Origin of the sequence: Klebsiella terrigena (assembly GCF_012029655.1) — a bacterium.
GTDB classification, from domain to species: Bacteria; Pseudomonadota; Gammaproteobacteria; order Enterobacterales; family Enterobacteriaceae; genus Klebsiella; species Klebsiella terrigena.
Genome location: NZ_CP050508.1, coordinates 4,631,036 through 4,861,721 on the forward strand (window position 1 = coordinate 4,631,036; position 230,686 = coordinate 4,861,721).

General features: G+C 58.5%; 203 protein-coding genes, 1 riboswitch and 1 other annotated feature (2 of these 205 cut by a window edge). Of the genes, 91 read left to right on the forward strand and 112 right to left on the reverse strand.

Annotation, left to right across the window (positions count from 1 at the left end):
• The 9 genes from bamA to rpsB form a co-directional block, all read right to left on the reverse strand.
• On the reverse strand, positions 1-124 hold the 5' end (the start) of the coding sequence (gene bamA / locus HCK03_RS21750; RefSeq protein WP_041144135.1) for an outer membrane protein assembly factor BamA. The gene continues 2,306 nt to the left of window position 1, outside the view; only the first 124 of its 2,430 coding nucleotides appear in the window; its start codon is at positions 122-124; its stop codon lies beyond the left edge, outside the window.
• A gap of 31 nt (positions 125-155) precedes the next feature.
• Positions 156-1,511, reverse strand: coding sequence for a sigma E protease regulator RseP (gene rseP, locus HCK03_RS21755; protein ID WP_041144134.1), 1,356 nt, complete (start codon positions 1,509-1,511; stop codon positions 156-158).
• 11 nt (positions 1,512-1,522) lie between these two features.
• The gene (gene cdsA / locus HCK03_RS21760) at positions 1,523-2,380 is read right to left on the reverse strand and encodes a phosphatidate cytidylyltransferase (RefSeq protein WP_041144133.1); all 858 of its coding nucleotides are present in this window, start codon (positions 2,378-2,380) and stop codon (positions 1,523-1,525) included.
• Between the two features lie 12 nt (positions 2,381-2,392).
• Positions 2,393-3,151 (reverse strand): (2E,6E)-farnesyl-diphosphate-specific ditrans,polycis-undecaprenyl-diphosphate synthase, encoded by a 759-nt coding sequence (gene ispU / locus HCK03_RS21765; protein ID WP_041147522.1) that lies wholly within the window; start codon positions 3,149-3,151, stop codon positions 2,393-2,395.
• Between the two features lie 239 nt (positions 3,152-3,390).
• Positions 3,391-4,593, reverse strand: a complete 1,203-nt coding sequence (gene ispC / locus HCK03_RS21770; protein ID WP_167692177.1) for a 1-deoxy-D-xylulose-5-phosphate reductoisomerase — start codon at positions 4,591-4,593, stop codon at positions 3,391-3,393.
• Positions 4,594-4,834: 241 nt separating this feature from the next.
• Positions 4,835-5,392: a ribosome recycling factor gene (frr, locus tag HCK03_RS21775; protein ID WP_041144131.1), complete on the reverse strand. Its 558-nt coding sequence runs from the start codon at positions 5,390-5,392 to the stop codon at positions 4,835-4,837.
• Between the two features lie 290 nt (positions 5,393-5,682).
• Positions 5,683-6,408: a UMP kinase gene (gene pyrH, locus HCK03_RS21780; RefSeq protein WP_041144130.1), complete on the reverse strand. Its 726-nt coding sequence runs from the start codon at positions 6,406-6,408 to the stop codon at positions 5,683-5,685.
• Between the two features lie 147 nt (positions 6,409-6,555).
• Positions 6,556-7,407, reverse strand: coding sequence for a translation elongation factor Ts (gene tsf, locus HCK03_RS21785; protein ID WP_041144129.1), 852 nt, complete (start codon positions 7,405-7,407; stop codon positions 6,556-6,558).
• A gap of 122 nt (positions 7,408-7,529) precedes the next feature.
• Complete coding sequence (gene rpsB, locus HCK03_RS21790) at positions 7,530-8,255, reverse strand: 30S ribosomal protein S2 (RefSeq protein ID WP_041144128.1); 726 nt, start codon at positions 8,253-8,255, stop codon at positions 7,530-7,532.
• Between the two features lie 323 nt (positions 8,256-8,578).
• Between rpsB and map the strand changes: the two genes are divergently transcribed.
• The 4 genes from map to HCK03_RS21810 all read left to right on the forward strand — a co-directional run bounded on the left by map (position 8,579) and on the right by HCK03_RS21810 (position 13,455).
• Positions 8,579-9,373: a type I methionyl aminopeptidase gene (gene map, locus HCK03_RS21795; RefSeq protein WP_041144127.1), complete on the forward strand. Its 795-nt coding sequence runs from the start codon at positions 8,579-8,581 to the stop codon at positions 9,371-9,373.
• A 62-nt stretch (positions 9,374-9,435) separates the two neighbouring features.
• Entirely contained in the window at positions 9,436-12,099 is a 2,664-nt protein-coding gene (glnD, locus tag HCK03_RS21800; protein WP_041144126.1) for a bifunctional uridylyltransferase/uridylyl-removing protein GlnD, read from the forward strand.
• 34 nt (positions 12,100-12,133) lie between these two features.
• Positions 12,134-12,958, forward strand: coding sequence for a 2,3,4,5-tetrahydropyridine-2,6-dicarboxylate N-succinyltransferase (dapD, locus tag HCK03_RS21805; protein WP_004872026.1), 825 nt, complete (start codon positions 12,134-12,136; stop codon positions 12,956-12,958).
• Positions 12,959-13,065: 107 nt separating this feature from the next.
• Complete coding sequence (locus tag HCK03_RS21810; protein ID WP_004858100.1) at positions 13,066-13,455, forward strand: DUF3461 family protein; 390 nt, start codon at positions 13,066-13,068, stop codon at positions 13,453-13,455.
• Between the two features lie 92 nt (positions 13,456-13,547).
• Here HCK03_RS21810 and HCK03_RS21815 read toward each other — a convergent pair whose 3' ends face one another.
• From HCK03_RS21815 to dgt, 3 genes are all read right to left on the reverse strand, one after another.
• Positions 13,548-14,705 (reverse strand): CdaR family transcriptional regulator, encoded by a 1,158-nt coding sequence (locus HCK03_RS21815; RefSeq protein WP_041144125.1) that lies wholly within the window; start codon positions 14,703-14,705, stop codon positions 13,548-13,550.
• Between the two features lie 190 nt (positions 14,706-14,895).
• Complete coding sequence (gene degP / locus HCK03_RS21820) at positions 14,896-16,335, reverse strand: serine endoprotease DegP (protein WP_041144124.1); 1,440 nt, start codon at positions 16,333-16,335, stop codon at positions 14,896-14,898.
• A 135-nt stretch (positions 16,336-16,470) separates the two neighbouring features.
• A complete protein-coding gene (gene dgt / locus HCK03_RS21825; RefSeq protein WP_041144123.1) occupies positions 16,471-17,985 on the reverse strand; it encodes a dGTPase in 1,515 nt (504 codons plus the stop codon).
• 86 nt (positions 17,986-18,071) lie between these two features.
• Here dgt and mtnN point away from each other — a divergent pair, with 86 nt between their 5' ends.
• From mtnN to HCK03_RS21840, 3 genes are read left to right on the forward strand one after another with little or no spacing between them, the layout of a single operon-like run.
• Positions 18,072-18,770 (forward strand): 5'-methylthioadenosine/S-adenosylhomocysteine nucleosidase, encoded by a 699-nt coding sequence (gene mtnN, locus HCK03_RS21830; protein ID WP_041144122.1) that lies wholly within the window; start codon positions 18,072-18,074, stop codon positions 18,768-18,770.
• Positions 18,763-19,563: a vitamin B12 ABC transporter substrate-binding protein BtuF gene (gene btuF / locus HCK03_RS21835; RefSeq protein ID WP_041144121.1), complete on the forward strand. Its 801-nt coding sequence runs from the start codon at positions 18,763-18,765 to the stop codon at positions 19,561-19,563. The genes mtnN and btuF overlap by 8 nt, the downstream gene beginning before the upstream one ends.
• Positions 19,564-19,598: 35 nt before the next feature.
• Positions 19,599-20,222: a TRIC cation channel family protein gene (locus HCK03_RS21840; RefSeq protein ID WP_041144120.1), complete on the forward strand. Its 624-nt coding sequence runs from the start codon at positions 19,599-19,601 to the stop codon at positions 20,220-20,222.
• Between the two features lie 90 nt (positions 20,223-20,312).
• Here the strand turns inward: HCK03_RS21840 and erpA are convergent, their stop codons facing one another.
• Complete coding sequence (gene erpA, locus HCK03_RS21845) at positions 20,313-20,657, reverse strand: iron-sulfur cluster insertion protein ErpA (protein WP_041144119.1); 345 nt, start codon at positions 20,655-20,657, stop codon at positions 20,313-20,315.
• 82 nt (positions 20,658-20,739) lie between these two features.
• Positions 20,740-22,158, reverse strand: coding sequence for a H(+)/Cl(-) exchange transporter ClcA (clcA, locus tag HCK03_RS21850; protein WP_041144118.1), 1,419 nt, complete (start codon positions 22,156-22,158; stop codon positions 20,740-20,742).
• Between the two features lie 180 nt (positions 22,159-22,338).
• Here clcA and hemL point away from each other — a divergent pair, with 180 nt between their 5' ends.
• A complete protein-coding gene (gene hemL, locus HCK03_RS21855) occupies positions 22,339-23,619 on the forward strand; it encodes a glutamate-1-semialdehyde 2,1-aminomutase (RefSeq protein ID WP_167692178.1) in 1,281 nt (426 codons plus the stop codon).
• Between the two features lie 62 nt (positions 23,620-23,681).
• On the opposite strand, the gene fhuB is transcribed toward hemL, so the two are convergent.
• The 5 genes from fhuB to mrcB all read right to left on the reverse strand — a co-directional run bounded on the left by fhuB (position 23,682) and on the right by mrcB (position 32,450).
• Positions 23,682-25,664, reverse strand: a complete 1,983-nt coding sequence (gene fhuB / locus HCK03_RS21860; protein ID WP_041144116.1) for a Fe(3+)-hydroxamate ABC transporter permease FhuB — start codon at positions 25,662-25,664, stop codon at positions 23,682-23,684.
• Positions 25,661-26,551 carry a Fe(3+)-hydroxamate ABC transporter substrate-binding protein FhuD gene (fhuD, locus tag HCK03_RS21865; protein ID WP_148250876.1) on the reverse strand — a complete coding sequence of 297 codons (891 nt, stop codon included), beginning with the start codon at positions 26,549-26,551 and terminating at the stop codon, positions 25,661-25,663. The genes fhuB and fhuD overlap by 4 nt, the downstream gene beginning before the upstream one ends.
• Entirely contained in the window at positions 26,551-27,348 is a 798-nt protein-coding gene (gene fhuC, locus HCK03_RS21870; RefSeq protein ID WP_041144114.1) for a Fe3+-hydroxamate ABC transporter ATP-binding protein FhuC, read from the reverse strand. The genes fhuD and fhuC overlap by 1 nt, the downstream gene beginning before the upstream one ends.
• A gap of 61 nt (positions 27,349-27,409) precedes the next feature.
• The gene (fhuA, locus tag HCK03_RS21875; protein ID WP_041144113.1) at positions 27,410-29,617 is read right to left on the reverse strand and encodes a ferrichrome porin FhuA; all 2,208 of its coding nucleotides are present in this window, start codon (positions 29,615-29,617) and stop codon (positions 27,410-27,412) included.
• A 286-nt stretch (positions 29,618-29,903) separates the two neighbouring features.
• Complete coding sequence (mrcB, locus tag HCK03_RS21880; protein ID WP_041144112.1) at positions 29,904-32,450, reverse strand: bifunctional glycosyl transferase/transpeptidase; 2,547 nt, start codon at positions 32,448-32,450, stop codon at positions 29,904-29,906.
• A 614-nt stretch (positions 32,451-33,064) separates the two neighbouring features.
• Here mrcB and gspS point away from each other — a divergent pair.
• Positions 33,065-33,439 carry a type II secretion system pilot lipoprotein GspS gene (gene gspS, locus HCK03_RS21885; RefSeq protein ID WP_167692179.1) on the forward strand — a complete coding sequence of 125 codons (375 nt, stop codon included), beginning with the start codon at positions 33,065-33,067 and terminating at the stop codon, positions 33,437-33,439.
• A gap of 41 nt (positions 33,440-33,480) precedes the next feature.
• Here gspS and gspB read toward each other — a convergent pair whose 3' ends face one another.
• Both gspB and pulA read right to left on the reverse strand, forming a co-directional pair.
• Positions 33,481-34,041 (reverse strand): type II secretion system assembly factor GspB, encoded by a 561-nt coding sequence (gspB, locus tag HCK03_RS21890; protein WP_404652905.1) that lies wholly within the window; start codon positions 34,039-34,041, stop codon positions 33,481-33,483.
• 90 nt (positions 34,042-34,131) lie between these two features.
• The gene (pulA, locus tag HCK03_RS21895; RefSeq protein ID WP_167692180.1) at positions 34,132-37,404 is read right to left on the reverse strand and encodes a pullulanase-type alpha-1,6-glucosidase; all 3,273 of its coding nucleotides are present in this window, start codon (positions 37,402-37,404) and stop codon (positions 34,132-34,134) included.
• Between the two features lie 306 nt (positions 37,405-37,710).
• Between pulA and gspC the strand changes: the two genes are divergently transcribed.
• From gspC to HCK03_RS21960, 13 genes are read left to right on the forward strand one after another with little or no spacing between them, the layout of a single operon-like run.
• Positions 37,711-38,562, forward strand: a complete 852-nt coding sequence (gene gspC / locus HCK03_RS21900) for a type II secretion system protein GspC (protein ID WP_228283798.1) — start codon at positions 37,711-37,713, stop codon at positions 38,560-38,562.
• 42 nt (positions 38,563-38,604) lie between these two features.
• Positions 38,605-40,545, forward strand: coding sequence for a GspD family T2SS secretin variant PulD (gene pulD, locus HCK03_RS21905; RefSeq protein WP_041147521.1), 1,941 nt, complete (start codon positions 38,605-38,607; stop codon positions 40,543-40,545).
• Positions 40,542-42,050: a type II secretion system ATPase GspE gene (gene gspE, locus HCK03_RS21910; RefSeq protein ID WP_167692182.1), complete on the forward strand. Its 1,509-nt coding sequence runs from the start codon at positions 40,542-40,544 to the stop codon at positions 42,048-42,050. Before pulD ends, gspE (HCK03_RS21910) begins: the two co-directional genes overlap by 4 nt.
• Complete coding sequence (gspF, locus tag HCK03_RS21915) at positions 42,037-43,251, forward strand: type II secretion system inner membrane protein GspF (RefSeq protein WP_167692183.1); 1,215 nt, start codon at positions 42,037-42,039, stop codon at positions 43,249-43,251. Before gspE (HCK03_RS21910) ends, gspF begins: the two co-directional genes overlap by 14 nt.
• 20 nt (positions 43,252-43,271) lie before the next feature.
• Positions 43,272-43,694 (forward strand): type II secretion system major pseudopilin GspG, encoded by a 423-nt coding sequence (gene gspG, locus HCK03_RS21920; RefSeq protein ID WP_041144105.1) that lies wholly within the window; start codon positions 43,272-43,274, stop codon positions 43,692-43,694.
• Complete coding sequence (gene gspH, locus HCK03_RS21925; protein WP_123552761.1) at positions 43,694-44,212, forward strand: type II secretion system minor pseudopilin GspH; 519 nt, start codon at positions 43,694-43,696, stop codon at positions 44,210-44,212. The genes gspG and gspH overlap by 1 nt, the downstream gene beginning before the upstream one ends.
• On the forward strand, positions 44,209-44,574 hold the full coding sequence (gspI, locus tag HCK03_RS21930; protein WP_041144103.1) for a type II secretion system minor pseudopilin GspI: 366 nt from the start codon (positions 44,209-44,211) through the stop codon (positions 44,572-44,574). The genes gspH and gspI overlap by 4 nt, the downstream gene beginning before the upstream one ends.
• An 11-nt stretch (positions 44,575-44,585) precedes the next feature.
• Positions 44,586-45,170 carry a type II secretion system minor pseudopilin GspJ gene (gene gspJ / locus HCK03_RS21935; RefSeq protein ID WP_135185484.1) on the forward strand — a complete coding sequence of 195 codons (585 nt, stop codon included), beginning with the start codon at positions 44,586-44,588 and terminating at the stop codon, positions 45,168-45,170.
• The gene (gspK, locus tag HCK03_RS21940; protein ID WP_167692184.1) at positions 45,167-46,147 is read left to right on the forward strand and encodes a type II secretion system minor pseudopilin GspK; all 981 of its coding nucleotides are present in this window, start codon (positions 45,167-45,169) and stop codon (positions 46,145-46,147) included. Before gspJ ends, gspK begins: the two co-directional genes overlap by 4 nt.
• Positions 46,140-47,336 (forward strand): type II secretion system protein GspL, encoded by a 1,197-nt coding sequence (gspL, locus tag HCK03_RS21945; RefSeq protein ID WP_167692185.1) that lies wholly within the window; start codon positions 46,140-46,142, stop codon positions 47,334-47,336. Before gspK ends, gspL begins: the two co-directional genes overlap by 8 nt.
• A complete protein-coding gene (gspM, locus tag HCK03_RS21950) occupies positions 47,329-47,820 on the forward strand; it encodes a type II secretion system protein GspM (protein WP_148250871.1) in 492 nt (163 codons plus the stop codon). Before gspL ends, gspM begins: the two co-directional genes overlap by 8 nt.
• A complete protein-coding gene (locus HCK03_RS21955; RefSeq protein ID WP_167692186.1) occupies positions 47,810-48,565 on the forward strand; it encodes a type II secretion system protein N in 756 nt (251 codons plus the stop codon). The genes gspM and HCK03_RS21955 overlap by 11 nt, the downstream gene beginning before the upstream one ends.
• Positions 48,562-49,362, forward strand: coding sequence for a prepilin peptidase (locus tag HCK03_RS21960; RefSeq protein ID WP_167692187.1), 801 nt, complete (start codon positions 48,562-48,564; stop codon positions 49,360-49,362). The genes HCK03_RS21955 and HCK03_RS21960 overlap by 4 nt, the downstream gene beginning before the upstream one ends.
• Before the next feature lie 6 nt (positions 49,363-49,368).
• Here the strand turns inward: HCK03_RS21960 and hrpB are convergent, their stop codons facing one another.
• Positions 49,369-51,813, reverse strand: coding sequence for an ATP-dependent helicase HrpB (gene hrpB / locus HCK03_RS21965; RefSeq protein ID WP_167692188.1), 2,445 nt, complete (start codon positions 51,811-51,813; stop codon positions 49,369-49,371).
• Between the two features lie 127 nt (positions 51,814-51,940).
• Between hrpB and thpR the strand changes: the two genes are divergently transcribed.
• From thpR to panD, 9 genes are all read left to right on the forward strand, one after another.
• The gene (gene thpR, locus HCK03_RS21970; RefSeq protein WP_041144095.1) at positions 51,941-52,477 is read left to right on the forward strand and encodes an RNA 2',3'-cyclic phosphodiesterase; all 537 of its coding nucleotides are present in this window, start codon (positions 51,941-51,943) and stop codon (positions 52,475-52,477) included.
• Positions 52,477-53,205 (forward strand): DNA/RNA nuclease SfsA, encoded by a 729-nt coding sequence (gene sfsA, locus HCK03_RS21975; RefSeq protein ID WP_041144094.1) that lies wholly within the window; start codon positions 52,477-52,479, stop codon positions 53,203-53,205. The genes thpR and sfsA overlap by 1 nt, the downstream gene beginning before the upstream one ends.
• Before the next feature lie 152 nt (positions 53,206-53,357).
• The gene (dksA, locus tag HCK03_RS21980; protein ID WP_007373199.1) at positions 53,358-53,813 is read left to right on the forward strand and encodes an RNA polymerase-binding protein DksA; all 456 of its coding nucleotides are present in this window, start codon (positions 53,358-53,360) and stop codon (positions 53,811-53,813) included.
• A 58-nt stretch (positions 53,814-53,871) separates the two neighbouring features.
• Positions 53,872-54,753, forward strand: a complete 882-nt coding sequence (gene gluQRS, locus HCK03_RS21985) for a tRNA glutamyl-Q(34) synthetase GluQRS (RefSeq protein WP_115193549.1) — start codon at positions 53,872-53,874, stop codon at positions 54,751-54,753.
• Between the two features lie 179 nt (positions 54,754-54,932).
• Positions 54,933-56,327, forward strand: a complete 1,395-nt coding sequence (pcnB, locus tag HCK03_RS21990) for a polynucleotide adenylyltransferase PcnB (protein ID WP_071844888.1) — start codon at positions 54,933-54,935, stop codon at positions 56,325-56,327.
• On the forward strand, positions 56,324-56,803 hold the full coding sequence (folK, locus tag HCK03_RS21995; RefSeq protein ID WP_115193550.1) for a 2-amino-4-hydroxy-6-hydroxymethyldihydropteridine diphosphokinase: 480 nt from the start codon (positions 56,324-56,326) through the stop codon (positions 56,801-56,803). Before pcnB ends, folK begins: the two co-directional genes overlap by 4 nt.
• 117 nt (positions 56,804-56,920) lie before the next feature.
• Complete coding sequence (panB, locus tag HCK03_RS22000; RefSeq protein WP_041144090.1) at positions 56,921-57,712, forward strand: 3-methyl-2-oxobutanoate hydroxymethyltransferase; 792 nt, start codon at positions 56,921-56,923, stop codon at positions 57,710-57,712.
• Between the two features lie 11 nt (positions 57,713-57,723).
• Positions 57,724-58,578, forward strand: a complete 855-nt coding sequence (gene panC / locus HCK03_RS22005; protein ID WP_167692189.1) for a pantoate--beta-alanine ligase — start codon at positions 57,724-57,726, stop codon at positions 58,576-58,578.
• 149 nt (positions 58,579-58,727) lie between these two features.
• Positions 58,728-59,108 carry an aspartate 1-decarboxylase gene (panD, locus tag HCK03_RS22010; protein WP_041144088.1) on the forward strand — a complete coding sequence of 127 codons (381 nt, stop codon included), beginning with the start codon at positions 58,728-58,730 and terminating at the stop codon, positions 59,106-59,108.
• A 36-nt stretch (positions 59,109-59,144) separates the two neighbouring features.
• On the opposite strand, the gene HCK03_RS22015 is transcribed toward panD, so the two are convergent.
• From HCK03_RS22015 to HCK03_RS22030, 4 genes are all read right to left on the reverse strand, one after another.
• Positions 59,145-60,392, reverse strand: coding sequence for a polysaccharide deacetylase family protein (locus HCK03_RS22015; RefSeq protein WP_115193553.1), 1,248 nt, complete (start codon positions 60,390-60,392; stop codon positions 59,145-59,147).
• Positions 60,393-60,454: 62 nt separating this feature from the next.
• Positions 60,455-60,895, reverse strand: a complete 441-nt coding sequence (locus HCK03_RS22020; RefSeq protein ID WP_123552743.1) for a PTS sugar transporter subunit IIA — start codon at positions 60,893-60,895, stop codon at positions 60,455-60,457.
• A 120-nt stretch (positions 60,896-61,015) separates the two neighbouring features.
• Positions 61,016-61,786, reverse strand: coding sequence for an ABC transporter permease (locus tag HCK03_RS22025; RefSeq protein ID WP_041144086.1), 771 nt, complete (start codon positions 61,784-61,786; stop codon positions 61,016-61,018).
• Positions 61,783-62,709 (reverse strand): ABC transporter ATP-binding protein, encoded by a 927-nt coding sequence (locus HCK03_RS22030; protein ID WP_041144085.1) that lies wholly within the window; start codon positions 62,707-62,709, stop codon positions 61,783-61,785. Before HCK03_RS22030 ends, HCK03_RS22025 begins: the two co-directional genes overlap by 4 nt.
• 106 nt (positions 62,710-62,815) lie before the next feature.
• Between HCK03_RS22030 and can the strand changes: the two genes are divergently transcribed.
• Entirely contained in the window at positions 62,816-63,478 is a 663-nt protein-coding gene (gene can, locus HCK03_RS22035) for a carbonate dehydratase (protein WP_041144084.1), read from the forward strand.
• A gap of 100 nt (positions 63,479-63,578) precedes the next feature.
• Here can and hpt read toward each other — a convergent pair whose 3' ends face one another.
• Entirely contained in the window at positions 63,579-64,115 is a 537-nt protein-coding gene (gene hpt / locus HCK03_RS22040; protein WP_041147520.1) for a hypoxanthine phosphoribosyltransferase, read from the reverse strand.
• A gap of 204 nt (positions 64,116-64,319) precedes the next feature.
• Here hpt and HCK03_RS22045 point away from each other — a divergent pair, with 204 nt between their 5' ends.
• Positions 64,320-66,710, forward strand: coding sequence for a glucose/quinate/shikimate family membrane-bound PQQ-dependent dehydrogenase (locus HCK03_RS22045; protein WP_041144083.1), 2,391 nt, complete (start codon positions 64,320-64,322; stop codon positions 66,708-66,710).
• 68 nt (positions 66,711-66,778) lie between these two features.
• Here the strand turns inward: HCK03_RS22045 and cueO are convergent, their stop codons facing one another.
• Positions 66,779-68,371, reverse strand: coding sequence for a multicopper oxidase CueO (gene cueO, locus HCK03_RS22050; RefSeq protein ID WP_167692190.1), 1,593 nt, complete (start codon positions 68,369-68,371; stop codon positions 66,779-66,781).
• Between the two features lie 144 nt (positions 68,372-68,515).
• On the opposite strand from cueO, the gene HCK03_RS22055 reads away from it, so the two are divergent.
• From HCK03_RS22055 to speD, 3 genes are all read left to right on the forward strand, one after another.
• A complete protein-coding gene (locus tag HCK03_RS22055; RefSeq protein WP_071845001.1) occupies positions 68,516-68,863 on the forward strand; it encodes a YacC family pilotin-like protein in 348 nt (115 codons plus the stop codon).
• Between the two features lie 167 nt (positions 68,864-69,030).
• A complete protein-coding gene (gene speE, locus HCK03_RS22060) occupies positions 69,031-69,900 on the forward strand; it encodes a polyamine aminopropyltransferase (protein WP_041144080.1) in 870 nt (289 codons plus the stop codon).
• A 14-nt stretch (positions 69,901-69,914) separates the two neighbouring features.
• Positions 69,915-70,709, forward strand: coding sequence for an adenosylmethionine decarboxylase (gene speD / locus HCK03_RS22065; protein WP_041144079.1), 795 nt, complete (start codon positions 69,915-69,917; stop codon positions 70,707-70,709).
• Positions 70,710-70,741: 32 nt separating this feature from the next.
• Here the strand turns inward: speD and yacL are convergent, their stop codons facing one another.
• Positions 70,742-71,104: a protein YacL gene (gene yacL, locus HCK03_RS22070; protein ID WP_041144078.1), complete on the reverse strand. Its 363-nt coding sequence runs from the start codon at positions 71,102-71,104 to the stop codon at positions 70,742-70,744.
• A gap of 184 nt (positions 71,105-71,288) precedes the next feature.
• Positions 71,289-73,886: a bifunctional aconitate hydratase 2/2-methylisocitrate dehydratase gene (gene acnB / locus HCK03_RS22075; RefSeq protein ID WP_115193555.1), complete on the reverse strand. Its 2,598-nt coding sequence runs from the start codon at positions 73,884-73,886 to the stop codon at positions 71,289-71,291.
• Positions 73,887-74,342: 456 nt separating this feature from the next.
• Here acnB and HCK03_RS22080 point away from each other — a divergent pair, with 456 nt between their 5' ends.
• Positions 74,343-75,959 carry a DUF3300 domain-containing protein gene (locus tag HCK03_RS22080; protein WP_167692191.1) on the forward strand — a complete coding sequence of 539 codons (1,617 nt, stop codon included), beginning with the start codon at positions 74,343-74,345 and terminating at the stop codon, positions 75,957-75,959.
• A gap of 10 nt (positions 75,960-75,969) precedes the next feature.
• Positions 75,970-76,791 carry a DUF2950 family protein gene (locus tag HCK03_RS22085; protein ID WP_167692192.1) on the forward strand — a complete coding sequence of 274 codons (822 nt, stop codon included), beginning with the start codon at positions 75,970-75,972 and terminating at the stop codon, positions 76,789-76,791.
• A gap of 20 nt (positions 76,792-76,811) precedes the next feature.
• On the opposite strand, the gene HCK03_RS22090 is transcribed toward HCK03_RS22085, so the two are convergent.
• The 5 genes from HCK03_RS22090 to pdhR form a co-directional block, all read right to left on the reverse strand.
• Positions 76,812-77,096: a hypothetical protein gene (locus HCK03_RS22090; protein WP_041144074.1), complete on the reverse strand. Its 285-nt coding sequence runs from the start codon at positions 77,094-77,096 to the stop codon at positions 76,812-76,814.
• Between the two features lie 162 nt (positions 77,097-77,258).
• The gene (lpdA, locus tag HCK03_RS22095) at positions 77,259-78,683 is read right to left on the reverse strand and encodes a dihydrolipoyl dehydrogenase (protein WP_041147519.1); all 1,425 of its coding nucleotides are present in this window, start codon (positions 78,681-78,683) and stop codon (positions 77,259-77,261) included.
• 325 nt (positions 78,684-79,008) lie between these two features.
• Positions 79,009-80,901: a pyruvate dehydrogenase complex dihydrolipoyllysine-residue acetyltransferase gene (aceF, locus tag HCK03_RS22100; RefSeq protein WP_045859856.1), complete on the reverse strand. Its 1,893-nt coding sequence runs from the start codon at positions 80,899-80,901 to the stop codon at positions 79,009-79,011.
• 14 nt (positions 80,902-80,915) lie between these two features.
• Positions 80,916-83,579, reverse strand: coding sequence for a pyruvate dehydrogenase (acetyl-transferring), homodimeric type (gene aceE / locus HCK03_RS22105; RefSeq protein ID WP_041144072.1), 2,664 nt, complete (start codon positions 83,577-83,579; stop codon positions 80,916-80,918).
• Between the two features lie 241 nt (positions 83,580-83,820).
• Positions 83,821-84,600, reverse strand: a complete 780-nt coding sequence (gene pdhR, locus HCK03_RS22110; protein ID WP_041144071.1) for a pyruvate dehydrogenase complex transcriptional repressor PdhR — start codon at positions 84,598-84,600, stop codon at positions 83,821-83,823.
• Between the two features lie 643 nt (positions 84,601-85,243).
• Here pdhR and aroP point away from each other — a divergent pair.
• The 3 genes from aroP (at position 85,244) to HCK03_RS22125 (ending at position 89,146) form a co-directional block, all read left to right on the forward strand.
• Complete coding sequence (gene aroP, locus HCK03_RS22115; RefSeq protein WP_167692193.1) at positions 85,244-86,617, forward strand: aromatic amino acid transporter AroP; 1,374 nt, start codon at positions 85,244-85,246, stop codon at positions 86,615-86,617.
• A gap of 172 nt (positions 86,618-86,789) precedes the next feature.
• Entirely contained in the window at positions 86,790-88,196 is a 1,407-nt protein-coding gene (locus HCK03_RS22120; RefSeq protein ID WP_041144069.1) for a glycoside-pentoside-hexuronide (GPH):cation symporter, read from the forward strand.
• The gene (locus HCK03_RS22125; RefSeq protein ID WP_115193559.1) at positions 88,196-89,146 is read left to right on the forward strand and encodes a glycoside hydrolase family 43 protein; all 951 of its coding nucleotides are present in this window, start codon (positions 88,196-88,198) and stop codon (positions 89,144-89,146) included. The genes HCK03_RS22120 and HCK03_RS22125 overlap by 1 nt, the downstream gene beginning before the upstream one ends.
• Positions 89,147-89,173: 27 nt before the next feature.
• On the opposite strand, the gene ampE is transcribed toward HCK03_RS22125, so the two are convergent.
• A complete protein-coding gene (gene ampE, locus HCK03_RS22130; protein WP_041144067.1) occupies positions 89,174-90,028 on the reverse strand; it encodes a beta-lactamase regulator AmpE in 855 nt (284 codons plus the stop codon).
• Entirely contained in the window at positions 90,025-90,588 is a 564-nt protein-coding gene (ampD, locus tag HCK03_RS22135; RefSeq protein WP_041144066.1) for a 1,6-anhydro-N-acetylmuramyl-L-alanine amidase AmpD, read from the reverse strand. Before ampD ends, ampE begins: the two co-directional genes overlap by 4 nt.
• 294 nt (positions 90,589-90,882) lie before the next feature.
• On the opposite strand from ampD, the gene nadC reads away from it, so the two are divergent.
• The 4 genes from nadC (at position 90,883) to hofC (ending at position 94,985) form a co-directional block, all read left to right on the forward strand.
• Positions 90,883-91,776, forward strand: coding sequence for a carboxylating nicotinate-nucleotide diphosphorylase (gene nadC / locus HCK03_RS22140; protein ID WP_045859870.1), 894 nt, complete (start codon positions 90,883-90,885; stop codon positions 91,774-91,776).
• 183 nt (positions 91,777-91,959) lie between these two features.
• The gene (ppdD, locus tag HCK03_RS22145; protein WP_167692194.1) at positions 91,960-92,391 is read left to right on the forward strand and encodes a prepilin peptidase-dependent pilin; all 432 of its coding nucleotides are present in this window, start codon (positions 91,960-91,962) and stop codon (positions 92,389-92,391) included.
• Between the two features lie 10 nt (positions 92,392-92,401).
• On the forward strand, positions 92,402-93,790 hold the full coding sequence (gspE, locus tag HCK03_RS22150; protein ID WP_167692195.1) for a type II secretion system protein GspE: 1,389 nt from the start codon (positions 92,402-92,404) through the stop codon (positions 93,788-93,790).
• A complete protein-coding gene (hofC, locus tag HCK03_RS22155) occupies positions 93,780-94,985 on the forward strand; it encodes a protein transport protein HofC (RefSeq protein WP_115193561.1) in 1,206 nt (401 codons plus the stop codon). Before gspE (HCK03_RS22150) ends, hofC begins: the two co-directional genes overlap by 11 nt.
• 33 nt (positions 94,986-95,018) lie before the next feature.
• Here hofC and HCK03_RS22160 read toward each other — a convergent pair whose 3' ends face one another.
• The gene (locus tag HCK03_RS22160; protein ID WP_076946385.1) at positions 95,019-96,062 is read right to left on the reverse strand and encodes a GMP reductase; all 1,044 of its coding nucleotides are present in this window, start codon (positions 96,060-96,062) and stop codon (positions 95,019-95,021) included.
• A 345-nt stretch (positions 96,063-96,407) separates the two neighbouring features.
• On the opposite strand from HCK03_RS22160, the gene coaE reads away from it, so the two are divergent.
• Genes coaE through yacG form a run of 3 tightly spaced genes read left to right on the forward strand, consistent with a single transcriptional unit; the run spans position 96,408 to position 97,975 of the window.
• The gene (gene coaE, locus HCK03_RS22165) at positions 96,408-97,028 is read left to right on the forward strand and encodes a dephospho-CoA kinase (protein WP_041144060.1); all 621 of its coding nucleotides are present in this window, start codon (positions 96,408-96,410) and stop codon (positions 97,026-97,028) included.
• On the forward strand, positions 97,028-97,771 hold the full coding sequence (zapD, locus tag HCK03_RS22170) for a cell division protein ZapD (RefSeq protein ID WP_041144059.1): 744 nt from the start codon (positions 97,028-97,030) through the stop codon (positions 97,769-97,771). The genes coaE and zapD overlap by 1 nt, the downstream gene beginning before the upstream one ends.
• Before the next feature lie 9 nt (positions 97,772-97,780).
• A complete protein-coding gene (gene yacG / locus HCK03_RS22175) occupies positions 97,781-97,975 on the forward strand; it encodes a DNA gyrase inhibitor YacG (protein ID WP_041144058.1) in 195 nt (64 codons plus the stop codon).
• A 56-nt stretch (positions 97,976-98,031) separates the two neighbouring features.
• Here the strand turns inward: yacG and mutT are convergent, their stop codons facing one another.
• The 23 genes from mutT to leuO form a co-directional block, all read right to left on the reverse strand.
• Complete coding sequence (mutT, locus tag HCK03_RS22180; protein WP_076946387.1) at positions 98,032-98,427, reverse strand: 8-oxo-dGTP diphosphatase MutT; 396 nt, start codon at positions 98,425-98,427, stop codon at positions 98,032-98,034.
• Between the two features lie 58 nt (positions 98,428-98,485).
• A complete protein-coding gene (secA, locus tag HCK03_RS22185) occupies positions 98,486-101,191 on the reverse strand; it encodes a preprotein translocase subunit SecA (RefSeq protein ID WP_041144056.1) in 2,706 nt (901 codons plus the stop codon).
• 61 nt (positions 101,192-101,252) lie between these two features.
• A complete protein-coding gene (secM, locus tag HCK03_RS22190) occupies positions 101,253-101,747 on the reverse strand; it encodes a secA translation cis-regulator SecM (RefSeq protein ID WP_206110928.1) in 495 nt (164 codons plus the stop codon).
• Positions 101,748-101,997: 250 nt separating this feature from the next.
• Positions 101,998-102,915 (reverse strand): UDP-3-O-acyl-N-acetylglucosamine deacetylase, encoded by a 918-nt coding sequence (gene lpxC / locus HCK03_RS22195; protein ID WP_041144054.1) that lies wholly within the window; start codon positions 102,913-102,915, stop codon positions 101,998-102,000.
• Between the two features lie 100 nt (positions 102,916-103,015).
• The gene (gene ftsZ / locus HCK03_RS22200) at positions 103,016-104,167 is read right to left on the reverse strand and encodes a cell division protein FtsZ (protein WP_041144053.1); all 1,152 of its coding nucleotides are present in this window, start codon (positions 104,165-104,167) and stop codon (positions 103,016-103,018) included.
• 62 nt (positions 104,168-104,229) lie between these two features.
• A complete protein-coding gene (gene ftsA, locus HCK03_RS22205) occupies positions 104,230-105,492 on the reverse strand; it encodes a cell division protein FtsA (protein ID WP_004857881.1) in 1,263 nt (420 codons plus the stop codon).
• The gene (ftsQ, locus tag HCK03_RS22210; RefSeq protein WP_041144052.1) at positions 105,489-106,325 is read right to left on the reverse strand and encodes a cell division protein FtsQ; all 837 of its coding nucleotides are present in this window, start codon (positions 106,323-106,325) and stop codon (positions 105,489-105,491) included. The genes ftsA and ftsQ overlap by 4 nt, the downstream gene beginning before the upstream one ends.
• 1 nt (position 106,326) lies before the next feature.
• Positions 106,327-107,247: a D-alanine--D-alanine ligase gene (locus HCK03_RS22215; protein WP_167692196.1), complete on the reverse strand. Its 921-nt coding sequence runs from the start codon at positions 107,245-107,247 to the stop codon at positions 106,327-106,329.
• Positions 107,240-108,715 carry a UDP-N-acetylmuramate--L-alanine ligase gene (murC, locus tag HCK03_RS22220; protein ID WP_041144050.1) on the reverse strand — a complete coding sequence of 492 codons (1,476 nt, stop codon included), beginning with the start codon at positions 108,713-108,715 and terminating at the stop codon, positions 107,240-107,242. The genes HCK03_RS22215 and murC overlap by 8 nt, the downstream gene beginning before the upstream one ends.
• 47 nt (positions 108,716-108,762) lie before the next feature.
• Entirely contained in the window at positions 108,763-109,833 is a 1,071-nt protein-coding gene (gene murG, locus HCK03_RS22225) for an undecaprenyldiphospho-muramoylpentapeptide beta-N-acetylglucosaminyltransferase (RefSeq protein ID WP_041144049.1), read from the reverse strand.
• Entirely contained in the window at positions 109,830-111,089 is a 1,260-nt protein-coding gene (gene ftsW, locus HCK03_RS22230; protein ID WP_076946390.1) for a cell division protein FtsW, read from the reverse strand. The genes murG and ftsW overlap by 4 nt, the downstream gene beginning before the upstream one ends.
• Positions 111,089-112,405 (reverse strand): UDP-N-acetylmuramoyl-L-alanine--D-glutamate ligase, encoded by a 1,317-nt coding sequence (gene murD / locus HCK03_RS22235; protein WP_076946391.1) that lies wholly within the window; start codon positions 112,403-112,405, stop codon positions 111,089-111,091. Before murD ends, ftsW begins: the two co-directional genes overlap by 1 nt.
• Before the next feature lie 2 nt (positions 112,406-112,407).
• Positions 112,408-113,490, reverse strand: coding sequence for a phospho-N-acetylmuramoyl-pentapeptide-transferase (gene mraY / locus HCK03_RS22240; protein WP_041144046.1), 1,083 nt, complete (start codon positions 113,488-113,490; stop codon positions 112,408-112,410).
• Positions 113,484-114,842, reverse strand: coding sequence for a UDP-N-acetylmuramoyl-tripeptide--D-alanyl-D-alanine ligase (murF, locus tag HCK03_RS22245; protein WP_167692197.1), 1,359 nt, complete (start codon positions 114,840-114,842; stop codon positions 113,484-113,486). Before murF ends, mraY begins: the two co-directional genes overlap by 7 nt.
• Positions 114,839-116,326, reverse strand: a complete 1,488-nt coding sequence (gene murE / locus HCK03_RS22250) for a UDP-N-acetylmuramoyl-L-alanyl-D-glutamate--2,6-diaminopimelate ligase (protein ID WP_167692198.1) — start codon at positions 116,324-116,326, stop codon at positions 114,839-114,841. Before murE ends, murF begins: the two co-directional genes overlap by 4 nt.
• Positions 116,313-118,079, reverse strand: a complete 1,767-nt coding sequence (locus HCK03_RS22255; RefSeq protein WP_041144043.1) for a peptidoglycan glycosyltransferase FtsI — start codon at positions 118,077-118,079, stop codon at positions 116,313-116,315. The genes murE and HCK03_RS22255 overlap by 14 nt, the downstream gene beginning before the upstream one ends.
• A 15-nt stretch (positions 118,080-118,094) precedes the next feature.
• The gene (gene ftsL, locus HCK03_RS22260) at positions 118,095-118,460 is read right to left on the reverse strand and encodes a cell division protein FtsL (protein ID WP_004857854.1); all 366 of its coding nucleotides are present in this window, start codon (positions 118,458-118,460) and stop codon (positions 118,095-118,097) included.
• Positions 118,457-119,398, reverse strand: coding sequence for a 16S rRNA (cytosine(1402)-N(4))-methyltransferase RsmH (gene rsmH / locus HCK03_RS22265; RefSeq protein WP_041144042.1), 942 nt, complete (start codon positions 119,396-119,398; stop codon positions 118,457-118,459). Before rsmH ends, ftsL begins: the two co-directional genes overlap by 4 nt.
• Before the next feature lies 1 nt (position 119,399).
• Positions 119,400-119,858 (reverse strand): division/cell wall cluster transcriptional repressor MraZ, encoded by a 459-nt coding sequence (mraZ, locus tag HCK03_RS22270; RefSeq protein ID WP_041144041.1) that lies wholly within the window; start codon positions 119,856-119,858, stop codon positions 119,400-119,402.
• A gap of 640 nt (positions 119,859-120,498) precedes the next feature.
• Positions 120,499-121,503: a catabolite repressor/activator gene (cra, locus tag HCK03_RS22275; RefSeq protein WP_041144040.1), complete on the reverse strand. Its 1,005-nt coding sequence runs from the start codon at positions 121,501-121,503 to the stop codon at positions 120,499-120,501.
• A 181-nt stretch (positions 121,504-121,684) separates the two neighbouring features.
• Positions 121,685-122,176, reverse strand: coding sequence for an acetolactate synthase small subunit (gene ilvN / locus HCK03_RS22280; protein ID WP_041144039.1), 492 nt, complete (start codon positions 122,174-122,176; stop codon positions 121,685-121,687).
• 2 nt (positions 122,177-122,178) lie between these two features.
• On the reverse strand, positions 122,179-123,903 hold the full coding sequence (ilvI, locus tag HCK03_RS22285) for an acetolactate synthase 3 large subunit (protein WP_041144038.1): 1,725 nt from the start codon (positions 123,901-123,903) through the stop codon (positions 122,179-122,181).
• Between the two features lie 470 nt (positions 123,904-124,373).
• On the reverse strand, positions 124,374-125,342 hold the full coding sequence (leuO, locus tag HCK03_RS22290; RefSeq protein WP_143967981.1) for a transcriptional regulator LeuO: 969 nt from the start codon (positions 125,340-125,342) through the stop codon (positions 124,374-124,376).
• Positions 125,343-125,945: 603 nt separating this feature from the next.
• Between leuO and leuL the strand changes: the two genes are divergently transcribed.
• The 6 genes from leuL (at position 125,946) to aroD (ending at position 131,658) form a co-directional block, all read left to right on the forward strand.
• Entirely contained in the window at positions 125,946-126,032 is an 87-nt protein-coding gene (gene leuL / locus HCK03_RS22295; RefSeq protein ID WP_115193567.1) for a leu operon leader peptide, read from the forward strand.
• A gap of 94 nt (positions 126,033-126,126) precedes the next feature.
• Positions 126,127-127,698 carry a 2-isopropylmalate synthase gene (leuA, locus tag HCK03_RS22300; RefSeq protein ID WP_076946397.1) on the forward strand — a complete coding sequence of 524 codons (1,572 nt, stop codon included), beginning with the start codon at positions 126,127-126,129 and terminating at the stop codon, positions 127,696-127,698.
• Complete coding sequence (gene leuB, locus HCK03_RS22305; protein ID WP_041144036.1) at positions 127,698-128,789, forward strand: 3-isopropylmalate dehydrogenase; 1,092 nt, start codon at positions 127,698-127,700, stop codon at positions 128,787-128,789. The genes leuA and leuB overlap by 1 nt, the downstream gene beginning before the upstream one ends.
• Before the next feature lie 2 nt (positions 128,790-128,791).
• Positions 128,792-130,192, forward strand: coding sequence for a 3-isopropylmalate dehydratase large subunit (leuC, locus tag HCK03_RS22310; protein ID WP_041144035.1), 1,401 nt, complete (start codon positions 128,792-128,794; stop codon positions 130,190-130,192).
• Positions 130,193-130,202: 10 nt separating this feature from the next.
• Positions 130,203-130,808, forward strand: coding sequence for a 3-isopropylmalate dehydratase small subunit (gene leuD / locus HCK03_RS22315; protein ID WP_041144034.1), 606 nt, complete (start codon positions 130,203-130,205; stop codon positions 130,806-130,808).
• 94 nt (positions 130,809-130,902) lie between these two features.
• Positions 130,903-131,658, forward strand: coding sequence for a type I 3-dehydroquinate dehydratase (aroD, locus tag HCK03_RS22320; RefSeq protein WP_167692199.1), 756 nt, complete (start codon positions 130,903-130,905; stop codon positions 131,656-131,658).
• 38 nt (positions 131,659-131,696) lie between these two features.
• Here aroD and HCK03_RS22325 read toward each other — a convergent pair whose 3' ends face one another.
• Both HCK03_RS22325 and sgrT read right to left on the reverse strand, forming a co-directional pair.
• Positions 131,697-132,881 carry a sugar efflux transporter gene (locus HCK03_RS22325; protein WP_115193571.1) on the reverse strand — a complete coding sequence of 395 codons (1,185 nt, stop codon included), beginning with the start codon at positions 132,879-132,881 and terminating at the stop codon, positions 131,697-131,699.
• A 185-nt stretch (positions 132,882-133,066) separates the two neighbouring features.
• Positions 133,067-133,219 carry a glucose uptake inhibitor SgrT gene (gene sgrT, locus HCK03_RS22330; RefSeq protein ID WP_071844885.1) on the reverse strand — a complete coding sequence of 51 codons (153 nt, stop codon included), beginning with the start codon at positions 133,217-133,219 and terminating at the stop codon, positions 133,067-133,069.
• Between the two features lie 87 nt (positions 133,220-133,306).
• Here sgrT and sgrR point away from each other — a divergent pair, with 87 nt between their 5' ends.
• The 4 genes from sgrR (at position 133,307) to thiQ (ending at position 138,457) form a co-directional block, all read left to right on the forward strand.
• Positions 133,307-134,962 carry an HTH-type transcriptional regulator SgrR gene (gene sgrR, locus HCK03_RS22335; protein WP_041144031.1) on the forward strand — a complete coding sequence of 552 codons (1,656 nt, stop codon included), beginning with the start codon at positions 133,307-133,309 and terminating at the stop codon, positions 134,960-134,962.
• Positions 134,963-135,023: 61 nt separating this feature from the next.
• Positions 135,024-135,170: riboswitch (TPP riboswitch) on the forward strand.
• A gap of 32 nt (positions 135,171-135,202) precedes the next feature.
• On the forward strand, positions 135,203-136,186 hold the full coding sequence (thiB, locus tag HCK03_RS22340) for a thiamine ABC transporter substrate binding subunit (RefSeq protein WP_041144030.1): 984 nt from the start codon (positions 135,203-135,205) through the stop codon (positions 136,184-136,186).
• Positions 136,162-137,772, forward strand: a complete 1,611-nt coding sequence (gene thiP / locus HCK03_RS22345; protein ID WP_167692200.1) for a thiamine/thiamine pyrophosphate ABC transporter permease ThiP — start codon at positions 136,162-136,164, stop codon at positions 137,770-137,772. Before thiB ends, thiP begins: the two co-directional genes overlap by 25 nt.
• Positions 137,756-138,457 carry a thiamine ABC transporter ATP-binding protein ThiQ gene (gene thiQ, locus HCK03_RS22350; RefSeq protein ID WP_041144028.1) on the forward strand — a complete coding sequence of 234 codons (702 nt, stop codon included), beginning with the start codon at positions 137,756-137,758 and terminating at the stop codon, positions 138,455-138,457. Before thiP ends, thiQ begins: the two co-directional genes overlap by 17 nt.
• Here thiQ and HCK03_RS22355 read toward each other — a convergent pair.
• Together HCK03_RS22355 and araC are read right to left on the reverse strand one after the other, a co-directional pair.
• The gene (locus HCK03_RS22355; protein ID WP_115193575.1) at positions 138,444-139,208 is read right to left on the reverse strand and encodes a DedA family protein; all 765 of its coding nucleotides are present in this window, start codon (positions 139,206-139,208) and stop codon (positions 138,444-138,446) included. The genes thiQ and HCK03_RS22355 overlap by 14 nt on opposite strands.
• A 128-nt stretch (positions 139,209-139,336) precedes the next feature.
• Positions 139,337-140,182 (reverse strand): arabinose operon transcriptional regulator AraC, encoded by an 846-nt coding sequence (araC, locus tag HCK03_RS22360; protein WP_041144026.1) that lies wholly within the window; start codon positions 140,180-140,182, stop codon positions 139,337-139,339.
• Between the two features lie 337 nt (positions 140,183-140,519).
• Here araC and araB point away from each other — a divergent pair, with 337 nt between their 5' ends.
• From araB to rluA, 6 genes are all read left to right on the forward strand, one after another.
• A complete protein-coding gene (araB, locus tag HCK03_RS22365; protein WP_167692201.1) occupies positions 140,520-142,229 on the forward strand; it encodes a ribulokinase in 1,710 nt (569 codons plus the stop codon).
• Positions 142,230-142,239: 10 nt separating this feature from the next.
• Complete coding sequence (gene araA / locus HCK03_RS22370) at positions 142,240-143,742, forward strand: L-arabinose isomerase (RefSeq protein WP_167692202.1); 1,503 nt, start codon at positions 142,240-142,242, stop codon at positions 143,740-143,742.
• A gap of 83 nt (positions 143,743-143,825) precedes the next feature.
• A complete protein-coding gene (gene araD / locus HCK03_RS22375; RefSeq protein WP_123552719.1) occupies positions 143,826-144,521 on the forward strand; it encodes an L-ribulose-5-phosphate 4-epimerase in 696 nt (231 codons plus the stop codon).
• An 83-nt stretch (positions 144,522-144,604) separates the two neighbouring features.
• Positions 144,605-146,962: a DNA polymerase II gene (gene polB / locus HCK03_RS22380; RefSeq protein WP_167692203.1), complete on the forward strand. Its 2,358-nt coding sequence runs from the start codon at positions 144,605-144,607 to the stop codon at positions 146,960-146,962.
• A gap of 133 nt (positions 146,963-147,095) precedes the next feature.
• Positions 147,096-150,002: an RNA polymerase-associated protein RapA gene (gene rapA, locus HCK03_RS22385; RefSeq protein ID WP_115193578.1), complete on the forward strand. Its 2,907-nt coding sequence runs from the start codon at positions 147,096-147,098 to the stop codon at positions 150,000-150,002.
• 12 nt (positions 150,003-150,014) lie between these two features.
• A complete protein-coding gene (gene rluA / locus HCK03_RS22390; RefSeq protein WP_041144020.1) occupies positions 150,015-150,674 on the forward strand; it encodes a bifunctional tRNA pseudouridine(32) synthase/23S rRNA pseudouridine(746) synthase RluA in 660 nt (219 codons plus the stop codon).
• 118 nt (positions 150,675-150,792) lie between these two features.
• Here rluA and citX read toward each other — a convergent pair whose 3' ends face one another.
• Complete coding sequence (citX, locus tag HCK03_RS22395) at positions 150,793-151,281, reverse strand: citrate lyase holo-[acyl-carrier protein] synthase (RefSeq protein WP_041144019.1); 489 nt, start codon at positions 151,279-151,281, stop codon at positions 150,793-150,795.
• A gap of 168 nt (positions 151,282-151,449) precedes the next feature.
• The gene (locus HCK03_RS22400; RefSeq protein WP_167692204.1) at positions 151,450-152,817 is read right to left on the reverse strand and encodes a 2-hydroxycarboxylate transporter family protein; all 1,368 of its coding nucleotides are present in this window, start codon (positions 152,815-152,817) and stop codon (positions 151,450-151,452) included.
• Between the two features lie 286 nt (positions 152,818-153,103).
• Here HCK03_RS22400 and HCK03_RS22405 point away from each other — a divergent pair, with 286 nt between their 5' ends.
• Together HCK03_RS22405 and HCK03_RS22410 are read left to right on the forward strand one after the other, a co-directional pair.
• Complete coding sequence (locus HCK03_RS22405; RefSeq protein WP_167692205.1) at positions 153,104-154,729, forward strand: ATP-binding protein; 1,626 nt, start codon at positions 153,104-153,106, stop codon at positions 154,727-154,729.
• A complete protein-coding gene (locus tag HCK03_RS22410) occupies positions 154,719-155,417 on the forward strand; it encodes a response regulator (RefSeq protein ID WP_167692206.1) in 699 nt (232 codons plus the stop codon). The genes HCK03_RS22405 and HCK03_RS22410 overlap by 11 nt, the downstream gene beginning before the upstream one ends.
• A gap of 30 nt (positions 155,418-155,447) precedes the next feature.
• On the opposite strand, the gene djlA is transcribed toward HCK03_RS22410, so the two are convergent.
• On the reverse strand, positions 155,448-156,275 hold the full coding sequence (gene djlA / locus HCK03_RS22415) for a co-chaperone DjlA (RefSeq protein WP_041144015.1): 828 nt from the start codon (positions 156,273-156,275) through the stop codon (positions 155,448-155,450).
• Between the two features lie 244 nt (positions 156,276-156,519).
• On the opposite strand from djlA, the gene lptD reads away from it, so the two are divergent.
• The 6 genes from lptD to apaH all read left to right on the forward strand — a co-directional run bounded on the left by lptD (position 156,520) and on the right by apaH (position 163,428).
• The gene (lptD, locus tag HCK03_RS22420; RefSeq protein WP_041144014.1) at positions 156,520-158,865 is read left to right on the forward strand and encodes an LPS assembly protein LptD; all 2,346 of its coding nucleotides are present in this window, start codon (positions 156,520-156,522) and stop codon (positions 158,863-158,865) included.
• Between the two features lie 54 nt (positions 158,866-158,919).
• Positions 158,920-160,206 carry a peptidylprolyl isomerase SurA gene (surA, locus tag HCK03_RS22425; RefSeq protein WP_041144013.1) on the forward strand — a complete coding sequence of 429 codons (1,287 nt, stop codon included), beginning with the start codon at positions 158,920-158,922 and terminating at the stop codon, positions 160,204-160,206.
• 181 nt (positions 160,207-160,387) lie between these two features.
• Positions 160,388-161,377, forward strand: coding sequence for a 4-hydroxythreonine-4-phosphate dehydrogenase PdxA (gene pdxA, locus HCK03_RS22430; protein WP_041144012.1), 990 nt, complete (start codon positions 160,388-160,390; stop codon positions 161,375-161,377).
• Positions 161,374-162,195: a 16S rRNA (adenine(1518)-N(6)/adenine(1519)-N(6))-dimethyltransferase RsmA gene (rsmA, locus tag HCK03_RS22435; RefSeq protein ID WP_041144011.1), complete on the forward strand. Its 822-nt coding sequence runs from the start codon at positions 161,374-161,376 to the stop codon at positions 162,193-162,195. Before pdxA ends, rsmA begins: the two co-directional genes overlap by 4 nt.
• 2 nt (positions 162,196-162,197) lie before the next feature.
• Positions 162,198-162,575, forward strand: a complete 378-nt coding sequence (gene apaG / locus HCK03_RS22440; RefSeq protein ID WP_041144010.1) for a Co2+/Mg2+ efflux protein ApaG — start codon at positions 162,198-162,200, stop codon at positions 162,573-162,575.
• 4 nt (positions 162,576-162,579) lie between these two features.
• The gene (gene apaH / locus HCK03_RS22445; protein WP_167692207.1) at positions 162,580-163,428 is read left to right on the forward strand and encodes a bis(5'-nucleosyl)-tetraphosphatase (symmetrical) ApaH; all 849 of its coding nucleotides are present in this window, start codon (positions 162,580-162,582) and stop codon (positions 163,426-163,428) included.
• A gap of 81 nt (positions 163,429-163,509) precedes the next feature.
• Here apaH and folA read toward each other — a convergent pair whose 3' ends face one another.
• From folA to HCK03_RS22475, 6 genes are all read right to left on the reverse strand, one after another.
• Positions 163,510-163,989 (reverse strand): type 3 dihydrofolate reductase, encoded by a 480-nt coding sequence (gene folA, locus HCK03_RS22450; protein WP_041144008.1) that lies wholly within the window; start codon positions 163,987-163,989, stop codon positions 163,510-163,512.
• A 167-nt stretch (positions 163,990-164,156) separates the two neighbouring features.
• Positions 164,157-166,022, reverse strand: coding sequence for a glutathione-regulated potassium-efflux system protein KefC (gene kefC, locus HCK03_RS22455; RefSeq protein WP_167692208.1), 1,866 nt, complete (start codon positions 166,020-166,022; stop codon positions 164,157-164,159).
• Positions 166,015-166,545: a glutathione-regulated potassium-efflux system oxidoreductase KefF gene (gene kefF / locus HCK03_RS22460; RefSeq protein WP_041144006.1), complete on the reverse strand. Its 531-nt coding sequence runs from the start codon at positions 166,543-166,545 to the stop codon at positions 166,015-166,017. The genes kefC and kefF overlap by 8 nt, the downstream gene beginning before the upstream one ends.
• A gap of 95 nt (positions 166,546-166,640) precedes the next feature.
• Complete coding sequence (locus HCK03_RS22465) at positions 166,641-167,945, reverse strand: MFS transporter (RefSeq protein WP_041144005.1); 1,305 nt, start codon at positions 167,943-167,945, stop codon at positions 166,641-166,643.
• 94 nt (positions 167,946-168,039) lie between these two features.
• Complete coding sequence (locus tag HCK03_RS22470; RefSeq protein WP_167692209.1) at positions 168,040-168,990, reverse strand: 2-hydroxyacid dehydrogenase; 951 nt, start codon at positions 168,988-168,990, stop codon at positions 168,040-168,042.
• 210 nt (positions 168,991-169,200) lie between these two features.
• A complete protein-coding gene (locus HCK03_RS22475) occupies positions 169,201-170,193 on the reverse strand; it encodes a LacI family DNA-binding transcriptional regulator (protein ID WP_041144003.1) in 993 nt (330 codons plus the stop codon).
• A gap of 288 nt (positions 170,194-170,481) precedes the next feature.
• Between HCK03_RS22475 and idnO the strand changes: the two genes are divergently transcribed.
• Genes idnO through HCK03_RS22490 form a run of 3 tightly spaced genes read left to right on the forward strand, consistent with a single transcriptional unit; the run spans position 170,482 to position 172,255 of the window.
• Positions 170,482-171,246, forward strand: coding sequence for a gluconate 5-dehydrogenase (gene idnO, locus HCK03_RS22480; RefSeq protein ID WP_123552706.1), 765 nt, complete (start codon positions 170,482-170,484; stop codon positions 171,244-171,246).
• A 14-nt stretch (positions 171,247-171,260) separates the two neighbouring features.
• Positions 171,261-171,791: a gluconokinase gene (locus HCK03_RS22485; RefSeq protein WP_167692210.1), complete on the forward strand. Its 531-nt coding sequence runs from the start codon at positions 171,261-171,263 to the stop codon at positions 171,789-171,791.
• Positions 171,788-172,255: a NanQ anomerase/TabA/YiaL family protein gene (locus HCK03_RS22490; protein WP_041144000.1), complete on the forward strand. Its 468-nt coding sequence runs from the start codon at positions 171,788-171,790 to the stop codon at positions 172,253-172,255. Before HCK03_RS22485 ends, HCK03_RS22490 begins: the two co-directional genes overlap by 4 nt.
• A gap of 54 nt (positions 172,256-172,309) precedes the next feature.
• Here the strand turns inward: HCK03_RS22490 and HCK03_RS22495 are convergent, their stop codons facing one another.
• The 5 genes from HCK03_RS22495 to HCK03_RS22515 all read right to left on the reverse strand — a co-directional run bounded on the left by HCK03_RS22495 (position 172,310) and on the right by HCK03_RS22515 (position 179,624).
• Positions 172,310-172,543: a YgdI/YgdR family lipoprotein gene (locus HCK03_RS22495; RefSeq protein WP_041143999.1), complete on the reverse strand. Its 234-nt coding sequence runs from the start codon at positions 172,541-172,543 to the stop codon at positions 172,310-172,312.
• A 169-nt stretch (positions 172,544-172,712) separates the two neighbouring features.
• Positions 172,713-175,937: a carbamoyl-phosphate synthase large subunit gene (gene carB, locus HCK03_RS22500; protein ID WP_041143998.1), complete on the reverse strand. Its 3,225-nt coding sequence runs from the start codon at positions 175,935-175,937 to the stop codon at positions 172,713-172,715.
• 16 nt (positions 175,938-175,953) lie between these two features.
• Positions 175,954-177,102 carry a glutamine-hydrolyzing carbamoyl-phosphate synthase small subunit gene (carA, locus tag HCK03_RS22505; protein ID WP_041143997.1) on the reverse strand — a complete coding sequence of 383 codons (1,149 nt, stop codon included), beginning with the start codon at positions 177,100-177,102 and terminating at the stop codon, positions 175,954-175,956.
• 458 nt (positions 177,103-177,560) lie between these two features.
• The gene (gene dapB, locus HCK03_RS22510; RefSeq protein WP_115193586.1) at positions 177,561-178,382 is read right to left on the reverse strand and encodes a 4-hydroxy-tetrahydrodipicolinate reductase; all 822 of its coding nucleotides are present in this window, start codon (positions 178,380-178,382) and stop codon (positions 177,561-177,563) included.
• 207 nt (positions 178,383-178,589) lie between these two features.
• The gene (locus HCK03_RS22515; protein ID WP_041143995.1) at positions 178,590-179,624 is read right to left on the reverse strand and encodes a LacI family DNA-binding transcriptional regulator; all 1,035 of its coding nucleotides are present in this window, start codon (positions 179,622-179,624) and stop codon (positions 178,590-178,592) included.
• Positions 179,625-179,813: 189 nt separating this feature from the next.
• On the opposite strand from HCK03_RS22515, the gene HCK03_RS22520 reads away from it, so the two are divergent.
• Genes HCK03_RS22520 through HCK03_RS22540 form a run of 5 tightly spaced genes read left to right on the forward strand, consistent with a single transcriptional unit; the run spans position 179,814 to position 184,124 of the window.
• Entirely contained in the window at positions 179,814-181,559 is a 1,746-nt protein-coding gene (locus HCK03_RS22520; RefSeq protein WP_167692211.1) for a class I mannose-6-phosphate isomerase, read from the forward strand.
• Between the two features lie 3 nt (positions 181,560-181,562).
• A complete protein-coding gene (locus HCK03_RS22525) occupies positions 181,563-181,991 on the forward strand; it encodes a PTS sugar transporter subunit IIA (protein ID WP_115193588.1) in 429 nt (142 codons plus the stop codon).
• Positions 181,992-182,003: 12 nt separating this feature from the next.
• Positions 182,004-182,498, forward strand: a complete 495-nt coding sequence (locus tag HCK03_RS22530) for a PTS sugar transporter subunit IIB (RefSeq protein WP_041143992.1) — start codon at positions 182,004-182,006, stop codon at positions 182,496-182,498.
• 10 nt (positions 182,499-182,508) lie between these two features.
• Positions 182,509-183,306, forward strand: coding sequence for a PTS mannose/fructose/sorbose/N-acetylgalactosamine transporter subunit IIC (locus HCK03_RS22535; protein ID WP_115193589.1), 798 nt, complete (start codon positions 182,509-182,511; stop codon positions 183,304-183,306).
• On the forward strand, positions 183,306-184,124 hold the full coding sequence (locus HCK03_RS22540) for a PTS system mannose/fructose/sorbose family transporter subunit IID (protein ID WP_041143990.1): 819 nt from the start codon (positions 183,306-183,308) through the stop codon (positions 184,122-184,124). Before HCK03_RS22535 ends, HCK03_RS22540 begins: the two co-directional genes overlap by 1 nt.
• 81 nt (positions 184,125-184,205) lie before the next feature.
• Here HCK03_RS22540 and HCK03_RS22545 read toward each other — a convergent pair whose 3' ends face one another.
• The 3 genes from HCK03_RS22545 to HCK03_RS22555 form a co-directional block, all read right to left on the reverse strand.
• On the reverse strand, positions 184,206-184,988 hold the full coding sequence (locus HCK03_RS22545) for a glucose-6-phosphate isomerase family protein (RefSeq protein WP_167692212.1): 783 nt from the start codon (positions 184,986-184,988) through the stop codon (positions 184,206-184,208).
• A complete protein-coding gene (locus tag HCK03_RS22550) occupies positions 184,981-185,544 on the reverse strand; it encodes a glucose-6-phosphate isomerase family protein (protein ID WP_167692213.1) in 564 nt (187 codons plus the stop codon). Before HCK03_RS22550 ends, HCK03_RS22545 begins: the two co-directional genes overlap by 8 nt.
• Positions 185,545-185,659: 115 nt before the next feature.
• A complete protein-coding gene (locus tag HCK03_RS22555) occupies positions 185,660-186,289 on the reverse strand; it encodes an alanyl-tRNA editing protein (RefSeq protein WP_115193591.1) in 630 nt (209 codons plus the stop codon).
• A gap of 92 nt (positions 186,290-186,381) precedes the next feature.
• Here HCK03_RS22555 and HCK03_RS22560 point away from each other — a divergent pair, with 92 nt between their 5' ends.
• Positions 186,382-187,284, forward strand: a complete 903-nt coding sequence (locus HCK03_RS22560) for a LysR family transcriptional regulator (protein WP_134525231.1) — start codon at positions 186,382-186,384, stop codon at positions 187,282-187,284.
• Between the two features lie 5 nt (positions 187,285-187,289).
• Here HCK03_RS22560 and rihC read toward each other — a convergent pair whose 3' ends face one another.
• The 6 genes from rihC to ribF form a co-directional block, all read right to left on the reverse strand.
• Positions 187,290-188,204, reverse strand: a complete 915-nt coding sequence (rihC, locus tag HCK03_RS22565) for a ribonucleoside hydrolase RihC (RefSeq protein WP_167692214.1) — start codon at positions 188,202-188,204, stop codon at positions 187,290-187,292.
• A gap of 65 nt (positions 188,205-188,269) precedes the next feature.
• Positions 188,270-189,220 (reverse strand): 4-hydroxy-3-methylbut-2-enyl diphosphate reductase, encoded by a 951-nt coding sequence (gene ispH / locus HCK03_RS22570; RefSeq protein WP_167692215.1) that lies wholly within the window; start codon positions 189,218-189,220, stop codon positions 188,270-188,272.
• Position 189,221: 1 nt separating this feature from the next.
• Positions 189,222-189,671 (reverse strand): FKBP-type peptidyl-prolyl cis-trans isomerase, encoded by a 450-nt coding sequence (gene fkpB, locus HCK03_RS22575; protein ID WP_041143983.1) that lies wholly within the window; start codon positions 189,669-189,671, stop codon positions 189,222-189,224.
• 109 nt (positions 189,672-189,780) lie between these two features.
• Complete coding sequence (gene lspA, locus HCK03_RS22580; RefSeq protein WP_167692216.1) at positions 189,781-190,278, reverse strand: signal peptidase II; 498 nt, start codon at positions 190,276-190,278, stop codon at positions 189,781-189,783.
• Positions 190,278-193,094, reverse strand: coding sequence for an isoleucine--tRNA ligase (gene ileS, locus HCK03_RS22585; RefSeq protein ID WP_143717835.1), 2,817 nt, complete (start codon positions 193,092-193,094; stop codon positions 190,278-190,280). The genes lspA and ileS overlap by 1 nt, the downstream gene beginning before the upstream one ends.
• Positions 193,095-193,138: 44 nt before the next feature.
• The gene (ribF, locus tag HCK03_RS22590) at positions 193,139-194,077 is read right to left on the reverse strand and encodes a bifunctional riboflavin kinase/FAD synthetase (RefSeq protein ID WP_041143981.1); all 939 of its coding nucleotides are present in this window, start codon (positions 194,075-194,077) and stop codon (positions 193,139-193,141) included.
• A gap of 330 nt (positions 194,078-194,407) precedes the next feature.
• Between ribF and rpsT the strand changes: the two genes are divergently transcribed.
• Positions 194,408-194,671 (forward strand): 30S ribosomal protein S20, encoded by a 264-nt coding sequence (rpsT, locus tag HCK03_RS22600; RefSeq protein ID WP_003018940.1) that lies wholly within the window; start codon positions 194,408-194,410, stop codon positions 194,669-194,671.
• A 72-nt stretch (positions 194,672-194,743) separates the two neighbouring features.
• On the opposite strand, the gene nhaR is transcribed toward rpsT, so the two are convergent.
• From nhaR to dnaK, 4 genes are all read right to left on the reverse strand, one after another.
• Entirely contained in the window at positions 194,744-195,643 is a 900-nt protein-coding gene (gene nhaR / locus HCK03_RS22605) for a transcriptional activator NhaR (RefSeq protein WP_041143980.1), read from the reverse strand.
• 52 nt (positions 195,644-195,695) lie between these two features.
• Positions 195,696-196,871 (reverse strand): Na+/H+ antiporter NhaA, encoded by a 1,176-nt coding sequence (gene nhaA / locus HCK03_RS22610; protein WP_076946430.1) that lies wholly within the window; start codon positions 196,869-196,871, stop codon positions 195,696-195,698.
• A 224-nt stretch (positions 196,872-197,095) separates the two neighbouring features.
• The gene (gene dnaJ, locus HCK03_RS22615) at positions 197,096-198,232 is read right to left on the reverse strand and encodes a molecular chaperone DnaJ (protein WP_041143978.1); all 1,137 of its coding nucleotides are present in this window, start codon (positions 198,230-198,232) and stop codon (positions 197,096-197,098) included.
• An 87-nt stretch (positions 198,233-198,319) separates the two neighbouring features.
• A complete protein-coding gene (dnaK, locus tag HCK03_RS22620) occupies positions 198,320-200,236 on the reverse strand; it encodes a molecular chaperone DnaK (RefSeq protein WP_041143977.1) in 1,917 nt (638 codons plus the stop codon).
• 523 nt (positions 200,237-200,759) lie between these two features.
• Between dnaK and satP the strand changes: the two genes are divergently transcribed.
• Entirely contained in the window at positions 200,760-201,326 is a 567-nt protein-coding gene (gene satP / locus HCK03_RS22625) for an acetate uptake transporter (protein ID WP_041143976.1), read from the forward strand.
• Positions 201,327-201,370: 44 nt separating this feature from the next.
• On the opposite strand, the gene HCK03_RS22630 is transcribed toward satP, so the two are convergent.
• The 3 genes from HCK03_RS22630 to tal all read right to left on the reverse strand — a co-directional run bounded on the left by HCK03_RS22630 (position 201,371) and on the right by tal (position 204,454).
• Positions 201,371-202,681, reverse strand: a complete 1,311-nt coding sequence (locus tag HCK03_RS22630; RefSeq protein ID WP_041143975.1) for an MFS transporter — start codon at positions 202,679-202,681, stop codon at positions 201,371-201,373.
• A gap of 122 nt (positions 202,682-202,803) precedes the next feature.
• Positions 202,804-203,391, reverse strand: coding sequence for a molybdopterin adenylyltransferase (gene mog, locus HCK03_RS22635; RefSeq protein WP_041143974.1), 588 nt, complete (start codon positions 203,389-203,391; stop codon positions 202,804-202,806).
• 109 nt (positions 203,392-203,500) lie between these two features.
• The gene (tal, locus tag HCK03_RS22640; RefSeq protein ID WP_045860032.1) at positions 203,501-204,454 is read right to left on the reverse strand and encodes a transaldolase; all 954 of its coding nucleotides are present in this window, start codon (positions 204,452-204,454) and stop codon (positions 203,501-203,503) included.
• 202 nt (positions 204,455-204,656) lie between these two features.
• Here tal and HCK03_RS22645 point away from each other — a divergent pair, with 202 nt between their 5' ends.
• Positions 204,657-206,090, forward strand: a complete 1,434-nt coding sequence (locus HCK03_RS22645; protein WP_167692217.1) for an alanine/glycine:cation symporter family protein — start codon at positions 204,657-204,659, stop codon at positions 206,088-206,090.
• A gap of 77 nt (positions 206,091-206,167) precedes the next feature.
• Entirely contained in the window at positions 206,168-206,941 is a 774-nt protein-coding gene (gene yaaA, locus HCK03_RS22650) for a peroxide stress protein YaaA (protein WP_041143971.1), read from the forward strand.
• A 40-nt stretch (positions 206,942-206,981) separates the two neighbouring features.
• Here the strand turns inward: yaaA and HCK03_RS22655 are convergent, their stop codons facing one another.
• From HCK03_RS22655 to yjjY, 7 genes are all read right to left on the reverse strand, one after another.
• Positions 206,982-207,275, reverse strand: a complete 294-nt coding sequence (locus tag HCK03_RS22655) for a DUF2502 domain-containing protein (RefSeq protein WP_041143970.1) — start codon at positions 207,273-207,275, stop codon at positions 206,982-206,984.
• A gap of 203 nt (positions 207,276-207,478) precedes the next feature.
• A complete protein-coding gene (thrC, locus tag HCK03_RS22660) occupies positions 207,479-208,765 on the reverse strand; it encodes a threonine synthase (protein ID WP_123552686.1) in 1,287 nt (428 codons plus the stop codon).
• Positions 208,766-208,768: 3 nt separating this feature from the next.
• On the reverse strand, positions 208,769-209,698 hold the full coding sequence (thrB, locus tag HCK03_RS22665) for a homoserine kinase (protein ID WP_167692218.1): 930 nt from the start codon (positions 209,696-209,698) through the stop codon (positions 208,769-208,771).
• Position 209,699: 1 nt separating this feature from the next.
• Positions 209,700-212,162, reverse strand: a complete 2,463-nt coding sequence (gene thrA / locus HCK03_RS22670; RefSeq protein WP_041143967.1) for a bifunctional aspartate kinase/homoserine dehydrogenase I — start codon at positions 212,160-212,162, stop codon at positions 209,700-209,702.
• A gap of 25 nt (positions 212,163-212,187) precedes the next feature.
• Positions 212,188-212,305 (reverse strand) — a sequence feature (Thr leader region).
• Complete coding sequence (thrL, locus tag HCK03_RS22675; RefSeq protein WP_143717866.1) at positions 212,244-212,312, reverse strand: thr operon leader peptide; 69 nt, start codon at positions 212,310-212,312, stop codon at positions 212,244-212,246. It overlaps the preceding feature by 62 nt.
• Positions 212,313-212,524: 212 nt before the next feature.
• Positions 212,525-213,211 carry a tRNA/rRNA methyltransferase gene (locus HCK03_RS22680; protein ID WP_076946437.1) on the reverse strand — a complete coding sequence of 229 codons (687 nt, stop codon included), beginning with the start codon at positions 213,209-213,211 and terminating at the stop codon, positions 212,525-212,527.
• 397 nt (positions 213,212-213,608) lie between these two features.
• The gene (yjjY, locus tag HCK03_RS22685) at positions 213,609-213,749 is read right to left on the reverse strand and encodes a YjjY family protein (protein WP_049268126.1); all 141 of its coding nucleotides are present in this window, start codon (positions 213,747-213,749) and stop codon (positions 213,609-213,611) included.
• 95 nt (positions 213,750-213,844) lie between these two features.
• Between yjjY and arcA the strand changes: the two genes are divergently transcribed.
• Entirely contained in the window at positions 213,845-214,561 is a 717-nt protein-coding gene (gene arcA / locus HCK03_RS22690) for a two-component system response regulator ArcA (protein ID WP_002887843.1), read from the forward strand.
• A 51-nt stretch (positions 214,562-214,612) separates the two neighbouring features.
• Here arcA and creD read toward each other — a convergent pair whose 3' ends face one another.
• The 4 genes from creD to creA are packed head-to-tail and all read right to left on the reverse strand — an operon-like array spanning position 214,613 to position 218,628.
• Positions 214,613-215,971 carry a cell envelope integrity protein CreD gene (creD, locus tag HCK03_RS22695; protein WP_167692219.1) on the reverse strand — a complete coding sequence of 453 codons (1,359 nt, stop codon included), beginning with the start codon at positions 215,969-215,971 and terminating at the stop codon, positions 214,613-214,615.
• Between the two features lie 57 nt (positions 215,972-216,028).
• Positions 216,029-217,453, reverse strand: coding sequence for a two-component system sensor histidine kinase CreC (creC, locus tag HCK03_RS22700; protein ID WP_167692220.1), 1,425 nt, complete (start codon positions 217,451-217,453; stop codon positions 216,029-216,031).
• Positions 217,453-218,142 carry a two-component system response regulator CreB gene (gene creB, locus HCK03_RS22705; RefSeq protein ID WP_041143963.1) on the reverse strand — a complete coding sequence of 230 codons (690 nt, stop codon included), beginning with the start codon at positions 218,140-218,142 and terminating at the stop codon, positions 217,453-217,455. The genes creC and creB overlap by 1 nt, the downstream gene beginning before the upstream one ends.
• A gap of 12 nt (positions 218,143-218,154) precedes the next feature.
• On the reverse strand, positions 218,155-218,628 hold the full coding sequence (gene creA, locus HCK03_RS22710) for a protein CreA (protein ID WP_041143962.1): 474 nt from the start codon (positions 218,626-218,628) through the stop codon (positions 218,155-218,157).
• Between the two features lie 208 nt (positions 218,629-218,836).
• Here creA and robA point away from each other — a divergent pair, with 208 nt between their 5' ends.
• Positions 218,837-219,706, forward strand: a complete 870-nt coding sequence (gene robA / locus HCK03_RS22715; RefSeq protein ID WP_041143961.1) for an MDR efflux pump AcrAB transcriptional activator RobA — start codon at positions 218,837-218,839, stop codon at positions 219,704-219,706.
• Here robA and gpmB read toward each other — a convergent pair.
• Positions 219,703-220,350 carry a 2,3-diphosphoglycerate-dependent phosphoglycerate mutase GpmB gene (gene gpmB / locus HCK03_RS22720; RefSeq protein ID WP_167692221.1) on the reverse strand — a complete coding sequence of 216 codons (648 nt, stop codon included), beginning with the start codon at positions 220,348-220,350 and terminating at the stop codon, positions 219,703-219,705. The two genes, robA and gpmB, sit on opposite strands and share 4 nt — an antisense overlap.
• A gap of 113 nt (positions 220,351-220,463) precedes the next feature.
• On the opposite strand from gpmB, the gene yjjX reads away from it, so the two are divergent.
• Entirely contained in the window at positions 220,464-220,979 is a 516-nt protein-coding gene (gene yjjX / locus HCK03_RS22725) for an inosine/xanthosine triphosphatase (protein ID WP_041143959.1), read from the forward strand.
• On the opposite strand, the gene trpR is transcribed toward yjjX, so the two are convergent.
• A complete protein-coding gene (gene trpR, locus HCK03_RS22730) occupies positions 220,966-221,298 on the reverse strand; it encodes a trp operon repressor (protein ID WP_041143958.1) in 333 nt (110 codons plus the stop codon). The genes yjjX and trpR overlap by 14 nt on opposite strands.
• A gap of 145 nt (positions 221,299-221,443) precedes the next feature.
• Complete coding sequence (gene sltY, locus HCK03_RS22735; protein WP_041143957.1) at positions 221,444-223,381, reverse strand: murein transglycosylase; 1,938 nt, start codon at positions 223,379-223,381, stop codon at positions 221,444-221,446.
• Between the two features lie 269 nt (positions 223,382-223,650).
• On the opposite strand from sltY, the gene ettA reads away from it, so the two are divergent.
• A complete protein-coding gene (gene ettA / locus HCK03_RS22740) occupies positions 223,651-225,318 on the forward strand; it encodes an energy-dependent translational throttle protein EttA (protein WP_041143956.1) in 1,668 nt (555 codons plus the stop codon).
• Between the two features lie 86 nt (positions 225,319-225,404).
• Here ettA and nadR read toward each other — a convergent pair whose 3' ends face one another.
• The 3 genes from nadR to serB form a co-directional block, all read right to left on the reverse strand.
• Positions 225,405-226,637: a multifunctional transcriptional regulator/nicotinamide-nucleotide adenylyltransferase/ribosylnicotinamide kinase NadR gene (nadR, locus tag HCK03_RS22745; RefSeq protein WP_041143955.1), complete on the reverse strand. Its 1,233-nt coding sequence runs from the start codon at positions 226,635-226,637 to the stop codon at positions 225,405-225,407.
• 114 nt (positions 226,638-226,751) lie between these two features.
• Complete coding sequence (radA, locus tag HCK03_RS22750) at positions 226,752-228,134, reverse strand: DNA repair protein RadA (RefSeq protein WP_041143954.1); 1,383 nt, start codon at positions 228,132-228,134, stop codon at positions 226,752-226,754.
• Between the two features lie 9 nt (positions 228,135-228,143).
• Positions 228,144-229,115: a phosphoserine phosphatase gene (serB, locus tag HCK03_RS22755; protein ID WP_041143953.1), complete on the reverse strand. Its 972-nt coding sequence runs from the start codon at positions 229,113-229,115 to the stop codon at positions 228,144-228,146.
• A 103-nt stretch (positions 229,116-229,218) separates the two neighbouring features.
• Here serB and HCK03_RS22760 point away from each other — a divergent pair, with 103 nt between their 5' ends.
• Both HCK03_RS22760 and lplA read left to right on the forward strand, forming a co-directional pair.
• Positions 229,219-229,866, forward strand: coding sequence for a YtjB family periplasmic protein (locus HCK03_RS22760; RefSeq protein WP_167692222.1), 648 nt, complete (start codon positions 229,219-229,221; stop codon positions 229,864-229,866).
• Positions 229,866-230,686: the 5' portion of a lipoate--protein ligase LplA gene (gene lplA, locus HCK03_RS22765; RefSeq protein WP_095103931.1), read on the forward strand. 196 nt of this gene lie beyond the right edge of the window; only the first 821 of its 1,017 coding nucleotides appear in the window; it begins with the start codon at positions 229,866-229,868; its stop codon lies beyond the right edge, outside the window. The genes HCK03_RS22760 and lplA overlap by 1 nt, the downstream gene beginning before the upstream one ends.

Genomic DNA, 230,686 nt, shown 5'->3' on the forward strand with positions numbered 1-230,686 from the left:
CCGCACCAACAGCGACACGCTGCAAGCCTTCGAAATGAATGTCCTTCACCACGAACCCTTCAGCACCGTATACGGTTGCGCTGCTAAACAGCAGCGACGCTATGAGCAACTTTTTCATCGCCATCGTTATTATGCGTTCTTCCTAACAAACTCTCTTACAACCGAGAGAAATCATTGAAAAGTGCAAGCCCCATTAACAACACTAGCAGTATTGAGCCAATGCGATAACTAAAGTCTTGAACTCGCTCGGATACCGGCCCGCCTTTTAGCTTTTCAATCGCTAAAAACAGCAGGTGCCCCCCGTCCAGGACGGGAAGCGGGAACAGGTTGATTATTCCGAGGTTCACGCTTATCAGCGCAAGGAACATCAGATAGTAAATCAACCCAAACTCCGCTGACATTCCAGCCCCCTGGGCGATAGAGATCGGCCCGCTGAGGTTGTTCAGTTTGACATCACCGGTTATCAATTTACCCAGCATCCTGACCGTTAACGACATCAGTTGCCAGGTTTTATCCGTGGCTTCAGCGATGGCGGCAAACGGCCCGTACTGACGAACTGTCTTATATTCATCGGGCAGCGGGATGACCTTAGGCACAACCCCTGCAAATCCCTCAGCCTGACCTTTACTACCGGACTTCGAATCTGGTGTCAGCGTCACTGACAGAGGACTCCCCTGCCGTTCGATGTCCAGAACCAGCGCTTTACCGGGATTATCACGCACCAGATTAACAAACGTCATCCACTGCGTTAACGGTTGACCATCGACTTTAACGATCCTGTCGCCCGCTTGCAAACCCGCCTTCTGCGCTGCCGAATTCGATTGTACTTCTGCCAGAGCCGTATCAACCTGCGCGCTCCGGGGCTGAATGCCCAGCGATGTCACCGGATCCTGTTTGTCCGGCTCGAACGCCCAATGGCGTAAATCGAGGATTTTATCCTGACGTTGGCTGGTCCCGAAAGGGGCGACCGAAACTATTGTTTGCTGGTCTCCGATCTTCGTTACCAGCGCCATACGCACAGCATCCCAATCAGGCGTTTCGATGCCATCTATCGCTTTAAGTTCCGTTCCTTTTGCAATTTGTGCGTGTGCGGCAATCGAATCGGGCACTATTTCGCCAACAACCGGACGAACGCCAGGGACGCCGATGATAAACACCAGCCAGTAGGCAAAGATGGCAAAAATGAAGTTCGCGATCGGTCCGGCGGCGATTATCGCTGCGCGCTGACCGACGGTTTTATTATTGAAAGCGTAGTGGCGCATCTCTGGCGCCACCGGCTCGACGCGCTCGTCGAGCATCTTGACGTAACCGCCGAGTGGGATAAGGGCGATAACGAACTCCGTCCCCTGCTTGTCAGAGCGCCGCCATAGCGCTTTGCCAAAGCCGATGGAGAAGCGTTCAACGCGAACGCCACAGCGACGAGCCACCCAGAAATGGCCAAACTCATGCACGGTGATCAATACGCCCAGCGCAATGATAAAGGCGGCCAAATTCCAGAGAACGCTTAGCATAAAACCTTCCGTCAAATCGTCCTGAAGACCAACAATAGCAGACACGCGAATACCGGTACCGCCGCCGTCAGGCTATCGATACGATCCAGAATTCCGCCGTGTCCGGGAATCAGATGCCCGCTATCCTTGATGCCGGCCTCTCGCTTAAACATACTTTCCGTCAGGTCGCCGAGCACCGAAGCCAGCGCCGCAACGATCGAGCAAATGAGCAGTACCGCCGGCGTAACATCGAGATTCGCCCACTGGCCGTACGCCCAGGAAATAACCGCTGCGGTAACCAGCCCGCCAAAAAAGCCCTGCCAGGTTTTGCCCGGTGAAACCTTCGGCGCCAGCTTGTGCTTACCGAACATTTTGCCAAACATATAGGCACCAGAGTCCGCGCCCCAAACCAGAATCATCACGTACAGTAGCCACAGCGCGCCGCTGTAGTGGTTATCCGCGTAGTGCCAGGCGCGCAGCGTCAGCATGCCCCAGAAGAACGGAACAATGGTCAGAATGCCAAAAACCAGGCGCAGCGTTTTAGAGTTCCGCCAGAAGGCAGCGGAAGCCGGGTAGGAAAGGACCAGCAGCAGGGCCGCAATCCACCAGCCCAGCGATGCCCATAGCGACCCCTCAACCACCGGTTGATGGACGTCATAGTGATACTCAGGCATCAGGAAAAGCATCAGCGCCAGCAGCAGGCCGCAGAGCAGCGCCAGCCAGACGCGTTGGGTCGTTGAGGTGAAGCCGCTTAGCTGCCCCCACTCCCACGCGGCGAGCATACAAACGACCAGCGTGACGATGGCGAAACCCGCAGGCGGCAACAGGAAAAGCGCCGCAATCACCACGGGGATCAAAACAAAAGCCGATATCAGGCGATACTTCAGCAAAAGTGACCCCCATCAGGCATTGCTGCCACCCGGCTCAGTGCCGCCGAAACGACGCTCTCGATTAACAAAGGCATGGAGTGCACCTTCAAAGTCCTGTTCAGCAAAATCGGGCCAAAGAACATCGGTAAAGTAAAGTTCGGCATAGGCAATTTGCCAAATCAAAAAATTACTGATTCGATGCTCTCCCCCGGTCCTAATAACTAAATCTACAGGTGCCAGTTCATGCATACAGACCTGCTGACTCAGCATGTCTTCCGTGATCTGTTCGGGCTGAAGTAACCCGTTTTTTACCTGTTCGGCCAGATTGCGGACGCCCTGAATGATATCCCAGCGCCCACCGTAGTTCGCCGCAATATTCAGCGTTAAGCCCGTGTTATTCTCAGTGAGCGCTTCCGCTTTGCGGATCCGCTCCTGCAGGCGAGCATTAAAACGCGTGGTTTCGCCGATGATACGCAGGCGAACGTTATGCCGGTGCAGGCTTTTGACTTCGCTATCCAGCGCCCAGACGAACAGCTCCATCAGCGCGCTGACTTCCTGCGCCGGACGGTTCCAGTTCTCACTGCTGAATGCGTATAACGTCAACGCTTCAATACCATTGTTCGCCGCGAAGGAAACTGCGCGACGGACTGACTTCGCTCCGGCCTTATGGCCGAATGCGCGAATTTTCCCTTGCTGTTTCGCCCAACGTCCGTTGCCATCCATAATGATGGCGACATGACGGCAGCCATGTACAGGTGATATTTCGCTGACAGTTTGATTAGCAGACAACATAACGCGTTTTAAGTCCATAATAAGGATTAGCCACGCCGCTAAACGCAAGCAACCGGTCAGCGCTATATACGCATTTTTATCCAGTGCCGAGGCTGCGGCTAATCGCAGAGAACAACCAAGAGCTTTACGCAAAAAAGCCGTGTCATGCCACGGCCACCGCAATCTTAGACAACGATCGGGTGGCGCAGACTATATCACTGAAGCCCAGCGCCCACAAATATCACAACGTATTGCGTCGGTCAGCCCCGCGCCGCCAGATGTTTCAGCTGCCGGTGAGCAGCGGCTCTCGCCTGAGCATCGATAATCAGAACTTCTTCAATGCTTTGCGGCTCATCCAACGCCAGCTGCTCCAGCACCGCCAGGTTAACCGCCGCAATATCGGTGAAGCGAATCTCCGTAGCGAGGAACGCGGCTACCGAAATTTCATTGGCAGCATTCAGCGCCGTCGTCGCCGCCTGACCGACATCAAATGCCTCCATCGCCAGCTTCAGGCACGGATAGCGTCCGTAATCCGGCGCGGCAAAGCTCAGATTGCTCAGACGGCAGAAATCCAGCGCTTCAGCCCCGGAGTTCAGGCGCTGCGGCCATCCCATAGTGTGGGCGATCGGCGTACGCATATCCGGCTCACCGAGCTGTGCGAGAACGCTGCCATCGCGATAGCGCACCATTGAATGGATAACGGACTGCGGGTGAATCAGCACTTCCATCTGCTGCGCCGAGGCGTTAAACAGCCAGCGGGCTTCGATATACTCCAGCCCCTTATTCATCATCGTGGCGGAATCGACAGAAATTTTGCGTCCCATTGACCAGTTCGGATGGCGACAGGCCTGATCCGGCGTCATTGCCGCCAGCTCAGAGAGCGCTGTATCCCGGAAAGGACCACCGGAACCGGTCAGCAGAATCGACGAGACGCCGTTCTGCGTTAAGTCAGCGTATCCCAGATTGTGTTGAATTGTTTCCGGCATACTCTGAAAAATAGCGTTATGTTCGCTATCAACGGGCAACAGGCGCGCGCCGGACTGCTGCACGGCGTCCATAAACAGACGACCGCAGGTCACCAGCGCCTCTTTGTTGGCCAGCAGCACCGTTTTGCCGGCCCGAATGGCCGCGAGCGTAGGAACCAGCCCTGCGGCGCCGACAATCGCTGCCATGACCTGGTCAACGTCATCCAGCGCGGCGACTTCCGCAGCGGCGTGCTGGCCGCTCAGGACTCCGGTACGGCTGCCGCGTTCGCGCAGCGCGATACGCAGAGATTCAGCGCTTTTCGCATCATCCATGACCGCGTAGCGGGGGGTGAATTCCAGACATTGTTCAACCATACGGTCGACATTTTTCCCCGCGACCAGCGCGGCGACGGAAAAGCGATCGGGGTTATGGCGCACGACATCCAGCGTGCTGCAGCCAATTGAACCGGTCGAACCGAGAACGGTTAAGTGCTTCATGAGGCGTCCAGAAGAAGTAAGACAGGATAAAAAGAAAAACGCCGCCAGCAAGCCCTCGCGCATCAGCAATCAGGAGGCGGGCAGGCGGTGTATCGCCTTCGACAAGAGTGTCAAAGGCTACAGGGCCGACCTTTTCAACGCAATCCCTGGAGCTGAGCGTTCGGTCTTCTGTACGGCGTTTCAGACTGTACGCCCGTCCCGTTCATCAAACGGCAATGAGGACGGGCATAACGGCAGGAAATCAGAACTGCATCAGTTCCGCTTCTTTATCTGCCAGCGCCGCATCCACTTTCTTAATGGCGGCGTCAGTCATTTTCTGCACGTCGTCCTGAGAACGGCGATCGTCATCTTCGCTGATCTCTTTGTCTTTCAGCAGCGCTTTCACTTTATCGTTAGCGTCGCGACGAACGTTACGTACCGACACGCGAGCCTGCTCGGCTTCAGCGCGTACGATCTTAGTCAGATCTTTACGACGCTCTTCGGTCAGCGGAGGCAGCGGAACGCGGATATCGCTGCCCGCAGAGCTTGGGTTCAGACCGAGGTCAGAAGCCATGATCGCTTTTTCAACGGCCGGGCTCAGGGAGCGGTCGAACACGTTGATTTTCAGAGTACGGGAGTCTTCTACCGTTACGCTTGCCAGCTGACGCAGCGGCGTAGGCGTACCGTAATACTGCACGACGATGCCGTCCAGCAGGCTGGGGGAAGCACGACCGGTGCGTATTTTGCTGATTTGGTTTTTGAACGCTTCAACGCATTTTTCCATGCGCACTTCAGCATCTTTTCTGATGTCGTTAATCACGTTACTAATCCTTGGAAACTTGTCTCAGGCAGACTAAACGCCGCACAGCTGCTATCAGGTGAGCTAAGTATAGTCCCGTTTAATTCATGACGACGCCATGGGCGCGTCTGAGTAAAAAACCGCTACTAAGGTAGAGCGGAATCTTACCTTCATTTCTACACAAAATCATTCACGTTGTATCGTGGCGACGGCGGAGCGAACTCCCCCAGCAGCTTACTAAATTCAGCGGCTGAGGTGAGCAAAGGCGGCCAACGCAGAGACAGTCTGAACGATGAAGCGTATTACGGAAATTATTCCGTAATTAACGTACCTTCTTTTTCGCCCATCACCACGCGGCGCAGCGCGCCGGGTTTGTTCATGTTGAATACGCGAATCGGCAATTTATGGTCACGCGCCAGGGTAAAGGCGGCCAAATCCATTACTTTCAGCTCTTTATCAAGCACTTCGCTGTAGCTCAGCTGATCGTACATGGTGGCAGATGGGTCTTTAGCCGGGTCAGCGGTAAACACGCCGTCGACTTTGGTCGCTTTCAGCACCACGTCAGCTTCAATTTCAATACCGCGCAGGCACGCTGCGGAGTCGGTCGTGAAGAACGGGTTACCGGTACCCGCAGCCAGAATAACGACGCGGTTATTACGCAGCAGGCTGATCGCCTCTGCCCAGCTGTAGTTATCACAAACGCCGTTCAGCGGAATCGCTGACATCAAGCGAGCGTTCACATAGGCGCGATGGAGGGAGTCACGCATTGCAAGGCCGTTCATGACCGTTGCCAGCATGCCCATGTGGTCGCCCACAACGCGGTTCATTCCCGCTTTCGCCAGACCAGCACCACGGAACAGGTTACCGCCACCAATCACTACGCCAACCTGAATACCCAGTTCAACCAGTTCTTTGATTTCCTGAGCCATACGGTCAAGTATGCTTGCATCAATACCGAAGCCTTCCGAACCCTGCAGAGCTTCGCCACTTAACTTAAGCAGAATACGTTTGTAGACGGGTTTTGCATTGGTAGCCATGTTTCTTTCCTGAGACTGTCAACGAGTGAGATGAGTTAATTCTGGCGACATTGTATGTCGCTTTTCAGCGCAGCCACTATAAGGGTTGGCTGAATTTACAAAATGGGCACAAAAAGAAGCCGCCCTCAGGCGGCTCCTTTTAAAAAATTAAGACTGCTTGGACATCGCAGCAACTTCTGCTGCAAAGTCAGTCTCAACTTTTTCGATGCCTTCGCCCACTTCAAAGCGGATGAAGCCAGTCACGTCTGCGTTGTGCTCTTTCAGCAGCTGAGCAACAGATTTGCTTGGGTCCATAACGAAAGGCTGGCCGGTCAGAGAAACTTCGCCGGTGAATTTCTTCATGCGGCCTTCAACCATTTTCTCTGCGATTTCTTTCGGCTTACCGGACTGCATCGCGATGTCCAGCTGAACCTGGTACTCTTTCTCTACCACTTCAGCGGAAACGTCTTCCGGCTTAACGAATTCTGGCTTGCTTGCAGCGATGTGCATAGCCAGCTGTTTAACCAGCTCCTGGTCTGCGCCTTTAGCGGCAACCAGAACACCGATGCGCGCGCCGTGCTGGTATGAACCCAGCACTTCGCCTTCCAGGGAAGCAACGCGACGGATGTTGATGTTTTCACCGATTTTAGCAACCAGCGCAACGCGCTCTTCTTCGAACTGAGCTTTCAGTACGTCAACGTCGGTGATTTTACCGGCAACGGCTGCGTCCAGAACTTTGTTAGCAAATGCCTGGAAACCGCCATCTTTTGCTACGAAGTCAGTCTGGCAGTTAACTTCCAGAATGATGCCGTAGGTACCGTCGATCTTGGTGATGATCACGCCGTCAGCAGCAACGTTACCTGCTTTTTTCGCCGCTTTGATCGCGCCGGATTTACGCATGTTTTCGATTGCCAGCTCGATGTCGCCGTTAGCTTCAGTCAGTGCTTTTTTGCAATCCATCATGCCTGCGCCGGTACGTTCGCGCAGCTCTTTTACCAGGGATGCGGTAATTTCAGCCATTCTTTAATCCTCGGGAGAGATATGACCTGCCCGGTTCCAGGAACCAAACAGGTTTAAAAGTGAAAAAGGGGCCAAATATAGGCCCCTATTTATACACGGTACTAAATAAGGGCTAGACCTTATTATTCAGCTTCTACGAAGCTTTCTTCCGCTTGAGAAGCCAGATCCTGAGAACGACCTTCACGCACGGTTGCAGCTACTGCACCCAGGTACAGGCTAACAGCGCGGATTGCATCGTCGTTACCCGGGATAACGAAATCTACGCCGTCCGGATCGGAGTTAGTATCAACGATAGCAAATACCGGGATACCCAGGTTGTTTGCTTCTTTGATAGCGATGTGTTCGTGGTCTGCATCGATAACAAACAGTGCGTCCGGCAGGCCGCCCATGTCTTTGATACCGCCCAGGCTGTTTTCCAGCTTGGCCAGTTCACGAGTACGCATCAGCGCTTCTTTCTTGGTCAGCTTCTCGAAAGTACCGTCCTGGGACTGAGTTTCCAGGTCTTTCAGACGTTTGATGGACTGACGAACGGTTTTCCAGTTAGTCAGCATACCGCCCAACCAGCGATGGTTCACGAAGAACTGATCGCAGCTGTTAGCAGCGTCTTTTACCGCTTCGCTTGCAGCGCGCTTAGTACCAACGATCAGGATCTTGCCTTTACGAGCAGAGATCTTGTTCAGTTCAGCCAGAGCTTCGTTGAACATCGGTACAGTTTTCTCAAGGTTGATGATGTGAACTTTGTTACGCGCGCCGAAGATGAAAGGCTTCATTTTCGGGTTCCAGTAACGGGTCTGGTGACCAAAGTGAACACCAGCCTTGAGCATGTCGCGCATGGAAACAGTTGCCATGTTTAAAACCTCTATAGATAAAGTTGGGGTTATGCCTCCACGTATCCCATATTACCGACCCCAAAGGGCACCCCGGAATATGTGTCGATACGTGTGTGTTATATACACAAAGTGAGATTTGTCGCTTCAGTCCATCCTGTGTAGTACGAAATGGAACGGAAGTCCGGCGCGCTTTATACCACAAAATAGGATTGGACACCAACTCTTGTTGACGCTGAGTGCTGTTAATGATTCTCAATTTGGCACCAGGTCACCCGGACTGTTAACATTGACGGGACTTACTCTATTATTGTCGAAAAAATCGACACAGCTGGACACAATCCATGGCTATTTCTATCAAGACATCTGAAGACATCGAAAAAATGCGCGTCGCGGGCCGCCTGGCCGCCGAAGTGCTCGAAATGATTGAACCCTATGTAAAACCGGGCGTCAGCACCGGCGAGCTGGACCGCATCTGTAACGATTACATCGTCAACGAGCAGAAAGCGATCTCCGCCTGCCTCGGCTACCACGGCTTCCCTAAATCGGTGTGTATCTCGATTAACGAAGTGGTGTGCCACGGTATCCCGGATGATGAAAAACGGCTGAAAGATGGCGATATCGTCAACGTTGACGTCACGGTCATTAAGGATGAGTTCCACGGCGACACCTCCAAAATGTTTATCGTCGGCAAACCGACGATCCTCGGCGAGCGTCTGTGCCGCGTCACTCAGGAGAGCCTCTATCTGGCCCTGAAGATGGTCAAACCCGGCATTAACCTGCGGGCCATCGGCGCGGCCATTCAGAAATTTGTCGAAGCGGAAGGTTTTTCCGTGGTGCGTGAATACTGCGGGCACGGCATTGGCCGCGGCTTCCATGAAGAGCCGCAGGTGCTGCACTACGACTCACCGGAGACCAACGTGGTGCTCAAGCCGGGGATGACTTTTACCATCGAGCCGATGGTCAACGCCGGTAAGAAAGAGATCCGCAGCATGAAAGACGGCTGGACGGTGAAAACGAAAGACCGGAGCTTGTCTGCCCAGTACGAGCATACTATTGTGGTGACGGATAACGGCTGCGAAATTCTGACGTTACGCAAGGATGACACCATCCCGGCGATAATCTCGCACAACGAATAACGAAAAGCCGGCGCCCGCCGGCTTTTTTATGACGGGCGATATTTTTTTCTTATGGTGGCGCGATGAGCAACTCTTTACCTGGCACTCTCCCCCTAGCCCTCTCGGGCCAACCTGAGGATCCGGGCGCCTGGCCGCAGGACGATTTGAACTGCGCGACAATTAAGTCCCATCTCGAGCTTTTCCAGCGCTGGCTGGGCGAAGCTTTCGATGCCGGCACCGCCGCTGAGCGGCTGATTGAAGCCCGCACCGAGTTTATCGATCAGCTGCTGCAGCGCCTGTGGGTAGAGTACGGCTTCGGGTCAGTTTGCGACATGGCTCTGGTGGCGGTAGGCGGCTACGGTCGCGGTGAACTGCACCCGCTCTCCGACGTCGACCTGCTGATATTAAGCCGAAAAAAACTCTCCGATGAACAGGCGCAGAAGGTCGGCGAGCTGCTGACGCTGCTGTGGGACGTCAAGCTGGAGGTCGGGCACAGCGTGCGCACCCTCGAAGAGTGCCTGCTGGAAGGATTATCCGATCTCACCGTCGCCACCAACCTGATCGAATCGCGCCTGCTGATCGGCGACGTCGCGCTGTTTCTTGAGCTGCAAAAGCACATTTTTAGCGACGGCTTCTGGCCGTCGGAGAAATTCTTCGCCGCCAAGCTCGAAGAACAGAGCGTGCGCCATCAGCGCTACCACGGCACCAGCTACAACCTCGAGCCGGATGTAAAAAGCAGCCCCGGCGGCCTGCGGGATATTCATACCCTGCAGTGGGTCGCGCGCCGCCACTTCGGCGCCACCTCGATGGATGAAATGGTGGGCTTCGGCTTCCTGACGGAGGCGGAGCGCAACGAGCTCAACGAATGCCTGCACCAGCTGTGGCGCATTCGATTCGCCCTGCACCTGGAGCTGACCCGCTACGATAACCGCCTGCTCTTCGACCGCCAGCTCAGCGTGGCGCGCCGGCTGGGCTATGACGGCGAGGGCAATCAGCCCATCGAGCATATGATGAAGGATTTCTTCCGCGTCACCCGGCGGGTAAGCGAACTGAACCATATGCTGCTGCAGCTGTTTGATGAGGCCATCCTGGCGCTGACCGAAGACGAAAAGCCGCGGCCGATTGACGATGATTTTCAGCTGCGCGGCTCGCTCATCGACCTGCGCGACGATACGCTGTTCATCCGCGAGCCGCAGGCTATTCTGCGCATGTTCTATATTATGGTACGCAACAGCAGCATCACCGGCATCTACTCCACAACGCTGCGCCACCTGCGCCACGCGCGCCGCCACCTGACGCAACCGCTGTGCTATATCCCGGAAGCGCGAACCATTTTTCTCAGCATGCTGCGCCACCAGGGTGCGGTGAGCCGCGGGCTGCTGCCGATGCACCGCCACAGCGTGCTGTGGGCATACATGCCGCAGTGGTCGCATATCGTCGGCCAGATGCAGTTCGATCTGTTCCATGCCTATACCGTGGACGAGCATACGATCCGCGTCCTGCTCAAGCTGGAGAGTTTTGCCAAAGAGGAGACCCGCAGCCGCCACCCGCTGTGCGTTGAGCTGTGGCCGCGCCTGACACATCCTGAGCTGATTCTGATTGCCGCCCTGTTCCACGACATTGCTAAAGGCCGCGGCGGCGATCATTCGGTGCTCGGTGCCCAGGACGTCCTGAAGTTTGCCGAACTGCACGGCCTGAACTCGCGAGAAACTCAGATGGTCGCCTGGCTGGTTCGCCATCATCTGCTAATGTCCGTCACCGCCCAGCGCCGTGATATTCAGGATCCCGAGGTCATCAAACAGTTCGCCGAAGAGGTGCAGACGGAAAACCGCCTGCGCTACCTGGTGTGCCTGACCGTGGCCGATATCTGCGCCACCAACGAAACCTTGTGGAACAGCTGGAAGCAGAGCCTGCTGCGCGAGCTCTATTTCGCCACCGAAAAACAGCTGCGCCGCGGCATGCAAAGCACGCCGGATATGCGCGAACGGGTTCGCCATCATCAGCTACAGGCGCTGGCGCTGCTGCGGATGGAAAACATCAATGAAGAGGCCCTGCATCAAATCTGGAACCGTTGCCGGGCCAACTACTTCGTGCGCCACACGCCAAATCAGCTCGCCTGGCACGCGCGTAATTTGCTCCGGCACGATCTCAATAAACCGATGATCCTGCTCAGCTCGCAGGCCACGCGCGGCGGCACCGAAATCTTTATCTGGAGCCCGGACCGCCCGTATCTCTTCGCCGCCGTCTGCGGTGAACTTGACCGCCGAAATCTGAGCGTGCACGACGCCCAGGTCTTTACCACCCGCGACGGGATGGCGATGGACACCTTTATCGTGCTCGAACCGGACGGCAGCCCGCTCTCCGCCGATCGCCACGAAATGATCCGCCTCGGGCTCGAGCAGACCATTACTCAGCGCAGCTGGCAGCCGCCCGCTCCGCGCCGACAGGCGGCAAAATTACGCCATTTTTCCGTCGCCACCGAGGTCAATTTCCTGCCCACGCATACCGACCGAAAATCGTTTCTTGAGCTGATTGCGCTCGATCAGCCCGGCCTGCTGGCCCGGGTCGGCCAGGTCTTCGCCGACCTCAATATTTCCCTTCACGGGGCCAGAATTACGACAATTGGTGAGCGAGTAGAAGATTTATTTATAATCGCCACGGCAGACCGGCGTGCGCTTAATAATGAGCTGCAACAAGAAGTACAACAACGGTTGACAGAGGCCCTCAATCCAAACGATAAAGGGTAACGAACTTTTATGTGTAATAGAGAAAGAGTAAACAATGCAGCAATTACAGAATGTTATTGAGTCCGCCTTTGAGCGTCGCGCCGACATCACGCCGGCAAATGTGGATACCGTAACCCGCGAAGCGGTTAACCAGGTCATTTCCCTGCTTGATTCCGGCGCTCTGCGTGTCGCTGAAAAGATCGATGGCCAGTGGGTCACCCACCAGTGGCTGAAGAAAGCGGTTCTGCTCTCTTTCCGTATTAACGATAACCAGGTTATCGACGGTGCGGAAAGCCGCTACTTCGATAAAGTACCGATGAAATTCGCCGACTACGATGAAGCGCGTTTCCAGAAAGAGGGCTTCCGCGTGGTTCCGCCGGCGGCCGTTCGCCAGGGCGCGTTCATTGCCCGCAACACCGTGCTGATGCCGTCCTACGTCAACATCGGCGCCTACGTTGACGAAGGCAGCATGGTTGATACCTGGGCTACCGTCGGCTCCTGCGCGCAGATCGGTAAAAACGTGCACCTCTCCGGCGGCGTGGGTATCGGCGGCGTGCTGGAACCGCTGCAGGCTAACCCAACCATCATCGAAGATAACTGCTTTATCGGCGCGCGTTCTGAAGTTGTCGAAGGCGTTATCGTCGAAGAGGGTTCCGTTATCTCGATGGGCGTGTACCTCGGCCAGAGCACCAAAATCTACGACCGCGAAACCGGCGAAGTCTTCTACGGTCGCGTACCGGCCGGCTCGGTGGTGGTTTCCGGCAACCTGCCGTCGAAAGATGGCAAGTACAGCCTGTACTGCGCGGTGATCGTGAAGAAGGTTGATGCGAAAACTCGCGGCAAGGTCGGCATTAACGAACTGCTGCGTACCATCGACTAAACAGTATAAAAAGCGGGAGATATCCCGCTTTTTTTATATTTGACGCTGGCGAAGATGGCTTTTTTCGTTAATTATTCAAAGGTTATGATGATATCAAAGGTACCGTTATGTACGATAATCTGAAAAGTCTTGGCATTACCAATCCTGATGAAATCGATCGCTATAGCCTGCGGCAGGAAGCTAACAACGACATTCTGAAAATCTATTTTCAGAAGGACAAGGGCGAATTCTTCGCCAAGAGCGTTAAGTTTAAGTATCCGCGTCAGCGTAAGACCGTGGTCGCCGATGGCGTAGGCCAGGGTTATAAAGAGGTGCAGGAGATCAGTCCCAACCTGCGCTACGTTATCGATGAACTCGATCAGATCTGCCAGCGCGATCGCACTGAAGTCGATCTGAAACGTAAGATCCTCGACGATCTGCGTCATCTTGAAAGCGTGGTCACCCATAAGATCAGCGAAATTGAAGCCGATCTGGAAAAACTGACCCGCAACAAGTAAGTCTGCTCCCCTTCCCTGGCCGGGGATGCCCGTCAGGGCTATGTGTACAGCCGCCCGGATAAGGCGTTCGCGCCATCATCCGGGATTATCCCCTACCTCTGTTCATCCAGCTGCAGCGCAATATAGAGCAGCAGCCGATCGTCAAAACTGCCCAGGTCCAGCCCCGTCAGCTCTGAAATACGATTCAGCCGGTACTCCAGCGTATTACGATGAATAAACAGCGCCTTTGAGGTCGCCAGCGGCTGAACGTTATGGCGAAACCAGGCCTGCAGCGTGCGTCGCAGCAGACCGTTATTGTCCATCGCCTTCAGGCGAACCAGCGGACGGGCCAGCTCGTTGGCCTGCCAACCGCCGCGCAGGCTATCGAGCAGCACCGGCAGCATCAAATCCTGATAAAAATAGCTCCGGCTCTCTGGCATGCGCTCCTTGCCGACCATCATGGTGGTGCGGGCGGTACGATACGAGCGCGCAATGCTCCCGGGGCCGGTAAAGAAGTTGCCTAACGCCACGCGGAAACGCAGCTGGCCGTTTTCCTTCATTCTGGCGATAAGCTGGTCAACCCGTTTGCAGTGATCTTCCGCATCCCAGCGGCCAAAGGCGTTGAGCGCGGGCTTAAGAACCACCATCTCCGTTAATGAGACAATCGCCACCAGGTTATTGCGATCCGGGGTGGTCAGAGCCGTCTGCAGCTGCTGCAGCTCCGCCATGGCGCTATCCACGCCCAGCTGGCCGCTATCGACCTCAATCATTGCCACCACCCGCGGCTGATTCAGGTCGATTCCCAGGCGCTGCGCCCATTCGGTGAGCGCCGGGGTGTTCTCTTCCGCCTGAATCAGGTTCATCACCAGCTCTTCACGCAGGCGGCTGTCCTGGGCCAGCAGGTGCATCAGCCGGGACTGCTCCAGCATCATCTCTGCGGTCATGCATACCAGCTCGCCATACTTGCGCAGCGTTTCAGGCTCGCCGGTCAGGCCGATGACGCCGACGATTTCCCCTTCCAGACGCAGCGGCAGGTTGATCCCCTGGCGTACGCCGTGCAGGTGGCGGGCCACCGCATCATCGATATCGACAATACGTCCCTGCGAGAGAACCAGCAGCGCGCCTTCGTGCAATTCACCAATACGCTCACGATCGCCGCTGCCAATAATGCGCCCACGGGCATCCATTACGTTGATATTGGTATCAATGATGCGCATGGTACGCGCCACAATATCCTGCGCCATTTTGGTATCAAGATGCCAGCCAGCCATGTAACCCTCCCGTGAGCAGGGCACCAGCATAAAAGAGTTGGGTTAGCGCTGCATTGTGCGTATGCACAAAGCACGGGAGAGAAGTATGGAGTTGTGGAAGGAATCACAGAATGACGGTTCGGCCGCGGTGCAGGATAAAAAAAGCCCCTTCCCTCGGGCGAGGAGAAGGGGCTGATGTAACCGACAGAGATTACTGCATCAGCAGGTAGATAGTGCTATCACCGCGCTGAATATTCAGCGCCAGCACCGACGGTTTAGCGTCAAAGATTTTGCGCAGGTCGGCAATATTTTTCACCGGCTGCTGGTTAGCACCGACGATAATATCGCCTTTCTTCAGGCCAATCTGCGCCGCAGGGGTCCCGGCCTTGACGTTATTGACCGTCACGCCTTTATCCTGGCCCTTGTTGCTCATTTCAGCCCCTTCGATACCGTTGAAGATGCTGCTGGAGTCAACCTGAGTCTGGTTGCTCTGCTGCAGCTCGACGGTCGCGGTGACCGGTTTGCCATCGCGCACCAGGCCAAGCTCGACTTTGCTGCCGATAGGCATCGTTCCGACCTGCGCACGCAGTGCGGCAAAGCTGCTAATCGGTTTACCGTTCAGCGAGGTAATCACGTCCCCGGCCTTGATACCGGCTTTCGCCGCGGCAGAGCCCGGCATCACCTGGCTGACGAAGGCGCCGCGCTGGGCATCGACCTTCATCGCTTTTGCCAACTCGGAGTTCAGCTCGGTCCCCATGATCCCCAGCTCACCGCGTTTCACCTGACCATATTTGACCATCTGCTCGGTCAGGTTTTTCACCATGTTGCTCGGGATAGCAAAGCCGATGCCGATGTTACCGCCGTCCGGTGCGAGGATCGCGGTATTGATACCGATCAGCTCGCCGTTCAGGTTCACCAGCGCACCGCCGGAGTTACCGCGGTTAATCGCCGCATCCGTCTGGATAAAGTTTTCGTAGTTTTCCACGTTCAGGCCGCTGCGGCCGAGAGCGGAAACAATACCGGAGGTCACGGTTTCACCCAGACCAAACGGGTTACCGATAGCCACGGTGTAGTCGCCTACGCGCAGGGCGTCGGAGTCAGCCAGCTTAATTGCCGACAGGTTTTTCGGATCCTGAATCTGAATCAGCGCAATATCGGAACGCGGGTCTTTACCCACCACTTTGGCGTCAAACTTGCGCCCGTCGCTGAGCTGAACTTTGATGGTCGTTGCATTGTCCACAACGTGGTTATTGGTGACGACATAGCCTTTCGCCGCATCAATAATGACCCCGGAGCCCAGCGCCATAAATTTCTGCTGCTGGCTGCCGTCAGCCGGCGCGCCGCCGCCCTGCCCGCCGCCCTGACAGAACGGAGAGCTTTGGAACGGTGAACCGTCCTGGCAGAACGGCGAGTTGTCGCCGAAGAACTGCTGGAAGTTACGCGGCATCCGCGGCGTGTTCACGGTGGTGCTGCCTTCAACGTTGATGCTGACGACCGACGGCATGACTTTTTCCAGCATCGGGGCCAGACTCGGCATCTGCTGCGCATTAGTCGCCGAAGAAGCTGTTTCTGCCGCGCTCGCAGAGAGCGGGGATAACGCCAGACCTAAACTCAGAGCCAGTGCACTCATTGCTAACGTGGTTTTTTTCATATGTCTCAATCTCGATTTTAGATAACGCAGAATTGCTATGTAAGTGACTATCAGAGTCATTTTATCGCGCTAAGTTCCGGAATTAAGCACTGCCAAAAAGTAAAAAATTATTGTCCGTCTTTACAAAACCTGTACCTATTCTACCGCCATCAGCCGCCGATATTCATCCCATGCATACAAGTCCGTCATCCCGCTAATATAGTCCTGGATCAGGCGGCAGCGATAATAGTATTCCATCAGCGGAAACTCTGCGGAATCTGCCGGAATTTTGTTTACCGCCTCCACGTAGGCCAGCCGATGTCGCGTGGAAAGTTTCTGAAATAGCCGCGAAGCGATAGGCAGGCTTCTCACTCTCTCTTTTTCGACTAATAAGCTGAACTCCTCCAGCGACAATTTCAGCAGCGGCTTATAGATATCTAACAGACCGCTAATAACGCGATAGCCCTGTAATTCCAGCTGCTCTACATCCGGATGGCTAAACACATGTTTTATCGCCACGTTTTTATATAGCTCCAGCAGCTGACTGCAGTCGCTATCATCCTCAAGCAGCGCGTGATTAAAATCACCGGTAAAAATCTTCGCGATGTTATCTATAAAGCGTCGGGCCGCATACGGCACCAGTTTATTCAGCGTATTCACCCGTAAATACATAAAGAACTGATCTTCTGTACTCCGGCTTAGGGAATTAGAACGTGATTTTTCCCACGCATTTTCTACCACCTGGGAAAATAACGAACCTTTTTCATGCTGCCCCCACGCGTCGTACAGATGCTGATAGAGTTGCTCTACGCTGAAAATTCGTTTTTCTACCGCATCTTCAAGATCGGCGACGCAATATGAGATATCGTCCGCCGCTTCCATAATCCATGTTAAAGGAAAGCGATTGTAAGGAGCCAGATCCAGTTCTTTACGTAACCTCGCAATATAGCCTTCTTCGGCTAAATAATAACCAGGTTTCTTCATTAAATAGCTGTGACTGGCAGGCGCGTCACCGCGCCACCAGGCCGGGCGAGTATATTTAAGAATACAGCCAACCTGCGCCCAGGTAAGATTCATTCGCATTAGTGTATGCACTAAACGAATCCCCTGCGCGTTGCCCTCAAACCAGCACAGATCCTGGCGGATCTTACTGCGCAGCGCGTTCAGCGACGCCTCGCCCGGCCGCAGACGCAGCACCTCAACCGTGCAGCGATCGTTGGGCAGCGCTTCGTTAGCCGCATCGTCCGGCGCGAGGCGCTGGCTAAACCAGTCATTGATTGCCGCCTCGCCAAAATGGCCAAACGGCGGGTTGCCGATGTCGTGCATCAGGCACGCCATCTCGACAATGCTCTCAAACGGCCCGCCGAGCTCATCCAGGCCGTAGGCCGTCAGCAGCTGCTGCTCCTTCAGCCGGCTCAGAACCTCTTTGGCGATGTAGCGTCCAACCTGCTGCACTTCGAGAGAGTGGGTAAGTCGGGTACGCACCGCCGCGTTGCGCTCCAGCGGAAAGACCTGGGTTTTCTGCTGTAAACGGCGGATGGCCGGGGAGTTAATAATGCGCCCGCGATCGCTTTCGAAAATACGCAGGATTTCACGTTCCGTTTCGACGCCCTGCGGCGAGCGATAGCGTCGGCGCCAGTTAATCTTGTTGCGAAAATCAATCTTTGCCATAGCCTCTCCCGCTCGCGAGCAATAACGTTTCCCTTTGAGTGCATGATAGACTATGCAACTAAACCTGACACATCGCGAGTAAATCTATGAAAATCGGCATTATTGGCGCTATGGAAGAAGAAGTTACCCTTCTACGCGACAAAATCGAAAACCGCCAGACTATCACCCTTGGCGGCAGCGAAATTTATACCGGCCAGCTTCACGGTACCGACGTCGCCCTGTTGAAATCGGGGATCGGTAAAGTTGCCGCGGCGATGGGCGCGGCGCTGCTGCTGGAAGTCTGCAAGCCGGACGTGATTATCAACACCGGCTCCGCGGGCGGTCTTGAGCCAACGCTAAAAGTCGGTGATATCGTTATCTCCGACGAAGCCCGCTACCACGACGCCGACGTGACCGCATTCGGCTACGAATACGGCCAGCTGCCGGGCTGCCCGGCGGGCTTCAAAGCCGACGATAAGCTGATTGCCGCCGCGCAAAGCAGCATTGAAGCGCTGAATCTTAACGCGGTACGCGGTCTGATCGTCAGCGGCGACGCGTTCATCAACGGCTCCGTCGGGCTGGCGAAAATCCGCCATAACTTCCCGCAGGCCGTAGCGGTCGAAATGGAAGCCGCCGCCATCGCGCACGTCTGCTATAACTTCGGCGTCCCGTTCGTGGTGGTTCGCGCCATCTCCGACGTTGCCGATCAGCAGTCCCATCTGAGCTTCGACGAGTTCCTCGCCGTCGCCGCCAGGCAGTCCACCCTGATGGTGGAAAATCTGGTGCAGAACCTGACGCGTGGCTAAATCGCTAAAACAGGCGCTTGCCGCCCTGCTGCTGCTGGCCCCGGCGTGGCTCTTTGCCGCGCCGCGGGTGATTACGCTATCCCCGGCCAATACCGAGCTGGCGTTTGCGGCAGGCATCACGCCGGTTGGCGTCAGCAGCTATTCCGACTACCCGCCGGAAGCCGCCGGCATCGAGCAAGTTTCCAGCTGGCAGGGGATGAACCTGGAGCGCATTGTCGCCCTCAGACCGGACCTGGTCCTGGCGTGGCGTGGAGGCAACGCCGAGCGGCAGGTTAATCAGCTAAGCTCCCTCGGTATCAAGGTCATCTGGGTCGATACCGCCACCATCGAAGAGATTATCACCACCCTGCGGCAGCTGGCGCAGTGGAGCCCTCAGCCGGAAAAGGCCCGTCAGGCGGCGCAGCAGATGCAGGACGACTATAGCGCGCTAAAGGCCCGCTACGCCCACCTTGCGAAGAAGCGCGTCTTTCTCCAGTTCGGCAGCAACCCTCTTTTTACCAGCAGCCAGGGATCGATTCAGGATCAGGTCCTGACGCTGTGCGGCGGGGAGAATATTTTCGCTGCCAGTAAAGCGCCCTGGCCCCAGGTCAGCCGCGAGCAGGTTCTCGCCAGGCAGCCGCAGGCCATTGTCATCACCGGCGATGCCCGCAAAATTCCCGAAGTCGAACGCTACTGGCATAATCAGTTAAAAATTTCGCTGATTGCGCTGCATAGCGACTGGTTTGAACGCGCGAGCCCACGTATTATCCTCGCCGCAAAACAACTCTGTACTGCGCTCGAGCAGGTAAAATAATCGCCTGTTAACCAGGCGCTAAGCGGGAACTGACGATGCTTGTCTATTGGCTGGATATTATTGGCACCGCCGTATTTGCGATCTCCGGCGTGTTGCTGGCCGGCAAACTGCGGATGGACCCTTTCGGCGTGCTGGTGCTGGGGGTGGTGACCGCCGTGGGCGGCGGGACGATCCGCGATATGGCGCTCGCCAACGGTCCGGTATTCTGGGTTAAAGACCCAACGGACCTGGTGGTGGCCATGGTGACCAGCATGCTGACTATCCTGCTGGTACGCCAGCCGCGCCGGCTGCCAAAATGGATACTGCCGGTGCTCGACGCCGTCGGCCTGGCGGTCTTTGTCGGCATCGGCGTCAATAAAGCCTTTATTGCCCACAGCGGTCCGCTGGTCGCGGTCTGCATGGGGGTGGTGACCGGCGTCGGCGGCGGCATTATTCGCGACGTGCTGGCGCGTGAAATCCCGATGATTTTACGTACCGAAATCTATGCCACGGCCTGCATTGTCGGCGGTATCGTGCACGCAACGGCCTACGATACGTTTCACGTATCGCTGCAAAATTCGGCGATGATGGGGATGGCCGTGACGCTGGTCATTCGGCTGGCGGCAATCCGCTGGCACCTGAAGCTGCCGACGTTTGCGCTGGATGATAACGGACGTTAGAACGCGGGCTTGTGGCGTAAACCGGCCGCAGTCGGGGAAGAGGTGCCGGCTGCGCGGCCCGTCCATGGGCCCCACTTCGGCGGGATCGAATCAAACGCTAAACGAAGATCCGCAGCCGCAGGTGCTTTTCGCATTCGGGTTGGTCACGATAAAACGTGAGCCTTCGAGGCCTTCGGTGTAATCGACGGCGCCGCCGACCAGATACTGCAGGCTCATTGGGTCAACCACCAGGCCAACGCCCTGTTTCTCGATGGTCATATCCCCTTCGTTAACCTGATCGTCGAAGGTGAAGCCGTACTGGAAACCGCTGCAGCCGCCGCCGGTGATATAAACGCGCAGCTTCAGGTTCGGGTTGTCTTCATCAGAAATCAGGAATTTTACTTTTTTGGCTGCGGCTTCGGTAAACTCCAGCGGCAACACGACATCATCACTCATTTTATGCTCCCATTAATACTGCCGATCCGCTTAAAGAATAACCGGACCTTTTGAGCCATTATCTAATACCCTGGTAAATCGTTCAAGTATTCTCCCCGGCAACCGCACGCGCTTTTGCCTCCTTCTCAGCGGCCTGTTTCGCCAGCGTTCGTTCAAGGATAGTTGAATACAAGGGTTTACCCCCGAGAAATTGAGCCAGTAGTGTTGCGCCGAGGCAGGTAATAATCATTGGCAAAATGAGCTGATAGTTATCGGTCATCTCCAGCACCAGCACAATTCCGGTCAGCGGCGCGCGCACCGAGGCGGCGAGCAGCGCGCCCATTCCGGCGATGGCAAAGGTGCCCGGATCGAGATGATAGCCCGGAAACAGCGGCGTCGCCGCCATACCGAATGCCGTTCCCAGCAGGGTTCCCAGCGCCAGCATCGGCGCAAAAATCCCGCCGGGCGCGCCGGAGGAGAAGCACAGCAGCGTGGTAATCACCCTGGCGATAAAAATAAACAGCAGCAGGCCAACGGAGAAGTTACCCGCCGCGGCAATCGGGATGAGGTTAAACCCGCCCCCGGCAGCCGCAGGCTGGATCAGCCCGAGAATACCGCAGCTGCCGCCAATCAGGCCGCCAATCAGCACCCACTTTTTGAGATCGCCGCCGTGAAGACGCTGGAACATATCCTGGGTACGCAGCACCAGGGTGTTAAAAAGCGGGCCAATCGCGCCGAAAATCATCCCCAGAATCAGATACAGCCACAGGGTGTTGACCGGCGCATTGCTCAGCCTACCGACCTCGATAATCGCCCCTTCACCGTTAAATATGCGAAATACGATGCTCGACATAATCACGCCGGTAAACACGGCCTTAATAGAGATCAGGTTGTAGCGGAACTGCGGGCGCATCTCTTCAATAATAAACAGGATCCCCGCCAGCGGCGCATTGAACGCGGCGGAGAGGCCCGCAGCGGCGCCGGTTGCCAGCAGCGTATGGCGCGCTTCGGGGCTGCGCATGCGGAATACGTCCACCACCATACGCCCAAGATTCCCGCCGAGCTGCACCATCGGCCCTTCACGGCCCAGCACCATGCCGGCGCCCAGGGTTCCCATCCCGCCGATAAACTTCACCGGCAGCACCCGCCACCAGCGAACCGGCCGCAGCTCTTCCAGCGCCCCTTCGATTTCCGGGATCCCGGAGCCGCCCGCCTCCGGCGCAAAGCGACGCACCAGGAAGTAGCCGACCATCGCCAGCAGCGCGGAAGTGATAAAGGCCAGCGGCCAGACCAGGAAACGGTAGTCCGCCACCTGCAGCAGGGTTTCGATGCGCTGGTTCTGCACCCAGTTGACGCTTTTTTCAAAAGCGACGCCCACCAGCCCGGCCAGGGTTCCGACGACGGCGGCCATTAACAGCACCGCCAGCGGCGTTTTATCCCGCTGAACCAGGCGGCGAACGACGTCGCCGCGACGCAGGCGCACGATTTGTTTTGCTTCAAAAGAGGAGGCTTGTGCTTTCATACTCTCGTCGGTTAATAGTCATACAAATAGTACAGAGGGCATTTTAACTGCCAGGACGCCCTCCGTCGCGGAAAAAATTCACCGCTGGCGCTTTGTTTCAATTGGGCAAAAATTTCATAACTATCCTGGAATAACTTAGAATAACCAGCAAAACATTTTTCACGAATCAGGAACCAGGCAATGAGCAAATCTGAAACTCTCTTTAGCGCTGCACGTGAGCTTATCCCCGGCGGCGTTAACTCGCCGGTACGAGCCTTTAACGGCGTTGGCGGCACGCCGCTGTTTATCGAACGTGCGGACGGCGCCTATCTGTACGACGTCGACGGTAAAGCCTATATCGATTATGTCGGTTCCTGGGGCCCGATGGTACTCGGTCACAACCACCCGGCCATTCGTAATGCGGTCATTGAAGCGGCGCAGCGCGGCCTGAGCTTCGGCGCACCGACGGAAATGGAAGTAAAAATGGCGGCGTTGGTGACGGAGCTGGTGCCGACGATGGATATGGTGCGGATGGTTAACTCCGGCACCGAGGCCACCATGAGCGCCATTCGCCTGGCGCGCGGGTTTACCGGCCGCGATAAAATCATCAAATTTGAAGGCTGCTACCACGGTCACGCCGACTGCCTGCTGGTCAAAGCGGGCTCCGGCGCCCTGACCCTCGGCCAGCCGAACTCCCCGGGCGTGCCGGCCGATTTCGCCAAACACACCCTGACCTGCACCTATAACGACCTGGCGTCGGTCCGCGCCGCATTCGAGCAGTATCCGCAGGAGGTTGCCTGCATTATCGTTGAGCCGGTAGCGGGCAATATGAACTGCATCCCGCCGCAGCCGGAGTTCCTGCCTGGCCTGCGCGCGCTGTGCGACGAATTTGGCGCCCTGCTGATTATTGACGAAGTGATGACCGGCTTCCGCGTTGCTCTGGCAGGCGCCCAGTCGTACTACGATGTGGTCCCTGATCTGACCTGCCTGGGCAAAATCATCGGCGGCGGCATGCCGGTGGGCGCCTTCGGCGGCCGTCGTGAAGTGATGGATGCGCTGGCGCCGACCGGCCCGGTGTATCAGGCGGGCACCCTGTCCGGCAACCCGATCGCCATGGCGGCGGGCTTCGCCTGCTTAACCGAAGTGGCGCAGCCGGGAGTTCACGAAACGCTGACAGATTTAACCAACCAGCTGGCCCAGGGGCTGCTGGACGCCGTGCGCGACGCGGGCATTCCGCTGGTGGTGAATAACGTTGGCGGCATGTTCGGCCTCTTCTTTACCGACGCCGAAAGCGTCACCTGCTATCAGGACGTGGTGAAGTGCGACGTTGAGCGCTTCAAGCGCTTCTTCCACCTGATGCTGGAAGAGGGCGTGTATCTGGCGCCTTCGGCGTTTGAAGCCGGATTTATGTCCGTTGCCCACAGCGAAGACGATATCAACAATACCATCGCCGCCGCGCGCCGCGCGTTCGCCAAACTGTAGACCACGCACTTCCGGGCGAGCATCACGCCTCGCCCGGAATAACGACCCTTCGCCACGATAAGCTAGCGGCTCTGCTTCCTCAGCAAATAGATAAAGTACGGCGCGCCGATAAAGGTCGACAGCAGACCTGCCGGGATCTGATACGGGAACATGATCATCCGCCCGCACCAGTCGGCAAACACCAGCAGCAGGCCGCCAATCAGCCCGGACATCACCATATGCGGTATCGTGCGGCGGAACCCCATCATGCGCGCAATATGCGGCGCCATCAGACCGACAAAGCTTAACGGGCCGATGGTCAGCGTTGCCGTGGCCGTCAGGCAGGCGGCCAGCAGCAGCAGGCCGATGCGCGACGGCGTCAGCGCAACCCCTACCGCGCGCGCCGCCTCGCCGCCGAGCGGCAGGATCGTCAGCCAGCGGCGGCACAGCGGCGCCAGGGCCAACAGTACCAGCATCGCACAGCCGCTGTACGCCACCATCTCCGGCGTCGCGCCGTAGGTTGAGCCGGAGATCCACGTCAGAATCTGCGCCATCCGCGGATCGCCGCTGGCCTGCAGCATCATCAGCAGCATGGTGAAAGCGGTGCTCAACGCCATGCCCGCCAGCAGCATCCGATGCGGCGAAAAGCCGCCGCGTCCGGCAGCAACCAGAATCACCAGCAGCGTCGCCGCCGCGCCGAGGCTGCCGGCAGGCAGCAGCCAGCCAAAGGCGTTGCCGGGGACAAAGAACAGCATCACGACCACGCCAAACGCCGCGCCGGAGCTGATCCCCAACACTTCAGGGCTGGCCATCGGGTTACCGGTCAGGCGCTGAATAATGCAGCCCGCCACCGCCAGCATCACCCCGGCAAACAGGGCCGCCAGGATCCGCGGCCAGCGCCACGGCATCAGCTGATCCAGCAGCGTACCGCTGGCCCAGTGCCAGCTCTGCGCATCGCGGCCAAAGGCCAGCGCCGCAATCACCGCCAGCAGCAGAATGACCAGCCCGCCGAGGGCGAACCACAGCACGTTCTGCCGCTCCGCCAGCACCTTATCGCCGGCGTTCATCACCGGGGCGCTAATACTGCGCAGGCGCGGCAGCAGCCACAGCAGCAGCGGCGCGCCGACCAGCGCGGTCACCGATCCGGTTGACACCTCCATCCAGACGCGGGCAAGCCACAGAATGATTTGATCGGAGAGCCAGAGGATCAGCGCGCCAATCAGCGCCGCCAGCAGCAGGCGCGAGAGCAGGCGGCGGGCGCCGAGCATTTTTGCCAGCAGCGGGGCAAACAGGCCGATAAAGCCGATAATCCCCACCGCATTCACCAGCATCGCGCTGAGAACAATCGCCAGGGAGAGCGCCCCGAGGCGTGCCAGGGAGAGCGCCAGGCCGAGGTTGCGCGCCACGCCGTCGTCCAGCCCCATCAGGGTGAGAGGCCGCAGCAGCAGCAGCGTGAGCATCGCGCCGCCGAGCAGCTGCGGCCACAGCCGCTGCGCTACGCTCCAGTCGGTTTGCGTCAGGGTGCCGGTGCTCCACAGGAACATGCTCTGCAGCTGGTCGTGATGGAAAATGACCATCAGCTGATTGAGCGCCCCGCAGTAAAGGCTGACGACCAGGCCGGCGAGGATCAGGGTCACCGGCGAGAGTCTTTTGCCCCAGGAGACGCCAAACACCAGCGCACCGACCAGGCACGCGCCCGCCAGGGCGGCGAACTGCGATGCCAGCACGCCGGGGATCGCCCACAGCGCGGTAACCGTCATCCCCAGCTGAGCGCCGGTGGCGACGCCAAGAGTCGTCGGCTCCGCCAGCGGGTTGCGCAGCACCTGCTGGAACAGGACGCCGACCAGCCCCAGGCCCGCGCCCACCAGCAGCGATACCGCCAGCCTCGGCAGCAGGCTGTAGTGAAACAGCATCTGGGCAATACTATCGATATCAGGCTGCCACAGCGCCTGGCGCCACTCGTTCTGCGGCAGCGCGGTGCGCAGATTAAAGAGGCTGAGCGCGAAGGCGGCAATCAGCAGTATGGCCAGCAGCAGAGCCGCCAGAGGAGAAATTCGCGATCTCACGCCGGGCCTCCCTGCGCGTCAGCCAGCACGCGGGCAAAGTGCATCGCCGAGAGCGTGGCGCCGTAAAACCACACCGCCGGAACGCGCTGGAAGCGCCCTTCGCGGACAAACGGCATCGCCCGCCACAGCGGGGAGCGCATCAGCTGCGCCATTTCGCTATCGTTGCCGTGGTCGAAGCAGATCACATCCACATCCTTATAGGCCGCCAGCCGGTCGATGCCGACGGTCACGCTGCCCCAGAAGGTGCTCTCCCCGCGCCAGGCGTTTTTGATACCAAAGCGCTCAAGGATTTCCTGAAACAGGCAGTTATCACCGAAAACCAGGACGTGGCGCGGGTCGAGCAGACTAATCATCAGCAGCGGCCGATCGCCGCGGTGGGCGAAGCGCGGGCGCAGTTCGTCCATCAGCGCGTCGAACGCTGCCAGATGACGCTTCGCGGCCTGCTGCTTGCCGATAAGCTCGGCCATCTCGTTGAGCGACTGCTGCGCCATCATCAGCGGCCGCTTGCCGTCACTGAAGGTAAATCCTCGCCCCGGCGCAATACGCGCCAGCTTCTCTGACGACGGGCCGTAGCCTGCCGACCAGACGATATATGAAGGGTTCATCTGCGTCAGCAGTTCAAGATTGGGTTCCGTGCGCAGCCCGACGTCAATGACCGAGTCCGGCAGCGCCGGTTCATTCACCCACAGGCGATAGTTCGGGATATCGGCGACGCCGTACGGCACGACGCCCAGCGCCAGCAGCAGCTCGACCGGCAGCCACTCCAGCGCCACGATGCGCTGCGGATCGACGGTCGCCGCCCGCGCGCCGCGCATCTGCCACAGCAGCGGCGATAGCGCCATCGCCGTCAGTAAACGTCGACGGGTGATCACGTTGTTTTTTTCCATTAATAGACGAAGCTTACCGGCGCACTGCCCGCCGGATGCGGCAGAATTCCCATCGGGATGCCGTAAATTTGTTCCAGCGTTTCGCTACGCATCAGCTCAGTCGACGTGCCCTGAGCAATCATCTCGCCGCCGCGAAGGGCCACCAGATAGTCGCAGTAGCGGGCCGCCATATTGATGTCGTGCAGCACGGCAATCACCGTCAGGCCGCGCTGCTGGCTTAGGCGATGCACCAGCGCCAGCACGTCAACCTGGTGCGCAATATCCAGCGCCGAGGTGGGCTCATCCAGCAGAAGACAGCGGCTGTCCTGGGCCACCAGCATGGCAATCCACGCGCGCTGGCGCTCGCCGCCTGAGAGGCTATCGACCAGCCGATGCGCCAACGGTTTCAGCCCGACCAGCGTAATCGCCTCCTCGACCTTCTGCCGGTCCGTCGCACCAAAGCGCCCCAGCGCCCCGTGCCACGGATAGCGTCCAATCGCCACCAGCTCGCGCACCGTCATCCCCTCCGCCGCGGGCAGCTGCTGCGGCAGATAGGCCACCTTGCGGGCAAACGCCTTGCTGCTCCAGCTATCGAGAGGCTGACCGTCGAGCAGCACCTCGCCCTCTGACGGCGGCTGATGGCGGCCGAGCATTTTCAACAGCGTCGATTTGCCGGAGCCGTTATGACCAATCAGGCCGGTCACTTTTCCTGCCGGGAAGGTTAACGAAAGCGGATGCAGCAGCGTACGACCAGGCACGCGAAAGGTCACGCGATTCAACGAAAACGTGGTATCGGATTGCGGTGTGTTTTCCTGCATAGCGGCCAACTTGTTTAACGGCGCGGCGAACCGCGCCCGGTGAGTGATTAGAAACGGAAGATTAGAAACGGAAGGTTCCGGTCGCAATGACCTGACGACCTGCGCCCCAGTAGCACGCATATTCGCTATAGCAGCTGGAAACGTACTCACGATCGAACAGGTTATTGACGTTGATACCCACCGACGAGCCCGGTAAACCAAAGCGCGCCAGATCGTATTTCACCGTCGCATCCATCAACGCGTAGCCCGCGACGCCGAAGGAGTCATTCTGCTTCGCATCGGCGGTATCGTTTTTGTAGTAGCTGACCGTAGAGCCAACGTAGCGCGCGCCGGCGCCGACCGTCAGGCCGCTCAGCGCGGTTTCGTGGAAGGTGTAATCCGCCCACAGCGACGCCATATTGCGCGGAACTTCCGCCGGACGTTTGCCGTTAAATACGGTGTCGTGCTGGTACTCAGCATCGGTGTAGGTATAGGCTGCGGTGAGGTTGATATTGGCGTTCACCGCCGCTTTCGCCTCCAGCTCCAGGCCGCGCGCGCGGATCTCGCCGGTTTGAATGCTAAACGTCGGGTTGCGCGGATCTGCCGTCAGGTTTTTATCCTTGGTCAGCTGGTACACCGCCGCGGTCACCACTACCGGCATATCTTTCGGCACGTATTTCACGCCCGCTTCATACTGCTCGCCGCGCGACGGATCGAACGGTTTGCCGTCGAGGCCCGAGCCTGAAACCGGCTCAAACGACTGGCTGTAGCTGAAGTATGGAGAGATACCGTTGTCGAACAGATAGTTAATACCGCCGCGCCAGGTAAACTGCTGGTCGTGATTTTCGGCCAGAACGTTAGTGGCGCGCGTCAGCGTAGAGGTCGTGGCGTAGTCATAGCGTCCGCCCAGCGTCATCACCCACTTATCCCACTCCATCTGATCCTGGGCATAGAGGCCGGTCTGCTCCATCCGGTTGAGCACCGCGTACGGGAAGTACACCGAGACGTTTGGATTACCGTACTGCGGATTGGACATGCCGATCGGATCCGCAGAACCGTAGTCGGCATTGACGTCGTTGCGCATGCGCGAATAGTCCACGCCGGTCAGCAGCTTATGGTCCACCGCGCCGGTAGCAAAGTCGGACTGCAGCTGGGTATCAACGGTGAAGGTGTTGAGATGCTCATCAGAGCGCACGTAGGCGCGGTTGATCTGTCCCGGCGCCGTGTAGCCGTTGCCGTAAACGGAGCGATAGAGCGTATTGACGTCGGCATAGCGCAGGTTCTGACGAACGGTAAAGGTCTCGTCAAACTGGTGTGAGAAGCTGTAGCCCACCATCTGCTGGCGGCGCGACATCTTGTTGCTCGGCTCGCCTTCGTTGAAATCGGTCGGCAGCTTGTGCGCGTTACCGTTAGCGTCGTAGTACGGCACCACGGTCCCTTCACGCGGAAGCCAGCCGTAGTAGCCCGCATACGGATCGTTCTGGAAGTTGCTCAGGAAGGTGAAGTCGGTTTTATCATCCGGACGCCAGCTAAAGGAGGGCGCCACCGCGTAGCGGGTCGATTTCGCCATCTGCTGCTGCGCATCCTGGCTGCGGCCCAGGCCGGTCAGGCGATAGGACCATACGCCGTTATCATCAATCGCATCGCTAAAATCGAACCCCGTCTGCCACAGGTTATCGGTACCCATTTTGAACTGAACTTCTTTCAGCGGCTCGGTCGTCGGGCGCTTGCTGACCATGCTGACGATGCCGCCAGGGTTGCTGTTACCGTACAGCACGGAGGTTGGTCCGCGCATCACTTCCACGCGCTCGAGGAAGTAGGGGTCCATCGACACTTCAGAGTAGTTATTCCCCTGCAGCTTCATGCCATCCAGATACTGGTTGGTGTTCACCGTTGTCGAGGTCGTAAAGCCGCGAATTGTCACCACGTCATAGGTCGTTGAGCTGCCGCGAGTGGAGAAAACGCCCGGCGTATAGGCCAGCGCTTCTTTCACCGTTGTCGGCTGCTTCATGTCCATTTCCTGGCGGGTCACCACGGAGATCGACTGCGGCGTTTTTTCAATCGGGGTATCGGTTTTGGTGGCAGTTGCAGAGCGCTTTGCCGCGATAGTCGGAGCCGGTCCCCAGGCGCTTTCCTGGCTGACGGGAGCCGCGATAACGGTAATAGTTTCTTCTGTTTTCGGTTCAACTGCCGCCTGTGCATAGACAGACATGCCGCTAACCGCCGTGGCTACTACGACTGCGATTTTACGCAGCGAGTGATTTGGCTGAGCAGTTTTTGGACGCGCCATTGGTAGATCTCTGATAAAGGTGAATGATAACGTAAACGAGAATTATTATTATGACGGCTGACATAATAGGCGAAACGCGAAATGCAAGGCAAGCGATATGCCCCTGCTGAGATGCCAAAGGCTGAATAAATAACCAGACGGTAATTGTGGGGTTAAGTGACTGTTAAGTAATCTACAGAAATGAAAAAGCCCTCTAATACTGAAGTATCAGAGGGCTAATCTTGTAACAACCTATTCGCACGGCTTGCAGGCCGCAGCGAGGCACCCTGCAGAAGCAGGCGGATCGTTAATTACTGCCGAACATATCCTTAATCCAGCCCGCAACGCCGTCGCTTTTTTCCTGCTTCGGCGGCTGCTGGGTCGCCGGCTGCTGCTGCTGAGGCTGCTGACCGGACTGATTAAACGGATTGTTCTGCTGCTGCTGCTCAAGCTGCTGCTGCTGGATCTGCTCACCCTGACGGCAGAGCGCATCCGGCGCGGTAGTCCATACCGGCAGAGTACGCACCCCGCCGCTGCAGACGAAGTTACCGCTGCCGTCGACGCCCATATCCACCACGTCTTCCGGCGCCGTCAGCACCAGCGGCGTTGGCGTCTGGTTGGCCAGATAGCGCTGATAAATCGACATCGCACCGCTGGCACCGTACAGCTTCGTCGGCTGGTTGTTATCGCGACCCACCCAGGTAATCGTCACCTGGCTTCCGTCGATACCGGCGAACCACGTATCGACGTTGTTGTTGGTGGTCCCGGTTTTCCCTGCCAGATGCAGGCCCGGATATTTCGCCCCAAGCTGGCGACCGGTGCCGCGCTGCACAACCTGCTGCATGGTCCACAGCGTCATGTATGCGGCCTGCGCAGGAACCGCCCGCTCAGCCTGCGGATAGCTCTGATACAGGACGGTGCCATCTTCGGCAATCACCGAACGCAGCGCCGACAGCGTCGCGCGGTTACCGCCGCTGGCGATGGTCTGGAACGCCTGCGCCACTTCAATTGGCGTCAGGTTCAGCGCCCCGAGGATCATCGCCGGGACCGGGCTGAGCTGGTCTTTCGGCGCCCCCAGTTTAACCCAGGTATCGATCACCGCCGGCAGGCCCAGCGCCATCCCGAGGTTGACCGTCGGCACGTTCATCGAACGCGTCAGCGCGTCAACCAGCATCACCTGGCCGCTAAAGCGACGATCGTCGTTCTGCGGGGACCAGGTCTGGCCGTTGGAGAGACGAATCGTCACCGGCGCATCGGCAATGGCGGTATTCAGACGGTACTGGTTCGGCTGGCTTAACGCGGTCAGATAGGTCGCCGGCTTGGCCAGAGAACCAATCGAACGACGGGCCTGCATCGCGCGGTTATAGCCCGCAAACTGCGGCTCCGCGCCGCCGACCATGGCCCGCACCTCGCCGGTATAGCGGTCAACGACCACCATCGCGGTTTCCAGATCCGGCAGCTTACGCTGCTTCTTCAGCGCCGGGATCCCTTCGGTGGCCGCCTTTTCCGCCGCGTCCTGCGCCACGGAATCGAAGGTCGTAAAGATCTTCACGCCGGAGAGATCTTTCACCTTATCGCCCAGCTTCGCCTGCAGCTCCTGACGCACCATCTGCATAAACGCCGGCTGCGGAGAAATGACGCCGCCGCGCGGCTGCACGCCCAGAGGACGGGCGCTCAGCATGTCGTACAGCTCCTGGTCGATAACGTTCTGCTGCTGCAGCAGACGCAGAACCAGGTTACGACGCTCCAGCGACAGCTTCGGATTACGCCACGGGTTGTAAATCGATGCGCCTTTTACCATCCCCACCAGCAGAGCCTGCTGGTCAAGGCTCAGCTCTTCCACCGGGCGGCCAAAGTAATAAAGGCTGGCCAGCGGGAAGCCGCGAATTTCGTTATCGCCGCTCTGACCGAGGTACACCTCGTTCATATACAGCTCGAGGATCCGATCCTTGCTGTAACGGGCGTCAACGATCAGCGCCATATAGGCTTCGTTGGCCTTACGCCAGTAGGAGCGCTCGCTGGAGAGGAACAGGTTTTTCACCAGCTGCTGGGTCAGGGTACTGGCGCCCTGCACCGTGCGCCCCGCCGTCAGGTTAGCCAGCACCGCACGACCAATCGAGTACAGGCTGATCCCGTCATGCTCGTAGAAGTGGCGGTCTTCGGTAGCCAGCAGAGTATCAACCAGCAGGTCCGGGAAGCCGCTGCGCTTAACGAACAGGCGCTGCTCGCCGTTGGCCGACTGCAGCATGGTGATCAGCCGCGGATCGAGGCGGAAGAAGCCAAACTGGCGGTTATTCTCCATGTTCTCGATCGTTTCCAGACGATCGCCATCAAAGGTCAGACGCGCGCGCACCTGCCCTTCTTTACTGTCCGGGAAATCAAACGGACGGCGAATCATCTCGATGCTGTTGGCCTGCACGGTGTATTCGCCCGGGCGCGTCATCGCGCTCACCTGACGATACTGCGTGGCGTTCAGCAGGCGCACCATTTCGTTTTTGCTGACCTGCATATCGGGCTCAAGGTTGACCATCCGGCCATACACTGCCGCCGGAAGCTCCCAAACCTTGCCGTCAATGCGGCTGCGGATCTTCTGATCGAGGTAGACGCCATAGGCGGCAACCAGCACCGCGACAACGATACCCAGCTTGATCAACAGCCACAGCCAGGTACGTTTACGCCGAGGCTTGTTACCTTTGCCTTTCGCTTTCTTCGGCATCGGCTCTTCGTCCTCATAATCGTCGTCGTAATCATCGTCATAGTCCTCGTCCCGAACCCGACGACGAGTCACTTTTTGTTTTGCCGGACGCGAGGGTTTACCCTTACGTCCGATAGGCTCGCGGTCATCTCCCGCCATGCTTTTTCTCCGCAACTTTCAGGCGTAAAAGCCTGATTCTCAATGCTTCCCCCTGCCAGAGGAAGAAGATATCTCTCAAATTCACGCCCGTGGGGTCTTATTCCTGCAGGCGACCATCTATTGACTGTACTTCGCGCAGTCAGCGTCTCACGGCGCAGCTATGATCGATTCTCATGAGTTTAGTTAAAAAAATCATAAAATAAATCATCATGTTACATACTTCACCTGCAGAGAATTTTGGGACATAGCACTAATCGTCCAGGGAACACAGGATAGCACTAAACCAGGATATGCTTAACCAGCATTTTACCCCGCCAAAGCGTAACAAAAGGGAAAATATTATGTTTTTTAATAGCATAAAAAATGCGCCCCGCCGCCCCGTGCGCTTCACGCTTTTCGGCCCCCGCGCTGCGGATAAAAACGAAAACTTCCCGGCACACGAAATATTATATTCGGACTGTGACAATAAATATTTTTCTCGTAAGTAAAGGTAAATCTTAAACCATCCGTGGATAAAAGTGAGAGGCGCTTAACTATATATAATAATATTTACTGATGACAGCGGGGAAATATTTGTTAAACTAGCCTTCAGTTAACCATTCCAGCTTAATATTATGCGAACTTTCGTTATATTTCCGCTTATCATGATCGCCGCGCTTTCAGGGTGTCAGCAGAATAGCTCCTCAACGTTAAGCTCTGGCGTCAGCAGCGAGGCGCAGCTTGAGCAGCTCTCGTCGGTGGCCGCAGGCGCCCGCTATCTGAAGAACAAATGCAATCGCAGCGATCTGCCCGCAGATGAAGCCCTCACCCAGGCCGCGTGGAATGTCGGGAAAAAAAGAGGATGGGGAAATATCGATTACGCAACCCTGGCTCAGCGCAGCGCGCAGATGTATCAACAGCTGCAGCAGGACAGCACTCCGGAAACAACCAAATGCAGTCAGTTTAATCGCCAGCTGGCGCCCTTTATTGCCGGCTTAGATCGCGCATAAAATGTCGCAGCCGCTTATTTTGCGTTTTATTGGCGCCTAATTTATTGCCCCTGTGGACTATCCGCAATAATACCTCCCGGCCAGTCATCCAACGCCGCCAGAGTAAACGTATTGCCCTTAAAGCTAAACACGGTTAAATCCTGCTGAATCTGATCAATCACCAGATTCGGCAGCGGCGATTGCCCTTCCTGCCAGCTTTGACCGTTGATCACAATCGTGCGCTTATCCTCGCTCGAGGCGTAGATATGCGCGCTGTAGCGTAATGCCGGTAAATAATCCTCCTCCTGCGGGCTCTCCTCCTCGACGCTGGCCTGCGCCTTTTGCTTTGTCGGAGCAGATACCGGTACGGAGGCCGCCTGCTGCGGTGCAGGCTGGCTAAGCGGCACCAGCGCCGCGTGCGCCACCGGCACCAGCGGCTTTTGCGCGACCGGCGCGTTTCGCCACTGCTCGCCGCCAAACCAGCCCAGCGCGATAAATAGCGCGGCGTAGAGCGGAACGGTAAGCCAGGGAACCTGCACCATTGTACCAACCATCACCGGCGATCCCGCCTCCCGGACGCTCACCGCGGGCATCGGGCACTCTTCATCATGGCGAATCATCACACCCTTTCTCCTGATAGCGAAAGAATCGCAGCCCGACGCCGAGCGCCGGGCTGCCTGACCCCGTGAATGCAGGTCAGCTAAAGAGATGCTTTATTTGCTGCTTACCGGCAGGCCAGCGCCCTGCGCGTCGCCCTGCGGTTTTTCCAGCACCGCCACGGACCAGGCCGGTAGCGTAATCGCGCCATCGGCAGCGATCTCGACGCCGTTCGCCAGCGACCCCTCTCCCGCCGCCTGCTGAATGGCGCTCAGCTGCAGGTTTTCACCATTGAAATCATGGAGGGTCCGGCTCTCAGGCGCCGCGTTGATCGCCACGACCAGGCCATCCACCCGGCCGTCGAGGCTTGCGCCCGCCTGGACGCCGTCATCGATGGTCATGATCAGCAGGCCAGCCAGCGAGTCGGCGCCGGTATTGCGGAAATCGACGCGCTTCATCACCGCGCTGCCGTCACCTAAGGTGAAGAGCGGGGATGATTTACGCAGCTGGGTCAGCTCCTGGTAGAACGCGGTCATCTGCTGCAGCTCCGGCTCGCCGGGAGTCGCCACCATCTCCTTAACGCGGGAAATCAGATCGTAGTTGCTGCCGTCATCGCTGCTGCGCGGCATCCCGACGTTAAAGTTGTTGTCCTGCATGGCGTAATCGACGCGGTTAAACCAGTCGCCGGAATCATAGGAGTCGCGGGTGAAGGATTTAGAGCGCAGCAGCTCTGAACCCTGCTGATCGAAGGCGATCCCCTGGCCCAGCATTACCGTCGCCAGCGATACCGCCTGCATCCGCACGCGGGTATTAAGGTCGGCCTCCTGCGCGGCTTTGTAGCTGATCATGTCCCACAGCGTCTGGTTATCGTGCTTCGAAACGTAGTTAACAACCTCCGTCGGGTCAGCCGCATAGCCCCCCGGCGCGCCGTTGTAGTCGATCTCGCTGCCCTTTTTCACCGCGCCGTCTTTATCGATCATCACAAAGTCGGCGAGGTTGCCGGCCATGCCCAGACGCGTCAGATCGGCAAGGTGGCGCACCGTATCTTCGTTCTGGCTGGTGAGCTCGTTAGGCAATACGCCGGCGCCGCTGCCGATCCCCTGGTTCTGGCGCAGCGCATCGCCGGAGTCAAACGGACCGCCGCCGCGCACCGAGTCGCGCAGACGATCGGAGAAGGTGCCGATCCCGCTACCTTTGAGATTGATCTGCGAAGCGATTTCGAAACGGTCGCTCTGCCCGGAGTCCCAGCCTTCGCCGAAGAAGTAGATATCCGGATTTAAGCTCTTCATCCGCTCCCACGCCGAGAGGATCTGCGCTTTCGGGTGATAGCCCATCAGGTCGAAACGGAAGCCGTCAATTTTGTAATCGGTGGTCCATACCGCCAGCGAGTCGGCGATAAGCTTGGCGAACATCCGATGTTCCGGCGCGGAGTCCGAGCAGCAGGTTGCCGATTCCACGCTTCCGGTGGTTTCGTTCAGACGTTGATAGTACCAGGGGACGATTTTATCCAGCACCGAAGTCCGGTCAGTTGGCCCGGCGGCGTTGGTGTGGTTGTACACCACGTCCATGATCACGTTCATTCCCAGATCCTGCTTAATCGCCTGGATCATGGTACGGAACTCTTTGATCCGCGCGGTTCCTTCCGGGTTCGTGGCGTAAGAGCCTTCCGGCACCGTGTAGTGGAACGGATCGTAGCCCCAGTTGTAGGAATCGGTTTGCGCCACCAGGCTATTCAGCGCCTGAACCTGCGGGTTATCCTGGCTATCGCTTTGCTTGAGCTGATTAAGCACCTCTTCCACCGTCGAACCGCTGGCGCAGTAGGCGGCAAATTCGCTGCTCTTCACCGCGCTGTTGACTTCGCAGAGGTGGCTGAACGGCTGCTGGATGTCGGCAACTTTATCGCTGAACTCGTTGACCGTCGCCAGATCGAACACCGGCAGCAGCTCAACGTGGGTCACCCCGGAGGCGGAGAGCTTTTTCAGGTGCTGCACCATGTTGCTGTCCTGAGCGGTGAGCGCCAGATACTTACCGCGCAGCTCGGCCGGAACGGTGCTGTCCCAGGCAGAAAGGTCGCGAATATGCGATTCATGGATGGTCATCTTCGCCAGATCGGCTTTGGTTTTCTGCGCGTGAGGCATCGCCAGGCTATCCCAACCGTCAGGCTTGAGCGCGCTGTCGTTTAGATCGACAACCTGGCTGTACTCCGAGTTGGTGGAGAGGCTATGGGCGTACGGGTCGGTCACCTCGTACTGTTCAACCTTGCGCGACTGCGGGTGGTAAACCGTCAGCGCATAGCGGTAGAAGGCCCCCTTCAGATCGCTTCCGCCCTGCCATGCCCAGGCGCCCGAGGCCGCGTCGCGGGTCATCGGATGGCTGGCGAGCACCTTTTTATCGGCGCTATACAGCACCAGATCGACCTGCTGCGCGGTCGGCGCCCACAGGCGGAAATTAACCCCGCCATCGCTCACCTGCGCCCCGTAGCTAAGGGCCTCCGCCGGCTGCGCGTAGACGTCGTCCAGCACGCCCGCCGTCTGCACCTGGGTGGCGGAGATCAGAATACCGTCCTTCTCGGCGGCGATCGCCACCGTTTCGCCCTGCAGCAGCTCATCGACCGGCGCATTATCCGGAAGCTTAAACGCGGTGTAGCTGGAGAGCTGCGGGAAGCGCATGCTCACCTGCTGGCTGACGGTGGTGGGAGTCAGGTTCAGATAGCGGTCGGTAAATTTGCCTTCGCTATCGGCGGCCACTTTGCTGCTGTGGCTGTAGTACAGGCGAACGATCGGTTTGCCCTCGCCGCCCGGCCACAGCAGGGTGGTCTTATCGACCCAGTGGGCCTCAGCAAGCGCCACGCCAAACGCGGCGCGAAACGCATCCGCGCGGGTATCATACAGCGAGCTGCTGCCGGCAATAACCGAGACCGTGCGGTCGGTAAAGTCGCTGAACGACACGCGCAGATCGCTATCGATCAGCTTGTTGGTGCCGTCTCTGACGATAACGTTGATGCAGCCGCTCTCTTTATTGAGCGGAATCACCCAGTACGGGCCGTATTTATCGCTGCCGCTCGGCGTGGTGCTGACGTCATTCCAGTCCGTCATCGGGGCGCTGAGCGCATCGCAGGTTTCATTATTCCAGAGATAGAGATTCCGGGTGCTGTAATCCGCGGCAGTGGCGCTGGTAATGCCAGCAATATCAACCAGATGAATGACCGCCTGCTGAGAGGAAGCCGTGGCAGCTTCACCGGGAACCGCCACATCGGGTAAACGAACGACAACATCCTGATTATCGGGCGTGTCGGGTGAGCCAGAGGAAGAAGATGAAGAACTATTATCGCAGCCGCTAAGTAAAACCAACGAGCCAAGGAATAGGGCATTACAGGTATATCTGAGCATTCGATAGTCCCTAATATGCTTAATAAATTATGAAAGGTAAGAAAAGATGTTTATCTGTAAAGCGCCGCAATTAGATATTTTTGCTTTCAGCGATTCAATCATCCATTAGCAATTAATGGGGGGGCGTAGGCGGCCGGGGGAGTAAAAATAAAAAGGGAATGACGACCCGGATAGCGAAACTCATTATGCTTTGCGGCGACTCACCGAGAATTTCGCAATAAAAGATTTAAATATAAAAAGCCACCCACCAATAAAGGTAGGGATCGCGACCGCCCCGGGGAAAACAGGATGAGAAAAAGAATTAAAATACCTTTTTCTGTGATGAGGTTAACACTAACAAATAAAACGATAATAAACAACGCGCCTCATATTGTGATGTTCGTCATGTTATTACCTATTGCTCAGCAGCTCGCCAAATTAAGCTGGCGGATTATATTCCCTGTAGACTCTGCGGCTATAACGATTAACGCCGCGGCGGTTTTACCTTCCCCGGCGGCTATTCGGCCAGACGAATTAGCGCCGTTTACGCTATTTGGCAATGCGGAAAAAACGCCGCCGCCAGCGGACGGTTCAGCCGACGGTAAAACCCTGGCCGAGGCGCCACTCTCCGCCCTCAAGCTGCGGATCACCGGCCTGCTCGCCAGCAGCGATGCCGCACGTTCAATTGCCATCGTGGCGAAAGGGAATCAACAGGTTAGCCTGGGCGTTGGCGACAGCATCCCGGGTAACGAAGCCAAAATAGTCGCCATTCTTAACGATCGCCTGATCGTTAACTATCGGGGCAGAAACGAAGCGATACCGCTCTTTGACGACGCTGGCGCAGCGGTGAAATCCGCCCCGACGCCGCCGGCGAAAGAGTGGATTAAGCAGGTGCGCGAGCGGCCGCAAAATATTCTCAACTATCTCAATATTTCCCCGATTATGGTCAATGAGCAGCTCAGCGGATATCGACTTAATCCGGGCAAAGACCCCACTCTTTTTCGCCAGGCCGGATTACAGGAAAACGATCTGGCGGTCGCTCTGAACGGTCTCGATCTCCGCGATCGGCAGCAGGCTCAGCAAGCATTAAAACAGCTCCCCGAGCTTAGCGAAATAACGCTGACCGTCGAACGCGACGGCCAGCGGCAGGATATCTATTTAGCCTTGAGGGATGAATAATTGCGCAGCACCCTAATTTTCCGCCTGCTTTTTACGCTGCTGATGATATTCAGCGCGCTGTTATTCAAACCCGCCGCTGCGGAAGAATTCTCCGCCAGCTTCAAGGGCACGGATATTCAGGAGTTTATTAATACTGTCAGCAAAAACCTCAATAAGACGGTCATTATCGACCCCAGCGTACGCGGCACAATTACCGTTCGCAGCTACGATATGCTCAATGAAGAACAATATTATCAGTTCTTCCTCAGCGTACTGGACGTCTACGGTTTTGCGGTTATCAATATGAATAACGGCGTGCTGAAGGTGGTGCGTTCAAAAGATGCCAAAACCGCGGCGGTACCGGTCGCCAGCGACGCCTCCCCTGGCGTGGGCGATGAGGTGGTGACCCGCGTGGTGCCGCTCACCAACGTCGCCGCCCGCGATCTCGCGCCGCTGCTGCGCCAGCTCAACGACAACGCCGGGGCCGGCAGCGTGGTGCACTACGAGCCGTCCAACGTGCTGCTGATGACCGGGCGCGCGGCGGTGATTAAGCGCCTGCTGACCATCGTCGAGCGGGTTGATAACGCCGGCGATCGCAGCGTGGTGACGGTCCCGCTCTCCTGGGCCTCCGCCGCCGACGTGGTTAAGCTGGTGAATGAGCTGAACAAGGACACCAGCAAATCCGCGCTCCCCGGCTCGATGGTGGCGAACGTGGTCGCCGACGAGCGGACCAACTCGGTGCTGGTGAGCGGCGAACCGAACTCACGCCAGCGCATCATCACCATGATCCGCCAGCTCGACCGCCAGCAGGCGGTGCAGGGAAACACCAAGGTTATCTATCTCAAGTATGCCAAAGCCGCCGACCTGGTGGAGGTGCTAACCGGCATCAGCAGCAGCATGCAAAGCGAGAAACAGAGCGCGAAGCCGGTGGCGGCGCTGGATAAAAACATTATTATCAAAGCCCACGGCCAGACCAACGCGCTGATCGTCACCGCCGCCCCGGACGTCATGAACGACCTCGAGCGGGTCATCGCCCAGCTGGACATTCGCCGCCCGCAGGTGCTGGTTGAAGCAATTATCGCCGAGGTTCAGGACGCCGACGGCCTCAATCTTGGCGTGCAGTGGGCCAATAAAAATGCCGGCATGACCCAGTTCAACAACAGCGGGCTGCCGATCTCAACGGCCATTGCCGGCGCCAACCAGTACAACAAAGACGGCACGGTCACCAGCTCGCTCGCCAGCGCCCTGAGCTCCTTTAACGGCATCGCCGCCGGGTTCTATCAGGGGAACTGGGCGATGCTGCTTACCGCCCTCTCCAGCAGCAGCAAAAACGATATTCTCGCCACCCCCAGCATCGTCACCCTCGACAACATGGAGGCGACCTTTAACGTCGGCCAGGAGGTGCCGGTACTCAGCGGCTCACAGACCACCTCCGGCGATAACATCTTCAATACCGTCGAACGCAAAACCGTCGGCATTAAGCTGAAGGTCAAGCCGCAGATTAACGAAGGGGACTCGGTGCTGCTGGAAATTGAGCAGGAGGTCTCCAGCGTCGCCGACTCCGCCTCCAGCACCAGCTCGGATTTAGGTGCCACCTTCAATACCCGCACGGTTAACAACGCGGTGCTGGTCGGCAGCGGCGAAACCGTCGTCGTGGGTGGGCTGCTGGACAAAAGCGTCACCGACTCCGCCGATAAGGTGCCGCTGCTCGGCGATATCCCGGTGATAGGCGCCCTGTTCCGCTCCACCAGCAAAAAGGTCTCCAAACGCAACCTGATGCTGTTTATCCGTCCGACCATCATTCGCGACCGCGACGGCTACCGGCAGGCCTCTTCCGGCCAGTACAACGCCTTTAACGATGCGCAAACCAAACAGCGCGGCAAAGACGGCACGGAAGCGTCGCTGAACGATGACCTGCTGCATATCTACCCCCAGCAGGATACCGCCGCGTTTCGCCGGATCGGCGCCGCTATCGACGCCTTCAACCTGGGAGGCCAGCCGTGACGCCGCTGGCGGAGAGCCGCCCGCTGCTGCCTTTCGTCTACGCCCGCGCCCACGGCATTATCCTGCTGAGCGACGGCGAGACCTGCGCCGTCCGCTGCCTCGCCGAGACGCCAACGGCGGCGCTGCTTGAGGCGCGCCGGGTAGCAGACCGGCCGATCGAGGTCCAGCGGCTGGCCGCCGACGAGTTCGAGAAGCTGTTGGTGCTGAGCTACCAGCGCGATTCGGCGGAAGCCCGGCGCATGATGGCCGATATCGGCAACGAGCTGGATTTATACACCCTCGCCGACGAGCTGCCCGACACCGACGATCTGCTGGATAGCGAGGACGATGCGCCGATTATCCGCCTGATCAACGCCATGCTGACGGAGGCTATCAAAGAGCAGGCCTCGGATATTCATATCGAAACCTACGAGCGCCACCTGCAGATCCGCTTTCGCGTCGATGGCGTGCTGCGGGAGATCCTCCGCCCGCAGCGTCGGCTTGCGGCCCTGCTGATTTCACGCATCAAGGTGATGGCCAACCTCGACATCGCGGAAAAGCGCATTCCGCAGGATGGCCGCATGGCGCTGCGCATCGGCGGGCGCGCCGTTGACGTGCGCGTCTCGACGCTGCCCTCCGGCCACGGCGAGCGCGTGGTGCTGCGCCTGCTGGACAAAAACAGCGTCAATCTCGACCTGCTGACCCTCGGGATGCCGCCCGCGCTCCTGCAGCAGGTCGATGAGCTGATGGCCCGCCCGCACGGCATCATTTTGGTCACCGGCCCCACCGGGTCCGGCAAAAGCACCACTCTGTACGCCGCCCTCAGCCGGCTGGACGCTCGCGAGCGCAATATTATGACCATCGAAGACCCCGTCGAATACGAGCTGGAAGGGATCGGCCAGACCCAGGTCAACCCCAGGGTGGAGATGACCTTTGCCCGCGGGCTGCGCGCCATTTTGCGCCAGGACCCTGACGTGGTGCTGGTGGGCGAGATCCGCGACGGCGAGACGGCGCAGATTGCCGTGCAGGCCTCCCTCACCGGCCACCTGGTGCTCTCCACGCTGCATACCAACAGCGCACTGGGGGCGATTTCGCGCCTGCAGGATATGGGGGTGGAGCCATTTCTGCTGTCAACCTCGCTGCTGGCGGTGCTGTCGCAGCGCCTGGTGCGCCGGCTCTGCCCGCACTGCCGTCGTCCGGGGCAGGCGGATGAGGATACGGCGACGCGGATGGGCGTCCCGGCCGGTACCGCCCTGTGGCACGCCGAGGGCTGCGCGGAGTGCGGCTTCAGCGGCTATCGCGGGCGTACCGGGATCCACGAGCTGCTGCGGGTTGACGATCGGGTGCGGATGGCAATTCACCGCGGGGAAAACGAATTAACGCTGGGCCAGCGGCTAGGAGCAGACTATATCACCCTCCGCCGCGCCGGGCTGGAGAAGGTGCTGAGCGGCATAACCAGCTGGGAAGAGGTGGTCAGGGTGACCGAGCAGCATGCGGCGCAGGGGGACCAGGATGGCCATTTTTAGCTACCGGGCGCTGGACGAGCGCGGCAGGACGCAGCGCGGCGTACAGCAGGCGGACTCCGCCCGCCACGCCCGCCAGCTGCTGCGGGAAAAGGGCTGGCTGCCCGTTGAGATCGGCGCCGCTGAAGGCCGCGCGCGCGGCGGCGGGCATTCGCTGCTGACGCGGCGCACCGGCGCCGGCGACCTCGCCCTCCTCACCCGCCAGCTGGCAACGCTGGTGGCGGCCGCGATCCCGCTGGAAAAAGCGCTGGACGCGGTGGCGCAGCAGTGTGAAAAAGCGCACCTGAAAACCCTGATGGCCGGCGTGCGCGGCAAGGTGCTGGAGGGTCATACCCTGGCGGAGGCCATGCGCGGCTATCCGGCCTGCTTCGACCGGCTCTACTGCGCGATGGTCGCCGCGGGCGAAACCTCCGGGCACCTTGCCGGCGTGCTTAACCGGCTGGCGGACTATACCGAACAGCGCCAGCAGCTTCGCGCCCGCCTGCTGCAGGCCATGATCTACCCCATCGTGCTGACGCTGGTCGCCATCAGCGTGATCGCTATCCTGCTCTCCACGGTGGTGCCAAAGGTCGTCGATCAGTTTGTTCATCTCAAGCAGGCCCTGCCGTTTTCCACCCGCCTGCTGATGACCATGAGCGATATCGTCCGCAGCGCCGGACCCTGGCTACTGCTGGCGCTGCTGGCGAGCGGGCTGCTGCTGCATTACGTCCTGCGCCAGCCCGCGCGGCGGCTCATCTGGCATAGACAGCTGCTGCGCCTGCCGCTGATTGGCCGGGTGGCCCGCAGCATCAACAGCGCCCGCTACGCCCGCACCCTCAGCATTCTGAACGCCAGCGCCGTCCCGCTGCTGCCGTCAATGCGCATCAGCGCGGAGGTGTTAAGCAACACCTGGGCGCGCCGCCAGCTGGAAACCGCCGCCGAGTCGGTGCGCGAAGGGATCAGCCTGCACCGCGCCCTCGAAGCCACCGCCCTCTTCCCGCCGATGATGCGCTACATGGTTGCCAGCGGCGAACAGAGCGGCGAGCTCAACGGCATGCTCGAGCGCGCCGCCGATAACCAGGACCGCGAGCTGAGCGCGCAAATTCAGATGGCGCTCAGCCTGTTTGAGCCGCTGCTGGTGGTGGCGATGGCCGGCATGGTGCTGTTTATCGTGCTGGCCATTCTGCAGCCGATCCTGCAGCTCAACACCCTTATGAGTATGTGATTGTAATAATGGAGAAAAAAATGCAACGACAGCGTGGATTCACCTTACTGGAAATTATGGTGGTGATTGTCATTCTCGGCATTCTTGCCAGCCTGGTGGTCCCTAACCTGATGGGCAATAAAGAGAAAGCGGACCGGCAAAAGGTGGTCAGCGATCTGGTGGCGCTGGAGGGCGCGCTGGATATGTACAAGCTGGATAACAGCCGCTACCCCAACACCGAGCAGGGGCTCGCGGCGCTGGTCAGCCGCCCCGCCGCCGAGCCGCAGGCGCGTAACTATCCGGAAGGCGGCTATATCCGCCGCCTGCCGCAGGACCCGTGGGGCAACGACTATCAGCTGCTCAGCCCCGGCCAGCACGGCCAGGTCGATGTGTTTAGCGTCGGGCCGGACGGCATGCCGGATACCAACGACGATCTCGGCAACTGGAATATCGGGAAAAAATAGTGCAGCAGCGCGGCTTCACGTTACTGGAGATGATGCTTATTTTGCTGCTGATGGGCGTTAGCGCGGGCATGGTGATGCTGGCGTTTCCGCCATCGCGCGAGAACGACCCGGCGCAGACCCTCGAGCGCTTCCAGGCACAGCTGAGCTTTGTCCGCGACCGCGGGCTGCAGACCGGCCAGTTCTACGCTATCTCGATTCACCCCGACCGCTGGCAGTTTATGCGGCTGCTGACCCCGGACGAGAGCGGCAACGCTGGCGAAGCGGACGGCGGCGAGGAGGGCTCCCGCTGGCAGCCGCTGCAGATTGCTCGCGTCGCCACCTCGGGCAGCGCCGCCTCGGAACCGCTGGCGCTGAGCTTCCCCGATGGCGCCGCCTGGACCCCGGGCGAACAGCCCGACGTGCTGCTGTTCCCCGGCGGGGAAGTGACCCCCTTTCAGCTGCACATCGGCCGCGATCTGGCGCTGGAGGTTGACGCCCGCGGCGACGTGCAGCCCACGCAGCGGGAGGAGAGTCCATGAAATCGCAGTCCGGAATGACGCTTATCGAAGTCATGGTCGCGCTGGTGGTCTTCGCCCTCGCCGGGCTATCCGTGATGCAGGCCACGCTGCAGCAGACGAACCATCTCGGGCGCATGGAGGAGAAAACCCTCGCCGGATGGCTTGCCGACAATCAGCTGATCCAGTTGAAGCTGGAAAACCGCTGGCCGGCGCTAAGCCCCTCGGAAACGACGGTCCAGGCGGCAGGCGGCAGCTGGCACATCCGCTGGCAGGGCGTCGAAACCGAGCTCCCGCAGCTGCGGGCGCTGGACGTCGAGGTCCGCCATGACAAAAGCGACAAGGCTCCGGTCTCCTCGCTGCGCACCTGGGTGACCCGGCCATGAACACCGGCTCCATGCGCGGCTTTACCCTCGTTGAAATGCTGCTGGCGCTGGCGATCCTCGCCGCGCTGAGCGTGGCGGCGGTCAGCGTGCTGCAAAACGTCATTCGCGCGGATACGCTCACCAAAGAGAAAGCGCAGCAGATCCGCACGCTGCAGCAGACCTTTAGCCAGATGGCCGCCGACTTCAACCAGATAGTCCCCCGCCGCGGCCGCAACGACGACGCTCCCTTCTCCGCCGGGCGCTTCCAGCTGAGCAGCGACGACTGGGCGATAGCCTTTAGCCGCAGCGGCTGGCCAAACCCGATGGGCATGTTGCCGCGCTCAGAGATCCAGAACGTCAGCTACCGCCTGCGCCAGCAGCGGCTGGAGCGCCTGAGCTATGGCCAGCAGGACCCGCTCACCGGCAGCCGGCCGACGACCTGGGTCCTGCAGCGCGACGTCGAGGCGTTCCGCCTGCGCTTTTACGCCAACGGCGGCTGGCAGGATCGCTGGGAGTCCGCGCAAAATCTGCCGCAGGCGCTTGAAGTCACCTTAACGCTGAAGGGCTACGGCGACGTCACGCGCCTGTTTTTAGTTGCCCCCGGAGACCCGCCATGAACGGCCGACAGCGCGGCGTCGCGCTGCTGATGGTGCTGCTGATCCTCGCGCTGATGATGGTGCTGGCGAGCGCCATCACCGAAAGGACGGCGCGGATGTACCAGCAGACGGCCACCACCCTCGATAACCTGCAGGCCAAATGGTACGCGCTGGGCGCGGAGACGATGGTCGCCGCGCTGCTGCAGCGCGACGCGCTTGATTCGCCGAACCAGACCCATCTGGCGCAAAACTGGGCCCAGCAGGGACGCCGTTTCACCGTCGATGACGGCGAGATTTATGCCACGATTACCGACGATCTGGCCTGCTTCAATCTGAATGCCATCAACCGCACCACCGCCGATGAAAGCGAAGCGATCCCCGCCGCGGCGCGCGCCTTTACCCGCCTGCTGGAGAAGCTCGGCGCGGAGCCGCTGCGCGCCCTGCAGCTCACCGCCGCCCTGCGCGACTGGATCGATACGGATAGCCAGCCGCTGCTCAACGGCGCGGAAGACGAGGTCTATATGGCGCAGTCGCCGGGCTACCTGACCGGCAACCAGAATATCCAGGATCTCAGCGAGCTGCGCCTGCTCGCCGGGATGGACGCGGCGCTGTACCAGCGTCTGCTGCCCTACGTCTGCGCCCACCCGAACGACGCCCTGCAGATCAATATCAATACCCTGAAGCCAGCGCAGGCCGCCCTGCTGGCGGCGCTGTTTCCCGCAGATCTGAGCATTCAGCAGGCGCGCCAGCTGCTGAGCACCCGTCCGGCAAGCGGCTGGAACAGCGTCGCCGCGTTTTTAGCCCAGCAGGCGCTGCAGGACACCGACACCACCGCCGTGCGCCCCTGGCTGACGGTCCACAGTGAACGCTTTGTCGCCTCGTTCACCGTGGTCATGGGCAGCGCGCGCTATCAGCAGCGCAGCCTCCTGCAGCGCGAAGGGCGCAGCTTCCGCGTTATCCAGCGACGTTATGGACTTTACAGAGTGGCCGATGAATAACGATAAAACGCCGCCCCGCGCGGTGCTCATTTTGCGCCTCGGCGCCCCTGAACGGCCGATCGCCTGGCGCCTGATCTCGCCCGGGCAGCCGGAGAGCGCCGGCGAATGCTCCGCCGGCGACGATGACCCGACGCTGCGCGAGCTGGCGGCGCGCTATCCCGCCTGGGTATTGGTTCCGGCCAGCGACTGCGCTTTTCACAGCGTGACGCTGCCCGCCGGCCTGCGCCAGCGCCCGCAGCAGGTTCTACCCTTCCTGCTCGAGGAGCAGCTGGCAACCGACGTCGAGGAGGTTCATTTTGCGCTGCTCCACCGGCAGAAAAATCTCTGCCACGTCGCCGCCCTGCAGCGGCAAAAAATGCGCGAGTGGCTTGCCCGCTGCGACGAGCTGGGGCTCGAGATCCTCGCCCTGACGCCGGATGCGCTGGCTCTCCCCTTCACTCCGGGCCGCTGGAGCGCGCTGCAGGTCGGCGAACAGTGGCTGATTCGCCATCAGGCCTGGGGCGGGATGGCGGCGGGAGCCGGCTGGCTGGCAGAGCTGCTCTCCCCCGGCGAGGCGCAGCCGCCGATCGATAGCTACTCGCCGCCCCCGGCGATCCCGGCACCGTGGCGCGCGCTGGCGGCGCAGGATTTACTCCAGCTGGCGGCGGCGAATCCGGCAGCGCAGCGCATCTGCCTACGCCAGGGAGAGTTTGCGCCGAAGCGCCGCTGGCAGCCCGCCGGGCTGCGCTGGCGTCCTGCGATGGCCGCTGCCGCCGCGCTGGTGCTGCTGTGGGGAGTCAACGCCGTGCTCGACCATCTGGCGCTCGGCCAGCAGGCGGCCGCAGCCCAGCAGGCCAGCCGGGCGTTTTATCATCAGTGGTTTAAAACGGAGACCCGGGTGATTAACCCCCGTCTGCAGATGCAGCAGCATCTGCGCCAGCTTGAGCAGACGGCGGCGCATCCGCCGTCGGTCGTCACCATCAGCCTGGTGCAAAAGATCGTCGCCGAGACCCCGGGGATCCGCCTGCGGGCGCTGGCCTATGACGGCGCGCGCAACGCCCTGCAGCTCGACGTGTCGGCGGTATCACCCCGGGCGCTGGAGCAGTTCAGGCTGCGGGCGCAGCCCCATTTTCGCGTGCGAACCGGCGAAATGAAGCCGCGAGCGGACGGCATTGAGGGGCGTCTCTCCCTGGAGGAAAACGATGCATAGCCTGCGTATTTTATGGCAGCAGCGCTCGCAGCGGGAGCAGCGCCTGCTGGTGGCGATGGCCCTCGCGCTGTTTGTCGGTATCGCCTATTACGCCTTCTGGCAGCCGTGGCTCGACCGCGAGCAGCAGTGGCGGCAAACCCTCGCCAAAGAGCAGGCCAGCCTGCGCTGGATGCAGCAGCAGGCTCCGCTCCTGCAGCAGCTAAGCCGCCAGCGGCCGGGCCCTGCGCCCACCGCCGAAGAGCCCTCGGCGGTCATCATGCGCGAGGCGACCCGCCAGGCGCTGGCGATCGTCCGACTGCAGCCGCAGGGGATGCGGGTCAACGTCACCCTCGAGGCCTGTACCTTTCAGGCCCTGATGTCATGGCTCGACGCCCTGGGCCGGCAGGGCATTCACGCCGCCTCCCTGGCCGTCACCGCACACCCCCAGCGTCCCGGCTGGGTGACGGTAAATACGCTGATCCTCGAGCGTCGGCATGAGAAGTAAATCCGCCGTCGGAGTGCTGCTCGGCGCCTGGCTGCTGTGGATGCTGCTCATCGCCCCCGCCAGGCTGCTGACCGCCGCGCTGCCGGCCGGGATCGGCGTCGGCGAGCTTGCCGGCACCGTCTGGCAGGGCGAGGCCAGAGATATTGTCTGGCGCGGAGCCGGCCTCGCCCACCTGCGCTGGCGGCTGGCATTCTCCGGCGCGCTTCCGGGCTGGCAGATTTCGTTCAGCGATCCCAGCGGGCTGCGCGGCCAGGTCTGGCTGCAGGGGCTGAGCGCGCTGACGCTGCGCGATGGCCGCCTTATCGTCCCCGCCGGCGTGGCCGGTCGCGGGCTGGCGCAGTCCGGGTCGGTTGACGCCGAGGGCCTGATTACGCTGGAGATCGCCGAGGCGCGCTTCAGCCCCGCCGGCTGCCAGCAGATCTCCGACGGCCGCGCGCGCTGGCAGGATGCGACGCTGAGCTCCCCCGCCGGGTCCCTGACGCTGGCCAGCGTCAGCGGCAAATTCAGCTGCACGCCCGCGGGGGCGCTGGCGCTGAACATCAGCCAGGACTCGCATCAGCTGAGCCTGAGCGGACGGGGCACCCTCGCACCTGACGGCGGCTACGCGTTTCGTGGAACGCTACAGAGCCGGCAGTCAATGCCGACGCTGCTCGCGGCGCTTATCGCCCAGAGCGGCCGCCAGGATGAACATGGACGCACGCCCTGGCAGCTGCAGGGAAAATGGTCACTACCGGAGAAACCATGACGCTACTTGCCACATTTTCACTGCAGTTCCCCCTGATATGGGGCGGTTTTTTGTTTATTTTCGGTCTGTGCTTCGGCAGCTTTTTTAACGTCGTTATCTACCGGCTGCCGCTGATGTTAATGGCCGAGGAGGGCCAGGAGCGGCTCAGCCTGAGCTTTCCGCCGTCGTTCTGCCCGCAGTGCCGGCAGCCCGTTGCCTGGCGGGATAACGTCCCGTTGTTCAGCTTCCTGCTGCTGAAGGGGCGCTCCCGCTGCTGCGCGCGGCCGATTTCACGCCGCTATCCGCTGACCGAGCTCTTCTGCGGGCTGCTGTTTGTGCTCGCCGGGTATCTGCTGACTCCGGGTTTCGCGCTGCTGGGCGGACTGGGGCTGCTCTCCACCCTGCTGGTGCTGGCCATCATCGACGCCAGGACGCAGCTGCTCCCCGACCGCCTGACGCTGCCGCTGCTGTGGGCCGGGCTGCTGTTTAATCTCAATGCGACGTTTGTGCCGCTGACGGAGGCGGTGATCGGCGCGATGGCAGGCTACGTGTCGCTCTGGGCGGTGTACTGGGTCTTTCGGCTGCTGACCGGCAAGGAGGCGCTGGGGTACGGCGATTTTAAACTGCTGGCGGCGCTCGGCGCGTGGTCTGGCTGGCAGGCGCTGCCGCATACGCTGCTGCTGGCCTCGGCCAGCGGGCTTATCTGCACCCTGGTGCTGCGGCGGCTGACCCACCAGCCGCTGGATCGACCGCTGGCCTTCGGTCCCTGGCTGGCGCTGGCCGGCGGCGGCCTGTTTTTGTGGACCCAGGCGTGGTAGCCGGCCTCAGCGCGATCCCGGCGGCGCATACTTTTTGGTGCGCCGGGTCGCCGCGGCGTTTGCCGGATCGTCCGGCCAGACGTGTTTGGGGTAGCGTCCCTTCATCTCTTTTTGCACTTCCCGATAGGCCCCTTGCCAGAAGGCGCTGAGATCGCGGGTGATCTGCAGCGGACGCTGGGCGGGTGACAGCAGCTCCAGCACCAGCGCTATCCGGCCCTGGGCAATGGTCGGGGTCGTCGCTTCGCCAAACATCTCCTGCATACGCACCGCCAGCGCCGGCGGGTTTTCCTCGTGGTAGCGAATGGCGATCCGGCTGCCGGTCGGCACGACGTAGTGGGTTGGCAGCTCGCTATCGAGCTTCTGACGCAGCGGCCACGGCAGCCAGTTTTGCAGCGCCTGGCGAATATCCAGCGCCCTGAGCGCGCGCAGCGAGTGCACCCCGCTCATTTGCGGCAGCAGCCACGCCTCCAGCGTTGCCAGCAGCGAGGCCTCATCCACCGCCGGCCACGCCTCCTCCGGCAGCCACTGCGCCGCACAGTGCAGGCGCAGACGGAGCTGCTCCGCCTCCGCCGTCCAGTTCAGCACGCTGAGGCCCTTCTCGCGAATGCCGTTGAGCATCGCCCGGTGCAGCTCCTCTTCCGACGGCTTTGCCAGCGGCTGAGTTTTGATGACCAGCTGGCCGATACAGGTGCGGCGCCAGGCCTTCAGCGTTCCCTGGGCCTCATCCCACTCCACGGTATCGGAGCGCTGCGCCAGATCCGGCAGCTGCTCCAGCAGCGCGGTAATATCCAGCGGCTGCGCAAGTAAAATGCGCGCATCCGGCGACGAGCTCCCCTGCAGCAGCAGAGGCGCAATCAGCCACTCATGGCGTCCAAGCGCGTCATCGGCGTTAAGCATCGCCCCCATGCCGTTGGCCAGCTGGTAGCGCCCCTCCTGGCCGCGTCGGCGGGCGATCCGGTCGGCAAAGGCCGGTGCCAGCAGCGCCGGCACGCGCTGGGCGTCGGGATGGCCCGCGCGGCCGCCGAGGCGCTTCAGCAGCTGCTGCGCCCGCTGCTGCCAGGCGGGCTGCTGGCGGGCAAACGCCGAACCAAGATCGCTATTCGCGCCGCGCGGCGGCTCTTCGAGGATCGCCGCCAGCTTAGCCGCCGTTGCCGCCGCATCGGGAGAGTCCGCCGCAATCAGCATCGCCGCAAGGCGCGGATCGTTGCCCAGCGCGGCCATCTTCCGCCCGCGCGCCGAGAGCCTGCCGCCCTCCAGCGCGGAGAGCGCCGTCAGCAGACGCCGGGCCGCTGCCAGGTTGATCTCCGGCGGCAGATCCAGCCAGCGGAGTTCGGCGGGATCCTGGCATCCCCACTGCAGCAGCTCCAGCAGCAGCGACGACAGATCGCTTTGCAGGATCTCGGGGTCGCTCTGCGCCGCCGCGCGCTCCGCCTGCTCTTTCGCGATCAGGTGCAGGCAAATTCCGGGCTCCAGACGCCCGGCGCGGCCGGCGCGTTGGGTCATGGAGGCCTGGCTGATGCGCTGGGTTATCAGGCGGGTTAAGCCGGTGCGGGCGTCAAAGCGGGCAACCCGCTCCTGGGCGCTATCCACCACCAGCCGAATCCCCTCAATGGTCAGGCTGGTTTCGGCAATATTGGTCGCCAGCACCACCTTGCGCATCCCCTGCGCCGCCGGCAGAATCGCCTTTCGCTGCTCGCTCAGCGGCAGCGCCCCGTACAGAGGACAGATAGCCACATCGTCAGCCACCCGCCCGGCCAGCTGCTCCTGCACCCGCTGAATTTCGCCGACGCCGGGGAGAAACAGCAGCATCGACCCGCTCTCCTGGCGCAGCAGCTCGGCGGCGGCTATCGCCACCGCCTCATCAAAGCGCTGGTGTGCGGCGAGCGCCTGATAGCGTTTCTCCACCGGGAAGGCCCGGCCGGCGGAGGTAACCACCGGCGCCTGCGGCAGCATCCGCTGCAGGCGATCGTTATCCAGCGTCGCCGACATAATCAGCAGCTTGAGATCGTCGCGCAGGCCCTGCTGCACGTCGAGCAGCAGGGCGAGGGCCAGATCCGCCTGCAGGCTGCGCTCGTGGAACTCATCGAGGATCACCAGACCCACGCCCGTCAGCTCGGGATCGTGCTGGAGCGTGCGCGTCAGGATCCCCTCGGTGACCACTTCGATTCGGGTATTTGGTCCGACGCAGGTGTCCGCACGCATCCGGTAGCCCACGGTATCGCCCGGCTTCTCGCCCAGCAGTTCGGCCAGCCGCTGCGCGACGTTGCGTGCCGCCAGCCGGCGCGGTTCCAGCAGAATAATGCGCCCGTCGATCTGGCCCGCCGCGAGGATTTGCAGCGGCAGCCAGGTCGATTTACCGGCACCGGTTGGCGCATTGAGCAGCACCTGCGGCGCCTGCTGCAGAGCACAGAGAAGTTCGGGGAGGACGGCGGCAACCGGCAATGAGGACACGAAAGGCTCCAGGGCTTAACATTCAAGGGCAGGCATTGTAGCATCACGCCTGACTTGTCGTCTTTCGCGTTGCAGATCCGCTGCAGGTTGAAATTCATCGCACTGAAATGATTACCGGGTATTTATCATGTCCGAGCCGAAAAGGCTGTTTTTCGCCCTTGAACTGCCTGAAGAGGTGCAGCAGCGGATCGTCGACTGGCGCGCCCTGAGCTTCCCGGATGACGCCGGCAGGCCGGTAGCAAAAGCCAATCTGCACCTGACGCTGGCGTTTCTTGGCGAGGTCAGCGCGGATAAGCAGCGCGCGCTGGCGGCACTGGCGGGACGCATTCGCCAGCCTGGCTTTACGCTGACCCTCGACGATGCCGGACAGTGGCTGCGTTCGCGGGTGGTGTGGCTCGGTACGCGCCAGCCGCCGCGCGGCGTGCTGCAGCTGGCCGGAATGCTGCGCGCGCAGGCGGCCCGCAGCGGCTGCTATCAAAGCCCGCAGCCGTTCCATCCGCATATCACCCTGCTGCGCGATGCCCGCAGCGCGGTGCCCATCCCGCCGCCCGGCTTCAGCTGGACGTTTGCGGTGCGCGAATTTGTACTTTATGAATCCAGCTTTGCCCGCGGACGTACCCGCTATACCGCGCTGGAACGTTACCCCTTCAACGAGGAGAGCTGATGCTGTTCACCCCACCGCTACGGTCCGCCGTTCTGATTAAACGTTACAAACGATTTCTGGCCGACGTGGTGACCCCCGACGGACGCGAGCTGACCCTGCACTGCCCGAACACCGGGGCGATGACCGGCTGCGCGACGCCCGGCGATACCGTCTGGTATTCCACCTCCGATAACCTGAAGCGCAAGTATGCCCATACCTGGGAATTAACCGAAACCCAGCAGGGCGCGACGATTTGCGTGAATACTTTACGTGCCAATACGCTGGCAAAAGAGGCGATACTGGCGGGGAATATTAGCGAGCTTTCTGGCTATAACACGCTGAAAAGTGAAGTGAAATATGGCGGAGAGAACAGCCGCATCGATATTATGTTACAGGCAGAAGAACGACAAAACTGCTATATTGAAGTGAAATCGGTTACGTTAGCGGAGAAAGAGAGCGGTTATTTCCCCGATGCGGTCACCGAGCGCGGCCAGAAGCACCTGCGGGAGCTGATGGGCGTGGCGGCAGCCGGCGATCGGGCGGTGATTTTATTCGCCGTGCTGCATTCGGCGATCGACCGTTTCTCTCCCGCTCACCACATTGATGCCAGATACGCACAGCTATTGATTGAAGCGCAAACCAAGGGGGTTGAAATTCTCGCATATAAAGCGGAACTTTCTACCGAGATGATGACTCTGAATAAGCCGATTACCGTGGTGTTAACTCCCGGTAAACAAACGGCTAAATAGTGTCCGGGTCGCGAGCGCAAATACGCTTTTCTTCACAGGGTTGTCAAGTGTAACGTTTAGATAATTGCTATCCGGAAAAGCATCTGCTATTTATAGCGGCCTGATTTTTCCCCCACCATGGGGATCGATAGTGCGTGTTAAGGAGAAGCAACATGCAAGAAGGGCAAAACCGTAAAACATCGTCCCTGAGTATTCTCGCCATCGCTGGGGTGGAGCCGTACCAAGAGAAGCCGGGCGAAGAGTATATGAACGAAGCCCAGCTAGCGCACTTCAAGCGTATTCTTGAAGCATGGCGTAATCAACTCAGGGATGAAGTGGATCGCACCGTAACACACATGCAGGATGAAGCTGCTAACTTCCCGGACCCGGTAGACCGTGCCGCTCAGGAAGAAGAGTTCAGCCTGGAGCTGCGTAACCGCGATCGCGAACGTAAACTCATCAAAAAGATCGAGAAAACACTGAAGAAAGTCGAAGACGAAGATTTCGGCTTTTGTGAATCCTGTGGCGTTGAGATCGGCATTCGCCGTCTGGAAGCGCGTCCGACCGCAGATCTGTGCATCGATTGCAAAACTCTGGCGGAAATTCGCGAAAAACAGATGGCAGGCTGATCCACTTCGCTATCGTATCTCCGGCGGGAGTTTCTCCCGCCTACATGCTCTATAGACCATGAATGATTCACGCTATACAGGCCGCTTTGCCCCCTCACCCTCCGGCGAACTCCATTTCGGCTCCCTGATTGCCGCACTCGGCAGCTATCTCCAGGCGCGGGCAAAAAACGGCATCTGGCACGTACGCATTGAGGATATCGACCCGCCGCGGGAAGTTCCCGGCGCCGCCGACACCATTCTGCGCCAGCTCGAGCGTTACGGGCTGCACTGGGATGGCGACGTGCTGTGGCAGTCACAGCGCCACGAAGCCTACCGGGAGCACCTTGCCTGGCTGCATGAGCAGGGGCTGTGCTATTACTGCACCTGCACCCGCGCGCGGATTCACGCCGTCGGCGGCATCTATGACGGCCACTGTCGCGACCTGCGGCTGCCGGCACAGGACGCCGCGCTGCGCATACGCCAGACGCGACCGGTGCTTGAGTTTTATGACCAGCTGCGCGGAACCCTGGTTGCCGACGAGCCTTTGGCGCGCGAAGATTTTATTATCCACCGCCGCGACGGCCTGTTCGCCTATAATCTTGCGGTGGTGGTGGACGATCGTTTCCAGGGCGTGAGTGAGATAGTCCGCGGTGCCGATCTTATTGAGCCTACGGTGCGGCAGATTTCGCTCTACCAGCACTTTGGCTGGCAGGCGCCGGATTACCTGCATCTGCCGCTGGCGCTGAACGCCGAGGGGAATAAACTCTCCAAACAAAATCACGCCCCGGCGCTGCCGGAAGGCGATCCGCGCCCGGAAATTATACGGGCGCTAATGTTTCTTAATCAGGACGTTGAGCAGGAATGGCGCGCGTTGAGTATCGATGATTTACTCAAGCAGGCGGTAGTGAACTGGAAACCCGAAAAAATCCAGCATTCTCAAATGGCTCCCGCTGAGCTATGATTAGCCGCAATTTTTACTCGTCGCCTTACACGTTGCCGCTGCGATAGCCGCATTTGTCCGCCCAGGTTACATAGCTTTCTATGTCGCCGGGAGCCCACAAGCCTGTCGCCGCGCTGCAATCTGAAGTCCATAGAGTAGCTTTTTGGTCCTGAAGTCAGTCTGACACTACGAGGTGCAACATTTTTACCCGAGTCGCTAATTTTTGCCGTAAGGTGCTAAGCCGTGAGGAGCGCGAGGCAGAAGCCGCCGTCGAACAAACGCATATGACGGTTATCCCGCGCGAACAGCATGCAATTTCCCGCAAAGATATCAGTGATAATGCCCTCAAGGTGCTCTATCGACTGAACAAGGCGGGCTACGAAGCCTATCTCGTCGGCGGTGGCGTACGCGACCTCCTGCTTGGCAAGAAGCCGAAAGATTTCGACGTCACCACCAGCGCGACCCCGGATCAGGTACGTAAACTGTTCCGCAACTGCCGCCTGGTCGGCCGCCGTTTCCGCCTGGCTCACGTCATGTTCGGGCCGGAGATTATCGAAGTCGCCACCTTCCGCGGTCACCACGAAGGGCATACCACCGATCGCGTCACCTCGCAGCTCGGCCAGAACGGTATGCTGCTGCGCGACAACATCTTCGGCTCCATCGAAGAAGATGCCCAGCGCCGCGACTTCACCATTAACAGCCTTTACTACAGCGTGGCCGACTTTACCGTCCGCGATTACGTTGGCGGCATGAAGGATATGCAGGATGGCGTTATCCGCCTGATTGGCGATCCGGAAACCCGCTACCGCGAAGATCCGGTACGCATGCTGCGCGCGGTGCGCTTTGCCGCCAAGCTCAATATGAGCATCAGCGCGGAAAGCGCCGAGCCGATCCCACGCCTGGCGGCGCTGCTTCACGACGTGCCTCCGGCGCGTCTGTTTGAAGAAGTGCTCAAGCTGCTGCAGGCGGGCTACGGTTTTGATACCTATATGCTGCTGCGCGAATACAATCTGTTCCAGCCGCTGTTCCCGACCATCACCCGCTACTTTACCGAGCGCGGCGATAGCCCGATGGAGCACATCATCACCCAGGTACTGAAGAACACCGATAACCGCATCCATAACGATATGCGCGTTAACCCGGCGTTCCTGTTTGCGGTGATGTTCTGGTATCCGCTGCTGGAAATGGCGCAGAAAATTACCCAGGAGAGCGGTCTGGCGTACAACGACGCCTTCCTGCTGGCGATGAACGACGTGCTGGACGAAGCCTGCCGTACGCTGGCGATTCCAAAGCGCATCACTACGCTGGTTCGCGATATCTGGCAGCTGCAGCTGCGGATGTCCCGCCGCCAGGGCAAACGCGCGTGGAAGCTGATGGAGCATCCGAAATTCCGCGCCGCGTACGATCTGCTTGAGCTGCGCGCCGGTGCTGAAAAAAATGGTGAGCTGCTGCGCCTGACCAAATGGTGGGGCGAGTTCCAGGTTGCTCCGCCGCCGGATCAAAAAGATATGCTTAACGAGCTCGATGAAGAGCCGGCGCCGCGCCGCCGTCATCGTCGTCCACGCAAACGCGCCCCGCGCCCGGGCGGCGCATGACGCTCGCCTTTATCGCCCTCGGCAGCAATCTGGCCGCTCCTCTGGAGCAGGTTAATGCTGCCGTTGCCGCGCTGGCGGAGATCCCCAATAGCCGGATCGTCGCCGTCTCCTCTTTCTACCGCACGCCGCCGCTGGGGCCGCAGGATCAGCCTGACTACCTTAACGCCGCCGTCGCGCTGGAGACCGGGCTTGCCGCAGAAGCGCTGCTGGATAATACCCAGCGCATCGAGCTGCAGCAGGGCCGCGAACGCAAGGCCGAACGCTGGGGTCCGCGCACGCTCGATCTCGATATCATGCTGTTTGGCGAGCAGGTCATCGACAGCGAGCGCCTGACGGTGCCGCATTACGATATGAAAAACCGCGGCTTTATGCTGTGGCCGCTGTTTGAGATTGCCCCCGAACTCCATTTTCCTGACGGCGTCGCGTTACGCAGCGTACTGACCCAGCTCGCTGCCGACAAACCCGCTCTCTGGTAGTCCCCGCTGCTTTTAGCAATTCCGGCGATCGTCGTTATCGGTTGCCTAAAACCGTTGCCCCCTCCAGTGCTGCTGTTAGAATGCCGGTTAATATGACTTTCATCATCAGGAAACGTTATGAAACCGACCACTATCGCCCTGCTGCAGAAATGCAAACAGGAGAAGAAGCGCTTCGCCACCATCACCGCCTACGACTATAGCTTCGCAAAGCTGTTTGCCGATGAGGGCATTAACGTGATGCTGGTTGGCGACTCGCTGGGCATGACGGTACAGGGCCACGACTCCACGCTGCCGGTGACGGTTGAAGACATTGCCTATCACACTCAGGCGGTACGCCGCGGCGCTCCGTCCTGCCTGCTGCTCGCCGACCTGCCGTTTATGGCCTACGCCACGCCGGAACAGACCTTCGCCAGCGCCGCCGTGGTGATGCGCGCGGGCGCGAACATGGTCAAGATTGAAGGCGGCGCGTGGCTGGCCGAGACCGTAAAAATGCTGGCAGAACGGGCGGTGCCGGTTTGCGGCCATCTTGGCCTGACGCCGCAGTCGGTTAACGTTTTTGGCGGCTATAAGGTCCAGGGACGCGGCGACGCGGCGCAAACGCTGCTTGACGACGCGCTGGCGCTTGAAGCCGCAGGCGCGCAGCTGCTGGTGCTGGAGTGCGTGCCGGTGGCGCTGGCCCAGCGCGTGACCGAGGCGCTGACCATCCCGGTGATCGGCATTGGCGCCGGCAACGTCACCGACGGGCAAATCCTCGTGATGCACGACGCCTTCGGCATCACCGGCGGCCATATTCCTAAATTCGCTAAAAATTTCCTCACCGCAGCAGGCGACATGCGCGCGGCGGTACGGCAGTATATTGCCGAAGTGGAGTCCGGCGTCTATCCGGGCGAAGAACACAGTTTCCATTAAGGAGTCTTGTTGTGCTGATTATTGAATCCCTGCCGCTGCTGCGTCAGCATATCCGCCGTTTACGTCAGGAAGGCAAGCGCATTGCGCTGGTTCCCACCATGGGCAACCTGCATGACGGCCATATGAAGCTGGTTGATGAGGCGAAAGCCAGCGCTGACGTCGTGGTGGTCAGCATTTTCGTTAACCCGATGCAGTTCGACCGCCCTGACGATTTGACGCGCTACCCGCGCACGCTGCAGGACGATTGCGAGAAGCTGAACAAACGCAAAGTGGACTTCGTATTCGCACCGGCTCCGGCGGAGATCTATCCGCACGGTACCGAAGGCCAGACCTACGTCGACGTTCCCGGCCTGTCGACCATGCTTGAAGGAGCCAGCCGTCCGGGCCACTTCCGCGGCGTCTCCACCATCGTCAGCAAGCTGTTCAACCTGGTGCAGCCGGACGTCGCCTGCTTTGGCGAGAAGGACTTCCAGCAGCTGGCGCTGATCCGCAAGATGGTTGCCGACATGGGCTACGATATCGAGATTATCGGCGTACCGATTATCCGCGCCAAAGATGGCCTGGCGCTCAGCTCGCGCAACGGCTACCTGACCGCCGACCAGCGTAAAATCGCCCCAGGCTTGTATAAAGTGCTGAATAGCGTGGCGGAAAAGCTGGCGGCCGGCGATCGTAATCTGGATGAAATGATTACCCTTGCCGGGCAGGAGCTGGACGAAAAGGGCTTCCGCTCTGACGATATTCAGATCCGCGATGCCGATACGCTGCTGGAGTTCACGGAGACCAGCCAGCGGGCGGTGATCCTGATGGCAGCATGGCTCGGCCAGGCGCGTCTTATCGACAACAAAATCGTCGAGCTCGGCCTGTAGACAAAGGTTAAAAACCGGGCAATACTGCCCGGCATTTGCTCAAGCGGATGCGACATCCGCTTCGTTTTCGTCAGGTAGATACCCGCAATAGTTCGAGTGCAGCCAGCCTGTATGCCGCTTGAAGTATGACGGGAATAAAGGTAGACACTATGATTCGTAATATGCTGCAGGGCAAACTCCACCGCGTAAAAGTCACCCAGGCCGATCTGCACTATGAAGGCTCCTGCGCCATTGACCAGGATTTCCTTGATGCGTCCGGGATCCTCGAAAATGAGGCGATCCATCTCTGGAACGTGACCAACGGTAACCGCTTCTCCACCTACGCCATTGCCGCCGAGCGCGGTTCCAGAATCATTTCCGTTAACGGCGCGGCGGCGCACTGCGCCAGCGTCGGCGATATTCTGATCATCGCCAGCTTCGTCACCATGAGCGATGAAGAAGCCCGCAGCTGGCGGCCAAAGGTCGCCTACTTTGAGGGCGACAACGAGATGAAGCGCCAGGCCAAAGCCATTCCGGTTCAGGTTGCCTGATAGCCCTGCGACGCCCAGCTCAGAACGGGCGTCGAGCTATCCCTGCGGCTGGTTGCTGATCAGCCGCGACATCGTCTCCAGCGAATCGGTGCGCAGAATATAGAGGCGCTTCAATAAGAACGGATTATCCCCCGGCATCACCTTCCCTCTCACCGTGGTCACCGCCATATGAAAACCGGCGTCGTTCGCGGCCTTCACCGCCGTGGCGTTATAGCCGCCAAACGGATAGGAGAGATAGAGCACGTGCGGATTAAACTGCGTCAAGGCGCGGCGCGAGTGCTCAAAATCAAACAGGATGTTGTGGTAGCTGCGGCTCAGCAGAATCGGACGATGCCCGCCGTCAACCCGATGCAGAAAGTGGGTATGCGACTGCACGTCAAAGACGTCCTGAATCTGCTTCAGCTCAGAAATACTCATAAACTGTAGCGACTTAGGCGCCCATTTCTGCGGATGGTGCTTAATGCGTGAAGAGATAATAAACGCCGTGGCGTGAAAGCCATACTGCCTGAGGATAGGCCAGGCATAGCGGTTGACCGACTTCAGGCCGTCATCAAAGGTGATCGCCACCGAGCGCGCCGGCAGGTTGATCTTATTGCGCACGTAGCCTTCCAGCTGATACATGTTCAGGGTGGTGTAGCCCTGGTCGCGCAGCCAGGTCATCTGGTTGCTGAAGGCGCGAACGGAGGTGGTGGTCGAGGTATGGCGAAAGCGGGTGTTCTCTTCATCACGCAGGATATGGTGATAGGTCAGGATCGGAATGCCGTTATCCTGTTGGGCATCGAGGCTACTGACCCACGCCAGGCGATTGCCGATGCGAATTTGAAACCAGGTCTGGTTCAGCCGGTCTTTCAGCTTGCTGATTATCGGATAGCGTAAATTATCCGCCAGCGTGCCGAACGGCGCGCTGCCGCTGGAGGGAGCGTCGTAGACCGGGGTATCTTTCCAGGTGAGCAGGTTTTGATTGCTCAGCGGCTTATGCAAATCGCCGAGGCTGTCCTCCACCCGCTGCTTGCCCTGCACCGGCTGCAGGTGGCCTTTATCGATAAAACCGGTACCAAAGCCGAAGCTGAACTCATAATAGTCGGCGGCGGTCGGCACGACGGCAATAATTTGCCCGGCGCGGATATTGCCGACGCTGACCACCTCATTGCCTATCTGCGCCCAGATAACCGCGTCTTCAGTGGTTTGCATATAGCGAGCAGGCACGCCCTGTTGGCTTAACAGGCTGGCAGAGGCGCTGAGCGACGTCAGCAGAAGGAGCAGAGCAAAGATTCGGGCAAACATCGACGTCTAACCGCTAGAAAAAACTGCCGCCATTGTAACAAAAGCGGCATCAATACCAACGCCTAATTCCCGAACGCTTCATGCAGCAGGCGGAAAGGCGGATTTTTTTGCTGCTGGTGCCAGAGGCTGCTGACCGTCGGGCCTCCGGCGCTGACTATCGCCTCGCGAAACGCTTCGCTGCTCAGGCTCTCGCGCAGCAGATACATTCTCTCTAACAATGGATAGTCGATTCCGGAGATCACTTCGCAGTGGGTGTGCTTATGGCTCATGAGCGCCGCGACCCGATACGGCGCCGCGCCGGTTTCATCGGTCAGAAAGATCGCGCCATCGCCGCTGTCGACCGCGTGCAGCGCCTCGCACATCATCCGGCTCAGCATATTGCTGCTGAGATTGCGCCAGTAGTTCACCGCCCGACACTGCGCCAGCGCTCCATACTTTTTTTCCAGACGGTCCAGCAGCTCCTGCGCCTTATCGTCATGGCAAGTAATTACCCAACCTAACATCGCCTACCTCCTTAGCAGGAGGCTAATTTAACAAGGGGAATGAGCGATGTCGGTGATGGCAGTCAAGATTAGTCGATGGCGCTTCGCCTAATCGCTCAGCGCAGCGCCAATAACGGTCCGCTAGCTGCGCAGACCGCGCCCGCGCTGGATCAGAGACCAGCACAGCAGGTAGAACGCGACGATAAAGACCACCAGAACGCCAAAGGTGGTAATCAGCGGAACATCGTTGATGCCGAGGAAGCCGTAGCGGAAGCCGCTGATCATGTAGACGATCGGGTTCAGGTGCGACAGCGCCTGCCAGAACGGCGGCAGCAGGGTCAGAGAGTAGAATACCCCGCCGAGGTAGGTCAGCGGCGTCAGCACGAAGGTCGGGATCAGGCTGATATCGTCAAAGGTTTTGGCAAATACCGCATTCAGCAGGCCCGCCAGCGAGAAGAGGATGGCCGTCAGGAGCAGCGTCAGCCCAACGAACAGCCAGGAGTGAACCTGGAACGGGACGAAGAACAGCGAGATCGCGGTGACGAGGATCCCGACAAACAGCCCGCGCGCCACGCCGCCGCCAACGTAGCCGATGATAACCACGTGCGTTGGCACCGGCGCCACCAGCAGCTCCTCAATATTGCGCTGGAATTTCGCGCTGAAGAAAGAGGAGGCCACGTTGGCGTAGGCGTTGGTGATCACCGCCATCATAATCAGGCCCGGCACGATAAACTGCATATAGGTAAAACCGTGCATTTCGCCGATGCGCGAGCCGATCAGGTTGCCAAAAATGACGAAATAGAGCGTCATGGTGATCACCGGCGGCACCAGCGTCTGGATCCAGATACGCATAAAACGGTGGATCTCTTTGGCCCAGATGCTTTTCAGCGCGACCCAGTACAGCTGCATCATGCTGATTCTCCTTTCCTGTCATGTACCAGCGTGACAAACAGCTCTTCCAGGCGGTTGGCTTTGTTACGCATGCTTAAAACCTGAACGCCCTGCGCGCTCAGCTGAGAAAATACGCTGTTGATCCCCTGCTCGCGCAGCACCTCAACTTCCAGAGTTGAGGTATCCACCAGCCGATACTGATAGCCTTCAAGCACCGGCAGCGGGCTTTTCGGCGCCAGATCGAGAATAAAGGTTTCCGATTTTAGCTTCGCCAGCAGCGCCTTCATGGAGGTGTTCTCCACCAGCTCACCGCGCTGAATAATGCCGATATTGCGGCACAGCATCTCCGCCTCTTCCAGGTAGTGGGTGGTGAGGATAATGGTGGTGCCTTTATCGTTCAAATCCTTGAGGAAGCCCCACATCGAGCGGCGAAGTTCGATATCTACCCCCGCGGTTGGTTCATCGAGGATCAGTAATTTTGGCTCGTGCATCAGGGCGCGGGCGATCATCAGACGGCGCTTCATGCCGCCGGATAGCATCCGCGCGCGCTCGCCGCGCTTTTCCCATAAATCGAGCTGTTTCAGGTATTTTTCGCTGCGTATAACCGCTTCTTTACGCTCAACACCGTAGTAGCCCGCCTGGTTGACGACGATCTGCTGCACGGTTTCGAAGGGGTTAAAGTTAAACTCCTGCGGCACCAGGCCGAGCTGGCGCTTGGCGTTAACCACGTCCTTCTGCAGGTCGTAGCCAAAGACGTTGACCTGGCCTGAGGTTTTATTAACCAGCGAGCTGATAATGCCAATCGTGGTGGATTTACCCGCGCCGTTAGGGCCCAGCAGCGCATAAAAATCGCCTGCCTCAACCTGCAGGTCGATCCCCCGCAGCGCCTGAACCCCGCCGGGGTAGGTTTTTGTAAGCTGTTTTAGTTCCAGAGCAATGGTCATTAAATGTCTCTTCTCGTGTCGTGACACGCGATGGGTTGTTTTAAAAAATGTGAGGTTAACCTATATTAGCGCAACGCACTTACCTGGTTATAGGCCGTGAACGTCCATGAATGATATAGATACACTCATCAGCAACAATGCACTATGGTCAAAAATGCTGGTGGAAGAAGACCCCGGTTTTTTTGCAACCTTGTCTCATGCGCAAAAACCGCGCTTTCTGTGGATTGGATGTTCTGATAGCCGCGTACCCGCTGAACGGTTAACGGGCCTGGAGCCTGGCGAACTGTTTGTGCACCGCAACGTTGCCAACCTGGTGATTCATACCGACCTGAACTGTCTTTCCGTGGTGCAGTACGCCGTTGATGTGCTGGAGGTCGAGCATATTATCATCTGCGGCCACTACGGCTGCGGCGGCGTGCAGGCGGCGATTGAAAACACCGAGCTGGGCCTGATCGACAACTGGCTGCTGCATATTCGCGATATTTGGTTTAAACACAGTTCGCTGCTGGGCGAGATGCCCGAAGAGCGCCGCCTTGATACGCTGTGCGAGCTGAACGTGATGGAGCAGGTCTATAACCTGGGTCACTCAACGATTATGCGCTCGGCGTGGAAACGCGGGCAGAAGGTGACGATCCACGGCTGGGCCTACGGCATTCACGATGGCCTGCTGCGCGATCTCGACGTGACCGCCGTCAGTCGCGAAACGCTCGAACAGCGCTACCGTCACGGCATTTCCAACCTCAAAATTAAGCACGTCAACCACAAGTAGCTGACGCGCTTTTCACATCCGGACAGGCTGCCCGCGCCGCGCCGGATAAACCCGGCGGCATGCTGCTTAGCCGGGCACCGCACAACGGCTCACCTACGTCCTACTCGTCCAGCAGCACCACTTTGCCTACGTACGGCAGATGGCGATAGCGCTGGGCGTAATCAATACCGTAACCGACAACGAACTCGTCCGGGATAGCAAAGCCGACAAACTCAACCGGTACGCTTACTTCGCGACGGCTCGGCTTATCCAGCAGCGTACAGATGGCCAGCGATTTCGGCTCGCGCAGGCTGAGGATCTCACGCACTTTAGAGAGCGTGTTGCCGGAGTCGATGATGTCTTCCACGATCAGGACATCTTTACCGCGAATGTCTTCGTCCAGATCCTTGAGGATTTTAACGTCGCGGGTCGTGGACATGCCGCTGCCGTAGCTGGAAGCGGTCATAAAATCGACTTCATGCGGCACCTGAACTTCGCGGCACAGGTCGGCCATAAACATAAATGAGCCGCGCAGCAGCCCCACCAGCACCATTTCGCTGCCGCTGTCTTTGTAGCATTCGTTGATTTGACGACCCAGTTCGGCGATACGTGCTTTGATCTCGGCTTCCGGGATCATCACTTCTACAGTATGTTTCATAAAACTAACCATTTGATTCTTAAGATAAATCATCAAAGCCGCTGCTCTCACATCGACGTTGACCGGCAAGCTCACCAGTATACCAGTAAAAAGAAATCTGCGGTGCAGGGAATAATAAAAGCTATTTTGTGATTCCGATCACACTTGTTAAATCCTATAATTAATTGCATCTAAAAAATTAACAAACAAAACGAGTATCTTTCTATGGCAGAAACAAAATCTCAACAATCACGGCGACTCGTGACGCTGACTGCACTCTTTGCAGCGTTTTGCGGTCTCTATCTTCTCGTTGGCGGGGTATGGCTGGCGGCTATCGGCGGCTCCTGGTACTACCCGATTGCCGGCCTGGTGATGCTCGCCGTTACCGTTATGCTGCTGCGCGGTAAGCGTTCAGCGCTCTGGCTGTACGCCGCGCTGCTTCTCGCCACGATGATTTGGGGAGTCTGGGAGGTCGGCTTTGACTTCTGGGCGCTCACCCCGCGTAGCGATATCCTGGTGTTCTTCGGCATCTGGCTGATTTTGCCCTTCGTCTGGCGTCGCCTGCCCGTCCCTTCCGCCGGCGCGGTTGCCGGGCTGGTTATCGCCCTGCTGATCAGCGGCGGGATCCTGACCTGGGCCGGATTTAACGATCCGCAGGAAGTGAACGGCACCCTGAGCGCCGACGCGACGCCTGCGGCCCCGATCTCCGCCGTTGCCGACGGCGACTGGCCGGCATACGGTCGTAACCAGGAGGGCCAACGCTATTCGCCGCTGAAGCAAATCAACGCCGATAACGTGAAGAACCTCAAGGAAGCCTGGGTGTTCCGCACCGGCGACCTGAAGCAGCCGAACGATCCGGGTGAAATCACTAACGAAGTGACGCCGATTAAGGTCGGCAACATGCTCTACCTGTGTACTGCCCACCAGCGTTTGTTCGCCCTGGACGCGGCAACCGGGAAAGAGAAATGGCACTTCGATCCGCAGCTGAACGCGGACCCGTCCTTCCAGCACGTGACCTGTCGCGGCGTCTCTTACCACGAAGCGAAGGCCGACAGCGCGCCGGCTGACGTCGTCGCCAACTGCCCGCGCCGCATCATCCTGCCGGTCAACGACGGTCGCCTGTTCGCCATTAACGCCGACAACGGCCAGCTGTGTGAATCCTTTGCCAACAAAGGCATTCTCAACCTGCAGACCAACATGCCGGTGACCACCCCGGGGATGTACGAACCGACATCACCGCCGATCGTTACCGACACCACCATTATCATCGCCGGCGCGGTGACCGATAACTTCTCTACCCGCGAGCCGTCGGGCGTGATTCGCGGTTTCGACGTCAATACCGGCAAGCTGCAGTGGGTGTTCGATCCGGGTGCCAAAGACCCGAACGCGATCCCCGACGACCAGCACCACTTTACGCTTAACTCCCCTAACTCGTGGGCTCCAGCGGCCTATGACGCGAAGCTGGATTTAGTCTATCTGCCGATGGGCGTCACCACGCCGGATATCTGGGGCGGCAACCGTACGCCGGAGCAGGAGCGTTACGCCAGCTCTATCGTCGCGCTGAACGCGACCACCGGTAAACTGGTATGGAACTATCAGACCGTTCATCACGATCTGTGGGATATGGATATGCCGTCGCAGCCAACCCTCGCAGATATTGACGTCAACGGTAAAACCGTACCGGTTATCTACGCGCCGGCCAAAACCGGTAACATCTTCGTTCTGGACCGTCGTAACGGCGAGCTGGTCGTCCCGGCACCGGAAAGACCGGTTCCGCAGGGCGCGGCGAAAGGCGATTACGTTGCCAAAACGCAGCCGTTCTCCGACCTGAGCTTCCGTCCGAAGAAAGATTTGACCGGTGCGGATATGTGGGGCGCCACCATGTTCGACCAGCTGGTGTGCCGCGTTATCTTCCACCAGCTGCGCTATGAAGGCATCTTCACCCCGCCGTCTGAGCAAGGCACGCTGGTATTCCCGGGTAACCTCGGCATGTTCGAATGGGGCGGTATCTCCGTCGATCCGAACCGTCAGGTGGCGATCGCCAACCCGATGGCGCTGCCGTTCGTCTCTAAGCTGATCCCACGCGGCCCGGGCAACCCGATGGAGCCGCCAAAAGATGCGAAAGGCTCCGGCACCGAGTCCGGCGTGCAGCCGCAGTACGGCGTGCCGTATGGCGTAACTCTCAACGCCTTCCTGTCGCCGTTTGGCCTGCCGTGCAAACAGCCGGCCTGGGGCTATATCTCCGCGCTGGATCTGAAGACCAACGAAGTGGTGTGGAAAAAACGTATCGGGACGCCGCAGGACAGCCTGCCGTTCCCGATGCCGGTCCAGGTGCCGTTTACGCTCGGCATGCCGATGCTGGGTGGCCCAATCTCCACGGCGGGTAACGTGCTGTTTATTGGCGCTACCGCAGATAACTACCTGCGCGCGTACAATATGAGCAACGGCGAGAAGCTGTGGCAGGCCCGCCTGCCGGCGGGTGGCCAGGCAACGCCGATGACCTACGAGGTCGATGGCAAGCAGTATGTTGTCATCTCCGCCGGCGGCCACGGTTCGTTCGGGACGAAGATGGGCGACTACATTGTCGCTTACGCCCTGCCGGACGAAGCGAAATAACCGCTGCAGTTGAAGAGCAAAAGGCCCGGTGAGAACCGGGCCTTTTCTTTTGCACAACAGGGGCCGCGCTAGACCGTAAAGCCGAGCATCATGCCGGTATCCTCATGCTCCAGCAGATGGCAGTGCGCCATATAGGCAAACTCCTTCGGCGCCTCGTGGTCAAACTTGACCAGCACTTCGCTGACGCCGCCGTCGACCCGCACGGTATCTTTCCACCCCGTCCGATGCGCGGCGGGCGGGCGGCCGTTTTCCGACAGAATGCGGAACTGGGTACCGTGGATGTGGAACGGGTGCAGCATCATGTCGCCTTTGCCGGAGATGACCCAGCGCTCATACTCTCCCTTCGCCGCAGCGAACATCGGCACGTCCATATCGAAAGCTTTGCCGTTGATACGGTTGGCGTTGTGGAAATCGAACGCGCCGTCGCCGTGGTTCATCTGCCCCATACCCGCGTGGTTCATCTTGCCCATCTCGCCGTGGTTCATATTTCCCATGCTGCCGCTATCCATCATGCCGCCGTGGTGCATGCCTGACATCGCGCCGTCGCCGTACTTTTTCATCAGCGCCTGCATGCCCATCATATCCAGCATCGGATCCATCGACAGCTGCAGCGTGCGCTGGGTCAGGCCAGCCAGCGGCGGCAGCCCGGGCATCGCCGCCAGGGTATCCGGCAGCTGGCCGGATGCCTGAATCGTCAACGGCTGGACGTGCAGCACCGGCTGCGGCTTGTCGAACGGGGCAATCGCCATGCCCATCTGGCTGACCGGCAGCGTGATCAGATCGAAGGCTTTGCCGTCGCGGGTATCCACCAGCACTTCAAAACGTTCTCCCATCAATGCCGGCAGCTCGCTCACCTTGACCGGCTCGGCAAGCAGCCCGCCGTCGCTGGCTACCACGTACATCGGTCGACCGTCGCTGGTTGAGAAATTGAGCGAGCGGGCGTTGCAGCCGTTAAGCAGGCGCAGGCGTAGCCAGCCGCGCGGGGCGGCGTGCTCGGGATAGAGCGCCCCGTTGGTCAGCAGCGTATCGCCAAACCAGCCGACGGCCGCGCTCATGATATCGAGCTGATAGTCAATTTCACCGGCGGCGGTGAAGCGCTTATCCTGCACGATCACCGGCACGTCATCGATCCCCCACTGCTTGGGCAGCAGCAGGCGCTCGCTCTCCTCATCGGAAATCAGCACCAGCCCCGCCAGCCCCATCGCCACCTGGCGCCCGGTTTTACCGTGCTGATGCGGGTGGAACCAGCAGGTGGCGGCCCGCTGCGCCGGCGTGAAGCTCACGCTGCGGGAAGCTCCTGGCGCAATGATCCCGTGCGGCCCGCCGTCAACTTCGCCTGGAACCTCCAGGCCGTGCCAGTGCACGGTGGTCTCTTCGGCCAGGCGGTTATGAATATCCACGGTGACCGCCTCCCCTTTTTTGAGGCGCAGCGCAGGGCCCAGCAGATTACCGTTATAGCCCCAGGTGGTGGCGCTATGGGGACCAAACTGGGTTTTCCCTGCCTGAATGGTTAACGTGATGCGATTTCGCGCGTCGGCAGCAAGCAGTTCAGGTATCGGCAATGCCGGGCGAGCGGCGGCAAATGCCGAGCGGCTCCAGAGCGGAAGCGCGCTGAATGCGCTAAGCGCGGCGGTTAATTTGATAAATTCACGACGTTGCATTTCACATCCTTTTATTCTGCTGGTGAACTTTTGAGCTTAAACCCTCCAGCAACGGGAAGGTCAAGCAGAAGAGTAAGAATAAAGCTCGGCGTCATGTAAAGAAGTATGCTAACTTTGTTCGTCCGTGATTCAATGGTAAACAAAATGAAGACGCTTTGCAGAACACTAGTGCTCGGCAGCCTGCTTGCACTATCCGCCAATAGCTACGCGTTAAGCGAGTCGGAAGCGGAAGATATGGCTGATTTAACAGCGGTATTTGTTTTTCTGAAAAACGACTGCGGTTACCAGAACCTGCCTAATACCCAGATCCGTCGCGCGCTGGTCTTTTTTGCTCAACAGAATCAATGGGATCTGAGCAACTACGACAGCTTTAATATGAAAGCGCTCGGCGAAGACAGCTACCGCGATCTCAGCGGCATCAAGATTTCGACCACCAAAAAATGTAAAGCGCTGGCGCGCGATTCGTTAAGCCTGCTGGCTTACGTTAAATAACGTCGCCGCCATAAAATATCGGTCAGCTTATCGCCTTCATTTTCAGGCGTATTCGCCCGCGCGCGCATTGCTGAAATATCCGCCGTGCATCCTCATCTATAGTTGGCTATGATGTTGCGCTCGTTTTTTACGGGTGTAACAGATGTTAACAAAGGAGGAATCAATCCGTGGCCGATAGCAAACTGTGGCATGAAACACTGCACGACCATTTTGGTCAGTATTTTACCGTTGATAACGTGCTGTATCACGAGAAGACCGATCATCAGGATTTGATCATTTTTGACAACGCCGCCTTTGGCCGCGTGATGGCGCTGGACGGCGTGGTGCAAACCACCGAGCGCGATGAGTTTATCTATCATGAAATGATGACCCACGTTCCGCTGCTGGCCCACGGCCAGGCGAAGCACGTGCTGATCATCGGCGGCGGCGACGGCGCCATGCTGCGCGAAGTCTCCCGTCATCCGCATATCGAAACGATCACGATGGTTGAGATTGACGCGGGCGTGGTCTCTTTCTGCCGTCAGTACCTGCCAAACCACAGCGCCGGCGCCTACGACGATCCGCGCTTTACGCTGGTTATCGACGACGGCGTCAATTTTGTTAACCAGACGACGCAAACGTTTGACGTCATCATCTCCGACTGCACCGACCCCATCGGTCCCGGCGAGAGCCTGTTCACCTCGGCGTTCTATGCCGGCTGTAAGCGCTGCCTGAACCCCGGCGGGATCTTTGTCGCCCAGAACGGCGTGAGCTTTCTGCAGCAGGATGAAGCCGTCGACAGCCACCGCAAGCTGGGCCACTACTTCAGCGACGTCAGCTTCTATCAGGCAGCGGTGCCCACCTATTACGGCGGCATCATGACCTTCGCCTGGGCGACGGACAATGACGCGCTGCGCCATCTTTCCAGCGAAATTATCCAGGCGCGCTTCCACAAAGCAAACCTCAAGTGCCGCTATTACAACCCGGCAATTCATACGGCGGCATTCGCCCTACCGCAATATCTGCTGGATGCGCTGTCCGTCAGCGATCTTAAATAAGGGGGTGAACTAAATTGAAAAAATTGAAGCTGCACGGCTTTAACAACCTGACCAAGAGCCTGAGTTTTTGCATTTACGATATCTGCTACGCCAAAACGGCGGCAGAGCGCGACGGCTATATCGCCTATATCGATGAACTCTACAATGCCAACCGCCTGACCGAGATTTTGTCCGAGACGTGCTCGATAATCGGCGCCAATATTCTGAATATCGCGCGCCAGGATTATGAGCCGCAGGGCGCCAGCGTCACTATTCTGGTCAGTGAAGAACCGATTGACCCGCAGCTTATCGATCAAAGCGAGCATCCTGGCCCGCTGCCGGAAACCGTGGTCGCCCATCTCGATAAAAGCCATATCTGCGTCCATACCTACCCGGAAAGCCATCCCGAGGGCGGGCTCTGTACCTTCCGCGCTGATATTGAAGTATCAACCTGCGGCGTCATTTCGCCGCTGAAGGCGCTGAACTACCTTATCCACCAGCTGGAATCCGATATCGTCACCATTGACTACCGCGTTCGCGGCTTTACGCGTGATATCAACGGGATGAAGCACTTTATCGATCATGAAATTAACTCAATACAGAACTTCATGTCCGACGACATCAAGTCGCTGTATGACATGGTGGACGTCAACGTGTACCAGGAGAATATCTTCCACAGCAAGATGCTGCTGAAAGAGTTCGACCTGAAGCACTACATGTTCCATACCAGGCCGGAAGATTTAAGCGAAGAGGAGCGCAGGGTCATTACCGATCTGCTGTGGAAGGAAATGCGCGAGATTTACTACGCGCGCAATATTCCGGCGGTGTAGAGCGTTGGCGGAGCACGGAGGCTCCGCCGGGTTCAGCGCTGTTGCACAAACTCGCGGTAGGCGGCAACGACCTGCAGAAAGTCTTCGACGCCGCAGAGGGAGAAGCTCTCTTCGTCGTAGTAGCTCATCCCTTCTTCAATTTCATCGCCGGAAATCTCCAGCTGGTTAGCGCGAATCATGACCTCCTCGCCGTCTAACCATAACGTGTACTCATGCCCGGCACGCTGCCATGAGCGCTCGCTGCCTTTTACGGTACGCGCGGCCTGTTCCACTTCGTCCAGCAGGGCGAGATTATCCTTCACCTCTTCATTAAACCAGTGCCCCACCACTTCGTGGCCCATCGCCATCCGCACCTTTACCGCTCCGGTAATATCGCGCAGAAATTCGTAATCCATAGTCTCTTCCTCTGCAAGGGCAATGCGTCACGCTGCACTGTACCCATAGCGTAATTATCGCAGCACCGGGGAAGAAAAAAAGCGTAGGGGATGAAGGATTGGAAATAAAAATGCCCGGTGACGCAATGTTCACCGGGCACTGGAGACTTTACAGCCAGTTCGTCAGGCGAGCTGACGCGTGACCTTATACCGCAGTCTGGAAAATAACCCCATCCGCTTTCTCAGTGTACTGATCCAGCTGGTTGAAGTTCAGGTAGCGGTAGGTATCCGCTGCCGTCTGATCGACCTGAGCGACGAAGGTCTGGTACTCCTCCGGCGTCGGCAGCTTGCCGAGCAGTGAAGCCACGGCCGCCAGCTCAGCGGAAGCCAGGTAGACGTTCGCGCCGGTCCCCAGACGGTTCGGGAAGTTACGGGTTGAGGTGGAAACCACCGTCGCACCGTCGGCTACGCGCGCCTGGTTGCCCATGCACAGGGAGCAGCCCGGGATTTCGATACGCGCGCCGCTCTTACCAAAGACGCTGTAGTAGCCTTCTTCGGTCAGCTGAGCCGCATCCATACGGGTTGGCGGAGCCACCCACAGGCGGGTCGGCAGCTGGCCTTTATGGTTATCCAGCAGCTTACCTGCGGCACGGAAGTGGCCGATGTTGGTCATACAGGAGCCGATAAAGACTTCGTCGATCTTCTCACCCTGAACGTCGGACAGCAGACGAGCGTCGTCCGGATCGTTCGGTGCGCAGAGGATCGGCTCTTTGATATCCGCCAGATCGATGTCGATAACCGCGGCATATTCCGCATCCGCATCGGCTTCGAGCAGCTGCGGATCCGCCAGCCATTTTTCCATCCCCTGAACGCGACGCTCCAGGGTGCGGCGATCGCCATAACCTTCGGCAATCATCCACTTCAGCAGCACGATGTTGGAGTTCAGATACTCAACGATCGGCGCCTGGTTCAGCTTGATGGTACAGCCGGCTGCAGAACGCTCGGCGGAGGCGTCGGTGAGCTCAAACGCCTGCTCAACTTTCAGATCCGGCAGGCCTTCGATTTCCAGAATGCGTCCGGAGAAGATGTTTTTCTTCCCTTTCTTCTCAACGGTCAGCAGGCCCTGCTTGATGGCGTACAGCGGGATGGCGTGAACCAGATCGCGCAGGGTGATCCCCGGCTGCATCTTCCCTTTGAAGCGCACCAGCACGGATTCCGGCATATCCAGCGGCATGACGCCGGTGGCAGCCGCAAACGCGACCAGACCAGAGCCCGCCGGGAAGGAGATACCGATCGGGAAACGAGTATGGGAGTCCCCGCCGGTACCGACGGTGTCCGGCAGCAGCATACGGTTCAGCCACGAGTGGATAACGCCATCGCCCGGACGCAGAGAGACGCCGCCGCGGTTCATAATGAAGTCAGGCAGAGTATGGTGCGTGGTCACGTCGACCGGCTTCGGATAGGCCGCGGTATGGCAGAAGGACTGCATCACCAGGTCCGTAGAGAAGCCCAGGCACGCCAGGTCTTTCAGCTCGTCACGAGTCATCGGACCGGTGGTATCCTGGGAGCCAACGGAGGTCATCTTCGGCTCACAGTAGGCGCCAGGACGAATACCGGTTACGCCACAGGCGCGGCCAACCATTTTTTGCGCCAGCGAGTAGCCGCTGGTGCTTTCGGCAACGTCTTTCGCCTGACGGAAGGCCGTGCTGTGCGGCAGACCCAGGGCGTCGCGCGCGCGAGTCGTCAGGCCACGACCGATAATCAGCGGAATACGGCCACCGGCGCGGACTTCATCGATCAGTACGTCGGTTTTCAGCTCGAAGGTCGCCAGCAGCGCATCGGTTTCGTGGTTACGCACTTCGCCTTTGAACGGGTAAACGTCGATAACGTCGCCCATATTCAGGTCGTTGACGTCAACTTCAATCGGTAGCGCGCCCGCATCTTCCATAGTGTTAAAAAAGATTGGTGCAATTTTGCCGCCAAGGCACAGACCGCCGCCGCGCTTGTTCGGCACGTTCGGGATATCGTCGCCCATAAACCACAGCACCGAGTTAGTGGCGGATTTACGCGAAGAGCCGGTACCGACAACGTCGCCAACGTAGGCCAGCGGGAAGCCTTTTTTCTGCAGCGCTTCAATTTGCTTGATCGGGCCAACCGAACCCGGCTGATCCGGATCGATGCCTTCACGGGCGTTTTTCAGCATCGCCAGCGCGTGCAGAGGGATATCCGGGCGGGACCACGCGTCCGGCGCCGGGGAAAGGTCATCGGTGTTCGTTTCACCGGTAACTTTGAAAACGGTCACGGTGATTTTTTCCGCCAGCGGCGGGCGGCTCAGGAACCACTCGGCGTCAGCCCAGGACTGCATCACCTGCTTAGCGTATTCGTTACCTGCTTTCGCTTTCTCTTCTACATCGTAGAAGTTATCAAACATCAGCAGCGTATGGGACAGCGCTTTCGCGGCAATCGGAGCCAGTTTGGCATCGTCCAGCGCGTCAATCAGCGGATGAATGTTGTAACCACCCTGCATGGTGCCCAGCAGTTCAACGGCTTTTTCAGGGGTAACCAGTGGGGAGGTCGCTTCACCTTTGGTGATGGCGGCAAGGAATCCGGCTTTAACGTAGGCGGCTTCGTCGACGCCCGGCGGTACGCGGTTAATTAACAGGTCTAACAGGAATTCTTCTTCACCCGCTGGCGGGTTTTTCAGCAGTTCTACCAGCGCGGCCATTTGGGTTGCATCTAAGGGTTTGGCAACAATCCCAACGGCTGCACGCTCAGCTACGTGCTTACGGTATTCTTCTAGCACGACGGTTCTCCTCGCTCTCATTGTAAAATGCGGTAGGCGATTCTCTTCACGCTCCTGTGAGACAGCAGTTTGTAGGGTAAATGCCCGATACCGCGTCGGCAGCATAGCAGGATTTAGGGGAGGTGTTAATCTGTTTACAAAAAAGCAACATTAAAAATTAGCTGAATCGTTAAGGGCAGGATTTTACAGGCTTTACGAACATTTCCCGGTATATATCCCCTGAATAATTCGCCTAACCGGGCCCCAGTGCCAGCCTGAACAGACCCGCCGGAGCGATTCTTCGGCCCGCATCGCCGGCGGCGGATAACGGCGATAAATTTAATTCTGTTACAGATAACCTCCCGCAATCCCAACAATAATCAAAAACAGAAAATTGCTCTGCATATACTCCTTCGGAAACGCTATTTTCGGCGATACTCAGTGGATACGGGCCAAATTATTGTGCCGGGAGCTAACATGACACGACTTTTTAAACCCCACGTCATTGCGTTAATTTGCAGCGCGGGGATTTTAGCCGCCGCGGGTACCCTGTACCTGAAAAGCCGCGTACCACAGCCGATAGCCGAGGCGTCAGCGGAGGTTCAGCCGGCCGCACCGGCGGCTCCTGCTGCAACCCCAACGCCTGCGGCACCCGCCGCGCAGCCGGTGACCACCACCTACACCCGGGCGCAGATCGATCAATGGGTTGCCCCCGTCGCGCTCTATCCCGACAACCTGCTGTCGCAGGTGCTGATGGCATCAACCTATCCCGGCAACGTGATACAGGCCGTGCAGTGGTCGCAGGATAATCCCTCCATGCAGGGCGACGCGGCGGTTCAGGCGGTGGCGGGCCAGCCCTGGGACCCGAGCGTCAAATCGCTCGTCGCCTTCCCGGCCCTGCTCGCGCTGATGGGCGAGAATCCGCCGTGGGTTGAGAACCTCGGCGATGCTTTTTTAGCGCAGCCGCATGACGTGATGGATTCGGTGCAGCGGCTGCGGGCGCTTGCCCAGCAGACCGGCAGCCTGAAATCGACGCCGCAGCAGAAAGTGACCACCGCCAACGCCTCCGCGCCGGCCTCCTCTGCGGCAACCTCATCCTCCTCCGCGGGGAGTCAGGCCGCACCTGCCCCGACGCAGATTATCAAAATTGAATCGACCGACCCAAACGTGGTGTACGTTCCAACCTATAACCCGTCGACCGTATACGGCAGCTGGCCCAATACGGCCTATCCGCCGGTCTATTTGCCGCCGCCGCCCGGGGAGCAGTTTACCGACAGCTTCGTGAAGGGCTTCGGCTATAGCCTCGGCGTAGCGACGACCTGGGCGCTGTTTAGCAGCATCGACTGGGATCATGATGATGATTACCATCATGACAACGACTATAACCGCGGCTATTCCCACAATGGCGATAACATCAATATCAACGTCAATAACTTCAACCATATCACCGGCCAGAATCTGCCGGGCAACCGCACCGGCTGGCAGCATAATCCGGCCTATCGCGGCAATATCCCCTACCCGGATAACACCGTCTCCCAGCGTTTCCACCAGACCAACGTCGCCGGTGGTTTAAGCTCAACCCAGCAGCATCCGGCCGATCGTAACGAGCAGCGCCAGGCGGCCCTCACCCAGCTGCAGGAGCGAAGCGGCCCGGCAGCCAGCGAAAGAATCGCGAATACCTCTTCCCGCGATGCCCAGCGCCAGGCGGCCTCGCAGCAGCTGCATCAGGCCACCCAGCGCAGCAACTATCGCGGCTACGACCAGGCGCCTGCCGCGGCGATCAAAAGCGCGCGGCAGAACCCAACGCCACAGCAGCAGCAGCGTCGCGAGACCGCAAAAACCCGCGCGCAGCACCCCACCGAACAGCAGCAGCAGCGCCGCACGCAGATCAAGTCGGCGACGCCGGAGCAGCGCCAGCACAGGGCGAGCAGCCTGCGGGCCAACGCCCTCAGCGGCAATGAAAGCCGCTCCCCCTCCTGGCAATCCCAGCAGGCGCGTGGGCAGCAAAGTCGTACCGCCTCTAACCTGAACAGCGGGCAGCGCGCTGCGGTCAGAGAGCACCGCGCCGAACACCCTGAAATTCGCCGTCGCTGAGGATAAGCAGATGAAAAAACAATTACGGATGGCTCTGCTGGCGCTGGCAGTCTCCCCGCTGATGGCGCTGGCGCAGCAGCAGTTCTCCACTCCGGAGCTGGCAGCCAACGCGCTGGCCGAGGCCCTTGGGCAAAATAACGATTCGGCGCTCACCGCCCTGCTCGGCGATAGCTGGCAGCAGTTTTTGCCACCGGAAGGTATCGATCCGGACGCCGTCGCCCGCTTCCAGCGCGACTGGAAGATTAGCCACCGCATCGTCCAGCAGGCGGATACGGCCTGGCTCGACGTCGGGAGCGAAGCCTGGCGACTGCCCGTTCCGATGGTCAAGAGCAGCGAGGGCTGGCACTTTGACATGGCGGCCGGCGAAGATGAAATCCTGACCCGCGCGATCGGCCGTAATGAGCTCGCCGCGATCCAGGCGATGCATGCCTACGTCGACGCGCAGCAGGATTTTTACCAGCTGAACCATACCTGGGCTAAGAAAATCATCAGCAGTCCCGGCAAGAAAGATGGTCTCTACTGGCCCACCTCTCCCGGTGAAGCCCCCAGCCCGCTGGGGCCAGCCTTTAGCCCCGTGGAGCCGGGCGCGGGCTATCACGGCTATCATTTCCGCATGATTCACGACGAAGCCAGCCAGGGAGAAGCGCTGCTGGCGTGGCCGGTCGCGTGGGGGGAAACCGGGGTGATGAGCTTTATGATCGATCGTCGCGATCGGGTGTATCAGGCAAATTTAGGCGAGAACACTGCGGACCAGGCCTGGGGGATAGTGAAGTTTGCGCCAGATAGCCGCTGGCAGGCGCTGGAGCATCAGGAAGAGCGCCCGGCGCCGTAAGATAGCGCCGGGCGGGTTATTTAGCCCTGATGAGGCATCAGCTGCGGGTAGCCGCTAAATGCCGGCTTCGTGCTGCTCAGTGCGGCTTCATCGCCCTGGATGCTGCCCGAGTTCGCCGCCCAAACGCCTTCGCTCGTTTTGCTCACCATTTGATGCTGGGCGTTCAGATTTTGGCCCATCGCCGCAATGTGCGTCCCCTCAGTGCCGCCGCTGTTATCCGCCCAGGGCACCGCAGGATCGGCCGCGCAGGCGATGCCGGAAGCCAGCGTTGCCGCCAGCAGAGTCGTTGTTAAAAAGAGTTTCATAACCCACCTCGCTTATAATTAACTACCTATAAGTTTAGTGAGTAACTAGTTTCAAAGTGTTGATAAGATATGGCGGGTTATTAACGCAGACACAGATCTAAACATCAGGCATAAAAAAAGCGGCTCACAGAGCCGCTTATGCTTTTTGCCGGAAAGAAAAAGTTACTTTTTCTTCGCTTTCGCGTTCGGCAGGTCGGTGATGCTACCTTCGAAGACTTCTGCCGCCAGGCCAACGGACTCGTGCAGAGTCGGGTGCGCGTGGATGGTCAGAGCGATGTCTTCTGCGTCACAGCCCATTTCGATAGCCAGACCGATCTCACCCAGCAGCTCGCCGCCGTTAGTACCGACAATCGCGCCGCCGATAACACGGTGGGTCTCTTTGTCGAAGATCAGTTTGGTCATACCGTCTGCACAATCGGAAGCGATCGCACGGCCGGATGCTGCCCACGGGAAGGTGGCAGTTTCGTAGCTGATGCCTTTCTCTTTCGCTTCTTTCTCGGTCAGACCAACCCAGGCAACTTCCGGTTCGGTATAGGCGATTGACGGGATCACTTTCGGGTCGAAGTAGTGCTTCAGGCCAGAAATAACTTCTGCGGCAACGTGACCTTCGTGAACGCCTTTGTGCGCCAGCATCGGCTGACCCACGATATCGCCGATAGCGAAGATGTGCGGTACGTTGGTACGCAGTTGCTTATCAACGCGGATGAAGCCGCGTTCGTCAACTTCAACACCGGCTTTGCCCGCATCGAGGTTTTTACCGTTCGGCACGCGGCCGATAGCCACCAGCACGGCGTCGTAACGCTGCGCTTCAGCCGGGGCTTTTTTGCCTTCCATGGAAACGTAGATGCCGTCTTCTTTTGCTTCAACGGCGGTCACTTTGGTTTCCAGCATCAGGTTGAACTTCTTGCTGATGCGTTTAGTGAAGACTTTCACCACGTCTTTATCGGCGGCCGGGATAACCTGGTCGAACATTTCAACCACGTCAATCTCTGAACCCAGCGCATGGTAAACGGTACCCATTTCCAGACCGATGATACCGCCACCCATAACCAGCAGGCGCTTAGGTACGGATTTCAGTTCGAGGGCGTCGGTGGAGTCCCACACGCGCGGATCTTCATGCGGAATGAACGGCAGTTCGATCGGACGGGAACCCGCCGCGATGATTGCGTTGTCGAAGTTGATCACGGTTTTGCCGTTTTCGCCTTCAACTTCCAGGGTGTTAGCCCCGGTAAATTTACCCAGACCGTTTACCACTTTCACTTTACGGCCTTTGGCCATACCGGCCAGACCGCCGGTCAGTTGGGTGATAACTTTCTCTTTCCAGGTACGAATTTTGTCGATATCGGTTTTCGGCTCACCGAAAACAATACCGTGATCGGCCAGCGCTTTCGCTTCTTCGATAACTTTAGCAACGTGCAGCAGCGCTTTAGAAGGGATACAGCCGACGTTCAGACAAACACCGCCCAGGGTGCTGTAACGTTCGACGATGACGGTTTCCAGACCTAAGTCAGCGCAACGGAAGGCAGCAGAATAACCTGCGGGACCAGCCCCAAGTACCACGACCTGAGTTTTGATTTCAGTACTCATCATGACCTCTGTAGTTAGTATCCGGCGGTCATACCCGTCGTCTTTCAGGCCGCAACTGCGTTCGCTTCACGCCTTCACCCCAGCCACTTACTTGAGTAAGCTCCTGGGGATTCTGGCGCTTGCTGCCTTGCTGCATCCAGAAATCCATAGGGTATGTATATTAATACCCTTATATCCACCGGGACGTTCTATCCGCCTGCATTTTACAAAATTGTTAACAATTTTGAAACAACAAACGGCAAACGATTTTGTCCTTTATTGCTGATAACCCCAAAACGCACGAGAGATTACCAGAAAAAAGCCGGCCGTCAGGCCGGCTTTTCGCTTACATCACCAGGCGGCGAATATCGCTCAGGGTGTTGTTGATGATGGTAATAAAGCGAGCACCATCAGCACCGTCGATCACGCGGTGGTCGAAGGACAGAGAGATCGGCATCATCAGACGCGGAACGAACTCTTTACCATTCCATACCGGTTCCATCGCGGATTTGGACACACCGAGGATAGCCACTTCCGGCGCGTTAACAATCGGCGCGAAGTGGGTGGTACCCAGGCCGCCGATGCTGGAGATGGTAAAGCAACCGCCCTGCATTTCGCCAGCTGTCAGCTTACCGTCACGCGCTTTCTTAGAGATCACCGTCAGTTCACGGGACAGCTCGGTAATGCTCTTCTTGTTCACGTCCTTGAAGACCGGAACAACCAGACCATTAGGCGTATCAACCGCTACACCGATGTTGATGTACTTTTTCAGCGTCAGACGCTGCGCATCTTCGGACAGGGAGCTGTTGAAGCGAGGCATCTGCTCAAGCGCAGCGGCAACCGCTTTCATGATGAAGACCACCGGGGTGAATTTCACGTCCAGCTTACGCTTCTCAGCTTCCGCGTTCTGCTGCTTACGGAACGCTTCCAGGTCAGTGATGTCGGTTTTGTCGAAGTGCGTAACGTGCGGGATCATCACCCAGTTACGGCTCAGGTTAGCACCAGAGATTTTCTGGATACGGCCCAGCTCAACTTCTTCAACTTCACCAAACTTGCTGAAGTCCACTTTCGGCCACGGCAGCATGCCCGGGATACCGCCGCCGGTAGCGGCAGCAGGCGCAGACTCAGCGCGCTTAACGGCATCTTTCACGTAGGCCTGAACGTCTTCGCGCAGGATGCGGCCTTTACGACCGGAGCCTTTCACTTTCGCCAGGTTCACGCCAAATTCGCGCGCCAGGCGGCGGATCAGCGGAGTCGCGTGGACGTAAGCGTCGTTCTCAGCGAACTCGGATTTACCTTCAGCTTTCGCCGCAGGGGCCGCCGCTTTCGCAGCCGGAGCCGGTGCAGCCGCTGCAGGTGCCGGAGCAGCTGCCGCCGGAGCCGCAGCTGGCGCCGCGCCTTCAACTTCGAAGACCATAATCAGCGAGCCGGTAGAGACTTTGTCGCCGGTGCTGATTTTGATCTCTTTCACGGTACCCGCGAACGGGGCCGGAACTTCCATAGAGGCTTTGTCGCCCTCTACGGTGATCAGTGACTGTTCAGCGGCAACTTTGTCGCCCACTTTCACCATCACTTCGGTCACTTCAACTTCGTCACCGCCGATATCCGGTACGTTAACGTCTTTCGCGCCAGCCGGTGCCGCTGCCGCCGGAGCGGCCGCCTGTGCCGGTGCTGCTGCCGCTGCGGCAGGTGCTGCACCCGCCACTTCGAAGACCATGATCAGCGAGCCGGTGGAGACTTTGTCGCCAGCGCTAATTTTGATCTCTTTCACGGTACCCGCGAACGGTGCCGGGACTTCCATTGACGCTTTGTCGCCTTCAACGGTAATCAGAGACTGTTCAGCCGTAACGGTGTCGCCCACTTTAACCATGATCTCGGTGACTTCTACTTCGTCGCCGCCGATGTCAGGCACGTGTACGTCTTTCGCCGCGGCCGCAGCCGGTGCAGCGGCCGGAGCTGGCGCTGCTGCTTTCTCTTCCTGCGCAGGTGCAGCGGCTGCTGCACCATCGGCGGAATCGAAAATCATGATAAGTTTACCGGTCTCGGTTTTGTCGCCAACGGAGACTTTAATCTCTTTAACGACACCAGCCTGCGGAGACGGGACTTCCATAGAGGCTTTGTCACCCTCTACGGTGATCAGCGACTGTTCAGCTTCAACTTTGTCGCCAACTTTGACCAGGATTTCGGTGATTTCAACTTCATCTGCCCCGATATCCGGTACGTTGATTTCGATAGCCATTATTCTCTTACCTCTTACGCCAGACGCGGGTTAACTTTATCTGCATCGATGTTAAATTTGGCGATTGCTTCTGCCACAACTTTCTTATCGATTTCACCACGTTTAGCCAGTTCGCCCAGCGCCGCAACAACCACGTAGGAAGCATCGACTTCGAAGTGGTGACGCAGGTTTTCACGGCTGTCAGAGCGACCGAAGCCGTCGGTACCCAGTACGCGGTAATCATCAGCCGGTACATAGGTACGAACCTGCTCGGCGAACAGTTTCATATAGTCAGTAGACGCTACGGCCGGTGCGTCGTTCATCACCTGAGCGATGTACGGTACACGCGGGGTTTCCAGCGGGTGCAGCATGTTCCAACGCTCACAGTCCTGGCCATCGCGCGCCAGCTCGGTGAAGGAAGTTACGCTGTAGACGTCAGAACCGACGCCGTAGTCTTTCGCCAGAATCTCTGCTGCTTCACGCACGTGACGCAGGATAGAACCGGAGCCCAGCAGCTGAACTTTACCTTTGCTACCTTCGAGGGTGTCGAGTTTGTAGATACCTTTACGGATACCTTCCTCAGCACCTTCCGGCATTGCCGGCATGTGGTAGTTTTCGTTCAGCGTGGTGATGTAGTAGTAAACGTTCTCTTGTTTCTCACCGTACATACGCTCCAGGCCATCGTGCATGATGACGGCAACTTCGTACGCGTAAGACGGATCGTAAGAGATACAGTTCGGGATAGTCAGAGACTGAATATGGCTGTGACCATCTTCGTGCTGCAGACCTTCGCCGTTCAGCGTCGTACGACCGGAAGTACCACCAACCAGGAAGCCGCGAGCCTGCTGATCGCCTGCCTGCCAGCACAGGTCACCGATACGCTGGAACCCGAACATGGAGTAGTAGATGTAGAACGGGATCATCGGCAGGTTGTTGGTGCTGTAAGAGGTCGCAGCAGCCAGCCAGGATGCGCCGGCACCCAGTTCGTTGATACCTTCCTGCAGGATCTGACCTTTCTCGTCTTCTTTATAATAAGCAACCTGCTCACGGTCCTGCGGGGTGTACTGCTGACCGTTCGGGCTGTAGATACCAATCTGACGGAACAGGCCTTCCATACCAAAGGTACGCGCTTCATCGGCGATGATCGGCACCAGGCGGTCTTTAATGGACTTGTTCTTCAGCATCACGTTCAGGGCACGAACGAAGGCGATGGTGGTAGAAATCTCTTTGTTCTGCTCTTCCAGCAGCGGACCGAAATCTCCCAGGGTCGGCAGCTCCAGCTTCTCATCGAAGTTAGGCTGACGGGTCGGCAGGTAGCCGTGGAGTTTCTCACGCTGGGCGTGCAGATAGGTATGCTCTTCGGAACCTTCCGGGAAGGTCACGTACGGCAGTTTTTCGATATCAGCATCGGCAACCGGCACGTTGAAACGATCGCGGACGTAGCGTACGCCGTCCATGTTCATTTTCTTAACCTGGTGAGCGATGTTTTTACCTTCAGCGGTATCACCCATGCCGTAACCTTTGATGGTATGGGCCAGGATGACGGTAGCTTTGCCGGTGGTTTCCTGCGCTTTTTTCAGTGCAGCGAAGACTTTCTTCGGATCGTGACCACCGCGGTTCAGGGCCCAGATCTGCTCATCAGTCCAGTCGGCAACCAGCGCTGCGGTTTCCGGATATTTACCGAAGAAGTGCTCGCGTACGTAGGCACCGTCTTTGGATTTGAAGGTCTGGTAGTCGCCATCAACGGTTTCGTTCATCAGCTGAATCAGCTTACCGCTGGTGTCTTTACGCAGCAGCTCATCCCAGCGACCGCCCCAGATAACCTTGATAACGTTCCAGCCAGCACCGGCAAAGATGCCTTCCAGTTCGTTAATGATTTTGCCGTTACCGGTGACCGGGCCGTCCAGACGCTGCAGGTTGCAGTTGATGACGAAGACCAGGTTATCCAGTTTTTCACGGGTCGCGATGGTGATAGCGCCTTTAGATTCCGGCTCATCCATCTCGCCGTCGCCCAGGAAGGCGTAAACGGTTTGTTTGGAGGTATCTTTCAGGCCACGGTGTTCCAGATATTTCAGGAATTTAGCCTGGTAGATTGCACCGATTGGGCCCAGACCCATAGATACGGTCGGGAACTGCCAGAAGGTCGGCATCAGTTTCGGGTGCGGGTAGGAAGAGAGGCCTTTGCCATGTACTTCCTGACGGAAGTTGTTCATCTGCTCTTCAGTCAGACGACCTTCGAGGAACGCACGTGCGTAGACGCCCGGAGAGATGTGGCCCTGGAAGTAAACCAGGTCGCCGCCATCCTGCTCGTTGCGCGCACGGAAGAAGTGGTTAAAGCACACTTCATAGAAGGTCGCGGAGGACTGGAAGGAAGCCATGTGGCCGCCCAGCTCAAGATCCTTTTTCGATGCGCGCAGAACGGTCATGATGGCGTTCCAGCGAATCGCAGAACGAATTCGACGTTCCAGATCGAGATTCCCCGGGTATTCCGGTTCATCTTCAACGGCAATAGTGTTGACGTAACTGCCAGTAGATGTGCCAGCAGCAACCTTCACCCCGCCTTTGCGGGCTTCAGAAAGGAGTTGGTCAATCAGATACTGAGCGCGCTCAACACCTTCTTCACGGATGACCGATTCGATCGCCTGTAGCCAGTCGCGAGTTTCGATCGGATCCACGTCATTTGGTAAACGTTCTGACATGGGGGGTATTCCTTATCTATCTAATCGTTGATTAATCTGGAACCTGTCCCATTGCACTCTTTGTTCTTCATATTTCAGGTTATCTCTTTGTTGGCTGCGCTTCCTCACCCCGGCCACATAGTTAGCTATGCTCCCGGGGATTCGCGCGCTTGCCGCCGCGATATAACCCGAACTATTTGAACAACCAAAAGCACAATAAGACAGGTTCTGCGTTTAGTTGCCGCGCTCTAAAAAATGGCGCTTAAGAACCGGAGTTCTCATCTTTCCGTTGCTGTAAACGACGCAGTGAGCGTTCTCGACGACTCTCCTCACGGCTACGATCCAGCAAAATTTCTTCAATGAACGCCAGGTGTCGATGCGACGCTTCACGCGCCTGCTCCGGCTCCCCGGCGATTATCGCCTCGAAAATACGCGTGCGATGATTGCTGACCTGCGGGAGCATTTCCCGACGGGCGTACAACAATTCAAAGTTCTGGCGAACGTTTTGCTCCAGCATCGGCTCCATGCAGCGTAGCAGATGCAGCAGCACAACATTATGCGCTGCTTCGGTGACCGCAATTTGATACTGGACGACGGCATCGGATTCGGCATCCAGATCGCCGGACTGCTGAGCCCGTTCAATAGCCTGATGCAGCTCGCGAATACGTTCGCGGTCAGCATCATTGCTGCGCAGCGCCGCGTAATAAGCCGCGATGCCTTCAAGCGCGTGACGGGTTTCCAGCAGATCGAATTGGGATTCAGGGTGATCGGACAGGAGCTCTACCAGCGGGTCGCTGAAGCTCTGCCACAGGCTGCTCTGTACAAAAGTTCCACCGCCCTGGCGACGAAGCAACAGGCCCTTGGCTTCGAGGCGTTGAATCGCCTCACGCAGCGAGGGACGGGAAACGTCGAACTGTTTAGCCAGTTCGCGTTCAGGCGGGAGTTTTTCACCGGGGCGCAACGTCCCCTCAAGGATTAAAAACTCTAGCTGCTGCTCGATCACATCAGATAGTTTTGGTTGGCGGATTTTGCTGTAGGCCATATTCCCTGTCTCTGCCATTAGCCCGGAGTCAATTGGTCTTACCAATTCGCAGTTCGTAGCGGTAAAGTAACAAAGTATTCACCTTCTGTCCATACAGGTTTTGATTGAAATCAGTAAACCCGGCATATTTTAACAACCTTACAGAAATAACATTTCAGAATTGTAACTTCTCACAAATGATGTCTTTACCCCGTTGGAGGTAGCGTTAACTTTTATGAAACGTAAAACAGGCTATCTGAACCGATTCAACAGGCCAAAATGCGTCTTTATATTCAGTTTTATTGCATGGTTAGTCATTAAGGGTTAAAGGCGCCCATCGCAGCCCTATTTACAAATGGTTTCTTTTTGTTCGCTTCGTCATCATCCCTTCATAAAGCAGGTGCATTCGCCCGCACTTATCACTATTCTCCATGATACAAAAGGCCTTTTAGTGATTTTATATTTCGCCTTGCGTAAAGAAATTAATACAGAAACGGAATTTCATAATTACACAACACAATAATGTCGACGCTAAATCACGCATAACAGGGCTGGTCATCAACTCTCAGTAATAGGGATAGCTATGCTATCTGGCAGGGACCGACACTAAAGCAACAGCCTGAAGGATGAAGCGTAAACGCAAAATAACCACACACGAGGTTTCATGATGGAAGGTCAACAGCAAGGCGAGCGGCTAAAGCGCGGCCTGAAAAACCGCCATATACAGCTTATTGCTCTGGGCGGCGCTATCGGTACCGGCCTGTTTCTGGGCAGCGCGTCCGTTATCCAGTCAGCAGGTCCCGGTATTATCCTTGGCTATGCCATCGCCGGTTTTATTGCTTTTCTGATTATGCGCCAGCTCGGTGAGATGGTTGTGGAAGAGCCGGTGGCAGGCTCATTCAGTCATTTCGCCTATAAGTACTGGGGCGGTTTTGCCGGCTTTGCCTCCGGCTGGAACTACTGGGTGCTGTACGTTCTGGTCGCCATGGCGGAACTGACCGCGGTCGGAAAATACGTCCAGTTCTGGTGGCCCGAGATCCCAACCTGGGTTTCGGCAGCTATCTTCTTCGTTGCCATTAACGCCATCAACCTCACCAACGTGAAGGTCTTCGGCGAGATGGAGTTCTGGTTCGCCATTATTAAAGTCGTTGCCGTTGTGGCGATGATTCTGTTCGGCGGCTGGCTGCTGTTCAGCGGCAACGGCGGCCCGCAGGCAACCGTTCGTAACCTGTGGGATCAGGGCGGCTTCCTGCCGCACGGCTTCACCGGGCTGGTGATGATGATGGCCATCATCATGTTCTCGTTTGGCGGCCTGGAGCTGGTCGGGATCACCGCGGCGGAAGCGGATAACCCGGAGCAGAGCATTCCCAAAGCCACCAATCAGGTTATCTACCGTATTCTGATTTTTTATGTGGGCTCGCTGGCGGTACTGCTCTCTCTGCTGCCGTGGACCCGCGTGACCGCAGACACCAGCCCGTTTGTGCTGATCTTCCACGAGCTGGGGGATACCTTCGTTGCCAACGCGCTGAACGTGGTGGTTCTGACCGCCGCGCTGTCGGTCTATAACAGCTGCGTCTACTGCAACAGCCGGATGCTGTTTGGCCTTGCCCAGCAGGGCAACGCGCCGAAAGCGCTGATGAACGTCGACAAGCGCGGCGTACCGGTGAATACCATCCTGGTTTCCGCCGTGGTGACCGCGCTATGCGTGCTGATTAACTACCTCGCCCCTGAATCAGCGTTTGGTCTGCTGATGGCGCTGGTTGTCTCTGCCCTGGTGATTAACTGGGCGATGATCAGCCTGGCGCACATTAAGTTCCGTCGGGCAAAGCAGCAGCAGGGTGCGGTTTCCCGCTTCCCGGCCCTGTTCTACCCGGTCGGTAACTGGATCTGCCTGCTGTTCATGGCCGCAGTGCTGGTCATCATGCTGATCACCCCGGGCATGGCGATTTCCGTCTACCTGATCCCGGTGTGGATTGCCGTTCTCGGCGTCGGCTACCTGCTCAAACAGAGAAATGCCAGCGCCGTAAAAGCACATTAATACATCTCCAAACTCTGTGCCCGCCGCATCGTTGCGGGCACAGAGCACTGTTACCCACCTCACACTTCCCCTGCATCAGTCGTTTTGTCCATATCGTTAACCTGATACTGCAACGCATTTAACAACATATCAGCAAATAATCCTTCCATACCGCAACGGGGAGGATCTCCAGATGGCAGACAATAAGCTTTCAGTTAAAGAAAAGATTGGCTATGGGATGGGCGATGCCGGATGTAACATCATTTTCGGCGCCATCATGCTGTTTGTTAACTATTTTTATACCGATATATTCGGCCTTGCTCCGGCGCTGGTCGGCGTATTGCTGCTCTCGGTGCGCGTTATTGACGCCGTGACCGACCCCATCATGGGCGCGATGGCCGACCGCACCCGCAGCAAATATGGCCGCTTTCGCCCGTGGCTGCTGTGGATAGCCTTCCCCTACGCCCTGTTTAGCGTCCTGATGTTCACCACGCCCGAGTGGACGTATAACAGCAAGGTTATCTATGCCTTCGTCACCTACTTCCTGCTCTCGCTGACCTATACCGCCATCAATATTCCCTACTGCTCGCTGGGCAGCGTCATTACTAATGACCCCAGGGAGCGCGTTGCCTGCCAGTCCTACCGCTTTGTGATGGTCGGGATTGCCACGCTGCTGCTGTCGTTAACGCTCCTGCCGATGGCGGACTGGTTCGGCGGCGCCGATAAAGCCAAAGGCTACCAGATGGCGATGACCGTGCTGGCGCTTATCGGCATGTGCATGTTTTTATTCTGTTTCGCCACGGTACGTGAGCGCGTGCGTCCGGCGGTACAAACCAATGACGAACTGAAGAAGGATTTCAAAGACGTCTGGAAAAATGACCAGTGGGTGCGCATTCTGCTGCTGACGCTGTGCAACGTCTGTCCGGGCTTTATCCGTATGGCCGCCACCATGTATTACGTCACCTGGGTGATGCAGCAAAGCACCCACTTCGCGACCCTGTTTATTAGCCTCGGCGTCGTCGGGATGATGATCGGCAGTATGCTGGCAAAGGTGCTGACCGACCGCTGGTGCAAGCTGCAGGTATTTTTCTGGACCAACATCGTGCTGGCTATCTTCTCCTGCGCCTTCTACTTCTTCGACCCGCACGCCACCACGATGATTATGGTGCTCTACTTCCTGCTTAACATCCTCCATCAGATCCCATCGCCGCTGCACTGGTCGCTGATGGCCGACGTTGATGACTACGGCGAGTGGAAAACCGGCAAACGCATCACCGGCATTAGCTTCTCCGGCAACCTCTTCTTCCTGAAGGTTGGGCTGGCGGTAGCCGGGGCGATGGTCGGCTTCCTGCTCTCCTGGTACGGCTATGATTCCGGTGCCAAAGAGCAAAGCGCCTCCGCCGTAAACGGCATTATCCTGCTGTTCAGCATTATTCCGGGCATTGGCTATCTGCTGACCGCAGGGGTGGTGAGGATGCTAAAAGTGAATCGCGAGTTTATGAGCCAAATCCAGGCCGACCTCGAGAAGCGCCGCGTCAACTACGGCGAGCTGAACGAACTTCAGGACCTCAAAACCAGCGAACAGATAAGGAAAGCCTGATGAACAACTGGCCGAATCCGTTTATTGAACAGCGCGCGGACCCGTTTATTCTGCGCCATCGGCAGCACTACTATTTTATTGCTTCGGTCCCGGAGTATGACCGGCTGGAGATCCGCCGCGCCGCCACGCTGGAGGGCCTGCGCGAGGCGCCGCCGGTGGTCGTCTGGCGCAAGCCGGAAAGCGGCCCGATGAGCCAGCTGATTTGGGCGCCGGAACTGCATGAAATTGACGGGAAATGGTACATCTACTTCGCGGCGACCCACACCCACGATCTCGACGCGCTGGGCATGTTCCAGCACCGCATGTTCGTGCTTGAATGCGATGACGGCGATCCGCTGACCGGCAGGTGGAGAGAAAAAGGCCGGGTGAAAACCCCCTTTGACACCTTTGCGCTGGATGCCACCACCTTCCGTCATCAGGGAAAGCAGTGGTATCTCTGGGCGCAAAAGGCCCCGCATATCGACGGCAACTCGAATTTGTATCTGGCAGAGCTGGAAAACCCATGGACGCTGAAAGGCGATCCCGTGATGCTGAGTAAGCCGGAGTTTGACTGGGAGTGCCGCGGCTTTCTGGTGAACGAGGGCCCGGCGGCGCTGTTTCATGAGGACAAGCTGTTCGTGAGCTATTCCGCCAGCGCCACGGATGAGAACTACTGCATGGGGCTGCTGTGGATCGACCGTCAGGCCGACCCGCTGCGGCCGGAGAACTGGCATAAATCACCGCAGCCGGTGTTTTGCACCAGCGATGCGAACCGCCAGTATGGTCCCGGGCACAACGCCTTTACGCAAACGGAGGAAGGGGAAGACGTGCTGGTGTATCACGCGCGAAACTACACCGAAATTGAAGGCGACCCGCTGTACGACCCTAATCGCCATACGCGGCTGAAGCGGATCGTCTGGCAAGAAAACGGGATGCCTGATTTTGGCATCCCGCCTGCGGATACAGACTAAGCGTCGCGCCCGCCGCCGGGCGGGCGCTTAAATCAGCGTGCCGTAAATCGTCAGCAGGGCCATAATCACCACCACCACCAGCGACGTTTTCTTGGCCATTGAGACGGCGGCCTTTGGCGTCTCGACCTTGTCGACATGCGGCTCGCGGGCAAGCGAGAACTGCGCCAGACGCGTTAGCACCTGATACTGCGACGAATGGCGATCGCCCAGCGAGGCGAACCAGGCGGGTAGCGCCTTCTCCCCGTGACCAACCAGCGCGTAAACCACGCCAACCAGCCGCACTGGCACCCAGTCCACGACGTGCAAAATGCCGTCAATTCCTGACTGTAAACGGTGGTGCGGCGTTTGATAGCGGGCCAGCCACGACTGCCATGCGCGCAGAACGCTGTAGCCAATCAGCGTGATCGGGCCCCACGGCCCGCCGACCACAAACCAGAACAGCGGCGCAAGGTAGTAGCGGTAGTTGATCCACAGCAGCGCATTCTGCAGTTCGCTGAGGTATTCGCGATTGTCGCAGCCCGGCGGGACGCCGTGGATAAGCGTCAGCTCGCTGGCCATCGCGTCGCAGGCATGCTTATCGTTGCGGGAAGCGGCCTTCAGGTAGGCGTGATAGTGCAGGCGGACTTTGCCGGCGCCAATGCATAGCAGGCCAAGCAGGATCCAGAACACCAGCAGCGGAACGTTAAACAGCACGCCGTGCAACAGGCGCTGAATAATGTATACCGCGACCATCGCCACCGCCGCCATCAGCAGCGTGCCGAAAAGCGAGAAGTGCTTCACGCGACGGAACAGGACCTCGAGGCGATGATCGAGCTGCCAGTGCTCGCCCAGCTTAAACAGGCGTTCGGCGATGAGAACCAGCAGCGTAGAAAACAACGTCATGGCATCTCCTTATCTGACGAAGCGGTCAGCAGACCGCGAAATTTTGCCCAGTCAAACGCCGGGCCGGGATCCGTTTTACGCACCGGCGCGATATCGCTATGGCCGGTCATGTTTTCAGCGATGGCCGGATACAGCGCGGTCAGCAGCCGCGTAATCGCGGCCAGCTGCTGATACTGCGCCTCGGTATAAGCCAGCGTATCCGTACCTTCCAGCTCAATACCAATAGAGAAGTCGTTGCAGCGCTCGCGCCCCTGATAGCAGGATACGCCGGCATGCCACGCGCGCTTATCGAAAGGCACATACTGCACGATTTCACCATCGCGGCGAATCAGACAATGCGCCGAAACCCGCAGCTGAGCGATCCCGGCAAAATAGGGATGCGCGTTGGGATCGAGCGTACCGCTGAACAGAGCATCAATCCACGGGCCGCCAAATTCACCCGGCGGCAGGCTAATATTATGCACCACCAGCAGAGAGGGGGTTTCATCATCCGGGCGGCAATCATGGTGCGGCGAAGGAACCCGACGCGCGCCCACCAGCCATCCTCCGTTCAACTGCATTGCGGAGTCTCCTTTCACTAACGCATGCTCCCGGGCCGCCCATGGCCCAGGGATGCCGATTATCATACACAAATTCGTTCGGAACCGATCGCCGCAGCCGGCGGCGGAAAATGCGCCATCCGCTATTTCGACCTGCCCGCCCTTTAGCAAAGGAGCAGGCGCCGCGCCTCAACCTCTCCAGCGCAGGCACGCCAACGCTGCAATAGCCTGAAGGATGAAGAGTATATGGTGTAGAAACGCCGTTCAGGTTAGCATGTTTCCCACTGCTGAATCTTATCTATCTGGAGCTTTATCATGTCGCCTCGTCGCTACAACCCCGACCGCCGCCGTGACGCGCTGCTGGAACGTATTAACCTCGATATTACCGATGCCGTAGCCCAGTCCCTGCGCGAAGATTTAGGCGGCGAAGTTGACGCTAACAACGATATTAGCGCGCAATTATTGCCGGAAAGCGCACGTTCGCACGCGGTGGTCATTACCCGCGAAGACGGCGTATTTTGCGGCAAGCGCTGGGTGGAAGAGGTCTTTATTCAGCTGGCCGGCGATGACGTCAGCGTCACCTGGCTGGTTGACGATGGCGATGCGGTCAAGGCGGATCAGCCGCTGTTTGAGCTGCAGGGCCCGTCCCGCCTGCTGCTGACCGGCGAGCGCACCGCGCTGAACTTCGTGCAGACCCTATCCGGGGTCGCCAGCGAGGTGCGCCGCTACGTGGATCTGCTGGCGGGTACCAAAACCCAGCTGCTCGATACCCGTAAAACGCTGCCCGGCCTGCGCACCGCGCTGAAATACGCCGTCCTGTGCGGAGGCGGCGCAAACCACCGCCTGGGGCTGTTCGATGCCTTCCTGATCAAAGAGAACCACATTATCGCCTCCGGCTCCGTGCGCCAGGCCGTCGAGAAGGCCTTCTGGCTGCATCCGGACGTGCCGGTAGAAGTTGAGGTTGAGTCCCTTGATGAGCTGGATGAAGCCCTGAAGGCCGGGGCCGATATCATCATGCTCGATAACTTCACCCCGGACCTGATGCGCGAAGCGGTGAAGCGCACCAGCGGCCAGGCCGCGCTGGAAGTCTCCGGCAACGTCACCTTCGAGACGATCCGTGAATATGCCGAAACCGGTGTCGATTACATCTCCGTTGGCGCCCTGACTAAGCACGTCCGCGCGCTCGACCTGTCGATGCGTTTTCGTTAACGCTCCGCCCCGGCACGCATCGCCTGCCGGGGCGCACGCTTTGCGAGCGCGATCTCAGCGCTTTGCTCTCACCCTGTAATAAGTAGAAAAAGCCCGGGAAGCCGCTTCCTGAGCGCTCATTTACCGCTCGTCATCCTCCCCGCAGACCGCCACAGTGCTCCCGACGCTAATAAGGAGCAAACGATGGACAAACAACGCGGCTTTACCCTTATCGAACTCATGGTGGTGATTGGCATTATCGCCATTCTCAGCGCCATCGGCATTCCCGCCTACCAGAACTATCTGCGCAAGGCGGCGCTTACCGATGTGCTGCAAACCTTTATTCCCTACCGCACGGCGGTGGAGCTCTGCGCCCTTGAGCACGGCGGCCTCGCAAGCTGCGACGGCGGCAGCAACGGCATTCCCGCGCCCGCCACCACGCGCTACGTTTCCGCCCTGACCGTGGCTCAAGGCGTCGTCACGCTTAGCGGGCAGGAGAGCCTCAACGGGCTACGCGTCACCATGACGCCGGGCTGGGATAGAGCAAATGGCATTACCGGCTGGCAAAGAGAGTGCAACATCGCCAGCGGCGGCGCGCTCAAGCAGGCGTGTGAAGACGTCTTCCGCTTTAACTGAGGCCACCGCGATGAAAGCCGAAAAATTGATCGCCCTCTGCCAGCGCTACCATGCCCTGCTGCTTAACAGCGATGAGCAAACCCTCTCCATCGCGGTCGTAGACTCTCCACCGCCTGAGCTGATGGAAGCGCTGCGCTTTGCCACGCAAAAGCGGATCGATATCGAGTGCTGGAACCAGGATAAAATGAATCAGCGCCTGCAGTCGTCCGCACAGCCCGGGCCATCTGCCGCCAGCGGCGAAGCACCGACCGGCATCATCGACCAGGTTAATCAGATTCTCGAGCAGGCGCTGCGCCAGCGCGCATCTGATATCCACGTCGAGCCTGGCGAAAATAGCCTGCGCATACGCCTGCGGGTCGATGGGGTGCTCCATCCGCTTGCGCCGCTCGCCGCCGAACTGGCGCTGCCGATAACGGCGCGGCTTAAGGTGCTCGGGAACCTTGATATTGCCGAACACCGCCTGCCGCAGGACGGTCAGTTTACTCAGACGCTCTCGGGACAATCGGTCTCATTTCGCATCGCCACCCTGCCCTGTCGCTACGGTGAGAAAATCGTTCTGCGCCTGCTGCATCAGGTGGAACAGGCGCTGGACCTGGAGGCGCTCGGCCTCTCCCCAGAGCAGCTTGCCGCCTTTGTTTCGGCGCTCAATCAGCCCCAGGGGCTGCTGCTGGTCACCGGCCCAACCGGCAGCGGTAAGACCATCACGCTCTACAGCGCCCTGCAGAAGCGAAACCGCGATGAGGTTAATATCTGCAGCGTGGAGGACCCGCTGGAAATCCCCATCGCCGGCATGAATCAAACGCAGATCAACCCGCGCTCCGGCTTAACCTTTAACAGCGTTCTGCGCGCGCTGCTGCGTCAGGATCCGGACATTGTTATGGTCGGCGAAATCCGCGATGCGGAAACCGCAGAAATTGCTATCAAAGCGGCGCAAACCGGACACCTCGTGCTCTCAACGCTGCACACCAACTCGACCAGCGAAACGCTTATTCGCCTGCAGCAGATGGGGATCGCCTGCTGGATGCTCTCATCCGCGCTATCGCTGGTCATTGCGCAGCGCCTGGTGCGCAGGCTCTGCCCGCACTGCCGCCGGGAGGCTGAAGGCGGCATTGACGTGCCGCACAGCCTGTGGCCGCGTCGGCTGCCCCGCTGGCAGGCGACGGGCTGTCGGCACTGCTATCACGGCTACTATGGGCGCCTGGCGCTATTTGAGGTGCTACCAATAGGCACCGCGCTGCAGCAGGCTATTTCCCGGGGGCTGGGCGCGGTGGAAATTGAGGCCCTGGCGCGTGAGGCCGGAATGACGACGCTGTTTGAAAGCGGCTGCCTGGCCATTGAGCAGGGTCTGACCTGCTTTGAAGAGGTGGTCCGCGTGCTGGGGCTCCCCCATGGCGACTGAACGCCTTTGGCGCTGGCGCGGGCTTGATCCTAAAGGATCGCTCTGTCACGGCTCGCTATGGAAAAGCTCCCGCCAGGAGGTGATGCAGGCGCTGCAGCATGAACGAATTATCCCCCTCGCGCTCCGCCGCTGCACGGTACGCAGCGCGCTTTGGCATCCGCGCTACAGCGGCCAGATTATCCACCAGCTGGCGACTCTCCTGCAGGCGGGACTGCCGCTCGCCGAGGGACTGGAGCTGCTGGCGCAGCAGCAGACGGGCGCGCAGTGGCAGGCGCTGCTGCGAACCCTGGCTCAGGATCTCGCGCAGGGCATCTCGCTTTCCAGCGCGCTGGAAAGATGGCCGCAGGCGTTTCCTCCGCTCTATCTGGCGATGATCCGCACCGGGGAGCTTACCGGTAAGCTGGATCTGTGCTGCTTTCATCTGGCTCGCCAGCAGCAGGAACAGCTGCAGCTGAGCGAAAAGGTCAAAAAGGCGCTGCGCTATCCGCTGATCGTTCTGCTGCTGGCGCTGCTGGTGGTAATGGGTATGCTCACCTTTGTCCTGCCGGAGTTTGCCGCTATTTACCAGACGTTCAACACGCCGCTCCCTCTGCTGACCAAAGTGGTGATAAGCGCCGGAGAAGGCCTGAGCAGCCGCTGGCCACAGCTGCTGCTGATGGCGATACTGCCGTTTCTCCTCAACCGGCTGGCCCATCGTCGCCGCTCGTGGCTACTCCGGCGACAAAAGCTGCTTCACGCTTTGCCGGTAGTCGGAAAGCTAATAGGCGGACAGCGGCTCAGCCAGATATTTACCGTTTTAACCCTCACGCAGAGCGCCGGCATCAGCTTTATGCAGGGTCTGGAGAGCGTAGAAGAGACGCTAAGCTGCCCGCTTTGGCGCCAAAGAATCCATCAGGTTAATACGCAGATTGCCCGTGGGACCGCCATCTGGCAGGCGCTGGCGAACAGTGAAGGATTTACCCCGCTCTGCCTGCAGCTCATCCGCACCGGTGAGGCTTCAGGGTCGCTGGATATCATGCTAGAGAACCTGGCCCGCCATCATAGCGAGCGCACGCACCGCCAGGCAGAGGGCCTGGCCACGCTGCTGGAACCGATGCTGCTGCTGATAACCGGCGCCGTCGTTGGCATCCTGGTGGTGGCGATGTATTTACCCATTTTTCATCTGGGCGACGCCATTAGCGGAATGGGGGGATAGCGGCTGGCGCAGGAGGTGCGCCAGCAAGCGGCACTACAGGCTGTTGAACACGCGGTTCTCTTGTTCCTGTACGCGAATAAAGGTCGTGCGTTTGGTCAGCTCTTTCAGGCGGGAAGCACCAACATAGGTGCAGGCAGAGCGCAGGCCGCCGAGAATATCGCGGGCGGTGTTCTCAACCGGGCCGCGCAGCGGCAGCTTAACGGTTTTACCTTCCGCCGCGCGGTACTGCGCAACGCCGCCAACGTGACGGGTCATCGCGGATTCGGAGCTCATCCCGTAGAACAGCATAAACTTCTCGCCGTTCTCTTCAACAACGGTGCCGCCGCTCTCTTCGTGACCTGCCAGCATACCGCCCAGCATGACGAAATCAGCGCCGCCGCCGAAGGCTTTCGCTACGTCGCCCGGCGTGGTGCACCCGCCGTCGCTGACGATCTGGCCGCCAAGGCCATGGGCCGCATCGGCGCATTCGATAACCGCAGAGAGCTGCGGGTAGCCAACGCCGGTTTTCACGCGGGTAGTACAAACGGAACCCGGGCCAATGCCGACCTTCACGATATCCGCGCCGGACAAAATCAGCTCTTCGCACATTTCGCCGGTCACGACGTTACCCGCACAGATCGTTTTCAGCGGCCAGGCTTCGCGCGCCTTCGCCACGAACTGCACAAAATGCTCGGAATAACCGTTTGCCACATCAATACAAACGAAGCCGAGCTGCGGGTTCTGTGTCAGGATCTGTTTGGTTTTTTCGAAATCAACATCCGACGTACCGGTAGAAACCATGACGTACTTCAGCACATCGGCAGAGGTGGTCTGCACAAAGCTGCGCCACTCTTCTACGGTGTAGTGCTTATGTACGGCAGTCAGGATCCCGAATGAGGCCAGCGCTTTTGCCATGCCAAAGGTACCGACGGTATCCATATTCGCGGCGATGATCGGCACGCCGGACCAGGAGAGGCCAGAATGTTTAAAAGTGAATTCACGTTCCAGTTCAACATCAGAACGACTTTTGAGGGTAGAGCGCTTGGGGCGGATAAGAACGTCTTTAAAACCAAGCTTCAGATCTTCTTCAATACGCATGTGCGAATTCCTGGGGTTAATTGCATTATTGTGAGAGCACAACTCCAGTGACGTTATCATACGCACGAATCATGACTGCGCAAGACTGCGATTTTCACTTTTTTTACGCTACAATCGTACAAATTTACCTGGTGGATTGAGGAAAGCGCGATCGCGACAATCAACGGCCAGAGCGTTATTTTTAACCATTTGATTTATATGTACAAAGCAATCCAGTATTCGTCGTAAAAGTCTCTTTCGGCTCGAAGCAGCCTGACGGGACACCCACCGCAGAGTCACGGCTCGTGAAGCGCGGGCGCTGCTGAAAAGTCAATGTGTATATGGTCAGTTTCAGGAACGGGGTATATGAGGTATACGGTAGCGTTAACGGGCGGCATCGGTAGCGGTAAAAGCACCGTAGCCGATGCATTCTCTCACCTCGGCGTTAACGTGATTGACGCCGACGTTATCGCCCGTCAGGTGGTCGAGCCTGGAACCCCTGCACTACTGGCAATTGCCGCTCGTTTCGGCCAACAGATGATTAACGATGACGGCACGCTGAACCGCCGCAGCCTGCGGGAACGTATCTTCGCTCACGCCGAGGATAAAACCTGGCTGAACGCGCTGCTGCACCCGCTCATTCAGCAGGAAACCCGCCGTCAAATGCAGGCGGCGTCCTCTCCTTATGTTCTCTGGGTCGTTCCCCTGTTGGTCGAAAACAATCTCGTCGCCAACGCCGACCGCGTGCTGGTCGTCGATGTTGCAAAAGAGACGCAAATAGCGCGAACCATACTGCGCGATCGGGTCAGCCGTGAGCACGCAGAACGCATTCTCGCCGCCCAGGCCACGCGTGAACAACGCCTCGCCGCTGCGGATGATGTCATTGAAAATATGGGCCCTCCGGATGCCATCGCATCGGATGTCGCCCGCCTGCACGAAAAGTATCTAATGCTGGCATCGCAGGCCGCCTCACAGGAAAAATCGTAATGCATACCCCTGTTCTATTTGAACATCCCCTCAATGAGAAAATGCGCACCTGGCTGCGTATTGAGTTTTTGATTCAACAGCTCTCCGTGCACCCGACGATCGCCACCTACTCGGATGCGCTCCACTTCTTCCGCAATACGGGCGATCTGCTGGACGTTCTCGAACGCGGCGAGGTGCGGACGGATCTGCTCAAAGAGCTCGAGCGGCAGCAGCGTAAACTGCAGTCCTGGGCAGAAGTGCCGGGCGTCGACCGCGGGCGTATTGACGAGTTGCGCCAACAGCTGAAGCACGCCGGCAGCGCGCTGATGTCCGCCCCGCGCATCGGTCAATTCCTGCGAGAGGATCGTTTAATTGCGCTGGTTCGCCAGCGACTGAGCATTCCGGGAGGCTGCTGCAGTTTCGATCTCCCCACGCTGCATATCTGGCTGCATATGCCTCAGGAGTATCGCGACGAGCAGGTTGGCAAATGGTTAGCGAGCCTGCAGCCGCTCACTCAGGCGCTGGTGCTGATCCTCGATTTGATCCGCAACTCTGCGCCCTTTCGCAAGCAAACCAGCCTCAACGGTTTTTATCAGGATAACGGCGATGATGCCGATCTGCTGCGCTTACGCCTCGATCTTGCCAGCCAGCTGTATCCGCAAATTTCTGGCCATAAAAGCCGCTTTGCCATTCGCTTTCTCCCACTGGACAGCGAACTCGGTATCGTCCCCGAGCGCTTTGATTTTGAACTGGCCTGTTGTTAAGGAGGAAAGATGTCAAAAGAGACAATCGTTAACTGCCCGACCTGCGGTAAAAATGTGGTCTGGAATGAGCACAGCCCGTTTCGGCCATTTTGCTCAAAACGCTGCCAGCTGATTGATTTAGGTGAGTGGGCTGCGGAAGAAAAACGCATTCCCAGCGCAGGCGACCTGTCCGATACCGATGACTGGAGCGAACAGCAGCAGTAGCGCCGCGTCGGCAGAAAATCCCGGAGATGACCTTGCGTCCTGTCCGGGCCATTTTCTCAGCGGGCGGCGTGCACTAATTTGCTGATAATCGGTTCGTTGGCTGGCGGAAACTCCTCGGCCAGCAGCGCCCGCTGGGCAATCCAGCGTCCCGGCTGCCCCTCTTTACCCCAGGGTTCACCCTCCCAGTCGTCAACCAGCCAGAACCACAGCGTGATATGCCGGTCAGGGAACTGATACTCCAGCTTATCAAACAGGCTGGACGCGCGTACCGTAATGCCAACCTCTTCCTGTAGCTCGCGCACCAGCGCCTGCTCGGCCGACTCTCCCGCTTCAATTTTGCCACCGGGAAACTCGAGCTTATTTGCCATATGCGCATCGGCGGCGCGCTGGGTAATAAAGATTTCACCCTGCGGGTTACGGATGATGCCAACGGAGATTTGCAGTATTTTCATTGCGTTAATTCCATAAAAAAGGCGCAGATATCTGCGCCTTTATTTTTATTCTCTGAGCTTAGCTCAGACGACCATGGCACTGCTTATATTTTTTACCGGAACCACACGGGCAAGGATCGTTGCGGCCAACCTTACGCTCGCCGGTTTCCTCAGCCAATGCGGCTGCGGCCAGGGCATCGTCATCCTGATGGCTGAGCTGCTGCATCTGCGCCAGGCGCTCCGCCTCTTCGCGACGCTGCTGCTCCATTGCTTCAACTTCTTCCGGCATCCGCACCTGCACCTTGCTCAGGGTGCTGATCACTTCATACTTCAGGGATTCAAGCATCGCTGCAAACATCGAGAACGATTCACGCTTGTATTCCTGCTTCGGATCTTTCTGCGCGTAGCCGCGCAGATGGATACCCTGACGCAGGTAGTCCATCGCCGCCAGATGCTCTTTCCACAGGGAGTCCAGGGTCTGCAGCATCACGCCTTTTTCGAAATGACGCATCATTTCGGTACCCACGACTTCTTCTTTACGCTGATAGGTTTCTACCGCGCTCTGCAGAATACGCTCGCGCAGAGTTTCTTCATGCAGTTCAGGCTCTTTGTCCAACCACTCTTTGAGCGGCAGCTCGAGATCGAAGTCGTTTTTCAGGCGTTCCTGCAGACCTTCGATATCCCACATTTCTTCCAGAGATTGCGGCGGAATGTGCGCATCGATAGTCGTTTTGAAAACGTCTTCGCGAATGCTGTTGATGGTTTCGCTAACATCAGATACGTCCAGCAGTTCGTTACGCTGGCTGTAGATGGCGCGACGCTGATCGTTAGCCACGTCATCATATTCCAGCAGCTGCTTACGAATATCAAAGTTGCGGCTTTCAACCTTACGCTGCGCGTTGGCGATCGCTTTGGTGACCCACGGGTGTTCAATCGCTTCGCCCGGCTTCATCCCCAGCTTACGCATCATGCCCGACACGCGGTCAGAGGCAAAGATGCGCATCAGGGCATCTTCCATCGACAGATAGAAACGAGAAGAACCGGCATCGCCCTGACGACCTGAACGGCCGCGCAGCTGGTTATCGATACGGCGAGACTCATGACGCTCGGTACCGATAATGTGTAAACCACCGGAGGCCAGCACCGCTTCGTGACGCACCTGCCAGTCGGCTTTGATCTGGGCGATCTGCTCTGGCGTCGGATCTTCCAGTGCGGCGACTTCCGCCTGCCAGCTGCCGCCCAGCACGATATCCGTACCACGACCGGCCATGTTGGTGGCGATGGTGACCGCAGCCGGGTAGCCGGCCTGAGCCACGATATCCGCTTCGCTGGCGTGGAACTTGGCGTTCAGGACATTGTGCTTGATGCCCGCTTTGGTCAGTTCCTGCGAAACCACTTCTGATTTTTCGATAGAAATCGTACCCACCAGAACCGGCTGGCCGGCGGCAGTACGCTCTCTGATATCTTCGATGATCGCCTGAATTTTTTCTGCTTCGGTCATATAGACCAGATCCGCCATATCCTTACGGATCATCGGACGGTTGGTCGGTACCACGACGGTATCCAGCTTATAGATAGAGCTGAATTCGAAAGCTTCGGTATCCGCAGTACCGGTCATCCCCGCCAGCTTCTCGTACAGACGGAAGTAGTTCTGGAAGGTGATGGACGCCAGCGTCTGGTTCTCGTTCTGGATATCAACGCCTTCTTTGGCTTCGACGGCCTGGTGCAGACCGTCTGACCAGCGACGACCCTGCATGGTACGACCGGTGTGCTCATCGACGATAATAACTTCGCCATCTTTTACGATGTAGTCAACGTCGCGGGTAAAGAGCACGTGGGCGCGCAGCGCCGCTGTCACGTGGTGCATCAGCATAATGTTAGTCGGTGAATACAGAGATTCGCCTTCATCCATAATGCCTTCGTTGACCAGCAGTTCTTCAATCAGCACCAGACCGCGTTCGGTCAGGTTCACCTGACGCGCCTTCTCGTCTACCGAGAAGTGGCCTTCACCGGTAAAGGTGTCGGAGTCCTCTTTATCCTGGCGCACCAGGTGAGGAATGATCTTGTTCACTTTCTTGTACATTTCCGAGCTGTCTTCAGCCGGGCCGGAAATGATCAGCGGCGTACGCGCTTCATCGATAAGAATGGAGTCAACCTCATCCACCAGCGCATAGTGCAGCTTACGCTGTACGCGCTCTTCCGGGCTGAACGCCATGTTATCGCGCAGATAGTCGAAGCCGTATTCGTTGTTGGTGCCGTAGGTGATATCGGCGGCGTAAGCTTCACGCTTGGCCGGAGCAGGCAGGCCCGACATGTTGATACCGACGGTCATACCGAGGAACTCAAACAGCGGACGGTTGTTTTCAGCATCACGCTGCGCCAGGTAGTCGTTGACGGTCACGACGTGCACGCCTTTACCGGACAGTGCGTTCAGGTAGGCCGGGAGGGTAGCGGTCAGCGTTTTACCTTCACCGGTACGCATTTCTGCGATGCAGCGCTCGTTGAGCACCATGCCGCCAAGCAGCTGTACGTCAAAGTGACGCATACCGAATACGCGCTTACTGGCTTCACGTACCACGGCAAAGGCTTCCGGGATTAGGCTTTCTACGCTTTCGCCTTTTGCCAGACGCGCGCGGAACTCTTCTGTTTTAGCCTTCAGCTCATCATCAGAGAGCTTCTCCATGGCAGGTTCCATGGAGTTAATTAGCGTCACAGCTTTGCGCATACGGCGCAGTGTACGATCGTTACGGCTACCGAAAACTTTAGTTAATAATTTGATTAGCATAATAAAATCTCAAACGCCCCGCGATGCGGAGTCACAAAAAATAGAATGATCCGTTTTTAGTTCAGCTGAGGCGTTGGGGTCCGGCGCGTATCCCCGTGACCTGGCTAATCCAGGCGGAGACGCAAAAAGCGCGATGGGAGGAGTTATATGCCGCCTGACGCACAATGACCGGCGGTTTGCTTTCCTGCGTCAGCAGCGCGCTGAGCGTATCAAGCAGGGCCAGATGCTGCGCCTGTAACGGCGAAGACTCTTCCGCAACCGGCAGCGCCTGGGGCGCCATGGCAAATGAGAGATGACGGATAACCGTGCGGATGGCGTGCTGATGCCAGTAGTCGACGGTAAAGTTTGGCCGGCGGTTGGCTTCCAGCAGAGCAAGCTGGGAGAAATTAACTTTATTCGGCGTGTGGCTGCTGGCCGTTGCTTTCGCCGGTGATGCCGTTTCGTGACTATTGCTTAACGCAGGCAGGCCAAAGCTAGCCGCGACCATCCCCAACAGGAGATGCGGCCAGAAATACCGTCTGCCAAACTGTCGCCAGCGCGTCAGCAATCCACTCACGTCCATTACCTTTAGTTGAAGCAACCCCAGGAAATAATTTTGCGCCCAAATATTACCATTAATACCGCGCCACGGCAGCAGGAATGAAAGCTTTGCGCAGGTAAAAGCGGTCAATTAAGCAGCGAACGCGCGGCATCAGCGATGGTTGAATCGGGGTGAAATGAGAACCGGGAGGTAAAAAAGAAAAACGACTGGCTCCCTGGCCGGAGAGAGTACCAGGTTACCAGTCGATTTTACTGAATGGTCAGGCTTACGCCATAACCATTGATGGTGCACGGAATGCCAGCGGCATTTCTGCTTCGTCTTCGAAGGTCACATACTCCCAGGCTTCCTGTTTTGCCAGAACGGCCTGCAGCAGTTTGTTATTCAACGCGTGACCTGATTTGAACGCCGTGAATGCGCCGATGATATTGTGACCACACATAAACAGGTCACCAATCGCATCCAGCATTTTGTGGCGGACAAACTCATCTTCAAAGCGTAAGCCGTCTTCGTTCAGTACGCGATAATCGTCAACAACGATGGCACAATCGAAGCTGCCGCCCAGGCACAGGCCGCGGGACTGCAGATATTCGATATCACGCATAAAACCGAAGGTACGCGCACGGCTAATCTGGCGCATAAATGCATCAGCAGAGAAGTTCATCGCATAGCGCTGGTTGCTTGAGTCAATCGCCGGATGGTTAAAGTCGATGGTAAAGTCCAACGAAAAACCATTGTACGGCTTAAACTCAGCCCACTTATCGCCATCTTCGACGCGAACGGTCTCTTTAATGCGCACAAATTTCTTGGCGCAGTTCAGTTCATCGATGCCGGCATCCAGCAGCAGATAAACGAACGGAGCAGCACTGCCGTCCATAATCGGGATTTCCGGCGCATCGACTTCAATAACAATGTTGTCAATGCCCAGGCCAGCCAGTGCGGCATTCAGGTGCTCGACCGTTGAAATCCGCACGTCATGCTCGTTCACCAGGCAAGTACAGAGCATGGTATCACGCACAGATTTGGCATCAGCCGGAAAATCAACCGGTGGATTCAAGTCGGTGCGACGATAGATGACCCCGGTATTTGCCGGCGCAGGTCGTAACGTCAGTGTGACTTTCTTGCCGGTATGCAAACCGACGCCAGTCGCCTGAACGATACGTTTAAGAGTCCTTTGTTTGATCATCGTATAATCTCGCCAAGTTACCTATCCAACCGAAGTGTATAACACTTTCGGACGGGCAGTTTAGCACAAAGAGCGCTGATGCCCAACTTCCAGCCAATTCTTAATCGGCCTGCTTACGCAGGAAGGCCGGGATATCCAGATAATCCGGCTCTTTCGCGGTTTGCGGCGTATTGTCGTTCACCACTTTCGCTGCCGGTTTCTGCTCTTGATTCAGCGGCGCCATACCGTGCTGCTGGTAGCGATCCATTACCGGCTGCTGAACCTGCTTGTTGGTTACCAGGGTAATTTCCGGACGTTTGTCCATGCCAATACCGGTCGCCACAACGGTCACGCGCAGCTCGTCGTTCATATCTGGATCCAGAGAAGTACCGATAACCACGGTGGCGTTATCCGATGCGAATGCGCGGATAGTGTTACCTACGGTTTCGAACTCATCCAGACGCAGGTCGAAGCCGGCGGTGATGTTGACCAGAACGCCGCGCGCGCCGGACAGATCGATATCTTCCAGCAGCGGAGAAGAAATCGCCATTTCAGCCGCTTCTTCCGCACGGTCTTCACCGCTCGCCACGCCGGAGCCCATCATCGCGTAGCCCATTTCGGACATTACGGTGCGCACATCAGCAAAGTCGACGTTCATCAGACCCGGACGGGTAATCAGCTCGGCGATACCCTGCACAGCGCCTTTCAGCACGTCGTTTGCTGCGCCGAAGGCGTCCAGCAGCGAAATACCGCGGCCAAGAACTTTCAGCAGCTTGTCGTTCGGGATAGTGATCAGTGAATCGACGTGCTTGGAGAGCTCGGTGATCCCCTGCTCGGCAAAAGCCATACGCTTTTTGCCTTCAAAATTGAAGGGCTTAGTCACAACAGCAACAGTCAGGATACCAAGATCCTTCGCCACTTCTGCAACCACAGGTGCCGCACCGGTACCGGTACCGCCGCCCATACCTGCCGCGATAAACACCATGTCTGCGCCGTCGAGAGCAGCACGCAGCGCTTCACGGTCTTCATCCGCCGCATTGCGGCCGACTTCCGGGTTGGCGCCTGCGCCCAGACCTTTGGTAATACCGCTACCAATCTGAATAGTCTGGCCAACAGCCGTTTTACGCAGCGCCTGCGCGTCGGTGTTCACCGCGAAGAATTCCACACCCTCGATGCGCTCGCGCACCATGTGCTCTACGGCATTACCGCCGCCGCCACCGACGCCGATGACTTTAATCACCGCGTCGTTGGTTAATTCCATTGGTTCAAACATAGTTTCTCTCCGTCTTGTGCCTGTCGCCTGAGAACGCTAATTTTCTGCGTTCTCTTAAAAAATTAAAACTCTTTTCGCAGCCAGCTATTTAGTCGCTTAATCCACGAGCCAACTGATGCAGTTACGCGTTTTTCCACTTCTGCTTCACCACTAAGATGAGACTCCTTCCCGTAGTGCAGCAACCCAACCGCCGTTGAATAGTACGGCTCCTGGGCATAATCCGTTAAACCGGTAATGTTCAGCGGCGCACCGATACGCACCTGCGTATGGAACACCCGCTGCGCACAGGCGGCCAGGCCTTCAATTTGCGCCGCGCCGCCGGTTAACACAATCCCCGCCGCCAGATGGTGCTTCACGCCCTGCTGGCGGAGCTGCTCCTGCAGCTGCAGGATCTCTTCATTGACCAGGTTGAGCAGTTCGGTATAACGCGGCTCAATAACCTCTGCCAGCGTCTGACGCTGCAGGCTGCGCGGCGGGCGTCCGCCTACGCTCGGAACTTCGACGTTTTCGTCTTTACCGACGATTGAGCCCAGCGCGCAACCGTGGCGCACCTTGATCGCTTCGGCATCGCTCGGCGGCGTACCGAAGGCGTAGGCGATATCGCTGGTCACCACGTTGCCCGCGTACGGGATCACTTTGGTATGACGCAGCGCGCCGCCGGTATACACGGCGATATCCATTGTACCACCGCCGATGTCCACAACGCAGACGCCCAGCTCACGTTCATCTTCCGTCAACACGGAATAACTGGCCGCTAAACCGGCGAAAATGAGCTGGTCCACTTTCAGACCGCAGCGCTCCACCGCTTTAACAATATTTTTTGCCATATCGTTATGGCAGGTTATCAAATGTACTTTTGCCTGCATACGGACGCCAGACAGGCCAACCGGGTTTTTAATCCCCTCCTGGTAGTCAATGGCGTACTCCTGCGGGATGACGTGCAGTACGCGATGCTCATCGCGTACGCGGACCGACTTGGCGGTATGCACCACGTTCTCAACGTCGTCCAGCGTCACCTCTTCTTCTGAAATCGGCACCATACCAATTTCATTTTGACAGCTAATATGTTTACCTGAAAGCGCCAGGTACACTGACGAAATCTGGCAATCAGCCATCAGTTCGGCCTGGTCAATGGCGCGCTGTACGCATTTCACCACGGATTCCAGGTCGTTAACCCCGCCTTTATCCATACCACGCGATGGGCAGCTGCCCACGCCAATGATATTAACCACGCCGTCGGGCAGAACTTCCCCTACTAAAGCGGCAACCTTCGCGGTGCCAATCTCCAGTCCAACTACCAGCTTTCTGTCCGTCGCCTTGATCATTGTTGTTCTGCCTGTGCCTGATTCTGTTGTTGATTAGTTTCCTCAGCGGGAGCAGGCACCCAGCCTACCGCCGCGCCCGAGTCATAGCGCAAATCAACGTAGCTTATCCGTTTGCCATCGGTCTGCGCCTGCTGCTGAAGAACCGGGTAAAGTTCCATAAAGCGCTGAAGACGTTTCATGGTGTCGCCTCGGCCAAGGTTGAGCTTAATATCGTTATTAAGCGTCAGCTGCCAGGAGCGACGCGCGGTCATCGCCGCCACTTTCAACGTGAATTTATCCTTTGCCAGCACCTGCCCCATGTCGCGATATCCTTGCAACACTTCGTTCTCGCTGCCTTCCGGGCCATACAGCATCGGTAAATTCTGTTTATTGGTGCGATCCGCCGGGACGCTGAAAGAATTACCTTCTACGTCCACCATATGCTGATCATTCCAACGCGCAATCGGCACATATTCAACCAGATGAATCTTCAATTCGTCCGGCCACTGCTTTCTGACGCTCGCCTGTTTAATCCACGGCAGGCGCTCAATCTGACTTTGGATGATATTCACATCCTGGGTCATAAAGGTTCCCGGAGAACCCAGCGCCAGAATTGCCTGGCGAATATCGTCATTACGCGTGTAGTGACGCTCACCGGTTACCACCATCTTGGACAGCGGTAAACGCTGTGCGTCTTCCATCCAGCCCAGAACCATCCACCCGCTGACCAATACGGTACACAGCACCGCCAGCAGGAAGAAAATCCCCGCCAGACGAGTTCCATTACTTCGGCGCGAAGAAGACATTTCCTCTTCTTCTTCGTGGTTCCGCGTATTCAGCGCAGCCTGCGACATATCACCCCGCCAGGTCCAAAATTCGAACAACAAGCTGTGAGAAGCTCATCCCCGCCTGACGCGCCGCCATCGGCACCAGGCTATGGCTGGTCATGCCAGGAGAAGTATTCGCTTCCAACAGATAAAACTGGCCATCGCTGTCCAGCATGACGTCAATCCGTCCCCAGCCGCTACAGCCGAGAACATTCCAGGCTTTCAGTACCAGGGCCTGAATTTCTGACTCGCGGGCAGGATCCTCACAACCAGGGCAGAAATATTGCGTCTCATCAGAGAGATACTTCGCCTCATAATCATAGAAGGTTCCAGCCACATGGATACGAATTGACGGTAAAATTTCTTCACCGACGATAGCAACGGTGAATTCCGGTCCACTGAGCCATTTCTCAATCAGAACTTCATCATCATGCTGAAAAGCCAGCGCCAATGCATTGTGTAATTCACAGCTTTCGCTAACTTTCGACATGCCGACGCTTGAACCTTCACGGCTCGGCTTAATAATCAGCGGCAGCCCAAGCGCCGTAATCTGCTGCGCGACCTCCGCAGTAAGGCCCGCGTTGAACTGCGAACGGGTCAGCGCCACCCAGGGAGCAACGGGTAAGCCCGCGCCCTGCCACAGTAATTTACTGCGCACTTTATCCATGGAGATCGCCGAAGCCATCACGCCGCTGCCGGTATAAGGCAGCTGAATCAGCTCCAGCAGGCCCTGCAACGTTCCATCTTCCCCACCGCGACCGTGCAAAGCAATAAACGCTTTCTTAAAACCCAACGGCTTTAGCTGGGTAATGTCGACATCACGGGGATCGACAGGATGAGCGTCAACGCCCGCCTCACGCAGGCCGGCAAGCACCGCCGCGCCGGAGTTGAGCGACACCTCTCGCTCGGCGGAGGTCCCGCCGAAAAGAACCGCGATCTTATCAGCCACGGCGCTCCTCCTCCGCTTTATGCGGCATGAGTTTGATTTCAGCCAGGTGGCGGGCAATTTTTCCGATATTCCCCGCGCCCTGCACCAGCACCAGGTCGTTTCCGGTCAGCACGGACGCCAGCATCTCGGCCGCCTGGGCCGGGTCGGAAAGCAGAATCGGGTCCACTTTACCGCGGCCGCGAATTGTGCGGCACAGGGAGCGGCTATCGGCACCCGGGATCGGCGCTTCACCGGCGGAGTAGACGTCCAGCATCAGCAGCGCGTCGACCTGGGTCAGCACGTTGGCAAAATCGTCGTACAGATCGCGCGTACGGGTAAAGCGGTGCGGCTGGAACAGCATCACCAGATTTTTATCCGGCCAGCCGGCGCGGGCCGCCTTGATGGTCGCATCCACCTCCGTCGGGTGATGGCCGTAATCATCAATCAGCATCGCGCTGCCGCTTTTACCGTTGACCTCAGCCAGCGGATATTCGCCAAGGAAATCAAAGCGACGGCCGGTGCCCTGGAAGGCTTCCAGCGCCCGCAGGATCGCGTCGTCTTCAATGCCCTCTTCCGTCGCCACCGCCACGGCCGCCGCCGCATTCAGGGCATTATGGCGACCCGGTGCGTTTAGCGTGACCTGGATGACCTCTTTGTCCTGGCGCACCAGGCGGAAATGGCCCTGCGCGCCAAGCTGGCGATACTCTTCAATACGCACGTCGGCATCGTCGCTAAACCCGTAAGTCGTCGTCTGGCGGCCAACGCGCGGCAGCAGTTCACGAATGACCGGATCGTCCACGCACATCACCGCGCGTCCGTAGAACGGCAGGTTGTGCAGGAAGTTAACGAACGTCTGCTTCAGGTTTTCAAAATCGCCGTGGTAGGTATCCATGTGATCGGCTTCAATATTGGTCACAATGGCCACCATCGGCTGCAGATGCAGGAACGACGCGTCGCTCTCATCCGCTTCCGCAATCAGATAGCGGCTGTGCCCAAGACGGGCGTGCACGCCAGCGGCCTTAACCAGCCCGCCGTTGACGAAGGTCGGATCGAGGCCGGCCTCCGCATAAATACTCGAGACCATCGCGGTGGTCGTGGTTTTACCGTGCGTGCCGGCAATCGCGATGCCGTGACGAAAACGCATCAGCTCCGCCAGCATCTCTGCGCGACGGATAACCGGAATACGCGCTTCATGAGCGGCAACAATCTCAGGGTTTTCCGCAGAGATTGCGCTGGAAACCACCACCACGCTGGCATCGCGCACGTTTTCAGGGCGATGGTTGAAATAGATAGTGGCGCCAAGCTGAGCCAGCTGCTGCGTAACCGGATTCGGCGCCAGGTCGGAGCCGGAAATCTGGTAGCCTTCGTTGGCCAAAACTTCGGCAATACCGCCCATACCGGCACCGCCAATGCCAACAAAGTGAATGTGCCGGACGCGACGCATCTCGGGCACTATGGAACGCAGTTTTGCCAAATCTTGTGTATTCATTCTTTACGCCATCAACTTCTCTATTCGGGCGGTGAGATTCACCGCGATTAGCGCGCCAGTGCTGCAGCGCTCACTTCTTCCGCTACCCGTTCGGTAGCATCCGGAATCGAGGCTCTACGCGCTCGTTCCGCCATATCCAGCAGCGTTTCACGATCCCAGCCGGCCAGAGTTTGCGCCACGGCATCCACCGTGAACTGGGGCTGTTCGAGAATTTTCGCGGCTCCCGCTTTCTCCAGCGGCAGCGCGTTCCAGTACTGCTGGCGATCCTTATGCTGAAACGGCACAAACAGCGCCGGCAATCCTGCGGCGGCGATTTCGCTCACCGTCAGCGCGCCGGAACGACATACCACCACGTCGGCCCAGGCATATGCTGCCGCCATGTCATCAATAAATTCGGTCACCTTATGCTGCGGCTGCCCGGCATCAGCGTACGCCTGCTGTACCGTCTGCTGGGCGCCTTTACCGCTCTGGTGCCAGATGGTTACCGCGCCGTTCAGCTTCCCGGCCACCAGCGGCATAGTCTGGTTCAGTACGCGGGCGCCCTGCGAGCCGCCAACCACTAAAACGCGGGTCGGCCCCTGACGCCCCACCAGCCGCTGCTCCGGCAGAGGCAGCGCAAGCACATCGGTACGCACCGGGTTGCCCACCACGTCAGCGTGGGGAAACGCGCCGGGAAACGCCTGCATCACTTTCTTCGCAATTTTTGCCAGCCATTTATTGGTCAGGCCGGCGATACCATTCTGTTCGTGCAGCACCACCGGAATGCCCAGCGACCATGCCGCCAGTCCGCCGGGGCCGGAAACGTATCCGCCCATCCCCAGCACAACGTCCGGCTTGAAACGCTGCATAATCGCGCGCGCCTGACGCCAGGCGTTGAAAATACGCACCGGCGCCAGCAGCTGCGCCTTCAGGCCTTTGCCACGCAGGCCGGAGATGCGGATAAAATCGATCTCAATACCGTGCTTCGGCACTAAGTCCGCTTCCATACGATCGGCGGTACCCAGCCAGCGAACCTGCCAGCCCTGGTCCATTAAATGGTGCGCGACCGCCAGTCCCGGGAACACGTGCCCGCCGGTACCGCCCGCCATCACCATTAACCGCTTTTCCTGACCGCTCATCGAACACCCCGTGTAAACGCCTGGGCTTTTTCCAGACGCGTTTCATAATCAATACGCAACAGCAACATGATGGCCGTCGACATAATCAGCAAGCTGGAGCCGCCGTAGCTGATCAGCGGCAGCGTCAGGCCCTTAGTCGGCAGCATGCCCGCAGCCGCGCCGACGTTAACCAGCGCCTGGAAGCTAAACCAGATCCCGATCGCACAGGCCAGAAAGCCGGAGAAACGGTGGTCAATCTCCAGCGCTTTGCGGCCGATGGACATGGCGCGAAAAGCGACGAAGAATACCATTAAAAGAGCCAGTACCACACCGATATAACCGAGTTCTTCGCCGATGATGGCGAAGATGAAGTCAGTGTGCGCCTCCGGTAAATACTCCAGTTTTTGTACCGAGTTGCCTAAGCCCTGGCCCCACATTTCGCCGCGGCCAAAGGCCATCAGCGACTGGGTCAGCTGGTAGCCGCTGCCAAACGGATCCTCCCACGGGTTCCAGAAGGAGGTTACGCGGCGAATACGATACGGTTCGGCGAGGATCAGCAGCACCACCGCCGAGATCCCCATACCGATAATGGCAATGAACTGCCACAGCTTGGCCCCGGCGAGGAACAGCATCGCCAGAGTTGTCACGAACAGCACAACCACCGTTCCGAGGTCCGGCTGCGCCAGCAGCAGGATCGCCAGCACGAAAATTACGCCCATCGGTTTCAGGAAGCCGCGCAGGTTATTACGCACCTCATCGCCCTTACGTACCAGGTAGTTGGCGATGTAGCAGAACAGCGACAGCTTGGTAAACTCCGCGGGCTGAATACGCAGCGGGCCCAGCGCAATCCAGCGCGATGCCCCGTTTACCGAGCTCCCGACCACCAGCACGATCAGCAGCATCACGATCGAGGCGATCAGCATCGCGGTACTGTGCCGCTGCCAAAATTCCATCGGCAGGCGCAGGGTCACCAGCGCGAGCCCCAGCGCCAGCAGAATGTAGAGTCCGTCGCGCTTGGCAAACAAAAACGGATCGTTTGCCAGACGCTGGCCCACCGGCATCGAAGCCGAGGTCACCATGATGAAACCGACCGCAGCCAGGCCAAGCGTCAGCCACAGCAGCATCCGGTCATACATCACCAGGCTGTCGTTATCTTTCTGCCGCGAGCCCATCACCCAGCCCTTCAGCGCGGCAAACAGCCAGGAGAAGATACGCATACCCGGGAAACGCGGTAGCGTCGGTCGGGGCATTCTCAGGCGCGGGAGGGAGAGACGCATCAGCCTAACTCCTTCGCCAGGCGGGTAAAGATATCCCCCCGTTGTTCAAAGCTTTTGAACTGATCGAGGCTGGCGCACGCCGGCGACAGCAGCACCATATCGCCCGACTTCAGCAGCGGCGCAATCTGACGCATCGCCTGTTCCATAGTTTCCGTCTGCGTCGCCGCTTCAGGGCGCAGCGCCGCCAACTGCTCGCCGTCGCGACCGAAGCAGTAGAGGCGGATATTATCGCCGGCCAGGTAGCGCTTCAGCGGCGTGAAATCAGCGGATTTTCCGTCACCGCCGAGCAGCAGATAGAGCGTGCCGTCCAGATGCAGGCCGTTCAGCGCCGCTTCGGTGCTGCCAACGTTGGTGGCTTTGGAATCGTTTATCCAGCGCACGCCGTTATGATCCAGCGCCAGCTGGAAACGGTGCGCCAGGCCGGTAAAGGTGGTCAACGCTTTGAGGCTGCTGGCTCGCGGCAGACCCGCGGCATCCGCCAGCGCCAGCGCCGCCAGGGCGTTGCTGTAGTTATGCTGGCCGGTTATCGGCATCTCTTTGACGTTCAGCACTTTCTCACCCTTCACCCGCAGCCAGGTTTCTCCCTGCTGGCGGTTAAGGTGGTAGTCGCCGACGTCAACGCCAAAGCTGATGCAGCGGTCATCGGCGCCGCGCACCGGCATCGTCAATCCGTCATCGGCATTCACAATGCAGCTCTTCGCGTTTTCATAAACGCGCAGCTTGGCCGCCCGATACTGCTGCAGGCCGAGCGGATAGCGGTCCATATGATCTTCGGTCACGTTGAGGATCGTCGCGGCAACCGCCCGCAGGCTGGAGGTGGTTTCCAGCTGGAAGCTGGAAAGTTCGAGAACGTACAGCTCGCGCTCAGCATCCAGCAGCATCAGGGCCGGCAGGCCAATATTGCCGCCGACGCCGACGTTTACGCCGGCCGCTTTCGCCATTTCACCCACCAGGGTGGTGACGGTGCTTTTACCGTTTGAACCGGTGATCGCCACAATCGGCGCCTGCGCCTCGCGGCAGAACAGCTCGATGTCGCCAACGATTTCCACGCCGGCATCCATCGCCGCGCTCAGAGAGGGATGCGCCAGGGCGATACCCGGGCTTGCCACGATCAGATCGGCCGCCAGCAGCCAATCCTCATTCAGGCCGCCAACGTAGCGCTCCACTTCTTCCGGCAGCTTATCCAGGCCGGAAGGTGCAGCGCGAGTATCCATGACGCGCGGCGTCACGCCGCGGGCCATGAAAAAGTCCACGCAAGACAGGCCGGTCATACCCAGCCCAATAATGACGACTTTCTTACCCTGATAATCTGCCATGATTAACGTACCTTCAGCGTCGCCAGGCCAATCAGCACCAGCATCAGCGAAATAATCCAGAAGCGCACGATCACGCGCGGTTCCGGCCAGCCTTTCAGTTCATAGTGGTGATGAATCGGCGCCATTCGGAAGATGCGCTGACCGCGCAGCTTGAAGGAGCCGACCTGCAGAATGACCGACAGGGTCTCAACAACAAATACGCCACCCATAATAACCAGCAGGAATTCCTGACGCAGCAGCACGGCAATGATGCCCAGCGCGCCGCCGAGGGCCAGTGAACCCACGTCGCCCATAAAGACCTGAGCCGGATAGGTGTTAAACCACAGGAAGCCAAGGCCCGCACCGACGATCGCCGTACAGACGATAACCAGTTCGCCGGCGTGACGCAGATAGGGAATATGCAGGTAGTTGGCGAAGTTCATGTTGCCCGACGCCCACGCCACCAGCGCAAAACCGGCGGCCACAAACACGGTTGGCATAATCGCCAGGCCGTCGAGGCCATCGGTGAGGTTAACCGCGTTGCCGGTACCGACAATCACGAAGTAGGCCAGCAGAATGTACAGCAGCCCCAGCTGCGGCATGATGTCCTTGAAGAACGGCACCACCAGCTGGGTAGCCGGCGTGTCTTTCCCGGCCATATAGAGCGCAAAGGCAACGCCCAGCGCAATCACCGACATCCAGAAGTATTTCCAGCGGGCAATCAGGCCCTTGGTGTCTTTGCGCACCACTTTGCGATAGTCATCAACGAAGCCAATGATGCCGTAGCCTATCAGCACCGTCAGAACGCACCAGACGTACGGGTTAGAGGGGTAAGCCCACAGCAGGACCGATACCACAATCGCGGTGAGGATCATGATCCCGCCCATGGTCGGCGTACCGCGTTTGCTGAAGTGAGATTCCGGACCGTCGTTGCGCACAACCTGGCCGAAAGCGAGTTTTTGCAGACGAGCGATCATACGCGGGCCCATCCACAAAGAGATGAACAGCGCGGTCAGCAGGCTGACGATGGCGCGAAACGTCAGGTAGGAAAAGACGTTAAAGCCTGAATAATATTTGACCAAATGTTCGGCCAGCCATACTAACATGTTCCATTCTCCTGTAATGCGCGTACTACCTCTTCCATGGCGGCACTACGTGAACCCTTCACTAAAATGGTCAGAATTTTATGCTCTGCGATAAGCTCGCGCAGACGAGTCACCAGCGCGGATTTCTCGCTAAAGTGCTCACCCACGCCGCTGGCTGAGCTGATATCAGCGCTCAGCGCGCCAACGCTCAGTACGCGATCGAGCCCTGCCGCTTTCGCCGCTTCGCCCACCTGGCGATGGCAGGCGGTGCTTTCCGCGCCGAGCTCGGCCATATCGCCGACCACCAGCACCCGGTAGCCCGGCATTTCGGACAGCACCTGCACCGCGGCGGTCATCGAGCCGACGTTGGCGTTATAGGAATCATCAAGCAACAGCTGATTTTCCGTAAGCCGGATCGGGAACAGGCGCCCCGGCACCGCGGTAAGCTGAGCCAGCCCGGCCTTTACCGCGGCTAAATCAGCGCCGACCGCCATTGCCAGCGAGGCGGCTGCCAGCGCGTTGGCAATATTGTGGCGGCCCGGCAGCGGCAGCAGAACGTCCGTGCTCCCGGTCGGGGTTTGCAGGGTAAATTCCGTACCGTGGCTGGTGACGTGAACATTGGTCGCCGTAAAGTCGCTGTTGGCAGCGTTAGGCGAGAAGCGCCAAACCTTACGATCGCCGATGACGCTCTGCCAGTTCAGCCAGTCGTTATTGTCGGCGTTGAGAATGGCGATGCCGTTAGCCGGCAGGCCGGTAAAGATTTCGCCTTTCGCCTTCGCCACGCCCGCCAGCGAGCCAAAGCCCTCAAGGTGCGCGGCGGCCAGGTTGTTCACCAGCGCGGCTTCCGGACGCGTCAAACTCACGGTCCAGGCAATTTCGCCCTGATGGTTGGCGCCCAGCTCAATCACCGCATACCGGTGCTCGTGAGTCAGGCGCAGCAGCGTCATCGGTACGCCAATATCGTTATTCAGGTTGCCGGCGGTATACAGCGTTGTGCCGCACTGCCCGAGGATTGCCGCGGTCATCTCTTTCACCGAGGTTTTTCCGGAGGAGCCGGTCAGCGCGACCACGCGGGTCGGTACCTGCTGGCGCACCCATGCCGCCAGCTCGCCGAAAGCCTGCCGGGTATCCTTCACCACCACTTGGGGTAAATCGCACTCCAGCCTGCGGCTGACCAGCAGCGCGCCGGCGCCGGCCTGTTTTGCCTGTTCGGCAAAGTCGTGGGCGTCAAAGCGCTCACCCTTGAGGGCCACAAACAGGCAGCCCGCCGTTATCTTGCGGGTATCCGATGTGACCTCATCAATGGCCAGATCGCTACCCTGTAGTTCGCCGCTGGCGATGTCGGCAAGCTGAGAAAGCGTAAAGCGAATCATGCTACCGTCCCCAGTAAACGCGCGACGGTTACGCGATCGGAGTAGTCCAGGCGGCGATTGCCGACAATCTGGTAATCCTCGTGGCCCTTACCGGCGACCAGCACCACGTCACCCTCTTTCGCCTGCATAACGGCATTGGTCACCGCTTCCGCCCGACCTTCCATCACCTTCGCGTGCCCAGCATCAAGCATGCCGGCCAGGATATCGTTGATAATGGCGCGAGGCTCTTCGGTACGCGGGTTATCGTCGGTGACAACGGCAATATCGGCGAACTCTTCGGCGATAGCACCCATCAGCGGACGTTTGCCCTTATCGCGATCGCCGCCGCAGCCAAACACGCACCACAGCTTGCCGTTGCAGTGCAGACGCGCGGCCTGCAGCGCTTTTTCAAGCGCATCAGGCGTATGGGCGTAATCCACCACCACGGTCGCTTTGCCCGGCGCGCTAAACACTTCCATACGTCCGCAAACCGGCTGCAGACGAGAAGCCGTTTTCAGCAGCTCGGCCAGCGGATAGCCCAGCGCCAGCAGGGTAGCCAGCGCCAGCAGCAGGTTGCTGACGTTAAAGGCGCCCATCAGGCGGCTCTCTACTTCGCCCTTGCCCCAGCTGGAGTCAAACTGAATGGTCGCACCGCTGTCGTGATAGCTCACCGCGGTTGCCTTCAGCCAGCGGCCGTGACAGTTCGGATTAATATGGTCTTCCATCGATACCGCAACCGCATCCGGCAGCTTCGCCAGCCAGCGGCGGCCCACTTCATCATCGGCGTTGACGATCGCCTGACCGCAGTGGTGGGTGGAATAGAGCAGCCATTTCGCCGCTTCGTAGTGCGCCATATCACCGTGATAGTCCAGGTGATCGCGGCTCAGGTTGGTAAAGACCGAGGCGGCAAACTGCAGCGCGGCAACGCGGTGCTGAACCAGGCCGTGGGAAGAAACCTCCATCGCCGCCAGGGTCGCGCCCTGCTCCGCCAGACCGGACAGTACGTGCTGAACGTCTACCGCAGAGCCGGTGGTATTTTCCGTCGGGATAACCTTGTCCAGCAGGCCGTTACCTACCGTACCCATGACCGCACTGGTTTCGCCGAGCAGCTTGCCCCACTGCGCCAGTAGCTGAGTGGTGGTGGTTTTGCCGTTGGTCCCGGTTACGCCGATCAGGCGCAGCCGCTGCGAAGGCTGATGGTAAAAACGCCCGGCCAGCGCCGACAGGCGCTCGTTGAGCTGGCTAAGATAAATGACCGGCACGCCGTGCATTTCACGGATTTCACCGTCGCCAGCCTCATCTTTGGCCTCAGCTATAATGGCAGCAACACCTTGCGCTATCGCCTGCGGGATATAACGACGCCCGTCCGCCTGATGACCTAATACCGCGATAAAGAGATCCCCGGAAGCAGCCACCCGGCTGTCCAGCGTCATCTCTCGCAGAATTCGCTCCGGCGCATTTGGCACCCACGGAGCGAGAAGGTCGCGCAAATTACGATCTGCCACCTGTTCCCTCGCCTTGATTAATCACAAATTCACTTTTTTCGCCCGTTGCCAGCGCATCCGGTTCGATGTTCATGGTGCGCAGAACGCCGCCCATGATGGCACCGAAGACCGGCGCGGAAACGGCGCCGCCGTAGTATTTACCCGCCTGCGGGTCGTTGATCACCACCACCAGCGCGAAACGCGGGTGGCTGGCGGGCGCAACGCCTGCGGTGTAAGCAATATATTTGTTGATGTAGCGGCCGTCTGGCCCCACTTTTTTCGCCGTACCGGTTTTGATCGCGATGCGATAGCCCTTAATCGCCGCCTTCACGCCGCCGCCGCCAGGCAGCGCCACGCTTTCCATCATGTGCACAACGGTACGAACGAGAGGTTCCGGGAAGACTCGCTCGCCCGGAACCGGTGGATCAACTTTGGTAATCGACAGCGGGCGATACACGCCGTAGCTGCCGATCGTTGCGTAGACTCGCGCTAACTGTAACGGGGTTACCATTAGCCCATAGCCGAAAGAAAAGGTGGCCCTCTCTATGTCAGACCACCGTTGTTTTTGAGGGTATAAGCCACTGCGTTCTCCGACCAACCCCAAATTGGTCGCTTTTCCGAGCCCAAAACGTGAGTAAGTATCTACTAACGCTGAGGACGGCATCGCTAACGCCAGCTTGGAAACACCGACGTTACTCGACTTCTGTAGTACCCCGGTCAGGGTCAATTCGCTATAGCGCGCCACGTCTTTGATTTCGTGGCCGTTAATACGGTAAGGAATGGTATTCAGCACGGTATTTTCGTTGACGATCCCGCGCTGTAGCGCCGTCATCACCACCATCGGCTTCACCGTGGAACCCGGTTCGAAGACGTCGGTGATGGCGCGGTTACGCATGATATCTTTTGCCGTGCCGGAGAAATTATTCGGGTTGTAGGACGGGCTGTTGGCCATCGCCAGCACTTCGCCGGTGCTGACATCAACCAGCACCGCGCTTCCCGACTCCGCCTTGTTAAACGCCACCGCGTTGTTCAGTTCGCGATAAACCAGCGCCTGCAGGCGCTCGTCGATGCTCAGCGCGAGGTTATGCGCGGCCTGGCTGTCGGTCGAAGAGATATCTTCGATGACGCGGCCATAGCGGTCTTTACGCACGATACGCTCGCCCGGCTGGCCGGTAAGCCATTTGTCAAAGCTCTTCTCAACGCCCTCAATGCCCTGGCTATCGACGTTGGTAAAGCCGATAAGGTGAGAGGTGACTTCGCCTGACGGGTAGTAACGGCGCGACTCTTCGCGCAGGTGGATCCCCGGCAGCTTGAGCTTTCTGATGTAGTCGGCCATATCAGGATTGACCTGACGAGCCAGATAGATAAAGCGCATTCTCGGGTTGGTGTTGATGCGCGACGCCAGCTGATCCAGCGGCATATTCAGCGCATCCGCCAGCGCTTTCCAGCGGTTGTCGAGGGTGACGCCGCCGGCATCGTGCAGCTCTTTCGGATCGGCCCAGATCGCCTTCACCGGCACGCTCACCGCCAGCGGACGACCCGAACGGTCGGTAATCATCCCGCGCGCGGTCGACACTTCCTGTACGCGCAGGGAGCGCATATCGCCCTGACGCACCAGCATGTCCGGGCTGATAACCTGCAGCCACGCCACGCGGCCCAGCAGGAAAGTCAGAGCCAGCAGAATACAGCCGCACAGCAACGCAAAACGCCAACTGATAAAGTTGGCCTGTTCTTCCTGACGTTTTGGTCTTGGCGTTTTCGGCGCTGCTTTCATGCGTCGCAATAATCCTTATTTTTGTACAACGATATTTTCTTGTGATGGATCGACGTGTTGCATCTGCAACTTCTCGGTCGCGATCCGCTCAACCCGACTGTGATCGCCCAGGGCGTTCTCTTCGAGGATCAGGTTGCGCCATTCAATATCCAGCGCGTCACGTTCCAGAACTAACTGCTCGCGCTGGGCGGTTAACAAACGGGTATGGTGCGCCGTCGTTACCACCGTAATCGCCGTAATGATGATGCAAATGAACAGACAGAGTGGCAGCTTCCCAAACCGCAGAAGATCGTCCCCGATAACGCCAGGCAAGGCATGGCGCTCGTTGCTTCCTAACGATCCTTTAACCTTGCTTAAGGCTTCTGTCACTCTGCCGATCATGCGTTCGTCCTCTCTGCAATGCGCAGAACTGAACTACGGGCACGTGGATTCTCTGCCACCTCTTCTTCGCCCGGCATCAACTTGCCTAATGCTCGCAGCTCACGGCCGCCCAGTTTACTGAGCTGCTCTTCGGTCATCGGTAGCCCTGCCGGAACCTGCGGACCGCGGCTTTGCTCGCGCATAAAGCGCTTCACAATACGGTCTTCCAGCGAGTGGAAACTGATGATGGAAAGCCGCCCACCCGGGGCCAGCACGCTGAGCGAGCTTTTTAGCGCCTGCTCTATCTCCTCCAGTTCACTGTTCACCCAAATGCGCACCGCCTGGAAGGTACGGGTCGCGGGATGTTTGAACTTATCCTTCACCGGTGTTGCCGCCGTGACCACTTCCGCCAGCTCTTTGGTGCGGGTCATCGGCTCAATGCGGTTACGCTCGACGATGGCGCGCGCGATGCGCTTACCGAAGCGCTCTTCGCCAAAGGTCTTAATCACCCAGGCGATATCGGCCTCTTCGGCCGTCTGCAGCCATTCGGCGGCCGACTGGCCGCGCGTCGGATCCATGCGCATATCCAGCGGACCGTCACGCATAAACGAGAAGCCGCGCTCCGCGTCATCCAGCTGCGGCGACGAGACGCCAAGATCGAGAAGAATCCCGTCGATCTTGCCCGTCAGTTCGCGCTCACTAACATAATCTGCAAGCGCAGAAAAAGGTCCGTGTACGATGGAAAAACGGGGGTCATCAATGGTCTTCGCCACGGCGATTGCCTGCGGATCGCGATCGATTGCCAGCAGACGACCTTCCGCTCCCAGCTGGGAGAGGATCAGGCGCGAGTGGCCACCGCGACCAAAAGTGCCATCAATGTAGATACCATCCGGGCGAATATTCAGGCCGTTAACGGCTTCATCCAGAAGTACCGAAGTATGTTTAAAATTTTCCATCATTTTATAAAGACAAATCCTGCAGTCGCTCCGGCAGTTCCCCGGTTGCGGACTGCTCAGCGTCGATATCTTCCTTGACCCGTTGATACCAGGTCGTTTCATCCCACAGCTCAAACTTATTGAACTGCCCGACCAGCATCACTTCTTTTGTCAGCCCGGCATGCTGCCGTAACACCGGAGCGATCAAGAGCCGCCCGGCATTATCCATCTGACATTCGCTGGCATGTCCCAGAAGCAGACGCTGTACGCGCCGCTCAGCGGGGTTCATGCTCGACAAACGCGACAATTTTTGCTCGATGATTTCCCATTCAGGCAAGGGGTAAAGCAGCAGGCACGGGTGATGAATGTCAATGGTGCAAACCAATTGACCGGAAGCGCTCTCAATCAGCCCGTCGCGGTAACGCGTCGGTACGGCCAGACGGCCTTTGCTGTCGAGATTGACTAACGTTGCCCCACGGAACATGCCAGCCTCACCCCTTTTCGCCACTTTAACCCACAAATTCCCACCAGAAGGAGTTTACGGAGCGGAGGAAAAGCTTGTCAAGCCAGCACGAATACCAACGAAGCTTAAAAACCCATTATTTACCGCCGATATTAGGCCTGATGATAAAATCATCAACAAACGAGGCAAATTAACGTCATGAATACGTGTAAGAAAACAACCAACAAATTCGTAACAGTTAAAAGCAACAAAATATCTTCGGCGGGAAAATATAAAGTGTCAGTTTGCGACGCGAGCGGCATTTTAGGCGATTCTGATGCCCGTTAACAGTGCCTGATGTCTGCGGAGAGGCTCTCTTGTCGCGGGGTGGCGAAGATTGGGGGTATTGTCTGCGATAAAATGAGTGTTAATTCAGCGATTAACTCAGTGAATGTAACAAAATAATACAAATATCGGCCGGGAGATCTTTTCTTATACCCATCAGGTGCAAGAAAGCGCCTACTCCAGAATAAAACAAAATAATGCGTAAAGAAGTTTAGGGATTTGTCTGAAAGATATTCAGTTTTGCATTTTTAAGCCAATTTGTATGGATTATCGCCAGACGCGTATCCGTCTGGCGAGCGGCGGCAGAATTATCCCGGCAGCCTGCTGCCGGAAATATTCAACGACGGTTCAGGCTCCCGCGGCGATACAAATTCCGGCGAATCCGGCTTAGGCCAGGCTTTGGCTTGCGCGGTTCATCGAGGCTGGCGAGGACGATCTCCAGCACGCGCTCGGCAACGTCACGGTGGCGCTGAGCCACTGCCAGCACCGGACACTGGAGGAAATCCAGCAGTTCGTTATCGCCGAAGGTCGCAATCGCCAGCTCGGAGGGCAGCTTGCCTTCCCGACGCAGCGTCACGTCCATCACGCCCTGCAGCAGCGGGAACGAGGTGGTAAATAGCGCCTGCGGCATCGGATGGGTTTCCAGCCACTTTTCGAACAGCTGACCCGCCGCTTCGCGCTCGTAGCTGTTAGCGTAGAGATACTGCACCTCACGCGGATCGTCCTGCCACGCGGTCCGGAAGCCCTGCTCGCGCAGGAAGCTCACCGACAGCTCCGGCAAAGCGCCAAGATACAGCACGCTGTCGCCGGGGAATTTGCGCAGCTCAGCACCGAGCATTTCCGCATCGTCGCGATCGGCACCGACAACGCTGGTGAAGTGTTCACGATCGAGCGCGCGATCGAGCGCAACAATCGGGAACGGATCGTTGGCCCAGCGCTGATAGAACGGGTGCTCGGGCGGTAGTGAGGTCGACACGATAATCGCATCGACCTGGCGCTGCAGCAGGTGCTCAATGCAGCGCATCTCGTTATCGGGCTGATCTTCCGAACAGGCGATCAGCAGCTGATAGCCACGCTGGCGCGCCTGCCGCTCGAGGTAGTTAGCAATGCGGGTATAGCTGGTGTTTTCCAGATCCGGAATAACCAGACCAATAGAACGCGTGCGTCCTGCACGCAGGCCGGCAGCGACCGCATTCGGGTGATAGTTGTGTTCACGAACCACAGCCATCACCTTTTCGACCGTTTTATCGCTCACGCGGTACTGCTTCGCTTTACCGTTAATCACATAGCTAGCGGTGGTTCGCGAAACACCGGCCAGCCGGGCGATTTCATCCAGTTTCACAATTGCCCCTTGGGTAATTTAGTACAGAACATAACCTTTCTTCAGGTATGGATTCATTTTCATAACATCTAAACGCAGAACAGTTAGCACAGCAACCGGTTTTGTCTCCAGTTCCTACCGATTTCGCAAAAAAATAGCCCGACAGTTTGTGCCGGGCTATTTTTAGCTCATTTTCAGCGACTCAGCGCATTATTTTGTCGCCGCGCGACAGGCCAACGACGCCCGAGCGAGCAACTTCAACGATTCTCGCAACGTCACGCAGCGAGGCGATGAATGCATCCAGCTTATCGCTGGTGCCAACCAGCTGAACGGTGTAGATAGACGGGGTGACGTCAATAATCTGCCCGCGGAAGATCTCGGTGTTGCGCTTGACCTCCTCGCGGCCAAAGCCGCTTGCCTGCACCTTCACCAGCATAATCTCGCGCTCAACGTGCGAGTTTTGTCCGAGCTCGCTGACGCGCAGCACGTCTACCAGCTTATGCAGCTGCTTTTCGATCTGCTCAATCGCTTTCTCATCGCCCACGGTCTGAATCGTCATTCGCGAGAGCGTCGGGTCATCGGTGGGTGCCACCGTCAGGCTTTCAATGTTATACCCACGCTGCGCAAAGAGACCAATAACGCGCGATAAGGCTCCCGATTCGTTTTCCAGTAATACCGATAATATCCGGCGCATAATCAGGTTCTCTCCGTTTTGCTCAACCACATCTCGTCCATCCCGCCGCCGCGGATATGCATCGGATACACGTGCTCGCTGCCGTCAACCGTTACGTCGACGAAGACCAGACGATTATTACGCACCTGCTCCAGCGCTTCGGTCAGCTTCGACTCCAGCTCCTGCGGCTCGTTAATGCGAATCCCTACGTGACCATACGCTTCTGCAAGGCGGACAAAGTCCGGGAGCGACTCCATATACGACTGCGAGTGGCGGCCGGAATAGATCATGTCCTGCCACTGTTTCACCATCCCGAGATAGCGGTTATTCAGGTTCAGCACCAGAACCGGCAGTTCGTACTGCAGCGCGGTGGAAAGCTCCTGGATATTCATCTGAATACTGCCGTCGCCGGTGACGCAAATAACGGTCTCATCCGGCAGCGCCATCTTCACGCCGAGCGCCGCGGGCAGGCCGAAGCCCATCGTGCCCAGGCCACCGGAGTTGATCCAGCGTCTCGGCTTATCGAAGGGATAATAGAGCGCGGCAAACATCTGATGCTGGCCGACGTCGGAGGTGACGTAGGCATCCCCGTTGGTCAGACGCCAGATAGTCTCGATCACCGCCTGCGGTTTAATCTTGCCGCTTTGCTTATCGTATTGCAGGCAGTGACGCGCGCGCCACTGCTCGATCTGCTGCCACCAGTCGCGAAGCTCATCCAGCGGCTGCAGCGCCTCTTCCTGCCCCAGCAGCTCCAGCATCTGCTCCAGCACCTGACGGGCATCGCCAACGATCGGCACATCGGCCGGCACCGTTTTCGAAATTGACGTCGGATCGATGTCGATATGCAGCACCGTGGCATTCGGGCAGTATTTTGCCAGATTGTTGGTTGTGCGATCGTCAAAGCGCACGCCAACGGCGAAAATCACGTCGGAGTGGTGCATCGTCATATTGGCTTCATAGGTGCCGTGCATGCCCAGCATGCCCAGCGCCTGCTGGTGCGAGGCCGGGAAAGCGCCCAGCCCCATCAACGACGACGCGACCGGCAGATTCAGTTTTTCCACCAGGCTGTACAGCTGCTCTTCGCATTGGGCGTTAATCGCCCCGCCGCCAACGTATACCACCGGATGTTTGGCCGCGATCAGCGTTTGCAGAGCGCGTTTAATTTGTCCTTTATGCCCGCTGGTTGTCGGGTTATAGGAGCGCATGCTGACCGCATCCGGCCAGACGTACGGCAGTTTGTTCGCCGGGTTGAGGATATCTTTCGGCAGATCGACAACAACCGGGCCGGGACGGCCGCTGGCTGCCAGCCAGAAAGCTTTCTTCAGGACGCCGGGGATATCTTCAGTTTGCTTAACCAGGAAGCTGTGCTTCACCACCGGTCGGGAAATACCGACCATGTCGCACTCCTGGAAGGCGTCGTAACCAATCAGGGAAGTCGCCACCTGTCCGGAGAGGATTACCAGGGGGATAGAGTCCATGTAAGCCGTCGCAATGCCGGTAATGGCGTTTGTGGCCCCGGGCCCGGAGGTCACCAGCACGACCCCGACTTCGCCCGTTGCGCGGGCGAGACCGTCCGCCATATGCACCGCGGCCTGCTCGTGGCGGACCAAAATATGATCGATACCGCCGAGGGTATGTAGCGCATCATAGATATCGAGGACCGCCCCCCCGGGATAACCGAATACTTGCTTGACGCCCTGATCGACAAGCGACTGGACGACCATCTCGGCTCCTGACAACATCTCCATGGTTTGCCTCCCGGCTTATTGTTTTTAACGACAGCGGAACTCAATTTCCGCGCGTTCGCGCAATGCGCAGAGTTTCGTCTTCGCATTGAGGTGAATGGACTGCGTGCCTTTACCATAACTGGTCGCTAACGGGCAGGCAATTCACTACCGCGGGGACATGAGAGGTATTAAAAGAATAAAAAAGAGGATTTTATAAAAAATCAGGTGGAAAACTTCACCGACAGGAATTGACGCAAATCATTACTCGGACAAATTGCCGTGCCGCAGGAAATCATCCATTTTTCATCTGAATCTGCCGCTAGCTGCCGCCGCTAAACAGAATAAAATTCTGCCTTATTGCTTACTAATAGATAAAACCATCCGAAAATCGCCGCGGCGTTAGCCCCGGTCAGCGACAGGCCCAAATATCCCCTGCTGCCCGCTCACAAAGCAGGAGCCGCGGCTCCCGTTTGTGGTGATGTACGCACAGATTAGCGCCGGCAGATACTGACCAGCAGTTCTTCCATCCACTGGTGGCCTTTATCGCGACCCGCGGCTTCGTGCCATGAGAGATAGCAGGTCCGGCTATTAACCTGCAGCGGCAGCGTGACCAGCTGCAGGTTAAGCTTATCCGCGAATTCAGCCGCCAGCCAACGCGGCGCAATAGCCACCATTTGCGTTTGCGAAACCACGTTTAATACGCTGACCATCGCATTGCCCTGATAGGCAATTCGCGCCTGTTTATCGAGAGTGTCATACCAGGGCTGGCTGAATGAAGCATAGCGATCCAGGGCCACAACCGCGTGCTCTTCCCGATAAATGTCCTCTTCCGCCAGCAATCCGCTAATACGCGGATGCTGACGACTGGCGACTAATACCATCTCATCGTTAAACAGCGGCACGCAGGCAAATTCAGGGCGGCGAAACTCTTCATAGCCCACCACGAATTCAATTTCCTGATAACGTAATTGATGGTCGGTATTTTGATTCAGCGCCGATTTAAAAATCAAATGAATATTTGGCGCGGCTTCACTAACTTTATTGAGGATTGTGGCGGTCAAATAGTTATCCAGCGGGCTGCACACGCATAAATTAAACACCCGCTCGCTGCTTATTGGCTCAAAGCCGGAGCCCGGCAGCTCGTTCTGCACCAGCTGCAGAGCCTGGCGCACCGAGCCAAACAGCTGGAACGCACGCGCCGTTGGCTGAATCCCGCGGCCGTAGCGCACGAACAGCTCGTCATTAAACATCACCTTCAGACGCGATACCGCGTTGCTGACCGCCGGCTGCGACATCCCCAGCGAATGCGCCGCACGAGTAATATTCTGCTCCTGCATCACCGCATCAAAGACGGTGAGCAGATTGAGATCGACCATGCGTAGCTGAGGTTTCGTCACCTCCGTCGCAGGGGCTGCTTGATATTCAATACTTTCAATTATCATATCTAATTTCACCATCAGGCTAAATTCCCTTTGCACAAGTACAGTAATTAATGCTGAAAATATCATTTATCACGCATATGAAATTTGCAAAAGGGTAAAAATGAATTTTAGGAATATATCAAAGTTATGATTTCGGAAAAAATAAGCAGAATGAGAAAATAGCCGATTCATTTTAACTATATCGATTACTTGATGGCGCTAAGTTTACTCATAACTTATAAGGATAAACAACGGCAGGAATAGTTAACTTAAATTGAAGCAGCATTAAAGTATCGAGTGAACACGCTATTAAAATTAACATATCGTTATCATAGATAATTAGCCTGAACTCATTTAAATACATTCACATGGTAAATATTCTCAGTCTTTTCATTAAGATGGCTGCCGTCGCCGCCGCGACAGCGTGAGGCCTTGAATGAAAAGGAAATTGTGTGAATGTTTTAAATGGCCTCGCCCCTGCCGCAGCGCCAAAAACGATTGTCGGCAAAAAAGCGCGATCTTCAGCACAATTAGCTAATTCAGTGACAAGGTAAAAAGACGTTTTTCCCCCTCAGGGGTTGACATCAAAAGGCGTATCCAGTAACTCTAAAAGCATATCGATTTCATCTGGAGTATGACGCAATGATTCGCAGCACTCGTTTCACCAGCCTACTACTACTAAACGCATCCAATTTGCGCGGTAGGCTGCTGGGCGACGTTAAGCGTTAGTCATCTTCCAGTAAGACTATAAAACCCGCGCCATTGCGCGGGTTTTTTTATGCTCGTCAGCAAGGCGCCCAGGACACCGATTAAGGATTTAACCATGAGCCAGCAAGTCATTATTTTCGATACGACCTTACGTGACGGTGAACAAGCGTTACAGGCCAGCCTGAGCGTTAAAGAGAAGCTGCAGATTGCCCTGGCCCTTGAGCGTATGGGCGTAGACGTGATGGAAGTCGGCTTCCCTGTCTCATCTCCGGGCGACTTTGAATCCGTACAGACCATCGCGCGCACCATCAAAAACAGCCGCGTCTGCGCCCTGGCGCGCTGCGTAGAGAAAGATATCGATGTCGCGGCCGAATCCTTAAAAATCGCCGAAGCGTTCCGTATTCATACGTTTATCGCCACCTCGCCGATGCACATTGCCACCAAGCTGCGCAGCACCCTCGATGAGGTGATCGAGCGTTCAATCTATATGATTAAACGCGCCCGTAACTATACCGACGACGTTGAGTTCTCCTGCGAAGATGCCGGCCGTACGCCGATTGCTGACCTGGCGCGCGTCGTTGAAGCCGCCATCCGCGCCGGCGCTACCACCATTAACATCCCGGACACCGTCGGCTACACCATGCCGTTCGAATTCTCCAACATCATTACCGGCCTGTACGAGCACGTGCCGAACATCGACAAAGCGATCATTTCAGTTCACACCCATGACGATTTGGGCTTAGCCGTCGGCAACGCCATTGCCGCCGTCCACGCCGGCGCGCGCCAGGTCGAAGGCGCCATGAACGGCATCGGCGAACGCGCGGGCAACTGCTCACTGGAAGAAGTGATCATGGCCATCAAGGTGCGTAAAGACATTATGGACGTGCGCACCCGCATCAATCACAACGAAATCTGGCGCACCAGCCAGACCGTCAGCCAGATTTGCAACATGCCGATCCCGGCGAACAAAGCCATCGTCGGCACCGGCGCTTTCGCCCACTCTTCCGGTATTCACCAGGACGGCGTGCTGAAGAACCGCGAAAACTACGAAATCATGACCCCGGAATCCATCGGCCTGAATCAGGTACAGCTGAACCTGACCTCCCGCTCCGGCCGCGCGGCGGTGAAACACCGCATGGAAGAGATGGGCTACAAGGAAAGCGACTACAACATGGACCACCTGTATGACGCCTTCCTGAAGCTGGCGGACAAAAAAGGTCAGGTCTTCGACTACGACCTGGAAGCGCTGGCCTTTATTAACAAGCAGCAGGAAGAGCCTGAGCATTTCCGCCTGGACTACTTCAGCGTGCAGTCCGGCTCCAACGCCATCGCCACCGCCTCCGTCAAGCTGGCCTGCGGCGATGAAGTGAAGTCCGAAGCGGCTAACGGCAACGGTCCGGTCGATGCCGTATATCAGGCCATCAACCGCGTTACGGCGTATGACATCGAGCTGGTTAAGTATGGTTTAAGCGCCAAGGGCCACGGTAAAGATGCGCTGGGCCAGGTGGATATCGTCGTTAACTACAACGGTCGCCGCTTCCACGGCGTCGGGCTGGCGACGGATATCGTGGAGTCCTCGGCGAAGGCGATGGTTCACGTCCTGAACAACATCTGGCGCGCCGCTGAAGTCGAAAAAGAGTTGCAACGCAAAGCTCAGAATAACGAGAACAATAAGGAAACCGTGTAATGTCGAAGAATTATCATATTGCTGTTTTGCCAGGTGATGGCATTGGCCCGGAAGTCATGAACCAGGCGATGAAAGTACTGGAAGCCGTCCGTAACCGTTTCGATATGCGCATTACTACCAGCCAGTATGACGTTGGCGGCATCGCCATCGACCGCCAGGGCACTCCGCTGCCGCAGGCAACCGTAGACGGCTGCGAGCAGGCAGACGCCATTCTGTTCGGCTCGGTCGGTGGCCCAAAATGGGAACACCTGCCGCCGGCAGAGCAGCCGGAGCGCGGCGCGCTGCTGCCGCTGCGTAAACATTTCAAGCTGTTCAGCAACCTGCGTCCGGCGAAGCTGTATCAGGGGCTGGAAGAGTTTTGCCCGCTGCGCGCGGATATCGCCGCCAACGGCTTCGATATCCTGTGCGTCCGTGAACTGACCGGCGGCATCTACTTCGGCCAGCCGAAGGGTCGTGAAGGCAGCGGCCATCACGAGAAAGCGTTTGATACCGAGGTTTACCACCGCTTTGAGATCGAGCGCATTGCGCACATCGCGTTTGAATCGGCCCGCAAGCGCCGGAGCAAAGTGACTTCTATCGACAAAGCCAACGTGCTGCAGTCCTCCATTCTGTGGCGCGAAATCGTCGGCGAAATCGCCAAAGAGTACCCGGACGTTGAGCTGGCGCACATGTACATCGACAACGCCACCATGCAGCTGATTAAAGACCCGTCCCAGTTCGACGTGCTGCTGTGCTCCAACCTGTTCGGCGACATCCTGTCCGACGAATGCGCGATGATCACCGGCTCAATGGGCATGCTGCCCTCCGCCAGCCTCAATGAACAAGGCTTTGGCCTGTACGAGCCGGCAGGCGGCTCGGCGCCGGATATCGCCGGCAAGAACATCGCTAACCCGATCGCCCAAATCCTGTCGCTGGCGCTGCTGCTGCGCTACAGCCTCGATGCGGACGCGGCGGCAACGGCTATCGAAAGCGCGATCAACCGCGCATTAGAAGAAGGCATCCGTACCGGCGATTTAGCGCGCGGTGCGGCGGCGGTCAGTACCGATGAAATGGGCGACATCATTGCCCGCTATGTCGCTGAAGGGGTGTAATCATGGCGAAGACGTTGTATGAAAAATTGTTTGATGCACACGTGGTTTATGAAGCGCAAAACGAAACCCCGCTGCTGTACATCGACCGTCATCTGGTACACGAAGTAACCTCCCCGCAGGCGTTTGACGGCCTGCGCGCGCACAACCGCCAGGTGCGCCAGCCGGGAAAAACCTTCGCCACCATGGATCATAACGTTTCGACTCAGACCAAAGACATCAACGCGTCCGGCGAAATGGCGCGTATCCAGATGCAGGAGCTGATTAAGAACTGTAACGAATTCGGCGTTGAGCTGTATGACCTGAACCACCCGTATCAGGGGATCGTTCACGTCATGGGCCCTGAGCAGGGCGTAACCCTGCCGGGGATGACCATCGTCTGCGGCGACTCCCATACCGCGACCCACGGCGCGTTCGGCGCGCTGGCTTTCGGCATCGGGACCTCTGAAGTCGAGCACGTGCTGGCCACCCAGACCCTGAAGCAGGGCCGCGCCAAAACGATGAAGATTGAAGTTCAGGGCCAGGCGGCACCCGGCATCACCGCGAAAGATATCGTGCTGGCGATCATCGGCAAAACCGGCAGCGCCGGCGGTACCGGCCACGTGGTCGAATTCTGCGGCGAAGCCATTCGCAACCTGAGCATGGAAGGTCGCATGACCCTGTGCAACATGGCCATCGAGATGGGCGCGAAAGCGGGCCTGGTGGCACCGGACGCAACCACCTTTGATTACGTGAAGGGCCGTCTGCACGCGCCTAAAGGCCAGGATTTTAGCGATGCGGTCGCATACTGGGAAACCCTGACCACCGACGCCGACGCCACCTTTGACAGCGTCGTCACCTTACAGGCCGCAGAGATTGCTCCGCAGGTCACCTGGGGAACCAACCCGGGCCAGGTTATCTCCGTCACCGACCTGATCCCCGACCCGGCCTCTTTCGCCGATCCGGTAGAGCGCGCAAGCGCGGAAAAAGCGCTGGCCTATATGGGCCTGAAGCCGGGCATCCCGCTGACCGACGTCGCGATTGATAAAGTCTTTATCGGCTCCTGTACCAACTCGCGCATTGAAGACTTACGCGCGGCGGCCGAAATTGCCAAAGGGCGTAAAGTCGCGCCGGGCGTGCAGGCGCTGGTTGTCCCAGGCTCCGGTCCGGTGAAGGCGCAGGCGGAAGCGGAAGGCCTGGATAAGATCTTTATCGAAGCTGGCTTTGAATGGCGTCTGCCGGGCTGCTCCATGTGCCTGGCAATGAACAACGACCGCCTGAACCCCGGCGAGCGCTGCGCATCCACCAGCAACCGTAACTTTGAAGGCCGTCAGGGCCGCGGCGGACGTACTCACTTAGTCAGCCCGGCCATGGCCGCAGCGGCGGCCGTCAGCGGCCATTTCGCCGACATTCGCGACATTAAATAAGGAGACCATCATGGCAGAGAAATTTACCCAACATACTGGCCTGGTGGTTCCGCTGGATGCCGCAAACGTCGATACCGATGCGATCATTCCCAAGCAGTTCCTGCAGAAAGTCACCCGCACCGGTTTTGGCGCGCATCTGTTCAACGACTGGCGCTTCCTCGATGACCAGGGGCAGCAGCCGAATCCGGAGTTCATTCTCAACTTCCCGGAGTACAAAGGCGCCTCGATTCTGCTGGCGCGGGAGAACTTTGGCTGCGGCTCATCGCGCGAACACGCGCCCTGGGCTTTGACCGACTACGGCTTTAAGGTGGTGATCGCGCCAAGCTTCGCCGACATCTTCTACGGCAACAGCTTCAACAACCAGCTGCTGCCGGTGACCCTGAGCGACGAGCAGGTCGACGAGATGTTTAAGCTGGTGCAGGCCAACCCTGGCATTACGTTCGAGGTGGATCTGGAAGCCGAAGTGGTGAAAGCGGGCGACAAGTCGTACAGCTTTAAAATCGACGCCTTCCGCCGCCACTGCATGCTGAATGGCCTCGATAGCATCGGCCTGACGCTGCAGCACGAAGGGGCGATCTCCGCCTACGAGAACAAGCAGCCGGCCTTTATGAACTAAAACCGCCAGCGGCTCACCTGCCCGGTCCATGACCGGGCATTTTTTTATGCCTTCTGAGCTGAGAAGATCTCAGGAAATTCGCACAGGCCTCGATATGACGACAACCGTAACGGTTAAGAACCTCACCTTCCAGCAAGGTACCACCCGAATCTGCGTCCCGCTGATGGGCCAAACCCTCGATGAGCTGAAGGCTCGCGCTCGGGCGCTGGTAGAAGTCGATGCCGATATTATCGAATGGCGCGCCGACGGCTTTGCCGAGGTCGGCAAGAGCGAACAGGTACTGCTGGCGCTGGCTGAAGTTCGCCAGATCCTCGCCGATACGCCGCTGCTGTTCACCTTCCGCAGCCAAAAGGAGGGCGGCGAGGCGCAGCTCGACGAGGCGGACTACTTTGCGCTTAACCGTCAGGTCGCGCTCAGCGGGCTGGTCGAGGTGATTGATATCGAGCTCTTCAACGATGAGACGCAGATCCGCGCCCTGATCGATGATGCCCACGCCGCCGGCGTTAAGACGATCGTCAGCAATCATGATTTCCAGAAAACGCCGCCCGAAGAGGAGATTATTCGCCGCCTCTGCCGCATGCAGGAGCTGGGCGCCGACCTGCCGAAAATAGCGGTCATGCCGCAGTCTCCGCAGGATGTGCTGACGCTCCTCTCCGCCACGCTGGCGATGAAGGAGAAGCACGCTACCGGCCCGATCGTCACCATGTCGATGGGCAAAATGGGCGGCATCAGCCGGGTTACCGGGCGACTGTTTGGTTCAGCGATGACGTTCGGCAGCGCGGGCCAGGCCTCTGCGCCGGGGCAAATCGCCATCCGCCAGCTGCGGGAAACGATCGATATCCTCTCCTGAACTCGCCCGCCCGCGGCGATCCGCGGGCGGGTAACGGGCTAGATATCTTTCACTTTGCCGGTTAAAAACAGGGTCACCAGCGAAATCGCCGCGATCGCCCAGTAAACGCTGGCGTGGCCGTAGCTCTGCGACAGCGCCCCCTGCAGCACGCCGGCGAGGATCACGCCGGTGGAAATACTGTTGGTAAACAGCGTGGTGGCCGCTCCCGCGCGTCCCGGCATCAGGTCCTGGAACCACAGCATGCCGATCCCGGCGACAATACCGATAAAAATCGCGTTAAACAGCTGCAGCGCCAGCAGTGCCGTGCGGTCGTGGAACAGGATCAGCCCGGCGTAGAACAGCACCCCGGCGGCTACGGCGGCGACCATCATGCGACGCTTGCCCCAGCGTTTGACGTAGTAGCCCGCCAGAATCATCGCCGGGATCTCCAGCCCGGCTGCGGTGCCCATCAGGATCCCGGCCAGGCTATCCGGCAGGCCGAGATCGCTGCTGATCCACAGCGGCATATCGATGATGTACATGGTGTTGCAGGTCCACATCAGCGTCGAGGCGATAAACAGCATGCGCACGTTTTTATCCTGCCAGCCGCCGGCCTGCGCCACCGCGCCTGCCGCCTCGGAAGGCTGCTCCACCCGCGCCACCGACGGCAGCTTGCAGGCGATCAGCACCAGGCTAATCACAAAAATAACGGCCGCAATGGAGAACATGGTGGTAAAGCCGTAGTTCAGCGCCAGCATAAAGGCCAGCGGCGGGCCGATAACCCACGCCAGCGACAGCTGGGCGCGCATGATCGAACTGAACATCACCACTTCCCGCGCCGAGCTGTCGGCATACTCCCGCGCCAGGGCGAACAGCTGCGGCATCGCGGCATTGGCGATAGATGCCAGCATCACGCCGCAGGTAATCAGGGTTAAGTAGTGGCGATTGAAGGCAAACAGCAGCGCGTTGCCCACGGCCATCAGGCAGCAGAACATAATCAGCCGGCGGCGGTCGCCCTGGCTATCGGAGCGCTTCGCCAGCGCCAGGCTGACCGCGATCCCGGCAATGGCGTTAACGGTGTAAAACAGACCGACCCAGAAAGGCTGCGCGCCCACCTCACGGCTGAGAAACAGGCTGAGCGTCGGAGCCTGCAGCGCACCGGCAATCCCCATCATAAAAGCGACCAGCATAAAAGCCGCATAGACGCCGTTAAGCCGCCGTCCCATCGTCATTAACCACAGCATGTCATGTCCTTAGCACGCGAAGAAAACGAAAAAAGCCAGCAGAAGTCATCTGCTGGCGGGTGATTTTATACTCTATCTGCTTCAGGTTACAGGCCGGCGGCCGCTACAAGCAGGCCGCGCTAATGCCGGGAACGCGAAAGTGGACAGGTACGCACCAATACTCAGTCACACATGATATCGGCAAGTTAACGATCGGAGGTCGGCGACGTAACTCCCCACTGCATCAGCTCGCCGAGTATTTCCTGCCGTCGTCCTGCCATCAGGCGGGCTAGCCATGACGCATCCTGCGTCGCAGAAAAGTAGCGTTGGTAGAACTGTTTAGCGGTTGACCTCGTCATATTCATCTCCTCGCTTCATCGAAATCCATTATTGGCCTAATATGAGGATTAATAAATTGCTGAGTTTTCATCAGGAGTTCCCCTTTTATGTCTTCTGCCCGTCTGCAACAACAGTTCATCCGCCTGTGGCAATGCTGCGAAGGGAGGTCGCAGGAGACGACGCTCAACGAGCTGGCTGAGATGCTAAGCTGCTCGCGCCGCCATATGCGAACCCTGCTGAACATGATGGAAGAGCGCGGCTGGCTAACCTGGGAGGCGGAAGCGGGACGCGGTAAGCGCTCAAAGCTGGCTTTCCTCTACACCGGCCTGGCGCTGCAGCAGCAGCGGGCGGAAGATCTGCTGGAGCAGGATCGCATCGATCAGCTGGTGCAGCTGGTTGGCGATAAGGCCGCCGTGCGCCAGATGCTGGTCTCCCACCTCGGACGGAGCTTTCGCCAGGGGCGGCATATTCTGCGCGTGCTCTATTATCGACCGATGAAAAATCTGCTCCCCGGCAGCGCGCTGCGCCGTTCGGAAAACCATATCGCCCGGCAAATCTTTAGCGCCCTGACGCGGGTAAATGAGGAAAACGGGGAACTGGAAGCCGATATTGCCCACCACTGGCAGCAGCTATCGGCCACCCACTGGCGCTTTTTTTTGCGTCCCGGCATCCACTTTCACCACGGACGCGAGCTGGAAATGGAGGACGTGATCGCCTCTTTGCAGCGCAGCAACGCCCTGCCGCTGTACGCCCATATTGAGCGCATCGTCTCGCCGACCGCCTGGACGCTGGATATCCATCTGACGCAGCCGGATCGCTGGCTGCCGTGGCTGCTGGGCCAGGTTTCGGCGGTGATACTGCCGCGCGAATGGCAGTCGATGGAGAACTACTCCTCGATGCCGATCGGCACCGGCCCCTATGCCGTCGCGCGCAATAACCAAAACCAGCTTAAGATCCACGCCTTCGACGACTACTTCGGCTATCGGGCATTAATCGACGAGGTCAACGTCTGGGTGCTGCCGGAGATTGGCGAGGAGTCGAACGGCGGCTTAACCCTGCAGGGCACCACCCAGAGCGAGAAAGCCGTCGAAAGCCGCCTGGAAGAGGGCTGCTACTACCTGCTGTTTGATTCCCGCAGCCCGCTTGGCGCCAATGCCGCCGTCCGCCAGTGGCTGAGCTATCTGTTCCAGCCGGCGAACCTGCTCTACCACGCGGGCGAACATTACCAGGGCAACTGGTTCCCGGCCTACGGCCTGCTGCCGCGCTGGCACCACGCGCGCAGCCACGCCTGCGAGAAGCCCGCGGGCCTCGAGTCGGTGACGCTGACCTATTATCAGGACCACATTGAGCATCGCGCGATCGGCGGCATTATGGCGACGCTGTTAGCCGAGCATCAGGTCAGGCTGGAGATCCGCGAGCTGGAATACGCGGAGTGGCACCGCGGCGAGGTGGTCAGCGACATCTGGCTAAACAGCGCCAACTTTACCCTGCCGATCGACTTCTCCCTCTTCGCCTGGCTGTATGAAGTCCCGCTCATTCGCCACTGCATCCCGATTGACTGGGAGGAGGACGCCGGCCGCTGGCATGCGGGCGAGTTAAACCCTGCGACCTGGAGCCAGCAGCTGCTGGCCAACCAGACGATCGTCCCGTTGATCCACCACTGGCTGATGATCCAGGGCCAGCGCAGCATGCGCGGCGTGAGGATGAACACCCTCGGCTGGTTTGATTTTAAATCGGCGTGGTTTGCGCCGCCGGAACCCTAGCGCCTTCCCCGGCGGGCGCTTAAGCACTTTCGGTCCGCTAACAAAATCATTACACTAGTCGCCGTTCTCAACGGGGTGCTAATAAACATACGCCGCTTCATTCAGGTTGCATCGTGACAACCTGCAGGATGCAGCGTATGGGCTGAGAAAATACCCGTCGAACCTGATCCGGATAACGCCGGCGAAGGGATTTGAGGCTCACTCAAAATCCTTTGCCACCCCTTTTTTGTGAGGTGCAAAGTGTTGAAAAAATTACTCCCGCTGCTGGTGCTGGTCGCCGCTCCCGCGTTGGCTAAACCCGTTCTCACCGTCTATACCTACGACTCCTTTTCTGCGGACTGGGGCCCGGGTCCGGCCGTCAAAAAGGCCTTTGAAGCCGACTGCGGCTGCGAGCTGAAGTTCGTGGCGCTGGAAGACGGCGTTTCGCTGCTGAATCGCCTGCGCATGGAAGGCAAAAACAGCAAAGCCGATGTGGTACTCGGACTGGACAACAACCTGCTGGAAGCGGCGGCGCAAAGCAAGCTATTCGCCAAAAGCAACGTGCCGACCGACGCGCTCAGGGTACCCGGCGGCTGGAACAACGATACCTTCGTCCCCTTTGACTACGGCTATTTCGCCTTCGTCTACGATAAAAACAAGCTCAAAAATCCGCCCAAAAGCCTGAAGGAGCTGGTTGAGAGCGACCAGAAATGGCGGGTGATCTACGAAGATCCACGCACCAGCACGCCGGGCCTCGGCCTGCTGCTGTGGATGCAGAAGGTGTACGGCGATAAATCCCCGCAGGCGTGGGAGAAGCTGGCGGCAAAAACCGTCACCGTCACCAAGGGCTGGAGCGAGGCCTACGGCCTGTTCCTGAAGGGGGAAAGCGATCTGGTGCTGAGCTATACCACCTCTCCGGCCTATCACATCATCGAAGAGAAAAAAGATAACTACGCGGCGGCCGGCTTCAGCGAAGGCCACTACCTGCAGGTCGAAGTGGCGGCCCGCACCGCGGCCAGCAAGCAGCCGGAGCTGGCGGAGAAGTTCCTTAAGTTTATGGTCTCTCCGGGGTTCCAGAATGCGATTCCGGCGGGCAACTGGATGTACCCCGTCACCCAGGTGACGCTCCCTGCCGGCTTTGACACGCTGATCAAACCGCAGACCACCCTGGAGTTCACTCCGCAGCAGGTCGCTGGCGAACGGCAGAACTGGATTAACGCATGGCAACGCGCCGTCAGCCGCTAACCATCGGCTGGCTGCTGCCGGGCCTGACGGCCGCCACCGTGCTGGTCGTGGTGGCGCTGGCCGCTTTTCTGGCGCTCTGGAGCAGCGCGCCGGAGGCGGCCTGGATGGCTATCGTCGGCGATAGCTATCTCTGGCACGTCGTTCGCTTCTCCTTCTGGCAGGCGTTTCTTTCGGCGCTGCTCTCGGTGGTGCCGGCCATCTTTCTTGCCCGCGCCCTCTACCGGCGCCGCTTTCCCGGCCGCACGCTGCTGCTGCGCCTGTGCGCGATGACGCTTATCCTGCCGGTACTGGTGGCGGTATTTGGCATCCTGAGCGTTTACGGACGCCAGGGCTGGCTGGCGGCGGCATTTAACGCGCTGGGATGGCAGTGGGATTTCTCGCCCTACGGGCTGCAGGGGATCCTGCTGGCGCACGTCTTCTTCAATATGCCGATGGCGACCCGCCTGCTGCTGCAGGCGCTGGAGAATATCCCCGGTGAACAGCGGCAAATTGCGGCCCAGCTTGGCATGCGCGGCTTTCACTTTTTCCGCTTCGTCGAGTGGCCGTGGCTGCGGCGGCAAATTCCTCCGGTGGCGGCGCTGATCTTTATGCTCTGCTTCGCCAGCTTCGCGACCGTCCTCTCTCTTGGCGGCGGCCCGCGGGCCACCACCATTGAGCTGGCAATCTATCAGGCGCTAAGCTTTGATTACGATCCGGCCCGCGCGGCGATGCTGGCGCTGATCCAGATGAGCTGCTGCCTCGGGCTGGTGCTGCTCAGCCAGCGCCTGAGCAAGGCCGTGGCGATCGGCGTGACCCACGTTCGCGGCTGGCGCGACCCCGACGATCGCCTGCACAGCCGCCTCACCGACTTCGTGCTGATTGCCGTCGCACTGCTGCTGCTGCTGCCGCCGCTGCTGGCGGTCATCATCGATGGCCTGAATAACAATCTGGCGCGGGTGCTGGCCCAGCCTGAGCTATGGCAAGCCCTGTCGACCTCCCTGCGCATCGCGCTGGCCGCCGGGATACTCAGCGTGATTCTAACGATGATGCTGCTGTGGAGCAGCCGCGAGCTGCGCATCCGCAGCCGCCCGCTGGCCGGCCAGGCGCTGGAGCTCAGCGGGATGCTGATCCTCGCCATGCCGGGGATTGTGCTCGCGACCGGCTTCTTTTTACTGCTCAATAATAGCGTTGGCCTGCCCGACTCCGCTGACGGCATCGTTATCTTCACCAATGCGCTGATGGCCATCCCCTATGCGCTGAAGGTGCTGGAAAATCCGATGCGCGACGTTGCCGTGCGCTACGGCATGCTCTGCAATTCGCTGGGAATAAGCGGCTTTACCCGCCTGAGGGTCGTTGAGCTGCGCGCCCTGAAGCGCCCGCTGGCCCAGGCGCTGGCCTTTGCCTGCGTGCTGTCGATCGGTGATTTCGGCGTGGTGGCGCTGTTCGGCAACGACGATTTCCGCACCCTGCCGTTCTATCTGTATCAGCAGATTGGCGCCTATCGTAGCCAGGACGGTGCCGTAACCGCCCTGCTGCTGCTGGCGCTGTGCTTTGTCCTCTTTACCGTGATTGAGAAGCTACCGGGGCGTGATGTTAAAACTGAATGATGTAACCTGGCTGTACCAGCACCTGCCGATGCGTTTCACCCTTTCCGTGCAGCGGGGCGAACGCATTGCGGTGCTCGGCCCCAGCGGGGCGGGAAAAAGCACTCTGCTGAACCTGATCGCCGGCTTTTTACCACCGGCGAGCGGCAGCATCGTCATTGACGGCGAGCCGCATACCGCGACGCCGCCCGCCCGTCGCCCGGTATCAATGCTGTTTCAGGAAAATAACCTCTTCAACCATCTCACCATTCGGCAGAACATCGGCCTCGGCATGCACCCAGGCCTCAAGCTGAGCGCCGGGCAAAACGCCAGCCTGCTGGCCATTGCCGAACAGATGGGCATCGACTCCCTGCTGGAGAGGCTTCCCGGCGAGCTCTCCGGCGGCCAGCGCCAGCGCGCGGCGCTGGCGCGCTGTCTGGTGCGCGAGCAGCCGGTACTGCTGCTGGATGAGCCGTTTTCCGCGCTCGATCCGGCGCTGCGCCAGGAGATGCTGATTTTGGTTGCGGAGGTGTGCCAGCGCCGCAGTTTGACGCTGCTGATGGTGTCGCATAGCGTGGAGGATGCCGCCCGCATCGCCCCTCGGTCACTGGTGGTGGCCGACGGGCGCATCGCCTGGGATGGCGCCACCGATGCGCTCTTAAGCGGCAACAGCAGCGCCTCGCATCTGCTCGGGATCAGCGCGCGATAACGTGGTGCAGAATATTGAGATAGACCGGCATTAGCGGGTGGCGAACCACCAGGGTTAACGCCACGCCCGCCAGCACCAGTGCCAGCGGCGACAGCCACAGCAGGCGCGCGCGCGGCAGCAGCCGGGTCAAGCGATCGCTTGTTTTCGCGCTACGCCACAGGCGCCAGCAGAGCCAGCCTGCCAGCCACGCCAGCAGCGCGGCGCCCAGCAGCAACCACTTAAAGCTGGCGCTGTTCTCATCGGCGGGAATATCAATGGCCGCGCCGGCAAGAATGCCCGGTAAAAAGTAGAGCGGCGGCCACAGCAGGCAGCCGATAATATTCGGCAGAATAAATTTCGCCACCGGCAGGTCGAGCATCCCGGCAACCATCGGCACCAGCGGCCGCGTCGGCCCAACGAAGCGCCCGATCAGGATAGTGACCATGCTGTGCTGATGCAGCGCGTGCTCGGTCTTATCAAGCAGCGCTTTGTTTTTCTTCATAAACGACCAGCGATGCAGCGGTTTTTTAAACCGCCAGCCGAGCCAGAATGAGATCCAGTCGCCGAATAAACAGCCGACGATACCCGCCAGCCACGCCTGCCAGAAGTTAACCTCACCGCTGCCGATCAGTGCGCCCAGCCCGGCCATCATCACCGTGCCCGGCAGTATCAGCCCGACCAGCGCCAGCGATTCAAGAAAGGCGACCAGCATCACGGCTATCAGCGAGTAGACCGTGGATTGGGTGATAAAATGTTCCAGCAATGCTTGCATAGTGTGCCCGGTTTAAAAACGAAGCACGGATTCTCCAGAGCCGTCGCGCCTTCGTCAAGCCATCAATTGTCTGAATAGTTTACTGGTTGTGACAATTTTCCGGGGCATCATTTCACTTTATTTACGTTTTATTCACATCCCGCACGGAATTCGCTCGGGCTGGCGCCGGTGCATTTTTTAAATACCCGCGAGAAATAGAGCTGATCTTCAAAGCCAACGTTGCGTCCCACCGTCGCGATGGGCATTCGCGTGGTGCTCAGCAGCAGCTTGGCCTGGCTGATCCGCTGATCTTCCCGCCACCCCAGCACGCTGATGCCCAGCTGCTGGCGGAACAGGTGCGACAGCCGCGACGGCGACAGGCAGACGTGCTGGGCGACGCTGGCAATATCAAAATGGCTGTCCGCCAAGTGATCGCTAATGTACTGGCAGGCGTCGCGGACCCGGTTATCCAGCGGCGGATAGAGGGATTCGTTAATGGCCTCCATGCGGCGCAGCAGCAGCTGTTCCAGCAGGTTGATCGCCAGCAGCTCAGAGTAGCGCCCGGCCCCCTGTCCGGCGTCAACGATCTGGCCGAAAAGCTCGCCAAAGCGCGTCTGCCACTGCTCATCGGGACGGAAAAAGCCGGTGTGGGCGAAAATCGTCGGCCAGTTCAGCCACTCATGCCAGTAGGCCCGCGGACGGAAGTAGACCCACTGGTGATACCACTCGCGGGCATCAGGATGGCGGCCGTAGTGATGAATCTCCCCCGGCGGGAAGAGTAAAATATCGCCAGGCCGGCAGACAAACTGCTCGTCCTGGTTGTTGATCACCCCTTCACCGCGGATCGTCAGATTGAGGATGAAGCCTTTCATGCCGAGCGGGCGGTCAATAAAGAAATCCAGATAGCCTTCCGCATCAATCGGCGTCAGCCCCGTCACCAGGTGGGCGTTAAAAGAGTAGCCCGGTAGCAAAGGATCGTTTTGTGTTTCAGCCATAAACTCAGCTCTCCCGGAGAGGTACTGGACACCAATTGTCCATATTCGTTATTTTATCGCTAAGCGCGCTTCCCGTAATGGGATGCGGGTTGAAATTCGAATTAAAACCCGCCTGATTTCAGCAAAAATCGACAACAACGCTCAATGTAAGCCATTCCAGCGCATAACAAAAGTGTCTATAAATACGGCAGGAAAGTCCACATTGAATATTTGCACGGCGTCACACTTTGCGATGCCATAGCAATATAATCCATAAGATTAGCGAATACGGCCTGACGGTTTTTCCTGAGGATATCTACTGTTTCACCATGAATGGTTTTCAGCATGGAGTAACAGCATGGCAATTGCGATTGGCCTCGATTTTGGTAGTGATTCAGTTCGCGCTCTGGCGGTGGAATGCGCCACCGGCGAAGAGCTCGCCTCCAGCGTAGAGTGGTACCCGCGCTGGCAGGAGGGGCTGTTTTGCGACGCCCCGAATAATCAGTTTCGCCACCACCCGCGTGATTACATTGAATCAATGGAAGCCGCGCTGAAAAGCGTGCTGGCGCTGCTGAGCCCCGAGCAGCGCACCGCCGTCGTCGGTATCGGCGTTGACAGCACCGGCTCGACGCCGGCGCCGATTGACGCCAACGGCAACGTGCTGGCCCTGCGGGAAGAGTTCGCCAACAACCCGAATGCGATGTTCGTGCTGTGGAAAGACCATACCGCGGTGGAAGAGGCGGAGGCCATCACCCGCCTGTGCCACCAGCCGGGCAAAGAGGACTACTCCCGCTATATCGGCGGCATCTACTCCAGCGAATGGTTCTGGGCCAAGATCCTTCACGTCACCCGTCAGGATAGCGCCGTTGCGCAGGCAGCAGCCTCATGGATTGAGCTGTGCGACTGGGTTCCGGCGCTGCTCTCCGCGACCACCCGCCCGCAGGATATTCGCCGCGGCCGCTGCAGCGCCGGGCACAAATCCCTGTGGCACGCCGACTGGGGCGGCCTGCCGCCGGCCAGCTTCTTCGACGAACTCGACCCGGTTATCAATCAGCACCTCAGCTGGCCGATGTTTAGCGATACCTGGACCGCCGACGTACCGGTCGGCACGCTCAGCGCCGAATGGGCGCAGCGCCTGGGTCTGGCGGAAACGGTGACCATCTCCGGCGGCGCCTTCGACTGCCATATGGGCGCGGTAGGCGCCGGCGCACAGCCGAATACGCTGGTTAAGGTTATCGGCACCTCCACCTGCGACATCCTCATTGCCGATAAGCACAGCGTTGGCTCCCGCACGGTGAAAGGCATCTGCGGCCAGGTCGACGGCAGCGTAGTGCCTGACTTTATCGGTCTGGAAGCCGGGCAGTCGGCTTTTGGCGATATCTACGCCTGGTTTGGCCGCATTCTCGGCTGGCCGCTGGAGCAGCTGGCGCTTGCCCATCCGGAGCTGAAAGAGCCGATCCGCGCCAGCCAGAAGCAGCTGCTGCCGGCGCTGACCGAGGCGTGGGCGAAAAATCCCTCCCTCGACCATCTGCCGGTGGTGCTGGACTGGTTCAACGGACGGCGTACTCCAAACGCTAACCAGCGTCTGAAAGGGGTCATCACCGATCTGAATCTCGCCACCGATGCGCCGGCGCTGTTTGGCGGCCTGGTGGCGGCCACCGCCTTCGGCGCGCGCGCCATTATGGAGTGCTTCACCGACCAGGGGATCCCGGTCAACAACGTGATGGCGCTGGGCGGCATCGCGCGCAAAAACCCGGTCATCATGCAGGCCTGCTGCGACGTGCTGAACCGCCCGCTGCAGATTGTCGCCTCCGATCAGTGCTGTGCGCTGGGTGCGGCCATCTTTGCCGCCGTCTCCGCCGGCGTGTATCGCGATATTCCAACGGCCCAGCAGCATATGGCAAGCCGGGTCGAAAGCACCCTGCAGCCGCGTCCGGCCCAGGCCCAGCGCTTCGAACAGCTCTATCAGCGCTACCAGCAATGGTCAGTCAGCGCTGAACAACAGTATCTCCCTTCGGCTGCACAGGCGGAAAAAGCCTCGCAATCTCAGCCAGCTCTCACCCATTAAGGACACCAAAATGACGATTTTTGATAACTATGAAGTCTGGTTCGTGATTGGCAGCCAGCATCTGTACGGCGCGGAAGCGCTGCGTCAGGTTACGAAGCATGCCGAGCACGTGGTGAACAGCCTGAACGCTGAGGCAAAACTGCCGTGCCGGCTGGTATTAAAGCCGCTGGGCACCACGCCGGATGAAATCACCCACATCTGCCGCGACGCTAACTACGATGATAAATGCGCCGGCATGGTGGTGTGGCTGCACACCTTCTCTCCGGCCAAGATGTGGATTAACGGCCTGACCATCCTCAATAAACCGCTGCTGCAGTTCCACACCCAGTACAACGCCTCGCTGCCGTGGGACAGCATCGATATGGACTTTATGAACCTCAACCAGACCGCGCACGGCGGCCGCGAGTTTGGCTTTATTGGCGCCCGTATGTGCCAGCAGCATAGCGTGGTGACCGGCCACTGGCAGGATCGCGACGCCCATCAGCGCATCGGCTCGTGGATGCGCCAGGCGGTCTCGAAGCAGGATACCCGTCATCTGAAAGTCTGCCGCTTTGGCGATAACATGCGCGAAGTGGCGGTCACCGATGGCGATAAGGTCGCCGCGCAGATCAAATTCGGCTTCTCGGTCAATACCTGGCCGGTGGGCGATCTGGTGCAGGTGGTCAACGACATCAGCGAAGGCGAGATCAGCGCCCTGGTTGATGAGTATGAAAGCAGCTACCGCCTGACCGCGGCGGCGCAGGTGCACGGCGATAAGCGGCAGAACGTTCTCGATGCCGCGCGTATCGAGCTGGGCATGCAGCGCTTCCTGCAGCAGGGCGGCTTCCACGCCTTCACCACCACCTTTGAAGATTTACACGGCCTGAAGCAGCTTCCGGGCCTCGCCGTGCAGCGTCTGATGCAGCAGGGCTACGGCTTTGCGGGCGAAGGCGACTGGAAAACCGCCGCCCTGCTTCGCATCATGAAGGTGATGTCAACCGGTCTGCAGGGCGGCACCTCCTTTATGGAGGATTACACCTACCACTTCGACAACGGCAACGATCTGGTGCTCGGCTCGCATATGCTGGAGGTCTGCCCAACCATCTCCACGGCGGAAAAACCGATCCTCGACGTCCAGCCGCTGGGCATTGGCGGTAAAGCCGACCCTGCGCGCCTGATCTTCAACACCCAGACCGGCCCGGCGATCGTCGCCAGCCTGATCGATCTCGGCGATCGCTATCGCCTGCTGGTTAACACCGTTGAAACGGTGCCGACCCCGCACGAACTGCCGAAGCTGCCGGTGGCCAACGCGCTGTGGAAAGCGCAGCCGGATCTCCGCACCGCCTCCGAAGCCTGGATCATTGCCGGCGGCGCGCACCATACGGTCTTCAGCCACTCCCTGACGCTCGACGATATGCGCCAGTTTGCGGAGCTGCATGATATCGAGCTGACCGTGATTGATAGCGAAACCCGCCTGCCTTCTTTCAAAGATGCGCTGCGCTGGAACGAAGTTTATTACGCCGGTAAACGTTAAAAGGTCGTCCCCTTTTCTCCCTCTGCGCCGCGGCAAAGAGGAGAAAAGGGGAAACCGCGCTGACCCGCAATTCGGAGTACACAATGTTAGAAGATCTGAAACGTCAGGTGCTGGAAGCAAACCTCGCGCTGCCCAGGCACAACCTGGTGACCTTAACCTGGGGCAACGTCAGCGCCGTCGACCGCGAGCGGGGCCTGCTGGTGATCAAGCCGTCGGGCGTCGACTATAGCGCGATGAGCGCTGAGGATATGGTGGTGGTGAGCCTCGAAACCGGCGAAGTGGTGGAAGGGAAAAAGAAACCCTCGTCGGATACCCCAACCCATCGCCTGCTGTACCAGGCCTTCCCGACCCTCGGCGGTATCGTACATACCCATTCGCGCCATGCGACCATCTGGGCGCAGGCGGGCCAGTCCATCCCGGCAACCGGCACTACCCACGCCGACTACTTCTACGGCGCGGTTCCCTGTACCCGCCTGATGACCGACAGCGAAATCAACGGCGAGTATGAGTGGGAAACCGGGCGCGTTATCGTCGAAACCTTCCGCGAGAACGCCATCGACCCGGCGCAAATGCCCGGCGTGCTGGTGCACTCCCACGGCCCGTTCGCGTGGGGCAAAAACGCGGAAGACGCGGTGCATAACGCCATCGTGCTGGAAGAGATCGCCTATATGGGGATTTTCTGCCGCCAGCTGGCGCCGCAGCTGCCGGAGATGCAGCAAACCCTGCTGGATAAGCACTATTTACGCAAGCACGGCGCGAAGGCCTATTACGGGCAGTAGCGTCAAATGCCTGTATAAAACCCCAGCACCTTGTCATCAACCAGGCTATACTCAGGCCTGGTTTGACTTGATGAGAGCGCGGCGTGACTCAGCCACGAGAAGGTTTTTTATTGACCCGTCACTGGCGGGATACCCCCCAGGGTACGGAGCTGACCTTTTGGCTGGCAACCGACGACGGCCCCCTTCAGGTCACCCTGCCACCGCAGGAGTCCGTGGCCTTTATCCCCGAAGCGCAGCGCGCCCAGGCTGAGCGCCTGCTGCAGGGCGAAAATGGCCTGCGCCTCGCCCCGCTCACCCTGAAAGACTTTCACCGCCAGCCGGTTTTCGGCCTTTACTGCCGCGCCCATCGCCAGCTGATGCGCCTGGAAAAGAAGCTGCGCGAACAGGGCGTGACCGTCTACGAAGGCGATGTCCGCCCCCCGGAACGCTATCTGATGGAGCGCTTTATTACCGCGCCGGTTTGGGTCGAAGGCGAAGCGCGCGGCGCGCGGCTGATCAACGCCCGCATGAAGGCCAGCCCGCACTACCGGCCGCCGCTGAAATGGGTCTCGCTGGATATCGAAACCAGCCGCCACGGCGAGCTGTACTGCATCGGCCTGGAGGGCTGCGGCCAGCGGGTTGTCTACATGCTCGGGCCAGAGCCGGCGACCGCTCCCGCGGTCGATTTTCAGCTGGAGTACGTCGCCAGCCGCCCGCAGCTGCTGGAAAAGCTCAACGCCTGGTTTGCCGCCCACGACCCGGACATCCTGATCGGCTGGAACGTCGTCCAGTTCGACCTGCGCGTGCTGCAAAAACACGCCGAGCGCTACCGTATTCCGCTGCTGCTCGGCCGCGGCAACAGCGAGCTGGAGTGGCGCGAGCACGGTTTTAAAAATGGCGTATTCTTCGCCCAGGCCAGCGGGCGGCTGATTATCGACGGCATTGAGGCGCTGAAATCGGCGTTCTGGAACTTCCCCTCTTTTTCGCTTGAGACGGTCGCGCGCGAGCTGCTGGGTGAAGGCAAAGCGATTGATAATCCTTGGGATCGGATGGACGAAATCGACCGCCGCTTCAGCGAGGATAAGCCCGCGCTGGCAACCTACAACCTGCAGGACTGCGAGCTGGTGACGCGCATCTTCCAGAAAACGGAGATCGTGCCCTTTCTGCTGGAGCGCGCCACGGTTAACGGCCTGCCCGCCGACCGCCACGGCGGGTCGGTGGCCGCCTTCAGCCACCTCTATTTTCCGCGCATGCACCGGCTGGGCTACGTTGCGCCCAATCTCGGCGAAGTGCCGCCGCAGGCCAGCCCCGGCGGCTACGTGATGGACTCCCGTCCCGGCCTGTACGATTCGGTGCTGGTCCTGGACTACAAAAGCCTGTACCCCTCGATTATCCGCACCTTTCTGATTGACCCGGTGGGGCTCGTCGAAGGCAGCGCCCAGCCCGATGACGAGCACAGCACAGAAGGCTTTCTCGGCGCGCGCTTCTCCCGCGAGAAGCACTGTCTGCCGGATATCGTCGGCCAGATTTGGCACGGGCGCGACGACGCCAAGCGGCATAAAAACAAGCCGCTATCGCAGGCGTTGAAGATCATTATGAACGCCTTTTACGGCGTGCTCGGTACCAGCGCCTGCCGCTTTTTCGACCCGCGCCTGGCCTCGTCAATCACCATGCGCGGCCACGCCATCATGCGCCAGACCAAAGCGCTGATTGAGTCGCAGGGCTATGACGTTATCTACGGCGACACCGACTCCACCTTTGTCTGGCTCAGGCGCGCCCATGATGAACAGGAGGCGGCGAACATCGGCCGGTCGCTGGTGGCTTACGTCAACGACTGGTGGGCCACCGAACTGGGGAAATCGCGCCTCACCAGCACCCTCGAGCTGGAGTTTGAAACCCACTTCTGCCGCTTTTTAATGCCGACTATCCGCGGCGCCGATACCGGCAGCAAAAAGCGCTACGCCGGGATGATTCAGGAGGCGCAGGAGCAGAGAATGGTCTTTAAAGGGCTGGAGACGGTGCGAACCGACTGGACGCCGCTGGCGCAGCAGTTTCAGCAGGAGCTATATCTGCGCATTTTCCGCAACCAGCCCTATCGCGACTACGTTCTGGAGACGATTAATCGGCTGATGAACGGCGAGCTCGACGATCGGCTTATCTACCGCAAGCGGCTGCGCCGGCCGCTGGCGGAATATCAGCGCAACGTTCCGCCGCACGTCCGCGCGGCAAGGCTTGCCGACGAGCACAACGTCAGGCTGGGCAGGCCGCAGCAGTACCAGCAGCGCGGCAGCATCAAATATGTCTGGACCACCGGCGGGCCGGAGCCGGTCGATTATCAGCAGTCGCCGCTCGATTACGATCACTATTTGTCGAAACAATTACAGCCGGTCGCGGAAGGAATTCTTCCCTTTGTCGACGATGATTTTGCTACAATAGTGACAGGGCAGCTGGGGCTATTTTGACAGGTGACTATCACCGCGGCATCCAGTACCATAGCGCCCTTTCCACTCCTGGACCCAATCTTGATCCCTCTCCAGCCTATTCGGAGATGATCAACTATTGCCTGCAATTTAAGAACTAAAGAGCCGAACACATATGCCTTTTACACTTGGTCAACGCTGGATTAGCGACACAGAGAGCGAACTGGGATTAGGGACGGTCGTAGCGCTGGATGCGCGCATGGTTACCCTTCTTTTCCCCGCCATCGGCGAAAATCGTCTGTACGCACGCAACGACTCCCCGATCACCCGCGTGATGTTTAATCCGGGCGACACCATCACCAGCCACGAAGGCTGGCAGCTCCAGGTTGACGAAGTAAATGAAGAGAACGGCCTGCTGGCCTATACCGGTACCCGTCTGGATACCGAAGAAGCCAACGTGGTCCTGCGTGAAGTGCTGCTCGACAGCAAGCTGGTTTTCAGCAAGCCGCAGGATCGCCTGTTCGCCGGGCAGATCGACCGTATGGACCGCTTTGCGCTGCGCTACCGCGCGCGTAAATATCAGAGCGAGCAGTACCGGATGCCGTGGAGCGGCCTGCGCGGCCAGCGCACCAGCCTGATCCCGCACCAGCTGCACATCGCCCACGACGTTGGCCGTCGCCACGCCCCGCGCGTGCTGCTGGCGGATGAAGTCGGGCTCGGTAAAACCATCGAAGCCGGGATGATCCTGCATCAGCAGCTGCTTGCCGGCGCCGCCGAGCGCGTGCTGATCGTCGTTCCGGAAACCCTGCAGCACCAGTGGCTGGTCGAAATGCTGCGCCGCTTCAACCTGCGCTTCTCGCTGTTTGACGACGAGCGCTATGCCGAAGCGCAGCACGATGCCTACAACCCGTTTGAAACCGAGCAGCTGGTTATCTGCTCGCTGGATTTTGTTCGCCGCAGCAAGCAGCGCCTTGAGCACCTGTGCGATGCCGAATGGGACCTGATGATCGTCGATGAGGCGCACCACCTGGTGTGGAGCGAAGAGGCGCCGAGCCGTGAATATCAGGCGATTGAACAGCTGGCCGAGCGCGTGCCGGGGATCCTGCTGCTGACCGCCACGCCGGAGCAGCTGGGGATGGAGAGCCATTTCGCCCGTCTGCGCCTGCTGGATCCAAACCGTTTCCACGACTTCGCCCAGTTCGTTGAAGAGCAGCAGAACTACCGCCCGGTCGCCGACGCCGTCGCCCTGCTGCTGGCAGGCAACAGGCTGAGCGATGCCGATCTGAACATGCTCGGCGAGCTGATCGGCGAGCAGGATATCGAGCCGCTGCTGCAGACCGCCAACAGCGATCGCGACGGAGCCCAGTCCGCGCGTCAGGAGCTGGTCTCCATGCTCATGGACCGCCACGGCACCAGCCGCGTTCTGTTCCGTAACACCCGTAACGGCGTGAAAGGCTTCCCGAAACGCGAGCTGCACACCATTCGCCTGCCGCTGCCGATGCAGTACCAGACGGCCATCAAGGTCTCCGGCATTATGGGCGCGCGTAAAACCGCCGAAGAGCGCGCTCGCGATATGCTCTATCCGGAGCAGATCTATCAGGAGTTTGAAGGCGATAGCGGAACCTGGTGGAACTTCGACCCGCGCGTCGAGTGGCTGATGGGCCACCTGACCAGCCACCGTTCGCAGAAGGTGCTGGTGATCTGCGCGAAAGCCACCACCGCGCTGCAGCTGGAGCAGGTGCTGCGCGAGCGTGAAGGTATTCGCGCCGCGGTCTTCCACGAAGGCATGTCGATCATCGAACGCGACCGCGCCGCCGCGTGGTTTGCCGAAGAGGACACCGGTGCGCAGGTGCTGCTGTGTTCTGAAATTGGCTCCGAAGGCCGCAACTTCCAGTTCGCCAGCAACCTGGTGATGTTCGATCTGCCGTTTAACCCGGATCTGCTGGAGCAGCGTATTGGCCGTCTGGACCGTATCGGCCAGGCGCACGATATTCAGATCCACGTGCCGTACCTGGAAAGAACCGCCCAGTCGGTGCTGGTCCGCTGGTATCACGAAGGGCTTGATGCCTTCGAGCACACCTGCCCGACCGGCCGTACCGTTTACGATAGCGTCCATGACCAGCTGATTAACTACCTTGCCGCGCCGGAAACCACCGACGGCTTCGACGAGCTGATTAAATCCTGCCGCCAGCAGCACGACGCGCTGAAAGCGCAGCTGGAGCAGGGCCGCGACCGCCTGCTGGAGATCCACTCCAACGGCGGCGAAGGGGCGCTGGCGCTCGCCGAAAGCATTGAAGAGCAGGATGACGACACCAGCCTGATCGCCTTTGCCATGAACCTGTTTGATATCGTCGGCGTCAACCAGGACGATCGCGGCGAGAACCTGATCGTGCTGACCCCGTCGGATCATATGCTGGTTCCGGACTTCCCGGGCCTGCCGGAAGACGGCTGCACCATCACCTTCGAGCGCGACGTCGCGCTCTCCCGCGAAGACGCGCAGTTCGTCACCTGGGAGCATCCGCTGATTATCAACGGTCTGGACCTGATCCTCTCCGGCGATACCGGCAGCAGCACCATCTCGCTGCTGAAGAATAAGGCGCTGCCGGTCGGCACGCTGCTGCTCGAGCTGATTTACGTCGTCGAAGCGCAGGCGCCGAAGCAGCTGCAGCTTAATCGCTTCCTGCCGGCTACGCCGGTGCGCATGCTGCTGGATAAGAACGGCAACAACCTCGCCGGTCAGGTGGAGTTTGAGAGCTTCAACCGCCAGCTGAGCGCCGTTAACCGCCATACCGGCAGCAAGCTGGTCAACGCGGTACAGCAGGACGTTCACGCGATCCTCCAGCTCGGCGAAGCGCAGGTCGCGAAAGCCGCTCAGGCGCTGATCGACGCGGCGCGCGATGAGGCTAACGACAAGCTGTCGGCGGAGCTGTCGCGTCTGGAAGCGCTTAAAGCGGTGAACCCGAACATCCGCGATGACGAACTGTCGGCCATTGAGAGCAACCGTCAGCAGGTGATGGATGCGCTGGCCCAGGCCGGCTGGCGTCTCGATGCGCTGCGCTTAATCGTCGTCACTCACCAGTAACGGAACGCGAATATGGCGATGGAAAACTACAATCCGCCGCAGGATCCCTGGCTGGTTATCCTCTATCAGGATGAGCACATTATGGTGGTCAACAAGCCGAGCGGCCTGTTGTCCGTACCGGGGCGCCTGGAGGAGCATAAAGACAGCGTGATGACGCGCGTGCAGCGCGACTTTCCGCAGGCCGAGTCGGTTCACCGGCTGGATATGGCCACCAGCGGCGTGATTGTGGTGGCGCTGACCAAAGCGGCAGAGCGCGAGCTGAAGCGTCAGTTTCGCGAGCGTGAGCCGAAGAAGCAGTACGTCGCCCGCGTGTGGGGTCACCCGCAGAAAGCAGAAGGTCTGGTGGATTTGCCGCTGATTTGCGACTGGCCGAACCGGCCTAAGCAGAAGGTGTGCTACGAAACCGGCAAGGCGGCGCAAACCGAGTATGAGGTGCTGGAGTACGCGGACGATAACAGCGCCCGCGTGCGCCTGAAGCCGATTACCGGGCGCTCGCACCAGCTGCGCGTGCATATGCTGGCCCTCGGTCATCCGATTCTCGGCGACCGCTTTTATGCGACGCCGGAAGCGCTGGCCATGGCCCCACGCCTGCTGCTGCACGCGGAGATGCTGACCATCACCCATCCCGCTTTCGGTAACGCGATGACCTTCCGCGCGCCGGTCGACTTCTGACGGCGGGTTGCTAACTTCTGATTTCCCGGGCGACGGTTTAAACACCTTGCCCGGGCTACCACCCTCCCCGCCCCTGCGCTAAGCGCAGCAGGAACGGGGCTCCTCACGCTATCATCCGTTAGTCGCGGGCAAACCACGCGTCAATCATCTGCTCTACGTGAGCGGCCGACTGCTGCGGGTGGCGATCGTTGCTCTCAGCGGCAGACGAGCGGCCCTGCAGGCCCTCCGTCGGGCAAATCACTTCGATATTCCATAAACGCCCCAGCGGATGGGATTGCGTCAGCTCCGTGCAAAGCGCGTTAATTTCACTGGCCGAGTGCTCAACGCACCACAGCGCTTCCGGCCCGGTTGGCAGCCACTTAACCTGGCGGTCCAGCGTTTGCCAACGGTGTTTCCACAGCAGCTGATCGAAAGCCTGCAGCGCCACGCCCATCATGTTGCGATAGCGGATGCTGTCTTTCTCCGCGCCCGGCGTCACCAGGGTAAGCGAAATAACCGGCTGCTGATAATGGGTTAACAACTCGCTCTGACGAGCTTCACGCTGCGCTTTCACCGCCAGCAGGTTTTCAACGCTGGCGCCCGCACGGGCGGGAGTATCCACGGACATTAATTCCTCTCCTTCACTGAATAAAATAACGGCGGCAGGGGCCGTCGCGATAACGGATTTCGCTGCTGATTGTATCGCTAAATGCACAGAATTTAGGATACAGGACAAAGAAATTTTCTTCGTCCCGTGGTGGGAAATAGCAGTTTTTCCTGTTAGCACAGAACTAAATCACGCCATAAAGTGGCTCAGAAACAGCAGGCCCAGAGAGACATTGATCGCTCCGCCGATGCGGGTGGCGATTTGGGCGAACGGCATCAGGTTCATGCGGTTGCCGGAGGTGAGGATCGCCACGTCGCCGGTCCCACCCTGGCCGCTCTGGCAGCAGGAGACAATCGCCACGTCGATCGGATGCATACCGATTTTTTTACCGACGAAGAACCCGGTCGCCACCAGCGCGGAAACGGTGCTGATAATCACCAGCAGATTGGTGATAGTGAAGGCGTTAACCAGCTCCTGCCACGGCGTAATCGCGACGCCAACGGCAAACAGAATCGGATAGGTCACCGCGGTGCGGAAGAACTTATACACCACCTGCGAGCCCTCCTGCAGGCGCGGCGATACGCCGTTAGCCAGCTTCAGCAGCACCGCCAGGAACAGCATCCCCACCGGCGCCGGCAGGCCAATCATCTTTTGCCCCAGCATCCCCAGCATATAGAGCAGTACCGCCAGCAGCGCCCCGGATGCCAGCGTCGCCACGTCCGTTTTGCCGTCAGCGCTTTCGTCGCCGACGCTTTCATGATGCGTTTCGTTGCTGCGGTTCGGCATCAGCTGGCCTTCGCCGGTCAGATGCGGGAAGCGCTTGCCCAGCTGATTCAGGCTGCCGGAGATAACAATCGCCGTCAGGCTGCCCAGCATGACCATCGGCAGGACGCGGCCCAGCGCAACGCCCTGGTCCATATGCATCAGCGCGGCGTAGCCAATCGACAGCGGTATCGCCCCTTCCCCTACGCCGCCGGCCATAATCGGCAGGACGATAAAGAAGAAGACCTGGAACGGCTCCAGGCCCAGCGCGGTCCCTACGCCAACGCCAACCAGCATGCCGACAACTTCACCGCAGAGCATCGGGAAGAAAATGCGCAGGAACCCCTGAATCAGCGTGGTGCGGTTCATGCTCATAATGCTGCCGACGATAATGCAGCAGATGTAGAGATAGAGAATATTGGTCGACTTGTAGAATTTGGTGGTGGATTCCACCACCACGTCCGGCAGCAGGCCGTAATGAACCAGCGCCGAGGGAATAAAGGTCGCGCAGATCGCCGCCGCGCCGAGCTTGCCGAGAATCGGCAGGCGCTTGCCAAACTCGCCGCAGGCAAAGCCAAAAAAAGCCAGCGTCGCCACCATGACCACAATGTCGCTCGGCAGCTTGCCGCCCAGACAGTCCAGTGCAATTAAGCCCCCGGCCAGCAGGAACAGCGGCAGCGGGATAATCCCGACTTTACGGTTGTCCATAACGTGCCACCAGCGCTGCTTCAGCGTGGCCTTTGGGGTATCGATGGGGTCGAGGGTCGCAGAGAATGCTTCGTCGGTGGTGCTCATAGGTTTAGCCCTTTAGTTATTATTCATCTTCAGACTAGGGGGGAATAAGCCGACTTAATGTGAGGGTCGCCAGATTAAAAATGAAGTTTTAATGGGCACTATGGTTTTTATGGTTTCTATTCCCGGCGTGATATATCTCTGATTTATTAGCGTGGTTTTTATGGTTTTTTGTCGCAGCCCTGGAGATCATTTATAAATAGGCTTCGCGGATCGATTCTGTTCCCTGACCCCGGCGTAAGCGGCCGCTCGTGACTTGCCCGCCTTACTGAGACTCTGTACAAGGCCTATGAAAGTTTCCTTTCAATTTAAGCTGTTTATTTCCCTGGTGGCATTTTTCTCGATCCTCTTTGCCCTGCTGGGCGTGTATTACTATTTCGATGCCAGCCATCAGCTTTATCAGGAAATGAGCACCCGCGCCAAAATACAGGCCGAAGAGATCGCCCTGATGCCCAATTTACGCCAGCAGGTTGCCCGCAAGGATCCGCAGGCGATAAACGCCTTTATGCAGGAAATCGCCACCCACAGCGACGCCAGCTTTATTGTTATTGGCGACGCGCAGGGCGTGCATCTGTTCCACTCCGTGCACCCGGAGTGGGTCGGCACCCGGCTGGTTGGCGGCGATAATCAGGCGGTGCTGGAAGGGAAAACCATTACCACCATCCGCAAAGGCGGGCTCGGGATTTCGCTGCGCAGCAAGGCGCCGGTGCGTGACGACGCGGGCCGGGTGGTGGGGATTGTGTCCGTTGGCTACCTCACCAGCTACCTCGACAGCATTACGCTGCAAAAAGTCATCAATATCTTCGTCGCCGCCGTGCTGCTGCTGGTTGCGCTGTTTATCTTCTCCTGGTACTTCACCCGCAGCATCAAGAAGCAGATCTTCTCCCTCGAGCCGCGGGAAATCGGCCTGCTGGTGCGCCAGCAAAAGGCGATGATGGAATCGATCTATGAAGGGGTTATCGTTATCGACCACACCCGCCGCATCAAGGTCATTAACCACGCCGCCCGCAGCCTGCTCGGCCTGACCCAGCCCGCACACCGGCTGCGCGGGCAGTCGATCGATAGCGTCATCGTGCCGCAGCCGTTTTTCGCCAGCGGCGAGATGCTGGAAAGCGACACGCACGACGAGCTATGCCGCTTCAACCAGCTCACCGTCCTCGCCAGCCGGGTGCGCATCATGCTGGAAAACTCGCTGCAGGGCTGGGTGATCACCTTCCGCGACCGGGACGAAATCAACTCCCTTAGCGCCCAGCTCAGCCAGGTGAAACGCTATGTCGATAACCTGCGCATCATGCGTCATGAGCAGCTGAACCGCATGACGACGCTTTCCGGCCTGCTGCACATGGGCCACTACGACGAGGCCATTCGCTATATTCAGGCGCAGTCGGAGCATGCCCAGGAGCTGCTGGACTTTATTTCATCCCGCTTTAGCTCGCCGACGCTCTGCGGCCTGCTGCTGGGTAAAGCCGCCCGGGCGCGCGAGAAAGGCGTCGAGCTGAGCTTCGACCCCGCCTGCCACATCGACCGACCGCTGCCGTCGCTAATCGAATCAGAGCTCATCTCGATTATCGGCAACCTGCTGGATAACGCCATCGAAGCCACCCAGCGCGCCGAGCTGCCGCACGAGCCGGTAGAGGTGCTGATTCAGCTCAACGCCCGGGAGCTGATGATTGAAGTGGCCGATCGCGGCGTCGGCATCCGCCCGGAGATCCGCGAGCGAATTTTCGAACGCGGCGTCACCACTAAAACCCGTGGCGATCACGGCATCGGCCTGTATCTTATTGAACACTATGTCACTCAGGCTGGCGGCACCATCGAGGTTGCCGATAACACGCCGCGCGGGGCCATCTTTACGCTGTTTATTCCCGCCGACGGTCCGGCCCACCCGCCACAAGGGGCACACTATGCATCATGACCTGGTCGATGTTCTGATCGTCGAAGATGAGAGCGAGCTGGCGCGGCTGCACGCCGAGCTGATTCAAAAACACCCGCGCATGCGGCTGGCAGGCATGGCCGCCTCGCTCACCCAGGCGCGGCAGATGCTCAACGCCAGCCCGCCGCAGCTGGTGCTGCTCGACAACTATTTACCCGACGGTAAAGGGGTGACGCTGATGACCGACCCGCTGCTGGCAAGCGCCAACTGCTCGGTTATCTTTATTACCGCCGCCAGCGACATGGAAACCTGCAGCCTGGCCATTCGCAACGGGGCCTTCGACTACATTCTGAAGCCGGTCTCCTGGAAACGGCTGAGCCAGTCTCTCGAGCGCTTCGTTCAGTTTTACGACCAGCAGCGGGAGTGGAAGATTGTCGATCAGCAAAACGTTGATTCGCTGTACCAGCTGCAGGCGAAAAACTTTCGCGCCGATAGCGGCAGCAAAGGGATTGAGGAAAAAACGCTGGCGCTGGTGCAGAACCTGTTTAACGGGCGGGAAGCGCACTGTTTTTCGGTCGATGAGGTGGTGAACGACGCCGGCCTGAGTAAAACGACCGCCCGCCGCTACCTGGAACACTGCGTGGAAACGGGCTTTCTGGAAGTGGAAATGCTGTACGGTAAAATTGGCCATCCGCGGCGGATGTACCGCCGCGCCAGGAGCTCGTCCTGAAACCTCTCCCCGGCGGGAGAGGTCGGTAAATCAGAAGCCGCGCTGCTCTTTGACCAGCTCCCAGGCCTTCTGAATATCCTGAGCCTTCTGCTTCGCCATCTCCATCATTTCCGGCGGCAGGCCCTTCGCCACCAGCTTATCCGGATGGTGCTCGCTCATCAGCTTGCGGTAGGCGCGCTTGACGGTTGCCGCGTCGTCGGTCGGCTTCACGCCCAGCACGTTGCAGGCGTCCTCAAGGGTCGGCCCGCGCTGCGCCTGCTGCCAGCCGGCCTGGCCGCGGCCCTGGCTGGAGGAGTGCTGCTGCGAGCCGCCGCCAAACTGGGCTCCGCCCTGCATCATGCGCAGGAACTGCTCAAACTGGGCGCGCGAGATCCCCAGCTCGTCGGCGATAACGAACAGAACTTCACGTTCATTAGGGTGTAATTCACCGTCGGCGAAGGCCGCCTGCAGCTGAATTTCCAGAAACATCCTAATCAAATCAAAACGGCCGAAACAGACGCTGCGCAGCTGACGCATTTTCTCGCGCAGCGGGTAATCATCAGATTTCCCTACGCGAAACGCCTGCTGTGCCGCCGTGCGCGACTCGCCGTGCAGATTCATGCGATCCATCAGGATGCTGGCAACGTGAATATCGGCTTCGGTCACGCGTCCTTTCGATTTGGTCAGATGACCCATCACCTCAAAGGTGGTGGAAAAGAACAGCGACTGTCGCTCCTGCTGGTTAGCAAAAACGTTGATCCGCCGACGGCGCGCGCGATCGAATATATGGCCGACCAATAAGCCCAGCACCACGCCCCAGAAGCCCGCGCCCATCATCAGCGCAACCGCAACCCCAATTATTTTTCCCAAATACTGCATAGACTCCCCAAACTTTATGCCGCCAGTTAAGCTATATATGACCGCACGTTACAAAGCACTGACGCTTCGGTCAATTGTGGGACATAGCCTATAATTTGCTTTATCATACTCGTCATTCTACACGGTGCCTAACGCTCGGGATTGAAACGGGCAGGATTAACACTAGCGCGATGAAGATGAGTACGTTAGGCTCTGACCGTTTGCAAGCCGCTGCCACAAGATGACGGAACAACAAATACAACGTATGAAAAAACGTATTCCCAGCCTCCTGGCCACCATGATTGCCAGCGCCTTGTATAGCCAACAGGGCCTCGCTGCCGATCTCGCCACGCAGTGTATGCTTGGCGTCCCAAGCTATAATCGTCCCCTCGTTGAAGGTAAAACTAACGAGCTGCCGGTGACGATCGATGCCGATCATGCGAAGGGCAACTATCCGGATAATGCCACGTTCACGGGTAACGTCGACATTAATCAGGGGAATAGCCGTCTTCAGGCGGATGAGGTTCAGCTTCATCAGCAGCAGGCAGCGGGCCAGCCTCAGCCCGTGCGCACGGTCGATGCACTGGGCAACGTTCACTATGACGATAATCAGGTGATCCTGAAAGGCCCGAAAGGCTGGTCAAACCTGAACACCAAAGATACCAATGTCTGGGAAGGTGACTACCAGATGGTCGGCCGTCAGGGCCGCGGCAAGGCCGATCTGATGAAGCAGCGCGGTGAAAACCGCTACACCATTCTGGAAAACGGCAGCTTTACCTCCTGTCTGCCGGGTTCTGACACCTGGAGCGTCGTCGGAAGCGAAGTTATCCACGACCGCGAAGAGCAGGTGGCGGAGATCTGGAACGCGCGCTTTAAGCTCGGCTCCGTGCCTATTTTCTACAGCCCTTACCTGCAGCTGCCGGTCGGGGATAAACGTCGTTCCGGCTTCCTGATCCCTAACGCCAAATACAGCACCAAAAACGGTGTCGAGTTCTCGCTTCCTTACTACTGGAATATCGCGCCTAACTTCGACGCCACCCTGACGCCGCACTATATGAACAAGCGCGGCGGCGTGATGTGGGAAAACGAATTCCGCTATCTGACCAAAGCCGGCACGGGCCTGTTCGAGTTTGACTACCTGCCGTCCGATAAGGTCTACCAGGACGATCACTCCAGCGACAGCAACAGCCGCCGCTGGCTGTTCTACTGGAACCACTCCGGGGTCATCGACCAGGTGTGGCGCCTTAACGCCGACTACACCAAGGTCAGCGATCCGGACTACTTTAACGATTTCAGCTCGAAATACGGTTCCAGTACCGACGGCTACGCCACGCAGAAATTCAGCGCCGGCTACGTCAACCAGAACTTCGACGCCACCGTGTCGACCAAACAGTTCCAGGTCTTTAACCGCGATTCGAGCAACTCCTATGCCGCTCAGCCGCAGCTGGACGTTAACTACTACCAGAACGATGTCGGTCCGTTTGATACCCATCTTTATGGTCAGGCGGTGCACTTCGTTAATACTAACGGCAACATGCCGGAAGCGACCCGCGTCCACTTTGAGCCGACGATCAATCTGCCGCTGTCTAACGGCTGGGGCAGCATCAATACCGAAGCCAAGCTGCTGGCGACCCACTATCAGCAGAGCAACCTCGACGACTACAACGCGGCCAACAATACGGACTACAAAGAGTCCGTTAACCGCGTGATGCCGCAGTTTAAAATCGACGGCAAAATGGTCTTCGAGCGCGATATGCAGGAGAGCTTTACCCAGACTCTCGAACCGCGCGTGCAGTACCTGTACATCCCGTATCGCGACCAGAGCAACATCGGTTCTTACGACTCCACCCTGCTGCAATCGGACTACAGCGGCCTGTTCCGCGACCGTTCCTACAGCGGCCTGGACCGTATTGCATCCGCAAACCAGGTATCCACCGGCGTCACGTCTCGCGTATATGATGCAGCCGCCGTTGAACGTTTTAATATTTCCGTTGGTCAAATCTATTATTTCACCGAGTCACGTACCGGTGATGACAACATCAACTGGGAGAATAACGACACAAGGGGTTCACTGGTTTGGGCCGGAGATACTTACTGGCGCATCGCCGATGACTGGGGTTTACGCGGGGGAATTCAGTACGATACACGTCTGGATAACGTCGCAACCGGTAACGGCACCGTTGAATACCGTCGCGACGAAAACCGCTTAGTCCAACTTAACTATCGTTACGCCAGCCCGGAATACATTCAGGCCACGCTGCCTTCGTATTCAACCGCTGAGCAGTACAAAAACGGTATTTCTCAGGTGGGTATGACCGCCAGCTGGCCGGTAGTCGATCGCTGGTCCGTCGTCGGCGCATACTACTTTGATACCAATACCAAAAAGAGCGCCAACCAGATGTTAGGGGTCCAGTATAACTCCTGCTGCTACGCGATTCGTCTCGGCTATGAACGTAAGATCAACGGCTGGGATAACAACGGCAACGGCGAGAGCAAATACGATAACACCTTTGGCATCAACATTGAGCTACGCGGCCTGAGCTCCAACTACGGTCTCGGCACCCAGCAGATGCTGCGTTCGAACATTTTACCGTACCAGAACTCCCTGTGATGTGGCTGGTTTAAAACGTAATCCGCATTTGCGGTTAATTGAAATGGAAAAAGTATGAAGAACTGGAAAACGCTGCTTCTCGGTATCGCCATGATCGCGAATACCAGTTTCGCTGCCCCACAGGTGGTCGATAAAGTAGCGGCTGTCGTCAATAATGGCGTTGTTCTTGAAAGCGACGTCAATGGCCTGATGCAATCGGTTAAGCTTAACGCCGGCCAGGCCGGCCAGCAGCTGCCGGATGATGCCACCCTACGTCATCAGATCCTCGAAAGACTGATTATGGACCAGATTGTTTTGCAGATGGGCCAGAAGATGGGCGTGAAAATCTCTGACGACCAGGTCGATCAGGCGATTGCCAACATCGCAAAGCAGAACAACATGAGCATGGATCAGATGCGCAGCCGTCTGGCCTATGACGGTCTGAACTACGCCACCTACCGTAATCAGATCCGCAAAGAGATGCTGATTTCAGAAGTGCGTAATAACGAAGTGCGTCGCCGCATTACCGTGCTGCCGCAGGAAGTTGAATCTCTGGCAAAACAGATTGGCGATCAGAACGACGCCAGCACCGAGCTGAACCTGAGCCACATCCTGGTTCCGCTGTCGGAAAACCCAACCTCTGACCAGGTTGCTGCCGCGCAGGAGCAGGCGAACTCTATCGTTGAGCAGGCGCGCAGCGGCGCAGACTTCGGCAAGCTGGCGATCAGCTACTCTGCCGACCAGCAGGCGCTGAAAGGCGGCCAGATGGGCTGGGGTCGTATTCAGGAGCTGCCGGGGATCTTCGCCCAGGCGCTGAGCACCGCGAAGAAAGGCGACATCGTCGGCCCGATCCGCTCCGGCGTTGGCTTCCATATCCTGAAAATCAACGATATGCGCGGCGAAAGCAAGAATATCTCTGTGACCGAAGTCCACGCTCGCCACATTCTGCTGAAGTCGTCGCCGATCATGAACGATGCCCAGGCGAAGGCCAAGCTGGAGCAGATCGCAGCGGACATTAAGAGCGGAAAAACCACCTTCGCTAAAGCAGCGAAAGAGTTTTCTGAAGATCCGGGCTCTGCTAACCAGGGCGGCGATTTGGGCTGGGCAACCACCGATATCTTCGACCCGGCGTTCCGCGATGCGCTGATGCACATGAGCAAAGGCCAGACCAGCGCTCCGGTGCACTCCTCCTTTGGCTGGCACCTGATCGAGCTGCTGGACACCCGCCAGGTTGACAGAACCGACGCGGCGCAGAAAGATCGCGCCTACCGGATGCTGATGAACCGTAAGTTCTCGGAAGAAGCGGCGACCTGGATGCAGGAACAGCGCGCCAGCGCTTACGTCAAAGTTCTGAGTAACTAATTTACCGCCCGATACGCCAGACGTTCCACGCGTATCGGGCGGCAAGCGCATAGCGCCCCCGGGCCGACCGATGAGCCCGCGGGGCGATGCCGCTCCCTAACGTTGCCTGCGACGGCCCCAAACGGGCAAGGCTCATGGATGAACCGCCAACGGCGTAGCCAACCAGGAAATAGCCTGAAGGATGAAGTGTATGAATCGTGTTGTCATCACTCCCGGGGAACCTGCCGGGATTGGGCCTGACCTCGTCGCGCAGCTTGCGCAGCGCGACTGGCCGGTTGAACTGGTGGTTTGCGCCGATGGCGCACTGTTATCTGACCGAGCCCAACGGCTCGGTCTTCCTTTATTGCTTCAGCCCTACGACCCGTCCCGCCCCGCCGCCCCGCAGCGCGCCGGCACCCTGACCCTGCTTCCCGTCACGCTGAACGCCCCGGTAACGCCCGGCGTGCTGGACGTGCGCAACGGCAGCTACGTGGTGGAAACCCTGGCGCGCGCCTGCGACGGCTGCCTGAACGGCGAGTTTGCGGCATTAATTACCGGGCCGGTCCATAAAGGCAATATCAACGACGCCGGGATCGCCTTCACCGGACATACCGAGTTCTTTGAAGAGCGGGCACAGGCCAGTAAAGTGGTGATGATGCTGGCAACGGAAGAGCTTCGCGTCGCGCTGGCGACCACGCATCTGCCGCTGAAAGCGATCAGTGACGCCATTACCCCCGACCTGCTGCGTGAAGTCATCACCATCCTTGACCACGATCTGCGGCACAAGTTTGGCATTGCCCATCCGCACGTGCTGGTCTGCGGCCTGAACCCGCACGCGGGAGAAGGCGGCCACATGGGCACGGAAGAGATCGACACCATCATTCCGGTGCTGGAAGAGATGCGCGCCCTGGGGATGAATCTCAGCGGGCCGCTGCCGGCTGATACCCTTTTTCAGCCCAAATATCTCGACCACGCCGATGCGGTGCTCGCGATGTACCACGATCAGGGTCTTCCCGTGCTAAAATACCAGGGCTTCGGCCGTGGCGTGAACATTACGCTCGGTTTACCCTTTATTCGAACCTCCGTTGACCACGGTACCGCGCTGGAACTGGCGGGCCTGGGGAAAGCGGATGTCGGCAGTTTTATCACGGCGCTTAATCTCGCCATTAAAATGATTGTTAATACGCAATGAATAATCGAGTCCATCAGGGCCACTTAGCCCGTAAACGCTTCGGGCAAAACTTTCTCAACGATCGGTTTGTGATCGACAGTATTGTCTCGGCCATTAATCCACAGAAAGGTCAGGCGATTGTCGAAATCGGCCCGGGCCTGGCCGCGCTGACCGAGCCGGTAGGCGAACGTCTGGACGAGCTCACCGTTATCGAGCTGGACCGCGACCTGGCCGCCCGTCTGAAAACGCACCCGTTCTTAGGGCCAAAGCTGACCATTTATCAGCAGGATGCCATGACCATGAACTTCGGCGAGCTGTCGCAGAACATGGGTCAGCCGCTGCGCGTATTCGGCAACCTGCCTTACAACATCTCCACACCGCTGATGTTCCACCTGTTCAGCTATACTGATGCCATTGCCGACATGCACTTTATGCTGCAAAAAGAGGTCGTCAATCGCCTGGTTGCCGGTCCGAACAGCAAGGCGTACGGTCGACTGAGCGTCATGGCGCAGTATTACTGCCAGATAATCCCGGTGCTTGAAGTCCCGCCGACCGCCTTTACGCCGCCGCCTAAAGTCGATTCCGCCGTGGTGCGCCTGGTGCCCTATCGCACGCTGCCGCATCCGGTCAAAGAGGTTCGCGTACTGAGCCGAATCACCACCGAAGCGTTCAACCAGCGCCGGAAAACGATTCGTAATAGCCTCGGCAATCTGTTCAGCGTTGAAGTGCTGACCGAGCTGGGCATCGACCCGGCGAAACGTGCAGAGAATATTTCCGTGGCGCAGTATTGTCAGCTAGCTAACTGGTTAACTGAAAACTCGCCCACCAAGGAGAGCTAACCATGATCAATTCGCCCCGAGTTTGTGTACAGGTACAAAGCGTCTATATCGAATCGCAGTCTTCTCCGGAAAACGATCGTTACGTCTTCGCTTATACCGTCACCATCCGCAACCTGGGGCGGAGTCAGGTTCAGCTACTTGGCCGCTACTGGCTTATCACCAACGGTCACGGTCGTGAGACTGAGGTTCAGGGTGAAGGGGTTGTCGGCGAGCAGCCGCATATTCCCGCTGGCGGGGAGTTTCAATACACCAGCGGCGCGGTTATTGAAACGCCGCTGGGCACCATGCAGGGACATTACGCTATGATCGACGTGAACGGTGCGCCGTTCTCCGTCGACATCCCTGTTTTCCGTCTCGCAGTACCAACGCTCATTCACTAAAACCATGTCTACATACCTTATTGGCGACGTTCACGGTTGCTACGATGAACTGATCGCATTATTAAAGCAGGTTGCTTTTGCTCACGGCAGCGATACGTTGTGGCTCACCGGCGATTTAGTCGCCCGCGGCCCGGGCTCGCTGGAGGTTTTACGCTACGTAAAATCCCTGGGCGACAGCGTGCGTATTGTCCTCGGCAATCACGATCTCCATCTGCTGGCGGTCTTCGCCGGCATTAGCCGCAACAAGCCGAAAGATCGCCTCAAGCCGCTGCTGGAAGCGCCGGATGCCGATGAGCTTCTCAACTGGCTGCGCCGCCAGCCGCTGATGCAGATTGATGAAGAGAAAAAGCTGGTGATGGCCCATGCCGGCATCACGCCGCAGTGGGATCTGCCAACGGCGCTGCAGTGCGCGCGCGACGTTGAAGCGGTGCTCTCCAGCGACTCCTATCCGTTCTTCCTCGACGCCATGTATGGCGACATGCCCAACAACTGGAGCAACGAGCTGAGCGGCCTTGCGCGACTGCGTTTTATCTCCAACGCCTTTACCCGCATGCGCTACTGCTTCCCGAACGGGCAGCTGGATATGTATACCAAAGAAGCGCCGGAGGACGCCCCGGCGCCCCTGAAGCCGTGGTTTGCCATCCCCGGACCGGTAGCGAACGAGTACAGCATTGCCTTTGGCCACTGGGCTTCGCTGGAGGGGCGCGGGACGCCTGACGGCATTTATGCCCTGGATACCGGCTGCTGCTGGGGGGGAGATCTCACCTGCCTGCGCTGGGAAGACAAGGCGTACTTCACCCAGCCGTCGAACCGGCAGAAGGATCTGCATGAAGGTGAGGCGGTTGCCTCCTGAGAAAGATCCCGGATAGCTGCACGCTATCCGGGTAATCTGAGAAGCCCTGTTCCCGGAAGCTCGGCGCTACCGGGGACGGACTTAGCGACGTTCGAGAACTTCGAAACAGTAGCTGTGCGAGTTCTGCGCGTCGGCGTCGTGGAATTCGCTGAATACCGACTCCCACTGGTCCGGGTCGTAATCCGGGAAGTGGGTATCGCCTTCCACTTCAGCATCAATATGCGTCAAATAGAGCTTCTGGGCTTTCGGCAGGAACTGCTCGTACACGCGGCCGCCGCCGATCACCATCATCTCTTCAACGTCGCCGCAGGCGGCAATCGCTTCATCAACCGATTTAACCCACTGCACGCGATCGTCACTCCCTGGCTGGCTGCTGATGACGATATTTTTACGGCCAGGCAGCGGACGACCGATAGATTCCCAGGTCAGACGACCCATAATCACCGGCTTGTTTAACGTATTACGTTTAAACCAGGCGAGATCGGCAGGCAGGTTCCATGGCATGGCGTTTTCCATACCAATGACGCGATCCACCGCTAACGCCGCAATCAGACTGATCATTGAATATTTCCCAAATACAAAAAATTGCCGCCACTATACGGAAAGCATAATACTTCGTCGACTGGACGGAGGGTAAAGAATACGAAAATTTTCGGATTTGCTGGCGAGCCCACGTCAGCCTTGTGAGCCGCCAGATTAGAACGACGCGCTATACCCTAAGCGATGCCTTACGCTGAAGGTTTATTCTCCGGCTCATCGGCGATGTCCCCCGTGTGCCTGCCCTCTTCCGTACCCTGCCAGCCGTGGCGCTGGATCAGCGACAGATGGGTGCGGTCTTCGTTGATGATGCCGGTCAGCATATCGCTGGTGCGCTTAAAGACCGCCACGCGGGAAGCCGAATCGTTTTCCGCCATCTCCACCATCTCTTCCACCATTTTGATATTGAAACGGCGGAACAGGTCGGCGCGCTCGCGCGCCTCGTAGGCGCCCAGACCGAGGGCTTCCAGCGCCATGCGCCCGGATTTCAGCGCCGCCTCGAAGGTTTCACGTTCGGGCGCCTCGACCCCGGCCTGGCGCAGCTGAATATAGTGATCGATATCGCGGGCCCGCGAGATAATTTGCAGATGCGGGAAGTGCTCTTTCGCCAGCTCAACCAGCTGCAGGCTGGCCTGCGGATCGTCGATGGCGTTGATCAGCACTTCCGCTTTTGCCGCTCCCGCCGACTCCAGCAGATCGGCCCGCGTTGCGTCGCCGTAGAACACCTTCATATCAAATTTACGCAGCGTCTCAACGTGGTCTGGATCGTGGTCGAGGATAACCATCTTCACGCCGCCGGAGAGCAGCACGCGGCCGGCAATCTGTCCGTAGCGGCCAAAGCCGGCGACAATCACCCGCGGCTGCTCCTCATCAATCTCATCGGCCTCGCGCTCCTGCCCGGAGGATGATTTTTCCAGCCGGGTCAGCAGCACCAGCAGAATCGGCGTCGCCGCCATCGACAGCGCCACCGCCAGGGTCAGCGCCTTGGCCCACTCGCTATCCAGCACCTCGGCCATTTGCGCGGCGCCGAATACCACGAAGGCAAACTCGCTCCCCTGCCCCAGCAGCACCGCAAACCAGCGGCGCTGGGCGCGCGGTACACCGAGAGGTTTCGCAATCAGCCACAGCATGACGCCTTTAATAACCAGGAAGCCGACCAGCAGAATCAAAATGCGCAGGGGATGACTCACCAGGGTGCCAAAATCTACCGACATCCCGACGCCAATAAAGAACAGCCCCAGCAGCAGGCCTTTGAACGGTTCAATATCGCTTTCCAGCGCGTGACGGTACTCAGAGCTGGCCAGCAGCACCCCGGCCAGGAAGGCACCCATCGCCATCGATAGCCCGACCTCCTCCAGCAGCAGCCCAAAACCAAAGACCAGGAACAGGGCTACGGCGCTGAACACCTCGCGCAGGCCGGAACGGGCAACGAAGCGCAGCACCGGTCGGGTCAGGTAGCGACCCAGCACCACCACCAGCGCCAGCGCGCCCGCCACCTTCAGCGCCGACAGGGCGAACGCCCACAGCGTGGTTGAGCCGCCGCTGGTGGCGAGCAGCGGGATCATCGCCACCAGCGGGATGGCCGCGATATCCTGAAACAGCAGCACCGCAAAGGCGCTACGCCCCATTTGCGAAACCGTCAGGTTACGTTCATTCATGGCCTGCATCGCGATCGCCGTAGACGACAGCGCCAGCGTCATGCCGATAAGCTCTGCCACCTGCCAGCGCATTCCCAGCAGCATGCAGAACAGGCCAATCAACGCCCCGCAAACCACCATCTGCAGCGCACCGCCGCCAAATACCGAGGCCCGCAGCTTCCACAGGCGCTGCGGGTCAAGCTCGAGGCCGATAACGAACAGCATCAGCACCACGCCGATTTCGGCAAAGTGGAGGATCGTCTCGGCGTCGGTCACCAGCTTCAGGCCCCACGGGCCGATAATACAGCCGGCGATCAAATACCCCAGCACCGAGCCGAGGCCAAGACGCACGGCAATCGGTACGATAAGCGCGGCGGATCCGAGATAGATCAGCGCCTGTATCAGCGTATGGCTATCCATTGTGCGCCTCCTGCCATTCGATTAAGCGTTGTCGATAGTGGCGCGCCTGCGCCTGGAGGGTTTCATCGTCGCAGATAAACGTGCAGTGCATCGCAAACGGCGGCAGCCACTTCATCCCGCAGTACAGGCCGGTGGCCTGCAGCGGCTGGGCCAGCACCTCAAAACCGGGGAAGGAGCCAATATCGAAGTGGCTTTCGCCGCCGCCGGTGGTGACCGCCCACATCAGCGATTTACCGCGCAGCGCGATGCCGTTATGACCGTAGGCCCAGCCGTGTGACAGCACCTTGTCCATCCACAGCTTCAGCAGCGGCGGGACGCTGTACCACTGTAAGGGATGCTGCCAGATAACCAGATCCGCACGGGCCAGCGCCGCCTGTTCGGCGGCGACGTCGATATTAAAATCGGGGTAAAGTTGATAAAGAGAGCGTATTTCTACGCCGTCCAGCGTCCCTGCCTGCTCAAGCATCCGCTTATTCGCATGCGAGTGATGCGGATAGGGATGGGCATAAATTATCAGAATCATTGATTAGCCTGCGTTAACTCTTGTTGTAATCTGCAAGAGTGTAGTCAGTTAATCGAAGCGCTTACAATGATAACTGTGATTTATGTCGCCTTAGCTTACGCGTTCCGTGGCTGCTTGCTGACGCTGACCTCGGGCTCGCTGACCGCAAGGTCGCAGCGCTTCGGCAGCAGGAAGGTCATGGTTCCGGCAATGAGCAACGATCCGGCAAGCGCGCAGACCGCCACGTTTTGCCCGTAGAGATAGATCATCACGCCCACCAGGTAGGGGCCGCAGAAGCCGCCGAGATTCCCGAGGCCGTTAATCACCCCGCGCGCGCTGCCGGCCACTTCCGCTGAGGCAATCCGCCCCGGCATCGACCAGAACGGACTGGTGGCCGATTTAAGGAAAAAGCCGCAAATCACCAGCGCGATATAGGCGGCGACCACGTGTTCGCGCAGCACCACCGACGCCACCAGCGCGGCGGCAAAGCTGTAGAGCGAGAAGCGAACCCACAGCCGGCGCTTGCCGCTGCGATCGCTAAATAATGAAATCACGTAGATCCCGGCGAGGGTGGCGACGAACGGCAGCACCGCCAGCAGGCCAACGCTGGCCATGTTACCGCCGGTCAGCCCTTTAAGAATGGTCGGCAGCCACAGGGTGTAGCCGTAATCGCCGGTCTGGTAGAAGAAGTTGAGGATCACCAGCTTCATCAGTCCGGAATTGCGGAACACGTCTTTTACCGGCGCGTTGCTCACCGCATCTTCAGCAAGCTTTGCCGCCCGCTCGGCAGCGAGGGTGGTGACCAGATAGTCGCGCTCCTTCTCCGGCAGCCAGCGGGCCTCTTCCGGACGGTCGCTAATCATGTACCACCACACCGCCAGCACCACCAGCGACAGCAGCCCTTCGATAATAAACAGCCAGCGCCAGTCGAGCGCGGCAATAATAGCGCCGGAGACCGGAGCGGTCAGCATGCCGCCCAGCGGGGCAAACATCATGACGAAGGCGTTGGCCCGGCCCAGCTCTTTTTCCGGGAACCAGTTGCTGACCATCGTCAGGACCACCGGCAGCATCCCGCCCTCGGAAACGCCGAGAATAAAGCGCAGAACCAGCAGTTGATATTCATGGGTCACAAAGCCGGTCGCCACCGACACGATCGCCCAGGCCACCAGCGACCAGGCAATAAAACGTTTTCCGCTGCCGTTAACCGCAATCCGCCCACCGGGTATTTGCAGGAATAAATAGCCAATAAAAAATATACCGCTGGCAACGCCGGCCATCTGGCTGGTAATACCTAAATCCTCTTCCATGCCGCCGGGCAAAGCAAAACTAATATTAACCCGATCCATAAACGAAATAATACAGGCGATCAACACCGGCGTAATAATACGCAGCCAGCGGGTGCTAGGAATTTTATCATTCATATTTCGCACTCTCTATGCAGAGGTTATCGTTGTCATTTAAGAACCTGTCCCACCAGGTTCTCATTAGCGCTGGGTACAAAAATAAGAGCGCTAATTAATGAATAGCGTTAGGCAGCGGCTTACCGGAAAAATAAGCGGCGACGTTAGCAAAAACCACATCGCTCATTTTCTGGCGGGTTTCATGGGTTGCGCTGGCGACGTGCGGTTGCAGGACCACGTTGTCGAGCGCAATCAGTTCGGCGGGAACCCGCGGTTCATCCTCAAAGACGTCGAGAGCGGCCCCGGCGATAACACCGTTCTGTAACGCCTGAATCAGCGCCTTTTCATCGACCAGCGATCCCCGGGCGATATTGATAAGCCACGCCCGTTTCGGCATCACGTTAAAGACCGAGGCATCGATAATCCCGCGGTTGGCTTCACCGCCGGAGGCGGCGATCACCAAAAAGTCGCTTTCATGGGCCAGGGTATGCAGGTCGGCGCACCACTGATAATCGAGTCCGCCAACCTGCTTACGGTCGGTATAGAGCACCTGCATATCAAAACCGCGGGCGCGGCGGGCAATGGCCTGGCCGATGTTGCCCATCCCCAGAATGCCGATACGCTTGCCGCTGACCTGAGTTGCCAGCGGCAGGCCGCCGTTCAGCCAGCGGCCTTCACGCACAAAACGGTCCCCCTGACACAGCTGGCGCGAGCCGGCCAGCAGCAGCCCCATCGCCAGATCGGCGACATCGTTGGTCAGCACGCCGGAGGTAATGGAGACGGCAATCTGCCGGGAGCGGACGTACTCTAAATCCACCGCGTCGGTGCCGACGCCGAAGATAGCGATCAGGCCAACCTGCGGCAGCAGCTCCAGCACCCCGTTCTGCACGCCGACGTCCCCGCGGGTCACCACGGCCGCCACGTTCCCCCCCTGCTCGCGCAAAAAGGCGATCGGATCGTCCTGCTCGTACAGGCGCAGCAGCGGGAATTCGGCGGCCAGCTGCGCCTGTAAGGTCTCAATAACGGGGGCCACTAAAAGGACGGATCGGGTAATAGCACTATTCATCGGATCACCTGTTTGAAGTTTCATAACGACTGTAGCCACTATCAAACGGGTTTTTGTCGCAGCGTTTTGCGATCTGCATCACGCTGAATCGTGTTAAAAATAGCTGTTACACCGTCCGTGATCGATAAGACAAAACCTGCAGATTGCGGGCCTCGAGCGGATCGTACGTTAACTTTCTGCTAACACGGCGCCATCGCCACGCCGCAGGCGCTATATGGTCTCCCCCATCGACAGGCGATAGTGCAGATCGACCTTTTCAATGGTCGGCAGCCCTTTGATTTTTTTGATTAATATCTCGGTTGCGACCTTACCCATTTCAAAGCGCGGCGTCAGGACGCTCGCCAGACGCGGGGAGATAATCTGGCCGATTTCCAGGCCATGAAAACCGGCTATCGCCAGCTCTTCAGGCACGTTGATACCTGATGCCAGGCACTCCTGTAACACGCCAACTGCCAGATCGTCATTGGTGCACAGAATGCCGTCCATGCGGGCATACATCTGGCGCGCCAGGGTCATCATCCCGGTACCGATCGATACCGACGACACCTTATTCGGCGCGATGCGCCCCACCGTCAGCCCGGCATTTTCCATCGCCTCGCAGTAGCCGGCGTAGCGCTGCTCGTCGCGCACGTCGGACATCGCGCCAAAATAGACGATCTGCCGTTTGCCGCTCGCCAGCAGCATATTGGTCATATCGAAACCGGCCTTGAAGTTGTCAAAGCCGACGTTGATACGCCCCGGGTTGTCGGTCAGGCCCATCACTTCCGCAACGGGAATTTTCGCCGCATTGAGGTACTTATCGGCCCGCAGGGTGTGAGCCGATTCGGTCAGCAGCAGGCCCTTGACGTTAAAGGCCAGCACGGCGGCTATCTGCTCCTCTTCACGCTGGCGGTCATAATCATAGTTCACCACCAGCGTCTGATAGCCGTGCGCGGCGGTAACCGATTCGATACCGGCCAGCAGGTCAGCAAAGATTTGGTTATGAAAGGAGGGGATCAGTACGCCAATGCGCGGCACGACGACGCCGATCATCGCCGGGTTGTCGGGGTCGGGCTCGTAGCCAATTTCAGCAATTACGCTGGCGATGCGCTCTGCCGTCTCCGGTTTAACTTTATCCGGCGTACGTAAATAGCGGCTGACGGTCATTTTGGTTACGCCAGCCAGCGCTGCAATATCATTGAGCGTTATGCGTTGTGCTTTCATCTACCTGCCCGTCAAATACGTCCACTGCATCAGGTTATTATGCCTGCCGATGAACAAAAAGAGAATCGAACCTCACTCTCGTTAACCCCTTGAGTAACGGGAATTTACGCCCGGCTTCACGTTTAATGTAACCCCTTTTCGTAACACCGTTTTGAGTGATCTCGATCACGGTTTTACCCGGCAAAAATCCGTGAGATAGAGCACAGGTTCTTCCGCTTCACCTTTTCGTGAATCAGGAATAAAAGCGTACACCGTCATTTATATTCAGCCGTTAATCAGGATATCAAGATGAAAGATCTTTTCAGCTTACAGGGCAAACGCATTTTAATTACTGGCGCCGGGCAAGGTATTGGTTTTGTCATGGCCCAGGGCCTTGCACAATATGGCGCAGAAATTATTATCAACGATATTTCTGCCCCCCGTGCAGATGATGCGGTCATGAAATTACGTGATGAAGGTGCCATCGCTCATGCGGCGGTATTTAATGTTACCGATGCTGATTCCGTCGAGCAGGCCATTGGTAAAATCGAAGAAGAAATTGGCGCCATCGACGTATTATTTAATAATGCGGGCATTCAGCGACGCCATCCGTTTACCGAGTTTCCGGTGCAGGAATGGAACGATGTTATTTCCGTGAACCAAACCGCGGTATTTCTCGTTTCCCAGGCGGTGGCGAAGCGGATGGTCGCTCGCCAGCGCGGGAAAATCGTCAATATCTGCTCAATGCAGAGCGAGCTTGGTCGCGACACCATCACGCCGTACGCCGCCGCCAAAGGCGCGGTAAAAATGCTGACCCGCGGCATGTGCGTCGAGCTGGCGCGCTATAACGTCCAGGTCAACGGCATCGCGCCGGGCTACTTTAAAACCGCCATGACCCAGGCGCTGGTTGATGACAAAGCGTTCACCGACTGGCTGTGCAAGCGCACGCCGGCCGCCCGCTGGGGCGATCCGCAGGAGCTGGTTGGCGCCGCGGTGTTCCTGTCCTCTAAAGCCTCTGATTTCGTCAACGGTCATCTGCTGTTCGTCGACGGCGGGATGCTGGTTGCAGTCTAAGTAAGGAGCGCATTATGGCAGGGCAATGCATTATTTTGATGGGTGTCTCAGGCACCGGAAAGACCACCGTCGGCCAGGCGTTAGCCCAGGCGCTCGGCGCAAAATTTATCGACGGAGACGATCTTCATCCGCGGCAGAACATCGTCAAAATGGCTGCCAGCCAGCCGCTCAATGACGAAGACCGGGGACCGTGGCTGGAGCGGATCGCGGACGTGATATTCAGCCTTGAGCAGAAGAATGAATCGGGCGTGCTGGTGTGCTCGGCGCTGAAGAAGCGCTACCGCGATCGGCTACGCGAAGGCAGCGGCAGTCTGCGCTTTCTGTGGCTGACCGGAGAGTACGAATGCATTCTGCAGCGGATGCAGCAGCGTAAGGGGCACTTTATGCCGGAGGCGCTGCTGCGCAGCCAGTTTGCCGCCCTGGAGGCGCCGGACGCCAGCGAGCGCGATATTTTAGCCGTTGATATTGCCCCCGACGTCGCCTGCATCGTGGCGCAGTCATTAAATTTACTTGAGCCTCAATCACTACAGGGAATGCCGGCATGATTATTGATACCTTAGCCGCCGCGGCCAAAAATACGTTCTATCCGTCGGTTATTCGCCAGGCGCTGCAGGCCGTCGCCCAGCAGGACCCGCACTCCCTGCCGCCGGGGAAATATACGGTCGATGGCGATAACCTGTTTTTCACCGTCGTCGAAGGCCAGACGCGCCCGCTGGTGGAACAGCGTCCGGAGTACCATCGTCAGTACATCGATATTCATATCGTGCTGGCAGGGACTGAGATTATTGGGGCGGGAAATAAAGGGCTGACCATCACCGCGGACGGGCCGTTTAAGGACGCCCATGATATTGGCTTTTGCACAGAAATTAGCAGCGAAACGCTGATTCACTTACATCCTGAGGAGCTGGCGATTCTGTTTCCCGGCGAGCTTCATCGGCCGATGGGCGCCATGGATGCCGGCGCGCCGCTGCGTAAAATTATCGTCAAAATAGACCACGCCCTGCTGTAAAACCGGTCGCGATAACCGGCCCCGCACTCACCCTCGCGGGGCCATGGATAACGATTAGTTATCCAGCTCGTCCATCGATTTCACCTGATCGCGATTGATCTGTTCGGTGCGGCCGGTTGCGGCATTTTTGTACGAGACCATGCCGGTATCGCTATCCACCTGCGGCTTGCCGTCGGTGACGATGGTTCTGCCATCGGTGGTTTTCAGGGACTGGTTCGATGAACACCCCGCCACAAACAACACCGCCGTCGCTGCCAGCGCGGATGCCACCAGAATTTTGTTCCGCATTGTATCCTCCTGTTTTTCCGTCAATGAGTATTGTTATCGTGCTAATTATAGTTAGCCCGAGCCGGGAGGAAGTTAAAAGCAGAACTCTCCGAAGATGACCTACATAAAAAAAACGGGCCGACGATAACGTCAGCCCGCTTTGTTGCGTATCCGGCAGCGCCGGCACGGCTTATTTTTTGATTTGCGCGTGCATTTCCTGAACCGAGGTCACCTTCTCCATAGCGTTGGCGTTCAGCGCCATCGCCGTAGCGAAGCCGCCGTTCAGAGTGGTGTCGTAGTGCACCTTGTACTGCAGGGCGCTGCGGCGAATCAGCTTGGAGTCTTCAATCGCCTGGCGACCTTCGGTGGTGTTGATGATGTAGGTGTATTCGCCATTCTTGATACGGTCCTGAATATGCGGACGACCTTCATGCACCTTGTTCACCAGACGCGGGTTGATCCCGGCTTCACCGAGGACAATCGCGGTCCCGTGGGTAGCATCCAGTTCGAAACCAAACTTCAGCAGCTTAGCCGCGAGGTCCACCACGCGCTCTTTGTCGCCTTCACGAACGGAGAGCAGCGCGCGACCCTGTTTTTTCATCGTCGAGCTGCTGCCCAGCTGCGCCTTGGCGAACGCTTCCGCAAAGGTGCGGCCGACGCCCATCACTTCCCCGGTAGAGCGCATTTCTGGCCCTAACAGCGGGTCAACGCCCGGGAACTTGTTGAACGGCAGCACCACTTCTTTTACCGAGTAATACGGCGGGATAATCTCTTTGGTCACGCCCTGCTGAGCCAGCGTTTGGCCGGCCATTACGCGTGCCGCCACTTTCGCCAGCGGAACGCCGGTGGCCTTGGAGACAAAAGGTACGGTACGCGCCGCGCGCGGGTTCACTTCAATCAGATACACTTCGTTGTTTTTGACCGCGAACTGCACGTTCATCAGGCCGCGAACCTGCAGCTCGAAGGCCAGCTTCTGCACCTGCTCGCGCATCACGTTCTGGATGTCCTGGCTCAGGGTGTAGGCCGGCAGCGAGCATGCGGAGTCGCCGGAGTGAACGCCGGCCTGCTCGATGTGCTCCATAATGCCGCCAATCAGCACCATCTCGCCGTCGCAGATAGCGTCAACGTCGACTTCTACCGCATCGTCAAGGAAACGGTCCAGCAGCACCGGCGCGTCGTTAGAGACGCTTACCGCGGTCTGGAAGTAGCGACGCAGGTCGACTTCGTCGTAAACGATTTCCATCGCCCGACCGCCAAGAACGTAGGACGGACGCACCACCAGCGGGTAGCCAATCTCTTTGGCCTTCTCAACGGCCATTTCAATCGCGGTTACGGTGGCGTTCGCCGGCTGTTTCAGCTTCAGACGGTCAACCGCCTGCTGGAAACGCTCGCGGTCTTCCGCACGGTCAATCGCGTCCGGGCTGGTGCCGATAACCGGCACGCCGGCCGCTTCCAGCGCGCGCGCCAGCTTCAGCGGAGTCTGGCCGCCGTACTGGACGATAACGCCCTTCGGCTTCTCGATACGCACGATTTCCAGCACGTCTTCGAGGGTCACCGGCTCAAAGTACAGGCGGTCGGAGGTGTCGTAGTCGGTGGAGACGGTTTCCGGGTTACAGTTAACCATAATGGTTTCGTAACCATCTTCGCGCAGCGCCAGCGAGGCGTGCACGCAGCAGTAATCGAATTCGATACCCTGGCCGATACGGTTCGGGCCGCCGCCAAGCACCATAATTTTATCGCGGTCAACCGACGGGTTCGCTTCACACTCGTCTTCATAGGTGGAGTACATGTAGGCGGTATCCGTTGAGAACTCCGCCGCACAGGTATCCACGCGCTTGTAGACCGGGTGCAGGTTGTACTGGTCGCGCAGCTTGCGGATTTCCGCTTCGCGCACGCCCGCCAGCTTAGCCAGACGCGCGTCGGCAAAACCTTTACGCTTCAGCATCCGCAGGAAGTCAGCATCAAGGCCGTTGATGCCGGCCTCTTCCACTTTCTCTTCCAGACGCACCAGCTCTTCAATCTGCACCAGGAACCAGCGATCGATGTTGGTCAGGTTGAAGACGCCGTCGACGGACAGGCCCGCGCGGAAGGCGTCGGCGATGTACCAGATACGCTCGGCGCCGGCGTCTTTCAGCTCGCGGCGAATTTTGGTCAGCGCTTCCGGGTCGTCGAGGCTCACTTTAGGGTCAAAGCCGGTTGCGCCCACTTCCAGGCCGCGCAGTGCTTTCTGCAGCGACTCCTGCTGGGTGCGGCCAATCGCCATCACTTCGCCGACCGATTTCATCTGCGTGGTCAGGCGGTCGTTAGCGCCGACGAACTTCTCAAAGTTGAAGCGCGGGATCTTGGTGACGACGTAGTCGATAGAGGGTTCGAACGATGCCGGGGTACGCCCGCCGGTGATGTCGTTCATCAGCTCGTCAAGGGTGTAGCCCACCGCCAGCTTCGCCGCCACTTTGGCAATCGGGAAACCGGTCGCTTTCGAGGCCAGCGCCGACGAGCGCGATACGCGCGGGTTCATTTCGATAACAATCAGGCGACCGTCTTTCGGGTTCACCGAGAACTGAACGTTGGAACCGCCGGTTTCCACGCCGATTTCGCGCAGCACCGCCATCGAGGCATTACGCATCACCTGATACTCTTTATCGGTCAGGGTCTGCGCCGGGGCCACGGTGATGGAGTCGCCGGTATGGATGCCCATCGCGTCGAAGTTTTCGATGGAGCAGACGATGATGCAGTTGTCGTTCTTATCGCGCACCACTTCCATCTCGTACTCTTTCCAGCCGATCAGCGATTCATCGATCAGCAGTTCGTTGGTTGGAGAGAGATCGAGGCCGCGGGTACAGATTTCTTCAAACTCTTCGCGGTTATAGGCGATACCGCCGCCGGTTCCGCCCATGGTGAAGGAGGGACGGATGATGCACGGATAGCCCACGTCAGCGGCAACCGCCAGCGCTTCTTCCATGGTGTGCGCGATACCGGAACGCGCGGTGTCGAGGCCAATTTTTTTCATCGCCACGTCGAAGCGACGGCGGTCTTCCGCTTTATCAATCGCATCGGCAGTGGCGCCAATCATGGTCACGCCGAATTCGGCCAGCACGCCCTGACGCTCCAGCTCCAGCGCGCAGTTCAGCGCGGTCTGGCCACCCATGGTCGGCAGTACGGCGTCCGGACGCTCTTTTTCGATGATTTTGCGTACCACTTCCCAGTGGATCGGCTCAATATAGGTGGCATCGGCCATTTCCGGGTCGGTCATGATGGTGGCTGGGTTAGAGTTCACCAGAATGACGCGGTAACCCTCTTCGCGCAGGGCCTTACAGGCCTGGGCGCCAGAGTAGTCAAATTCACAAGCCTGGCCGATAACGATCGGGCCAGCGCCAAGAATCAGGATGCTTTTTATGTCTGTACGTTTTGGCATGGCTTTTTTCTCCTGATTATTTCGCGGACTGGCGGTACTGCTCAATTAACTCGATGAAATGGTCGAACAACGGCGCGGCATCGTGCGGGCCTGGGCTCGCCTCCGGGTGTCCCTGGAAGCTGAAGGCCGGCTTATCGGTGCGATGAATGCCCTGCAGCGTGCCGTCGAACAGGGACTTGTGGGTCACCCGCAGGTTAGCCGGCATGGAGGCTTCGTCTACCGCAAAACCGTGGTTCTGCGCGGTAATCATCACCACGTTATTATCAATATCTTTAACCGGGTGGTTGCCGCCGTGGTGGCCGAACTTCATCTTCACGGTCTTCGCTCCGCTCGCCAGCGCCAGCAGCTGATGGCCGAGGCAGATGCCGAAGACTGGAATATCGGTGGTGAGGAATTGCTCAATGGCCTCAATCGCATAGTCACACGGTGCCGGGTCACCAGGGCCGTTGGAGAGGAAGATACCGTCCGGATTCATTTTCAGCACCTCTTCCGCAGAGGTTTTTGCCGGCACAACCGTCAGGCGGCAGCCGCGGTCCACCAGCATGCGCAGGATGTTACGCTTAGCGCCGAAATCATAGGCCACCACGTGGAACGGCAGCTCGCTTTCCGCCTTCGCTTCCGGCAGGTCGCCCTCCAGAGTCCAGCTACCCTGCGTCCAGCCGTAGGTTTCTGAGGTGGTGACTTCCTTCGCCAGGTCCATCCCGTTGAGACCCGGGAATGCTTTTGCCTTTTCCAGCGCCAGCTGCGCGTCGAGGCTATCGCCAACGATGATGCAGCCGTTCTGAGCGCCTTTTTCGCGCAGCAGGCGGGTCAGCTTACGGGTATCGATATCGGCAATCGCCACGATGTTATGGCGCTTCAGGTAAGAAGAGAGGTCTTCGGTATTGCGGAAGTTGCTGGCAATCAGCGGCAGGTCGCGAATAACCAGACCCTGAGCATGTACCTGGGAAGACTCTTCGTCGGCGGCGTTGGTGCCGACATTACCGATATGGGGATAAGTAAGAGTGACAATTTGGCGGGAATAGGAAGGATCAGTGAGGATTTCTTGATAACCGGTCATTGAAGTATTGAAAACGACTTCCCCAACCGCCGTGCCCGTTGCCCCGATGGCCCGACCGTGAAACTGGGTTCCGTCTTCCAGAACCAATAGCGCTGACTTAATCAAAACACCCTCCAGAGAATATTCACTCACTTTATTTGCATATTAATGCATTCGCGTAGCATGAATCAATGCAAATTTGCTTACCTATGGATTTCTGGCAAACGGCGGCATTCTGGAGAGATGTCGGGGAAAAGTCAACTTAAAGCGCATATTTTTAATATCATTTTGCGCCACTGGCCTATCAGTGCTGCTTTAACAGCTAAAAAGATCAACAAACTAGCGTTAGAAAACGCTTGCGCAGCGTCGGGATTGTAAAATATGGCATAGCCATTCGAAAAAGTAGACCAGATGGTCAAAATTTACATAAAAATAACAGCAACAGGAAGGATAAGCGTTAATTATAGCGATCTTAATTAAAAAGACATAAAAACAGGCTAAAAATAAAAAGGGCAATAAAATATTGCCCTCTGCAATCAATTACTTATTGAATGCCATAACCACATCACGATGGGTAATAAATCTTATAAAGCGTTCAGTTCAAGGACATCACGCATATCAAAGAGGCCACTTTTCTTGCCTTTCAGCCACAATGCCGAACGAACCGCACCGTTAGCAAACGTCATCCGGCTTGAAGCCTTATGGCTGATCTCAATTCGCTCGCCAATATCGGCGAACATCGCCGTATGTTCGCCGACGATATCCCCCGCGCGTACCGTGGCAAAGCCAATCGTTCCCGGAACGCGTTCGCCGGTATAGCCTTCGCGACTGTAGACCGCACAATCTTTCAGATCTTTGTTCAGCGCACCGGCAATCGCCTCGCCCATCGCCAGGGCGGTGCCCGACGGGGCATCCACTTTATGGCGGTGATGCGCTTCGATAATTTCAATATCAGTGTAGTCGCCCATGACTTTCGCCGCCTTTTCCAGCAGCTTGAGCATGACGTTGACGCCGACGCTGAAATTGGCCGCGAAGACGATAGCAATCTCCTGCGCCGCATCGCGAATGGCCTGTTTTCCCGCGTCATCAAAACCGGTGGTACCGATCACCATCCCTTTACCGTGCTCGCGGCAGAATGCGAGGTGGGCCAGCGTCCCTTCCGGACGGGTGAAATCGATCAGCACGTCAAAACTCTCTTTAACCGCCGTCAGGCTGCTTTGCACCGTGACGCCCATCTTGCCCGCGCCCGCCAGCTCACCGGCGTCGCTGCCGATCAGGGAGGAGCCATCGCGCTCCAGCGCCGCGCCAAGCGCCACGCCGTCCATCTGCTGTACCGCCTGGATTAACTGGCGTCCCATCCGGCCGCCCGCGCCGGCGATGGCCACGCGGATTTGTGCATCATGCATAGCTATTCTCTTTTGTTAACTTTACGTAAATTGTTTTCAGAGTAACCAGCCCATCGATGGGCCGCTACTCAAAAACGCCGATAATTAGAAATTTATGACAAACCGCGGTCGATATCAGTAAAAACTATATGTTTGTCATCGTGCGAAGGAGAGATATCGTCTGGCGAAAGCGCCGTTCCCCCAGCAGATAGCGCGCAAGAAACGCCGCTAATGGCCTGATATCGCTGATTCTTCCCGGCGAAATCCGCATGATTCACGGATGACCAGCGCCGGCGGCAGGATGATCCGTTTCGGCGGCTCATCATTACCCTGAATACGGCTATACAGCAGCTCCCCCGCTTTACGGCCGATCTCTTTCGCCGCCACCGATACGGTGGTCAGCGCCGGCTGGACCAGCGCCGCTTCGGTAATATCATCGAAGCCCACCAGCGCAAAATCCCGCCCCGGCTCTCGGCCCGTTTTGCGCAGCGCCTGCATCACCCCCAGCGCCACGATATCCTGATAGCAGACCGCCGCCGTGATCTCCGGATAGCGGGAGAGCAGCGCTTCCGCCACCTTTGCGCCGTCGATCTGGCTGGCCTGCGCGGTAACAATCCACTGCGGATTCGGCGAGATCCCGCTTTCCAGCAGCGTACTGGTAAAGCCGCCAATACGCTGCGCCCGGGTGCCTGAGCTCGGGCTGCCGCCGATAAAGGCAATATTCTGATGGCCCATTTTCAGCAAATGTCGCGTCGCCATCTGGGTACCGAGGAAGTTGTCGGTGCCGACGAAATCAAAATCCGGATCGCTGAGCGGGCGAACCACCATAATGGCCGGAATATTGCGCCGCTTCAGGGCTTCAAAAAATGAGGCCGGCGTCTCCCGCGCGGCGCACAGCACCATGCCGCAGGCGTTATTACGCATCAGCGAATCGACAAATTTCTGCTGGCGTTCGCCGGACTCTTCGCTGTTAGCCAGAAACAGCAGCAGATCGTGCCGCTCCATCTCATGGCTCAGCCCCGCCGTCATCTCGCCGTAAAAGGGGTTGGTAATATCGTGCAGCAGCAGCCCGACCTGATTGCTGCTGCGGTTGCGCAGATTGGCGGCGGTCTGATTGTAGACATAGCCCGCGTCATCCAGCGCCTTCAGTACCCTTTCGCGCGTGGCCTGTGAAATCCGTCCCCGGTTACGCAGCACCATCGAGACGGTCGCCGTTGATACCCCTGCCCTCTCTGCCACCTGCGCCAGCGTCACTGTTGTCATCATCCCTCCCGTTTATTCGCCTGAGGTTAATCGAATAACCTAAATTTTGGTTTTTTCCCTGTGACTGCCTTCACATTAAAGGCCATTTCACCCCCTGACTTGTCGATTATGGCGGGTTAATCGCGTTAACCACACTGTCAAAATAAGGTTAATCGATTAATCTTCATTTAGCCAATATGGAGAATGAAAATGCACACCACCTATAACAAATACCCTGAGGTTGCGGTTCGGGGCTATGACGACCACGCCTGCCAAGGCTGGGAGCACATCCGTACCGCGCTTAGCGCCAGAGCCTCGACGGCCGCGAAAACTGTGCTGGTTATCGACTGCTATCCGGGCGTGCGGCTGGAAGAGCTTGAACAGCATCTGCTGCCGGCGCTCGGCGCCGCGCTGATCCTTAACGTTGAGTCCGCTCGCCGCGACGAGCAGGCCATCCACACTCTGCTGGCGCGCAATCTTACCGACGACCGCGTGTTTGGCGTGCTCTCCTGCCACCACCTTGAGGAATTTTTTGACCCCAATAAGCTGGAGCAGCTGCGCCAGCAGGTTATCGCCGAAGCCGAGGGCGTAGTGGTCATCTACGGGCCCGGCGCGGCGCTGGTTCATCCCGGCGACCTGCTGGTGTACGCCGACATGCCGCGCTGGGAGATCCAGCAGCGCATGCGCCATAGCGGGCTGGGGAACTGGGGGGCGGATAACCAGGATGAAGATATTCTCCGCCGCTACAAGCGCGCCTTTTTCATTGAATGGCGCGTCTTCGATCGCCATAAGGTGCCGCTGCTCAAACGCGCTGATTTTTTACTCGATACCACGGTAAAAGAGTCCCCGGCCCTGGTCAGCGGCGAAGCGCTGCGTGCCGGGCTGCAGCAGACCACCGCTCAACCGTTCCGCGTCGTCCCCTTCTTCGATCCCGGCGTCTGGGGTGGCCAGTGGATGAAGCAACGATTCGATCTCGATCCTACGGCCGCCAACTACGCGTGGTGTTTTGATTGCGTGCCCGAGGAGAACAGCCTGTTACTGCGTTTTGGTGACGTACGGATCGAGATCCCCTCTCAGGACCTGGTGCTGCTGCACCCTCGCGCGCTGCTGGGTGAAAAAGTCCACGCCCGCTTCGGCGCCGAGTTCCCGATCCGTTTTGATTTTCTCGACACCATCGGCGGGCAAAACCTGAGTTTCCAGGTTCATCCGGTAACCGAATATATCCAGCAGCAGTTTGGCATGCACTACACCCAGGATGAGAGCTACTACATCCTCGAGGCGGAGCCGGAAGCCGTCGTCTATCTGGGGACGAAAACGGGGATCGAACCGCAGGAGATGCTCGCCGATCTGCAGGCCGCCGGCCGCGGCGAGAAGGCCTTTGACGATCGGCGCTTCGTTAACCAAATCCCGGCGCGTAAGCACGATCACTTTCTTATCCCTGCCGGTACGGTGCACTGCTCAGGAAGCGGCACGATGGTGCTCGAAATCAGCGCGACCCCGTATATCTTCACCTTCAAGCTCTGGGACTGGGGGCGTTTAGGTTTAGACGGACTGCCTCGTCCGGTGCATCTGCAGCACGGCGAACAGGTCATCGACTGGCAGCGCGATACCCAATGGGTCAACGACAACCTGGTTAACCGCATTGAGCCCGTTGCCGAAGGCGAAGGCTGGCGGGAGGAGCGCACGGGCATGCACGAGCGCGAGTTTATTGAAACCCGCCGCCACTGGTTTAGCGCGCCGGTCACGCACCATACCCACGGCGGGGTTAACGTTCTCAACCTGGTGGAAGGCGCGGAAGCCGTGGTCGACAGCCCGAGCGGCGCCTTTGCCCCCTTCAGCGTGCGCTACGCCGAGACCTTTATCATTCCGGCCGCCGTCGGGGAGTACCGCATTTCGCCGTCAGGTCAGGGCATCGGACAGCAGCTGGCCACCATCAAAGCCTGGGTAAGAGGATAAGAAATGATTAACGTTATTGTTGCCACTCACGGCCCGCTGGCTGACGCCCTGCTGGCCAGCGGGCGGATGGTGTACGGCGAGCTGCCCTATATCTCCACCGTCACCCTCGACGAGCAGGCGGGTATTGAGGGCTTTAAGCAGGATTTTGCCCGCGCGCTGGAGTGGTCCGGACAGCAGGCCGACGGCGTACTGGTGCTGTGCGATATGCAAAGCGGAACGCCGTGGAACGTCGCCTGCCTGCACGCCTTCTCTGCGCAGACAGCGCCCCCCGTCGCCGTGCTGGCGGGAGTGAATTTCCCGATGCTGCTGCAGTGTGAAGAGATTCTCGACCTGACGGATGTCCACGCCGCTGCCGACCGGCTGCTGGCGTTAACCGTACCAACCCTGATTAAAGCCACCCCGGTTTTAGCCGTTCAGCCAGATGATTTTTAGAGGAAAACGCTTATGAGTATCTCTTTTGTACGTATTGACGACCGGGTGATCCATGGGCAGCTCGTGACGCGCTGGGCCAAAGAGCTGCCCTGCGACGGTATCGTGGCGATTGACGACGCCGTCGCGGCCGACCCGCTCCTCTCATCGGTGATGAAAGGCGCCGTGCAGGACCTCAAGGTCTGGCTGTTCGACACCGCCACGGCCATTGAAAAATTACCCAAAGTCATTGCCAGCGAGAAACGCTATTTCGTGATAGGCAAATCCCCGGTCACCTTACAGCGCCTGGAAGCGGCGGGGATCAGCCTGAAAAATGCCAACGGCAAAATCAACGTTGGCCCGATGAGCGCCCGCGCCGACACCACCACCATTGGGCCAAATCAGTCGGTTAATGCCGACGAGATCGCCGCCTTCGACTGGCTGGTACAGCGCGGGCATCACGTTGAGTTCCGTCTGGTGCCGGATGCCAGCTGCTACAGCTGGCAGGACGCTCGGCAGAAGCTGAAATAAGGAGCGGATGATGATTATCGAAGCGACGTTGATTGGCATTCTTTGCTACCTGGGGGCCCTCAGCAGCCCCTGGCTTTTAGGCCTGACCGGCGGCTGGTATCTGATTACCCGGCCGCTGGTCTCCGGCATGCTGGTCGGCCTGATTTTAGGCGACCTGAAGACCGGGATCATGATAGGCGTTGCGGTCCAGGCGGTGTATATCGCCATGGTGACGCCGGGCGGCTCAATGCCCGCCGACCTCAACTTCGTCGCCTGGCCGGCGATTGCGCTGGGGATATTGTCGGGTAAGGGACCGGAGGTCGCGGTGGCGCTGGCGGCGACTATCGGTATCGCCGGCACGATTTTATTCAATGCGATGATGGTGCTGAACTCCTTCTGGAACCATCGCGCCGACGTGGCGCTGGATCGCGGCGATGAGCGTGGCCTTTACCTGAACAGCGCGATCTGGCCGCAGGTCAGTAACTTCGTGCTGCGCTTTGTTCCCACCTTTATTGCGGTCTATTTTGGCGCCCAGTACATCAGCGGCTTTATGGACAGCCTGCCGAGAATCGTGCTCTCCACGATGAACGTGCTGGGCGGTATTCTGCCAGCGGTGGGGATCGCGATTCTGCTTAAACAGATCATCAAGAACTACAGCATGCTGATCTATTTTCTCGTCGGGTTCGTCTGCATCGTTTTTTTAAAGCTCAATATGGTCGCGCTGGTGATCGTGGGCTCGCTGCTGGCGCTGATCCACTACAACTATAAGCCGGAACCGCAGCAGGCCGCGGGCAGCAGGCCGGCCGTCGATGATGAGGATGAATTCTGATGGAAGAACGTACCCTGAACCGTAAAGATCTGCGCCGCTGCTGGCGGGCGTGGATGATGCACAACCTCTCGTCGATGAGCTTTGAGCGCCTGGAGTCGTTCGGCTTCTGCCTGAGCATGCTGCCGGTGGCGAAAAAGCTCTATCCCGACGCGGCCCAGCGCATGGAAATGCTGCGCCGCCACGCCTCCTTCTACAACACCGAGCCGCAGATCGGCGCGATCGTTAACGGAATGGTGCTCGGGCTGGAAGAGAAAAAGGCCAACGGCGAGCCCATCGACGGTGAGACGATCAACACCCTGAAGGTTGGCCTGATGGGGCCGATCGCCGGGATCGGCGACTCGATGATCCCGGGGATGCTGATCCCTATCCTGCTGAGCATCGGTATGGCGCTGGCGGCAGGCGGCAACGTCCTTGGGCCGCTGTTCTATATCGTCGCCTGGCTGGCGATTATTATCCCCGGCTCGTGGTTCCTGTTTTTAAAGGGCTACAAAATGGGCTCTGGCTCGGTGGAGATGCTGGTCAGCAGCCGCTCCACCCGCCTGCGCGAGGCCCTGTCGCTGCTCGGCGTCTTCGTGATGGGCGGCGTCGCGGCGAGCTACGTGAAGCTGGGAACCGGGCTGGAGTTCATCACCCGCGATGGCGTCAATATCCACGTCCAGCAGATGCTGGACGGCATATTCCCGCAGCTCCTGCCGCTGGTGGTGGTGCTGGGGACCTGGTATTTAATGGCGAAGCGCGGCGTTTCGCCGGTGAAGGCGATGGTCATGCTGCTGCTGCTGGCTGCGGCAGGCGTCGCCAGCGGTCTGTTTGCCGGCTAGCTGCGAACGCGACCCCGGTTTGCAGGCCGGGGTCGCCGCCTGTACCGCCAATATCTGAACCGGGGCATCGCCCCGGTTTTTTTATGGATGAAAGTTGTGCCACAGATCCGTCGCCCTGTCCGGGCTGGAGATAAACTGCAGGCGGGCGGGATCGTCGATAAACTGCTGATAAATCGGCGCGGAGGTCAGGCCAAACTCGACGTACCGGCGCGGCGTAATCGCCTGCAGGCGACCGGGAAGATAGCGTGAATTATGCTGCCAGATAACGTGGTTATCCTGCAGCAGCGGGTACCACGCCAGCCCCTTATGCGCCCGCACGGCATCATACTCAAAGCCGTACTCCCGATCGCACCAGGCGCCGAAGGTGAGCGGCACCTCGGGATCGGCGGAAATCGTCGCGTGCCCCCAGCCCGGCGGCACCAGCACCTTATCGCCGGGTTCGGCAATCACCGCAAAGCAGCGGCCGGGATCGTCTTCCACCCGCTCCTGCATATAGATAATCGCCTTTCCCTGCCAGATTTCATACAGCTCCGGCGGCGACCAGCCGCTGTGCTGACTGATGCGGTGGATATGACCCTGGCTGCGCACCGGCTCTTCCCCCAGCCTTCCGGCGGCGTAGGTCACGACGCCAAACAGCAGCATGCGCTTTTTTAGCTCATCGCGATCCTGCATGCGCGCCACGTCCATGGCGATCGCGTAGACCTCGTCCGGCCCTGCGCAGTGGGGATCGCGCAGCGAGGCGCGGATCTGATCGAGACGACGGATCTCCGGCATCGGCCCGGTCACGTCCGCGCCGTAGCTAAAACCAGGGGGATGGTGGTGGATCGTCATATCCAGGCCGTAAGCGCGGGCAGAATCAGACATTCTGCACCTCTTTTGCCTGAATAGTCCGGTTCTCCTCGATGACCCGCAGCCTGAAGCCGCCGTCCAGCGCCGCGTAATCATGTCCCGCAGCGGCGGGCCACACCGCCAGCGCCGACAGCGTATCGGCCCCGGTGTTTATCAGGCGGTGGGCGCTATAGCCGGGGATAACGTGCACCGAGCCGGCGAAAACCTGCTCCAGACGGGTTTCTCCGCGCTCGTTTTGCAGCAGCAGCAGGCCGCTGCCGCGCAGACCGAAGTAGACTTCGCCCTGCTCGCGGCGGGCGTGAAAGTGCCCGCGAGTCATAAAAAATTCATCCCCGACCTTGCCGGGATAGAGGTGGGTGACGCCGGTATAGAGCGCGCCCGGTGCGGAGGAGGTATCAAGCATTTCAACCTCGTACACCACCCGGTCGCCCGCCATGGTCAGACGGGTTCGCTCATCGGCAAAAACGCCGATCAGATCCGCAATACGCGTCGACTTGCGTAGCAGCGGGCCGTCGGAAAACAGGCCGCTGGCCCACGCCACCTGCGGTGGCTGGAAAAAAACAGGATTCATATTGGTCTCCGGCCCAAGGAGAACAGCAGAATCAGCTTAGCAGATTAATCGATTAACCCAAGGGCGAGCGGACGACTTTGTAGCGCACGTCACAGCCGGCGCTGCAAAGGTATCTTCACGCCAGCGTGTAGCTCACGATCAGCTGGCCCTTTTTCATTTTCAGCTGGGTTATCAGCACTTCGCCCAGCTCAGAAAGGCTGGCAACGTGGGTCCCGCCGCAGGGATAATCAGGCAGGGAACCAAATCCCACCCTGCGCAGCCCGTCAACCACGGAGATATGGCGAGGCAGGTTTTCCGCCCGCCAGCCGGCCACTTTTTCCTGCAGCACGCTGGCCTCCGGCAATGACGCACTGGCGCCTGAGGTGAAGGTAATTCGCCCCTCTCCTGGCCAGTGGTGGGCCTTCGTCGGCTGCCAGCCGCACTGCTCTCCCGCGAGGCCAATCAGGTGGCCCGCAGAGTGCAGGCGGGCATGCTGCCGCCGCGCTGCGCCATCAATGCGGATCGTTACCTCGCCCGGGGCCAGCGGCTGCGGGACAAGGTGCAGAATGCTGTCGCCAAACGCCGTTACCCCTTCGACGGCGATCTCCGCTATCCAGCCGCGATCCGCCGGCTGCCCGCCGCCCTGCGGATGAAACAGCGTTTGGTCCAGCTCGATTGCGTAGCGGCCATCGGCCTGCTCTACGCAGCCCACCACCCGCGCGCGCCCTTCGGTGGCATCGCTGGTGTAATAAAGACGTTCGGTCATGGTTGTTCTCCTCTCTTTACGCACAGTATATTGATAATACGTACAGCGATAATCCCGTCTTACGTCAATGCACCTTTGCTTAGAGAGCACAAATGAACTTAAGCTTACTTCCCGATTTGGCCCTCTTCGTGCAAATCGTCGAGCAGGGCAGCTTTTCCGCGGTCGCCCGGCTTACGGGAACCACGCCTTCGGCGGTCAGCCGCAGCGTCTCGCGCCTTGAGCGGGAGATGGGCAGCAAGCTGCTGCACCGATCCACGCGCAAACTCCGCCTGAGCGATGCCGGCAAGACGGTTTACGCCCACGCGCTGGAGATGCTGGAATCCGCGCGCCTGGCGATGGATGCGGCCGGCAGCGCCCAGCAGGTGGCGCAGGGCAAGCTGACGCTCAGCGTGCCGAAGGCCGTCGGGCGGTTTGTTATCCATCCGCTGATGAGCGAGTTTCTGGCCCGCTTTCCGCAGGTTGACGTCTGCCTGCGTCTCGAAGATCGCTATCTTGACCTGATTGACGACGGGATCGATCTGGCGCTGCGCATCACCCATTCGCCCTCGCCGGGGCTGCACGGCAAGCCGCTGATGCCGGTCAGCCACGTAATCTGCGCTACCCCGCACTATTTACGCCAGCACGGCGCGCCGCAAAATCCGCAGGATCTGCGCGACCATAGCTGCATCAGCCTCGGCGAAACGCCCGCCGATGCGCGCTGGAAATTTCGTCGCGAAGGAAAAACGGAAATCGTACAGACCCGAGGGCGCTACGCCGCCAACCACACCGCCGTGCGGCTGGATGCGGTGAAGCAGAATTTAGGCATTGGCAGCCTGCCGCTGTTTACCGCCCGCGAAGCGCTGGAGCGCGGGGAGATAGTCCAGGTGCTGGCAGAGTGGGAGTTTATCAGCAGCTACTCCGGCGAGCTGTGGCTGCTGTGGGCGGGAAATAAGCATATGCCCGCCAGGATGCGGGCCATGATTGACTATCTTAGCGAGAAAATTTATCGCCGCTAAAGGGCCTATGGCGCCAGCGCCAGAACCTCCGCGACCCAGCGCTGGAAGCCTGCGACGTCCAGATCCAGCGCCACGCTGGCGTTCGCCGGCTGGCCAAGGCGGCCTTCGATATCAACGACCGTGGTGCCCGCCGTCCAGCTCCCCTGCGTTTCGACCGCCACAAAGCACGGTTTAAGGGTAAACAGCTCGGGACGAACCAGCCAGGCGATGGCGCACAGGTCATGCATGCGCAGCCCGATCTCCATGCTGCCGCTGCGGTAGTGGCTGAACAGCGCGTGGAGCATTTTGCCGGTCCTGTTGAGCGTCGGCAGCGTGGCGAGATATTCCGGGGCGAGTATTGCCTGATTGGTGACGTCCAGCCCGCACATCACAATCTCCAGCCCGCTCTGAAACACTTTCGCCGCGGCTTCCGGGTCGATGGCAATGTTAAACTCCGCGTTGGGGGTGAAGTTACCCCGCCCGGCGGATCCGCCCATAATGACCAGGCGGCGAATGTTAAACCGGCACTCCGGATACTGCGTCAGCAGCAGCGCAATGTTGGTCAGCGGGCCAATGGCCACCAGCGTCATCGGCTCCGGGGCATGCATCAGCGCATCGCGAATGGCCTGAAACGCCGGTTTCGGCAGCGGCTGGCAGCGATGCTCGACAAACTCATACCCTTCCATCCCCGACTCGCCGTGGACCGAGGCCGCATCGCGCAGCGGGCGCAGCAGGGGCATTGAGGCGCCCTGGGCCAGCGGCACGTCGGCGTTCCAGAAATGCAGCAGCTGCAGCGCATTGCGGGTGGTTTTTTCCACCGACACGTTGCCGGCCACCGTGGTCATCAGCTGCAGATCCAGCTCGGGCGCGAACAGCGCCGCGGCGATTGCCGCCGCATCATCAATGCCGGGATCGGTATCAAGAACTATCGGTAAGCGCATAAATTCTCCAAAAAAAATGCCAGACGTTAAGTCTGGCATCTTCGCATACTGACGGCGTAAAGAACTTATTCTACTTCACGGACGTCAACCCGCAGCTCTTTCGGCACTTCAAAGACGATGTTCTCTTCGCGCCCTTCCAGCGGCACCGCGTCGCCGCCGCCCAGCTCCTGCAGGCGAGCAATCACGTTCTGCACCAGGATATCCGGCGCCGATGCGCCGGCGGTCACGCCCACGCATTTGGCCGCTTTGACCCACGCCTCCTGGATATCGGCCGCATCATCGATCAGATACGCCGCTTTCCCCATGCGCTGCGCGAGTTCGGCCAGACGGTTGGAGTTGGAGGAGTTCTTCGACCCCACCACCAGCACTACGTCCGCCTGCTCCGCCAGCGCGCGTACCGCTTCCTGACGGTTAGTGGTGGCGTAGCAAATATCGTCTTTACGCGGCCCGACGATTTTCGGGAAGCGCTGGCGCAGCGCGTCAATGACGTCAGAGGTGTCATCAACGGAGAGCGTGGTCTGAGTCATAAACGACAGCCTGGCGTCGTTTTTCACTTCCAGCGTCCAGACGTCGTCCGGCGACTCCACCAGGTACATGCCCCCCTGCGGGTTGCTGTACTGGCCCATCGTCCCCTCAACTTCCGGGTGACCGGCGTGACCGATCAGAATCGACTCTTCGCCGCGGCGGCTAGCGCGAGCCACCTCCATATGGACCTTGGTCACCAGCGGACAGGTGGCATCGAAAACCGTCAGATCGCGGCTTTTCGCCTCGTTGCGTACCGCCTGAGAGACGCCGTGGGCGGAGAAAATCAGGATCGCGCCGTCCGGCACTTCGCTGATTTGCTCGATAAAAATAGCGCCGCGCTTGCGCAGGCTATCGACCACATAGCGGTTATGCACCACTTCATGACGAACATAGATCGGCGCGCCATACAGCGTCAGCGCGTTTTCGACAATGCTGATAGCGCGGTCAACGCCGGCGCAGAAGCCGCGCGGGTTAGCCAACAGGATCTGCATTTTACTCCTCCAGCGCCGGATCGACTTCCAGCACTTCAATATCAAAATGAACGGTGCGCCCGGCCAGTGGATGGTTGAAATCAACGGTGATCGAATCGCCGTTAACTTCCCGAATCACGCCGGGCATTTCGCTGCCATCCATTGCGGTAAAGAGCATAATTGCGCCAATTTCCGGCTCGCCCGCATCGATAAACTCGCGGCGGGAGAAGTACTGAATCAGGTCCGGGCTGGGTACGCCAAACGCGGCATCAGGCTCGAGGGAGAAGTTGGTTTTATCCCCCGCCTTCAGCCCCAGCAGGTGCTGTTCCAGCCCCTCGGTGAGCGAAGCGTCACCAAGACGGAACAGCGCCGGCTTGCCGTTATTGCGCGTAGACTCCGCGGTGGAGCCATCATCAAGTTTCAGCGTGAAGTGCACCAGCACCCCGCTGTTGCTCTGTACAGAGTTTGACATGCAGGTTTGCTCTAAGTTGGTTCTGCGTTTACCCCGCCTGGCGGCAAGACCGCTGGCGGGGTACGCTTATAATGTAGGCCGGGCTGGCGTAAACGCCACCCGGCAGGGATTACGCGGTTTTCTTCGCAGCGCCGGGCAAAAAGCCTTCCAGCACAATCAGCGCCGCGCCGATACAGATGGCGGTATCGGCCAGGTTGAAGGTGGCGAAATGCCACTCACCGACGTAGAAATCAATCATATCGACGACAAAACCGTGCCACAGCCGGTCGAACAGGTTGCCTAACGCCCCGCCAATAATCAGCGCGTAGGCGATGTTATTGAGCTTCTGCGTCGCCTTCGAGCGGTACATCAGTACCGTCAGAATCACGCAGATGCCGAGGGCAATCCCCGCAAAGAACCAGCGCTGCCAGCCGCCGCTATCGGCGAGGAAGCTAAAAGCCGCGCCGTAGTTGCGCGCATAGTGCAGGTTCAGCGATGGGAACAGCGCTACCGTATCCCCCAGAGCAAAGTTCTGGAGGATCAGGAATTTGCTGCCCAGATCGATAATCAGCACGGCGACGACGACCCACAGCCAGCGTAGCCCGGTTGAACAGAGAGATTTACTCATCAGGCAAACTTACGTTGTTCGCCGTCACCGGCGACGTTGCTGACACAGCGACCGCAGATTTCCGCGTGTTCCGCCACCTTGCCGACGTCGCTGGTGTAGTGCCAGCAGCGTGGGCACTTATCGCCTTCCGCTTTGCTCAGCACAACCCGCAGACCTTTCAGCAGTTCGCTCTGCCAGGCATCAGCCGGCGCCTGTGCGTAATCGGCCACGTTCGCCCCTGAGGTTAACAGGACAAAGCGCAGCTCGTCGCCCAGCGCGTTCAGCTTGGTTGCCAGCTCGCTATCCGCATACAGCGTGACCGCCGCCTCAAGAGAGCCGCCCACCAGCTTGTCAGCACGAGCCTGTTCGATAACCTTGTTCACTTCACCGCGCACCTTCAGCAGTTCATCCCAGAAGCCGTCGTTCATCGCTTCATCGTCGGCCAGGCCGAACAGGCCTTCATACCACTCCCCGGTGAAGACGTATTTCTCGCGGGAACCCGGCAGGTAGCCCCAGATTTCGTCGGCGGTGAAGGACATGATCGGCGCCATCCAGCGCACCAGCGCTTCCACGATGTGGAACAGCGCGGTCTGGCAGCTGCGACGCGCCACGCTGTCCGCTTTCGCGGTGTATTGGCGGTCTTTGATGATGTCGAGGTAGAAGGACCCCATTTCGATGGAGCAGAAGCGCATCAGGCGCTGCACTACTTCATGGAAGTCGTAGGACTCGTAGGCTTTGAGGATATCGTCCTGCGCCGCTTTCGCGCAGCTCACCGCCCAGCGATCGAGCACTACCATCTCTTCCGGTTTCACCATGTCGGTCAGCGGGTCGAAGCCGTTAAGGTTCGCCAGCAGGAAGCGCGCGGTGTTACGGATACGACGATAGCTGTCGGCGGCGCGTTTGAGGATCTCATCGGAGACCGCCATTTCGCCGGTATAGTCGGTGGAAGCCACCCACAGGCGCAGGATATCCGCGCCCAGCTTGTTCATTACATCCTGCGGAGAGACGGTATTACCGATGGATTTGGACATCTTGCGGCCCTGGCCATCAACGGTAAAGCCGTGGGTCAGCACCTGGCGATACGGCGCTTTGCCCTTCATCGCCGTGGAGATCATCAGCGAGGACATGAACCAGCCGCGGTGCTGGTCGGAACCTTCCAGATACATATCGGCGGCGTGACCGGAAAACTCCGGACGCACGTCTACCACCGAGGAGTGGGTAGAGCCGGAGTCAAACCACACGTCGAGGGTATCCGGCACTTTCTCGTAGCTGTCGGCATCGGCACCGAGGATATCGCGGGAGTCGAGATCCCACCACGCCTGAATACCGTCAACCTCAACGCGCTTCGCCACTTCTTCCATCAGCTCCAGGGTGCGCGGATGCAGCTCCTGGGTCTCTTTATGCACGAACAGGGACATCGGAACGCCCCAGGTACGCTGACGGGAGATACACCAGTCAGGGCGGTTAGCCACCATCGATTCGATACGCGCCTGGCCCCAGTCCGGGATCCACTGCACGCCTTTAATCTCTTTTAGCGACTGCGCGCGCAGGCCTTTCTGATCCATGCTGACGAACCACTGCGGCGTGGCGCGGAAGATGATCGGCGACTTGTGGCGCCAGCAGCACGGATAGCTGTGCTGCATTTTTTCAACGTGCAGCAGCGCGCCGCTTTCACGCAGCAGCTCAACGATGATGTCGTTAGCTTTGAAGACGTTGATGCCGTCCAGCGACGGATAGGTTCCCGGCAGGTAGGCGCCGTCAGGGCCGACCGGATTGGCGATTTCCAGGCCATATTTCTGGCTGATGGTGTAGTCGTCAGGGCCGTGGCCGCCGGCGGTATGCACCGCACCGGTACCCGCATCGAGGGTAACGTGGTCGCCGAGGATCGCCGGAACGTCGAAGTCGAGGAACGGGTGATTAAAGCGCATCAGCTCCAGCTCGGCGCCGTTGACCACCGCGAGGATGGTGTAATCCGCAACGCCCGTACGCTTCATGACGCTTTCAACCAGGTCTTTCGCCAGGATCAGCGCCTGGCCGTCAACCTGCACCAGCGCATAATCGAACTCCGGCGACAGGGAGATCGCGCGGTTAGCCGGCAGGGTCCACGGGGTGGTGGTCCAGATAACCAGGGAGACCGGACCGCTGACGTCGGCAACGCCGAACTTCGCCAGCACCGCCGCTTTATCGACGGCGTGGAACGCCACGTCGATAGACGGAGAGGTTTTGTCGTAATACTCAACTTCCGCTTCCGCCAGCGCGGAGCGGCAGTCTACGCACCAGTGCACCGGCTTCGCGCCTTTGTGCAGGTGGCCGTTGCCGATGATTTTACCCAGCGCGCGGATGATATTGGCTTCGGTTTTGAAGTCCATGGTCAGGTACGGACGCGACCAGTCGCCCAGCACGCCAAGACGGATAAAGTCTTTACGCTGGCCTTCAACCTGGGTCGCGGCGTATTCGCGGCACTTGGCACGGAACTCGGCCGCGGTGAACTTCTCACCCGGTTTGCCGAACTCCTGCTCCACTTTCAGCTCGATCGGCAGACCGTGGCAGTCCCAGCCCGGCACGTAGGGAGAATCATAGCCCGTCAGCCCTTTGGACTTAACGATAATGTCTTTCAGAATCTTGTTAACCGAGTGACCAATATGAATGCTGCCATTCGCATAAGGAGGGCCATCATGCAGAATGAAGGTTTTTTTGCCTTTTTTCGCCGCACGGATGATGCCGTACAGATCATCATCGGTCCAACGCGCCAGCATTCCCGGTTCGCGTTTGGCGAGATCGCCACGCATCGGGAACCCTGTTTCCGGCAAATTCAGGGTGGATTTATAGTCACTCATCAGATTCTCGGTTCCGTATTTCGGTTTGATAAACACCAACAGGTTTATGCCTGCCTGGTCAGCCCAAAAAGCTCGCGGGCCGTTAACTCATCACGTGCAATTTGCGCCTTCAGCTCATCGAGCGACGCAAACCGCTGTTCGTTACGTATTTTTTTACGCAGTATTACATCTATATGGCGACCGTAGAGGTCCATTACAACGTCCAGCAGATGCACTTCCAGCTGTTGACGGACGCCGGCGACCGTTGGGCGAGTGCCAATATTGGCGACACCCGGCAAAGGTTTGTCGCCAAGCCCCGTTACTTCTACCGCATAGACCCCTTTAACCGGGGAAACCTGACGACGTAGCGGTAAGTTCGCCGTCGGGAAGCCAATGGTGCGCCCCAGCTCATCGCCGTGCACCACGCGCCCTGAGATGGTAAACGGATGGCCCAGCAGCGTTTCTGCAAGGACAAGATCGTCATCCGCCAGCGCCTGCCGCACCGCGGTGCTGCTGATGCGGACGCCGCCTTCACAGAAGGTCTGGGTGCTGGTGATGTCGAACCCAAACTCCACCCCGGCTTTCTGTAATAACAAGAAATCCCCCTGACGACCAGCGCCAAAGCGGAAATCATCGCCCACGGCGAGGAACTGCACGCCCAGGCGGCGGACCAGCAGCTCGCTGATAAAGTCCTGAGCGGTCAGGGCGGCAAAGCGTCGGTCGAACCGCACGCACAGCACGTAGTCGACGCCGCTTTCAGCCAAATAGCGCAGCTTTTCACGCAGACGCGTCAGGCGTGCAGGCGCCTTATCGGCGGCAAACAGCTCCAGCGGCTGCGGTTCGAAAATCATCACTACCACCGGTAAGCCACGCTGGCGACCCTCTGCGCGCAAGCGCTGCAGCAGCGCCTGATGCCCGCGGTGCACACCGTCAAAATTACCAATGGTCAGCACGCACCCGTGCGGGGCCTGGCTGAGATTATGTATGCCGCGTATCAGCTTCATGTCTGGCTCAAAACAGTGAAAATCGTCCGAGTATACCTTGTACAACTGGCGACGTTAACCAGCGATTGCACCTCTTCGTTGAAAGATCCCGAGAATTCATCAACTCAGCGCTGGAACGCGGGGAAAACTACGCGAGCCCGTCGATTTTTATGGTGGAAAGGCTGTATTCGCCCGCAACAAGCTGGTAGAATCTTGCGCCATCACTACGTAATAAAGCGTCGTTGTTTTAAGCGCCGCTTATTTGCACAAATCCATTGACAAAAGAAGGCTAAACGGGCATTCTCCTCGGCCTTTGAATTGTCCATATAGAACACATTTGGGAGTTGGACCTTGGCTAATATCAAATCAGCTAAGAAGCGCGCCGTTCAGTCTGAAAAGGCCCGCAAGCACAACGCTAGCCGTCGCTCTATGATGCGTACTTTCATCAAGAAAGTATACGCAGCCATCGAAGCTGGCGACAAAGCTACTGCACTGAAAGCATTTAACGAAATGCAACCGATCGTGGACCGTCAGGCTGCTAAAGGTCTGATCCACAAAAACAAAGCTGCGCGTCATAAAGCAAACCTGACCGCTCAGATCAACAAACTGGCTTAATCGCCTGGTTGTTATCGCTTTGTAGAAAAACCCGCGAAAGCGGGTTTTTTTATGCCTGAAATCTGCCGCCCGTCAGCGCGGCGGCGAGGTGAAGAGCGCCGAGTAGTCGCGGTTGCAGATACGCTGTACCGCCGGATGCTGGATCATGCGCTCGGCAAAGATGGCGTGATACTCCTCCATCACGTTCTCCATCCGGCCAATCTCAATAATCGACTCGTCGTGGTAGAAATCATGCGCGTAGAGCGTTGGCGCGACAAAAATCGCGTTGTGCGCCGCGCCGAATGCCTTCATCAGCGCCGCGTCATCAAACTCCCCGAGGATCTCAACCTTGAGCCCCTGCGAATTAAACCAGTTCAGCAGCTTGCGGCCAAGCATCGAACGCCGGCCGGGGATCAGCAGGCGACGCTCCTCAAGGCAGGCGGGAAACGGCTTCTCCGGCGGTGGATTCATGCACCAGAAGCTCACGCTGCATTCGCCGATGCGCACCGAAAACAGCCCCTCCTGCTGGGTTGAGTCGATGGGGCAGTCGGAGATAATCATATCGAGCTTATGCTGGCTCAGCTGCTCCAGCAGCATCTCGTGGGTCGATTCAAAGCAGCGCAGGTGGATCTGCTCATCCTCAACCACCGCCGCATCCAGCACGCCGCTCACCAGCCGCTTCGACAGCGCATCCGCCACGCCAACGTCGAACAGCAAATTCGACTCCTTGCGGTAGTTGACGATATCCAGCATCTCCTGGCTTAGCGTGAACATGCGGTCGGCATAGCGGAACACCAGCTCGCCCAGCTCGCTCGGCTCCAGCCCCCTGCCCTTACGCTTAAAAAGCTTCCCCTGCAGGCGCTCTTCAAGCGCTTTAATTTGTCCGGTGATGGTCTGCGGCGTCAGAAACAGCGCTTCCGCCGCCCCGACCACGGAGCCTTCCTTGTAGACGTGCCAGAAGTAGTACAGATGGTTGTAGTTAATATGCGACATGCTTCTCTCCCTGATAATGTCCTGGAGAGCCTCTGCAGGCTCTCCGAAAGTATTACGCCGAGCGGGCGGGAACCGTTATGCGCTTGCGCAGCAGCATATATCCGCTGACGGCCGATAGCACCGAGCCGATCAGAATGCCAAGCTTGGCCCAGTTGATTAAGCCGGGGTCAGTGCTGGCAAACGCCAGGCTGGCGATAAAAATCGACATCGTAAAACCGATCCCGCAGAGCACGCCGACCGCCATAATCTGCGGGAAATGAGTCCCTTCCGGCAGCGAAGCCCACTTCAGCTTCAGCGCCAGCCAGCAGAACAGGCCGATCCCCAGCGGCTTGCCAATAAACAGCCCGGCAATAATCCCCAGCGGCAGCAGCGACGTCAGTCCCTCCAGCGTTACCCCTTGCAGCGAGACGCCCGCATTAGCAAAGGCGAAGAGCGGCAGGATAAGCCAGGCAACCCACGGGTGCAGAACGTGCTCAAGCTCCTTCGCCGGCGATTTGCCATCCTGCTCCTTCAGCGGGATCATAAAGCCGACAATGACCCCCGCTAAGGTGGCGTGAACCCCGGACTTCAGCACCGCGGTCCACAGCACGGCGCCGACCAGAATATAGATACCGGTGCGCCGCACCCCGCTCAGGTTCAGCAGCGCCAGCACCCCAATGGCCCCCGCCGCCACCGCGAGCGACAGCACGGAAAGGTCGTTGGTGTAGAACAGCGCGATAATAACGATCGCGCCCAGGTCATCAATGATCGCCAGCGCCATGAGGAAAATCTTCAGCGCCACAGGCACGCGGCTGCCGAGCAGCGCCAGCACGCCCAGCGCGAACGCAATATCGGTTGCCGCCGGGATCGCCCAGCCCCCTCTGGCAATCGGGTCCTGGGCGTTAAACGCAAGGTAGATAAGCGCCGGGACGATCATCCCGCCCAGGGCGGCCAGCACCGGGAACACCGCCTGGCGACGGCTGGCCAGCGCCCCTTGCATCATCTCGCGCTTCACTTCGAGGCCGATCAGCAGGAAGAAGACGGCCATCAGCGCGTCGTTAATCCACAGCAGCATGTTCTTGTTGATTTCCAGCGCGCCAACGCGCAGCTGAACGGGCGTTTCCAAAAAGGAGTGATACAGACCGCTGGTGGCGTCGGTATTCGCCAACAGCATCGCCAGCACGGCGGCAAAAATGAGGATTATGCCCCCGGAAGCATCGCTACTTAAAAAACGCTGCAGATGTTTCACTTTTTATTCTCTCTATCAGGATTATTCATCGTTTAAACTATTCTAATCGCCATAACAGCTCGAAAAAACAAGTTTATTATTGCTCTGTCGATCGGTTTTTACGAAATGAGAAGAGAAGGGTCAGAAAAGGGTCCGATCGAGAAATTCAGGCAGCATTAACGGAGAGACGGCGAGAAATAAAAAAGCCACTTCGCGATAAAGTGGCTTTTTACACGGCATGATGATTAGCGGGTCAAATCATCGAAGAATTTCTTCACGCCGTCAAAGAAGCTTTTAGAGCGCGGGCTGTTGTTCTCACCCGTCGGGCCACCGAAGCTTTCCTGAAGTTCTTTCAACAGCTGCCGCTGCTTGTCGTTGAGGCCAACCGGCGTCTCAACCACCACGCGGCACAGCAGATCGCCCTGCGCGCCGCCGCGTACGGACTTGACGCCTTTACCACGCATGCGGAACAGCTTGCCGGTCTGCGTTTCGCCAGGCACCTTCAGATTCACGCGGCCGTCGAGGGTCGGGACTTCAATCTCGCCGCCCAGCGCCGCCATGGTGAAGTTAATCGGCACTTCGCAGTACAGGTTATTGCCTTCGCGCTCAAAGATGGCGTGCTGCTTCACCTGGACCTGAACGTACAGATCGCCGGCCGGAGCGCCGTGCTCGCCTGCTTCACCTTCGCCAGACAGACGAATGCGATCGCCGGTGTCTACGCCTGCCGGGATTTTAACCGACAGCGTTTTGGTTTTCTCTACGCGACCGTGACCGTGGCATTTATTGCACGGGTCTTTGATCAGCGTACCGCGTCCCTGACAGTGCGGACAGGTCTGCTGAACGGCGAAGAAGCCCTGGCGCATCTGCACCTGGCCCGCGCCGTGACAGGTCGGACAGGTCTGCGGCTTGCTGCCAGATTTCGCGCCGCTGCCGTGGCAGACGTCGCACTCTTCCAGCGTCGGGATGCGGATCTCTTTCGTTACGCCGCGAACCGCTTCTTCCAGCGTCAGATCCATGTTGTAGCGCAGGTCAGCCCCGCGCGACGCACGCTGACGACCGCGGCCACCGCCGAAGATATCGCCAAAAACATCGCCAAAGATATCGCTGAAATCCGCGCCGCCGCCGAAACCACCGCCGCCGCCGCCCATGCCGCCCTGCTCAAACGCGGCGTGGCCGTACTGATCGTAGGCCGCACGCTTCTGGGCATCCGTCAGGATCTCGTAGGCTTCTTTGATTTCTTTAAATTTAGCTTCGGCCTCTTTATCGCCCTGGTTGCGGTCCGGGTGATATTTCATGGCCAGGCGCTTGTACGCCTTTTTGATTTCACGCTCTTCCGCTGTTTTGGAAACGCCTAAAATCTCGTAATAATCTTGCTTTGCCATTGGTGTTTTTCAGCCCCTTAACATGCGTGCACGGGCGGAGAGGAAACCTCTTCGCCCGTGCCAGTGTTTTACCCGTTCAAAGGGCGATTATTTTTTGTCTTTCACTTCTTCAAACTCAGCGTCAACGACATCGTCGTCTTTCGCGTTGCTTTCGGAAGCTTCAGCACCGCCAGCCTGCTGCTGAGCATGCTGCTGCTGGGCAATCTCCATCAGCTTCTGGGAAGCCTGGGCCAGCGCCTGCATTTTCGCTTCGATATCGGCTTTGTCTTCACCTTTCAGGGAAGTTTCCAGCGCGGTCAGCGCAGACTCGATAGCCGTTTTATCGTCAGCCGGCAGCTTGTCGCCCGCTTCTTCAACCTGCTTACGTGTGCTGTGCAGCAGATGGTCGCCCTGGTTGCGGGTCTGAACCAGCTCTTCGAACTTACGGTCAGATTCCGCGTTCGCTTCTGCTTCACGGACCATTTTAGCGATTTCTTCTTCGTTCAGACCGGAAGACGCTTTAATGGTAATTTTCTGCTCTTTACCGCTGTTTTTATCTTTCGCGGAGACGTGCAGGATACCATCGGCATCGATATCGAAGGTCACTTCGATCTGCGGCATGCCGCGCGGTGCCGGGTTGATGCCGTCGAGGTTAAACTGACCCAGTGATTTGTTATCGGAGGCGCGTTTACGCTCACCCTGAATCACGTGGATAGTTACCGCAGACTGGTTATCTTCCGCCGTCGAGAACACCTGGCTGTGCTTGGTCGGGATAGTGGTGTTCTTGTTGATCAGCGCAGTCATCACGCCGCCCATGGTTTCGATACCCAGCGACAGCGGGGTAACGTCGAGCAGCAGAACGTCTTTAACTTCACCAGTCAGTACGCCGCCCTGAACCGCTGCGCCGATAGCAACAGCTTCATCCGGGTTAACGTCTTTACGCGGCTCTTTACCAAAGAACTCGGCAACTTTCTTCTGCACCATCGGCATACGAGTCTGACCACCGACCAGGATAACGTCCTGAACGTCGGATACGGACAGGCCAGCATCCTGCAGCGCAACTTTCAGCGGCTCGATAGAGCGGTTAACCAGGTCTTCTACCAGGCTTTCCAGCTTCGCACGGGTCACTTTAATGTTCATGTGTTTCGGACCGGTAGCATCTGCGGTGATGTACGGCAGATTCACGTCGGTCTGCTGAGCGGAAGAAAGCTCGATTTTCGCTTTTTCTGCCGCTTCTTTCAGGCGCTGCATGGCCAGCGGGTCGTTACGCAGGTCAATGCCCTGATCTTTCTTAAACTCATCAACGAGGTAGTTGATCATACGGCTATCGAAGTCTTCGCCACCCAGGTGGGTATCACCGTTGGTTGCCAGAACTTCGAAGGTTTTCTCGCCGTCAACTTCGTCGATTTCGATAATAGAGATATCGAAGGTACCACCGCCGAGGTCGTAAACCGCGATAGTACGGTTGCCGACTTCTTTATCCAGACCGTAAGCCAGCGCGGCTGCGGTTGGTTCGTTGATGATACGCTTAACTTCCAGACCCGCGATACGACCGGCGTCTTTCGTCGCCTGACGCTGAGCATCGTTGAAGTATGCAGGTACGGTGATAACGGCTTCAGTTACCGGCTCACCCAGGTAATCTTCCGCGGTTTTCTTCATTTTCTTCAGCACTTCAGCAGAGATCTGCGGCGGTGCGGTGCGGGTACCTTTCACATCAAGCCATGCGTCGCCATTGTCTGCGGCAACGATTTTGTACGGCATGATAGAAACGTCACGCTGAACTTCTTCATCCTGGAAGCGGCGACCAATCAGGCGTTTAATCGCAAACAGGGTGTTTTGCGGGTTTGTCACTGCCTGACGTTTAGCCGGCTGACCAACCAGAGTTTCACCATCCTGGGTATAAGCAATGATAGAAGGCGTGGTGCGATCGCCTTCGGCGTTTTCCAGCACGCGAGCAGTAGTGCCATCCATAATCGCTACACAAGAGTTGGTAGTACCCAGGTCGATACCAATAATTTTACCCATCTAAACGTCTCCACTAAAAATTCAGTCAACATGTGGTTGTGAACCTGTAATAAGGGCGAAACGTGCGGTTTCAACTGCCCAACATCTTTTTTTTTCAGGTTCATTCACTGCGGTTGACTACAAGATGGGGTCGTCCACCGCTTCATCAAGGGGGAAGGCAAAAAAAATTTTATCTTCATCGTCCCACGAAGCCGGCCGTCGGCGAGGAAGTTTTGCCGATATGAGGCAAAAAAGCGCGCTTCACGGCGTTCATCCGCTGGGGTCCCCGTAAAGAGACGATGACTCTGCTTAGCGAGTCCACCCCCGCATTGAAAGTCCAGAAGCTCGACGGATCATAGCCTTACGAACGCCTTTGCCCGCTTGGCCTCAGGCAAATGCCCGACATCGTTTAGAGAGTGTGTAAAATTGGTGAAAAATACCTCGCCAGATCATAGACAGCCTGACGACTCCTCATTATTATGCCGCGCCCCACCGCTGAGCGACGGGGTAATGCTTCCCTTTCTAATCATTATTTTGAGGAATTATGGGCAACACTAAGTTGGCTAATCCGGCACCGCTGGGCCTTATGGGCTTCGGCATGACCACTATTCTGCTTAACCTGGCGAATAGCGGCCTTTTCGCGTTTGATGTAGCTATCCTGGCGATGGGCATTTTTTACGGCGGTATTGCGCAGATTTTCGCAGGCCTGCTGGAATTTAAAAAGGGTAACACCTTTGGTTTAACCGCTTTTACGTCCTACGGCGCCTTCTGGCTGACGTTGGTCGCAATTCTTCTCATGCCGAAAATGGGCCTGGCAGAGGCGCCGAATGCGCACTTCCTGGGCATGTATCTCGGACTGTGGGGAGTGTTCACGCTGTTTATGTTCTTCGGTACCCTGAAAGCCGCACGGATGCTGCAGTTCGTCTTCCTCAGCCTGACCGTCCTGTTTGCCCTGCTGGCAATTGGTCACCTGGTCGATAACGAAGGCATTGTTAGAATCGCCGGCTGGATTGGTTTAGTCTGCGGCGGTAGCGCGATTTATCTGGCGATGGGTGAAGTACTCAACGAGCAGTTTGGTCGCACCGTTCTGCCAATCGGCGCGCCTCATTGATAGAAGATACCCTCGCCTTACGGCGAGGGTATTGAGCAGTCGCGCTAAGGCAGGCGCTGCAGTTCGCCAGCCGCGGCGGCGCTATTTCCCCCCAGCCCCTGACGCAGCCAAATCCCCAACCCCAGCCCCATCAGCGACAGCGCCAGCACGTACCACGCCGGAGCCATCGGCGACACGCCCATCAGCATAGTGACGGCAATCGGCGTCAGGCCGCCGAAAATGGCGTAGGAGACGTTGTACGAGAATGAAATTCCGGTAAAACGCACCTCCGCCGGGAAGGCGCGAACCATCACGTAAGGCACCGCCCCGACCACGCCAACGCACAGCCCAACGGTGCCGTACAGCAGGAAAAGCTGTTCAGGCGAAGTGCCGGAAAGGTGGTAGAACGCCCAGCTGGAGACCGCCAGCAGAAGGCTGCCGACGATAAAAGTCCGGCTGGCGCCAAAGCGATCGGCCGCCAGGCCTGCCAGCAGGCAGCCGACACACAGCATAATCGTCGCAATACTGTTCGCCTGCAGGGTCACCGCCGGGGCAAAGCCGTAATGCTTTTGCAGCCACACCGGCGACATCAAAATGACCACCACCACGCCCGCGGACAGGAGCCAGGTCAGCAGCATTGAAACCACGACGGCCTTCTGATGCTTGAGCACCACCGATTTAACCGGCAGCTCCTGGGCTAATGCTTTGCGCTGCTGCATCTCGAGGAATATCGGCGTTTCCTGCAGCCAGCGGCGTAAATACATCGCCACCAGGCCGAACACGCCGCCCAGCAGGAAAGGAATACGCCAGCCGCCGTCGTGGATGCCCTGCGGCGTCAGGCTGGTATTAATCAGCGTCGCCACCACCGACCCCAGCAGGATCCCCACCGTTAAGCCCGCCGTCAGCGTGCCGCAGGCGATACCGATTTTTTTCTCCGGCACGTGCTCCGCAACAAACACCCAGGCGCCGGGGACTTCCCCCCCAATCGCCGCGCCCTGCAGCACGCGCATCAGCAGCAGCAGCAGCGGGGCAACGATCCCCATCGATTCATAGGTCGGCAGCAGGCCGATCGCCAGCGTCGGCAGCGCCATCAGTAAAATGCTCAAGGTAAACATTTTCTTGCGCCCGACCAGATCGCCAAAGTGGGCCATAATAATGCCGCCGAGAGGACGCGCCAGATAGCCAGCGGCGAAAATGCCGAAGGTCTGCACCTGGCGCAGCCACTCCGGAATATCGGCCGGGAAGAAGAGCTCGCCGACAACGGCGGCAAAGAAGACGAAGATAATGAAGTCGTAAAACTCCAGCGCCCCGCCAAGGGCGGCCAGCGTCAGAGTTTTATAGTCTTGTCGATTCAAAGGTCGGGTATGTTGTGACATAACGAGCTGTTCATCCAGAGGTTTGTAGGTGTTATCACGCAGTGTGTAAAGTAAAAAACACTATATCGTAAATAAAACAGCACACCACCAGGATTACAGGTTATGTCAGGAAAGCATCAAATTCAGGATAAACTTTCGCGTCTCGCGCTTTTTGGCCGAAAAGCCGCTACCACTTCCGGCGCAGTCTCGACATAAGGCCCCTCAAGCAACTGTACACAATACGGTACACTTGCAAAGACGCCGTGCACCAGCACCTGGCCATCGGCATCTTTGACCCCTTCGAGGGTTTCCTCAATCGCCTTCGGCTGACCGGGCAGATTGAGGATCAGCGCCTGCTTACGGATCACCCCAACCTGGCGGGAGAGAATGGCCGTCGGGACGAAGTGCAGGCTCACCTGACGCATCTGCTCGCCAAAGCCCGGCATGACGCGATCGGCAACCGCCAGCGTCGCATCCGGCGTCACGTCTCGTCGCGCAGGGCCGGTACCGCCGGTGGTTAACACCAGATGGCAACCCATTTCGTCAACCAGCTCGCACAGCGTTTGCTCGATAATCACCTGCTCATCGGGGATCAAGCGGGTCTGGAGCTCAAAAGGGGTCGTCAGCGCACGCGCCAGCCACTCTTCAAGTGCCGGGATGCCTTTATCCTGATAAACGCCGCTGGAGGCGCGATCGGAGATGGAAACTAAGCCGATTCGTAAGGTATTCATCGTTATTCCGTTCAAATAGTGCAGTTAGACGGAATAATACACGCTGGGAGGAGATACAGACAGGGCTCAAAAGAAGTAGCGTGACCGGGAGCCCGGCCACGCGCAATGATTACAGCAGATCGCCGATCATTTTTTCCAGTTTTTCCTGGTCGATAGCAAACTTACGGATACCTTCCGCCAGTTTATCTACCGCCATCGGATCCTGGTTGTGCTGCCACAGGAACTGAGATTCGGTGATGCGTTCCGGACGGGCTTTCACTTCGCCGCTGAAGGTCAGCTTACGTTCGATAGCGCCTTCGCTTTCTGCCAGCTCTTTCAGCAGTGCCGGAGCGATGGTCAGACGGTCACAGCCGGCCAGCTCGAGGATTTCGCCGACGTTACGGAAGCTTGCGCCCATTACGACGGTTTCATAGCCGTGCTGCTTGTAGTATTCGTAGATTTCGCTGACGGAAACCACGCCCGGATCTTCCGCCGGCGCATACTCTTTCTTATCCGTGTTCGCTTTGTACCAGTCGAGGATACGGCCTACGAACGGCGAAATCAGGAATACGCCCGCTTCCGCACAGGCGCGTGCCTGAGCGAAGGAGAACAGCAGAGTCAGGTTACAGTTGATGCCTTCTTTTTCCAGCTGCTCGGCGGCGCAGATGCCCTGCCAGGTAGAAGCCAGTTTGATCAGAATGCGATCGTTGCCGATGCCCGCATCGTTGTACAGCTTGATGATGCGTTTAGCTTTAGCGATGGATGCCGTGGTGTCATAGGAGAGACGGGCATCAACTTCGGTAGAAATACGGCCTGGAATCAGCTTAAGGATTTCGAGACCAATGTTCACCGCCAGCTTATCGGAAGCGTCGATAACCTGCTGCGCGCGATCGCTGCTCTGAGCGCGGGCCCAGACGATAGCGTCATCAATCAGCTTACGGTACTCAGGGATCTGAGCAGCGCCAAGAATCAAAGAAGGGTTAGTCGTGGCGTCCTGAGGCTGATACAGCTTCATTGCCGCAATATCTCCGGTATCAGCTACGACAGTGGTGTACTGACGCAGAGAAGTCAATTTATCCGTCATGATAGGGTTCTCTTAAACAGCAGTTAAGGGGATGTAACCGGTCTGCCAAGATGATAACACGCTGCCGGGTCAGCGCAACTGCGGACCATGCAAGAGCGCAGAGTGTGATAAACTGGACGAATTAATTCTCTGAATGTTAAAGGATTGTCACTAAAATGGTAACGCTTACACGAGCTTACCAACATGGACAAGAGGATGCTTAATGCCTGACTTTTTCTCATTTATCAATGAAATACTCTGGGGTTCGGTAATGATTTATCTATTACTGGGCGCCGGCGTATGGTTTACCTGGCGGACGAAATGCATTCAGTTCCGTTATGTTAGCCAGTTTGGGAAAAGTTTGCGCAAAAGCCTCCTGCCCCAGCCCGACGGCTTAACCTCTTTTCAGGCCCTGTGCACCAGCCTGGCCGCCCGCGTCGGCAGCGGCAACCTGGCCGGCGTGGCGCTGGCTATCACCGCCGGCGGGCCGGGCGCCGTATTCTGGATGTGGGTCTCCGCGCTGCTCGGGATGGCCAGCAGCTTCGCCGAATGCTCCCTTGCCCAGCTCTACAAAGAACGCGATGCGCAGGGGCAATTTCGCGGCGGTCCCGCATGGTATATGTCCCGAGGCTTAGGGATGCGCTGGATGGGGGTGCTGTTTTCAATCCTGCTGCTGCTCGCCTATGGCGTTATTTTTAACACCGTTCAGGCCAACTCGGTGGCGCATGCGATGACCTATGCCTTCGATCTGCCCGGCGTTATCACCGGCGGCGTGCTGGCGGTGCTCACCCTGCTGGTTATCGTGCGCGGCTTGCGCAACGTGGCAAAGATCCTGCAATGGTTCGTCCCGCTGATGGCGGGGCTGTGGGTTGCCGCCAGCCTGCTCATCGGCCTGTGGCACATCACCGCCCTGCCGGCAATTTTTAACACCATTTTCCGCTGCGCGTTCGGCTGGCAGGAAGCCGCCGCCGGCGCGGTGGGCTATACCATCAGCCAGGCGCTAACCAGCGGTTTTCAGCGCGGAATGTTCTCTAACGAAGCGGGGATGGGCTCAACGCCTAACGCCGCCGCGACCGCCGCCTCCTGGCCTCCGCACCCGGCGGCTCAGGGGATCGTCCAGATGATTGGCGTGTTTATCGATACCGTTGTTATCTGCACCGCCAGCGCGGTGATTATCATGCTGGCACCGCGCGCACGCGGAGAAGAGGATGCCGCTAACGGTATTCAGGCCATTCAGCATGCGATGAGCGGGCTTGTCGGCGGCTGGGGCGCCGGCTTTGTCGCCGTCATCGTGCTGCTCTTTGCCTTTAGCTCCATCGTGGCGAACTACATTTATGCTGAAAATAACCTTATTTTTCTGCGCTTTAACAGTCCTCACTGCATCTGGACGCTGCGGATTATCACCATCCTGATGGTCTTAACGGGAACGATGATGAGCCTCCCGGTCGTCTGGCGGCTGGCGGATATTATTATGGCGCTGATGGCCATTACCAACCTGACGGCCATCCTCCTGCTGTCACCCACGGTGCGGCTGCTTGCCAGCGACTATCTTCACCAGCGACGGCTCGGTGTGCAGCCCACGTTTGACGCCGCGCGCTATCCGGAAATTCGCCAGCAGCTGGCGCCGGGAACCTGGGACGGGCCGCCGCGCGAATAGCGCAGCAATCGCAGCTATCGATCCCCCCGCGGTCTTTTTTTGGTAAAATCGCCGAAAATCTCCTGCAAGGACTGGATATGCTGATTCTGATTTCACCTGCTAAAACGCTCGATTATCAAAGCCCGCTGGCGACGACGCGCTACACCCAGCCCGAGCTGCTGGAGTATTCCCAACAGCTTATCGGCGTGGCGCGCCAGCTTTCAGCGCCGCAGATAGGCAAGCTGATGGGCATCAGCGATAAGCTGGCGGATCTGAACGCCACCCGTTTTCACGACTGGCATCCCGAGTTCACGCCGAAAAACGCCCGCCAGGCCATTCTGGCCTTTAAGGGCGACGTCTACACCGGGCTGCAGGCGGAAACCTTCGACGAGGCGGATTTCGATTTCGCCCAGCAGCATCTGCGCATGCTCTCCGGCCTGTACGGCGTGCTGCGCCCGCTGGATCTGATGCAGCCCTATCGTCTGGAGATGGGAATTAAGCTGGAAAACGCCAGGGGCAAGGATCTCTACCAGTTCTGGGATGAAACCATTACCGATACGCTGAATCAGGCGCTGAAGGCCCAGGGCGACGACGTAGTAATTAACCTCGCCTCCGACGAATACTTCCGGTCGGTCAAGACGAAGCGGCTGCAGGGGCAGATTATTAAGCCGGTGTTCCTCGATGAGAAAAACGGCAAGTTCAAGGTGATCAGCTTCTACGCCAAGAAAGCGCGCGGCTTGATGAGCCGCTATATCATTGAGAACCGCTTAACCCGGCCGGAGCAGCTCACGCGCTTCGACAGCGACGGGTACTTCTTTGACGCCGATGCTTCCGATAAAGGCGAGATGGTCTTTAAACGCCACGAACGCTAACCCGCTTCCCGGCCGCTAACCTGCCGGCCGGGAGCGTCGCCTAGCGGTGGTGCCAGTCGCGATCCGGACCGCGGTCGCGATCGTCGTCATGGCGTTCGCGCTGGTGATAACGGCGATCGTCATGCGGATGCCAGCGATCGTCGCGCCAGTCGTAATGGCGTCCCCACCACTCGCGATCGCGCCAGTGGCCGCCGTCCCAATAGTTGCCGGAGTTATCGCGATCGCCGATCTGCAGTTTTATGGCCGGAACCAGCGTAATTTCAGCGGCGTGGACGGCCGCAGGAGCCACCAGCAGCATCGAAAGCGCAAGGATCACAGATTTCAGCTTTGACATAGGTTTCCCCTTTGTTAACAGTGCCCGCAATGGGTCGATAGCCCAAGGTTAGCCCTGCGCAACGGCGCTTGTTATTCTCCGCAATCCTATTCTTCAGCCTCCGGCATTTATTGATAATTCATGCATAATTTCTCCTTTTTTGGGCGTAAAAAAACCGGGCACCCGGGCCCGGTTTACGTAATAAAAGGCGTCTGCTGCCGTCGTTACGCTTTCGCCATCATCAGCTCGCGCAGCGCCGCATAGTCCGCAGGCAGGTTATGCGACAGCAGCGGCAGGTCGGCGCGGTCCGCCAGCTCTTTCGGCAGCGGCAGCGTCTCCTGCAGGATCTCTTCAACGCTCTCCTTGAACTTCGCCGGATGCGCGGTACCAAGGAACAGGCCGTATTCTCCCGGCTGCAGCTGGTCGCGCAGCGCGCGCCACGCGATGGCCGCATGCGGCTCGGAGGTGTAGCCGATAGCTTTCAGCTCGCGCATCGCCTCTTTAGTCGTCTCGTCGTCTACGGTCGCGTAGCCCAGCTCGTTCAGACGCCAGGTTTTACGGCGGAACAGCTCTTCCACGCGCGGCCAGTTGTTTGGCTGGCTGACATCCATCGCGTTGGACAGCGTCGCCTGGGTGACCTTCGGCGCCCAGTTGCCATCCTGCAGGAAGCGAGGCACGGTATCGTTGGCGTTGGTAGCGGCGATAAAGCGCTTAACCGGCAGGCCCAAAGACTTCGCCAGCAGGCCGGCGGTGAGGTCGCCGAAGTTGCCGCTTGGCACCGAAATCACCAGCTGATTACGCGCTTCCTGAGGCAGCTGCGCGACCGCTTCAAAGTAGTAGCAAATCTGCGCCAGAAGACGGCTGATGTTAATCGAGTTCGCGGAGTTCAGGCCCAGCGCGACTTTCAGCTCTTCGTCGTCGAAGGCCTGTTTAACCAGCGCCTGGCAGGCGTCGAAGTCGCCGTCGATAGCCACGGTTTCAATGTTGCCGCCCAGGGTGCAGAACAGCTTCTCCTGCAGCGGGCTAATCTTGCCGCGCGGATAGAGAATCACCACCTTCACGTTTGGCAGGCCGTAGAACGCGTGGGCTACCGCCGCGCCGGTATCGCCGGAGGTTGCCGTCAGGATAGTCACCGGCTTGTCGCCCGCGATATGGGTCAGCATCTGGGCCATGAAGCGGCCGCCGAAGTCTTTAAACGCCAGCGTCGGGCCGTGGAACAGCTCGAGGCAGCCGACGTCATCCTGCACCTTGCTGACCGGAGCCGGGAAGGTGAAGGCCGCACCGATGCGCTCCTGCAGGACCGCCTGCGGGATCTCTTCGGCAATAAATGCCGACAGGATCTTCGCGCTGCGGGTGACAAAATCCAGCGCCAGCATGTCATCAATTTCAGTCAGGCTAAATTCCGGCAGGTCGTGCGGGAAGAACAGCCCCTGATGCTTGCCAAGCCCCTGCGTGACGGCCTGCGCAAAGCTGACCTGTTCGTTATGATCTTTTAAGTTATAGAGTTTCATTGGTTATCCCACTACTCGTGCGCCCGCCGTGTCCAGCCGGCAAATATGAACAAAGCCTTCATGATTCTGCAGATAATGCGTACCCAGCCAGTCGGCAACCCGCTGCGCGGTTTCCGGCTTATCGCACAGCGCAAACAGCGTCGGGCCAGAGCCGGAGATCCCGCAGGCCTGCGCGCCAATCTCCATCGCCGCCTGCCGCGCTTCACTGAAGCCCGGCAGCAGTTTGGTGCGATAGGGTTCGGCAATCACATCTTTCATCAGTTTCGCTGCCAGCTGCGGCTGGCGGGTGTAGCAGGCATGAATAAAGCCCGCCAGGTGGCGGCCGTGCGCAATACAATCCTGCCGACGATACTGGGCCGGCAGGATGGCGCGCGCTTCCGCCGTCGAAACTTTAATTCCAGGGTACGCCAGCACCCACAGCCACTCGTCAAAGCCGGGCACCTGCTGGCTGATGATGTCGTTCTCCTCGATCATCAGCTGCATGCCGCCCAGATAGCACGGGGCGACGTTGTCGTAGTGGATACTGCCGGAGATGCGCCCTTCCATCTCGCCCATCAGCGCCAGCATCCGCGTTTCGTTCAGCGGCTTGCCGCAGAATTCATTCATCGCCACCAGCGCCGCGACCACTGAACAGGCGCTGGAGCCGAGGCCGGAGCCAATCGGCATGTTTTTTTCCAGCACCATCGCCACCGGAACCTTCCTGCCAATCTCTTCGCAGAAACGCTCCCAGCACTGATAAACGATATTCTCCTGCGCCGCCGCCGGCAGCTTGCTGGCAAAGCGACCGACGTTTTTCAGGCTGAAGCTTGCGGCCGCCTCAACCGAGACGTTGTCCCCCAGTAGCGTACCGTCAACCGGCGTCACCGCCGCGCCCAGGACATCAAACCCGACGCTCATATTGGCACTGGAAGCCGGGGCATATACTTTGACCATCTTAAACTCCTAACTTCCATGACAGGGTACGCAGCAGGTCGGCGAATACGCCGGCCGCGGTCACATCGTTACCCGCGCCATAGCCGCGCAGCACCAGCGGCAGCGGCTGATAATAGTGGCTGTAAAAGGCCAGCGCGTTCTCACCGTTTTTGACTTTAAACAGCGGGTCGTTACCGTCAACCGCGGCAATTTTCACGCGGCAGGTTCCATCCTCTTCGATGTTACCGACGTAACGCAAGACTTTACCTTCATCGCGCGCTTTCGCCACCCGCGAAGCAAATTCGTTATCCAGCGCAGGCAGACGCGCCATAAAGCTCTCGACGTCGCCGCTGGCATCAAATGCTTCAGGCAGGGCCGACTCAACGATAATGTCCGACAGCTCCAGCTCACGACCGGTCTCACGGGCCAGGATCAGCAGCTTGCGGGCAACGTCGACGCCGGAAAGATCGTCACGCGGATCCGGTTCGGTATAGCCCATATCTCGCGCCAGCGTCGTCGCTGCGGAGAGCGTCATCCCCTCATCCAGCTTACCGAAGATAAACGACAGCGAACCGGAGAGGATGCCGGAGAAGTGCAGCAGTTCGTCACCGGCATTGAGCAGGTTCTGCAGGTTCTCGATAACCGGCAGGCCGGCACCAACGTTAGTGTCATAGAGGAATTTGCGTCGGGAGCTGCTCGCCGCGTGACGCAGCTGATGGTAGTAATCCAGCGATGAGGTGTTGGCCTTTTTGTTCGGCGTCACCACGTGGAAACCTTCGCGCAGGAAATCGGCGTACTGATCGGCGACCGCCTGGCTCGAGGTACAGTCAACGATCACCGGGTTCAGCAGATGGTACTCTTTCACCAGACGGATCAGACGGCCGAGGTTAAGCGACTCTTTCGCTTCGGCCAGCTCAGCGCGCCAGTTCTCCAGATTCAGACCGTGGACGTTGGTCAGCAGAGCCTGAGAATTTGCGACGCCGCACACGCGCAGGTCGATATGCTTGTTCTTCAGCCAGCCCTGCTGACGCTTGATTTGCTCAATCAGCGCGCCGCCAACGCCGCCGACGCCGATAACGAACACCTCAATGACCTGGTCGGTATTGAACAGCATCTGGTGGGTGACGCGTACCCCGGTAGTGGCGTCATCATTGCTGACCACTACGGAGATAGAGCGTTCGGAAGAGCCCTGGGCAATCGCCACGATATTGATATTGGCGCGCGCCAGCGCCGCAAAGAACTTGGCCGAAATACCGCGCAGGGTGCGCATACCGTCGCCGACGACGGAAATGATAGCCAGGCGATCCATGATGGAGAGTGGCTCCAGCTGGCCCTCTTTCAGCTCCAGATAGAACTCCTCTTCCATCACCCGTTTTGCCCGGGCGCAGTCGCTTTGCGGCACGCAGAAGCTGATGCTGTACTCAGAAGAGGACTGGGTGATCAGGACCACCGAAATACCGGCGCGGGACATGGTAGCGAAAACGCGGGCGGCCATGCCGACCATTCCCTTCATCCCCGGACCGGAGACGTTGAACATCGCCATATTATTGAGGTTGGAGATCCCCTTAACCGGCAGGCCGTCTTCATCAAGGCTGGCGCCGATAAGCGTACCTGGCGCCTGCGGATTGCCGGTATTTTTGATCAGGCAGGGGATCTGGAACTGAGCGATAGGCGCAATGGTGCGCGGGTGCAGAACCTTAGCGCCGAAGTAGGAGAGCTCCATCGCTTCCTGATAGGACATCGACTTCAGCAGGCGGGCGTCCGGTACCTGACGCGGATCGCAGGTGTAAACGCCGTCAACGTCGGTCCAGATTTCACAACAGTCGGCGCGCAGGCAGGCGGCGAGTACGGCGGCAGAATAGTCAGAGCCATTACGGCCCAGAACCACCAGCTCGCCCTTTTCGTTACCGGCAGTAAAACCGGCCATCAGCACCATATGGTCCGCTGGGATCTGGCTGGCGGCAATGCGGCGGGTTGATTCGGCAATATCGACGGTGGATTCGAGGTAGTGACCCACGGCCAGCAGTTTTTCGACGGGGTTAATCACGCTGACCTTATGGCCACGCGCTTCAAGAAGGCCGGCCATGATCGCGATGGAGAGCTTCTCTCCGCGGCAAATCAGCGCAGCGTTAACGCTATCCGGGCACTGGCCAAGCAGGCTGATGCCGTGCAGCACGTGCTTTATCTGGGAAAACTCCTGCTCGACGAAGGTTTTCAGCTGTGCCAGCGCAAAGCCCGGCTGAGCATCGGCGAGACCCTGCAGCAGTTCAGCAAAAATGCGTTCAGCGTCAGCGATATTGGTGAGCGCATCCTGGCCGCCGATGGTTTTTTCAATCATCGCGACCAGATGGTTGGTAATTTTCGCCGGGGCAGACAGTACGGTCGCTACCTGCCCCTGCCTGGCATTGCTCTCCAGAATATCGGCAACACGCAGAAAACGTTCTGCATTTGCCACTGATGTACCGCCGAACTTCAACACGCGCATGGTTGTTACCCCTAGATTTTTTGTCGAAAAAAAAGCCCGCACTGTTCAGGTGCGGGCTTTTTTCTGTGTTTCCTGTACGCGTCAGCCCGCACCGTTACCTGTGGTAATAGTGATGGTGATAATCGTTGTAATCATGCCGATGCGTTTCATGGATGTTGTGTACTCTGTAATTTTTATCTGTCTGTGTCCTGTGCCTATATTGGTTAAAGTATCTGCCGACTTAAGTCAATGAATTTCTGTTTTTCGCCGGTTTTGGCGCACCTGGGCAATGCGCCAAAATGCAGCGGTCATTCATCCCTGTTCACGCAGCCTCACGCCATCAATCAGCAGAAAAAACCATACATAAAACTTATGACAGAACTTTACTCCGGGAGGTTTTTTTCAATATCGTGCAGCAAACGATGGAGCATTGCCGTATCTCGCTGCTGCAAAAGTCCAATCCGCTGCTGTAGCCAATCGGTGAGTTTGACGTCTTCAGCGACGCCAAGCCGGGTCAACAATTCGAGGGTTCGCAAACGCAGCGCCTGCAGCTGGTTTTCATCGACGCTCGCGCAAACGGCCGGTGCCTGCTGAACCAGGGAGGTCAGCTGATAGCAGTAAACCATCACCGACTGGCCGAGATTGAGCGACGGATAGTCGGCGACCATCGGCACGCCGGTCAACACGTCGGCAAGGGCCAGCTCCTCGTTAGTCAGGCCGGAATCTTCCCGACCAAATACCAGCGCCGCGTGGTTCATCCACTGCGCCTTTTCCTCCATCAGCGGCAGGAGCTGCTGCGGGGTGGCGTAGTAGTGGAAACGCGCCCGGCTGCGGGCCGTGGTAGCGACCGTAAAATCGACATCGTGCAGCGCCTGTTCCAGCGTTGAATAAGTGCTTATATTATCGAGAATATCTCCGGATCCATGGGCGACCCAGCGCGCGGCAGGCTGCAAATGGGCATCGCTTTCGACGATCCGCAGATCGCTAAAGCCCATCGTTTTCATCGCTCGCGCGGCCGCGCCAACGTTCTCTGCCCGAGCCGGGGATACTAATACAATAGATACGCGCATTGTGGTTCTCTTCTGCTCTCTCAGGGGGCGAAAATGAAAGTTACCCCTCATTTTACGCGGCGAAAATTTACAAATTTGCAACAAATGTCACTAAAATTGCATTCGAACACCCATAAAAAAAACTAAACTATTTCCAACCAACCGCGACACGAGGTATGTTAACAGAACGCTTTTATCCATATGTTTGCCAATGATATTTCGCTCCGGATACCGTTTCAGGCGTTGGATTCAGCATATTTATCAGTTTCCCCACGCAAGCATTTGAGCTGTGTAAGATTTGTAACTACAAATAGCATTTCAATACGATGATTTCACAAGACTGTTAACGTGCTACAATTGAACTTGATATATGTCAACGAAGCGTAGTTTTATTGGGTGTTCAGCCTCTCTTAGCCTGTTATATTGCTGTTAAAATGGTTAGGATGACAGCCGTTTTTGACACCGTCGGGTCCAGAGGGAAAGTACCCACGACCAAGCTAATGATGTTGTTGACGTTGATGGAAAGTGCATCAAGAACGCAATTACGTACTTTAGTCATGTTACGCCGGACATGTTAATTTGCGACATGTACCAGGCAGGTCAGGGACTTTGGTACTTCCTGTTTCGATTTAGTTGGCAATTTAGGTAGCAAACATGCAGACCCCGCACATTCTTATCGTTGAAGACGAGTTGGTAACACGCAACACGTTAAAAAGTATTTTCGAAGCAGAAGGTTATGATGTGTTCGAAGCGACCGATGGCGCGGAAATGCATCAGATCCTGTCTGAAAATGATATCAACCTGGTAATCATGGATATTAACCTGCCGGGTAAAAATGGTCTCCTGCTGGCGCGTGAACTGCGCGAACAGGCGGACGTCGCGCTGATGTTCCTTACCGGCCGCGATAATGAAGTTGATAAGATTTTGGGCCTCGAAATTGGCGCAGATGACTATATCACCAAGCCATTCAACCCCCGTGAACTGACTATTCGCGCGCGCAACCTGCTCTCCCGTACCATGAATCTGGGTACCGTAAGCGAAGAACGTCGCAGCGTAGAAAGCTACAAGTTCAACGGCTGGGAACTGGATATCAACAGCCGTTCTCTGGTCAGCCCGAACGGTGAGCAGTACAAGCTGCCGCGCAGTGAATTCCGCGCAATGCTGCACTTCTGCGAAAACCCGGGCAAAATCCAGTCACGCGCTGAACTGCTGAAGAAAATGACCGGCCGTGAGCTTAAGCCGCACGACCGTACCGTAGACGTGACCATCCGTCGCATTCGTAAGCATTTTGAATCTACTCCGGATACGCCGGAAATCATCGCTACCATTCACGGTGAAGGTTACCGCTTCTGTGGCGATCTGCAGGAATAATCAACGATTCCCGCAGCATCAACGTAAAACGGCGCTCAAGGCGCCGTTTTTTTATTTCCAGATCCTGAACGTATCGTCGCCACCACCGTCGGGCTGCTCCGCCTTTTTTGGCTTCTGAGACGATAGCGCATACCAGTCAACGTGGCGGGTTAGCAGCATCAGCGCGCTTAGGGCCAGCAGCAGCACGCCGGTCCCGAGCAGCAGCGCGCTATCTTCCGAACGCAGCAGCATCCACATAACGCTATCCAGCAATAATAGCGCGCAGACGAAGAGCAGGCTGTTGCGCCATCCTTTCAGCACGGCGTGCAGATACACGGCGTTGATCAGCGCGCCGATGACGCTGGCGGCAATCCATGATGGCGTAAAGCCAACATGTTCCGAGAGCGCCAGCAATACCAGATAGAACATCACCAACGACAGGCCAACCAGCAGATACTGCAGCGGATGCAGGCGGTACATCGTTAAACTTTCGAAGACAAAGAAAGCCATAAAGGTTAGCGCAATCAAAAGAATGGCATATTTAGTCGCCCGATCGGTCAGCTGATACTGGTCGGCTGGCGTAGTGACGTTGACGTTGAAAGCCGGCAGCTGGTGCCACTCAACCTCTCGATCGTCAACGAAGAACTTCGCCATGTTGTTGGCAAACCAGCTGCTTTGCCAGCGGGCGCTATAGCCGGAGGCGCCGATCTCGCGGCTAACGGGAAGAAAATCGCCAAGAAAACCGGGGTGCGCCCAGTTGCTTGCCAGCTGCAGCTCGCTAGTGCGCCCAACAGGCACCACCGAGAAGCTTCCCGTTCCGTTCAGGTTGAGAGTGAACGCAAGGTCCAGCGTTTTCTGCTGCGCCGACAGCGGCGGTAGCGGCATATGAATCCCCTCTCCGCTGCCGCTGAGGCCCAGCCCAGGCTCCACGGGCAGCGTCTCACCGCCGAACTCCGGCGCGTTAATCGCGCCAATTCCGCGCGCATCGCTGACGCCGACCACCACAAAGGGCCTGCCCAGCGTAATATTGTCTTTTTTAAGTTCAGCCAGGCGGGAGGTATCAAACTGCGCCCTGATCCCGAGCGTATTGTGCCAGATTTGGCCCTCATAAATGCCTATCTGTCGGGATTCCACGTTCTGCTTGCCGCTTATCGCCAGCGATTCCGGTAGCCAGTAGTGCATCCAGGTCCGCTGATACTCGACCTCTTTTTTATCCTCAAGACGGGTCAACGTCTCGGTGACAGGGATCGCGATCAGCGGCCCGGTCAGCTTTTGCGCGCCGCTGGTGCTTTTCTCCAGCGCATCAACAACGTCGCTACGATAGTCCGCCCGCTCGACAATCAGCTGCCGGACCATCATCAGGGGAATAGATAACAACAGGATGCACCCCAGCAGGGTGCTCATTTTCCAGAATAGCGGTGATTTCAACATAGCGTTCTCCTCAGTGAAGCGCTCACCTTAGCCGGGCTATGTGGGGGGAGTTTGAAGCTATGTGAAGGGACGGTGAAGTATCAGCACCGCGCGTACGCCGCCCTGCGGGCGATTGCTGAGCTGAATATCGCCCTGATGCAGCCGCGCCACTTCACGGACAAAAGCCAGCCCCAATCCGCTGCTTTTATGGCCGTTTTCACGCGGCAGCGAATAGAAACGTTCGAAGATGCGTCCAAGTGCATAATCCGGGATGCCGCTGCCGCTATCGCTGATGGTCAGCGCCAGGCCCGCCTGCTGCTGCTCTGCGCTCATGACGATCTCCCCTTGCGCAGGGGTAAAATCGATGGCGTTATCCAGCAGATTGCCCAGGGCCTGCGCCAGCAGCTCGCCGTCGGCCTCCGCCGTCAGGCCGCTCTCCTGCCAGCGTAAGCGGATTTTCTTTACCGCCAGTACCGCCTCGCGCTCCTCGGCTAAGCGACGGAAAAGGCTATCAATTGCGAGCGGCTCAAGGGCGATCTCCAGCCGGTTCTCCAGCCTCGCCTGGCGTAACAGCTTCTCAACCAGCGACTGCATCCGCGCATTCTGCGTCAGGATATTGCCGGTAAAACGCGCGGCGACCTCCGGCGGGGGGGCTTCACGCAGGATCTCTGCGGCGCCTCGAATAGCGGCCAGCGGGCTTTTCAGCTCATGCGTCAGGGCGTGAACGTAGTTTTCAATGGTGTTCTTACCCTCCAGCTTGACGCGCATGCTTTCCAGCGCCAGCGCCAGCTTGCGCAGCTCGCTGCTGCCAACGTCCGGCAGCGGAAGCGGCCGGTCGGCCGTCACCGAATCAGCGTAGCGCACCAGCTTGCCGATCGAAAAGTTGATCCACCAGACCATCAGCGAGCCTATCAGCAGCGCGATCCCCAGCAGCGCCCCGCCAGCCCAGAGCATTCGCCGTTCGCTGCGCTTAATCACCGGCGCCATCGCCTGGTTGGGTTTACTGACGCTCAGCACCCCAATAATACGGCCGCCATCGGTGACCGGCGCGGCGACGTACATCGCCGAACTGCCCGCGTCGTTGGGGTCGGCCAGGGTGCTACGCGCGCCGTACTGGCCGCGCAGGGTCAACCAGACGTCATTCCAGCGGGAATAGTCCTGCCCCACCGCTTCTCCCGCCGAATCGAATACCACCTTGCCCTTCTCATCGGTCAGGTAGACGCGATACTCGTTACGCGTTTTGCTGATGCCCGCGATATTCGCCTCGATCGGCCGCTGGTGCAGCGCCTGAAACGCCTGGGCCAGCCTTCCCTGCTGCGGCTGATCGGAAAGCAGATCTTCTCGCGCCAGCTCCGCCAGCAGCGTGGCGGTATCAATCAGCGTACCTTCCGTCGCCCGGCGTACCCCGGGTTTGATCTCCTGGACGAAAATGAAAAGTACGAACCATGCCGCAATCGCGACAATCAGAAAGTAGCCCAGCAGCAGCCGCATGCCGATACGCATCAGGCGCCTCCCAGGCTATATCCCATGCCGCGATGCGTATTAACCGGTGAGAGGTGAGGATTAACCTCGCGCAGCTTTGCGCGCAGGGTTTTGATATGGGTATCAACGGTGCGGTCGAAGCTTTCATGCGCATCCCCCCACACCGCGTCCATCAGCTGCTGGCGGGAAAAGACCCGCCCCGGCGAGCGCAGGAGCGTTTTGAGCAGCAGGAATTCATAGCGCGTCAGGGTTAACGGCTGGCCGCACCAGGTGACCCGCGCCGCGGCCTCGTTGAGCTGAAATTCGCCCACCTGCAGCACTGCGCCAGAGGCCGCAAACTTTTGCACCCGCCGCAGGACGGTGCGCACCCGGGCGCACACCTCGCGCGGCGAGAAGGGCTTCGCGATGTAGTCATCGGCGCCTATTTCAAGGCCCAGCAGCTTATCCACCTCTTCGCTACGGGCGGTGAGGAACAGAACCGGCAGCGTCGGATAGCGGCCCAGCAGCTGACGGCACAGCTCAAAGCCGCTGATGTCGGGCAGGCCCACGTCCAGAATGGCCAGGTCCGGCATCCGGTGGCGGGCGGCATCGAGCGCGGGCAGACCACGCTCAAAAACGCTCACCACAAAGCCTTCCTGCTGGAGCATGTAGACAAGCGTGTCGGCGATACTCTGCTCATCCTCCACCAACCAGATCTGCGGCTGCTGCATCGTCGTTCCCTGTTATTTATTCCACGGCATGATCGGCACGGCGCTGATCGCATTCTTCGGCGATCCGTCAACGACCTTATCGGAATAGCTCATGTAGATCAGGGCATTACGCTTGCTATCGTAAAAACGGACGACCTGCAGCTTTTTAAACACCAGCGAGGTGCGTTTCTGGAACACAACGTCTCCCTGCGACTTGCCGTTTTTGATCTTATCGGTCACTTCAATCGGCCCGACCTGCTGGCAGGAGATCGCCGCGTCAGAGGTATCTTCAGCCAGTCCCAGACCGCCCTTAATGCCGCCGGTTTTCGCCCGGCTGATATAGCAGGTCACGTTCTGCACGTCCGGATCGTCAAAGGCTTCAACGACGATCTTATGGTCCGGGCCGAAGAATTTGAAGACGGTATCCACCGAGCCAATCTGTTCCGCCTGAGCCGCCTGGCCGCCGGCCAGTAAAAGCAGTCCGATCATTAACTTCTTGTATTTCATATTGTTACCATTTTTTAGAATTTCCCCGAGCGATGATTATCTGCTCAATGGAAAAGGTTTATAGATCACAGCTTTACAAAAATAGCGGGGATGTTCGCTGACAAATCGCATTTAAAAGCAAAAAAAACACTGAATGCTAAAACATCAAAAAATGCTATTATCCGCTACCTTAGTAGCAGGCACCTAAGTTTAAGGATGAGGACATTTTATGGATCAAGCAGGGATTATTCGCGATCTCCTTAGCTGGCTGGAAGGTCACCTGGATCAGCCGCTGTCGTTGGACAATGTGGCAGCGAAGGCTGGTTATTCCAAGTGGCATTTGCAAAGAATGTTCAAAGACGTGACAGGCCATGCCATAGGTGCCTATATCCGCGCGCGCCGTTTATCAAAATCGGCGGTGGCTCTGCGCCTGACCGCGCGTCCGATCCTCGACATTGCGCTACAGTACCGCTTCGACTCTCAGCAAACCTTTACCCGCGCGTTTAAAAAGCAGTTCTCCCTGACGCCTGCGCTCTACCGCCGCTCCCCTGACTGGAGCTCTTACGGTATGCGTCCTCCCCTGCGCCTGGGCGAATTCACCATGCCGCAGCATGAGTTTATCACCCTGAGCAATACGCCACTGATTGGCGTAACCCAGAGCTATACCTGTAAGCTGGAGGAGATCTCTGATTTCCGTAGCCAGATGCGCGTGCAGTTCTGGCGGGATTTCCTCGGCAATTCGCCGTCGATTCCGCCTACCCTTTACGGCCTGCATGAGCCGCGGCCAAGTCTTGAGAAAGATGACGAGCAGGAGGTCTTCTATACCACGGCCGTAACGCCGGAGATGGCTAACGGTCACCTGCACAATTCGCATCCGATCGCCCTGGAAGGCGGTGAGTACGTGATGTTCACCTATGAAGGATTAGGGACCGGGCTGCAGGAGTTTATCCTGACGGTGTACGGCACCTGTATGCCGATGCTGAACCTCACCCGCCGCAAGGGCCTGGATATCGAACGCTTCTTCCCTGAGGATGAAAGCCGGGATCAGGATACGCCGATTCAGCTACGCTGCGAGTACCTGATCCCGATCCGCCGCTAGCGCTGCAGTTCGTCCATCGCGGGGGCATCAAGATGCGAAATATCCCCCGCGGTCTCCACCACCCAGCCTGAAGCCAGCCACGGGCTTTGCTGATAGTCAACGCGCGAAATGGAACAGTTACGCAGGCGCAGACGACGTTCGGCGTGCGCGGGCAGGCCAAGAATCGTGCTCACCAGACAGCCCAACGCCATGCCGTGACTCACCAGCAGCGGCCGACTCCCCTCAGGCAGCTCCAGACAGGAGGTCAGCGCCGCGTGCATACGCTGGCTGAGCTCCTGCATCGACTCGCCTTGCGGAATACGCCCGTCCGGGGTGCCGTTAACCAGCCGACGACGCCAGCCTTCCTCTTCCGCGCTCAGCGAATCGATATGGCGTTTCTCAAGAACCCCCATATCCAGCTCGCGCAGGCGTGAGTCGAGGACGACGCTGCAGCCGCAGGCTTCCGCGATAATTTCTGCCGTTCGCCGCGTACGGCCTAAATCGCTGGCAATAACATGCGTAATGTTCAGCGTTCTGGCGCGTTCGCCAACCTGCCAGGCCTGGCGCTCACCGTGGGCGGTTAGCGGACTGTCGGACTGGCCCTGAATACGTCGCTCGGCGTTCCACTGCGTTTCACCGTGGCGAACAAGGTGTACCTGTAACATGCTTTTTATCCGTTCTGTGCTCTTCACAATTTCGGCTAGCGGGCCGGTGGCCTGCAGCGAAAACGATTTGGAGTATACTGCGATGACGTTAATTTATTCTGAGTTGTTTGATTATGCACCATGTTGTCTCAGCTACCACTAATCCCGCCAAAATTCAGGCAATTCTGCAGGCTTTTAACGAGATCTTCGGCGAAGGATCCTGCCACATTGAGTCCGTCTCCGTCGAGAGCGGCGTGCCGGAACAGCCGTTTGGCAACGACGAAACGCGCGCTGGCGCACGAAATCGGGTCGTAAACGCGCGGGCTGCGCGCCCGGATGCCGATTTCTGGGTCGCCATTGAGGCCGGGATCGACGACGGCAGTACGTTTAGCTGGGTCGTTATCGAAAATAGCCTGCAGCGCGGCGAAGCGCGCTCGGCCACGCTGCCGCTGCCGGCGGCGATCCTCGAACAGGTCCGCGCCGGCGAAGCCTTAGGGCCGGTGATGTCACAGCATACCGGCATCGATGAAATTGGCCGTAAAGAGGGGGCTATCGGCATTTTTACCGCCGGTAAGCTGACGCGCAGCAGCGTTTATCATCAGGCGGTAGTGCTGGCGCTTAGCCCGTTTCATAACGCTATTTATCGTTAACGTTCAGCAGCGCCTGCTCCAGCCACTGTCGCAGCTCGGGGGGCGCTGATTTCAGGCTATTTGAGCCGCGGGTAATGGTGGCAATCCCGGCGCCGAGCTCGCTTTTCAGCTCGCGCTGGCTCATCTCTCCGCGCAGCAGCTCTTCAATAATCCGCACGCGGGTGCCCAGCGCCTCGCGCTCATCGGGCGTCAGCATCAGCTGCAGCAGCGGCAGGTGCAGATCGTCGGCGTACGCCTGCTGAAGCAGGGCCACGAAACGAAGCCACTCCTGATGACGTTGTTCGGCTACCGCCGCTGAATAAGGGGATTGTTGGGTCATGTTGCGCCGCCATGTTAAGGCCGACGGCTCGAGCCGCCGAGCGTGTGTACTCATTAACGAGTACAAAGCATAGCATACTCCGGTCAATACTCTATGGATTTCGGGCGGCATAGCAAAATGCTATACCGCCCGCAGGCCGTCGGCGTTAGTAACGCTGCTGCCACTCCGCATCGGTGAGCATGCCCGCTTTCTCACCCATGAAGTAGCGATAGTAGGCGTCATAGGAGAGCACGTTCTTCACATAGCCACGCGTTTCCGAGAACGGAATGCTCTCGATAAACGCCACCGCGTCGATCCGACCAGCGCTATTGCTCCGCCAGGTGCGCACCCGTCCAGGCCCGGCGTTGTAGGCGGCGGATGCGTAAATGCGGTTATTGCCGAACTGCTGATAAACGTACTGCAGATAGCTGGTGCCAATATTAATATTGGTCTCCGGATCCAGCAGCTGCGACGGGCCGCCGTAGCCGGCAATATTAAACATCCCAACCGTATGGGTGGCGGTACCCGGCATAATCTGCATCAGGCCGCTGGCGCCAACCGGCGAGCGGACCTTCGGGTTCCAGGCGCTCTCCTGACGGGCAATCGCCATGGCGTAGCTTTGCGAAATGTCTTTGCCGCTGATGTAGCGGGAGAAAAGATCGTTCCAGGCCAGCGGGAAACGCTCTTCCAGCTGATCCCACAGCTTCCCGGCGATGGTGGCCTGAACGCTCAGATCCCACCAGTGCTGGTTGAAGGCATAGCGCGCCAGCTGCGCCTGCTGATCTTTGGTTCGGCTGGTCACCAGGTTGGCCCACTCGCTGCGCGCGGTGTTGTCCATATTCCAGTACATCAGCTCGCGCACCCTGGCCATTTCCGGCCCCGAGGTCAGTGCCGAATCAAGGGTGGCGGGCGCCTTGTCGATGCGGAAGGTGAACGCTTCACCCAGCCGCTGGGCGGCAATCATCGGGTAGAAACCGCGCTGCTGCATCAGCGAACGGAGGATGGCTTTCGCTTCATCATCACGCCCGCGCTCCAGCAGCAAATCGGCCTGCCAGTAGCGCCACTCGTCTTTCTCTTTGGCCTCCATCGGCAGCCGCGCCAGCCAGGTGTTCAGGCCGTGACGATCGCCGGTCCCCAGCGCCATGCGCACGCGGCGCTCCACCAGCGGCGTGGACTGCGAGCGCATAATGGCGTCATCGCGCCAGGCCGCCTGCTCGTCGGTCACGTCGGTGCCCATCAGGCGCCAGGCCACGATATCGCGCAGCGCCTGGGTTTGATCGTCATTGAGCTGCTGCGCCTGGACCAGCGAAGGGATCATCAGCCGGGCGTTTTCAACGTCCTGACGCGCCACGCTCTCAAAGGCCACCGCCGCCATCTGGCGGGTGAAATCGGTGGCTCCGGTGGTGCGGGCAAAATTCATCACGGTATTCGGATCGTTAGCCAGCGCCACGATCGCCGAAGAGATGGTCAGATACTCAGGCGGCATCTGCTGCGCCAGCGATCGCACCAGGCTGGTGTTGCCCGCCTTCATCGCCAGGCGGATGCGTTCGAGCCAGGCCAGCGGGTCCTGCTGGCCGGAGGCGCGCCAGGCGCTAAACAGCGCGTCGCACGCGTTGGGCTGGCTTTTACCGGTGAGCCACAGCGTTTTTGCACCGTCCCAGGCCTCCTGCGCCTGGCCAACGCTCAGCTTCGCATAGTAATAGTTACACTGCGCTTCGGTGCTGACCGGCTTGTCGGGGCTAAAGGCCAGCAGACCTTGCCAGTCGCTGCGGCGGGCCAGCTCATTGACGAAGCGTGATTTCAGGGAGCGCGCGGGCGGAAGCGTGGGGTTAGCCTCAATAAAATTCTTCACCACCAGCGTCGGCTGGTTCATCAGGTCATCGGTTATCTGCCGGTACTGGAGGTACGGGTACAACGGATAGGTCGACAGCGTGGGCATCAGCTCGTCGACGACCGACATCTGCCGGCTATCCCACGCCTGCTTAATTTGGGCATAGCGACTGCGCTGTTCATCCAGTGAATCCGCATGCGCCAGCTGGCTAAGCGTCAGCAGACTTACGCTGGCAGCCAGAAGATGCCATGCCGTAGTTTTGGCCTTTTCCACAAGCTATTCCCCTATTGAAGTCCATCAGAGCAGCATCGTGCCGCTTTTAAAATATTCCGGTATCGCTTTAGATATGCTAACCAGACAACGCCAAACGCGCCACGTCCTGAACATTTTTTTACTCTTCTGTGAATCCCATCGCCTCTCTGGGATTAAAGCGCGAAAAAGGCTACACTTCGCCTTTGAAAACTATTCACTACCCTACTCAAAATCATTCTCGCTGATGCAGCCTGAAGGATGAAGAGTATATAAAAGAGGCGAAGTCCAACGTGGCTCAATTCGTTTATACCATGCATCGTGTCGGCAAAGTGGTTCCGCCGAAACGTCATATTTTGAAAAATATCTCCCTGAGCTTCTTCCCTGGCGCGAAGATCGGCGTTCTCGGCCTGAACGGCGCCGGTAAGTCCACCCTGCTGCGCATTATGGCCGGTATCGATACCGATATCGAAGGCGAAGCCCGCCCGCAGCCGGGCCTTAAGATTGGCTACCTGCCGCAGGAACCAAAACTTAACCCGGAGCAGACCGTTCGCGAGTCCGTGGAAGAAGCGGTTGCCGAAGTGGTTAACGCTCTGAAAGGCCTCGATGAGGTGTACGCTAAGTACGCCGAGCCGGATGCCGATTTCGACAAGCTCGCCGCACAGCAGGGCAAGTTCGAGGAGATAATCCAGGCGCACGATGGCCATAACCTGAACGTCCAGCTCGAGCGCGCGGCCGACGCCCTGCGCCTGCCGGACTGGGATGCCAAAATCGCTAACCTCTCCGGCGGTGAACGCCGCCGCGTGGCGCTGTGCCGCCTGCTGCTTGAAAAACCGGACATGCTGCTGCTCGACGAACCAACCAACCACCTGGATGCCGAATCCGTGGCCTGGCTGGAACGCTTCCTGCACGACTTCGAAGGCACCGTTGTGGCCATTACCCACGACCGTTACTTCCTGGATAACGTCGCCGGCTGGATCCTCGAGCTCGACCGCGGTGAAGGCATTCCGTGGGAAGGTAACTACTCCTCCTGGCTGGAGCAGAAAGATCAGCGTCTGGCCCAGGAAGCTTCTCAGGAAGCGGCGCGCCGCAAGTCCATTGAGAAAGAGCTGGAGTGGGTCCGCCAGGGCGCCAAAGGCCGTCAGTCTAAGGGCAAAGCCCGTCTGGCGCGCTTCGAAGAGCTCAACAGCGTTGAATACCAGAAACGTAACGAAACCAACGAACTGTTTATTCCGCCTGGAGCACGTCTGGGGGATAAAGTCGTTGAGGTCACCAACCTGCGTAAATCCTACGGCGATCGCCTGCTGATTGACGACCTGAACTTCTCGGTACCGAAAGGGGCCATCGTCGGGATCATCGGGCCAAACGGCGCGGGTAAATCCACCCTGTTCCGCATGATGTCCGGTCAGGAACAGCCTGACGCCGGTTCTATCACCCTGGGTGATACCGTCAAGCTGGCCTCCGTCGATCAGTTCCGTGACGCCATGGATAACAGCAAAACCGTGTGGGAAGAGGTCTCCGGCGGGCTGGATATCATGAAGATCGGCAACACCGAGATGCCGAGCCGCGCCTACGTTGGCCGCTTTAACTTCAAGGGCGTCGATCAGGGCAAACGCGTCGGCGAACTGTCTGGCGGCGAGCGCGGTCGTCTGCACCTCGCCAAGCTGCTGCAGGTTGGCGGTAACGTTCTGCTGCTCGATGAACCAACCAACGACCTGGATATCGAAACCCTGCGCGCGTTAGAAAACGCCCTGCTGGAGTTCCCGGGCTGTGCGATGGTTATCTCGCACGACCGCTGGTTCCTTGACCGCGTCGCGACCCACATTCTGGATTACCAGGATGAAGGCAAGGTGGAGTTCTTCGAAGGTAACTTTACCGAATACGAAGAGTACAAGAAGCGCACCCTCGGCGCCGATGCGCTGGAGCCGAAGCGTATCAAGTACAAACGTATTGCCAAGTAATAAGAACAGGTAATAAAAAACGGGTGGCCCAGGCCACCCGTTTTTCTGTTCATCGCCGCCGCCGCATAATTCGGCCATCGCGCCCGTTAGCCCGGCTCGCCCATCAGCTGCTTCACCAGCTCGACGCAGCGCAGAAAGCGCGTATCGTAGTCCGCCTCTTTCACGTGCACGAAGTTTATTTCGTTCTCTTTCAGCAACGACACCAGCAGGGTCTGGAACTCCGTACGATCCACCGAGCTTCCCAGACTGCGTAAACCGTCAGCCACCCACGGCGTGTTGTTCTCCAGCAGGATAACCAGGTCAAAACGGTACTCGTCGATCAGCGCCTGGACGAAGGGATGCTCGCGGCCTTCATACTTCAGACAGAACGCCTGGGTACTGACGAAATCGGTATCAATGAACGCCACTTTATTGGCATATTTCACTGCGAAATCAATGTACTGAGCGTGTCCGAGCGCAATTTTATCATAGTCAGAATACTGCAGCGCCATCTCGTCGCCACCCAGATGGGAGAAGACGTAGTCCCGACCATACTCCCAGGCGCTGGTGGTATTAAAGATGTTGGCCAGCTTATTGACCAGCGTCGATTTACCGCTCGATTCGCCGCCGAGGATCGCCACCGTACGCACGAAGAACGGCTTCACTTCGGTGGGGATATATTCCCAGTAGCGGAACGGGTTTTCGCGGATCTGCCCGCCGCTGATGCTCATAAAGGTTCGTTTAGGATCGATCAGTACCGTTTCGATCCCCAGCTGCTCCAGATACTGCGGGGCGTCGGACTCTTCAGAGGAATAGATCCAGTTTGGCTGAATGCCCTTCTCGTCCATGAAGGCGCGGATCCCTCGGCTCCAGACGTCCCAGCCGTGCGGATAAGGCTCCATCCCCTCTTCATTAAAGGCGTGAATGCGGATGTTTTTCTGATACTTGAAGGTTTGCAGCAGCCAGCGCAGGCGGTCGGGCACCGTCGGCTGCTGCGACATGGCGCTCTCCTCAAACAGCGCGCGGTCGCGGGTATCGTCATAGCCCATGATGATATGCAGCTCGTCGACCTGGCTGCAGGCGCGCTGGATCAAATAGATATGGCCCGTATGCAGCGGGTAAAACTTACCAAACACCACGCCGACGCTTTTTTGCCGACGCGGGAACTCAAGGCCGAGAAAACGGTGCAGCGCTTCCAGCTTCTGCGCGCTCGGGCTTTTAATTTTCGCGTTCAGCAGCTGGCTCAGATAGCCTTTGGTCATCCCGCTGGCTTCAGCCACCTGCTGCAGCGTGCAGCCTTTTTGCTTAATCGCGGTTTTGAGATAGTCGAACGATGACACAAGAGCCTCCTGCTTGAGCAATACTGAAAAATATCCTCTGGGTTTCTGGTGGCAGGAAGGCGGCAAGCGATCGCCGCCAACACACCTGCCGCCGGAAAGACGACGGATATTTAATTATAAGTCGTCAAAAACGCTTAGCGCATCCGCAAGCTTTTTCACGCCAAAGATTTGCATCCCTTCCGGTACTTTTTTCGGCACGTTGGCCGCCGGGACGATGGCGCGACGGAAGCCGTGCTTGGCCGCCTCGGAGATGCGCTCCTGGCCGCTGGGCACCGGGCGGATCTCGCCGGAGAGCCCCACTTCGCCAAACACCACCAGATCGTGCGGCAGCGGACGATCGCGCAGGCTCGACACCATCGCCAGCAGCAGCGCGAGGTCAGCGCTGGTTTCCGCCACCTTCACCCCGCCAACGACGTTAACAAACACGTCCTGGTCGGCCATCTGCAGGCCGCCGTGACGGTGCAGCACCGCCAGCAAAATCGCCAGACGGTTCTGCTCCAGCCCCACGGCCACGCGGCGCGGGTTGGACATCATCGAGTGATCGACCAGCGCCTGAATCTCCACCAGCAGCGGGCGGGTGCCTTCCCAGACCACCATCACCGAGCTACCGGAAGTGACCTCATCGCCGCGGCTGAGGAAAATAGCCGAAGGGTTGCTGATTTCGCGCAGCCCCTGCTCGGTCATCGCGAAGACGCCCAGCTCATTCACCGCGCCGAAGCGGTTCTTATGGCTGCGCAGGGTGCGAAAGCGGGAATCGGCGTCGCCGTCCAGCAGCACAGAACAGTCAATACAGTGTTCGAGTACCTTCGGTCCGGCCAGCGAGCCGTCTTTGGTGACGTGACCCACCATGATAATCGCCACGTCGCGGGTTTTCGCAAACCGCGTCAGGTAGGCGGCGGTCTCACGCACCTGGGCCACGCTGCCCGGCGAGGACTGCACGTCGGCCATATGCATCACCTGGATGGAGTCGATGACCATCAGCTGAGGCTTCTCTTCGTCGGCGATCTGGCAAATTTGCTCAATGCTGGTTTCGGAGAGCATATTGAGATTGGCCGTTGGTAGCCCCAAACGATGCGCGCGCATCGCCACCTGCTGCAGCGACTCTTCCCCGGTGACGTACAGGGTTTTCATGCCTTCCGCCAGCCGGCACAGGGTCTGGAGCAGCAGCGTCGATTTCCCCGCGCCCGGGCTGCCGCCAATCAGAATGGCGCTCCCCGGCACCACGCCGCCGCCAAGCACGCGGTCAAACTCCTTAAAGCCGGTGGAAAAACGCGGCAGCGCCTCAAGGCTGATCTCCGAAAGTTTCTGCACTTTCGACACGCCGGCATTACCGGCGTAGCCCGTCAGACGCTCGTTTCTCGCCACCTGCGGCGAAGCGGCAATACGCACCTCGGTGATGGTATTCCAGGCATGACAGGCGCTGCACTGCCCCTGCCAGCGGGGGTAATCCGCACCACATTCATTACAGACAAATGCGCGTTTTGGAGCTTTCGCCACGTTAACCTCTTACTTTTGGTTCATGCTGCCCGAGAGAATACAGAATACCCCCATCAGGTCAGCGTGGCGGATTGTCACTTCCGCCAGCTCGTTGACTTTTGGTTTTGCATGATAGGCGATACCGAGGCCCGCAGCCTTGATCATCGGCAGATCGTTGGCACCGTCGCCAATAGCCACGGTTTGCGCCGGCGGAATTTCATATTTTTCCGCCAGCTTGCGCAGCGTCGCGGCTTTGTATTTAGCGTCGACGATATCACCCGTCACGTTGCCGGTTAGCTTGCCGTCCATGATTTCCAGCTCATTGGCGACCACCGCGTCGAGATGCAGCTTGTCGCGCAGGTACTCCGCAAAGAACGTGAAGCCGCCGGAGGCGATAGCCACCTTCCAGCCCAGCGCTTCCAGCTTCAGCACCAGCTGAGTCAGCCCCGGCATCAGCGGCAGCGCGTCACGCACCTGCAGCAAAATATTCGCATCGGCATCTTTCAGCGTCGCCACCCGCTGGCGCAGGCTGGCGGTAAAGTCCAGCTCGCCGCGCATCGCGCGTTCGGTTACTTCCGATACCAGCTCGCCGGTTCCCGCAAGCTTGGCTATTTCATCGATACACTCAATCTGAATGGCGGTGGAGTCCATATCCATTACCAGCAGCCCCGGCGAGCGCAGGTGCGGGATTTTACCCAGCGGTGCGACGTCCAGCCCGGCTTCGTGCGCCAGTCGGGTCGCGCGCAGGGTCAGAGAGCCGGCCAGACGAATAACCTGATAGTCTTCAACGACCCAGGAGGCGACGATAACCAGCGCCGCGCCCAGCTCACGCTGCCAGTCGGTTAAACGGCGCTTATTAAGGCCCCGGCCATAGAGCAGCCAGCCGCTGCGTCCGGCGTGATAATCCAGCGGCATGACCTCATCACCGCTCAGCGAAAGCGGTAATCCAGGCCACAGGGAAACATCTTCGGGCAGATCGCACCAGGTCAAACTGTTCGGCATTACGGCTCCAGATTTCTTCATTCAGGCGAGGAAAATAACGCATGAGGCTACCTTGTAACCAGCGCTTCTGGCAACATTAAGCTGCAAATATTAAAGGTGGAATATGGTACGCGCAAAACTGAAATTCCGACTGCATCGCGCCGTCATCGTTCTGATCTGTCTGGCGCTTCTCGTCGCCCTGATGCAGGGAGCCTCGTGGTTCAGCCAGAACAGCCAAAAGCAGCGTAACCCGCAGCTGGAAGAACTGGCCCGCACGCTTGCCCAGCAGGTTTCGCTAAATCTTGCGCCGCTGATGCGCAGCGAGACGCCCGATGAAAAGCGCATCGGCCAGCTGCTGGAGCAGCTGACCCGACAGAGCCGCATCCTGGATGCCGGGGTCTATGACGACCAGGGCGATCTGGTGGCGCGCTCCGGCGAAGGCGTCAACGTGCGCGACAGGCTCGCCCTCGACGGCAAAAAGGCCGGCGGCTACTTTAATCAGCAAATCGTCGAACCTATCCAGGGCAAAAACGGCCCGCTCGGCTACCTGCGCCTGACGCTGGATACCCATACGTTAGCGACCGAGGCGAAACAGGTGGATAATACCACCAATATTCTCCGCCTGATGCTGCTGCTGTCGCTGGCTATCGGCGTCGTGCTGACTCGCACCCTGCTGCAGGGCAAACGCACCCGCTGGCAGCAGTCGCCATTCCTGCTTACCGCCAATAAGCCGGTGGAAGATGAAGACGATGAAAAAAAAGGAACCCCCTGATGCCGACGCTACGCCTGCTGCTCTCCGACTCCTACGATCCGTGGTTCAACCTCGCGGTTGAGGAGTCTATTTTCCGCCAGATGCCGGCAACCCAGCGGGTGCTGTTCCTGTGGCGCAACGCCGATACGGTGGTTATTGGCCGGGCGCAAAACCCGTGGAAAGAGTGCAACACCCGCCGGATGGAGGAGGACAACGTGCGTCTGGCCCGCCGCAGCAGCGGCGGTGGCGCCGTTTTTCACGATCTGGGCAATACCTGCTTTACCTTTATGGCGGGCAAGCCCGAGTACGATAAAACCGTCTCCACGCGGATCGTCCTGGAGGCGCTTAACGCGCTGGGCGTCGCGGCGGAAGCCTCCGGGCGCAACGATCTGGTGGTGAAAACCGCCGAAGGTGACCGCAAGGTCTCCGGTTCCGCCTACCGTGAAACCATGGATCGCGGTTTTCACCACGGCACGCTGCTGCTGAACGCCGATTTAAGCCGTCTTGCCAACTACCTCAATCCGGACCAAAAAAAGCTGCAGGCCAAGGGGATAACCTCGGTACGCGGGCGGGTGGCCAATCTGGTGGAGCTGCTGCCGGGCATCACCCACCGTCAGGTTTGCGCCGCCATCGAAGAGGCTTTTTTCAAACACTACGGCGAGCGGGTGGAAGCCGAAGTCATTTCGCCGGATAAAACCCCCGATCTGCCTAATTTTGCCGAAACCTTCGCCCGTCAGAGCAGCTGGGAGTGGAATTTTGGTCAGGCGCCGGCCTTTTCTCACCTGCTGGATGAGCGCTTTCGCTGGGGAGGCGTCGAGCTGCATTTTGATGTTGAGAAAGG

Excerpts from the sequence above, each read along its gene's own strand:
- HCK03_RS22325 (WP_115193571.1), bottom strand. The coding sequence starts at position 132,881 with ATGCTGTGGTTAATGACGATGGGACGGCGGCTTAACGGCGTCTATGCG.
- mraZ (WP_041144041.1), bottom strand. The coding sequence starts at position 119,858 with ATGTTCCGTGGGGCAACGTTAGTCAATCTCGACAGCAAAGGCCGTCTG.
- creB (WP_041143963.1), bottom strand. The coding sequence starts at position 218,142 with ATGCAGCAGCCGCAGATCTGGTTGGTGGAGGATGAGCAGAGTATCGCC.
- dgt (WP_041144123.1), bottom strand. The coding sequence starts at position 17,985 with ATGGCAAAGATTGATTTTCGCAACAAGATTAACTGGCGCCGACGCTAT.
- ilvI (WP_041144038.1), bottom strand. The coding sequence starts at position 123,903 with ATGGAGATGTTGTCAGGAGCCGAGATGGTCGTCCAGTCGCTTGTCGAT.
- HCK03_RS22630 (WP_041143975.1), bottom strand. The coding sequence starts at position 202,681 with ATGTCACAACATACCCGACCTTTGAATCGACAAGACTATAAAACTCTG.
- kefC (WP_167692208.1), bottom strand. The coding sequence starts at position 166,022 with ATGGATAGCCATACGCTGATACAGGCGCTGATCTATCTCGGATCCGCC.
- trpR (WP_041143958.1), bottom strand. The coding sequence starts at position 221,298 with ATGACCCAACAATCCCCTTATTCAGCGGCGGTAGCCGAACAACGTCAT.
- zapD (WP_041144059.1), top strand. The coding sequence starts at position 97,028 with ATGCATACCCCTGTTCTATTTGAACATCCCCTCAATGAGAAAATGCGC.
- secA (WP_041144056.1), bottom strand. The coding sequence starts at position 101,191 with ATGCTAATCAAATTATTAACTAAAGTTTTCGGTAGCCGTAACGATCGT.
- panD (WP_041144088.1), top strand. The coding sequence starts at position 58,728 with ATGATTCGTAATATGCTGCAGGGCAAACTCCACCGCGTAAAAGTCACC.
- HCK03_RS22520 (WP_167692211.1), top strand. The coding sequence starts at position 179,814 with ATGCACACCACCTATAACAAATACCCTGAGGTTGCGGTTCGGGGCTAT.
- creD (WP_167692219.1), bottom strand. The coding sequence starts at position 215,971 with ATGTTGAAATCACCGCTATTCTGGAAAATGAGCACCCTGCTGGGGTGC.
- HCK03_RS22015 (WP_115193553.1), bottom strand. The coding sequence starts at position 60,392 with ATGTTTGCCCGAATCTTTGCTCTGCTCCTTCTGCTGACGTCGCTCAGC.
- erpA (WP_041144119.1), bottom strand. The coding sequence starts at position 20,657 with ATGAGTGATGATGTCGTGTTGCCGCTGGAGTTTACCGAAGCCGCAGCC.
- sfsA (WP_041144094.1), top strand. The coding sequence starts at position 52,477 with ATGCTGTTCACCCCACCGCTACGGTCCGCCGTTCTGATTAAACGTTAC.
- sgrT (WP_071844885.1), bottom strand. The coding sequence starts at position 133,219 with ATGACGAGGTCAACCGCTAAACAGTTCTACCAACGCTACTTTTCTGCG.
- gspF (WP_167692183.1), top strand. The coding sequence starts at position 42,037 with ATGGCCATTTTTAGCTACCGGGCGCTGGACGAGCGCGGCAGGACGCAG.
- HCK03_RS22400 (WP_167692204.1), bottom strand. The coding sequence starts at position 152,817 with ATGAGCACCACCGACGAAGCATTCTCTGCGACCCTCGACCCCATCGAT.
- yjjY (WP_049268126.1), bottom strand. The coding sequence starts at position 213,749 with ATGACTAAAGTACGTAATTGCGTTCTTGATGCACTTTCCATCAACGTC.
- tal (WP_045860032.1), bottom strand. The coding sequence starts at position 204,454 with ATGACGGATAAATTGACTTCTCTGCGTCAGTACACCACTGTCGTAGCT.
- pulD (WP_041147521.1), top strand. The coding sequence starts at position 38,605 with ATGATATTCAGCGCGCTGTTATTCAAACCCGCCGCTGCGGAAGAATTC.
- leuA (WP_076946397.1), top strand. The coding sequence starts at position 126,127 with ATGAGCCAGCAAGTCATTATTTTCGATACGACCTTACGTGACGGTGAA.
- araD (WP_123552719.1), top strand. The coding sequence starts at position 143,826 with ATGTTAGAAGATCTGAAACGTCAGGTGCTGGAAGCAAACCTCGCGCTG.
- HCK03_RS22530 (WP_041143992.1), top strand. The coding sequence starts at position 182,004 with ATGAGTATCTCTTTTGTACGTATTGACGACCGGGTGATCCATGGGCAG.
- can (WP_041144084.1), top strand. The coding sequence starts at position 62,816 with ATGAATGATATAGATACACTCATCAGCAACAATGCACTATGGTCAAAA.
- HCK03_RS22550 (WP_167692213.1), bottom strand. The coding sequence starts at position 185,544 with ATGAATCCTGTTTTTTTCCAGCCACCGCAGGTGGCGTGGGCCAGCGGC.
- fkpB (WP_041143983.1), bottom strand. The coding sequence starts at position 189,671 with ATGTCAAACTCTGTACAGAGCAACAGCGGGGTGCTGGTGCACTTCACG.
- ilvN (WP_041144039.1), bottom strand. The coding sequence starts at position 122,176 with ATGCGCCGGATATTATCGGTATTACTGGAAAACGAATCGGGAGCCTTA.
- gspJ (WP_135185484.1), top strand. The coding sequence starts at position 44,586 with ATGCGCGGCTTTACCCTCGTTGAAATGCTGCTGGCGCTGGCGATCCTC.
- leuL (WP_115193567.1), top strand. The coding sequence starts at position 125,946 with ATGATTCGCAGCACTCGTTTCACCAGCCTACTACTACTAAACGCATCC.
- leuC (WP_041144035.1), top strand. The coding sequence starts at position 128,792 with ATGGCGAAGACGTTGTATGAAAAATTGTTTGATGCACACGTGGTTTAT.
- murG (WP_041144049.1), bottom strand. The coding sequence starts at position 109,833 with ATGAGCGGTCAGGAAAAGCGGTTAATGGTGATGGCGGGCGGTACCGGC.
- gspL (WP_167692185.1), top strand. The coding sequence starts at position 46,140 with ATGAATAACGATAAAACGCCGCCCCGCGCGGTGCTCATTTTGCGCCTC.
- araC (WP_041144026.1), bottom strand. The coding sequence starts at position 140,182 with ATGGCTGAAACACAAAACGATCCTTTGCTACCGGGCTACTCTTTTAAC.
- HCK03_RS22465 (WP_041144005.1), bottom strand. The coding sequence starts at position 167,945 with ATGAATGATAAAATTCCTAGCACCCGCTGGCTGCGTATTATTACGCCG.
- rseP (WP_041144134.1), bottom strand. The coding sequence starts at position 1,511 with ATGCTAAGCGTTCTCTGGAATTTGGCCGCCTTTATCATTGCGCTGGGC.
- murD (WP_076946391.1), bottom strand. The coding sequence starts at position 112,405 with ATGGCAGATTATCAGGGTAAGAAAGTCGTCATTATTGGGCTGGGTATG.
- tsf (WP_041144129.1), bottom strand. The coding sequence starts at position 7,407 with ATGGCTGAAATTACCGCATCCCTGGTAAAAGAGCTGCGCGAACGTACC.
- rapA (WP_115193578.1), top strand. The coding sequence starts at position 147,096 with ATGCCTTTTACACTTGGTCAACGCTGGATTAGCGACACAGAGAGCGAA.
- ispH (WP_167692215.1), bottom strand. The coding sequence starts at position 189,220 with ATGCAGATCCTGTTGGCTAACCCGCGCGGCTTCTGCGCCGGCGTTGAC.
- ribF (WP_041143981.1), bottom strand. The coding sequence starts at position 194,077 with ATGAAGCTGATACGCGGCATACATAATCTCAGCCAGGCCCCGCACGGG.
- kefF (WP_041144006.1), bottom strand. The coding sequence starts at position 166,545 with ATGATTCTGATAATTTATGCCCATCCCTATCCGCATCACTCGCATGCG.
- idnO (WP_123552706.1), top strand. The coding sequence starts at position 170,482 with ATGAAAGATCTTTTCAGCTTACAGGGCAAACGCATTTTAATTACTGGC.
- gpmB (WP_167692221.1), bottom strand. The coding sequence starts at position 220,350 with ATGTTACAGGTACACCTTGTTCGCCACGGTGAAACGCAGTGGAACGCC.
- citX (WP_041144019.1), bottom strand. The coding sequence starts at position 151,281 with ATGTCCGTGGATACTCCCGCCCGTGCGGGCGCCAGCGTTGAAAACCTG.
- sgrR (WP_041144031.1), top strand. The coding sequence starts at position 133,307 with ATGTCTTCTGCCCGTCTGCAACAACAGTTCATCCGCCTGTGGCAATGC.
- yjjX (WP_041143959.1), top strand. The coding sequence starts at position 220,464 with ATGCACCATGTTGTCTCAGCTACCACTAATCCCGCCAAAATTCAGGCA.
- HCK03_RS22470 (WP_167692209.1), bottom strand. The coding sequence starts at position 168,990 with ATGAATAGTGCTATTACCCGATCCGTCCTTTTAGTGGCCCCCGTTATT.
- mrcB (WP_041144112.1), bottom strand. The coding sequence starts at position 32,450 with ATGGCGGGAGATGACCGCGAGCCTATCGGACGTAAGGGTAAACCCTCG.
- HCK03_RS21840 (WP_041144120.1), top strand. The coding sequence starts at position 19,599 with ATGCTTGTCTATTGGCTGGATATTATTGGCACCGCCGTATTTGCGATC.
- ileS (WP_143717835.1), bottom strand. The coding sequence starts at position 193,094 with ATGAGTGACTATAAATCCACCCTGAATTTGCCGGAAACAGGGTTCCCG.
- ftsL (WP_004857854.1), bottom strand. The coding sequence starts at position 118,460 with ATGATCGGCAGAGTGACAGAAGCCTTAAGCAAGGTTAAAGGATCGTTA.
- mog (WP_041143974.1), bottom strand. The coding sequence starts at position 203,391 with ATGAATACCTTACGAATCGGCTTAGTTTCCATCTCCGATCGCGCCTCC.
- murF (WP_167692197.1), bottom strand. The coding sequence starts at position 114,842 with ATGATTCGCTTTACGCTTTCTCAGCTTGCCGACATCGCCAGCGGCGAA.
- HCK03_RS22560 (WP_134525231.1), top strand. The coding sequence starts at position 186,382 with ATGAACTTAAGCTTACTTCCCGATTTGGCCCTCTTCGTGCAAATCGTC.
- leuB (WP_041144036.1), top strand. The coding sequence starts at position 127,698 with ATGTCGAAGAATTATCATATTGCTGTTTTGCCAGGTGATGGCATTGGC.
- HCK03_RS22495 (WP_041143999.1), bottom strand. The coding sequence starts at position 172,543 with ATGCGGAACAAAATTCTGGTGGCATCCGCGCTGGCAGCGACGGCGGTG.
- lptD (WP_041144014.1), top strand. The coding sequence starts at position 156,520 with ATGAAAAAACGTATTCCCAGCCTCCTGGCCACCATGATTGCCAGCGCC.
- creA (WP_041143962.1), bottom strand. The coding sequence starts at position 218,628 with ATGAAATACAAGAAGTTAATGATCGGACTGCTTTTACTGGCCGGCGGC.
- HCK03_RS22555 (WP_115193591.1), bottom strand. The coding sequence starts at position 186,289 with ATGACCGAACGTCTTTATTACACCAGCGATGCCACCGAAGGGCGCGCG.
- lpxC (WP_041144054.1), bottom strand. The coding sequence starts at position 102,915 with ATGATCAAACAAAGGACTCTTAAACGTATCGTTCAGGCGACTGGCGTC.
- HCK03_RS22160 (WP_076946385.1), bottom strand. The coding sequence starts at position 96,062 with ATGCGTATTGAAGAAGATCTGAAGCTTGGTTTTAAAGACGTTCTTATC.
- pyrH (WP_041144130.1), bottom strand. The coding sequence starts at position 6,408 with ATGGCTACCAATGCAAAACCCGTCTACAAACGTATTCTGCTTAAGTTA.
- HCK03_RS22490 (WP_041144000.1), top strand. The coding sequence starts at position 171,788 with ATGATTATTGATACCTTAGCCGCCGCGGCCAAAAATACGTTCTATCCG.
- apaG (WP_041144010.1), top strand. The coding sequence starts at position 162,198 with ATGATCAATTCGCCCCGAGTTTGTGTACAGGTACAAAGCGTCTATATC.
- HCK03_RS22255 (WP_041144043.1), bottom strand. The coding sequence starts at position 118,079 with ATGAAAGCAGCGCCGAAAACGCCAAGACCAAAACGTCAGGAAGAACAG.
- aceE (WP_041144072.1), bottom strand. The coding sequence starts at position 83,579 with ATGTCAGAACGTTTACCAAATGACGTGGATCCGATCGAAACTCGCGAC.
- gspG (WP_041144105.1), top strand. The coding sequence starts at position 43,272 with ATGCAACGACAGCGTGGATTCACCTTACTGGAAATTATGGTGGTGATT.
- HCK03_RS22020 (WP_123552743.1), bottom strand. The coding sequence starts at position 60,895 with ATGTTAGGTTGGGTAATTACTTGCCATGACGATAAGGCGCAGGAGCTG.
- nadC (WP_045859870.1), top strand. The coding sequence starts at position 90,883 with ATGTCGCCTCGTCGCTACAACCCCGACCGCCGCCGTGACGCGCTGCTG.
- robA (WP_041143961.1), top strand. The coding sequence starts at position 218,837 with ATGGATCAAGCAGGGATTATTCGCGATCTCCTTAGCTGGCTGGAAGGT.
- aceF (WP_045859856.1), bottom strand. The coding sequence starts at position 80,901 with ATGGCTATCGAAATCAACGTACCGGATATCGGGGCAGATGAAGTTGAA.
- cueO (WP_167692190.1), bottom strand. The coding sequence starts at position 68,371 with ATGCAACGTCGTGAATTTATCAAATTAACCGCCGCGCTTAGCGCATTC.
- HCK03_RS22515 (WP_041143995.1), bottom strand. The coding sequence starts at position 179,624 with ATGACAACAGTGACGCTGGCGCAGGTGGCAGAGAGGGCAGGGGTATCA.
- HCK03_RS22355 (WP_115193575.1), bottom strand. The coding sequence starts at position 139,208 with ATGCAAGCATTGCTGGAACATTTTATCACCCAATCCACGGTCTACTCG.
- pdxA (WP_041144012.1), top strand. The coding sequence starts at position 160,388 with ATGAAGTGTATGAATCGTGTTGTCATCACTCCCGGGGAACCTGCCGGG.
- thrC (WP_123552686.1), bottom strand. The coding sequence starts at position 208,765 with ATGAAACTCTATAACTTAAAAGATCATAACGAACAGGTCAGCTTTGCG.
- creC (WP_167692220.1), bottom strand. The coding sequence starts at position 217,453 with ATGCGTATCGGCATGCGGCTGCTGCTGGGCTACTTTCTGATTGTCGCG.
- HCK03_RS22655 (WP_041143970.1), bottom strand. The coding sequence starts at position 207,275 with ATGTCAAAGCTGAAATCTGTGATCCTTGCGCTTTCGATGCTGCTGGTG.
- ispC (WP_167692177.1), bottom strand. The coding sequence starts at position 4,593 with ATGAAGCACTTAACCGTTCTCGGTTCGACCGGTTCAATTGGCTGCAGC.
- HCK03_RS22120 (WP_041144069.1), top strand. The coding sequence starts at position 86,790 with ATGGCAGACAATAAGCTTTCAGTTAAAGAAAAGATTGGCTATGGGATG.
- HCK03_RS21815 (WP_041144125.1), bottom strand. The coding sequence starts at position 14,705 with ATGGCTGGCTGGCATCTTGATACCAAAATGGCGCAGGATATTGTGGCG.
- aroD (WP_167692199.1), top strand. The coding sequence starts at position 130,903 with ATGACGACAACCGTAACGGTTAAGAACCTCACCTTCCAGCAAGGTACC.
- ftsW (WP_076946390.1), bottom strand. The coding sequence starts at position 111,089 with ATGCGTCTCTCCCTCCCGCGCCTGAGAATGCCCCGACCGACGCTACCG.
- HCK03_RS22090 (WP_041144074.1), bottom strand. The coding sequence starts at position 77,096 with ATGAAACTCTTTTTAACAACGACTCTGCTGGCGGCAACGCTGGCTTCC.
- rihC (WP_167692214.1), bottom strand. The coding sequence starts at position 188,204 with ATGCGCTTACCGATAGTTCTTGATACCGATCCCGGCATTGATGATGCG.
- lspA (WP_167692216.1), bottom strand. The coding sequence starts at position 190,278 with ATGAGTAAATCTCTCTGTTCAACCGGGCTACGCTGGCTGTGGGTCGTC.
- HCK03_RS21955 (WP_167692186.1), top strand. The coding sequence starts at position 47,810 with ATGAGAAGTAAATCCGCCGTCGGAGTGCTGCTCGGCGCCTGGCTGCTG.
- HCK03_RS22045 (WP_041144083.1), top strand. The coding sequence starts at position 64,320 with ATGGCAGAAACAAAATCTCAACAATCACGGCGACTCGTGACGCTGACT.
- HCK03_RS21960 (WP_167692187.1), top strand. The coding sequence starts at position 48,562 with ATGACGCTACTTGCCACATTTTCACTGCAGTTCCCCCTGATATGGGGC.
- arcA (WP_002887843.1), top strand. The coding sequence starts at position 213,845 with ATGCAGACCCCGCACATTCTTATCGTTGAAGACGAGTTGGTAACACGC.
- ampE (WP_041144067.1), bottom strand. The coding sequence starts at position 90,028 with ATGACGTTGTTTTCTACGCTGCTGGTTCTCATCGCCGAACGCCTGTTT.
- mutT (WP_076946387.1), bottom strand. The coding sequence starts at position 98,427 with ATGAAAATACTGCAAATCTCCGTTGGCATCATCCGTAACCCGCAGGGT.
- satP (WP_041143976.1), top strand. The coding sequence starts at position 200,760 with ATGGGCAACACTAAGTTGGCTAATCCGGCACCGCTGGGCCTTATGGGC.
- nhaR (WP_041143980.1), bottom strand. The coding sequence starts at position 195,643 with ATGTCGCATATTAACTACAACCATCTGTACTACTTCTGGCACGTCTAC.
- thrB (WP_167692218.1), bottom strand. The coding sequence starts at position 209,698 with ATGGTCAAAGTATATGCCCCGGCTTCCAGTGCCAATATGAGCGTCGGG.
- ftsZ (WP_041144053.1), bottom strand. The coding sequence starts at position 104,167 with ATGTTTGAACCAATGGAATTAACCAACGACGCGGTGATTAAAGTCATC.
- gspE (WP_167692195.1), top strand. The coding sequence starts at position 92,402 with ATGAAAGCCGAAAAATTGATCGCCCTCTGCCAGCGCTACCATGCCCTG.
- HCK03_RS22025 (WP_041144086.1), bottom strand. The coding sequence starts at position 61,786 with ATGATGCAGCTGTACTGGGTCGCGCTGAAAAGCATCTGGGCCAAAGAG.
- HCK03_RS22760 (WP_167692222.1), top strand. The coding sequence starts at position 229,219 with ATGGTACGCGCAAAACTGAAATTCCGACTGCATCGCGCCGTCATCGTT.
- rpsB (WP_041144128.1), bottom strand. The coding sequence starts at position 8,255 with ATGGCAACTGTTTCCATGCGCGACATGCTCAAGGCTGGTGTTCACTTT.
- glnD (WP_041144126.1), top strand. The coding sequence starts at position 9,436 with ATGAGCAACTCTTTACCTGGCACTCTCCCCCTAGCCCTCTCGGGCCAA.
- ftsQ (WP_041144052.1), bottom strand. The coding sequence starts at position 106,325 with ATGTCGCAGGCTGCGCTGAATACGCGGAACCACGAAGAAGAAGAGGAA.
- fhuD (WP_148250876.1), bottom strand. The coding sequence starts at position 26,551 with ATGGAAAAAAACAACGTGATCACCCGTCGACGTTTACTGACGGCGATG.
- gspM (WP_148250871.1), top strand. The coding sequence starts at position 47,329 with ATGCATAGCCTGCGTATTTTATGGCAGCAGCGCTCGCAGCGGGAGCAG.
- rsmA (WP_041144011.1), top strand. The coding sequence starts at position 161,374 with ATGAATAATCGAGTCCATCAGGGCCACTTAGCCCGTAAACGCTTCGGG.
- araA (WP_167692202.1), top strand. The coding sequence starts at position 142,240 with ATGACGATTTTTGATAACTATGAAGTCTGGTTCGTGATTGGCAGCCAG.
- ppdD (WP_167692194.1), top strand. The coding sequence starts at position 91,960 with ATGGACAAACAACGCGGCTTTACCCTTATCGAACTCATGGTGGTGATT.
- HCK03_RS22545 (WP_167692212.1), bottom strand. The coding sequence starts at position 184,988 with ATGTCTGATTCTGCCCGCGCTTACGGCCTGGATATGACGATCCACCAC.
- dksA (WP_007373199.1), top strand. The coding sequence starts at position 53,358 with ATGCAAGAAGGGCAAAACCGTAAAACATCGTCCCTGAGTATTCTCGCC.
- HCK03_RS22475 (WP_041144003.1), bottom strand. The coding sequence starts at position 170,193 with ATGAAAGCACAACGCATAACGCTCAATGATATTGCAGCGCTGGCTGGC.
- map (WP_041144127.1), top strand. The coding sequence starts at position 8,579 with ATGGCTATTTCTATCAAGACATCTGAAGACATCGAAAAAATGCGCGTC.
- dapD (WP_004872026.1), top strand. The coding sequence starts at position 12,134 with ATGCAGCAATTACAGAATGTTATTGAGTCCGCCTTTGAGCGTCGCGCC.
- folA (WP_041144008.1), bottom strand. The coding sequence starts at position 163,989 with ATGATCAGTCTGATTGCGGCGTTAGCGGTGGATCGCGTCATTGGTATG.
- mtnN (WP_041144122.1), top strand. The coding sequence starts at position 18,072 with ATGAAAATCGGCATTATTGGCGCTATGGAAGAAGAAGTTACCCTTCTA.
- hofC (WP_115193561.1), top strand. The coding sequence starts at position 93,780 with ATGGCGACTGAACGCCTTTGGCGCTGGCGCGGGCTTGATCCTAAAGGA.
- HCK03_RS22485 (WP_167692210.1), top strand. The coding sequence starts at position 171,261 with ATGGCAGGGCAATGCATTATTTTGATGGGTGTCTCAGGCACCGGAAAG.
- gspS (WP_167692179.1), top strand. The coding sequence starts at position 33,065 with ATGCGAACTTTCGTTATATTTCCGCTTATCATGATCGCCGCGCTTTCA.
- folK (WP_115193550.1), top strand. The coding sequence starts at position 56,324 with ATGACGCTCGCCTTTATCGCCCTCGGCAGCAATCTGGCCGCTCCTCTG.
- coaE (WP_041144060.1), top strand. The coding sequence starts at position 96,408 with ATGAGGTATACGGTAGCGTTAACGGGCGGCATCGGTAGCGGTAAAAGC.
- degP (WP_041144124.1), bottom strand. The coding sequence starts at position 16,335 with ATGAAAAAAACCACGTTAGCAATGAGTGCACTGGCTCTGAGTTTAGGT.
- carB (WP_041143998.1), bottom strand. The coding sequence starts at position 175,937 with ATGCCAAAACGTACAGACATAAAAAGCATCCTGATTCTTGGCGCTGGC.
- ftsA (WP_004857881.1), bottom strand. The coding sequence starts at position 105,492 with ATGATCAAGGCGACGGACAGAAAGCTGGTAGTTGGACTGGAGATTGGC.
- panB (WP_041144090.1), top strand. The coding sequence starts at position 56,921 with ATGAAACCGACCACTATCGCCCTGCTGCAGAAATGCAAACAGGAGAAG.
- dnaJ (WP_041143978.1), bottom strand. The coding sequence starts at position 198,232 with ATGGCAAAGCAAGATTATTACGAGATTTTAGGCGTTTCCAAAACAGCG.
- HCK03_RS22535 (WP_115193589.1), top strand. The coding sequence starts at position 182,509 with ATGATTATCGAAGCGACGTTGATTGGCATTCTTTGCTACCTGGGGGCC.
- leuD (WP_041144034.1), top strand. The coding sequence starts at position 130,203 with ATGGCAGAGAAATTTACCCAACATACTGGCCTGGTGGTTCCGCTGGAT.
- HCK03_RS21810 (WP_004858100.1), top strand. The coding sequence starts at position 13,066 with ATGTACGATAATCTGAAAAGTCTTGGCATTACCAATCCTGATGAAATC.
- dapB (WP_115193586.1), bottom strand. The coding sequence starts at position 178,382 with ATGCATGATGCACAAATCCGCGTGGCCATCGCCGGCGCGGGCGGCCGG.
- HCK03_RS22680 (WP_076946437.1), bottom strand. The coding sequence starts at position 213,211 with ATGCGCGTATCTATTGTATTAGTATCCCCGGCTCGGGCAGAGAACGTT.
- surA (WP_041144013.1), top strand. The coding sequence starts at position 158,920 with ATGAAGAACTGGAAAACGCTGCTTCTCGGTATCGCCATGATCGCGAAT.
- yacL (WP_041144078.1), bottom strand. The coding sequence starts at position 71,104 with ATGGATTACGAATTTCTGCGCGATATTACCGGAGCGGTAAAGGTGCGG.
- pulA (WP_167692180.1), bottom strand. The coding sequence starts at position 37,404 with ATGCTCAGATATACCTGTAATGCCCTATTCCTTGGCTCGTTGGTTTTA.
- aroP (WP_167692193.1), top strand. The coding sequence starts at position 85,244 with ATGATGGAAGGTCAACAGCAAGGCGAGCGGCTAAAGCGCGGCCTGAAA.
- hemL (WP_167692178.1), top strand. The coding sequence starts at position 22,339 with ATGAGCAAATCTGAAACTCTCTTTAGCGCTGCACGTGAGCTTATCCCC.
- mraY (WP_041144046.1), bottom strand. The coding sequence starts at position 113,490 with ATGTTAGTATGGCTGGCCGAACATTTGGTCAAATATTATTCAGGCTTT.
- thrA (WP_041143967.1), bottom strand. The coding sequence starts at position 212,162 with ATGCGCGTGTTGAAGTTCGGCGGTACATCAGTGGCAAATGCAGAACGT.
- thiP (WP_167692200.1), top strand. The coding sequence starts at position 136,162 with ATGGCAACGCGCCGTCAGCCGCTAACCATCGGCTGGCTGCTGCCGGGC.
- ampD (WP_041144066.1), bottom strand. The coding sequence starts at position 90,588 with ATGCAGTTGAACGGAGGATGGCTGGTGGGCGCGCGTCGGGTTCCTTCG.
- rsmH (WP_041144042.1), bottom strand. The coding sequence starts at position 119,398 with ATGATGGAAAATTTTAAACATACTTCGGTACTTCTGGATGAAGCCGTT.
- HCK03_RS22080 (WP_167692191.1), top strand. The coding sequence starts at position 74,343 with ATGACACGACTTTTTAAACCCCACGTCATTGCGTTAATTTGCAGCGCG.
- apaH (WP_167692207.1), top strand. The coding sequence starts at position 162,580 with ATGTCTACATACCTTATTGGCGACGTTCACGGTTGCTACGATGAACTG.
- lpdA (WP_041147519.1), bottom strand. The coding sequence starts at position 78,683 with ATGAGTACTGAAATCAAAACTCAGGTCGTGGTACTTGGGGCTGGTCCC.
- murC (WP_041144050.1), bottom strand. The coding sequence starts at position 108,715 with ATGAATACACAAGATTTGGCAAAACTGCGTTCCATAGTGCCCGAGATG.
- gspI (WP_041144103.1), top strand. The coding sequence starts at position 44,209 with ATGAAATCGCAGTCCGGAATGACGCTTATCGAAGTCATGGTCGCGCTG.
- HCK03_RS22125 (WP_115193559.1), top strand. The coding sequence starts at position 88,196 with ATGAACAACTGGCCGAATCCGTTTATTGAACAGCGCGCGGACCCGTTT.
- dnaK (WP_041143977.1), bottom strand. The coding sequence starts at position 200,236 with ATGGGTAAAATTATTGGTATCGACCTGGGTACTACCAACTCTTGTGTA.
- HCK03_RS22540 (WP_041143990.1), top strand. The coding sequence starts at position 183,306 with ATGGAAGAACGTACCCTGAACCGTAAAGATCTGCGCCGCTGCTGGCGG.
- thpR (WP_041144095.1), top strand. The coding sequence starts at position 51,941 with ATGTCCGAGCCGAAAAGGCTGTTTTTCGCCCTTGAACTGCCTGAAGAG.
- yaaA (WP_041143971.1), top strand. The coding sequence starts at position 206,168 with ATGCTGATTCTGATTTCACCTGCTAAAACGCTCGATTATCAAAGCCCG.
- HCK03_RS22410 (WP_167692206.1), top strand. The coding sequence starts at position 154,719 with ATGCATCATGACCTGGTCGATGTTCTGATCGTCGAAGATGAGAGCGAG.
- fhuA (WP_041144113.1), bottom strand. The coding sequence starts at position 29,617 with ATGGCGCGTCCAAAAACTGCTCAGCCAAATCACTCGCTGCGTAAAATC.
- pdhR (WP_041144071.1), bottom strand. The coding sequence starts at position 84,600 with ATGGCCTACAGCAAAATCCGCCAACCAAAACTATCTGATGTGATCGAG.
- thiQ (WP_041144028.1), top strand. The coding sequence starts at position 137,756 with ATGTTAAAACTGAATGATGTAACCTGGCTGTACCAGCACCTGCCGATG.
- HCK03_RS22405 (WP_167692205.1), top strand. The coding sequence starts at position 153,104 with ATGAAAGTTTCCTTTCAATTTAAGCTGTTTATTTCCCTGGTGGCATTT.
- gspK (WP_167692184.1), top strand. The coding sequence starts at position 45,167 with ATGAACGGCCGACAGCGCGGCGTCGCGCTGCTGATGGTGCTGCTGATC.
- fhuC (WP_041144114.1), bottom strand. The coding sequence starts at position 27,348 with ATGCAGGAAAACACACCGCAATCCGATACCACGTTTTCGTTGAATCGC.
- HCK03_RS22645 (WP_167692217.1), top strand. The coding sequence starts at position 204,657 with ATGCCTGACTTTTTCTCATTTATCAATGAAATACTCTGGGGTTCGGTA.
- HCK03_RS22525 (WP_115193588.1), top strand. The coding sequence starts at position 181,563 with ATGATTAACGTTATTGTTGCCACTCACGGCCCGCTGGCTGACGCCCTG.
- HCK03_RS22055 (WP_071845001.1), top strand. The coding sequence starts at position 68,516 with ATGAAGACGCTTTGCAGAACACTAGTGCTCGGCAGCCTGCTTGCACTA.
- serB (WP_041143953.1), bottom strand. The coding sequence starts at position 229,115 with ATGCCGAACAGTTTGACCTGGTGCGATCTGCCCGAAGATGTTTCCCTG.
- rluA (WP_041144020.1), top strand. The coding sequence starts at position 150,015 with ATGGCGATGGAAAACTACAATCCGCCGCAGGATCCCTGGCTGGTTATC.
- gluQRS (WP_115193549.1), top strand. The coding sequence starts at position 53,872 with ATGAATGATTCACGCTATACAGGCCGCTTTGCCCCCTCACCCTCCGGC.
- HCK03_RS22030 (WP_041144085.1), bottom strand. The coding sequence starts at position 62,709 with ATGACCATTGCTCTGGAACTAAAACAGCTTACAAAAACCTACCCCGGC.
- araB (WP_167692201.1), top strand. The coding sequence starts at position 140,520 with ATGGCAATTGCGATTGGCCTCGATTTTGGTAGTGATTCAGTTCGCGCT.
- yacG (WP_041144058.1), top strand. The coding sequence starts at position 97,781 with ATGTCAAAAGAGACAATCGTTAACTGCCCGACCTGCGGTAAAAATGTG.
- djlA (WP_041144015.1), bottom strand. The coding sequence starts at position 156,275 with ATGCAGTATTTGGGAAAAATAATTGGGGTTGCGGTTGCGCTGATGATG.
- hpt (WP_041147520.1), bottom strand. The coding sequence starts at position 64,115 with ATGAAACATACTGTAGAAGTGATGATCCCGGAAGCCGAGATCAAAGCA.
- HCK03_RS22085 (WP_167692192.1), top strand. The coding sequence starts at position 75,970 with ATGAAAAAACAATTACGGATGGCTCTGCTGGCGCTGGCAGTCTCCCCG.
- clcA (WP_041144118.1), bottom strand. The coding sequence starts at position 22,158 with ATGAAAGCACAAGCCTCCTCTTTTGAAGCAAAACAAATCGTGCGCCTG.
- ispU (WP_041147522.1), bottom strand. The coding sequence starts at position 3,151 with ATGTTGTCTGCTAATCAAACTGTCAGCGAAATATCACCTGTACATGGC.